The 230,686-nt window shown below is 45.4% G+C and carries 165 protein-coding genes, 15 tRNA genes, 3 rRNA genes and 2 riboswitches (2 of these 185 cut by a window edge); of the genes, 48 read left to right on the top strand and 135 right to left on the bottom strand.

Annotated features, from left to right (window positions below; genetic code table 11):
* The 4 genes from MHI51_RS04910 to MHI51_RS04895 all read right to left on the bottom strand — a co-directional run.
* Positions 1-720: the 5' portion of a YveK family protein gene (locus MHI51_RS04910; RefSeq protein ID WP_076129269.1), read on the bottom strand. It extends 18 nt beyond the left edge of the window; the window shows 720 of its 738 coding nt (coding positions 1-720); the start codon lies at positions 718-720; its stop codon lies off the left edge, out of view.
* Positions 721-985: 265 nt separating this feature from the next.
* Positions 986-1,621: a response regulator transcription factor gene (locus MHI51_RS04905; RefSeq protein ID WP_036676623.1), complete on the bottom strand. Its 636-nt coding sequence runs from the start codon at positions 1,619-1,621 to the stop codon at positions 986-988.
* Between the two features lie 23 nt (positions 1,622-1,644).
* A complete protein-coding gene (locus tag MHI51_RS04900) occupies positions 1,645-3,291 on the bottom strand; it encodes a sensor histidine kinase (RefSeq protein ID WP_076129270.1) in 1,647 nt (548 codons plus the stop codon).
* Between the two features lie 317 nt (positions 3,292-3,608).
* Entirely contained in the window at positions 3,609-4,463 is an 855-nt protein-coding gene (locus tag MHI51_RS04895; RefSeq protein ID WP_076276832.1) for an AraC family transcriptional regulator, read from the bottom strand.
* An 84-nt stretch (positions 4,464-4,547) separates the two neighbouring features.
* On the opposite strand from MHI51_RS04895, the gene MHI51_RS04890 reads away from it, so the two are divergent.
* Complete coding sequence (locus MHI51_RS04890; protein WP_076218271.1) at positions 4,548-6,479, top strand: glycoside hydrolase family 20 zincin-like fold domain-containing protein; 1,932 nt, start codon at positions 4,548-4,550, stop codon at positions 6,477-6,479.
* Positions 6,480-6,532: 53 nt separating this feature from the next.
* Here MHI51_RS04890 and MHI51_RS04885 read toward each other — a convergent pair whose 3' ends face one another.
* The gene (locus MHI51_RS04885) at positions 6,533-6,826 is read right to left on the bottom strand and encodes a hypothetical protein (RefSeq protein ID WP_076137149.1); all 294 of its coding nucleotides are present in this window, start codon (positions 6,824-6,826) and stop codon (positions 6,533-6,535) included.
* 101 nt (positions 6,827-6,927) lie between these two features.
* Here MHI51_RS04885 and MHI51_RS04880 point away from each other — a divergent pair, with 101 nt between their 5' ends.
* Positions 6,928-7,863 carry a hypothetical protein gene (locus tag MHI51_RS04880; RefSeq protein ID WP_076218272.1) on the top strand — a complete coding sequence of 312 codons (936 nt, stop codon included), beginning with the start codon at positions 6,928-6,930 and terminating at the stop codon, positions 7,861-7,863.
* 94 nt (positions 7,864-7,957) lie between these two features.
* On the top strand, positions 7,958-8,197 hold the full coding sequence (locus MHI51_RS04875) for an NHLP leader peptide family RiPP precursor (RefSeq protein ID WP_170914256.1): 240 nt from the start codon (positions 7,958-7,960) through the stop codon (positions 8,195-8,197).
* 10 nt (positions 8,198-8,207) lie between these two features.
* Here the strand turns inward: MHI51_RS04875 and MHI51_RS04870 are convergent, their stop codons facing one another.
* Positions 8,208-10,124, bottom strand: a complete 1,917-nt coding sequence (locus MHI51_RS04870; RefSeq protein ID WP_256721819.1) for a sensor histidine kinase — start codon at positions 10,122-10,124, stop codon at positions 8,208-8,210.
* A gap of 113 nt (positions 10,125-10,237) precedes the next feature.
* Complete coding sequence (locus MHI51_RS04865) at positions 10,238-12,136, bottom strand: sensor histidine kinase (RefSeq protein WP_076218274.1); 1,899 nt, start codon at positions 12,134-12,136, stop codon at positions 10,238-10,240.
* A 257-nt stretch (positions 12,137-12,393) separates the two neighbouring features.
* Between MHI51_RS04865 and MHI51_RS04860 the strand changes: the two genes are divergently transcribed.
* The gene (locus MHI51_RS04860; protein ID WP_051490926.1) at positions 12,394-12,798 is read left to right on the top strand and encodes a hypothetical protein; all 405 of its coding nucleotides are present in this window, start codon (positions 12,394-12,396) and stop codon (positions 12,796-12,798) included.
* An 89-nt stretch (positions 12,799-12,887) separates the two neighbouring features.
* Here the strand turns inward: MHI51_RS04860 and MHI51_RS04855 are convergent, their stop codons facing one another.
* A complete protein-coding gene (locus tag MHI51_RS04855) occupies positions 12,888-14,114 on the bottom strand; it encodes an MFS transporter (protein WP_076129276.1) in 1,227 nt (408 codons plus the stop codon).
* 210 nt (positions 14,115-14,324) lie between these two features.
* Here MHI51_RS04855 and MHI51_RS04850 point away from each other — a divergent pair, with 210 nt between their 5' ends.
* The gene (locus tag MHI51_RS04850; RefSeq protein WP_076276857.1) at positions 14,325-14,984 is read left to right on the top strand and encodes a peptidylprolyl isomerase; all 660 of its coding nucleotides are present in this window, start codon (positions 14,325-14,327) and stop codon (positions 14,982-14,984) included.
* A gap of 135 nt (positions 14,985-15,119) precedes the next feature.
* Here MHI51_RS04850 and MHI51_RS04845 read toward each other — a convergent pair whose 3' ends face one another.
* From MHI51_RS04845 to MHI51_RS04835, 3 genes are all read right to left on the bottom strand, one after another.
* Positions 15,120-16,226: a Glu/Leu/Phe/Val dehydrogenase gene (locus tag MHI51_RS04845; protein ID WP_405173639.1), complete on the bottom strand. Its 1,107-nt coding sequence runs from the start codon at positions 16,224-16,226 to the stop codon at positions 15,120-15,122.
* Positions 16,227-16,430: 204 nt separating this feature from the next.
* Positions 16,431-17,363, bottom strand: a complete 933-nt coding sequence (locus MHI51_RS04840) for a manganese-dependent inorganic pyrophosphatase (protein ID WP_076129278.1) — start codon at positions 17,361-17,363, stop codon at positions 16,431-16,433.
* Positions 17,364-17,462: 99 nt separating this feature from the next.
* A complete protein-coding gene (locus MHI51_RS04835) occupies positions 17,463-18,269 on the bottom strand; it encodes an AAC(3) family N-acetyltransferase (RefSeq protein WP_076129279.1) in 807 nt (268 codons plus the stop codon).
* A gap of 179 nt (positions 18,270-18,448) precedes the next feature.
* Between MHI51_RS04835 and MHI51_RS04830 the strand changes: the two genes are divergently transcribed.
* The gene (locus tag MHI51_RS04830; protein WP_076276829.1) at positions 18,449-19,426 is read left to right on the top strand and encodes a ring-cleaving dioxygenase; all 978 of its coding nucleotides are present in this window, start codon (positions 18,449-18,451) and stop codon (positions 19,424-19,426) included.
* Positions 19,427-19,485: 59 nt separating this feature from the next.
* On the opposite strand, the gene MHI51_RS04825 is transcribed toward MHI51_RS04830, so the two are convergent.
* On the bottom strand, positions 19,486-20,187 hold the full coding sequence (locus tag MHI51_RS04825) for a YjjG family noncanonical pyrimidine nucleotidase (protein ID WP_076194170.1): 702 nt from the start codon (positions 20,185-20,187) through the stop codon (positions 19,486-19,488).
* Between the two features lie 168 nt (positions 20,188-20,355).
* Between MHI51_RS04825 and MHI51_RS04820 the strand changes: the two genes are divergently transcribed.
* Positions 20,356-21,291: an MraY family glycosyltransferase gene (locus MHI51_RS04820; protein WP_076129282.1), complete on the top strand. Its 936-nt coding sequence runs from the start codon at positions 20,356-20,358 to the stop codon at positions 21,289-21,291.
* Between the two features lie 433 nt (positions 21,292-21,724).
* Here MHI51_RS04820 and MHI51_RS04815 read toward each other — a convergent pair whose 3' ends face one another.
* The 9 genes from MHI51_RS04815 to qoxA all read right to left on the bottom strand — a co-directional run bounded on the left by MHI51_RS04815 (position 21,725) and on the right by qoxA (position 31,969).
* Entirely contained in the window at positions 21,725-22,246 is a 522-nt protein-coding gene (locus tag MHI51_RS04815) for a mismatch-specific DNA-glycosylase (protein ID WP_076276828.1), read from the bottom strand.
* Positions 22,247-22,285: 39 nt separating this feature from the next.
* Positions 22,286-22,840: an RNA 2'-phosphotransferase gene (locus MHI51_RS04810; RefSeq protein WP_076276827.1), complete on the bottom strand. Its 555-nt coding sequence runs from the start codon at positions 22,838-22,840 to the stop codon at positions 22,286-22,288.
* A gap of 355 nt (positions 22,841-23,195) precedes the next feature.
* A complete protein-coding gene (locus MHI51_RS04805) occupies positions 23,196-25,238 on the bottom strand; it encodes a hypothetical protein (RefSeq protein ID WP_143761909.1) in 2,043 nt (680 codons plus the stop codon).
* Positions 25,192-26,094 (bottom strand): ABC transporter ATP-binding protein, encoded by a 903-nt coding sequence (locus tag MHI51_RS04800; RefSeq protein ID WP_036680830.1) that lies wholly within the window; start codon positions 26,092-26,094, stop codon positions 25,192-25,194. The genes MHI51_RS04805 and MHI51_RS04800 overlap by 47 nt, the downstream gene beginning before the upstream one ends.
* Positions 26,087-26,476 carry a GntR family transcriptional regulator gene (locus MHI51_RS04795; protein WP_036680827.1) on the bottom strand — a complete coding sequence of 130 codons (390 nt, stop codon included), beginning with the start codon at positions 26,474-26,476 and terminating at the stop codon, positions 26,087-26,089. Before MHI51_RS04795 ends, MHI51_RS04800 begins: the two co-directional genes overlap by 8 nt.
* Positions 26,477-28,079: 1,603 nt before the next feature.
* The gene (gene qoxD / locus MHI51_RS04790; RefSeq protein ID WP_036680878.1) at positions 28,080-28,370 is read right to left on the bottom strand and encodes a cytochrome aa3 quinol oxidase subunit IV; all 291 of its coding nucleotides are present in this window, start codon (positions 28,368-28,370) and stop codon (positions 28,080-28,082) included.
* Between the two features lie 4 nt (positions 28,371-28,374).
* On the bottom strand, positions 28,375-28,971 hold the full coding sequence (qoxC, locus tag MHI51_RS04785; RefSeq protein WP_042124373.1) for a cytochrome aa3 quinol oxidase subunit III: 597 nt from the start codon (positions 28,969-28,971) through the stop codon (positions 28,375-28,377).
* A complete protein-coding gene (gene qoxB, locus MHI51_RS04780; RefSeq protein WP_076129582.1) occupies positions 28,968-30,911 on the bottom strand; it encodes a cytochrome aa3 quinol oxidase subunit I in 1,944 nt (647 codons plus the stop codon). The genes qoxC and qoxB overlap by 4 nt, the downstream gene beginning before the upstream one ends.
* A gap of 38 nt (positions 30,912-30,949) precedes the next feature.
* A complete protein-coding gene (gene qoxA / locus MHI51_RS04775; protein WP_036680822.1) occupies positions 30,950-31,969 on the bottom strand; it encodes a cytochrome aa3 quinol oxidase subunit II in 1,020 nt (339 codons plus the stop codon).
* Between the two features lie 487 nt (positions 31,970-32,456).
* On the opposite strand from qoxA, the gene MHI51_RS04770 reads away from it, so the two are divergent.
* The gene (locus MHI51_RS04770) at positions 32,457-33,593 is read left to right on the top strand and encodes a polysaccharide deacetylase family protein (RefSeq protein ID WP_405173638.1); all 1,137 of its coding nucleotides are present in this window, start codon (positions 32,457-32,459) and stop codon (positions 33,591-33,593) included.
* Between the two features lie 1,300 nt (positions 33,594-34,893).
* Here the strand turns inward: MHI51_RS04770 and MHI51_RS04765 are convergent.
* The 9 genes from MHI51_RS04765 to MHI51_RS04725 form a co-directional block, all read right to left on the bottom strand.
* A complete protein-coding gene (locus tag MHI51_RS04765) occupies positions 34,894-36,600 on the bottom strand; it encodes a methyl-accepting chemotaxis protein (RefSeq protein ID WP_076276826.1) in 1,707 nt (568 codons plus the stop codon).
* 202 nt (positions 36,601-36,802) lie between these two features.
* The gene (locus tag MHI51_RS04760) at positions 36,803-39,367 is read right to left on the bottom strand and encodes a DUF4430 domain-containing protein (RefSeq protein WP_341001231.1); all 2,565 of its coding nucleotides are present in this window, start codon (positions 39,365-39,367) and stop codon (positions 36,803-36,805) included.
* A 169-nt stretch (positions 39,368-39,536) separates the two neighbouring features.
* Positions 39,537-39,740: riboswitch (cobalamin riboswitch) on the bottom strand.
* A 127-nt stretch (positions 39,741-39,867) separates the two neighbouring features.
* A complete protein-coding gene (locus tag MHI51_RS04755; RefSeq protein WP_405173637.1) occupies positions 39,868-42,864 on the bottom strand; it encodes a glycosyltransferase in 2,997 nt (998 codons plus the stop codon).
* Positions 42,861-44,123: a hypothetical protein gene (locus tag MHI51_RS04750; RefSeq protein ID WP_076129587.1), complete on the bottom strand. Its 1,263-nt coding sequence runs from the start codon at positions 44,121-44,123 to the stop codon at positions 42,861-42,863. Before MHI51_RS04750 ends, MHI51_RS04755 begins: the two co-directional genes overlap by 4 nt.
* Before the next feature lie 82 nt (positions 44,124-44,205).
* Positions 44,206-44,847, bottom strand: a complete 642-nt coding sequence (locus MHI51_RS04745; RefSeq protein WP_076219741.1) for a beta-mannanase — start codon at positions 44,845-44,847, stop codon at positions 44,206-44,208.
* Positions 44,848-44,871: 24 nt separating this feature from the next.
* A complete protein-coding gene (locus MHI51_RS04740; RefSeq protein WP_076129588.1) occupies positions 44,872-46,146 on the bottom strand; it encodes a VWA domain-containing protein in 1,275 nt (424 codons plus the stop codon).
* Between the two features lie 293 nt (positions 46,147-46,439).
* Positions 46,440-48,842, bottom strand: coding sequence for a transcription initiation factor TFIID (locus tag MHI51_RS04735; RefSeq protein ID WP_405173636.1), 2,403 nt, complete (start codon positions 48,840-48,842; stop codon positions 46,440-46,442).
* A gap of 4 nt (positions 48,843-48,846) precedes the next feature.
* Complete coding sequence (locus tag MHI51_RS04730) at positions 48,847-52,236, bottom strand: tubulin-like doman-containing protein (protein ID WP_076219740.1); 3,390 nt, start codon at positions 52,234-52,236, stop codon at positions 48,847-48,849.
* Between the two features lie 88 nt (positions 52,237-52,324).
* The gene (locus MHI51_RS04725) at positions 52,325-54,142 is read right to left on the bottom strand and encodes a vWA domain-containing protein (protein WP_342410441.1); all 1,818 of its coding nucleotides are present in this window, start codon (positions 54,140-54,142) and stop codon (positions 52,325-52,327) included.
* 205 nt (positions 54,143-54,347) lie between these two features.
* Between MHI51_RS04725 and MHI51_RS04720 the strand changes: the two genes are divergently transcribed.
* The 3 genes from MHI51_RS04720 (at position 54,348) to MHI51_RS04710 (ending at position 57,339) form a co-directional block, all read left to right on the top strand.
* Entirely contained in the window at positions 54,348-54,500 is a 153-nt protein-coding gene (locus tag MHI51_RS04720; protein WP_155986556.1) for a hypothetical protein, read from the top strand.
* The gene (locus MHI51_RS04715) at positions 54,493-55,419 is read left to right on the top strand and encodes a hypothetical protein (RefSeq protein WP_036680808.1); all 927 of its coding nucleotides are present in this window, start codon (positions 54,493-54,495) and stop codon (positions 55,417-55,419) included. The genes MHI51_RS04720 and MHI51_RS04715 overlap by 8 nt, the downstream gene beginning before the upstream one ends.
* Before the next feature lie 147 nt (positions 55,420-55,566).
* A complete protein-coding gene (locus MHI51_RS04710) occupies positions 55,567-57,339 on the top strand; it encodes a hypothetical protein (RefSeq protein ID WP_076276822.1) in 1,773 nt (590 codons plus the stop codon).
* Between the two features lie 641 nt (positions 57,340-57,980).
* Here the strand turns inward: MHI51_RS04710 and MHI51_RS04705 are convergent.
* From MHI51_RS04705 to MHI51_RS04690, 4 genes are all read right to left on the bottom strand, one after another.
* Positions 57,981-59,381 carry an ADP-ribosylglycohydrolase family protein gene (locus MHI51_RS04705; RefSeq protein WP_076220782.1) on the bottom strand — a complete coding sequence of 467 codons (1,401 nt, stop codon included), beginning with the start codon at positions 59,379-59,381 and terminating at the stop codon, positions 57,981-57,983.
* Positions 59,382-59,888: 507 nt separating this feature from the next.
* The gene (locus MHI51_RS04700; RefSeq protein ID WP_076221249.1) at positions 59,889-60,443 is read right to left on the bottom strand and encodes a pyridoxamine 5'-phosphate oxidase family protein; all 555 of its coding nucleotides are present in this window, start codon (positions 60,441-60,443) and stop codon (positions 59,889-59,891) included.
* A gap of 488 nt (positions 60,444-60,931) precedes the next feature.
* The gene (locus MHI51_RS04695) at positions 60,932-61,162 is read right to left on the bottom strand and encodes a hypothetical protein (protein ID WP_342410440.1); all 231 of its coding nucleotides are present in this window, start codon (positions 61,160-61,162) and stop codon (positions 60,932-60,934) included.
* Positions 61,163-61,579: 417 nt separating this feature from the next.
* Positions 61,580-62,182 carry a GyrI-like domain-containing protein gene (locus tag MHI51_RS04690; RefSeq protein WP_405173635.1) on the bottom strand — a complete coding sequence of 201 codons (603 nt, stop codon included), beginning with the start codon at positions 62,180-62,182 and terminating at the stop codon, positions 61,580-61,582.
* A 156-nt stretch (positions 62,183-62,338) separates the two neighbouring features.
* Here MHI51_RS04690 and wrbA point away from each other — a divergent pair, with 156 nt between their 5' ends.
* Positions 62,339-62,974 carry an NAD(P)H:quinone oxidoreductase type IV gene (gene wrbA, locus MHI51_RS04685; protein WP_076138996.1) on the top strand — a complete coding sequence of 212 codons (636 nt, stop codon included), beginning with the start codon at positions 62,339-62,341 and terminating at the stop codon, positions 62,972-62,974.
* Positions 62,975-63,054: 80 nt separating this feature from the next.
* Here wrbA and MHI51_RS04680 read toward each other — a convergent pair whose 3' ends face one another.
* The 5 genes from MHI51_RS04680 to MHI51_RS04660 form a co-directional block, all read right to left on the bottom strand.
* On the bottom strand, positions 63,055-64,053 hold the full coding sequence (locus tag MHI51_RS04680) for a Gfo/Idh/MocA family protein (protein ID WP_370511268.1): 999 nt from the start codon (positions 64,051-64,053) through the stop codon (positions 63,055-63,057).
* Between the two features lie 44 nt (positions 64,054-64,097).
* A complete protein-coding gene (locus MHI51_RS04675; RefSeq protein WP_081387265.1) occupies positions 64,098-64,448 on the bottom strand; it encodes a DUF1648 domain-containing protein in 351 nt (116 codons plus the stop codon).
* A 4-nt stretch (positions 64,449-64,452) separates the two neighbouring features.
* On the bottom strand, positions 64,453-64,779 hold the full coding sequence (locus MHI51_RS04670; protein ID WP_076276819.1) for a nucleoside triphosphate pyrophosphohydrolase: 327 nt from the start codon (positions 64,777-64,779) through the stop codon (positions 64,453-64,455).
* Positions 64,780-64,819: 40 nt separating this feature from the next.
* Positions 64,820-65,215 (bottom strand): 8-oxo-dGTP diphosphatase MutT, encoded by a 396-nt coding sequence (gene mutT / locus MHI51_RS04665; RefSeq protein WP_076185009.1) that lies wholly within the window; start codon positions 65,213-65,215, stop codon positions 64,820-64,822.
* Positions 65,216-65,382: 167 nt separating this feature from the next.
* Positions 65,383-66,096 carry a YceI family protein gene (locus tag MHI51_RS04660; RefSeq protein WP_076219582.1) on the bottom strand — a complete coding sequence of 238 codons (714 nt, stop codon included), beginning with the start codon at positions 66,094-66,096 and terminating at the stop codon, positions 65,383-65,385.
* 147 nt (positions 66,097-66,243) lie between these two features.
* Here MHI51_RS04660 and MHI51_RS04655 point away from each other — a divergent pair, with 147 nt between their 5' ends.
* From MHI51_RS04655 to MHI51_RS04645, 3 genes are all read left to right on the top strand, one after another.
* Complete coding sequence (locus tag MHI51_RS04655) at positions 66,244-66,927, top strand: response regulator transcription factor (protein WP_232061150.1); 684 nt, start codon at positions 66,244-66,246, stop codon at positions 66,925-66,927.
* The gene (locus tag MHI51_RS04650; RefSeq protein WP_076129601.1) at positions 66,915-68,330 is read left to right on the top strand and encodes a HAMP domain-containing sensor histidine kinase; all 1,416 of its coding nucleotides are present in this window, start codon (positions 66,915-66,917) and stop codon (positions 68,328-68,330) included. The genes MHI51_RS04655 and MHI51_RS04650 overlap by 13 nt, the downstream gene beginning before the upstream one ends.
* 69 nt (positions 68,331-68,399) lie before the next feature.
* Complete coding sequence (locus MHI51_RS04645; protein ID WP_076099543.1) at positions 68,400-68,894, top strand: hypothetical protein; 495 nt, start codon at positions 68,400-68,402, stop codon at positions 68,892-68,894.
* A 96-nt stretch (positions 68,895-68,990) separates the two neighbouring features.
* On the opposite strand, the gene MHI51_RS04640 is transcribed toward MHI51_RS04645, so the two are convergent.
* Entirely contained in the window at positions 68,991-70,118 is a 1,128-nt protein-coding gene (locus tag MHI51_RS04640; protein WP_405173634.1) for a copper amine oxidase N-terminal domain-containing protein, read from the bottom strand.
* A gap of 170 nt (positions 70,119-70,288) precedes the next feature.
* On the opposite strand from MHI51_RS04640, the gene MHI51_RS04635 reads away from it, so the two are divergent.
* Positions 70,289-71,746 carry an amidase family protein gene (locus MHI51_RS04635; protein ID WP_405173633.1) on the top strand — a complete coding sequence of 486 codons (1,458 nt, stop codon included), beginning with the start codon at positions 70,289-70,291 and terminating at the stop codon, positions 71,744-71,746.
* 6 nt (positions 71,747-71,752) lie between these two features.
* Here the strand turns inward: MHI51_RS04635 and MHI51_RS04630 are convergent, their stop codons facing one another.
* Positions 71,753-72,076 (bottom strand): YciI family protein, encoded by a 324-nt coding sequence (locus MHI51_RS04630; RefSeq protein WP_051491142.1) that lies wholly within the window; start codon positions 72,074-72,076, stop codon positions 71,753-71,755.
* Between the two features lie 102 nt (positions 72,077-72,178).
* Positions 72,179-72,736: a DUF1273 domain-containing protein gene (locus MHI51_RS04625; protein ID WP_036680784.1), complete on the bottom strand. Its 558-nt coding sequence runs from the start codon at positions 72,734-72,736 to the stop codon at positions 72,179-72,181.
* 199 nt (positions 72,737-72,935) lie between these two features.
* Here MHI51_RS04625 and MHI51_RS04620 point away from each other — a divergent pair, with 199 nt between their 5' ends.
* Positions 72,936-73,619 (top strand): hypothetical protein, encoded by a 684-nt coding sequence (locus MHI51_RS04620; RefSeq protein WP_405173632.1) that lies wholly within the window; start codon positions 72,936-72,938, stop codon positions 73,617-73,619.
* Between the two features lie 101 nt (positions 73,620-73,720).
* Here MHI51_RS04620 and MHI51_RS04615 read toward each other — a convergent pair whose 3' ends face one another.
* Positions 73,721-75,751, bottom strand: a complete 2,031-nt coding sequence (locus MHI51_RS04615; protein ID WP_405173631.1) for a beta-galactosidase — start codon at positions 75,749-75,751, stop codon at positions 73,721-73,723.
* A 119-nt stretch (positions 75,752-75,870) separates the two neighbouring features.
* Here MHI51_RS04615 and MHI51_RS04610 point away from each other — a divergent pair, with 119 nt between their 5' ends.
* Complete coding sequence (locus MHI51_RS04610) at positions 75,871-76,704, top strand: AraC family transcriptional regulator (protein WP_405173630.1); 834 nt, start codon at positions 75,871-75,873, stop codon at positions 76,702-76,704.
* Between the two features lie 896 nt (positions 76,705-77,600).
* Here the strand turns inward: MHI51_RS04610 and MHI51_RS04605 are convergent.
* The 4 genes from MHI51_RS04605 to MHI51_RS04590 all read right to left on the bottom strand — a co-directional run bounded on the left by MHI51_RS04605 (position 77,601) and on the right by MHI51_RS04590 (position 82,807).
* Positions 77,601-79,592 (bottom strand): beta-galactosidase, encoded by a 1,992-nt coding sequence (locus tag MHI51_RS04605; protein ID WP_405173629.1) that lies wholly within the window; start codon positions 79,590-79,592, stop codon positions 77,601-77,603.
* A 137-nt stretch (positions 79,593-79,729) separates the two neighbouring features.
* Positions 79,730-81,031 (bottom strand): ABC transporter substrate-binding protein, encoded by a 1,302-nt coding sequence (locus tag MHI51_RS04600; protein ID WP_094902687.1) that lies wholly within the window; start codon positions 81,029-81,031, stop codon positions 79,730-79,732.
* 61 nt (positions 81,032-81,092) lie between these two features.
* A complete protein-coding gene (locus MHI51_RS04595; RefSeq protein ID WP_036680774.1) occupies positions 81,093-81,926 on the bottom strand; it encodes a carbohydrate ABC transporter permease in 834 nt (277 codons plus the stop codon).
* Complete coding sequence (locus MHI51_RS04590; RefSeq protein ID WP_036680772.1) at positions 81,926-82,807, bottom strand: carbohydrate ABC transporter permease; 882 nt, start codon at positions 82,805-82,807, stop codon at positions 81,926-81,928. The genes MHI51_RS04595 and MHI51_RS04590 overlap by 1 nt, the downstream gene beginning before the upstream one ends.
* A gap of 136 nt (positions 82,808-82,943) precedes the next feature.
* On the opposite strand from MHI51_RS04590, the gene MHI51_RS04585 reads away from it, so the two are divergent.
* On the top strand, positions 82,944-84,764 hold the full coding sequence (locus MHI51_RS04585; RefSeq protein WP_405173628.1) for a sensor histidine kinase: 1,821 nt from the start codon (positions 82,944-82,946) through the stop codon (positions 84,762-84,764).
* Positions 84,761-86,422 (top strand): helix-turn-helix domain-containing protein, encoded by a 1,662-nt coding sequence (locus MHI51_RS04580; RefSeq protein ID WP_076219662.1) that lies wholly within the window; start codon positions 84,761-84,763, stop codon positions 86,420-86,422. Before MHI51_RS04585 ends, MHI51_RS04580 begins: the two co-directional genes overlap by 4 nt.
* On the opposite strand, the gene MHI51_RS04575 is transcribed toward MHI51_RS04580, so the two are convergent.
* A complete protein-coding gene (locus MHI51_RS04575) occupies positions 86,423-87,592 on the bottom strand; it encodes a GDSL-type esterase/lipase family protein (RefSeq protein WP_076129609.1) in 1,170 nt (389 codons plus the stop codon).
* Positions 87,593-87,716: 124 nt separating this feature from the next.
* Positions 87,717-90,038, bottom strand: a complete 2,322-nt coding sequence (yicI, locus tag MHI51_RS04570; protein WP_076219663.1) for an alpha-xylosidase — start codon at positions 90,036-90,038, stop codon at positions 87,717-87,719.
* Positions 90,039-90,166: 128 nt separating this feature from the next.
* Here yicI and MHI51_RS04565 point away from each other — a divergent pair, with 128 nt between their 5' ends.
* From MHI51_RS04565 to MHI51_RS04555, 3 genes are all read left to right on the top strand, one after another.
* Positions 90,167-91,057 (top strand): AraC family transcriptional regulator, encoded by an 891-nt coding sequence (locus MHI51_RS04565; protein WP_076129611.1) that lies wholly within the window; start codon positions 90,167-90,169, stop codon positions 91,055-91,057.
* A gap of 47 nt (positions 91,058-91,104) precedes the next feature.
* The gene (locus MHI51_RS04560) at positions 91,105-91,992 is read left to right on the top strand and encodes a helix-turn-helix transcriptional regulator (protein ID WP_076276809.1); all 888 of its coding nucleotides are present in this window, start codon (positions 91,105-91,107) and stop codon (positions 91,990-91,992) included.
* Between the two features lie 174 nt (positions 91,993-92,166).
* The gene (locus MHI51_RS04555; protein ID WP_342410435.1) at positions 92,167-92,988 is read left to right on the top strand and encodes a hypothetical protein; all 822 of its coding nucleotides are present in this window, start codon (positions 92,167-92,169) and stop codon (positions 92,986-92,988) included.
* A gap of 98 nt (positions 92,989-93,086) precedes the next feature.
* On the opposite strand, the gene MHI51_RS04550 is transcribed toward MHI51_RS04555, so the two are convergent.
* The 6 genes from MHI51_RS04550 to MHI51_RS04525 form a co-directional block, all read right to left on the bottom strand.
* Positions 93,087-95,156 carry a class I SAM-dependent methyltransferase gene (locus MHI51_RS04550; protein WP_339246543.1) on the bottom strand — a complete coding sequence of 690 codons (2,070 nt, stop codon included), beginning with the start codon at positions 95,154-95,156 and terminating at the stop codon, positions 93,087-93,089.
* A 129-nt stretch (positions 95,157-95,285) separates the two neighbouring features.
* On the bottom strand, positions 95,286-96,161 hold the full coding sequence (locus MHI51_RS04545; RefSeq protein WP_076219700.1) for a radical SAM/SPASM domain-containing protein: 876 nt from the start codon (positions 96,159-96,161) through the stop codon (positions 95,286-95,288).
* Positions 96,162-96,183: 22 nt separating this feature from the next.
* On the bottom strand, positions 96,184-97,170 hold the full coding sequence (locus tag MHI51_RS04540; protein ID WP_339246540.1) for a Gfo/Idh/MocA family oxidoreductase: 987 nt from the start codon (positions 97,168-97,170) through the stop codon (positions 96,184-96,186).
* Positions 97,171-97,421: 251 nt separating this feature from the next.
* Positions 97,422-98,195: an SDR family NAD(P)-dependent oxidoreductase gene (locus MHI51_RS04535; RefSeq protein WP_036680744.1), complete on the bottom strand. Its 774-nt coding sequence runs from the start codon at positions 98,193-98,195 to the stop codon at positions 97,422-97,424.
* Between the two features lie 77 nt (positions 98,196-98,272).
* Positions 98,273-99,085, bottom strand: coding sequence for an acetoacetate decarboxylase family protein (locus MHI51_RS04530; RefSeq protein WP_341001210.1), 813 nt, complete (start codon positions 99,083-99,085; stop codon positions 98,273-98,275).
* Positions 99,086-99,114: 29 nt separating this feature from the next.
* Positions 99,115-101,055, bottom strand: coding sequence for an FAD-dependent oxidoreductase (locus tag MHI51_RS04525; RefSeq protein WP_405173627.1), 1,941 nt, complete (start codon positions 101,053-101,055; stop codon positions 99,115-99,117).
* A 121-nt stretch (positions 101,056-101,176) separates the two neighbouring features.
* Between MHI51_RS04525 and MHI51_RS04520 the strand changes: the two genes are divergently transcribed.
* Positions 101,177-102,451: a CdaR family transcriptional regulator gene (locus MHI51_RS04520; protein WP_076194388.1), complete on the top strand. Its 1,275-nt coding sequence runs from the start codon at positions 101,177-101,179 to the stop codon at positions 102,449-102,451.
* Positions 102,452-102,538: 87 nt separating this feature from the next.
* Here the strand turns inward: MHI51_RS04520 and thrC are convergent, their stop codons facing one another.
* From thrC to MHI51_RS04495, 5 genes are all read right to left on the bottom strand, one after another.
* A complete protein-coding gene (gene thrC, locus MHI51_RS04515) occupies positions 102,539-103,930 on the bottom strand; it encodes a threonine synthase (protein WP_076276806.1) in 1,392 nt (463 codons plus the stop codon).
* A 261-nt stretch (positions 103,931-104,191) separates the two neighbouring features.
* The gene (locus MHI51_RS04510; RefSeq protein WP_036680734.1) at positions 104,192-104,695 is read right to left on the bottom strand and encodes a CYTH domain-containing protein; all 504 of its coding nucleotides are present in this window, start codon (positions 104,693-104,695) and stop codon (positions 104,192-104,194) included.
* Between the two features lie 1,130 nt (positions 104,696-105,825).
* Positions 105,826-106,791: an alpha/beta fold hydrolase gene (locus tag MHI51_RS04505; protein ID WP_076194460.1), complete on the bottom strand. Its 966-nt coding sequence runs from the start codon at positions 106,789-106,791 to the stop codon at positions 105,826-105,828.
* A gap of 324 nt (positions 106,792-107,115) precedes the next feature.
* Positions 107,116-109,269, bottom strand: coding sequence for an alpha-galactosidase (locus tag MHI51_RS04500; RefSeq protein WP_339246528.1), 2,154 nt, complete (start codon positions 109,267-109,269; stop codon positions 107,116-107,118).
* 25 nt (positions 109,270-109,294) lie between these two features.
* On the bottom strand, positions 109,295-111,847 hold the full coding sequence (locus tag MHI51_RS04495) for a glycosyl hydrolase 2 galactose-binding domain-containing protein (protein ID WP_339246525.1): 2,553 nt from the start codon (positions 111,845-111,847) through the stop codon (positions 109,295-109,297).
* 312 nt (positions 111,848-112,159) lie between these two features.
* Between MHI51_RS04495 and MHI51_RS04490 the strand changes: the two genes are divergently transcribed.
* From MHI51_RS04490 to MHI51_RS04465, 6 genes are all read left to right on the top strand, one after another.
* Positions 112,160-113,506, top strand: a complete 1,347-nt coding sequence (locus tag MHI51_RS04490) for an ABC transporter substrate-binding protein (RefSeq protein WP_076130663.1) — start codon at positions 112,160-112,162, stop codon at positions 113,504-113,506.
* Between the two features lie 107 nt (positions 113,507-113,613).
* A complete protein-coding gene (locus MHI51_RS04485; RefSeq protein WP_076220068.1) occupies positions 113,614-114,507 on the top strand; it encodes a carbohydrate ABC transporter permease in 894 nt (297 codons plus the stop codon).
* Positions 114,508-114,509: 2 nt separating this feature from the next.
* On the top strand, positions 114,510-115,343 hold the full coding sequence (locus MHI51_RS04480; RefSeq protein ID WP_076130664.1) for a carbohydrate ABC transporter permease: 834 nt from the start codon (positions 114,510-114,512) through the stop codon (positions 115,341-115,343).
* A gap of 35 nt (positions 115,344-115,378) precedes the next feature.
* Positions 115,379-117,211, top strand: coding sequence for a sensor histidine kinase (locus MHI51_RS04475; protein WP_076220069.1), 1,833 nt, complete (start codon positions 115,379-115,381; stop codon positions 117,209-117,211).
* Positions 117,212-117,228: 17 nt separating this feature from the next.
* Positions 117,229-118,728 carry a response regulator gene (locus MHI51_RS04470; protein WP_076220070.1) on the top strand — a complete coding sequence of 500 codons (1,500 nt, stop codon included), beginning with the start codon at positions 117,229-117,231 and terminating at the stop codon, positions 118,726-118,728.
* Positions 118,700-119,479, top strand: a complete 780-nt coding sequence (locus MHI51_RS04465; RefSeq protein ID WP_081387489.1) for a spermidine synthase — start codon at positions 118,700-118,702, stop codon at positions 119,477-119,479. Before MHI51_RS04470 ends, MHI51_RS04465 begins: the two co-directional genes overlap by 29 nt.
* Positions 119,480-119,566: 87 nt before the next feature.
* On the opposite strand, the gene MHI51_RS04460 is transcribed toward MHI51_RS04465, so the two are convergent.
* From MHI51_RS04460 to MHI51_RS04440, 5 genes are all read right to left on the bottom strand, one after another.
* Positions 119,567-120,454: a sugar phosphate isomerase/epimerase family protein gene (locus MHI51_RS04460; protein WP_342410430.1), complete on the bottom strand. Its 888-nt coding sequence runs from the start codon at positions 120,452-120,454 to the stop codon at positions 119,567-119,569.
* A 36-nt stretch (positions 120,455-120,490) separates the two neighbouring features.
* The gene (locus MHI51_RS04455; RefSeq protein WP_036686912.1) at positions 120,491-121,513 is read right to left on the bottom strand and encodes a LacI family DNA-binding transcriptional regulator; all 1,023 of its coding nucleotides are present in this window, start codon (positions 121,511-121,513) and stop codon (positions 120,491-120,493) included.
* Between the two features lie 68 nt (positions 121,514-121,581).
* Positions 121,582-123,159 (bottom strand): DUF3502 domain-containing protein, encoded by a 1,578-nt coding sequence (locus tag MHI51_RS04450; protein WP_076105428.1) that lies wholly within the window; start codon positions 123,157-123,159, stop codon positions 121,582-121,584.
* Between the two features lie 80 nt (positions 123,160-123,239).
* Positions 123,240-124,136 carry a carbohydrate ABC transporter permease gene (locus tag MHI51_RS04445; protein WP_076220416.1) on the bottom strand — a complete coding sequence of 299 codons (897 nt, stop codon included), beginning with the start codon at positions 124,134-124,136 and terminating at the stop codon, positions 123,240-123,242.
* A gap of 28 nt (positions 124,137-124,164) precedes the next feature.
* Positions 124,165-125,109: a sugar ABC transporter permease gene (locus MHI51_RS04440; protein ID WP_305953532.1), complete on the bottom strand. Its 945-nt coding sequence runs from the start codon at positions 125,107-125,109 to the stop codon at positions 124,165-124,167.
* 644 nt (positions 125,110-125,753) lie between these two features.
* On the opposite strand from MHI51_RS04440, the gene bglX reads away from it, so the two are divergent.
* From bglX to MHI51_RS04420, 4 genes are all read left to right on the top strand, one after another.
* Positions 125,754-127,913: a beta-glucosidase BglX gene (bglX, locus tag MHI51_RS04435; RefSeq protein ID WP_405173626.1), complete on the top strand. Its 2,160-nt coding sequence runs from the start codon at positions 125,754-125,756 to the stop codon at positions 127,911-127,913.
* A gap of 116 nt (positions 127,914-128,029) precedes the next feature.
* On the top strand, positions 128,030-128,998 hold the full coding sequence (locus MHI51_RS04430; RefSeq protein WP_076219775.1) for a metallophosphoesterase family protein: 969 nt from the start codon (positions 128,030-128,032) through the stop codon (positions 128,996-128,998).
* 186 nt (positions 128,999-129,184) lie between these two features.
* Positions 129,185-129,937, top strand: a complete 753-nt coding sequence (locus tag MHI51_RS04425) for a 3'-5' exonuclease (protein WP_036686897.1) — start codon at positions 129,185-129,187, stop codon at positions 129,935-129,937.
* Positions 129,938-130,120: 183 nt separating this feature from the next.
* The gene (locus MHI51_RS04420) at positions 130,121-130,873 is read left to right on the top strand and encodes a MerR family transcriptional regulator (protein ID WP_076219776.1); all 753 of its coding nucleotides are present in this window, start codon (positions 130,121-130,123) and stop codon (positions 130,871-130,873) included.
* An 84-nt stretch (positions 130,874-130,957) separates the two neighbouring features.
* Here the strand turns inward: MHI51_RS04420 and aroD are convergent, their stop codons facing one another.
* Both aroD and rbsK read right to left on the bottom strand, forming a co-directional pair.
* Positions 130,958-131,722 carry a type I 3-dehydroquinate dehydratase gene (aroD, locus tag MHI51_RS04415; protein ID WP_076276801.1) on the bottom strand — a complete coding sequence of 255 codons (765 nt, stop codon included), beginning with the start codon at positions 131,720-131,722 and terminating at the stop codon, positions 130,958-130,960.
* Between the two features lie 61 nt (positions 131,723-131,783).
* The gene (rbsK, locus tag MHI51_RS04410; RefSeq protein WP_218641460.1) at positions 131,784-132,713 is read right to left on the bottom strand and encodes a ribokinase; all 930 of its coding nucleotides are present in this window, start codon (positions 132,711-132,713) and stop codon (positions 131,784-131,786) included.
* Between the two features lie 256 nt (positions 132,714-132,969).
* On the opposite strand from rbsK, the gene glgP reads away from it, so the two are divergent.
* Together glgP and katA are read left to right on the top strand one after the other, a co-directional pair.
* The gene (glgP, locus tag MHI51_RS04405; RefSeq protein ID WP_076219778.1) at positions 132,970-134,586 is read left to right on the top strand and encodes an alpha-glucan family phosphorylase; all 1,617 of its coding nucleotides are present in this window, start codon (positions 132,970-132,972) and stop codon (positions 134,584-134,586) included.
* Positions 134,587-134,848: 262 nt separating this feature from the next.
* Positions 134,849-136,306 (top strand): catalase KatA, encoded by a 1,458-nt coding sequence (gene katA, locus MHI51_RS04400; protein ID WP_405173625.1) that lies wholly within the window; start codon positions 134,849-134,851, stop codon positions 136,304-136,306.
* 151 nt (positions 136,307-136,457) lie between these two features.
* On the opposite strand, the gene MHI51_RS04395 is transcribed toward katA, so the two are convergent.
* Positions 136,458-136,652, bottom strand: coding sequence for a sporulation protein Cse60 (locus MHI51_RS04395; protein WP_036686883.1), 195 nt, complete (start codon positions 136,650-136,652; stop codon positions 136,458-136,460).
* Positions 136,653-137,048: 396 nt separating this feature from the next.
* Between MHI51_RS04395 and MHI51_RS04390 the strand changes: the two genes are divergently transcribed.
* Positions 137,049-137,504, top strand: coding sequence for a GreA/GreB family elongation factor (locus tag MHI51_RS04390; protein ID WP_036686880.1), 456 nt, complete (start codon positions 137,049-137,051; stop codon positions 137,502-137,504).
* 69 nt (positions 137,505-137,573) lie between these two features.
* Here the strand turns inward: MHI51_RS04390 and MHI51_RS04385 are convergent, their stop codons facing one another.
* The 19 genes from MHI51_RS04385 to MHI51_RS04295 form a co-directional block, all read right to left on the bottom strand.
* Positions 137,574-138,038, bottom strand: coding sequence for a YdeI/OmpD-associated family protein (locus MHI51_RS04385; RefSeq protein WP_076219780.1), 465 nt, complete (start codon positions 138,036-138,038; stop codon positions 137,574-137,576).
* Positions 138,039-138,139: 101 nt separating this feature from the next.
* A tRNA-Gly gene (locus MHI51_RS04380) sits at positions 138,140-138,210 on the bottom strand.
* A 12-nt stretch (positions 138,211-138,222) separates the two neighbouring features.
* Positions 138,223-138,296: transfer RNA gene (locus tag MHI51_RS04375), tRNA-Pro, on the bottom strand.
* Between the two features lie 32 nt (positions 138,297-138,328).
* A tRNA-Arg gene (locus MHI51_RS04370) sits at positions 138,329-138,405 on the bottom strand.
* 10 nt (positions 138,406-138,415) lie between these two features.
* Positions 138,416-138,490: transfer RNA gene (locus MHI51_RS04365), tRNA-Gly, on the bottom strand.
* Positions 138,491-138,497: 7 nt separating this feature from the next.
* Positions 138,498-138,582 (bottom strand) — tRNA-Leu (locus MHI51_RS04360).
* Between the two features lie 15 nt (positions 138,583-138,597).
* Positions 138,598-138,673, bottom strand: a tRNA-Lys gene (locus MHI51_RS04355).
* Between the two features lie 7 nt (positions 138,674-138,680).
* A tRNA-Gln gene (locus MHI51_RS04350) sits at positions 138,681-138,755 on the bottom strand.
* Positions 138,756-138,771: 16 nt separating this feature from the next.
* A tRNA-Asp gene (locus tag MHI51_RS04345) sits at positions 138,772-138,849 on the bottom strand.
* A gap of 25 nt (positions 138,850-138,874) precedes the next feature.
* Positions 138,875-138,951: transfer RNA gene (locus MHI51_RS04340), tRNA-Met, on the bottom strand.
* A 71-nt stretch (positions 138,952-139,022) separates the two neighbouring features.
* Positions 139,023-139,099 (bottom strand) — tRNA-Met (locus MHI51_RS04335).
* A 15-nt stretch (positions 139,100-139,114) separates the two neighbouring features.
* Positions 139,115-139,190 (bottom strand) — tRNA-Val (locus MHI51_RS04330).
* A gap of 6 nt (positions 139,191-139,196) precedes the next feature.
* Positions 139,197-139,268, bottom strand: a tRNA-Glu gene (locus MHI51_RS04325).
* A gap of 16 nt (positions 139,269-139,284) precedes the next feature.
* Positions 139,285-139,377 (bottom strand) — tRNA-Ser (locus MHI51_RS04320).
* A 5-nt stretch (positions 139,378-139,382) separates the two neighbouring features.
* A tRNA-Asn gene (locus MHI51_RS04315) sits at positions 139,383-139,458 on the bottom strand.
* A 3-nt stretch (positions 139,459-139,461) separates the two neighbouring features.
* Positions 139,462-139,538 (bottom strand) — tRNA-Ile (locus MHI51_RS04310).
* 57 nt (positions 139,539-139,595) lie between these two features.
* Positions 139,596-139,712, bottom strand: a 5S ribosomal RNA gene (gene rrf, locus MHI51_RS04305).
* Positions 139,713-139,786: 74 nt separating this feature from the next.
* Positions 139,787-142,713 (bottom strand): 23S ribosomal RNA (locus tag MHI51_RS04300).
* 262 nt (positions 142,714-142,975) lie between these two features.
* A 16S ribosomal RNA gene (locus MHI51_RS04295) occupies positions 142,976-144,533 on the bottom strand.
* Together the 16S, 23S and 5S rRNA genes with 15 tRNA genes alongside form the textbook arrangement of a ribosomal RNA operon.
* A gap of 474 nt (positions 144,534-145,007) precedes the next feature.
* Here MHI51_RS04295 and MHI51_RS04290 point away from each other — a divergent pair.
* Positions 145,008-145,295 (top strand): hypothetical protein, encoded by a 288-nt coding sequence (locus MHI51_RS04290; RefSeq protein WP_076221172.1) that lies wholly within the window; start codon positions 145,008-145,010, stop codon positions 145,293-145,295.
* Between the two features lie 44 nt (positions 145,296-145,339).
* On the opposite strand, the gene MHI51_RS04285 is transcribed toward MHI51_RS04290, so the two are convergent.
* From MHI51_RS04285 to MHI51_RS04225, 13 genes are all read right to left on the bottom strand, one after another.
* Complete coding sequence (locus MHI51_RS04285; RefSeq protein WP_342410429.1) at positions 145,340-148,087, bottom strand: alpha-mannosidase; 2,748 nt, start codon at positions 148,085-148,087, stop codon at positions 145,340-145,342.
* A 21-nt stretch (positions 148,088-148,108) separates the two neighbouring features.
* Entirely contained in the window at positions 148,109-151,270 is a 3,162-nt protein-coding gene (locus tag MHI51_RS04280) for a beta-galactosidase (protein WP_405173624.1), read from the bottom strand.
* Positions 151,267-152,586 (bottom strand): glycoside hydrolase family 125 protein, encoded by a 1,320-nt coding sequence (locus tag MHI51_RS04275; RefSeq protein ID WP_076277011.1) that lies wholly within the window; start codon positions 152,584-152,586, stop codon positions 151,267-151,269. Before MHI51_RS04275 ends, MHI51_RS04280 begins: the two co-directional genes overlap by 4 nt.
* Before the next feature lie 36 nt (positions 152,587-152,622).
* On the bottom strand, positions 152,623-155,781 hold the full coding sequence (locus tag MHI51_RS04270) for an alpha-mannosidase (protein ID WP_405173623.1): 3,159 nt from the start codon (positions 155,779-155,781) through the stop codon (positions 152,623-152,625).
* Between the two features lie 4 nt (positions 155,782-155,785).
* On the bottom strand, positions 155,786-158,080 hold the full coding sequence (locus MHI51_RS04265; protein WP_076306724.1) for a glycoside hydrolase family 3 N-terminal domain-containing protein: 2,295 nt from the start codon (positions 158,078-158,080) through the stop codon (positions 155,786-155,788).
* A complete protein-coding gene (locus MHI51_RS04260; protein ID WP_036684927.1) occupies positions 158,077-159,000 on the bottom strand; it encodes a carbohydrate ABC transporter permease in 924 nt (307 codons plus the stop codon). Before MHI51_RS04260 ends, MHI51_RS04265 begins: the two co-directional genes overlap by 4 nt.
* A 24-nt stretch (positions 159,001-159,024) precedes the next feature.
* Positions 159,025-159,930: a sugar ABC transporter permease gene (locus MHI51_RS04255; RefSeq protein ID WP_282579979.1), complete on the bottom strand. Its 906-nt coding sequence runs from the start codon at positions 159,928-159,930 to the stop codon at positions 159,025-159,027.
* A gap of 124 nt (positions 159,931-160,054) precedes the next feature.
* Positions 160,055-161,557 (bottom strand): ABC transporter substrate-binding protein, encoded by a 1,503-nt coding sequence (locus MHI51_RS04250; protein ID WP_076130103.1) that lies wholly within the window; start codon positions 161,555-161,557, stop codon positions 160,055-160,057.
* Positions 161,558-161,732: 175 nt separating this feature from the next.
* The gene (locus tag MHI51_RS04245; protein WP_076105357.1) at positions 161,733-163,253 is read right to left on the bottom strand and encodes a response regulator transcription factor; all 1,521 of its coding nucleotides are present in this window, start codon (positions 163,251-163,253) and stop codon (positions 161,733-161,735) included.
* A complete protein-coding gene (locus MHI51_RS04240) occupies positions 163,246-165,069 on the bottom strand; it encodes a sensor histidine kinase (RefSeq protein ID WP_076208103.1) in 1,824 nt (607 codons plus the stop codon). The genes MHI51_RS04245 and MHI51_RS04240 overlap by 8 nt, the downstream gene beginning before the upstream one ends.
* Positions 165,070-165,247: 178 nt before the next feature.
* The gene (locus tag MHI51_RS04235; RefSeq protein WP_341001203.1) at positions 165,248-170,302 is read right to left on the bottom strand and encodes an endo-beta-N-acetylglucosaminidase; all 5,055 of its coding nucleotides are present in this window, start codon (positions 170,300-170,302) and stop codon (positions 165,248-165,250) included.
* Between the two features lie 89 nt (positions 170,303-170,391).
* On the bottom strand, positions 170,392-170,646 hold the full coding sequence (locus MHI51_RS04230) for a hypothetical protein (protein ID WP_405173622.1): 255 nt from the start codon (positions 170,644-170,646) through the stop codon (positions 170,392-170,394).
* A 320-nt stretch (positions 170,647-170,966) separates the two neighbouring features.
* Positions 170,967-175,301 carry an S-layer homology domain-containing protein gene (locus tag MHI51_RS04225; RefSeq protein WP_405173621.1) on the bottom strand — a complete coding sequence of 1,445 codons (4,335 nt, stop codon included), beginning with the start codon at positions 175,299-175,301 and terminating at the stop codon, positions 170,967-170,969.
* Positions 175,302-175,469: 168 nt separating this feature from the next.
* Here MHI51_RS04225 and MHI51_RS04220 point away from each other — a divergent pair, with 168 nt between their 5' ends.
* Positions 175,470-175,595 carry a DUF4023 domain-containing protein gene (locus MHI51_RS04220; RefSeq protein ID WP_051491363.1) on the top strand — a complete coding sequence of 42 codons (126 nt, stop codon included), beginning with the start codon at positions 175,470-175,472 and terminating at the stop codon, positions 175,593-175,595.
* A 98-nt stretch (positions 175,596-175,693) separates the two neighbouring features.
* Here the strand turns inward: MHI51_RS04220 and MHI51_RS04215 are convergent, their stop codons facing one another.
* Positions 175,694-176,398 (bottom strand): hypothetical protein, encoded by a 705-nt coding sequence (locus tag MHI51_RS04215; RefSeq protein WP_076130101.1) that lies wholly within the window; start codon positions 176,396-176,398, stop codon positions 175,694-175,696.
* Between the two features lie 186 nt (positions 176,399-176,584).
* Positions 176,585-177,106: a GNAT family N-acetyltransferase gene (locus MHI51_RS04210; RefSeq protein ID WP_036684918.1), complete on the bottom strand. Its 522-nt coding sequence runs from the start codon at positions 177,104-177,106 to the stop codon at positions 176,585-176,587.
* 169 nt (positions 177,107-177,275) lie between these two features.
* Here MHI51_RS04210 and mbcS point away from each other — a divergent pair, with 169 nt between their 5' ends.
* Complete coding sequence (gene mbcS, locus MHI51_RS04205; RefSeq protein ID WP_076276998.1) at positions 177,276-178,871, top strand: acyl-CoA synthetase MbcS; 1,596 nt, start codon at positions 177,276-177,278, stop codon at positions 178,869-178,871.
* Positions 178,872-178,960: 89 nt separating this feature from the next.
* Here the strand turns inward: mbcS and MHI51_RS04200 are convergent, their stop codons facing one another.
* Entirely contained in the window at positions 178,961-179,539 is a 579-nt protein-coding gene (locus MHI51_RS04200; protein ID WP_076185078.1) for an SMI1/KNR4 family protein, read from the bottom strand.
* A gap of 11 nt (positions 179,540-179,550) precedes the next feature.
* Positions 179,551-179,988, bottom strand: coding sequence for a HEAT repeat domain-containing protein (locus tag MHI51_RS04195; protein WP_036684913.1), 438 nt, complete (start codon positions 179,986-179,988; stop codon positions 179,551-179,553).
* A gap of 227 nt (positions 179,989-180,215) precedes the next feature.
* Between MHI51_RS04195 and MHI51_RS04190 the strand changes: the two genes are divergently transcribed.
* The 3 genes from MHI51_RS04190 to MHI51_RS04180 are packed head-to-tail and all read left to right on the top strand — an operon-like array spanning position 180,216 to position 183,268.
* The gene (locus MHI51_RS04190; protein ID WP_036684911.1) at positions 180,216-180,716 is read left to right on the top strand and encodes a DUF4358 domain-containing protein; all 501 of its coding nucleotides are present in this window, start codon (positions 180,216-180,218) and stop codon (positions 180,714-180,716) included.
* 6 nt (positions 180,717-180,722) lie between these two features.
* Complete coding sequence (locus tag MHI51_RS04185) at positions 180,723-182,108, top strand: MBOAT family protein (protein WP_076220123.1); 1,386 nt, start codon at positions 180,723-180,725, stop codon at positions 182,106-182,108.
* A 20-nt stretch (positions 182,109-182,128) separates the two neighbouring features.
* On the top strand, positions 182,129-183,268 hold the full coding sequence (locus MHI51_RS04180) for a DHHW family protein (RefSeq protein WP_076276996.1): 1,140 nt from the start codon (positions 182,129-182,131) through the stop codon (positions 183,266-183,268).
* 192 nt (positions 183,269-183,460) lie between these two features.
* Here the strand turns inward: MHI51_RS04180 and MHI51_RS04175 are convergent, their stop codons facing one another.
* The 7 genes from MHI51_RS04175 to MHI51_RS04145 form a co-directional block, all read right to left on the bottom strand.
* Positions 183,461-184,870 carry a HAMP domain-containing sensor histidine kinase gene (locus tag MHI51_RS04175; RefSeq protein ID WP_081387520.1) on the bottom strand — a complete coding sequence of 470 codons (1,410 nt, stop codon included), beginning with the start codon at positions 184,868-184,870 and terminating at the stop codon, positions 183,461-183,463.
* The gene (locus MHI51_RS04170; protein WP_076276995.1) at positions 184,854-185,501 is read right to left on the bottom strand and encodes a response regulator transcription factor; all 648 of its coding nucleotides are present in this window, start codon (positions 185,499-185,501) and stop codon (positions 184,854-184,856) included. Before MHI51_RS04170 ends, MHI51_RS04175 begins: the two co-directional genes overlap by 17 nt.
* Positions 185,502-185,585: 84 nt before the next feature.
* Positions 185,586-186,863 carry a glycoside hydrolase family 5 protein gene (locus MHI51_RS04165; protein WP_076219448.1) on the bottom strand — a complete coding sequence of 426 codons (1,278 nt, stop codon included), beginning with the start codon at positions 186,861-186,863 and terminating at the stop codon, positions 185,586-185,588.
* 136 nt (positions 186,864-186,999) lie between these two features.
* Positions 187,000-187,935, bottom strand: coding sequence for a catalase family peroxidase (locus MHI51_RS04160; RefSeq protein WP_076219449.1), 936 nt, complete (start codon positions 187,933-187,935; stop codon positions 187,000-187,002).
* Between the two features lie 64 nt (positions 187,936-187,999).
* On the bottom strand, positions 188,000-188,494 hold the full coding sequence (locus tag MHI51_RS04155) for a hypothetical protein (protein ID WP_111502622.1): 495 nt from the start codon (positions 188,492-188,494) through the stop codon (positions 188,000-188,002).
* Positions 188,495-188,496: 2 nt separating this feature from the next.
* Positions 188,497-189,861: a Dyp-type peroxidase gene (locus MHI51_RS04150; protein WP_081387519.1), complete on the bottom strand. Its 1,365-nt coding sequence runs from the start codon at positions 189,859-189,861 to the stop codon at positions 188,497-188,499.
* 240 nt (positions 189,862-190,101) lie between these two features.
* Positions 190,102-190,656, bottom strand: coding sequence for a hypothetical protein (locus MHI51_RS04145; protein WP_076179117.1), 555 nt, complete (start codon positions 190,654-190,656; stop codon positions 190,102-190,104).
* A 183-nt stretch (positions 190,657-190,839) separates the two neighbouring features.
* On the opposite strand from MHI51_RS04145, the gene MHI51_RS04140 reads away from it, so the two are divergent.
* The gene (locus MHI51_RS04140) at positions 190,840-191,283 is read left to right on the top strand and encodes a hypothetical protein (RefSeq protein ID WP_036684901.1); all 444 of its coding nucleotides are present in this window, start codon (positions 190,840-190,842) and stop codon (positions 191,281-191,283) included.
* Between the two features lie 80 nt (positions 191,284-191,363).
* Here the strand turns inward: MHI51_RS04140 and gshAB are convergent, their stop codons facing one another.
* Both gshAB and MHI51_RS04130 read right to left on the bottom strand, forming a co-directional pair.
* Complete coding sequence (gene gshAB / locus MHI51_RS04135; protein WP_076219450.1) at positions 191,364-193,694, bottom strand: bifunctional glutamate--cysteine ligase GshA/glutathione synthetase GshB; 2,331 nt, start codon at positions 193,692-193,694, stop codon at positions 191,364-191,366.
* Between the two features lie 19 nt (positions 193,695-193,713).
* Positions 193,714-195,066, bottom strand: coding sequence for an MATE family efflux transporter (locus MHI51_RS04130; protein ID WP_256719010.1), 1,353 nt, complete (start codon positions 195,064-195,066; stop codon positions 193,714-193,716).
* Between the two features lie 318 nt (positions 195,067-195,384).
* Here MHI51_RS04130 and MHI51_RS04125 point away from each other — a divergent pair, with 318 nt between their 5' ends.
* Together MHI51_RS04125 and MHI51_RS04120 are read left to right on the top strand one after the other, a co-directional pair.
* A complete protein-coding gene (locus tag MHI51_RS04125) occupies positions 195,385-196,296 on the top strand; it encodes a helix-turn-helix transcriptional regulator (RefSeq protein ID WP_076219451.1) in 912 nt (303 codons plus the stop codon).
* A 69-nt stretch (positions 196,297-196,365) separates the two neighbouring features.
* On the top strand, positions 196,366-197,640 hold the full coding sequence (locus tag MHI51_RS04120; RefSeq protein WP_076219452.1) for an MFS transporter: 1,275 nt from the start codon (positions 196,366-196,368) through the stop codon (positions 197,638-197,640).
* Between the two features lie 184 nt (positions 197,641-197,824).
* On the opposite strand, the gene MHI51_RS04115 is transcribed toward MHI51_RS04120, so the two are convergent.
* The 6 genes from MHI51_RS04115 to MHI51_RS04090 all read right to left on the bottom strand — a co-directional run bounded on the left by MHI51_RS04115 (position 197,825) and on the right by MHI51_RS04090 (position 208,316).
* Positions 197,825-198,841, bottom strand: coding sequence for an Abi family protein (locus MHI51_RS04115; RefSeq protein ID WP_076276992.1), 1,017 nt, complete (start codon positions 198,839-198,841; stop codon positions 197,825-197,827).
* 503 nt (positions 198,842-199,344) lie between these two features.
* The gene (locus MHI51_RS04110; protein ID WP_036684891.1) at positions 199,345-200,073 is read right to left on the bottom strand and encodes an ECF transporter S component; all 729 of its coding nucleotides are present in this window, start codon (positions 200,071-200,073) and stop codon (positions 199,345-199,347) included.
* Positions 200,055-201,725 carry an energy-coupling factor transporter ATPase gene (locus MHI51_RS04105; RefSeq protein WP_341001193.1) on the bottom strand — a complete coding sequence of 557 codons (1,671 nt, stop codon included), beginning with the start codon at positions 201,723-201,725 and terminating at the stop codon, positions 200,055-200,057. The genes MHI51_RS04110 and MHI51_RS04105 overlap by 19 nt, the downstream gene beginning before the upstream one ends.
* Positions 201,698-202,588: an energy-coupling factor transporter transmembrane component T gene (locus tag MHI51_RS04100; RefSeq protein ID WP_076130087.1), complete on the bottom strand. Its 891-nt coding sequence runs from the start codon at positions 202,586-202,588 to the stop codon at positions 201,698-201,700. Before MHI51_RS04100 ends, MHI51_RS04105 begins: the two co-directional genes overlap by 28 nt.
* Positions 202,588-203,577 carry a DUF4430 domain-containing protein gene (locus MHI51_RS04095; RefSeq protein ID WP_341001191.1) on the bottom strand — a complete coding sequence of 330 codons (990 nt, stop codon included), beginning with the start codon at positions 203,575-203,577 and terminating at the stop codon, positions 202,588-202,590. Before MHI51_RS04095 ends, MHI51_RS04100 begins: the two co-directional genes overlap by 1 nt.
* Positions 203,578-203,648: 71 nt before the next feature.
* Positions 203,649-208,316, bottom strand: coding sequence for an S-layer homology domain-containing protein (locus MHI51_RS04090; protein WP_405173620.1), 4,668 nt, complete (start codon positions 208,314-208,316; stop codon positions 203,649-203,651).
* Positions 208,317-208,478: 162 nt separating this feature from the next.
* A riboswitch (cobalamin riboswitch) is annotated at positions 208,479-208,680 on the bottom strand.
* A 341-nt stretch (positions 208,681-209,021) separates the two neighbouring features.
* On the opposite strand from MHI51_RS04090, the gene MHI51_RS04085 reads away from it, so the two are divergent.
* Positions 209,022-210,743, top strand: coding sequence for a cellulase family glycosylhydrolase (locus MHI51_RS04085; protein ID WP_076276988.1), 1,722 nt, complete (start codon positions 209,022-209,024; stop codon positions 210,741-210,743).
* Between the two features lie 69 nt (positions 210,744-210,812).
* Here the strand turns inward: MHI51_RS04085 and MHI51_RS04080 are convergent, their stop codons facing one another.
* The 8 genes from MHI51_RS04080 to MHI51_RS04045 all read right to left on the bottom strand — a co-directional run bounded on the left by MHI51_RS04080 (position 210,813) and on the right by MHI51_RS04045 (position 219,510).
* Complete coding sequence (locus MHI51_RS04080; RefSeq protein ID WP_076276987.1) at positions 210,813-211,106, bottom strand: transposase; 294 nt, start codon at positions 211,104-211,106, stop codon at positions 210,813-210,815.
* Positions 211,107-211,127: 21 nt separating this feature from the next.
* On the bottom strand, positions 211,128-211,709 hold the full coding sequence (locus MHI51_RS04075; protein ID WP_076221251.1) for a hypothetical protein: 582 nt from the start codon (positions 211,707-211,709) through the stop codon (positions 211,128-211,130).
* A 192-nt stretch (positions 211,710-211,901) separates the two neighbouring features.
* Positions 211,902-212,852 carry a carbamate kinase gene (gene arcC / locus MHI51_RS04070; RefSeq protein WP_076105343.1) on the bottom strand — a complete coding sequence of 317 codons (951 nt, stop codon included), beginning with the start codon at positions 212,850-212,852 and terminating at the stop codon, positions 211,902-211,904.
* Positions 212,853-212,888: 36 nt separating this feature from the next.
* The gene (locus MHI51_RS04065; protein ID WP_076276986.1) at positions 212,889-214,154 is read right to left on the bottom strand and encodes a tetratricopeptide repeat protein; all 1,266 of its coding nucleotides are present in this window, start codon (positions 214,152-214,154) and stop codon (positions 212,889-212,891) included.
* Positions 214,155-214,188: 34 nt separating this feature from the next.
* On the bottom strand, positions 214,189-215,730 hold the full coding sequence (locus MHI51_RS04060) for a xanthine permease (RefSeq protein WP_405173619.1): 1,542 nt from the start codon (positions 215,728-215,730) through the stop codon (positions 214,189-214,191).
* Between the two features lie 89 nt (positions 215,731-215,819).
* Complete coding sequence (locus MHI51_RS04055) at positions 215,820-217,250, bottom strand: DUF1116 domain-containing protein (protein WP_076220603.1); 1,431 nt, start codon at positions 217,248-217,250, stop codon at positions 215,820-215,822.
* Between the two features lies 1 nt (position 217,251).
* The gene (fdrA, locus tag MHI51_RS04050; RefSeq protein WP_405173618.1) at positions 217,252-218,796 is read right to left on the bottom strand and encodes an acyl-CoA synthetase FdrA; all 1,545 of its coding nucleotides are present in this window, start codon (positions 218,794-218,796) and stop codon (positions 217,252-217,254) included.
* Positions 218,797-218,799: 3 nt separating this feature from the next.
* Positions 218,800-219,510, bottom strand: a complete 711-nt coding sequence (locus MHI51_RS04045) for a DUF2877 domain-containing protein (protein ID WP_405173617.1) — start codon at positions 219,508-219,510, stop codon at positions 218,800-218,802.
* A gap of 540 nt (positions 219,511-220,050) precedes the next feature.
* Here MHI51_RS04045 and MHI51_RS04040 point away from each other — a divergent pair.
* The gene (locus MHI51_RS04040; RefSeq protein ID WP_076276982.1) at positions 220,051-221,748 is read left to right on the top strand and encodes a PucR family transcriptional regulator; all 1,698 of its coding nucleotides are present in this window, start codon (positions 220,051-220,053) and stop codon (positions 221,746-221,748) included.
* A gap of 57 nt (positions 221,749-221,805) precedes the next feature.
* Here the strand turns inward: MHI51_RS04040 and MHI51_RS04035 are convergent, their stop codons facing one another.
* The 8 genes from MHI51_RS04035 to MHI51_RS04000 all read right to left on the bottom strand — a co-directional run.
* A complete protein-coding gene (locus MHI51_RS04035; RefSeq protein ID WP_405174038.1) occupies positions 221,806-222,462 on the bottom strand; it encodes a M48 family metallopeptidase in 657 nt (218 codons plus the stop codon).
* 80 nt (positions 222,463-222,542) lie between these two features.
* Entirely contained in the window at positions 222,543-223,916 is a 1,374-nt protein-coding gene (locus tag MHI51_RS04030) for a hypothetical protein (protein WP_341001185.1), read from the bottom strand.
* A gap of 205 nt (positions 223,917-224,121) precedes the next feature.
* Positions 224,122-224,718 (bottom strand): hypothetical protein, encoded by a 597-nt coding sequence (locus tag MHI51_RS04025; protein WP_076128606.1) that lies wholly within the window; start codon positions 224,716-224,718, stop codon positions 224,122-224,124.
* A gap of 99 nt (positions 224,719-224,817) precedes the next feature.
* Positions 224,818-225,621: a hypothetical protein gene (locus MHI51_RS04020; RefSeq protein WP_076128604.1), complete on the bottom strand. Its 804-nt coding sequence runs from the start codon at positions 225,619-225,621 to the stop codon at positions 224,818-224,820.
* A gap of 265 nt (positions 225,622-225,886) precedes the next feature.
* Entirely contained in the window at positions 225,887-226,540 is a 654-nt protein-coding gene (gene bshB2 / locus MHI51_RS04015) for a bacillithiol biosynthesis deacetylase BshB2 (RefSeq protein ID WP_342410412.1), read from the bottom strand.
* A 23-nt stretch (positions 226,541-226,563) separates the two neighbouring features.
* A complete protein-coding gene (locus MHI51_RS04010; RefSeq protein WP_076128602.1) occupies positions 226,564-226,908 on the bottom strand; it encodes a YojF family protein in 345 nt (114 codons plus the stop codon).
* 233 nt (positions 226,909-227,141) lie between these two features.
* A complete protein-coding gene (locus tag MHI51_RS04005) occupies positions 227,142-229,022 on the bottom strand; it encodes a PAS domain S-box protein (protein WP_342410411.1) in 1,881 nt (626 codons plus the stop codon).
* A gap of 112 nt (positions 229,023-229,134) precedes the next feature.
* Positions 229,135-230,686, bottom strand: the 3' portion of a protein-coding gene (locus MHI51_RS04000; protein ID WP_076276979.1) for a hypothetical protein. The gene runs 146 nt beyond the window's last position; 1,552 of the gene's 1,698 nt are visible here — the last part of the coding sequence; the start codon falls outside the window, past its right edge; its stop codon occupies positions 229,135-229,137.

Raw genomic sequence — 230,686 nt, 5'->3', positions numbered from 1 at the left:
AGCACCCTCCTTCACTCTGGTGTCGCCTGCCGCCTTACCCAAATCACGTTTGCGAATGGTTGCGATCGAAGCAATTACCGGTAGACCAAGGTCATATTCCGCTTCCTTTTCAGACCTTAATGTGCCATTAAGTGTTTCCATCAGCAAGATAATTCCTAATGCAGCCATAAGGGATACAACAAAGCTAATGATGAGATTCATCGCAAACCCGCCGTTCGAGGGCCCTGGAACATCAGTCGGATCGGCCGGTGTCAGCAAGGTAACATTGTCTACCCTCATCAGCGACGGCAATTCTCGAATGAATGTCTGCGATACCGCATTTACGATCCCGGCAGCTTTGGTGTAGCTTTCATCCTGAACATTGAGGTTGATCACCTGACTCTTCTCTGAGGTTTTAATCTCAAGCTTCTGACTTAGTTCATCGGCCGTGAGACCAAACTCCGGGTGATTTTCTATTACGCTTTTCATGATGGTTGGTGATTTCATAATTTCCTTGTAACTCTCAATTAAATTCAGGCTAAAGCTCAAATCGTTAAGATTGTTGCTCTCGGGAGCTTTGGCAATGTTGTTGACAAGCAGCTGTCCGGAAGCGGAATAGACGGGTTCAACGAAGTTTTTGCTAACATAGTAAGTCGTAGCACAGGAGATCAAAACGAACACCATGATGAGCCAAAACCTTTTTTTAATCAGGTTAATGTAATCCAGAATCGTCTTTTCCACAGTAACCCTCCTTCCGCTAAAATTACATTCTGAAAGCATTCATGAAAGTTTCAGTTGTTGCTTTAATTCTATCAATCCACACCATTCGCCACATGGCTCATACCATCACTTTCCTCTTCACTTTGGAGTAAGACGTTATACCTCTTAAGAGGGGGATTAGGTATACTTTAGTGCCATATATAGGGCTAATTTAAGTTTTAACGCACAAAAAAACACGGACAACCTGTCCGTGTTCATGTACAATGCTTACGAATTATTTCAATTTTCACTCGTATGACATTTCATATTTGGTTAATCCGACAGCATTTGCATAAAGCGCTGCCTGTGTACGATCAGCCACCTGTAATTTTGCTAAAATCTGACTGACATGCTTTTTCACCGTAAATTCGCTAATGAAAAGACGTGAAGCAATTTCTCTGTTGCATGCGCCCTGTCCCAGCTCGATCAGGACTTCCTTTTCTTTGGGTGTCAATTCATCCGTTGGGCTGCTTCCACTCATGCGCATTTTATCTTCCATCAGACCAGGATCGTAATACTTTCTTCCCTTGTGCACCAATTGGATAGCAAACAGTAACTCCTCAGGCAACGCCTCTTTCAGTACATATCCATCTACCAGTACTTCTTCAGCCTTCAGGAAATCCTCTCTGCTCGCAGATGACGTCAACAAAATGAACTTACTAACGATACCACGAGCACGTGCTGTCTTAATGACATCCAATCCCGATTCATCTGCTAGCTTAAGATCAATCAATACGAGATCAGGCTGCGTCTCCTCAATCACAAGAAGCGCTTCTTGGCCATTCGTTGCCTCACCTGCAAACTGCACATTCGGCTGCATTGAAATGACAGATGCCAGTCCTCTTCTAACTAAAGGATGATCATCTACAATGACGATTTTCACAGAAACGACCTCCCGCCTAAAGTTTATGCATTCTTTAATTCAGCTACACCGACAGGAATCGAAATCATAATTCTTGTTCCTGTGCTCTCATTACTGGACAACTGAAAGTCGCCGCCGAGCGACTGGGTCAAATATTGCATATTCTTCATGCCAAGTCCGCTTACACTATCTTCAGATTCAATCCATAACAAATCAGTATCAAAACCAACACCATTATCACAAATCAATAATCGAATCCAAGTCGGCTTCAGAGACAGTTCTACCTCCACTCGACTGGCAGCACCATGCCTGATGGCATTACCAGTGGCTTCGGAGATAATCCGAAAAAGCGCTTTGTGGTAAGGATAAGGGAGACTGAAATCATCGCCCGTTATTTTTAAATCAATATCAACATCATTTAACCTGGATAAGCTCTTCAAATGTGATCTTACCATGCCCAACCAAGTAGGACCGCCACTCTTCTTGGAGCTAAGACTGTAGATCGTGATCCGCAGTTCTTTAGCAACCTTTGTGGCAGAATCATGAATAAGCTCTATTTGTTCTTCTAGCTCATGATCTGACATTCTCTTCCACGATTCCTTCAGCGAATGCGTCGCATACACAATACCAAAAAGGCTCTGCGATACACTGTCGTGCATTTCATCCGCAATCCGGTTCTGTTCGTTCGTGATGATCAACCGGTTCTCGATCACACCAAGCTCATGTCTTTCAAGAATATTCGCACTTAGCTCAGATAAGAATATCAATTGTTGAATATACCATCTGCGGCCTTCCAGCCCCTCTGTAGACTCCAGCTTGAGTCCAATCATCCCTACAAAACGGGTGCTCATCCGTACAGGCATCAGCAGGAAATCTCCTAATCCCGGCAGATTTCTAAAAATAGGCTCTCGCTGCAATCTCCATTCATGCTCATGTTTTCCCAGTTCTGAGAATAGGAACTGTTCCTCTTCCTGCTGCCAGCCGGTCTGCCTGCTCTGCGGAGCTGGTTCTCCGCTTTTCTTGGCGAACCAAAACAAAGCCTTATCCAGCTTCGTTAGCTTAACAACATAATCGGTGATCACTTGACCGATATTCATGAAATCATGTTGGCTTGAGGTTTCCACGATATGGTACAGGGATTTGATATGCTCCATCGTCTCTTTCGTGCGGGCATTCGATTCTTCACGTTGCCGCTTCATCCGATTAACGATCTGCATTATTATAACCGTAAGTACCAGTGTTAGAAACAGATTCCCATTTATAAATACAATTTCCAGAAAATTTCTGTTCGCAGAATTGATAAAAAAATAACAGAGCACCGCAAAAATACTGATGTAGCTTAAGAGCAACGACCATCCAAAATAAATGGACAATGACCCTGCAGCAATCAATACAGGATTTAGCACATAAAGCCTAAAAGAGCTTTCGTACCCACCCGTAAACAAGGTCAATGCGATAATTCCCACCATCTCTATACTAACAGCCAGGACGAGAGTCTTCGGCCTGCTGCGTAGCCTTCGATAACAAAATGAGAACGTTTGTGCAAACATAACAAGTATAGCAATAATAAGTGATTTATAAATTATGGAAGGTCCCGTCTGATCTAGAAGATACATGAGTGATGTGAGGGACAATGAAAAATACCTGTAATACGCAATCAGTTTGTCTTCTGCAGTTGGTTTGATTTTCATCCCACCACCCTATTCTCCAGTTTTTTGGAAAATGTAAGATTGTACTGTGCTCGATAAAAGCATCATACATGAGAAAAATCACAATAACAAGTTGACATTTCCCATGTTTGCGCTTCCATTTGAAAAATAGTTACAAAAAATTTATTATTTTTTTAGTAGGTTTTATCACTAAAATTTGGAATTTTATCCACTATAGTTAATAAGAACTAACGTATTTATGTAATATTAATCCATAATTTTCAACATATCTTATAAAACGACAACAATTATACAAATTATAACAATTGCTGTTGGGACTCTAGTAGGATGATGTCGATTTAAATGTTATTCCGGCAAAGCTGGGGTGCGATCCCCATATATTTTTTAAATAAACGAGAAAAATAGAACGGATCATTATAATGAAGCATACTAGAAATTTCCTTAATTTGTAATGAGGTGTTGAAAAGTAACTTTTTGGCTTCCGCCATTTTTAGACGGTGAATATATTCATGAAGCGGGTATCCACTGCTGCGCCGAACAAAACGACGAAGTGTAGACATCGAAACATGATGTTTTGCCGCTATTTGTTCTAGGTCCATTTCACCATAAATGCATAAGTTCAGGTCTTCCCGAATCTGACGCATATAATCAGCCTGAGAATTCCAACTTTTTTCTTCTATTATAAAAGAACACTCCAGCAGCATTCTTTCGAGCAATAATGCTGCCCGATCCGCATCTACAGGTTCTCCGCTCTCCATCCGTTCCAGCACTTCTTCAAATAAGGTAGTAAGACCTACTATAGATTGGGCTTGAAAAACATTTCCCCCGGCTATGAGGCCCGATTCCAGCCATTCCGATACACGCGTGCCATTAAAGTTAATATAATACTCATCCCAGCTGCCTCCCGGTGGTGGACCAAAGTTATAACTGTAACCTGGGCGGAAAAAGTATAAGCTGCCTTCACGTACCTGCTGCTCTTTTCCCCCAATCTCCATGTAGGAGCCACTACCTGACACTATGTAAACAATGGCCCAGTGCTCAAAAACTACACCTGAACGGAATAACGTTCTTCCTGGCAGATGTCCTGCCTGTCCCACCCTTATATTCTTGAGCTTCAGCTTGGAGGATTCAACCTTCGGATCAATAATTCTTATTGGATATGGACTGATCATATAATCCATGTGCTTGGACATTATAGGCATTCCTCCCCTTGTTTAGTAGTGATAAGGTTATTGTGAAGATGATCATATTCTACATGAATAAGAGGTGTCCACGCTATGCTTAATCATTCTACACTACTGCTTTTCCCTAATCCGCGTGAAATCACATTGTCACAAGGCTCCTTCCATTTCCCAACAAGCGGAAGCATCGTACTTCCTAATATGGAAGAACAATCTGCCATGCCAGCTGCACGAAAACTACAGGAAGTAATTGCACAAGCATTGAATCTGCAGCTGACTTTATCCATTGGCTTACGTCCAACCGTTGTATCTGTCTGTAACTTTAACTATGTGCCATTATTGTCTGCACAGGCGTATGAGATTGTTGTCGATCAGAAGGGTATCGTTGTCTCCTATAGCTCTCCTGTAGGCGCCTTCTACGCAGCAGCAACCCTGAAACAAATCATAGAACAAAGTGGAAAATCTATACCTCAGCTGCATATTCGCGATGAACCTGATTTTGGAGCCAGAGGCCTGCTCATAGATATCAGCCGCAATAAAATCCCGAAGCAAGAAACCTTGTACCGGATCATTGACCTTATGGCTGATTTGAAGATGAATGAACTTCAGCTATATATAGAAGGTGCTCCGTTCGCTTATGAATCCTTCCCTCAAGTCTGGGAGCTTGAAACCCCAATTACCGGAGAGGAAATCCTGCTTCTGGATGCCTATTGCAAAGCACGTTATATAGAGCTTGTTCCCAATCAGAATAGCTTTGGGCATATGGAGGGCTGGCTTTCTCGTCCAGAATTCAACGCTTTAGCTGAAATTCCCGAAGGCTTTATGCTTCCGAAGAATTTGTATGCGCAGGACGTTTATCCAGAAGGCTTATTTATGCACCCTGGTACTTTTGATACCGAAGATCCTAATGTACTACCTCTGCTAGACAAAATGTTTGACGATCTGCTGCCCTACTTTAGCTCCAATCAGTTTAATGTAGGCTGCGATGAGACCTATGAACTCGGCCTTGGTAAAAACAAAGCTCTGGCTGAAGCTCAAGGCAAAGGTCAACTCTATTTATCATTCCTGCAAAAGATTTATGAGTTGGTTACAAAACGTGGCAAAACGATGCAATTCTGGGGCGATATCATTATCCAGCATCCCGAACTGATTCCTCAGCTTCCTAAGGATATTATTGCTATGGAATGGGGTTATAGCGCGGAGCATCCCTTCGAGTCCGATACGCTCAAATTCCGTGAAGCAGGTATTCCTTTTTATGTCTGCCCAGGCACCAGCTCATGGAACTCCATTACAGGACGCACGGACAATATGTTAGCCAATCTGCGCAGTGCAGCTATTCATGGCAAAAACAACGGTGCTATCGGTTATCTCATTACGGATTGGGGAGATTTTGGACACTGGCAGCATCTGCCGGTTAGCTATGCCGGCTTCGCCTACGGCGCAGCCCTATCCTGGAGTGTAGATCATAATCTGGAAGCAGATACTGCACAGTATTTAAATAGATTTATTTTTGCAGATCGTTCTGAAGGAATTGGCCAGCTGCTCCTGGATCTCGGCAATTACTATCAGCTTGAATCCAGTATCAACCGTTCGAATGATGCAGAAATGTCCCTGCTGCTGCGTACCCATCTGGACAATTTCCTAATCATAGAGAAGCTTACTGAGGAACACTTCAATCATCTCGAAGAATATCTGCTCTCCATTGAGGCGCGGCTATCGGGGCTAGATCTTCAATGCGAGGATGCTGCTCTTGTGCTGAAAGAATTGAGTAATGGCATCCATTTCGTGAAGCATGCTGTGCAGCTTGGCAGAATCAAGCTACAGTTGACATCAGCACCAGATTCGCTTGATCCTGCGCTGATTACGAAGCAAATCAATGATCTAGATGTACTCCTTCACCAATATCGTCTCTTGTGGACGGAACGCAACCGGCTCGGCGGCTTGGAGCAAAGTATCTCGAAACTTCAACGCCTGCGTAGTCAATATGAAGCATTAAAATCAGAGCTCTCCGCATCCGTAAGTTCCTAATCCCTCTTATTAAGATTCTCTATATAGCTGCTGTTGGGTAATCGAACGTTGAACTAACGTTTTCGGTTCGCCCAGCGCAGCTCTTCATATTGATTCTCAAGCATCTCCCGCTCACGTTGCTCGTGTTGTTCCCTGCCAATTCCCTCCTGCTGGCTTTCCTCATCCTCATAGATTCGCCATAGGTCAGAGAACAGATAGTCTTTGATTTCTACCACTTTTCCCTGCAGGATTCCGTTTATCCAAAAAAGTCCTGTGGAGGTACGCATAACCATGCGGCCATCCGGTGTTTCCGCCTTTTGACCCATTCGAATCGCCATAAGCATTTGGCCGAAAGTATACCATTCCATATTTGCTAATACCTCCTAAATTTTAGTTGTAATGGAATAAAGAGAAAGCTATAATCAGGGCAAAAGAACCATTTTCGTAAAAATTTTATAGGAGGGTTGTTATGGATTGGCTAAATGACTACGAAGATGAACTACGCTTGGTATTCCAAGAAAGCAGACGGATTATTTCCGAATTTCCAGAACCTCTAAATCAACAAGGTATGTCCTATCTTGAGCATTTTAACGTATTTAACGCTGAAAGCCACAAAAACTACATATGTTATCTTTTACCCTTTTGGCTGCAGAAGGGATGCGGAATCTCTGCAGAGGTTACTCGCCAGATGTCGATGGGCAACGTCTTTTTTATGTTGTATTTCTTCATACAGGATGACCTGATGGACAGCCAAGAATCCTCCGCATACGAAAAATTGCCCTTGGCAAATTTGCTTTATGTCGAATTTTTAAATATCTACCGGATACTATTTCCGGAGCCATCCGCTTTCTGGATCTTATTTAATCGTTATATCATGGAGTGGGCAGATAGTGTTAGCAACGAAAATACCAGTGACTATTTTCTTAATGATCGGGTCAAAATTGCCTATAAAGCCAGTCCGCTCAAGCTATCCAGCACTGCTGCCCTTCTGATGTCTGGAAAGAGTGATTTAGTGCCGCAAGCTGAAGAGCTTATCCATTCAGTTTTGCTTACACTGCAAATGCTGGATGACTATGAGGACTGGAAAGAAGATTTATCCGCGGGCAACTATAATTGTCTTCTCTCCCTAACTCGCAAACATCTGCCAAACAGCAGTGCAGCTAAACTGACTTCGCAAGAGGTCGAATTTTATCTATTCACTGCAAATGGTCTACATACCTATACGCAATTAGCACACGACACACATAACAAAGTTACAGCTTCCGACCTTGATGCCCCTCATCTTATTGCGTTCCATTCCATGCTAGTAAGTAACTTACAGCAGATCTCTGATTCCATCGAAGCGGACAAGCAGCTCTTGCTAAACGGAGGATTATATCATTGGTTGTCAAAAAATGTCCATTAATTCTATTATTTTGTAATAAAAAGAATAGTATTAGTAGTTTTGCTATGTTATATTATTAAAGGTAAATATATACAATTTGGGAAGGGTGATTATTATGTCAGAAGCAATTCTTAGAAATCAAGTCATTCAAAAGGCATGGGAAGATCCAAGTTTCAAGAAAAGACTACTCTCAGACCCAAAAGCGGCTCTCCAAGAAGCACTAGGCGTAATTATTCCCGACAGCGTTACCTTGAAAGCCGTTGAAGAAGGCTCCAACGAATTCTATCTTGTAATTCCACCAAGTCCTACATCCGATGTATTGAAGGCAACCGCAGCACCACGCGGTTCGTGGTAAGACAACAAGATTAACCCCCTAAGGAGTGAGAATCATCCGGAGCTTCTGCCAATGGCAGTATGGTGATGGATTCGGTTCCCACTCCTTTTTTGCTTGTAAATTTCACTTTACCTTGCATAGCTTCGATGATACGGAAAGTGACCATTAATCCAAGACCTGTCCCTTTATTCTTTTTAGTGAAATAAGGCTCTCCCAATCGGTGCAGGACATCCGCGTCCATCCCTTCCCCGTTGTCTTTGATATGAATGATTACGTTCTCCTCTTCCGCATACACCGACATATAGATAAACCCTTCGTCACGGAAAGATTCAATGCTATTTTTGATAATGTTGATGAAGGCTTGCTTAAACTTTGAGGAATTCCCCTTCACCCATAATTCGCCCGATACATCGAGAATCATTTTTCCTCCATTTAAATGACAAAGCGGCTGCATAATACTCTCAATATGCTTAAATTCATTATACAAATTCAGACTGGAAATCGTCTCAAATTCCGGTTTTGCGAAGGTTAAGAAATCCGTAATGATCCCGGAAGCACGATCCAGCTCACTAAGGGCCATCGACATAAATATTTCCTCTTCACCAACGGATTTCTCGCTAAGCAGCTGAAGGAAACCCCTAGTTACCTGGAGTGGATTCCGCACTTCATGAGCAACAGATGCAGCAAGCTCGCTAATAATTTCCATTTTTTCTGAACGCTGCAATTCGTTGTTAAAACGCTCTAATTCTTTAGAATAGTTAACAACCTGTTGATGGCTATAGGCTAGTCTTCGCTCCAGAATTACGATCAAGGAGATTATGAAGGCAACAATGCCCCACTTCCACAAGAATAAATCATAGTTCCCCTTATGAATGTAATACCACAGTAACTCTGACACTACAGTAAATGCAGCCGTTCCAAAGCCAATGGCAAAAATGATAGCGTCCCTATTCCCTTTAAGCGAAAATATAATCACACATACGATCAGCAAGATGAACTGAAGGATGAGGATGAACCCGATAATAGTGGTAGATACAAAATAATAAAACTCAATATAGCTATTATTCGATAGAAAATTGATCAAAAGACATAGCAAACAAAATGAGGAGTAAATGACTTGAAATTGACGAAAACGACGGACGATCGCATATTTTCCACTGCCAAATATTTTTTCAAATAAAAGAGTAAGCGCCGGTAAAAGTGAGAATAAAGCCAAATCAAGAAATACATTACTAATCGCGCCTAAATCGCTGTAAAAGGTATAAATAAAAGGAGAATAGGTTATCGAGAGAATTCCGGTTGAACCTATTACAACGGCTAGTGAAGCCACACTGGAAAAATAGTCCCTATTAATGTAGAGAGAGCTTATAAATAGAACGATAGCCACAAGAAAAAAAGCACAGCCCAAAATCACATCGCTGAGTCCATTTTTAATATAATCATTGATTAACAGGTTGTGTTCACCGATCACCACTTCATTTTTAATTCCGATTCTATCCTGCAGCGTTTCAGTCCAAATGTATAATGTTTTCCCACTATCGCTTTGACTCAAAGGCAACAACAAAGAATAGTTATCCTTAATATAATTACGATCTTCCTCGAAGATCAAACGGTCGTTCACATACACCTTCACATGAAGAGCATATAGAGTATCAATGTAGATTGAAGGGGAGATATAACTAAAGTTAGGTATGGAAATACGAGTCCAAGAAGTGGATACGCCTGATGGCAGATGTGGGATTTCCTTCGTAGCATTCACATTTATCCAATACTGCTGGTCATTATTCTGTGGAACCTCTACGCCGCTGTTTTCGGTTCCATCGCCCCATCTCATCTGCCAACTGGTAATTTCTTGGGATGGATATGGGGTCGCTGCTGATACAACAATTGAACTATATCCTATCAGAAGGAGAGTAAGAGCTATTGCTATATGTAGGACTTTAATCATCAAGCGCATATATGCACCTCAGAAGTAAGTATCAGAAACAATATTCTGTCTGTACTACTTCGCTCAGCCCCTCACTCTTTCCTTCTAAAAAACGGAATTATCATAAATTACTTCTAAATTCTTCTAAGTTCTGGTATTTTTACTATAATTTCAGTCCCTTCCCCTTTCTCACTGCGAAACTCAGTGCATCCCTCCATCGCCTCAATAATCCGAAAGGTTACCATCAGTCCAAGCCCCGTTCCTTTGGTCTTATTGGAGTAATAAGGTTCCCCTAACCGAGCCAGCTCATTCCGGTTCATCCCTTCCCCATTATCATGAACACTGATTATTATATGTTTTCCAGACTTCCAGGCTGTGACTTTAATCAGCCCATTGTCCTTTAAAGCTTCGATGCTATTTTTGAGAATGTTGATAAACGCTTGCTTGAACTTGGCAGATGATCCAGTAACGTAAAGTCCTGGCTGCAGATTAAGTTCAATGACGCCCCCTTGCAGATTCGCTAACGGAGAAAGAATACCCGTCACATGCCTCAACTCTTCGGACACATCAAGCTGCTCTACGGTTTCAAGTCCTGGTTTAGCGAAGGTTAGGAAGTCTGTAATAATGAGCGTAGCTCGATCCAGTTCTGTCACTGCCATTTGCAGATATTCCCGCTCCTTTTGATCTGAACGCTCCCCAAGAATCTGCAGAAACCCCCGGGTAACCTGCAATGGATTCCGTACTTCATGGGCAACCGAAGCTGCCAGCTCACTAATAATCTCCATCTTCTCCGAGCGCTGCAAATCATTATTGAACTTCTCAAGCTGATGGGAATATTCAATAAGCTGTTCATGGTTTCGAGTAAACCTTCTTCCCAGAATGACGATTAAGGCAATTACGAAAATCACCATTCCCCATTTCCACCAATATAATTGATAGGATTGCCCCGATGCATAGAACATGACCAGTTCACTAAGAGACATGAAAGCAAATATTGAGAACCCTGAAGTAAAAATAACAGCATCTACATTGCCACGGTTCGCGTGTATAAACGCTAAGCTGATCAAAAGTATAATTTGTACAATCATAAGGATACCTAGCACACTCGTAGTCATCAATCGATAAAAGTCATCCACCTGATAGGACAGAAGAATATTAATAACCATTAGGGAAAAACAAAATACAGAATAGACAATTTGAAACTTACGGAAACGTGTAACGATTCTCTTTTTCCCTGGACCAAATATTTTCTCAAAATAAAATGTAAAGGATGGCAAAAGCGTATATAAAGCTACATCAAAGAAAACAAGTACGATCTCTCCATAATCGCCGAGGATTGTCGGCAGGAACGATGAATACGTTACCACTAAGACGCCAATGGATAAAATAATCAGCACCAATAGATATCCGCCTGAAAAATAGCCTTTTCTCATGAATAGCGAGCAGATCAGCAGTACAACCGCAATAAAAATAAGCGTCGTTCCAATGATCAGATCCATTAAGCCCTGCTTTACATAAACAGATAACAGCTCATCGTATTGGCCTACTCTTATTTCGCCGTGGATCCCTAAGTCTTTGCTGCCACCATGGGTCCATAAATATAGCTGTTGTCCTCCAACACTTTTGGACAGAGGAATAAAAACCTTACTGCCATTGAAATTAAAATCTTTTCCGGAATCATATATTAATTCGTTATTTAAATAAGCCTTAACATTATTTCCATATACTTTATCTATGAATAACGCAGATTTATCACTAATTTGTGGTAAAGTAAACCGCAGCCAGGCTGAGGTTGCTCCACTTGGAGTCTCTGGGCTTTTCCCATGAGGCATAACACGAGTCCATTCTTCATCAAGAGCTGCCACAGCTTCTTCAATATGATCTATTTCTATACGTTCAAATTTAATCTCCCAATTGGGCAGCGTAGAGTCTGATGATTCAGCACTCACTATCGCCGTACCAAAAGGAACCATAGCGGTCAGCAGTAGAATTAATAAAAAAGCAGCCGCTATATTGAGCTTTGGCAACTTCATCGTAGCACCTCAGTAATTCATTAGTTGTTTAAACGTTCATATATGCTTCTTAATTTCGACAAGCTTCGCACTATCCCTGCCTATTCTTGTAAATTTTCTCGAAAAAGAACGTTTTTCATCGGCTTTTGCTTTCACCCATTTTTTACTAATCCAATATAGACATACCCATTTATTGGATCAGCGATTCGATCATGGTCAAACGGGTAAAGATAAACATAGGAAGTTCAAATTTTATCATAAAAAAGGAGTGAACGGCTATGGATAGTTCACCAAATAAAACTGAAGCTGACTTTGAATATGAACGTTATATACAAGCTGATATGGATGAAGAGGATATTGTTGATGATGACGCAGATCCTGTCTTGGTTGGCGATAAATACTTGGCAGCAGATATTGGTTTAAACTCACCTAAGGATGTAATCGAAAGAGATGAGCTGGTGGAATCCGATGCATATCTAGCCGCTGAAACCGCAGGATTAACCCTAGATGATACGGATTATACTAAGGATGAGGAACTCTTGGAGATGGAAGAAGAAGATCAGCCGCTGGAGGATGTTCCAGATGCAGACGATGTATATCCAAATTCCATTATTGACCCTGCCTCCCCGCCAGTGGATGTTATGCCGGGAACAGACGTTTTGAACGGTTCGCAGGGAGAATAGCAGCTTAATATGAATAAAGCCGCCGGGCTGTGAGCCCGGCGGCTTTATGTTGTTTCTTCTAAATAACGACATGCTCAATGAGGTAGCAGTTAGCTCTGCATCGTTGTTGGCTGTTCTGCGGGACGAGCAGCGGCGATTTGCGCTTCCAGCTTGCGGGTCTTAACCAATATCGCTGCTACCAGCAGCATCACTCCATTGATTACAAACACCCAGCGAATTGGAATAACCGCGCCCAATAAGCCGCCGATAATCGGTCCAGCCATCGTCGCAAGCTGAGATGCCGCCTGATTCAGGCCAAAGGCCCGTCCACGGAATCCCGGCTCAATTACTTGTACAATCATGGCATTGACTGACGGCAGCACACCTGCATAGAACAAGCCGTATGCAAAGCGAAGGATAGCGAACTCTACATAGCCCGAAACAAAAAACTGTAGAATATTACCGATCCCGCCCCCGATCAGACCAATAAATAAGATCATCCCAAAGCCTTTTCGGCTGCCGAGTCTGCCCCACTGCGGAGCCATCAGCACCGTAGCAATCCCCACAGCAGAGAATACGATTCCCGAGCTTAGCGAGGCACTATTTTTGGAGATCCCCATGTCCAGTAGATAAATTGGGATTAACGGTTCCAGAATCATAACGGAGAAGGTACTGATTCCCGCCAGCGAGAGCAAAGTAATAAAAGCTCGGTTACTTCTCGCTTCCCTGATATCATCACTTACATGTGACCTTGGAGCCGAACGGTCGAAGTTCTCCTCTTTTGCAAAAAAAGTAGCAATGAGCGCTGAGATAAGTACAATACCCGCTGAGAATAAAAAAGCAATCCGGTTGCTGGTATAATAGCTCACTACACCGCCAATTAATGGCCCAATAATACTACCTGTCGCTCCGGCTGTAGACATAATACTTAAAGCGTACCCCGTCTTATGCTCAGGTGTATTGGTGGCTACCATTGCAATAGCTGCTGGAACAAAACCGGCAAGCAGTCCTTGCAGCACACGCACAATCAAAAAAACATAAGGATCATGTACAAAATAATTAATAAGGTATAAAGCTGCCAGACTAAAACCCGAGCGAATAAGCATCGGTTTCCGACCATACTTGTCGGCTAGCGAACCCCAATAGGGAGAGATTAAAGCGCTGGCAAGAAAGGTTATTCCAAAACTAACCCCTGACCAAATCTCCAAATGATTTGAAACCCCAAGTTCGTCGCTCAAAAAAATGGAAAGGAAGGGAATCGAGATCGAATAAGCTGTACTACAAAAGAAAACCCCTACCCAAAGCACGATCAAATTCCGCTTCCACGAAAAGAGCATCCTATGCACATCCTTTCTCGATGTTCTCTTTGGAAACATCCTACCATTGTAAACTTCTTTTTAAGATGTGCCAATCCCAGAAGTCATAACTGACCTTTGCATGTAATAGGACAAAGGAGGTATTATGGGAAGTACCTACGAGATTATTCAATAAAAAGGAGAGATTATTTAGTGAAGTCTACACGAACAAAATCCGCTATTCTTCTGATCATGTTATGCCTGGTCATGGTTATTGCGGCAGGTTGCGGTAACAAGCCAAACAATAACAATGCAAGCAGTAATAATGGAAGCAGCGGATCAGCACCTGGGGAAGGTGCAGCCCCAACTGAAGGCGTTCCTTCAGCTACGGCAAGTCATCCCTTAGTAACCATTGAAATGGGAGACGGGGATATCATCCAAGCTGAGCTATACCCTGAGGTTGCCCCTAACACCGTAAACAATTTCATCTCACTTATTCAAAAAGGATTTTATGATAACACTATATTCCATAGAGTAATTCCTAACTTCATGATTCAAGGCGGCGACCCTGATGGTACAGGTATGGGAGGCCCGGGTTACAGTATCGCCGGAGAATTCTCTGGCAACGGGTTCACCAATAACCTTCTGCATACAGAAGGTGTTCTATCCATGGCAAGATCACAGGCTCCTGACTCTGCCGGTTCCCAGTTCTTTATTATGGATGCAGCTTACCCTAGTCTAGATGGAAGCTACGCCGCTTTTGGTAAAGTAACTGAAGGAATCGAAGCTGTAAAAAGAATTGTGAGCCTGCCTCGTGACGGTTCTGATCGTCCAGATGAGCCACCAGTCATGAAAAAGGTGACGGTCGACACCTTCGGCGTCACTTACCCAGAACCGCAAAAGGTTCAGTAATTAGGAATAAGCAGAAACCACGTTACCGTCCTCGAAATAAAATAAACGTTTCTTGTAGAAATAAAAGAACATAAAAAACTCGGCAGTCCCTCCGAAGTTGTAATCGGATGGAAATTGCCGAGTTTTTTTTACAGCTTATCCCCGCAGCGATCTTCTGCTAAGTGCATGTTGACCATTACGCAGAAAGGTGCTGCGGCTATTTCTTAATAGCGCTATCCGGTCCTCTGCAAGCTGGTTTGCAGCGGCATAAGTAGGTATTCCGTTCAAACGGGAAATTTTCATTACGCGGGTAATATTGTCGTAAATCTTCGCCACCTGCTTAAAGGCACGTTCCTTATTATAGCCGTTCAGCTCGTCCGCAATATTAATGACGCCACCTGCATTAATCACGTAATCTGGAGCATATACAATCCCCATCTCATGAAGTGCATCACCATGCGAGGAATCCTTCAGCTGATTATTAGCAGCTCCTGCAATCACTTTCGCCTTGATTAACCGTAAGGATTCATCGTTAATTGTCGCTCCAAGAGCGCAAGGAGCATAAATATCACAATCTACACTGATGATATCGCCTGGATCTACAGCCTTGGCGCCATAGGCCTCTACTGCACGTTGAACGGCTGGTTTATGGATGTCCGTTACGATAAGCTGTGCTCCTTCTTCATGAAGATGTTTGCACAGTGTAAAGGCCACGTTCCCCACACCTTGAACAGCTACTGTCTTCCCTTCGAGCGAATCACTGCCAAAGGCGGCTTTAGCGGCTGCCTTCATTCCTTGGTAAACACCGTAAGCCGTTGCTGGTGACGGATTGCCCGAAGAACCGTACGTTGGTGAGGTGCCAGTAACATAATCTGTCTCTTGATAAATAATGTTCATGTCCTCTTCCGTAGTCCCTACATCTTCAGCAGTTATGTACCGTCCATTTAAACCTTGTATGTATCTTCCGAAAGCACGGAACATGGCTTCATTTTTATCCTTCTTGGGATCTCCAATGATTACTGTTTTCCCACCACCCAAATTCAGGCCGGATACTGCATTTTTATAGGTCATCCCTTTTGCTAATCGAAGCGCATCAACAATAGCTTCCTCTTCCGTAGCATAGGTCCACATCCGCGTTCCACCCAGTGCTGGTCCTAGTGTCGTGTCATGAATCGCGATGATCGCCTTTAATCCCGATGCCTTATCCTGACAAAATAATAATTCCTCGTAGTCGTCCCGTTCCAATGCTGCAAACAATTCCATTTCCAATATCCCCTATCCCTTTGTCATATTCCTCATGCTGGTTCAAAGTTCATGCAATTGGAAGAGGATCAGTTGGATCCCCTCCCAAAATATTGTAGCAGAATACGCCGTAAAACAAAAAGAACTCATGTCACCATCTTAACTACTGATGGGGCATGAGCTCTTTTTATCCAATCTACTCTCATAGACAACTGTCAAAATGCTTTACAGTTTAGCAATCGTCTCTGTAAGTACCGGTACGATTTGTGATTTACGGGATACTACACCTTTAAGAAGGGCTTTATTGTCATCAAGCTTCACGTTGTACGCCTGTTCTACTGCACCTGCAACACGGCCCAGAGCCAGACCCACCGAATCGTTGTTGAGGATATCTGTAACTACGAACAGGAACAGATCCAATTCTTTTTCAGCAATAATGGAAGTCAGTGCAGTTTCCAGTTCAGCCTGCTTGGAGAGTACATCATTAACGTCAACCGCGTTCACTTGGGCGATTTCTACTTTGTATTCACCCATTTTGAATTCCTTAGCATCCAAGGAGATCAGTTGAGCGATACTCTTGTCGCTAAGATCAGCACCAGCCTTCAGCATATCAAGGCCGTAGCTTTCTGCATTTACACCAGCGATTTCAGCCAATTCGCGTGCTGCAGCTACATCTTCAGCGGTGCAGGTTGGAGATTTAAACAGCAAGGAATCAGAAATGATTGCAGACAACATCAATCCGGCGATGTCTTTAGGGATAGCTACACCGTTTTCTTTATACATTTTGTTAAGAATAGTAGCAGTACAGCCTACTGGCTCAGCACGGTAGTATAACGGATGTGCAGTCTCAAAATTAGCGATCCGGTGATGGTCGATAACTTCAATTACACGCACTCGATCAATGTCATTCGCACTTTGTTGGCGTTCATTATGGTCAACAAGAATAACCTGATTAGCTTCTCCAGCTACGTTCTCTACCAGACGAGGAGCCTCAACTCCGAAATGATCAAGCGCAAATTGCGTTTCACCACTAACGTCACCCAGACGAACTGGCTCAGCATCCCAGCCTAATTCTTTTTTGAGTGCTGCATAAGCAATTGCCGAACAAATAGTATCCGTATCCGGATTTTTGTGTCCAAAGACCAATGTTTTTTCCATTTCCAATCTCCTTACTATGTTTTAGTGAGATTAATATACCATACATTGATAGCGTCTTCCAGATTGTGCGAGCTGAAAAAATGGTTTAGCCTCTCCCACCTACGGTTGTTCACGTCTGGTCTTTGGAAGCGGATCTGGTTTGGACTCACCATGCAGCGGTTCATTATCGGAGAAAAGATCAGGGTTCTCTTTTAGCATCAGGCTTAAAATATCCGTCGTTTCTACTGTTCCACACACTCTAACTAGTGCATCCCCGAAGTTCCCCTTACGCATGGCACCGCCTTCCTCAAGCTCGCGTTCCACTTTCCAAAAATGCTCCGACCAAGAGAGACCACAATGTCTGCGAGAAGGCACCATGATTTCATCGCCACCCGGCGTCACCGTATATAATTCCTCATGACTATCCGTCATTCTGCCCGGAATATCCACCCACTCTTCAATACCGTGAATGAACGTATTCCGCCGCAGATCGACGCCCAGCAGTACTATTTCCGCCTTCCGATCAAGCAGCTTGCCCCACACTGAACCACGGGCGCATGGCGTATCCCAACGTTCATCCCCTGCAGTAAACGCCTCAGCATCAACACCCAAAGCCGCTACAGAGTGAGTCGGATGCCAAGAGCGGACAACACCTGGACGTTTTCTGAACAGCTCGGGTAATATCCCTACACAAGATGGGGAATCTTGAACAAAGAAGCGCGGATTATCCGCATTAATATAAGCCCATGTATGCGTTGGCAAAACAAGCAGCCCATCCTTCATATATTCACTGAGTGCATCCAGCACCGTGTTCGCGCCTCCTTCTACTTCGCCAACACTTTTTAACGAGGAATGAACTAAAATGGTCCCCCGTGGATCAATCCCTAACTCCTGTAATTGTTTCATCAAGCTTGTTGTTGTGTGCACTATTCTCTCTCCTTATGTATGAATTAAATTTCATGAAACATTAATATCCACTTGCAAAAGTTTCTTATTACTATTAAAATTATAGTAACTTAATAATATTCACCAAAGATTTTATCGATATATTAACAATAAATTAAAATAATCCACAAACCCAAAGCATTTACACGGAGGTAACTACCATGAGTTTAACGTTAAAAGGACTTCACCATGTCTCAGCTATTACAGGCAAAGCACAGGAGAACTTTAAGTTCTATACAGAGGTACTTGGACTGCGTCTCATTAAAAAAACAGTAAATCAGGATGATATTTCAGTGTACCATTTATTCTATGGAGATGAGAAGGGGAATCCCGGAACCGAATTAACCTTTTTCGAGCTTCCGATGGCAGGCCGCAACCGAGAGGGCAATAACAGCATCTCCGCGCTCTCCCTTCGATTGCCAAGCGATGCCGCACTTACCTACTGGGAGCAACGCTTCACCGAGCTTAACGTGGAGCATGGGACGATACAGGAACTTGGTGGACGCCAGACTTTATCCTTCCGCGATCACGAGAGCCAACGTTTCATTCTCGTATCCGACGAAAATGATAACGGTGTTGCCGGCGGTACTCCTTGGGCTAAAAGCCCAGTACCTGCCCAATATGGCATTGTAGGCTTAGGACCCGCACATCTCACAGTAGAAAGTGCAGAACATACAGCGGTAGTGCTGGAGCAGTTGCTCGGCTTCCGCCGTATAGGAACCTACCCTTCAACAGTTGCCGGTCAGCCAGATGTGCTCGTATTCGAGACTGGTGAAGGCGGATCAGGTGCTGAGGTTCATCTGGAGGAACGCAATGATCTGGAGCAAGAGCATTTGGGACGTGGCGGGGTACATCACGTCGCATTCCGCGTAGATAATGAAGACGAATTGAAGCAATGGATCGAACACATCCGCCAGGCACAGCTTCCTAATTCCGGTTTCGTCGACCGCTTCTACTTCCGTTCCCTCTATTTCCGCGAGCCTAACGGCATCCTTTTTGAGTTGGCTACAGACGGACCAGGCTTTGCTACAGATGAGCCTATGGAAAGTTTAGGTGAATCCCTTGCGCTGCCGCCATTTCTGGAATCGAAACGCCAGCAAATCGAGGCTTATCTGAAGCCGCTGGATACTCGGCAATAAACCTCTTCAGGTTACTAAATAAAAGGTGTGAGCCGCTTATGCGCTCACACCTTATTTTATTATTGAAGGTTAGTAGCTTTCCCTACAATATCTAGTAGCTCCGACAGGTTTCGGATTTCGTATTTTGGCTGAACGCCGGACTCATTAATCTTCCCTAGCGGGTTAAACCAGCAGGTATCAATCCCATAATTAATTCCGCCTTGAATATCAGAGGTTAAGGAGTCACCCACAATCAATACTTTTTCCTTATCTTCAATCCCCAATTTGGCAAAAGCATAATCAAAAATCCCCGTCTCTGGCTTCTGACATCCTGCCTCCTCTGAGATAATGATCTGCTCAAATGTATCACTCAGCAGCGAGCCTTGGATTCTGGAAGTTTGCACATCCTTGATTCCATTCGTGATAATCGCCAGGCGGCAATCTGCAAGCTCTCCGCATAGCTCGATTGCTCCCTGCATCAGAAAGGTTCCTTCGCCTAAGAAACGTAGATAGGCCTCACTGAATGTTTCAGGATCAAGCTCAAGCGCATGTGCAGCAAACAACCGATTGAACCGCTCTACCCGCAGCGCCGCAGATGAAATCCTTCCTTGTTCTAAATCCCTCCACAATGCGTGGTTAATCTCTTGATAACTGGCAGCATAATCTGCTGCACCTGTGGGCATCCCAAAGTGTAGAAAGGCATTAGACAATGCGTGACTTTCTGCCATTCCATAATCAAACAACGTATCGTCGGCATCAAATAAAATAACATCGTATTTCATAAATATCCCCCAAAGGCTTTTCTCAACAAGGTACTACAGCGTTGCTGGCAAGTCAACTTCACACCCCTCACGACAAAATTTTACTTTTTTAAGGTAGATTTAATCGATCTGTGGTATTTTAAAAAGAAAACGGTGGTGAGCGTCATTTTATACGTTTTATCATTTCTAATGTCATTTCTTATCGTCTACTTTCTAATTCCGCCGCTCGGCAAGCTTGCTTTTCGGCTTGATTTTGTGGACAAGCCTCGGCAGGACGTTGAGCGTAAAATTCATAGAGAGCCCATTCCGCTAACGGCCAGCTACGCCATATTCATCGGATTTTTTATCACTTATCTGGTGTTCGCGCGTGATTTCTCCATGGAGACTGTCGCATTATTTGTAGGTGGCGTACTGTTGCTGACCATAGGCACGGTGGATGATTGGTACAAAACGAAAGGCAAAGATTTCCCAGCTCTGCCCAAGTTAATTGTACAAGTTAGCGCAGCGATCCTGGTTTATGTTTCTGGCAATGCCTTTACCGGATTCTACAATCCATTCTCAGGCGATTATATCGTTTTGCCTGTCATTCTATCGTTTCTGCTGACGATTATCTGGATCTTCGGTGTAACCACAGTTATTAATTTCTCGGATGGCATGGACGGTCTGGCTGGTGCCTTGACGGCCATTTCGGCGATTACATTATTTGTTGTCGCACTGGCAAAGGGGCAATCCTCATCTGCCATTATGGCAATTTCACTGATTGGCGTTACGCTTGCTTATCTGCGCTACAATAAGCCGCCCGCAAAAATCTTTATGGGCGACGCCGGGGCAACCTTTCTCGGCTTCATCCTAGCGGTAATTGCACTCGACGGAGCGTTCAAGCAAGCCACCGTCCTGTCGCTGTTCATTCCGATTCTGGCGCTGGGCGTACCGATCTTCGACAACATTTTTGTCGTAGTCAAACGTTTCATCCAAGGCAAGTCCATTTATCAAGCCGATGCCACCCAGGCTCATTACCGCCTGCTTCGGGCAGGCCTGAACCAGAAGCAGGTCGTTGCCGTGCTTTGCCTGATTAGTGTTTGCCTATCCTTATCCTCTATCATTCTGCTGCTGATTGAGACCTAATGTATTAGGGACTAAGGGCATGTCTCATATACTGAGACTGCCCTTTGAAGTTACAAAAGGAGCCAGATTCCGATATGGAATCTGGCTCCTTTTGTGTTTGAGGGTATTCTAGAGTAGCGAGAGATAGCTAAGATGCGGGAGTTTGCCAGAGCTTGCGAGAGCTACGGGATCTGCGGGATCTACAGAGATCCACAGAGATCTACAGCGAACTCTCCCGCCTTTATCCTTACGGACTCAGGCGCCGTTATTCGTGGATTTTCGGCCATTCAGTGGTGTTTTCGGACTCCAAAGACACTATCACACCAAATCGGACGCATTTTCAGTCTATTTCCACCCAATAGCTGCATTGGTGTCCGATAGCGCACAAATTAGAGTGATTTGTTACTTTTAACGACTCCTGTGTCCTTTAGCACCTTAACTCCAAATACATCAATCACCCATCGTTCTCTTGCGTAAACTCGGCTAATCTGCGATAAATCCCAACGATCTCTTCCATCGGCATTCTAACTAATCCGCTAGAAGAGGGTGCAACAAATTCACGAACGCCATCTATATTTGGAGGCACGTCCCCTTGAAATCCCCAGTTAGCTTTTGTTCTGCGACTAAACTCTGTATATACACCCTTACCTACAAAACAGGCGACTTGAGGCCGATATTTCTCCAGCTTGGAGCGAAGCATTTCCCGACCCTCCTGGTATTCTTCACGAGTAATATCGTCGATTCCCCGTGTGGGACGGGCAACAATATTTGTAAACCCATAGCCCAGCTTAAGCAAGTCCCCATCCTCAGACGCATCATACAACCGGGGAGTAAGCCCAGACTGATGTAATATTCTCCAGAAATTATTCCGCGGATTCGCGTAATGATGTCCTACCTCGCCAGAACGGATACTAGGATTGAACCCAATAAATACAATCTGTAATCCGTGATCTAAGTGATCTGGAATTTCATCCATGTTATTATGCCTCCTAACCAAACGTCGATCTAGTTCAACTTACGGGGTATACACCTTAAGACAGGAAGGCGGTATATGACCTGCCAACCATACCTTATTACCCGCATTATAAAAGGTTACACCCATTTGACCCGCTCTAATCGTATCAACGGTTAACAATATCAATTTCCCTCTGCGACTTCCGGCTAAACTGGCAAAATGAGTCCCTTCAGACAAATGAACATACTGCCGTCCCATCGATTGGAGCCCCTCCTCCAAAATCACAGAAAGCACACCAGAATGAGTTCCGTGAAAAAGTATAGCAGGCGGAGTCCCCGGCCCATAAGTGATTTTTGTATGGCTATGCCCGTACCGGGCTTTGATCCGGTCGTCAATGATTTCCAATCGTTGCTTGTCACAATCTGCGACCACTTGCCGAATATCTCCCACAGTCACCTCTGACCATCTAGGAGTGCTTACAATAACAGACAGTAAATCATCCAACCTACAGGAACCATCCTCTGGATCCAAAATAAGACCATATTGCTCTGGGGTATGCCGAAGCAGCTTAGTCATAAACTTACTTAACAACACTTCCGCTGTATTGTTTAACATTATATTTACACCTCAATTTTTCCTATTTATATTATTCTACAGTAAAGGATCTCTTCGAAGCAGATTCCAGAGGCATTACAGCAATCACACATCCATGTATTACCTCTTACTATGCAAAAAAGACCATGGACTCTATCGTCCATGGTCGGGCTTCACCTAAATACAAAACTCCTTACCAGTTAATACAGCGATGTTATTTTACCGGAAACGAATATACTGGTTCAGAGGCTGACCTGAAAGTTCCATTTCATCCTTATCGTATCTCCAAAAGCATAATCCAACTATCCAGTTTATGTAAACCAGTAGTCTTTTATCTGTAATCTTTTACTTACCTTATTCTAAACTTATTCTTAACTTATTTCAGCAATGCTTTCAATTCAGGCGTCATATCCGATTCTTTTAACATTACGAAATCGCTATAACCCTCTTTGTACATCAACTTCACAATGTAGTTGCCATTCTCAACACCATAATGGAAATGATGGTCCAAAATATCTGTTAATAATGTCTTATCCTTCGTAACAGCCGTACGATTCTTTTCGCGTGCAAGCGCTACTCTTTGTTCAGGACTAGTAGGGTTCTTAGGTGTTTGCTCGTCCATATAATCATCTTTTATAATCTCTGCCGATTGGATATCTTCAGCTGTTATTTGTATTTTATCGGCATAACCTTTTTCGTTCATCCACTTTTCAAGCTCATGGAAAGAAGATTTCCATGGATAATAATAACCATAATCTGTAATAACTTGATTACTGTTCTCTTTTGTCTTCACCTCTACTTGGATATTAGCCACATCAGGTTTTCCGTCCTTATCTATTTGTACTTCGTAGGACATATTCGAAATTTCGCGTTTGATAATCTCCTTTAGCTCTGAAATTTCCCCGGGATCAGAAATGGCTACTTTTTTATTCCTGTTAGTAACCCACATAAAATCCAGGTCTTTGTCTAAGAGAGCTAAATCATACTTTTCATACTTGTAAGCTTCGGTATCCTTAACCGCCTCGAGCTCTGATTCAAACCCCTTATTAGGGATCCAGTATTCCCTCACTAGCTTATCGCCGTTCTCCAATTGATAAGCCAGAGTAAAATATTCATAAACGTATTGTCGTGAGGTAAGTTCTGGACGTACTGCAACTACCGCTTGATGGAGTTTACGGACAGCTTCTATATAATCTTTATCATCGGAAAAAGGGTTCTGCCCCATGTAGGGTGTAGTGTACAAATCATCCGTTGGGGTATACAACCGGTAGTTAGCTCCCATATATACACCGCTAATCTTATCACCGGAAGGCACTCTGGCTTCATACCCCGTAACACTTGATACCGGGATATACAGAAGTAACCCTATCATTACCGCATAAACTGCAAACTCAGCTACCATTTTACGCGTCATAATCTGCCATGTTTTCCGAACAATCATTTCTGCGGCAACATAACCAATAATGGCTCCGATGGCATATCCACCAATCACCCAGCCCATTTGCTGTTGCTTCATTTGCGCAAAATAATTACCGGCAATAAGCATGGCACATAACATAACCCCTGCTTTAAACAGTGGGTTGAAATATCCAAAGGCAATAGCCTGACCCGCTTTTTCCGTATTACGTTTACGGTATAACAGGTACGACAACCCGATAAATAGAAGTGCCAATACCCCATAAATCCATAATTCTGTATTGGTGAAGGGTTTGCCGGTAAAATAATACACGATATGAACAAAAGGAGACCATATCTGCGAAATAGAATCACGCAAGTTAGAGTTTGCATTTGCATATCCATAAAGATACATAGCTAAATGGCTGTGGATTAATGAGATCAGTACAGCAGGAAGAATAAGCAAAATATAAATGATAATTCCCTGAAGAATAGATTGGCCCGTACATATTCCCACAAAAACACTAAAGCAAAAGAGGAACAAAGTCAGAATACTAACTGTAATACACCATTGCCAAATATCTGCGCCTTGAAAAATATAAAAATTACCACTCCACGGCTTAACAACGGCAACCACCCCAGCAGTTAACCAAACAGGCAGCAATAGTAAGGTAAGTCCACTCGTCAGATGAGCTGTAAATAAATGCTCTCTGCGTAAAGGCAGGCTATGCCAAAGATCTGCGGGTGATTTTGCCTGAAGGTATCGGAATAAGAATAGTCCTGCGGCAACTGGGATCGTAATGATAAACAAGGCTTGCACACTACCAGCTATGCGAAATAAATGATCAACTTCCTGCGGTTTTGCATCCGGATTGCTGCTCATGAAGAGCTGTAATGGAAGTGCAAATAATAAGCCGAGTGCATATATAATCCCTATCCAGCCATGCTGGCGGAAGTTCTGGCGAAAAATACTGCTATTAAAGTAGTAATGGCTGCGCATCATATCCGACATCCCCCATTTCATAAATAAAGATCTCTTCTAACGTTAATGGAAGCAAATCGAATACGTATGGCTCGTACACCTGAAAAGCCGCTTTGATCCGTTCACGATCCCCTTTTACAATATATAGGTTCACACTTCCCCGGCGCTCTTGATGCAGAACTTGTAGCTTGGCAGCTAACGGAATCTCATGCCGTTCATCCCGAAACGCCACTTGAATCTTATGTGTATCCGCCTTAAGATCATCCAGATCCTTCTCAATCAACATCTTCCCACCATGCATAATCCCGACATGATCGCACAGATCTTCAATCTCACGAAGGTTATGGGAAGAAATGATTACCGTCAACTCGCGTTCAGCTACCTCCTGAAATAGCAGGTTTTTGATTTGACGCCGCATCACCGGATCTAATCCGTCAATCGGTTCATCCATAATCAGCACATCCGGCATACAGCTTAAACATAACCAGAATGACGCTTGCCGCTGCATCCCTTTGGAGAAACGACTGAGCTTGCGCTTTTTATCGAGCTGAAATACGGTTCCCAAATCTTCAAAACGCTTCTGATTCCAGCTCGGATAAATCGAGCGATAGAAGGCCGCCATTTGCAGCATGGTGGATTGTGGGAAAAAGTAAGGAGCATCCGGCATAAAAATAACCCGTTGCTTAGTCGTCGGGTGTTCGAATACCGCTTCACCATCCACCCGCACGGTCCCCTTATCTGGAGAGTAGATGCCCGCCAATGTTTTGAGCAGCGTTGTTTTGCCTGCGCCATTAGAGCCGAGCAGCCCATAAATTGTTCCTTTATGTACCGTTAAAGAGATATCGTCGACTGCCTTCTCGCCTTGAAATAATTTGCTGACTCCCCGAATCTCAATCATCACTCTTCCCTCCTTCTCTTTGCTTCTCCACTTGTTGGTACAAAGAACTAATCTCAGCTGCGGTGAACCCAAGGTATACCGCCTCCGCCATCAGCCTCAGCAACTCGTTCCGGACTTCCGCTTTTTTGATCGCATTTTGTTCTTTTTTCATCGGGGCTACAAAACTTCCTTTCCCCTGTAATGAATAGATATACCCCTCACGTTCCAATTCACGGTAAGCCTTCTGAATCGTATTGGGATTCACGGTTAGCTGCTGGGATAACGTCCTTACAGAAGGTAGCTGTTCATCCGTCTGCAAAATACCATGCAGAATCATCTCCTTGACCTTATCGGTCAGCTGCTCATAAATCGGCTTCCGACTACGAACGTCCAGTTCGAACATAACCTTCCTCCTTCCACTATCTTGCATTAAATCCATTATGGTGTGTATTAACTGTACTACTATTATTAATACAGTTTGATTTATATGTCAACAAAAAAACCCCAAGATTATCCTTTGGGGATCTATCTATCCCTTGCTATTAATCAAAATTACGTCCGATCGCGCCGAGCCAACCTCATCCACAGTAGTTTTAGGACCCTGATAACGCTGATTCCAGCTTTTAAGGTCACCTGAGTACGACAGCGCCGTGCCATCCTCATTCCCCGTGGCTTTCGGACTCAGATGACGCTATTCGCACATTCTTCGCCTTTTGAGCGAAGTTTCGGACTCCTATGCAGCTATTGCCTAGTAAGGCGCTCATTTTGGGCTTTTTTCACACCAATAGCGACTTTGGGGTCCGTTACAACTCCAAATGACGCTGTTTCCAGCTTTTAAGATCATCTGAGTCCGATCGCGCCAAGTTCCCCTCATCCCCCATGGATTTCGGACCCAGATGACGCTATTCGCACATTTTCCGCCTTTTGAGCGAAGTTTCGGACTCCAGTGCAGCTATTGCCTAGAAAGGCGCTCATTTCGGGCATTTTTCACACCAATAGCGACTTTGGGGTCCGTTACCACTCCAAATGCCGCTGTTTCCCGCTTTTAAGGTCACCTGAGTCCGACAGCGCCGTGCCATCCTCATCCCCCGTAGCTTTCGGACTCAGATGACGCTATTCGAACATTTTTCGTCTTTTGAGCGAAGTTTCGGACTCAGTTGCAACTATTGCCCAAAAAGACGCTCATTTCGGGTGCCTTTTACACCAATAACGACCTTGTGGTCCGTTACCACTCCAAACGCCGCTGTTTCCCGCTTTTAAGATCATCTGAGTCCGATCGCGCCGCCCCCCCTTATCTCCCCCGTAGCTTTCGGACCCAGATGACGCTATTCGCACACTTTCCGCCTTTTGAGCGAAGTTCCGGACTCCAGTGCAGCTATTGTCAAGAAAGATGCTCATTTGGGGCATTTTTCACACCAATAGTGGCTATGGGGTCCCTTAGAATTCTAGATACCGTTGATTCCAGCTTTTAAGGTCACCTGAGTCCGACAGCGTTGTGCCATCCTCATCCCCCTGGCTTTCGGACTCAGATGACGCTATTCGCACATTCTTCGCCTTTTGAGCGAAGTTTCGGACTCCTATGCAGCTATTGCCCAAAAAGACGCTCATTTCGGGCGCCTTTTACACCAATAACGACTTTGGGGTCCGTTACCAATCCAAACGCCGCTGTTTCCCGCTTTTAAGATCATCTGAGTCCGATCGCGCCAAGCCGACCTTGTCTCACGGGGCTTTCGGACTCAAACGCTGCTGTTTTTAGCTTATAAGCTCCTCTGAGTCCGATCGCGCCGCCCCCCCTTATCTCCCCCGTAGCTTTCGGACCCAGATGACGCTATTCGCACATTTTCCGCCTTTTGAGCGAAGTTCCGGACTCCAGTGCAGCTATTGCCTAAAAAGACGCACATTTCCGGGCATCCGCTACAATAAACCTCCTAAATAAACGCAAAAAAAGAGACGTCCCTAAGCCATTTTGGCTTTAGAGACGTCCCTTTGAGTATCAGTGTCTGTAATTAAGCATACCAGCCCCATACGAAGATGAAGAGCGTACCGAATATCGTAACTAGACCAACGAATAAGGCATAGGCGATATTGATGTAAAGTTCTTTCTTGGTATCTGCTGATTCACCAATATGCATGAACAGGAAGAGCTGCAAGGAAGCCTGAATGAGGGCTGTAACAAGCAGGATAGCCATGTTCGCAGTGTTGGATAGATCAAGGTAGATTACAGCAAGTGCAGCCACAGAAAGGACAAGAGAGGCTAAGAAACCCATCACATGGCGAATTGGAAACAATTGCTTCATCATGCTACATCAGTCCTTTCAGATAGACGAAGCTGAAAATAAATATCCAGACAACGTCCAAGAAATGCCAGTACAGCGAGAAGATAAAGGATTTATTGGCCGTAGCCGGATTAATACCTTGACGCTTCAACTGGATTAGAATAGCCGCACCCCACAGGAAACCGAACGATACGTGAGCTCCGTGTGTTCCCAGCAGTACAAAGAGACTGGATAGGAAACCACTGGTTTGAAGTGTAGCCCCTTCGTGAACATAAGTGACAAACTCCGTGATTTCAATACCAAGGAAGCCGAGACCCATTAGAAGGGTTAGTCCGAAAAAGACCATCATGGCTTTTTGGTAACCATGCCGCATGGCATGAACTGCAAGACCAATCGTGAACGAACTTGTCAGCAGCAGCAATGTTTCGATCATTACTGGACCAATTTCGAAAAGATCCGGCCCGCTAGGGCCGCTGGCAAAACGGTCTACCATTACAAAATAAACAGTGAACAACGTAGCGAACAGTGCAATCTCCGCTCCTAGAAAAACCCAGAAGCCAAAGATTTTATTACTATTCTCTTCTGTTGAGTATTCAAGCGGCTTAGACGCATCTATTTTCATACTGTCTCACCCCGCAATTTCTTTTCAGTAGCAATAACTTCTTCTGCTGGGATGTAGAATCCGTGATCCCGATCAAAGGACATAGCAGCTAGAACAATGAGGATACCTACTCCAGAGAGGATCGCTGGAATCCAAAGACTGAAGACCAGAGAGAACCCTGCAATGAAGAAGATAACACCCAGAACAAATGGTTTTCCTGTGTTGCTAGGCATATGAATCTTAGTAATCTTATCTTCAAAAAGCGGTACTTTATCTTGTTTAGCAGACCAGTAAGCATCGCGTGTTTTTACATTTGGAACCACTGCGAAGTTGTAAGCTGGAATCGGGCTTTTCGTTGCCCATTCCAAAGTACGTGCATCCCACGGATCTCCATCAGTATCTCTTGGTTCGTAACGAGTACTCCAGTAAATGTTATAAACCAGGATTACAAATCCAATAGCGAGACCGATCGCACCTACGAATGAGACCATACTCAGCGGGCCAAATCCGGTATCCGCAGAATAGGTGTATTGTCGGCGGGTCATACCCTTAAGTCCGAGAATAAACAGCGGGAAGAACGATACGTTAAAGGAAATGATAATCCACCAGAAGGCATGCTTGCCAAGACGTTCATTCAGACGGAAACCGAATACTTTAGGGAACCAGTAATGGAACCCTGCGATAACGGCGAAGACCGCACCCGGAATAAGAACGTAGTGGAAATGGGCAACCAGGAACATCGTATTATGGTACTGGTAATCGGCACTGGCCATAGCCAGCATGACACCTGTTACCCCACCAATCGTAAAGATCGGAATAAAGGCCAGGGTGTATAGCATAGGTGTCGTAAAGGTTATTCGCCCTTTTCGTAAGGTAAATAGCCAGTTAAATATTTTCACACCTGTTGGTACGGCAATGGCCATGGTTGTAATCGAGAAGAAGCTGTTAACCATAGCACCTTGACCCATTGTATAGAAATGGTGAGCCCATACTAGGAAGGACAAGAGGGAAATGATCAACATACTGAATACCATGGATGTATATCCATACAGGTTCTTTTTAGAGAAGGTGGCGATAATTTCACTATAAATACCGAATGCCGGTAAGACAACGATATATACTTCAGGGTGACCCCATACCCAGAACAGGTTGGCCCATAACATATCCATACCGCCATTGGCCATCGTAAAGAATTGAGAGCCGAACAACCGGTCGAACATCATCAACGCGAGTGCAACCGTAAGCACAGGGAATGCGAATACGATAATTACGTTGGTGATCAATACGGACCAAGTAAACATCGGCATTTTCATCAACTTCATGCCTGGTGCACGCATTTTCAGAATCGTTACAATAAAGTTAACGCCTGTGAGGAGCGTACCAATACCTGAAATTTGTAGTGCGAGCGAGTAATAGTTATTACCCACCGTTGGACTGAACTCTAGACTTGCTAGCGGGAAATATGCGGACCAACCAGCATCTGGCGATCCGCCGATAACAAACGAAATGTTAAGCAGCATAGCTCCAAAGAAGAAGAGCCAGAAGCTGACAGCATTCAGACGCGGGAAGGCAACGTCTCTAGCACCGATTTGCAGCGGAACGATAACATTCATCAGACCGATAATAAACGGCATGGCCATAAAAAGGATCATAATCAAGCCGTGTGTTGTAAATACCTCGTTGTAATGCTGTGCGTCAAGAAATTTCATGTCCGGGGCTGCTGTTTGCAGCTTCATCATAATAGCGTCAACGCCGCCGCGGAAAAGCATAAGCAATGCAGCGAGGATATACATAATCCCAATACGTTTGTGGTCAACAGTAGTCAACCATTCGCGCCATAAATATCCCCATTTTTTAAAATAGGTCAGGCCGACGATAATCCCGATTGTAGCCAGAACAATACTTGCCATAGCTCCGTATATCAGGGGTTCGCCGTGGACCTTAAATTTATCCCAATCCATTAGGAATCGCTCCTTTCAAGTTGTTCAATTAACATTGACTAGTGTCCGTCATGTGTTGTGCTCTCTTCTAATGGAGAACTAGGTGTCGGCTCATCCAGTTCTGGATTAGGCTCGGTGTTGAATTCCGTCTCGCTGGATGGTGCTGGAGTCGGGTGAATTTCTTTATTATCCTGATGCTCCATACTTCCGTTATCCGTATCCATTTCAGTGCCACCATTACTCATATGGTCACCATGGCTTCCCGGAGGCGGGCTAAAGGATAAGTGAGTATTCGTATACGTTTTACGTCCGACATGTTCCATTTCCAAAAGACCTTTAAATTCATCTTCCGTCAGTGGACCCGCCGTTTCTTTAACGTCTTTCACCCATTCCTGATAGTCCTTATCTGTCATCGCAAGTGTTTCAAACTCCATGTGGGCAAAACCCTTACCATTAAAGTTCGCATTTCTTCCGACATAAGAACCTACAGTATCAGCTGAAAGATGCAAGGTTGTGATCATGTCGCTCATCGCGTATTTTTGTCCTCCCAATTGTGGGATCCAAAGACTTGAGATCGTACCGAAAGAATACAGTCTGAACTCTACAGCGCGGTGAACTGGAATGTTAACGTAGTTTACTGTTTCGATACCTTCTTCTGGGTAGCTGAAATGCCATTTCCAGTTAGAGGAGGAAGCATAAATTACAAGCGGTTTCTGATCTTTATAATCCGCTGCAACATTTTCTACATCTACTGTTGTTTTGACGGTGACTACGGAGAGGAATGCCACGATAATAATCGGAATGGTAATCCAGATAGCCTCCAGCCATTTGTTTCCTTCCTCGTGAGGAGGAATATAATCTTCGTTGCTTTTTTTAGCACGGTATTTCAAAAGCACAAAGACATATAAGATGTAGACAACTGCCAGAACGCCGAGCATCATAACAATGGAAAGAATGATCGTGTCAGATAAAGTTCTTGCAGCCGGCCCCTTCGGATTCAGAACAGCGATTGAACTGCATCCTGGCAAGAGTAAAATTAGGCTGAGAAATAAAGCGTATAACGGTCCCTTTTTGTTCATGCTTAAGCTCCTTCCTTCAATACTTCTTTTATTAACCCTCAACATTAACCTTAATATATAGTAAGAATTTATGGGGAAGAAAGCAAAAGACTTATTTTACCATTTAGCCTAAAAAAGACCTTAATAATGGCGAACAAGTTAAATATGTGTGATCAATTTGTTACAAGTTTCTAATAGTATGATAAAGATCACTGTAACGGCGCTGTTTATGGGTTGAAAAATTCCGTTCAAACTTTGTTCAATAGTTTACTAAAGTTGCTAATTTAGACACATCTATTCTGCGCAAAACGGGGTGATTTTAACCATTTTTTGTTGATGCGCCAGTATTTAGCCGGAGTCGCGTGCTTTTTATGATTGTGGTTGAAATCACAGTTAACTTCTAAAAGGTAACAAATTATTCTGCTGGGGGTTACAATCTCTCAAATTTCATTCTATCAATGTATGATAAGGTAATAGACAAATATACATAGATAGGAGATTTTTGACGATGTCTTTAAAGAAAGTATGGCTATTATTAATCGTATTATTCATTGGTTCCGGATCAATACGAGCGATAGATTCAGTGAATGCAGCAGGTGCAGGCTCCCTTAGGTTAGGTGTGAACGATAAGTTAACAACTATTGAAGCAGTTTCGGTAAAAGATACCTATTACGTTCCTCTACGTGATCTATCACAGGAACTTAAGTTAACGCTAACTGGAGTGAGCGATGGGATAAAAGTTACAGGTCAGAACAGATCAATCAAACTGCTGAATGATCATGCAACAGCTACTCTAGGCGATGGAAAGACCATATCCATGAGTACATTTTTGAAAAACGGAAAAACAATGGTTCCACTGAAATTGACCTCTTATCTTGGTTTTGGAATTTCCTTTAAAGCAGATCAATATTTATTGCGTGTAAAAGATGGCTCGGCTACATTAGATGATGCAACATTTGTAAGTAAGTTTAAAAAGGAATTGAAGCCAAGCGCAACTCCTGGAACTTCTACGCCAACTGTTGGGAAGCAAGGTAAGACCGTATACCTCACCTTTGATGATGGGCCAACGGCTACAACTTCTACATTGCTTGATATTTTGGCAAAATATGATGCGAAGGCAACTTTTTTCATGATCGGACCGAATATGAACCAGCATACTGCGCAAGTGAAACGGATTGCGAATGAAGGACATGGTCTCGCATTGCATGGAATGACGCACCGGAAAGAGAAGTTTTATGCTTCACCTGCGGCTGCGCTGGGAGAGATGGATAACGATAACGCCATTTTGAAAAAGATTACAGGTCAAAGCACTACACTGATTCGTCCTCCTTATGGAAGCAAGCCTTATTTCACAAAGGCCTTTAGAGATAAAGTGCTGGCTCAAGGTTATCATCTATGGGATTGGAACGTGGACTCAGAGGATTGGAAATACAAGGATGCTAGTACAACGATCTATAATTCGGTAATGAATCAGGTTCATAAGCTGCAGAAATCACAGACCAATCCAGTGATTCTGATGCATGATCAAAAAGCTACACTTAAAGTACTTCCGCGTATCTTAGAGTCATTGAAAAAAGAAGGCTATACATTCCACGTCATTAGCTCAGATCTGAAACCTCTGAATTTCTGGAAGGATACACGCTGAGTTTTTTTGAAAAAATCAAGAGGGAATCCCAACAGCTGTGAACTAGCTGTTGGGATTCCCTCTTTTTTCAGGTCTTGAACTAAACACTAATTTTTGTTTAATCCGATCACATTCATGCTCCCGAGTTTTTCTATCGGACCCAGATGACCTTAATTGCTGGATTTGCCTCTATTTCGGGTGCTATCGGACCACATAGCCGCTATTGGTGCAAAAAACACCAGTTATCAGTGTTTTCCACACCAGCTGCACTGGAGTCCGAAACTTTGCTCCAAGGGCGATAAATGGGCAAATAGCGGCTGCTGTGTCCTAAACTTCGCTCCAAAGCCAATAAATGTACAAACGGCGGCGGCTGTGTCCGAAACTCCACTCCAAAGCCGATAAATGAGCGAATGGCGTCTGCTGTGTCCGCCAAACCAGTGGGGATGAGTATGAGCCCACGGTATCGGACCCAGATGACCTTAATTGCTGGATTTGCCTCTGTTTCGGGTGCTATCGGACCACATAGCCGCTATTGATGCAAAAAACACCCGTTATCAGCGTTTTCCACACCAATAGCTGCACTGGTGTCCGAAACTTTGCTCCAATGGCGATAAATATGGAAATAGCGGCTACTGAGTCCGATAGCATATGGGGATGAGTATGAGCCCACGCTATCGGACTCAGAAGACCTTAATTGCTGGATTTAGCTATATTTCAGATGCTATCGGACCTCATAGCCGCTATTGGTGCAAAAAACACCCGTTATCAGTGTTTTCCACACCAATAGTTGCACTGGAGTCCGAAACTTCGCTACAAAGGCGATAAATGGGCAAATAGCGGCTACTGAGTCCGATAGCATATGAGGATGAGTATGACTCCACGCATCGGACCCAGATGACCTTAAACTGGGGAATATCAAGTAGACAGTGTGTTTGAAAAACTAGAGATCAGCCGGGAACACTAGGGGTACGGGGTACGGGGTACGGGGTACGGGGTACGGGGTACGGGGTACGGGGTACGGGGTACAGGTTCCGGAGTACGAGCATACCGAGCATCCCCAAGGTTTTTATTGTTTCCACGCCTCCGTCTTGACTCTAGTGTCGCTGGAGGTCACATAGCATATGTTTACCCGGCAACCTACTGAAACCAACTTACATCTCTCCCCCCTGACCTACTGAGACCAGCTTACATCCCTCCCCCTTGACCTACTGAGATCAGCTGGCTCGCACTTGCTCCCAATCTGCTAAAACCACAAACAGCAGAGCAGCGATCTCCGTTACTGGAGAACCGCTGCTCTGCTGTTTTAATATTATTATGAAGTCTATAGTTTGAAGCTGGACAATGTCTTTTGCAGATCTTCTGCGAGCACCGCTAAATACTGAGCTGAAGCCGACATTTCCTCCATTGCGGATAGTTGCTCCTGACTCGCTGCACTTGTGTCCTGAACACCTTCTGCACCTTTACTAGATATAACGTTGACCTGTTCCATAGCTGCTGCGACACCTTGGGATTCCATGGCCACATGAGCAACCGCTTCTCTAATCTCCGCTGTCTGTAAGGTAGCTTCTTTAATGGAAGTCTGAATCTCATGAAAAGCTTGAGATACCAGATGACTTTGAACTACGCCATTGGTGACTAGCTCAGTACCCAAAGCCATGGATTCTACTGCGCTTTCGGTTTGCTTTTGGATATGTGTAATAATATCTGTAACCCGCAAAGAACTATTTCTAGTTGCTTCCGCCAGATTACGAATTTCTCCAGCAACTACAGCAAATCCCCGTCCATGCTCACCAGCCCGTGCTGCTTCTATAGAAGCATTGAGCGCAAGCAGATTCGTCTGTGTAGCAATACCGTTAATCGTTGTAATAATTGTATTAATCTCTTGTGACAATGTCCCCAGATTAGAAACAATCTCCTGACTCTGAGTTACACTGAGGTCAATTTCCTTCATCTGCACAATGATTTGGTCTACAGCCTCTACTCCACGATCCGATGAACCGGAAACTACTCCCATTAGATCCGACATTTCATAGCTGCTGCCCTCTACGGCTGCAATATCATTGGTCATTGCTTTTATGGAACGTGTTGTACTGTTAATGCTCTCTGTCTGCTCATCAAAACCCGCGGCAATCTCTCCAGAAGATACAGCGATCATTTGTGAAGCCAATGAGGTCTGCTCAGCACTAGCGCTCATCTCTTCCGATGAAGCTGACAGCAGTTCTGCACTCTCTGCAATCCCTTGCATCATCTTCCGCAAGCCCTGCAGCATATTGTTAAATGAACTGTTAATTTGGCCGATCTCATCCTTGGCGGTGTACGTTGCTACCACGGTCAAATCTCCATCTTCTGCCCGCTTCATTAGTCCTTGCAGTTCTTTAAGCGGTTTTGTTATCAGGCGAATGATTGCAATACTAATCAAGATACAAATCACCCAAGCGAAAGTAATCATTATGGTATTGTTTACACGCATGCTTTTAGCGGTTGCCATGGAACCTGAATTGTGTTCATCAGCATCTTTAAGCAAAGAATCACTAATTCCTTTAAGCAGGTTGATCATTTTTTCACGGGATTCGTTAAATTCGCCTGAAAATACTTTATAGGCCTCTTGATTATGATTACTATCAGCAATCTTTATAATGTTATCCCGCTGTGCACGATAATCTGGCAAAAAGGACTCATACTCTTTGATTTTACTTACAATAGCAGGATCATTATACTGAATCGCTTTCACCTTGTTCATAAGTTCATTATTATCTTGAACCTTCACTTGGATACTCTCAGAAAGTTCTTTGTTTTTGCTGGCATCAACGCTAATCAAACGCTCCAAAAGATAGGATTCAATAGCCCGATTATTCGTACGCATCTGCCCTACGTAAGAAACAGGCAATAAATTTTCATTATATGTCTCATTTGTCTTTTCGGCCATTTTGTTCATTGTGATGATGCCTATGCCCCCTACAGCATTCACCATAATTACTGCGAATACCAAAAGCAGCCCTATTTTGTATTTCACTTTCAAATTTTTCATCTACACTCCGCCTTCACATTATCTTATGATCTATCTATTTTTATCGGTCGGAAGGGCTAAGAGTTTGATGATTTTTAAAATATTGTGTCGAATAAAAGTATATATTGTCATAAAACGACTTTCCTCAAATAAAAAAGGGCGGGCACCCGATCCGCTATTACTCCGAATCCATGTGTGCCCGCCTAATCAAACTTCCTCTTCCTTATTCTCCAGAGGTATAGTACCAGTACAAAGTATCACCGTTCTGCAAAATATAACTGTCTGCACTGATGCTTGGATCCGCATCCCGGTTCGTTTTATACTTCCATCCGCTGCTTGGGCCTCCATCAAATTCAGCCAACCCGTCAATAGATTTCACGTAGATGCTTCCAGCGTTGCCGGATGATACTACCTTAGTCCCTAATTGACTGACTAGTAAGCTATAAGCCGTTTCGCCCTCTTTTAGAGCTACTGTTGTACTGGCTAGGATGGTTCCTCTCCGGCTATCTCCAATCACTGAGAGGGTAGCGGTAGCTTTTGCTGGAGCAATAACAGACGATCCGACAGTCAGAGACTGAGTATAACGCGCTACGCTCGGTACGCTATCTTTAGCATAACCGGTAACAGTTATTGTATAGCTATTTGCTGGGAGACCCCCATCAACAACAGCCACACCTTGTTCATTCGTGATTACCTTCTTATCACCAATCGAAACCTGCACACCTGCAGCTGGTGAGGTAACCGGATCAGAAGTGAAGCTTTCCTGATCCCACACCCACTTTTTCTGTGAAACCTTTACAGTAAAAGCTTCATTAGCTTTTGGCTGTGATGGGGTAAGCACCACAGCATCTACAACCTGTGTATTTTCTCCTGCATAATAGACAAGCACACGATCGGATTCCTGTAGTTCGAACGCATCCATACCCACACTTGGATATATCCACTCCCCGCCGCGTGATACCACGAAGCTCCACCATCCGTCGTAAGTACCTTGCGAAACTCCATGGATACCTGATACAAAGTTGCCATAAGACGATTTGGTGATATCTACTTTAAAATCATCGGTAGACCCTAGTTGTTGCAACGCTTCAAGGGCATTGGAGGCTTTCAAAGTCCCCTCACTAATCAACCCTTCCGGGCCTTCAACGGTTAGCGAAGCTGTTACATTCTTAGAAATCACTTTTAGAGCTTTTGTATATTTAGCAATCGTTGGGGCTTTGCCTTCACGGTAGCCAGTTACAGTCAGTGTATAGTCACCTGCGGGCATATTTCCTGAGAATACGGCCTCACCTTTAGCATTCGTCGTTACCGTCTGAGCTCCAATTTGGACCTGAACACCCGCAGCTTTTGCAGTTACAGGAGAGGAAGTGTTCGTAGCAGCGTCCCATTTCCACGTCTTACTAGTTACAGTGACGGTAAAGGAATCGCCCTCTTTAAGATTTGCTTTGGAAAGCGTAACGGAATCCACAAGCTTAGTGTCATCTCCGGCATAATAAACCAGTACCTGATCTGAATCTTTAAGTACAAAATCACTCATGCCTACATCGGGATTAATCCATTTTCCGTCACGTGATACAACATACATCCATCCGTCATAACCACCAAAGCTTCCAGCAGCAATACTTCCGATGCCAGTCACATAACTGCCCGAAGGATTTGTGATCGGCAAGTTCGTTTGAAGCGCCAGCTTCTCTAACGCTCCAAGTGCGTTGCCAGCATAGGCGTACCCTTGTGCCAACGTGGCCTGTGGTCCCTCAATCGTTACTGGAGCGTAGATGAGTGAGCTCTGAATGGAGGATTTGGAAAAATCGTATAGCTTACTGTTGCTTCCTTTATATAGCAAATTATAGGCAACCAGCGCCTGAAGACCTTGCTCTGTCGCCAGAATATTACTGCTTCCACCACGGCTATGGGTGAAGCTACCATCAGCTAGACGATAGCTAAGCAGGTTCTCCATTAGATCCACTTTGTTTTTGGTGTATTCTAATCCACTAGGATCAACTCCGAAGGAGGTGAGTCCAAGGATTGCTTGTGCGCTACTTTCAGCACTGTCACCGTAACCCCCATGGCTATCTTGAGCTGTAGATAACCAAGCTACGGCTTGTAGCCCTGCTAAGTAGGCTTCGGGATTATTTTTATGTGCCGCCAGAGCCGTCAAGGTTATCGCTGTCATATCAGGCTCACTTGCACCTGAGGTTAGTGCAAAGCCCCCATCCGGATTCTGTTTGGAGAGAATCTCCGTAAGGAGCTTATCCGCCGTCCATTTCGCGTCACTTGGGATATTATATTTACCAGAATCCAGCGCAAGTAAAGCATATACCGGATTATTAAGCGTCTGTTCACTGAGCTTGCTATTATTATAAATTTTCTCAATCAGATTATAGCCAGGAGTCGTTCCGTTACCAGCAAAGCTAGTAGGATCTGCACCAATCGCTCTCACTGCGAGCACGATTCGAGCATAATCGGTTACATTGGTGAAATCGCCAGCTGCATCCTTTACTTTTTTCTCAAGCTCTGAAAGGTAACTAGCCGGCAGCTTGTACCCTGCTTGCGCTAATCCAATGGCTTGCCAATCCGATTGCACGCCACCTTTCAAGAGATATTCTGCAGCCGCATAAGTCGCATCCGCAACATTAATCCGCTCCGCGGCAGTTGCCTCCAGACCGGCGCCAGCGCCCGCTTCTGCAAATATTTGTCCCGCCGGAGCAAGAGATGTTCCTAGAATTGAAATGACCATGAATAAGGCCAGCCCAAGTGCTACAAACTTGGAAGACATGATTTTCTTCATTGTTTAACCTCTTTCTGTATAAGAATGGGTACTGCCGGGAATAAGACGCATAACATAAAGACCGCCCCTTTGGAGGGCGGTCAGGGAAGATTACAAATTGAGGCTGCGGCGCTTGCTTCCTGCCAACAGTCCATCTGTATATGTTCCACATTCTTACCCCACGAAGAATAGAAACGCTCACGAAAAAGGCAGGTCTCCTGGCTAATGCTTCATCGCTGTTCTTCACCTTCCCACCCTACCTTCGGGGCAGTGGCTTATAGAAGAAACGCTCCGCACATACAGTGGCGGGACCGCGCCGGACTCTTGCACCGGACTTCCCTTTTAAGCAGACGACTAGATTGATTTAGTCTGCACCTTTTCCAGTATGTAGTATCTTATTTTGACATCCATAATCATATCTATTAATACATAGCATGTCTATAGAAAAGCTTAGTATGGGCAGCAAAAAAATGAACAGCAATACGCCACCTTCCGGTAGTTATTGCTGTTCAGAAAGCTTGTTATTCGGCTGTTCCATCCGGACTTGCAGTCGGGGAGGGTTCAGCACTTGAATCAGAAGCTGGTGGAATATTAGGATCGGGATCTACGATCAATGTAAATCTTCCGGCTTTGATCATACTTTTCTCTAGAATTGTCGCTCCAGACTCCAATGTAACCTCAACCTGATAGGAAGGTTGTTCACCTTCAGTCACAGCTGTTGCGGAAGGTAACCCAGTGCTGTTCTCAGTATCAGAGGAAGGCGTAGGAGACGGAGATGCATCAGCTACAGAATTAGTAGCATCTGCACCTTCTGCTGTTCCTCCAGTAGTGCCAGCGGTATCTGACTCGTCAGCGGTGTTTCCCTCATCCGTCCCATCCGTTGACGGCACTGGACAAGTGCCATTTGTAGCAGCGACCTTAAAGCTTTTATCTATCTCTGTAGACGAAGACATTAAACTAACCTCAGTCGGTTGAAACTGCACACAGTCATCTGCACTTGCGAAGGTGAACACCAATATGCTGCTCCCCTTATCTCCTTCGACGCTCTGATCCTTCAAGTATACTGAAGCCGGAGGCAGCACATTGCCTGCACTCTGGACAGGGGTCGGCTCAGGGCTTGTCCCCGGCAGAGCCGTCTTCGTATCATCCGGACGCAGCATACTGAATACGATAATTGCAATAATCACCAGAATACCCGTAATGGAGCCGGAGATTAAGAGTCGAAATCGGCTGCGGCTGATCCAGCGCGCCAGCGGGGAAGCCAGTTGGGAGCGGGCTTCATTGTACACATTTTGCAGAGCAGGCCGAGCTGCCGCGACATAGTTCTTTCGGAATTCCCGATTCTTGAACGCTTCACGATCACTGCTCAGGAAATACTTCAGAATCGCCTTACGGTAACCCGGTTGCAGCTTTTTATTCGAAACCGTAAATAAAGGATTGCCTTGCGACCAAGCAAAAAACCGATAGATGATTTCTTTGTCGGAACCGGCTTTACGCTTTAACAGCTCCAGAAGCGCATCGTAATCCAGCGGACCCCCTTCACGCTGAGTTGTATAGTAAAAGGCTAGCGGAAGCCGTTCAAAGGGTTCCAGAACACGCGCCTCTTTTAGCAAACGACGACCCAGTAGCTGCACATCGTCTAGTTCCTGCGGAGACAATCCTGTAAAAATCTCCTCATTCGGCTTCTCTTCACCAAACCAGCGGTAAGCGGCACGCAGCGCATTCTCTTTCTGCTTGCTAATCCTATCCAGTGGCGGCTGCCAATCGACAACATTACCATACCGTAAAAAAACTACCTCCAGAAGCTCCTCCTGCGTCATATCAGAAAGCGATAAGCGGTTCAGTAAGAATCTATCTGCTGAAGCAGCAAGATCCTGCATTAGGGAGAGTGCCTTAGGAGCAACTCCTGTTCCTTTGCGGCGATCTTTTTCTGCCTTATCTACAATTTCATGAATTTCCGCCACAGAAGCCACCGGATCATGCTCCAGCTGGAGCTTTTCTAGCAAATAATCCTTCACAGCATTTTGAGCAAAAGACTGCTCTAACGCCACTGGCAGGAACCGCCCCCAATGGAGCACAAAGCTCAGAATATCCGCAGATCTGGACGCCGCAGCTAGTCTTGATTCCATATAAGGCTCAAGTAGCTGCTTACGGAAATAAGTTTCAGACATCACGCGCTGGAAGTAAGCTGCACTTAACTCATCATTACTCTCAATGATCCCGTAAGCAGCACTCAAAATATCCTTGCGGCCCGCTTCCACACTATGAAGCATCCCATTGATGAAATAATCCACGATTCTGACCCTGTAATTGTGATCCTTAAGTACAAAATACTCTTTAAAGCATTCCATAATCGCCGGATCTGGCACATTTCTTTGCCGAATCAGATCAAATTCCCGGTCAAATCTTTCTAGGAAAATATCATTCAAGCGGATTCTAGAATGAATTGCACCATCTGGTTTAAGGTAAGAAAGCAAACCACTTAGCACCGCACTCTTGTTTTCCGTATATAAATGCTCGTTCCCTTGCTCAATCTCATAAAATATAGCCAGCTCATTATAGAAAGAAAGGGATAGCTTGTGCTCAGGACTCTCTCCACGCAGAATCTGATCGGCGAAGCTTACGAAGTCGTTAATATCTCCTGGATTCAGCAGTAACAGCTTCCATACCAAATCAGCATAAGGCTGGCGGGAATCGCCAAAATCGACATTTCCCATCCGTCCGGAAGCCAAATCAAAGGTATAATCCTTCTCAATACTGCGGTCACCGGGACGAAGTGAACCTTTTTCCACAAAGCTAAGATGTATATATTTACGGCTTTGCGGTTCATTCGCATAGGTAATCACGCCTAATCTACGGCGGAATTCATACGGCAGCACGCTATACAGAATTTCTGTAAGTTCCACCGCCCGCGCAGACAACTCGGTGATAGGTACGTTTAGAGCCACGTAGATTTTTTTCTTACCTGCTACAGAGAGCATCACCGCTTGCAATAATGCCTTGAATATCCCTTCATCAATCCCTAACAGGCGTAAGCCTGCGATTGGATCAGGGCTGCGGTCTGTGCGAACAACTGGAATAGAGGGCAGCTCCGGCAAGGTTCCACCAAGCTCTCCCGTATAACGCTCTGCAAAATCAGCATGCAGCCAGTCTCCATAGCTCTGCACAATTTCTTCGGAACGTGAAGCAGGAACTACATAGTTATGTGCAAAAAAAGCGCTTCGTTGGCCTGTGAAATCGGCCGCTTGATAACGACTAAGCCCAATAACTGTATCCCCGTTCTCAGCATGAAATAGGTGCAGCGCACCAGGATATGCAGCCTCATCCTTCTCTCCACGTGCGGTTAACTCCGCAGGAGCATCGTAGAGGCAGAAGGGATGAAGGATTTTTTTCACAAAATTATTGTCTAGACTATCTGATTTCGCTACCGTATCGAAGCCTTCTGTGGAACGAAACACTCCGCGACGTTCGCGGGTGTACATCTGTTGGGCGATTGTTGACCCTGAGAAAACATTCACGGGCCGTCGCTCCCCTCAATATACTTCAGCTTATGCAGCAGCCAAATAAAAGGCTCGTCTACACGAATCGGGCTTACTACACCCTCAATCTTTTGATTCACAGGGTTGCTGCCCAACGCAGATACTGCAAAATAACCCGTATTCGCGAAATAAACATCCATTGTATCTTTAAAGGGTCTGTCCACCTTACCAATAAATCTGCGAATTTCCCCGTCGATATTATGAAATTCGTCCATGTTTAATGTTTTGCGGTGAACATAGTTATTGAACACATTGCTGTTGGACTTGATGTAATCGCCATCCTCATCCTTCAGTGAATGCAGCATATCACTTTTGGCAAGCACAACCGCTGTTGGAATGTCTGTTTTGCTCTTTTCCTGATAGGCAATAAAATCACCGAACATCGTCAGCACCACATCGCGCGGCTCGTCATATTGTGAGACCCATTCTCCCGGGCGGTCACCGATGTTAATATGAATCTTTTCACGGATAGAACGGATTTGCAGCGGATCGACCATAAACAAAATACCCGCAGAGTTCTTGATATGCTGACCATGAAGTCCAAGATAATCCTGATCCACCATACCCTCACCTGCTACATCAAAGAATACAAGTGTCAGTGGCGGTTTATTTTCATCCTTAAAGACAAATTGAAAGATAAAAGGCTCCTGCATTTTTTCCTTCTGTGTAGAAGCCAACAGATCTCCACGCTCAAAAAGCGGTTCCTCATACAATGTACGGAACTTACGGCTAATCTCTGCATTAAGCGGCATACAAGCGGCATCAAAATGACCTGCTGTAGTATGCTGCAATGTGTGGATCAGCGAGGTCATATACACCGATTTCCCGACTTGGGATGCCCCGATAATCGAGATGATGTTACTTGGCACCTTCCCGGCAGTCACCGGCAGCTCATTATGGCAGGACGGGCAAAGCCGTCTGCGCGTAAGCACACCGTAACGATCCGTAAGCCCAGTTAACACATGATCCGTGTAATGATGATATTCTTCCGGAATATCCGCCGGGTTGATAATCGCTTCTATGTCATCTACCGTATCAAGCCCAAAGCGCTCACGGTATTTGTTCAAGGCGTCATCCTCACCCAATGCGTAATTTTCATCGTCCTCCCGGCTGTGCATAGCCCGAAAGACGACATCCTCCGGAGAGAACTTGGTGAAGCAATACGGGCACACTATATCGTAAAAAAGCGGCCGCGGCTCCGGCTGATTCTTTTTCATAAAACGGCTAAAAAAAGACATCTACTCATCCTCCCAAAAGTTGTATCTACGTACTTGCTATGAACGCACTGCTCATTACCCGCTTGTACGCGTAGACCCAGTCTCACTCCGGTACCAATTCGTAATAAAGCCCATATTTCTTGCCATCGGTGAAAAAGATGCGTACAAAATCATCCTTACCGATTTCAATCGGCGGAAGTACATTGCGTCCAGGAGCGAAATCCTGGACGAAGGGAAAGAGAATACCATCCTCTTTCCCTGCAGGATGCCCTCCACGTTTCTTGACATAACAGAGGACATCCCGTGCCACGGGCACTTCTGCCGTAATCGCCATATGTACGGTCTTTTGTTTTCCGAATAAGGCTTTTTTTTGTTGAATGGAATAATAGATCCGGGCTTTGCCTGCACTGACCATCACCCGGTTCACACCATCATTTTGCCTCACCAGGGCAGTCTCACCGTTCTCAGCAAGACGAGCAAATATCGTATAGGATATCAATCCGATCTCATCCAATCGATCACGATAACCATTGTTAGATTTGTATTCCTCACGAGTGTAGAGCTTCATCCCGACCGGCGGATCATCTCCGGTTCCTATGTCAGCCGCTTCTGCGGAGGTTTTGTGGATGTACACCGCCTGCACGCCGTCCGGCCAGCGCCATCTCAGCGTACAGAATCGGTCATCCACTTGGGATGTCACATCCGTTATTCCCGGAGCGGAAGCATTAACCTCGGCGTACCTCATTACTGTAAACCCCTTTCCGCTACACTAGAATCCTTTGCTGTTCCGGCTTCTGCGCCGACCCGGAAAGTTATCCGATGCTGGTGCAGGCGCTGCGTTATTGTTTCTTCTATTTCGATAAATACGTCCTTCTCCTACCGGAATGACGCCTGTAAATAATGCAATAATAGCAGCTAATATAAGAACAGCCAGAAGACGAATAAGACTATCTGTAAAGGAGTCACCGCTAAGTCCAAATTCCAGAATCAGTCCTGCGAACAAGCCTGATATTACGCCGCCAATCCCAAAGCTTTTAGCCAAATGACGGTTATCAAACATAATTCCCAGACCTAATCCAAGCGCAGCTCCCATCAACATCAGTGACAAAATACGAACCGCAGCATAATAAGGACTGTCTGCCGTTGAATCACTGCGCTCAGTTAGCAGCGTCCGATCTCCCAGACGGTCATAGATCTGCTGGAACACATCGCCCAGCAGGGCTGAATCCTTGACATCATAATAGTGTCCGCCTGTCACTCTCGCAATATCCTGCAACAGCTGAGTGCCTGCTGGATCATTCAAGCCCAGACCAATGGTATTCACGGCAATACCGCGCTCTACATAAGCCTGCAACTCTCTTGTGGTATCGAAATTACTCACTCCGTCAGACAACAAGATGACCATGGCTCCTTGGTCTTTTTTGCCGTCACTGTCAATCTCCTTGAGTGCCTCTGAGACCGCACCGCTAATATTCGTGCCGCCTTCGGTTGGCTGCAGATTATCGATTGCAGTCAGCACCTTCTCACGATTCTCCGAATTTGAGAGTGGCGTTAAAGGTTGGACAACTACCGCTTCGTTGTTAAAGGTCACCACGGCTACCTTATTGTCAGTGTCCATTTTTGTAATTAACGCTTTTGCTGCGGAATACCGGCTATTATCGGGATCACTCTGTGTCATACTGCCTGAGTCATCGATAGCCATTACTACATTCTTAACTGGTCTGGCTCCGCCAAAATTCAGCTCATAAACAAACTCCGTTAAAGCTCCAACACCAAGTGCAAGTACAATCATCAGAGGCAGCAGCTTCCACGATAACCCCAGATAGCGCTGCTTCCATGAAGCTCCGTTCAGTCGTGGCGAGATCATCTCTGCAAGCAGGCAGCCTACACCGACTCCCAGCGCCACAATAGCAAAATAAATACCCACAAGCAGGATGGAAGGCAGATCGTTATACCAGCTTAGCAGCCATTCGCCAAAAAGAAAGGCGACCCCGCCGCCGATCAGACTGAAGAAGAGCAGCAGCAGATTGATTTTTCTCTGCATCGTTATACTTCCTTTCCGGGTAAAATCTGAATTGTACTCTTATCCTTTAAACATTCCGGGGGTTATGCTGCCTGATAAACGGGCTACCCGGATGTGTTATCATCCCCCAAATTGCACTTTGTGCAATAGAATGGAATAGGAGAAACATCTATTTCTATTCTATTGCATAGTGTGCAGTGGAAATAAGGAGAAATGTCCCTATCCCAGAAATCTAATTAAGAGTTATATCCGATGACTCTATTGCACCAAGGCAATAAAGGGACTTAAAGTGAGGGTACCTATCTATTACGCCATCAGCGCATCTCAGGAAGCTGATCTTCACTCAGCCCATGGAGCTGATAGCCATTCTGAGCATAAGTCTCATAATAGACCTTACCGTTGCGATAATAGAGCAGGTCTTCTAAATGAAAGCCGCCCATCAGGTTTAGCTTCTCCACTCCGCTCCTCCGCTGCTCATGCACGAATCCTAACCGGTAAATCCGGGTTGTCTCATCCACTCCAAAGGCGTAGCGTAGGAATTCTGATGAGCTGTCTCCGAAGAAATATTTCTCCTCATGACGATGCTCTTGCGTGTATTCGAATAGCCGAACATTAATGGCCGCGCCCTCTTCCAAATTATGATACAAGCGCTTGAACAGCTCTTCCCTCGATAGAACCTGACGATTCTCATAGGCTGCCGCAACATTTGCACGCCGCAGAAGCTCTTCCTCAAAAGATAAATTAAAAGGTTCTGCTGTCAGCAGCTCCCGGCGGCAAATATCAATCAAACGCTCAATCACAGCTTCTTTCCCTTGTTCTAAGAGCTTGGAGATACTGCCCATGTACTTCTCACTGAAGAATATTCCAGGTCCACGCCGGGTTTCGATATCCTTCATCACTTCTTCTGTGACTACGCGGTAGTATTCCATTACGTTCTGACCCGTTGTTTCGTTTGTTCGCCCAATGCTGTCCATAACAGTAATACGCAATTCTTCCTCCAAAGTCTCCATAGCTTTCACACGAGCCATACTTTCCATATGAAGCTGCTCAAGTGCAGATTCCAAACGACTGCATAGGGCAAGCTCACTTTCTAGGCCCAATAGTTCATATTTTTTGCCATATACGGCTGAGAATAAATAATGAATGAAGTTACGTACTGTTCTTTTATCAAAAAGCGGCACACGCTGGAACGGCTGGCGCTCCACGCTTTCTGCGTAAAGATCCTCAAGCTCCTCCTGCATGGAGAGAATCGCGGAACGTAAGCCTGCCATATGCTGATGTAAAAGATGGAGCACACTTCCGGCTTCATCACGATCTGCCGTCCACTCCGTAAGCTGATAAAAGTTTACCGCTGGCGTAGATGTTTCCTGTGCCGCCAGCATAGTGCGCCATTGGCGTAATGGATTCATTCCCTCTACTCTCCGGTTTGACTCTGCCACAAAGTTATTGCGGAAATAAGCTTCGCCCCCGTCACCGAACAACTGCCGTTCAGCTTCACGAAGTGACAGCTGCTTCAGTTCATTATAGGTAGGGCGTCCGTGACTCATTAACCCCGTCATTTCATTCAGGCCGTCTTTCTCCGGAAGTAGGTGTACCGCGTGTTCCCGCAAGCTGTCAGGGTCCAGCCCTAACAACGCCTGCCGTTCACGTATAGTCCACGAACTACCCTCACGCATATCGGAGACAAGCCGCCGGAACGCATGATACAGCACCGCCAAAGCAATTTGAACATTAGGTCTTCTTACCCCGGAAAAGCCAGCAGAGGCGTAGCCTTGTCTTCCAGTGCTGCCCCTGATGCCGCTTTTGAAGGTCATATTGTTATATCCGCCATGACCAGTAGCCTGATCAGAAGCCGGGCGGACCCGATTTTTGAGCAGACTAATATGAGAAATAATCTCGTAGTTGTCATCCATACCGTGTGCAGACATCATACCGCGCTCATTCTTATCGGAGAGCAGATACACAAGGTCAAATAATGCGGAAGGACCATGGGCAACTGGAATCGACAGACCGTCTTCCGTCACAAGTAACGGCGCATTAAACTTATAGTCCGTAGCTTGCATTCTGTCCAATTCACGCAGAAAAGCCAGCCCTACTGAGCTGGAATATCCAAAATTATCCCCTTCCTCCCGCTCATTGATCAGAGCGTAGAGATCTGTCTGTACGGACTTAAAGGACTGGCCGAGTACAGCACGAGCCAGCAGTGTAATTTCCGGCAGCAATACATTAAGCGGATCATCAACCCGCGTAATGATAGAGAGATGGATGACGTCAAAAGATGAATATAGACGTCCATAATCCGCTATACTGTTGCTCAGCCGCCGGATAACTTTATTCATTTCAGCAAGATAACGTGTATCCTCATGAAACTTGCGGTAAAGTTCATGACGCACAGTGCGTGGATCTGACCCTGCCGTTTCCGGCAAGGCCATGGCCAGCACCCGGTCTTTTCCTCCCGCAACAGATCCACTTATACTTCCGTCTATTCCCTCTTTTGCCGCACCTGTCACAGCATGTAATGCCATAACACCGCCGGCGTTATCCCATTTTCGTTCGCAGCTATCCAGCACCGGACCGATGGCCGGAGCAACCTTGTCGCCTACGAACAGAAACAGGGCAGGGTAATGGATGCTGCTGCGTCCATCCCCTTTGCTGCGCTGTGCCTCTTCCTGTACCGCATATTGTTCACCATAAGATAATGCCTGTGTTTTGATCATAGGCCTATTTCAACTTTCTGCGGATACTGCCGAGCTTGCTAGTCATGCTCTTGTAGAATCCGTACATCTCATCGCCGCTCTCATACTCTACCCGTTCGTACTCCAAGCTGTCGCGTGCTTCCAGGAATGATACATACAGTCCTTCCAGCTTATAGAGCAGCGGGGTAACGTCTTCAGCGGCAGTCATTTCACCTGCACGACGTGCTGCCTTACGCAGCAGTACGCTGCGGCTCTTCTCATCCAGCTCCCGGAAGTGACGATACACGGCATACTCTACATAGCTGCGCTCTTTCATCAAATTAGCAAACGGCTCCCAAGCGTCCTCTTCTTCATCACGGTCATAAACGTAGAGTGCGCCTTTTTTGATAATGCTGTCCGTATACAAAGCTTCAATGAACTGATCCATCCACTTATCTTCGTCCAGATATTGATGAAGCACACCTTCAAGCTCAGCGGCTTTGGCAGTCAGTTCAGCATATTTAGCCAGCTCCACACGAACACGTGAAATCAGCTGCGGTGAACGAATGAGATTCTCCTGCGCCATGTCCTTGTTGATGCTGCCAAAGATATCTTTAATGCCTTCCCGCTCCAAGCCCTTCTCACGCAGGCTCTTCAGCTCATCAACCGCCTTCTTCACTTCACCGAGATTTGGGCGTGTAGATTGCAGCTGCATATCGAAACCGTTCAAAATGGCGTCCAGATCAAAAGGTTTGGTGAACACAACAGAATATCTGTTACTTGTGTTCTCATCTACACCTTTTTCAATAATGACTCCACTTGCCAGCGCATTTGCAAAGTCTGCACGCACTCTAGCGTTATAATCACGTACACGAGAATTGACGTAAGTGTCGCCCCATGATTTTTCCGGAATCGGAGAAGGCAGATACGTCCAGTTGTTCTTATCCGTCATCACGAGATGGCGGCCGATCCCTTCCTTGTCGAGAATGGTCCGCTCATAGTTTTCTTCAAACACCCGCAGCGGCGTGTATACGAAAAGTGGCACACCGTTACGTGTATTAAGCCAGAAAATACGGTTTTTCACTTGGCTCTCCTTGATCGTAAATTGCGATTTGCCAAGCGCATTATTCTGATAATTACGAATCCCTTTTAGGATACCCGGCGCTTTAACAGGCACGGAAACGAAACCCCATGATGGGAAATGTAAGCTGCCTGAGCTATTGCTAAGGTGGAAGGTAGGCACAGCCTCTTCGTCCAATTTACCGGCAATAATCCGCTCAACGAATTTATCCAGCGGCTCTTCATGGCCGAATTTCATCACAAGGAAATCCTCCATCGAACGGGTAATCAGATCGCCAAACTTATCGCTAAGGAATTCCGAAATTGAGCGAACGATATCAATCTCCTGCTCTTTGACCCAACGTCCGGAATGCTTCAGCATTTCACGGGTGAAGTCACGAATCAGGTCGTCGCCGTCCTTCTGATCCATAATCTTGGAGATGGTCGCCGAAATATCCGGCACGTTCACAATGTTCCAATAATAAGTTTTGTTTCCTTTATAGTCTGCCTGCTCTTCGCCATTGATAAGGATGTCCCCGTTCTTGGCAAAAATCGAGCTAAGCGCACTAAGAATCTCTGTAAACACACCGTAAATCCGGCTGTTCTCATCATTTAAGAGCTCATATAAGTCCTCGTAAAATTGAATCATTTGCTCAGTGCGTTCTACATCGGCGTGCAGCCAATACTCATTGATTTTAGCCTCAATATAGGCATTTTTCTTCTTCTCTTTGGAGACAAAAGCACTGCGGGCATCGCTCAGCTTCTCATCCGCACTGTCCTGCGCTGTCTCAATATCACGTGGCAAACGCAACAAGCTTTCACGTAAAGCCTCAATATAAGACTGAATCAGCTTCAAAATACAGAAGCCCTTCTCGGTATACAGCAAGCGGGAAACGTAGAACGGTCCTTGCTCTGGATGCAGGAATATGCGCTCCAGCTCTTCACTGAAACGTCCCACAATTTCGCCAGGCAGCTGCTTTTTCGATTTGATATATTCTTCACGGGCACGAGCCAGGAAGTTCTGCTCCAGCTCTGTATCCATGCTTACCACTTGATTCTTAACAACATTGGCATGGCTCAAGCGTTCGCTGTTCTCGTAGCCTGGCAACGGCTCAGGCACACGGGATTCAAACGTCTTGATCATACTGTCGAGATCAATTCCAAGCTTACGTGCGAATTTTTCTACATCCTCTTGACCTGGCGCCTGCTGGAACATTTTTTCCATTTTATCAAACAAGCGGAAAGCCAGGTAAGTCGTCATTTCCTCAATCGGAAGCACAGCGGACGAGGCACCGATAATGTTGTATTCATAGTTAGCTGGGTAGGTCTTGTTCATCTGCGCAATGTTGGTGCGGATATTGCTGATATAATCATGGATGGCGAATTCTTCACCAGACTGTTTTTCTTCACTCGCCATAAAGTTCGTGATGTTCTCCGCCGTTACGTTCATACAGTAATCGTACGCATTCTCCAGCAGCTTACCCTCGGTATTCGTTGCAGAGATCAAATGACATAGATTAAATGGAGGCAGCGGTGAATTTACTGTCAAAATATTACCGTATTGCTGCTGGAACCGCTCACCACGACTGTCCACATTCATCCAGTAATCCAGCTCTTTTAGCGCTGCATAACCGTTCTTGCGAATATATTCACGCGTGTGCTCGCTTAGACTTTTATTAGACAGGTTCACGTCAGGTGTAAAGAGATAACCCAGCGTGTTCACACGGTCAATACCGGCTGATCCATAGTCACGTTCAATAATACCGCGCACGATATAGGCAATATCCAAGAAAGCCCCACTGCCTGTACCGCCCGACAGACCTGTCAGCAGAAAGACCATCAGCTTTTTGTTAGTGCCTACGGATAACGTCTTGATCTTCTTATCAATCGCGCCTACAACCTGATTAATCTTGGTGAACAAAAGCAGACGTCCAGCCTGCCGCACACCAGCAGCACCATTCATACCATCTGTGATACTCAGCTCAGGTGACAGCCAATCCGTAATGTACGAATCGAGGATACTACGGTTCTGTAGCAGTCCGCCGATTTCCGCATTCGCCAGGAGTACAAATTCATTTTGCGGGTCCAGCCCAATGCCTTTGTATTTTTTTCCGCGATCCTGTTCATTCGTCTCAAAAGCTAGAAATTCTACATTATCCGGCTTGTCCCGTTTCTTCTTGGATATAGGATCCTCCGGCAGTTTAAAGCGGCGGTTAATCTGATATTTAAGACGCAGCAGGGCATCAATGCCCGTGCCGCCTAGTCCAATGATCAGGATCGGATTATCAATCGTATCCACCCTGATTTTATCGCTGACAATCCCGCCGCCTAGTGATACATCCAACTGCTGTATATGCTCTCTTACTACTGGTTTCATATGCTTATCCTCCTAAAAGTTTTGCGGAAGCTGTACTTCAGATATCTTGCAGCAAAACTGTTTCTGCGGCATACATTGCCATTGCCTACTATACTAAATATTCCAGATAAATCGTCTTATCTACCGTCTGTAGAGATACTGAAACGCGGTCCCCACTCTTCAGTTCAAGACCACGCGAAGCATCCGCAGCACGTCCGGATCTCTCCACAGTAACACCTTCTCCGCTGCGTAACAGCAATCGGTCATTCTTAGCCGGTGTGAAAATAACAGTTTCGCTCTCCTTCAGTTCAGGCGCCAATTGCAGCAGCTGATGAAGGCTGAACTTGCCCTTGAAGCCTGCAAGCTTCTTATATTGTGGGTAGGTCTTCTCACCCGTATTGCTGTCTTTAACCTCTACTACCAGCTGTCCAACAAAACCACGTGCCGATTTCTTATTCAGCACATACCATGCTGCACCCGCTGCCAGCACTAAAAGAATGCCCCCTATAATGTAATACAGGGTTTTGGATGAGGCTTCCTTCAGGGGTTCTTCGTTGCCAGTCCCTGTAGAAGGTGCTGTTGTTGCTGCTCCGCCTGTCTTCGCGCTGATCTGGATAGGTGCACTTTCCCGATAAAAGCTGCTTTCCTCTGCCCGTACCTTCAACTCGTAGTTATGGCTTTCTTTTACCTCAAATGTACCCTTGAAGACAGCTCCGGAGTTATCCAGTTCGATTTCTTGCACATCACCTGTATCAATATCTGTAGCAAGCAGTACCGCCTTCATATCTTGATACAAATTACTGAGTGTTACCTGAGTACCGTTGCTGAACAGATGGGAGGTGATGTCGATTTCATCACCCTTTTTATAGGTTGCTGATGGCAGCGCATCGATCTTAAGCTCCAGGTCATAGTTAAAGACTAGATTAATATCAATCTTATCCTTTGGCACACCTTTAACCTGAAGTTTCCAATCTCCTTCCTGCGGTGACAGTAGCTTAATCAAGCTATAAGTAGAAGACTTGGACAGCAGGACATTGTTTGAGGGGATCGTAACTTCTTTCCCTGACGGGTCCGTTAATTTCGCTGTCACAGGCTGTGAAGACATAATTGAGATATTGGCTTCCAAAACACTGCCGTTAGGCACGTTGACGGTCACATCCTGATAATCGCCATTTGCAGTAATCGACTGCACAGGCACTACCTTCAGCTTCAAATGGCTGGCAAAAATCTCACTCAGGATTTGCGGCAGATCATCTGCTGAGTCCGTCGAAAATGCTTTACCACCCGTCTCACTGGACAGGTTGGCGAGGCTTTGTTTATTCAGCTTGCCATCTGCATTTAGTCCAATAGTATAGATGGGATAGCCATTTTTTTTGGCAACCTCTACGGCCGCCGTCAGCTCTTTATCTGATTCACTTTGCGTCCGGCCTGTCGCTTTATTGAAATCGTTATTGCCGTCAGCGAGCATTACAATGATAGGCTCATGGGAAGGGTCACTTCCATTCTGCAGAACCTTTACAGCTTCCTCTACGCCAATAGCGATATCGGTGTAAGCTCCTCGGTCCAAACCATCAATAAAATCCTTCAAATCCTGCTTATCGCTCTCCGAGCTAATTTGCAGCAGGGCCTTTTCCCGTTGCACCTTGTCGGTATAGGCAACAATACCTACTTTATCACCTTGGGTGGATAACATATCTATGAACATTTTCATCGCTTCGTTGGCGATTTTGTTCTTGTCACTAGTCTTCATGGAGTTGCTGACATCAATAAGAAGCACAGCGTCAATGTGAGATTGCGCCGACGTTGCCGCATAGGCCTTAACAGCTGCAAAAGGCGAGGCAGCTAGACAAAGAGCCAGGAGCAATGCCGGAAAGATACGTAGAAAGAGAGTCTTGGTTGTTCTAATACTTTGATATTTACGAAGCATAAATAGGGCTCCTCTTGTGTTATATTAGGCACATATGACAGGTTCAGCACTATCGCTAAAATCTGTAAATAGCATGCCATTATGATATAATTAAACCTTGTAAACTTCAACTTTAGGACCGCCGGACCCAGTGCATTGATGCATAGAAGATTATCATTCTAAAAGCCATCTGGACTGCAGAGCGTCCATGAGAAAGGATTGTTCCATGATTTCATACGTCATTCTTGGGATTACGTTCCTAATTGCCGTAATTCAGATTTCCATTTATGCCGCACATCAGCGCAAACCACTGACACGTGATGATATTAACGATCGACTGCTAGCCGCTTTGAACGGAGGCGATAAAGGCCGTGAATAAGAAAAGACCCGTTACCTTCCGGCCTTTCAAGGCCCCGCGTTACGCTTATGACAAGCTGCGAATCTGTCGCCACTGCGGGCGGTATACCGCTCTTGGCGAAGACCGCTGTAGCAAATGTGGCAGAGCCTCACTTATTGCTGTAGAGCAGCACGCAGCATCACTAGCCAGACGGAAGATGCATACCCGCCTACTATTCATCTTACTGCTCACACTAGCCTCTGTCTATTTTGGAAATAGCATCCAACAAATGATATTGTGTGGTGCCGGGGGTCTTGTGCTTGCTGGACTATTGTACTATACGCAGCGAAAAGTAAGGCAGAACGAGAATCTTCGTTCTCTCAATGAGCTGCTTGGTCGTGGGATCGGCATCATCAAGGAAGGGCTGGAGGTCAACCGTCAGGAAGCTGTCTCCGTACTCCGTGAGGATGATGTTCTTGCCTATGAGAAGCTGCGCGAGCTCTCCATCCTGCTTCGCGGCGACCGGATCGCGCGGCAGCGAGTGGCTTTGCTGCATGGATTTTTACTCCGCAAGGATATGGATCTAGAACTGGAGCAGCTTCTTCTAAAAGACTTCGAACCACTGCTAGCCGAATATATCGGCGAGATCGCTAAAGTCCGTCCTGATCTCATTAAGGATCGCACACTACGCTACGTGAAGAACTATGAAGTGGAGATTCGCCAGATGGCTAACGGCTTAACCATCCTTACGAGCGTTGCAGGAGCGGCGGTAAGAATGAAGCGTTATGCCCTGCTCTACTCCAATATGATTGGCCGATACGTGCAAGATCTGCCCAAGGACCGTTTTATGCGGTTGTCCAAACTCATTGCTGCGAATCCCCATGAACCTTGGAACGGCTTAGACCTCAGGGTAGCTGACATTCGTGAAGCTAAATATCGCTGGGACCCGGAGGTCCAATAGACCTGAAAGCCAAGATGAACCAATATAAAGCAAACATCCTTATTGATGACAACCAACCGTTTCTCAAAGAAATATAAGGATGATGTATACCGTGAAACTTATACTTTCTTAGGCTTTCTTATATTTTGAAAAAAGAGGCTACTCTATATGACGTTCAAACAATTAATAACCCTGCGAAACTTTATGATCATTTTGTGTATATGCATGCTTGTGCTGCTTGGACAGAAGGTTTTTCTCATCGCAGATAAAATACAAATCACCAAAGAAGCCGACCGTCTCTACGCTGCCGGGGATCTGATTAATGCAGAGAATCAGTACCGTCAAGCAGCGGCCAACTATTCCATTGATTACCAGGAAAAAAGAGTCGCAAAACGTCTGGATGAATTAGCTCCAATCACAGACATCCGCAAGGTTCTGAATGATTTGTTAACCTCTACTAAGGAGGAAGCAGCGACTAAGGATTTTACCGGATTTATGAAGAGCTATCAAGCTCTGCTCAGTTTAAAAGCTACATATATGAAGCCAGGCGGTTCCTATGAATCCTATTATCGCCAGTTATCGTCGGCCTCAGGCATTTCAGACCAGTTCACCTCTTATTTCCGTCAGTTTAAGGAGCAGTTCCTTGCCGAGCTTGCCCAGAACCAGAGCGGAGGGGTGAGTAATGAAGAGAACTTCAAATGGAATCTTTTGCAGATTCCTGATGCTTATTATGGAAGTACAGCTTCCAAAGAGGATTTACTAGCCTCAAAGTTTAAAAGCCATGACACAGCTATATTAAAATCCTTAGCAGGAGCAGGAAACTTTACCGGCATGCTGGAAAGCACCCTGTCCCTGATGAGTGCTTATAGCCAGCATAATTACGAAGCTCCTTGGGTACTTCAACAAGCAGAAAGCAGCGGGAAGATCATCCTGAACAAGGATCTTGAAGGTGACAATATCACAGCTTTTGCAGGGCATGCTGTAGCTTATCGTAATTTTGCAGGATCGGCAGGTATCACTTCATCAAAGGTGCTGACTTTGATCGATACCACTAAGGCTAAGCTACTAAAAAATGCCAAACGTCTGACTACTAAAGGTCAATATGCCGAGGCGATACAATTATACGGAGATCTTGCCCCGCTAGAAGATACTTCGACAAACATTGCCGCTGCTAGAATTGCCTGGAATATCGCAGAGCCTGTTCGCCTCCTTCCTGGGGGAGAAGAGCAAGACAAATACAACAACGTCATCTCACGCAAAGGACTATCGAGCACAAAAGTGATCGTTGCCGGGACGGATAATAGTGGCGTGCTCTATTATGCCGCGATGAATAACGACGACAATGTGGTCACATTAACCGGAAACAGCTTGCCACGCTTCGAGAGTCTGCGCAGTCTTACTTTTAATGAACAGTTGGCAACCTCTTCAGGTGTACCTGTGGTTTTAGCCCAATCTGAGGTTGAAGGTGGACGCACCCTTTTCACAGCGTATGAGATGAAATCGAATGGTATTTCGCAGTTATTTTCTTTAGCTGGTGATAGTTATGAACTGCAGCCGGATGACTCTATTCTCGTGCCTAATGCAGATCTTGGAGACGGTGTTGACGGGCAAACGGCACTTTACCGTAAAGTAGACGGCATCTATCAATTCGCGGAGATTGTTCAGGAGTATGCCGTAATCTCAGCTGCGGATCTGACCACTCATCCTTTTGAAAAGGTCTCTTTTCATTGTGAGATCGTCGTAGATAACTTCGGCAATAGTCTTGCTTACTCGGATGGGATTTATATTTTGCTCCAAGGAGAAGTGGGTTCCGTTACAGGTAACGCGTTAGTTAGTGGCCAATATCAGAATGGATATGAGCTCGTTGGAACAGACATGGGCGAGCAATATGTGCCTGTGTTTATAGTGGAATCCGTAGGTAGCATGAGCTTTGGGCGGTAGGGATTTGGGATACGGGATACGGGATACAGCATACGGGATACGGGATACGGGATACGGGATACGGGATACGGGATACGGGATACAGGATACGGCATACGGCATACGGCATACGGGATAACCTTGTCTTTGTGTCGGCTCGACGATCCTGTAAGCTCCACCACTTATAGCAACTAGCGTTGAACAGCGCTTCGATGGTTAATAGGTACGTAATGCCATGAAGATCACATAGCTCGTTAATCATTCGTAATTATCCTGTAGTCTAAGTCTCGTTAATTTACCTATTGTGGATGTTTTTAACAATCCATTGAACTTTCAAGTAATCTGCTCTAGACGCTTTCACACCATTGGTTACGCATCATCCCTTATGTGATCTACGTTTGATGTAACATCTTCAAGCAAATTTGCCATTGTTAGCAGTACCTGTTGCTAGACAAAAAGACACTAACCGGGGGTTGGTGTCTTTTTTTCCATGTACTAGCAGTCTATGGATAGATGAAAAAAATCAAAAAGTAACCTGTTACGGGATAATGTCGTATTGCATTAAGCACGGTGACTTTTACTCAGCTACTCAATTGGCACTTTTAATTTCTAAAGCACTTCTATATAGGTCCCACTTAACCATTTTTTTGATGAAATCAAATTCAAAGGTTTAAATCGGTGTTCTCGTTTACATAGAGCTCGCTGGGTTCAATTCGATGTTGGTGAGTATGCAACAGCTCTGGCAAACGCCCCATCCGCTCAGCCAAACGGGATAGCTTTTGCTCATGAAAATTAGATAATCCCGTATGAATCCGGTCTTGGAAAGGCTCAAGCCATCTTGTTTCCAGGCTGTCAGAACCGAAATAAACCCCGAGCAGAGAGCCTGCTGTTGCTCCAAAACTATCCGTATCGTTGCCTTGCATCACCTGCTTGCATATCCCGTCACCGACATTGTCTGCAAATCGAAATGTATTAATTAAGGTACCTATTTCCTGATAAACCTGACAGTGACTATAATTTGCATACTTATGGTTAATGCTCTGATAAGCTTCCAGCCAGTTATCTGCATTCGCTACCCTCTGCAGGCAATCCTGAGTAATCTCATAGAATCGGCTCCTTTCAGGTACGAATTGCAGTGCAGTACTTATTATTTTAATAGGATCGCGCAGCACTTGCGCAACTGCAATCGCAGCGGCGATGAACATCGTGGCGTAGATCCCCGTCCGGCGATGTGTAAAACTTGCATCACGCCAAGCTAGCTCAGCGGCAAGAGCGGGTTGACCGGGGCAGGCATAACCGTAAGCATCTGCGCGAATCGCTGCTCCGCATAGTTCTGTATCTTGCACCATGAAGTCGGGCCAAGCCTCTATTTCAGAATGATTGAATAGTTCTCTATCATGCTCCAGATAGCTAATCCCCGATCGAAGCAAGATGGTCCTCTCCGGTCCCCAAGTAGTACTTATCGGAAGATGATTTATCCATAAATCTCTTAAATTTCTTTTCGTAAAACCATCGCCAAATTGTTCTAACGCCATCATTCCCATTAATGTGTAATTGATATCATCATCAGGTGCCACATAACGAATCCGCCCCCGCGTCGTCTCAAACCAAGACCAATGTCGACGATCTAAAGCATGGAGAACTTCATCAGAAATGTAATCATTCAGTGGCCATTCCCCTACAGAAGTTAAAGCTTTACGCAATTCCGACAAGCTGGGGTTTACCTCAATCGGTTTGCCTAGCATTGAACCACAGACTGAAGCGAGGAATCCCGCCTCCACACGCTTGGAGCTATCCTTAAGATTCAAGATGCCGACCTGGCCTAAAGGTCGTGCCGGATCGCATTCCTGCCATATCTCTTGTAAATCGTTTGGTTCATAGTAAGGCCAATTGTCCCTCATTGGAATGGCCACCAAGCTATGAGCGAATTCCAGATAGGCATCATAGCTTGCGGGAAGCTGTTCCAGCTTGGCTAAATAACCCGAGGTTTGATGCCCCTGTGCAAATTTATTGCGTAAAATTCCCTCTAATTGACGTTTAAGAAATGTGAGTGATGGCAGCATGCTGTATCTCCTTTGTCCGTTTATTAATCTACGTTTCAAATGATTTCTACATGAGAATGTAAACGATGATTGATGGAAAAGCAGCCCATCCCATCGCCTTCATTATAAGTTTAAATAAACGAGCATGCGATGATAGAAATAACAGTAAAAGCAATAAGTTTAATAGACTATTAAATAGGGAAAGACACTCTAAAAAACCCTCCAATGGGATGCCAAATGAATCGTCACCCTTATGTCCTTCATTTTTTCGATTACGGGATTACAGGTTAAAGGATTACGGGATTACTTGTTGCGTTCGATTAGCTTATTACTTTGCCTAATGAGATCGAATGTACTGGTTTATAGCATACACTGTATCCAACTAGTGAACATTTATAATGGTAGTCAAGCAACTATAGCGACTTGGGTGTACATATACGAAGCAGACAACTTTTAATGACTTGAGTAAGCAACCCTATGGTTTGTGCCTTCCTTCTACCGACCATGAGTATGGGAGATCCTCTCTGGTCAGTTTTTTTGTCCAAGAGGTGTGGGTAGCCCGTCTATACTCTTAGTGTTTTTCTCTTGTCTATATTCTTTCAGGCCTGCCTCGCCCTTTTGGATAGACCAACGCTGCAACGTATCCCGCTCACCCGCATAACTCATGAATGGGATCGAAAATCCGCAGGAAGTCTGTACTTTATGAACATCTATCAAAATGATCTGTCTAGCTCCAGGCAGAGATGTGAACATAGGGTATAGTGTTTCCCATTCTGCTGATTCAGGCAAAATCACAGCCCCTGTTCCATACAGTCTTAAAATATTAGGCGGCCCCTCAAACGCACAAAACATAACCGTCACTCTTCCATTTTCCAGCAGATGCGCGCTCGTCTCATTACCGCTGCCGGTCATGTCTAGATAGGCCACCTGATTAGGAGACAATATCCGAAAACAATCATGTCCCTTCGGCGAAAGGTTAACATGCCCATCTTCTGAAAGCGGCGCCGACCCTACGAAAAAAAGATGCTGCCGAAGGATAAACTCTTCATGTACAGGTAGTATAGCGGTAAATTGTTTTCCCATTTGGCATTCTCCATTTCTGTATATTTGTGTGTTGGCTAATTGGTCATCTCTACTTCAACTCTATCGGATCCGCCGACTCAATGAGTTCCATGAACTACATAAACTACATAAACTACATGAACTACATGAACTACATGAACTACATGAACTACATGAACTACATGAACTACAACAGCTTCACCAATCACCTCAGTTCCATCAACCACATTTGCTTAACTAACTAGCTTTGCCGACTACATTAACTTCTACAGTTACATTAGCTCTATCAACTCCGTTAGTTTCACCAACTGAATCAGTTCCTTAAGCGCATTAACTCCACTAACAACAACAGTTCCACTAGCTCCTCCATCAAACTAACTTTGACTAGGTCCAAGCGGCGTTTGCCGCTAATGTAGGGCATTTTTGACTCTCTTTCCTGCTATTTTAGCTCGGGGCGGCTAATGTAGGGCACTTTTGCCTCTCTTTCCTGCTATTTTAGCTCGGGGCGGCTAATATAGAGCATTTTTGCTCCTATTTCTGACTAATTCGACGCTATGCAGCTGATGTAGAGGATTTTTACCGTTCATTCGCGCCACTTGAGCCCAATCCAGCAAATCTACGGGATTTTTACCGTTCATTCTCGCCACTTCTGCCCAATCCAGCAAATCTACGGGATTTTCACCGTACATCCCCGCCACTTGAGCCCAATCCAGCAAATCTACGGGATTTTTACCGTACATCCCCGCCACTTGAGCCCAATCCAGCAAATCTACGGGATTTTTACCGTATATTTTTCCGCAGACACATTAGTTAAGTATATATACTCTAGGGCTTTTCTTATGTCTCCCCCCGTCTGCCTAAATGCAAGCCTCAGCAAAGATTAACAACACATCCCGAGAATTTTAAGCTGTTTATATTCTCTTCCACCGTCAAGTAACCCTTCTCCCCGGTACCTGGCCGTCAGCAAAAATAGGGACTACCTCTCGGCAGCCCCCCTTTCTCTCGCAAGCTGCTTGATACTACTATCAGAAGCAACTCCCTTAAATCCCTTTTTCCCTATAAAATACTTCCCTATAAACACTTCCTATAACACTTTCCCTAAAATCTCCCGCTTAAGCACTTAACCCACTAAGCACACAAAACCATCCTTCCCCTATCTATTCAATCGCAATATAAATCTCAACCTGCGTGTCAGCAGGGTCAAAATTCCGTGAATCATAAATCTCAAAATCCCCCGTGTAAGTTCTTACCTCCCCAGACTCCTTAAAGTACGCCCAAATCTCCCCCCACGCTTGCACGACTACTTCAAATACCGGACCTTTTATCGTCTTAAAAACCATGTATTTGCTCTCCGGTACAGCCGCATAGGTGAACTGGTTTTCCACTAGTTCGCTTTCCTCTAGTTCGCTTTCCTCTAGTTCGCTTTTCTCTAGCTTGCTTTCCTCTAGCTCGCTTTCCACTAGCTCGTTTTCCTCTAGCTCGCCTTCCTCTAGCTGCCTTCCCTCTATATGTCTCTCCTCAGCTACTTCATGCCCGATCACAACGGTATACGCTCCGTTCGCATCACTCTCATAATCCGTATACAAAGCATAGATATACTCAGGATTTACCGTAGCTATCTGCCCCGCAATATTACTCTGAAAATAAGTTTCCCACAGCTGCGACAAACCTCCATCAGGTCCCATTTCTGCTTCATTAGTTGTGCGTATGCTAACCCCCGCCAAGGTCATTTTTGCTTTCTCTACAAAATAAGTATTCATCCATTCTCCCTCATTTCCTGTGCTTGAACTTAGTATATACAGGCAAAGTGGACATCTGTCTGTCCAGTTCGAATAGATTGATTTCATTCTGGGTTATAAAGACACCATTAGGGTAATTAATAGTATGGAACTACACTCGAAGGGAATGACTACAGCATGTCAAAAATCAAATTAGCTGTCATCTACTACAGTGCCACAGGAACTAACTACCAGCTAGCACAATGGGCCGCGGAAAGCGCAGAAAAAGCAGGAGCTGAGGTAAAACTGCTGAAGGTGCAGGAACTGGTCCCCGAGGACAAAATTCAAGCAAATCCAGCCATGAAAGCCCTAGCTGAAAAAACAAAAGATATCCCAGTCGCCACACCCGACGATATAGTCGAAGCGGATGCGATTATTTTCAGTTCCCCAACCCGTTACGGTAACATTGCTTCCCAGATGAAGCAGTTCATTGATACAACCGGTGGTATTTGGGGCAAAGGATTAACAGTAAACAAAGTCGTCAGCGCCATGAGCTCAGCACAGAACCCGCATGGTGGACAAGAAGCTACGATTTTGGCACTCTACACGTCGATGTATCACTGGGGAGCCATTGTTGCAGCACCCGGTTATACCGATCCAGTCACATTTGGTGCGGGAGGCAACCCTTACGGAACAAGTGTCAGTGTAGATGGAGACGGTAAAATGATCGAAGATCAGGATCGGATCCGTGACGCTGTTTTTCATCAAGCGAAGCGTACCGTTGAAGTGGCCGGCTGGGTCCAGGCAGGCAAAAACGCCAATAATCAGAACTAGCGCAGCTGAGTTAATATAACAACACCCCTCGGAGCTACTTGTGTAGCACTGCACCGAGGGGTGTTTAATTTATATTTTAATTACTCTCCAGGGTATTTAAGCCCCCACTGTGCACGCACTTGATCCAGCAGTTTCAGAATCGCTAACGATTCATCCAATGTCATCACCGGACTCTCTGTAAGCCCTGCCTGAAGACAACGTCCTACTTCCTCCGCTTCAAAACAATATCCAATAGAAGCACGGTCGTCCACAAAGCTCTCTACCTTCTCATCTCCTATATAAAGCGCAGCCGATTTCGGGTTCACTAATGTACCCTCTACAATAATACGGCCTTCTGTGCCAAACACATGCGCTTCCTCCAACATGTTAAGACGAATACCACCGTTCAACGAAGCGGTTTTCCCGTTACCATATGACAACAGCATCGAGAAATGCTCGTCCACTCCAGTCTCACCTATGTGCACTGTGCTGGAAATAGACTCAGGATGAGGTCCAAACACCATGGAGGCAAAAGAAACCGGATAAATCCCCACATCCAGCAGCGCCCCCCCGCCCAGCTTCGGATTCAGCAATCTGCCTTCCGGGTTCCAGTCGGTACGAAACCCTAGGTCTGCCTTCACCAAACGAACATCACCGATTCTACCCTCAGCAATCCATTCTCTAACCTTCACAATCGCCGGGATGTAGCGACTCCACATTGCCTCCATCAGGAATAGCTTATGTGCTCTAGCATAGGCCACAACTTCTTCCAATTCACCGCTGTTTACGGTAAAAGGTTTCTCACACAGGACAGCTTTGCCTGCACGCAGCGCCATTAAAGCATTTTCTTTGTGAAAAGGATGCGGCGTTCCAATATATACCGCGTCTACATTCGGGTCATTCAGCAATTCCTCATAGGTTGCATAGGCATGCGGAATCCCATGATTTTTAGCAAATTCATCGGCACTTTCCTGAGATCTTGACCCAACGGCATAAGCCACACCATTACTGGCATGCGCCAAATCAGTAACAAATTGATGAGCAATCCAGCCTGTGCTAATAATTCCCCATCTCACCTTGTAAGCGTTATCCATTTTCATTTGCATGTTCCTCCTAATCCTTCTGCTAAGTCTCTTTAATTCTATCAGACCATTCTAATGAATGTATAGGAACTGATGCCAGCAAACACCACCGTCACCACCAAAATAGCAATATTCCAGATCTTGCTCAAGGCCGCTGAGTGCTCGTTAGAGCTTTGAATAAACGCTTTTTGCAAAAGGAACTGTAAAAGCTTCATGATTATGAATCCCAAACAACCCAGCCCGCTTTGCAAAATAACCTCCAGACTAGCTTTACTTACAAATCGATCAGCCATGTTCCCATCATAATGAATCGGCACGGTATCCGGCATTTTGGAATAAAGGAATAAATAAATAGCTACAGGAATCAAGGCCACCACACTGCTTAAGATCATCGTCAGTTTGGTTTTGAACAACGTTTTACCCTCCTTCCACTTCAATCAGATATATCCCCTTCTTAAATCCACCGCGACGTTTAGCTTTCTCTGCACGTTGCTTCTCCAGCTCCACGCTATTGCTCCCGTGTGTCTCCGCCAGAGCCTGAATCACTTCCAGCATATCGGCAAGCTCCTCCAGAGCTTCTTCATCACTTGCTGCCTGAAAATATTCCTTCGACTCTTCTTGCAATTTTTTACGTAGTTCAGTTATGTATTCTTTGGACTCTAATATCCTTGTGTTAAAATCTTTACCTTGAGAAGCTATCAAATCGGGGATGCCGTCACGCACTAGCTTTTCATATACAGGCATTTAAGCTCTTCCTTTCTTCTACATTATATTATATCTCCCTTCAATCCGGCTTTGATTCCATCACTAGACGTTCTACAAAAGGAAGATCAGCCGGAGCAAACATGAACTGATCCAGTTCAGCCGGAAGCACCCACCTATGTTCGTCGTGATCGACCAGATCAATTACACCTCCCTGATACCGCGCTTTCCAAGCAATCAATTGGATCTTTATCTCTCCATAGTTATGCTCGTTCATGCCAAAGCTCTCATAGGGAAGGATTGTGATCCCCATCTCTTCCTGAAGCTCTCTTTGCAGACACTCTGCGATGCTCTCATCCTGCTCTATTTTGCCACCAGGAAATTCCCACAGACCTGCCTGCGATTTACCTTGCCGCCGCCGGGCAATAAGAATCTGCCCTTCTTCATTATGTATAATTGCTGCCGCCACCTTGATCACAAAGAACACCTCCACTATTGCTAGTTATTCGACAGATACTACTATTAAAACATACAATTCATTCCAAACCAAAGAGACTCTCCCAAAAGCCAACACAGCCTGGGAAAATCTCTTCAGTACAGTCTCTCTATAAATTTCACAGCAGCGTTATCCTTACGAAAGAGCTACTATTTTGTCAGCACAAGTTCCAAGCGAACCTCAAGATTATTTTCTGTATCCAGCACAACGGTGTGGGGATTGCTTAGACCAAAGTCAGAAAAGGCCACTGTTGTCGTTCCCGACAACATCAACTGTCCCCCGCTATACACCGCTTGCGACTGAAAGGTGACGTCCTTTTCTACTCCTTTTACGGTAAGCGTCCCCTGCATTTCAACAGGCACAGTTGCTCCTTCAGTCCATTCTGCCGGCAGCTCCGAAAATGACTTCACTACAAACGTGGATTGTGGAAATTCCGTAACGGATAGAAAATCCTCTCCTTTTACATGCTCGTCCCGTTGGCTATTGCCAGAATCCAGAGCGCTCATATCCACTGTCCCTTCCCCGGCCATCGAAGTAGAATCCTCTATATTTACCTTCCAGGTACCCTGAACTTTGTTGTCTACGAAGTTTACTGTCTCTTTAGAGGTCGTCACTGACCAATAGACTTTAGAGGTTTCCGCAAGGGTCCAATCCCCGTTTAATTGTTCGGCTGTGACCGCCACCCCTGCTGATGCTCCAGTGTTATTTGTTGTCTCTCCAGCATCTGCTGTGGTTGCTTGATTTGGAATCACGGACTCGATCTCTACATTATTGCCCAGCGATTTATCCAGTAATGTATAACCTGTGACTACTCCTACGATAATAACTCCTGCAGCGATCAAGGCTATTCTTTTTCTCTTCATCCTGTTCCCTCCAATATTCATAATTTCTGTATGCTCTCAAGCTCGTCCCTCATTCTAACAAAGCAATATGTCGGGAAGAAGTCAGAGCAGAACGGGCTATGATGTGTTAAACTTGTCGTAAATTTTATGGACTGGAGGTACTCCAATTTGACGAAATCCATTCTTGTTGTAGAAGATGAAGAAGCCATCTCTAGGGTCCTCAGTGCTTATCTGAAAAAAGCAGGCTTTCAAGTCACCCGTGTAGCCGATGGACGCGCTGCGCTGGAGTCTTTTGCTATATCTCCTCCTTCATTAGTATTACTAGACATCATGCTGCCAAACATGGACGGCTTTGAACTGCTTAAGCTCATCCGTGAAAAAAGCAGCTGCCCTGTGATCATGCTGACGGCAAGAGATGGGATCAATGACCGGCTAGCCGGCCTCGACGGTGGTGCGGATGATTATATGTCTAAACCTTTTATTCCCGAGGAGGTGGTAGCACGCGTGAACGCTGTCTTACGCCGTCCCTCGCAGTGGTCTGATGGCAGCCGTAAACGGCATTATGGCAGTTTGTTTATCGACTTCACAGCACGTGCTGTCTTTTTAAATGGGGCTGAGCTGAGTCTTAGTCCTCGGGATATGTCAGTGCTGTTATTTCTCGCTGAAAGACCTAATCAGATTTGTACGCGTGAGCAATTAATAGAATTTGTATGGGAAATGGATTATGAAGGAAGCGACCGGGCGGTAGATTTGTCGATCAAAAGACTACGCCAAGCGTTGTCGCACTGGCCAACTAGTGAGGGGGAAATCCGTACCCTAAGGGGGACGGGATATCAATTATGGACAACTTAAAGAGAAACAACGCCAAACGTACCTCTATCCTTTCTTACTGGACGATACGTTATTTGCTCATTATTAGTGTAGGCCTGCTCCTCACAGCTTTAGCTACATTATGGTGGATCCGTCAGGAGGCTATGAGCAATCGTCTGCAGACTGCGGGGCTTTTGGCACAGGAGATTGCAGATCGCAGCTTAAATATGGAAGGCTCCATTGAAATCAGCCAAAATCTCGAAAAACTGATCGAAGACCGGAAGCGGTTTTTCAAGTTAACCATAGAGATGTGCGTGATCATTACTGATCAACAAGGTCAAATGCTATTCTCCCTGCCACCTCTAACTGACAAGGAAATGAGATATAAGCTAAATGATAGCCTGAACGACTCCCGCAGTCCGGAGTTCAAAGCTGCTGTGGCTCCCATAAATTCGGATGACAAAACACTGGGACAGGTTATTGTCCTGCAATCCAAAAAATCACTGCGGCATATTCCACAGGAGGAGATCATATTTTTCTCCATACTGCTGCTGTTTCTAATCATCTTAAGTTGGCTAACCATTTACCTCTTATCTCGTAAACTGGCAAAACCCATTCAGAAGGTAGTCGAGGCAGCGGCTCAAATCAGCCATGGCCGTTATGATATCGTTCTAGATAAGGATGCTAAAGAGCGGGAAATTCATGAGCTGATGATGTCTTTTGAAGAGATGGCAGGCAAGTTACAGCAATTTGAGCAGTCTCGAGCCGTAATGCTGGCCGGAGTCTCCCATGAGTTGAAAACACCCGTAACCTCTATTAAAGGCCTGGTGCATGCCGTCCGCGAAGGGGTCGTTGAAGGTGATGAAGCTGTGGAATTTCTGGATATTGCCCTGCTGGAGGCTGGGCGGTTGCAGCGAATGGTAGCCGACCTTCTGGATTACAATGCCCTGACTGCAGGAATGGTTTCCGTTCGTCACGACCGACTCGATGCCGTACCACTACTATCAGAAATCGTATATCAATGGAAACTGACACAGGCGGAAGATGTTGCTGAACCCGTGCTCCATATGCCGATCAATCCCTTATTTTTGCGTGGGGACTCCCTTCGTATCCAGCAGATTATCGTCAATCTACTTAATAACAGCGTACAAGCCAAAGCTCCGGATCGAAAGGTGCAGCTTACGATAGACCTGCTGGAGCAGCAAGGTCATGGCTTTGCCGAAATCCGTGTTCAAGATAATGGGCTTGGCATCTCATCCAATCATAGTGAGCATGTCTTCGAAGCCTTCTTCCGGGGCAGCGATAAGCAGAGCACACTGCGTGGTCTAGGACTCGGCCTAACCTTCAGCCGTCTGTTGGCCGAATCTATGAACGGAAGCCTCGTGCTTGAGGAGCACTCAGACAAAGGCTGCACCTTCGTGCTGTCTCTGCCGCTTGATGATTAAAAAATAGTCTGCGATCCAGCGACATGGTATAATCATGTGCACAATCACACCGAAAACCGGAGGCTGTATATGCTTACTTTTGAACAAAAATTAGCGATTCTCGACTCTTACCCCCAGCTGGAACGCAAAAATGTATCCCTTGGGCGCGTGAACTATCACTACGAGGAAAGCCAGCATGATAAGAAAACCGTGGCTTTTCACCTGCATCCAAATGGTAATGGCTATGTGTTCGCAGGCTTACTGCGGGGCTACGAGACAGACGATAAGGGCTTCGTGAATATTCGCGACTACTCGGAATCCGAGCTGCGCAGTTTGCTGGATGCCTCCATCACCTCACTGTCTATTTACATTCCTGATGCTCCTGTAGCCAGCAAAAGAAAGAAAAAGGCTGCGGCAACTGCCGATACACTCTGGACTAATGATGAGGGCCAAACCCTAACCCTAAAGCTTGAGGATGATTTATGGTATGTCTATGCCGACCTCAATCTGGAGATGGCGTTTGAAACGCTTGAGGAAGCTAAAGAATATTTAGCGGAAGAGGGATTTACAGCAGCGCAGGAGTAATTGTCAGACTTTAATCTACACACTCACAACAAAAGAGGTGTCTGAGCAGCCATTTATTTTGGCCGTTCGGACACCTCTTTTCTAATAAAACGATCCTTAATATACAGGTTCCGTATATATGTAACTATAAATACCCAAATCGAGCTCGGAAACCACTTCATAATCTAGTTGGAATTCTATAGTCTTATTTGATAGACCTCCTACAAAATAACTGCCCTCCACAACCAACCTATCCTTCCCTCCAACTGGGGCGACCAAGATCAGCTGTTCAGTTTTATTGGCCGGGATCATAAAGTTTTGCAGCCCACCCGTCTGATCTTGAATATATTTACGGACAGATACGAGGTTACTGCCTAATTCCGAGAGGCCGGAATTGTTGTTCCGCCATACATCAAGCGCATCTTGTTGGGATTGGTTGGAACTGACACACGCCTGATTAACTGAAAATTCCGGGATTTTATATATATTCCCGCCAATATTATCGATAACTACTTTATGGGTTACTTCCGTACAATTTTCAATTTTCAGAGTCGGCATGGGGTCCTTTTCCTTTGAGAATGTCTTTATGATTTTTTGATCACCAGACTTAAAATTTATTGAGATGTCTTTATTATCCATGTTAGAAAATTCGAGCAAGCTATACAGCTGATTATTTTTAATTCCGTAGTGCTTTACGATTATAACAAACCTGTTTCTCTCATCTGATAACGATTTTGATTGCTCTTGGCTTCCTACTGAAATTGTTCTGTTGACCGGGGCAATAAGCTTCTCCTCGGCAACTGGTGAGGTTATGTAAATAGATTTTGTACCTTCGTCCCAAGTGACACTACTACCCAACACTTCGCTAATAAATCTTAAAGGGACTAGTGTATTATTTTGAAAATTGATACCCTTTAAGACTTGCTCATGCTCTTTGGCGTTTACAATTACTCTTCCTTCCTTGACCAGATAAAAAATGTTAATATCCCCTTTAACCGCTGAGACCGACTTCGCATGATTATCCCATTTAATAGTTGCGCCTAAAGCTTCAAAGATCGCCCGCATAGGTACGTATGTAACTCCATCTTTCAGTATAGGACTTACATTAAAATGTAATTGCTTACCGTCCAAATAACATTTGAGATCACTGTCTTCCGCAAAGGCTTGACTTGAAGATAAAACAGCAAAACTTATCATCACCACAAAAAAAGTGATAATTTTTGAAGCAAAGTTGTGGTTTTTCATGTTCTTAATTTAGCTCCTAATCTAGAAAAATAAAAAAATTACAATGCACACCTGAATATATCAAATGGCCAATCAAAATGTAAGTCTAAAAAGAAAACTACCAACGACACCCAAATTATGGTTAGATGAAGGAGAAGCCATATCCTAGAGGGAAAGAAGCGTGAACGCATATGAGTTTTGAAATCGTAGAGGCCACCATACCGGACATCCAAGCTGCATTAGAAGCCGGAGAAATTACGTCAAAACAACTAGTTCTCATGTATTATGAACGCATTGCTGATCACGACAAAAACGGCCTGACGATTAACTCTGTACTGGAGATTAATCCTGATGCGTTGTTTATCGCAGAATCTCTGGATGTGGAACGGGCAATTAATGGCCCACGCGGCCCCCTGCACGGGATACCTGTGTTATTGAAAGATAATATCAATACTGGGGACAAAATGCATACAAGTGCGGGTTCGCTGGCTTTGGCGAATTCTTTTGCCGGGGAAGATGCGTTTATAGTTACCAAGCTGCGTGAAGCCGGCGCCATTATTATGGGTAAAGCCAATATGACCGAATTCGCCAATTTTATGACGAACGGCATGCCCTCCGGCTATAGCTCCCGTGGCGGGCAAGTCCTTAACCCCTACAATATTTCTACGCCAACCGGCGGCTCTAGTGCGGGTTCAGCAGTAGCTGTCGCTTGTAATTTCTGTACGGTCTCTGTTGGCACAGAAACTTCGGGATCGATTCTTAATCCCGGTAATTTGGGCTCCATCATCGGCATTAAGCCAACCGTGGGGCTGCTCAGCCGTTCAGGAATCCTGCCGCTCTCCAATACACAAGACACCGCAGGCCCTATGGCTAGAACCGTTCATGATGCCGTGTTACTGCTAAACGCCATGCTGGGCAAGGATCAGCACGATGCAGCTATGGGAACAAATACAGGTAAAATCCACGAGGATTATACTGTATTCCTTGATCCGAATGGTTTGCAGGGCGCTCGGATTGGGATACCACGTGATTATTATTTTGAGGAGCTCACAGATGAGCAGCTTGCTTTGTTCAACGCTTCCGTCGACAGAATGAGAGAGCTTGGAGCGACCATCATTGATCCTGCGGATATTAAGACCGCCCGCGAAATTAGTTACTCTTCGGTGGTATTAAACGAATTCAAAACAGCACTGAATGCTTATTTATCTCATTTGGGTCCAGGAGCACCTATGCGAACCTTGAAGGATATTATTGATTTTAATCATGCACACCCTGTGGAGACTTTGAGATTTGGTCAAGCTACATTAATAGATGCGGAATATACCTCCTCCGGCACACAAAGCGAAGCTCAATATTTACGCCATCGTGCGACTGACCTGAAGCTGTGCAAGGAAGAAGGGATCGATGCCACTATGAAAGAATACAATCTGGATGCCCTGCTGTTCCCTGCCGATTTTGGCGCCAGAATTACTTCCAGAGCAGGATATCCGTCCATCGTCGTTCCTTCTGGATACACTTCGGCCGGCGCTCCCTTTGGTGTAACCTTCTCAGCAAAAGCTTATCAGGAGCCTACGCTTATCAAGCTAGCCTATGCCTATGAGCAGCATTACAAGGTGCGAAAAGCACCTTCGCTAAAAAGCTTCATTTGATTAAACCTATTCCTGAAGTGGAACAATACCTAAATGCCTGTTCCCCTCATGGGACAGACTCCATGTACGCACTTCATAGCTACGAATGCCAGACAGCACGTAAGGATCTTTTTCGGCAAGGAGAACGGCTTCTTCGCGTGAGTTCGCTCTTACAATAACCATACCGCCAGGACAATCACTAAAGGGACCACACAGCACTAATTGTCCTTTACGGTCCAGCTCTTGTAAATGCTTAACATGACCACGAATAATCTCCATGTCTCTACGGTCTTGATTCGTCGGGCTAAGCAAAATAACATAACAAATATCTGCTTGATTGACCTCACTCATCCTATTCTCCGCCTCTCGTTCAAATAGAAACTAAAGCCCGTAACGGTGATTTCCCAATGCCGATTCGGGCTTTTTTATTTCGCGATATCTTCGTTCGTAGCTTTATTCATAATCTCGCTGATTTTCTTCATCGGCAATATTTTGAATCTCATCAGAATGAATAAGAAACAGCTCGTAGTCCCCCTCTGCATGCAGCTTCAGCGCTCGTTCTTTAAAAAACTTCGGGCTGCCTTCCGCCGCATCCTCATCATAAAAGAGCAATATCCCGTCACTTTTGCGGAACAACAAGTCATCTCTGGCCCTGAACTGCCAGCTGCCGTCATAAGGGGCATTACTGACCGCCCTGCAAAAGTCCGCACCCGCAATAATACGTCGGTATTCCTCCTGCTTCTCTTCCTTCCACTTCTCTTCCTGTCCAGTATGCGCCGTAATGATCCCCAATTTCAATTCAGGATATTGAGTCTTGAGTTCACATACCACCTCACAAGCCCAAAGATCGACACCATACTGGCCGGGGGTAATAATCCATTCGACGCCTTCTTCAATTAGCGGCTTTAATCTGTTAGACAGCGCCTTTTTGATATAAGGAATTCCCGGATGCTTATTGTCAAAAATACCGAGCTCATGCGCACGGTAGCCTGTTACGAGTAAATTCTTCATGTACTGCCTCTTTCCTGAACGTTGGTTATCTCTTACCATGACTTACCTTTGTAGAGTTTTATCCCACTTATATGATTATTATATAGCATTTACATGATCTATTTCTTTAGGCAAACTTTCAGCTGATCTTAAGCAACCTTTCAGAACCGTCTGATATATTTCTCCTAATCAATCTAAAACTATTAAGGAGAGAAAATAAATGAAGAAATTAATACCGATTATGATCTCAGGAAGTCTACTTGCTTCTCTACTATTGGCTGGCTGCAGCACCAATTCGGAGTCCGAAGGAACAGCTGTTACTAATAACCAAGCGAACACGGCACCCGCAGATAACGCTGAGGCACAGCGATCTCAAGGAAACGGCAATCAACAAAACGGCAGACCCGGCATGTCCATGAATTTCGGCAAGATTAAGAGTATTAGCGACAACACAATTACAATCTATACGTCAGAAGTGCCTTCCCCGCCCGCACAAGGCACTGGAGATACGGCTGGAGCCGATATGCAGAACGTCCAGGCTGGTACTCCACCGGAAAGACCCGAAGGTGATCAAGGCTCAGAAAACGGTACACCTCCAGAGGGGGGAATACCGGAAGGCGGAGCCCCTGACGGCGGTGGACAAGGTGGTGGACCACAGGGCGGCGGGATGCAGCAAACCTTCTCCGAGGAAACCACAGATATTACAATTGATGCTGATACCAAAATTGTAACGATGACCTTTGACAATGGTACGCGTCAGGAGAACACGATCAGCTTAGCTGACCTGAAAGCTGATGACATTATCCAATATACGCTTAAATCAGATTCCACTGTGGCGGAGAGCATTACCTTAAGCAGCGGAACCCCAATGGGGATGGCTGAAGGCAAAAAGAGCAGCGACTGAACTACCAAAAAATAACAGAAAAAAATCCCCACCTACGATCAGCTTCAAAAAAGCGTTTTGTAGTGGGGATTTCAAATTTATATAGGTTAGACGAGACTCAACTATTTTTTATCCGACAAAATCAATACTCCACGACCCGGTACAACTGCTGAACCACTGATTACATTACCTGTCAGTAGATCAGTACGCTCAGCTGCCCCAATATCCGCGCTTAAATCCCCGGCAGTGTGGTTCAGTAAGAACAAGTAAGATACGTCATCCTTCACACGTTGAACAGATTCGATACCTTCCGGTGCAGTTACCAGCGGTTGAATGTTCTTTTCGGCACATAGATTCGCTAAGAATCCTTGTAGGAATCCAGCTTCTGGGCTAGTCGCCACATAATAAGCTTTACCTTCGCCAAATTTATTCACAGTCAATGCAGGCATTCCTTTATAGAAATCAGAACCGTACTCCGCCAAAACTTCTGCCCCTTCGGCATGGATCAGATCGCAGAGCAGATCACATTTATAAGAACCACTCAAGCTACCCCACGTTTTATCCAGCACGAGCTCATTGCTCATACCTGGCAGTAATGCATCGATTTCCTCTGCCCAAATTCCAAGCACTTTACGTAACTCGCCTGGATAACCTCCAACCGTTACAAGGTCGTTCTCATTAACAATACCGCTGAAATAAGTCGTAATGAATGTGCCGCCCGCTTTTACAAAGGCTTCAACCTTCTCTGCAAAACCTGGCTTGACCATGTACATTACGGGTGCGATAACAATTTCATACTTGGACAGGTTCTCTTCGACCCCGATCATGTCGGCTTCGATATTTTGCTGATACAGCGCATCATAATATTTGTGGACTTCATTCACGTAATCCAAGGCAACCGACGGTCCGCTTGAGAGATCAAGCGCCCAACGATTTTCCCAATCGTAGATGATCCCTACTTTAGCTGCACTGCGCGCATCCAGTAGTTGATCTCCAAGCTGCTCCAGCTCTTTACCCAGCTCAGCACATTCACGGAATACCCGTGTGTGTTCATGACCCACATGCTCAATTACCGCTCCATGATACTTTTCACAAGCCCCTATCGAACGACGCAGTTGGAAGAACAACACAGTATCTGCACCACGCGCTACAGCCTGGTAACTCCATAGACGCATAACGCCTGGACGTTTCAAAGAGTTGTACGGTTGCCAGTTCTGCTGGCTCGGTGTTTGCTCCATCAGCATGAATGGTTGGCCATTTTTTAATCCACGCATAAGATCATGTGTCATTGCTGTAAAGCTGACCGGTGTGTCCAGTGAAGGATAGTTGTCCCAAGAAATTACATCCATATGCTTGGCCCACTCAAAATAATCCAGCTCCGGATAAAAGCCCATCAGGTTCGTTGTAACAGGTACGTTGGTGCTGTGTTCTTTGATCGCTTCGTATTCGATTTTGTAACATTCGAGCAAGCTATAAGACATAAACCGGCGATAGTCCAACGAGATTCCTTGGAAGTTAGTACGGTTACCGTTCCATTCTTCACTCAGCTCATTTGGCACCACAATTTCTTCCCAATCATAAAACGCATGTCCCCAAAAGCGTGTATTCCAAGCCTTGTTCAAAGCATCCAGCGAACCATAACGCTCCCTCAACCAGACACGGAAGGCAGCAGCGGACTGTTCGGAATAATCATAGCCACCATATTCATTAGAAATATGCCAAGCTACCAGTGCCGGATGATCCTTGTAGCGTTCTGCCAGCTTACCAGCCAGCTTCGCTGCATACTTGCGGTAAACTGAACTGTTCGGATTAGAGTTATGACGTCCGCCGAACTTACGTTTTCTGCCCTGCACATCGACACGGGTCACTTCAGGATAACGATGAGCCATCCAAGCTGGATGTGCTCCTGTTCCTGTAGCTAGACATACATAAGTTCCATTTTTATATAGTCTATCCATTAATTCATCCAATGAGGAGAAATCATAAGTATCTTCGGAAGGTTGGATTAAAGCCCAGGAAAACACATTAATTGTGGCAACATCAATTCCCGCCAGCTTGAACATCCGTTCATCCTCAGCCCATACTGGCGCATCCCATTGCTCCGGATTGTAGTCTCCACCGTACCAAATTTTAGGTAATTTATCGTTAATCACACTTCGCACACCCTTTATAGTATAATTATATATCTATTGTAAATGGTTAAGGTTGCCCTTTAAATATAAAATAATATCTCATACATATAAGAATATAGAACTAACAGGAGAGGATAACATTGTTCGAAATCATGCATCGCAGGATCGTATTCGTCCATGAAGGTGGACAGCACTTGCCAATCACTTTAGACAGTATGGGGCACAATCATGATCAGGAAAAAGTATCCCGCCCCGATGGTTATGACACGTATCATTGGCTTCAAACCTCAGAAGGTGAAGGGATCATCCATTTTGACAATAAAACCTTTTCCCTGCCCGAAGGCAGCGGCGTATTACTACTTCCTTATACACCCCATCGTTATGAGGCTTCCACTAAAAACTGGGGTACCTATTATCTAACGTTTGGTGGCGATTCGGCACACTCTATTTTGGAGACCCTTGGGATGAATAGTAATTCTTTTTACCGTTGGGAAAATGAAGCGCCTCTCCCCAATTTGCTGAAGGAAATGCTGGATCGTCATGATGCCTATCAGGATATGTTTGGTCTCGGCGCCTCCACAGATGCTTATCGTTTTTTGCTTACTTTGAGTAAATATGGCCAGCTTCAAAATAATACGGCGATTTCCCGCAATGTAGATAAGCTGCAGCCACTGCTAAAATGGATGGACAGCCATTATGGCAATCCCGATCTTGGACTGAACGATCTAGCCGATGAACTAGGCGTATCTGGGCGCTATCTTAACAACCTATTTGTCCAAACTTTCGGACTCTCGCCTTATGCCTATTTCGTACGGTTACGCATCCGCAAAAGCAAAGAAATGCTCGTAAGCCAACCCGATCTTACGGTAAAAGCTATCTCCCAGCTAGTCGGCTTCCGCGATGTCAGCCATTATGTAGCCACTTTTCGCAAGCAATCCGGGACTACGCCGGAGCAATTTAGACGCCTACATTAAATATGCCCCGCCTGCTGTGGAGAAATTGCTCGCTGCGAATATGCGGCTAGAACGTAGTAAGAGTATGGTATGCGCTACTATTGTGTAGAATTGGGCGGTACGGTGAAGTGCGGTACGGTACGGTGGCTGGGTGCATTTGGCTGCGAGTGTACGGCACCTGTGAGATGGATCGTGCAGATCTGCACATGGTGGACTCCTTGTGAAAATCTGCTCATGTTGGGGACTCCATTGTGCAGCTCTCTTCAGTCAGTATGAGTAAGTCAGACGAAATAATTGCACTTTGTACACTTAAAATAGCCTGCACGGCAGAAATTATCCATATAAGTGTATTCTGTGCAACTATATTCTCGGAATATGGCCTTGCAGCGGGATTAGCCAATTTATAGCTGCACAAAGTGCAACTAAAACCAATTAAATACTCCAACACTTCAAATAAGTGTACGAAGTGCAACTATTTTCTGTTGTGCTTCTGTTGTGCTTCTGTTGAAGTTTCTACATGCCCTACTCCACTCATTTTTTACTCCACACTTCCACTTACTTCACTATTCCTACCCCACACATTCCCCTACACCGCTCTTCCCTTACTCCACACATCCCTCACTCCATCTTCACCAACCTCACTTTACCCTACTCCACACATCCCTCACTCCATCTTCACCAACCTCACTTTACCCTACTCCACACATCCCTCACTCCATCTTCACCAACCTTCCTTCACCCTACTCCACACATCCCTCACTCCATCTTCACCAACCTCACTTCACCCTTACTCCACACATCCCCCACTCCATCTTCACCAACCTTCACTTCACCCTACTCCACACATTCCCCACTCCACTTTCCCCTCTCCTGCCACACTCCCAAACCCACTCCAAAATCTCTTTACTCAAAACCACTCAAATCTCCAGCACCTCAACACCATACGGCTCGAGCTGGAGCTCTCCCGATCGAATCTTATTATCCAGCAGGCTGCTGTATTCTCGTGGCAACGGAACGATCACCGACTCGCGGCTCAGATTAAGCAGGAACAAGAAGCTTCCCTGATCTCCAGTCCGCACGGAGGCTTGTACTCCGTTTGGCAATCCTGCAAAGCATAACAACCCTTTTTCCTTAGCCAGGTTCTCCAATAGAACTGACCAGTATTGCTCTTCCGCATGGGTTCCAAAGTAATAAACCTGACCTTTGCCGAAGGAATTAACAGTTACAGCGGGTGTGCCGCGATAGAAATCATCACCATACCAGGCAATTGGCTGGGCCACTACAGGTCGGAGGATGTCGCACCACTGCGTACATTCATATGGGTTACCCTCCGCATCCACGATGACATGTGTTTCAACGCCAATCGGATCATACTCCAGCACTTCAACGCCGGTACAATAGCTCAGCTGCCCAGGCAGCGGTTGCATGACTGCGATGTTGTTTATATTTTTGACGCCACTACGGTTGGTGATCAGCAAGGTCCCGCCAGCGAGGGCAAAATCCTCCAGATTACGTACGATCTCCTCATCCAGCAAATATAAATTTGGAGCGATTACTACTTTGTATCCATCAAGCGGTTGTCTGAGGTCGATAACATCGCAGCCCATGCCAAGCTTGGTCACCGCCCGGTGAATCTGCTTAATGTTCTCATAATAATCAAAGCCCTCTGCCTGCGGCTGAATATCCAGCGCAGCCTTCTCTTCATGAGAATGGAGGATAGCCACTTCGTTTTTCAGCATCGTTCCTTGGAGCTTGCCGCTCAGCCCATTAACCTCATGACATAGCTGCGTGAACTCCGCTAATCTGCGTCCGGGAACATTGCTGTGATCAATCAGCCCGTGCCAGAATTGTTCTGCTCCTGAAGTTGCACTTCTCCAGCGAAAATGAACAACAGTATCCGCACCTCTAGCAATCGCCTGCCATGCATAGGCACGAATTAGTCCCGGATAAGGGGTTCGCCACATCGGCATCCAACAACCCGGAGATCCACTCAGCTGCTCCATGATCCAGAAGTTTTGGCGTTTGATGCCACGGGTTACGTCCAATGAAAGTGCTCCGCTATAAGGCGTTGTCTCTTGTTTGGTTGGCGAAGTATTCGGATAATAATCAAACGCAGCCACGTCCAGATCTGCACCCACTGCGTACATATCGAGACGCTGCGGATAGCTGTGAAAGTTATGGGTTATGAAATGCTCTGGACAAATCATACGCAAAATATTGATCTGCGCTGTCTGAAACGCTACCACCGAATCCCACTGAAACCGCTGAAAGTCCAGCAGAAAAGATGGATTCTGATGAGGTGATCCGCCCAACGGCACGGTAAGCTCATTCCAATCGCTGTACTCCCCGCTCCAAACATCGGTTCCCCATTCTGCATTGACCTCAGCCAGTGTTCCGTATTTAGCTTGTACCCATGCTCGAAAAGCAGTATTACAAGCGTCACAATGACAATCCAACATGCCAAATTCATTATCAGTCTGCCAGCCTATGACGGCCGGGTGTTCACTGTAACGTTCGGCAAGACGCAGAATAATACGGCTGCCATACTCACGCAGCGATGTGCTGTTATAGCAGCGGTGTCCACGTACCCCCGGGTGAAAAATCTCTCCATTAGCAAACACCGGAAGCACATCCGGAAATTTCGTCGTTAACCATCTTGGTGGTGTAGCTGTTGGCGTACCCATCACAACCTGCAGATCATATTGATGAAAAAGGTCCAGCGCACGGTCCAGCCACTCAAACTGGTAATTCCCCTCAGCCGGCTCCAGTCGGCTCCATGCGAACTCAGCAACCCGGACTACTTTAACACCTGTTTCTTTCATCAACTTGATATCTGGTTCCCACATGGATTCATCCCAATGCTCCGGGTAATAGTCCACACCCATCTGAACATGATCATATCGTTTCATTGGCGCTTCTCCCCATCCCTTGATAATCAGCCCTGTTTCCCAAAAAAAGCGCTCCCCGTCTCAAATTGATGAGGTATACGGAGAGCGCTTCTGTTAACCACTAATATCCATTAAATCTTCTCTATAATGTGCTTTACTTATTTTTTAAGCTTGTCCCATGCAGCTTGCATACCAGTCATCCAACCGTTAACGTCAACCTTGTCAGCAATGAACTGTTGAATCACGCTGGCAAATTCTTGCGTTACACCATCAGGGAATTTAGAGGATTGCAGGCCATAAACTTTGTTTTCTTTTACATAGTTCCATACGTCTGCTCCAAGCATACCGATGTCTTCAGGTGTTGCTTCGATTGTGGACAAAGCAGGGATGAATTTCCATTTTTTAACGATGTACTCTTTACCCATATCGGAAGTTACCAACCAGTTCAAGAACGTTTTTGCTTCTTCTTTAGAACCGGATTCTTTGTTGACTACAAGGTTCGCAGGGATACCAACAGTCATTTTGTCATTCTTCTCAGCATCTTCATTGATTGGCATAGGGAACATGCCAATGTTCATATCAGGAGTGATGTTATCAACAAGAGTTTGTGCCCAGTTACCTTCTTGCATCATTGCAGTTTCGCCTTTTGCGAACATTGCCAGGTGAGTGTTAGCATCTGTGGTCAAAGGATTCTTTTGTCCGTATTGTAAAGTCAGTTTGAGATACTTGCTCCACTCTTCAAACGTTTTATTGCCTACAATTGTACCAGTTCCTTCATTCAAACCTTTGATGAATTCATCTACATTATCTTGTTGTGCAAAGGCTACGCTGATCCCTTGGTTACCTAGCAGCCACCATTCCTGATATGCATTACCAAAAGGAGTTACGTCGATAGCTTGCAGCTTTTTAGCTGCTTCTTCAAGCTGTGACAATGTTTTTGGAGTTTCAGTGATTCCCGCTTTAGCGAACAAGTCCTTGTTATACACAATACCGATACCCTCAAGGTTCATTGCCATACCGTATACTTTGCCATCTTTAGTCATAGGCTCTGCAGCCATAGGAATCAGATCTTTTACCCAAGGTTGGTCGGACAGATCTTCCATCTTGTCTCCCCAAAGTTCCATTTCTGCATATCCACCATTGGAGAAAATATCAGGCGCATCGCCGGAAGCGAATTTAGTTTTCAATGCTGCTGCGTAGTCCGCACCACCACCAACTGTTTGGATATCCAGCTTGATGTTAGGGTATTCTTTTTCGAATTCAACCTTAAGCTCATTGAGGCCTTCTACGATTTCAGTTTTGAATTGGAAGATCTTAACGGTCTTCACTTCACCTGAATTTGTGCCAGCGCTTCCATTTTGTGAGTTACTAGAAGCGTTATTATTACCACCACATGCCGTTAGAGCTAAACTCATTGCCATTACTGCTGATAGAGCAACTGCGGAGTGTTTCTTCTTCATTATATATTCCCCCTTAAAATAGTGGACTGCTTAAAAAATATTTGGAACGGAGGGCTCGGTGTTAACCTTTCACCGAGCCAGCCGCTATTCCCTCAACAATGTAACGTTGCATAAACAGGTAGAAAATGATAATTGGTGCGACCCCGATTACGAGAGCCGGAAGTGCCATATCCCATTGTTTGGTATATTGACCAAAGAAGGAGAAAGTCGCTAGTGGAATGGTCCGAAGCTCTGGTGCCTGAAGAATCAAGGATGGCAACAGATAGTCATTCCATATTCCAAGTGCATTTAGCACGATTGTTGTCATCACCATTGGCTTCAGCAAAGGAAGCACAATACGGAAGAACACGGTAATAGGATTACATCCATCTACTGTAGCCGCCTCTTCAATTTCAAGAGGAACGGACTTGATAAAGCCGTGGAACAGGAAGATCGCCATCGGAACACTGATTCCTAGATTCGTGATAATCAAACCAAGGAAAGAGTTGTTTACTCCAATAACATTTACGACCTTCAGAATAGGAATCATAATCGTTTGGAACGGAACTACCATTGCTGCTACAAAGATAAGCAGCAAGAACTGATTGAATTTCGTATTCGCCCGAACCATACGATAGGATGCCATCGCACTGAACAGAGAGATTAGAATAACACTGATCACTGTGATAATAACCGAGTTTCGGAATGCTTCACCGAAACGGGCTAATTTCCAGGCGGTTGAATAGTTCGACCACATAAATACTTTTGGCCAGCTTGCCGCATCACTCAGAATTTCACCAAAGGATTTCACCGAGTTTGCGAGCAAGAAATAGAATGGAGAGAGAAAGAGCAGCGCCAGAAGGATCATTATCACTTCCGTACCAATATTCCATCTCTTTTTTTCCGTAGGTTTCATTACGCTTCAACCTCCTTGCTCTTCGTGATACGGACCTGAATCAGAGTAATGATGGCTACAATTACAAAGAACAGCAGCGCTTTTGCAGTACCCAGCCCGTAACGATTGTTCAGGAAGGCTTCATTGTAAATATTCATAGCAACGGATTCCGTCGATTTGAACGGTCCGCCCTTCGTCAAGGACAAGTTAAGGTCAAACATTTTGAATGACCAGGAAATGGCCAAGAATAATCCGATAGTTACAGCAGGCATAATTAGCGGAACTACGATATTGCGTAGCACCTGCCAACGGGAAGCACCATCAATATCAGCCGCTTCTAGTACTTCTTTAGATACGTTACTCAACGAGGCAATGTAGATAACCATTAAATAACCGGAAGACTGCCAAACAAAGACCATTACAATCGCCCAGAATCCTGTTGTGGCATCACCGAGCCAAGGAAGATTAAAGAAGGACCATCCTGTCAGGTCGCCCATAGTGGCGAACCCTTTGATGAAGATAAATTGCCAGATGAAACCAAGCAACAATCCCCCGATAACGTTCGGCATAAAGAAAATAGTCCGAAGCATGTTACGTGTCTTTAAAGGTTTAGTTAACAGATAAGCTAAGAAGAAGCCTACCACGTTAGTCAAAATCACACCTAACACCGTAAATCTTACCGTGAACCAAAAGGAAGACCAGAAGTCAGGGTCATTTGAGAAAATAGTGGAAAAGTTTTGAAATCCGACCCAACTTACATTACCGGATACACCGTTCCAATCTGTGAAAGAGTAATACATCCCCATCAAAAATGGGATAATCGTTATTAAGGTAAAAAACAAAACTGCCGGACCAACGAAAAAAAGCTGTTGACCTAACTGGGACAACTTAGTGCCGCGCATTTATTGCCCCCCCCTTTCTTTTGCTCACTTACTTGTTTATGCTTTATACACATATTATCTGTTTTTTTCAGGGTACCTCACACCTACTAAAGTGATCTTTCAGGTGTAAAATATTGATCGGATGTGACAAATTTCGATGAAATGGAACACGATTCGCACAAAATTGATCGTTTTTATCCTACTGCCAACGTTAATCTGTATTATGGCCACCATGTTTATTAGCTATCACTATAGCACTCAATCCCTAAGAACAAGGGCAGTAGATGAGAATACGAACCTCCTCTTTCAAGGCAATAGAAACATCGAAAGTCTGATTCAGGAGATCAATCGTCTCTCCCTTATCGTCTATTCAGATTCAGATTTCTACAGACTGCTCGAAGCGGGATATGAGGATATGGCAGCAAATACACGAATTTATTCTTCTCTAAATTACATTTCTTCATCCATGCCAGATATATCCCAGGTGTATCTTTACGGTGTAAAGGATAGAAAAGCCACTTTGCTCACCCAAAATACACCCAAACGTTGGCAGGGTATCCCCCCTTATGCCGACTCAGAGATCACTAGCAGTTCTCCTGTGTTTATACAAAGTACACATATAAGTCACAGCTATGGCCTAACCTCACCTATCCCGCAACTCATACCGGAGCCTGTGTTTACATTGCATAGACGAATTGAAAGGATTCCAACTACCACCCCACTCGGCTTCCTGTCGATCGATGTTAAGCTAACGGCTCTTACCGACATCGTCAGCCAGTTATATGATCAGAAGCAGGAGAACATTTGGCTGCTGGATGGCGATGGCAGGATTGTATACGGAAGCAACAGTGAGGAATACGGCAAGCGCCTACACGCTTCTTGGTACAACAAGCAAATCGCCACAAATCAAAGCTCGCAAGGGTATTTTGAAGAGGAAGATGCTGTGTTTATTTACCAAAGAATCGAAACCCAAGGTTTAAATTGGACCCTCGTGAAGCAGATTCCTACGTCCTATCTTTTCCGGGAAGCCAATGAGGCGGCAGCGATCAATATATTCCTCCTTGTTCTACTTTTGATTACAATTGCCACGTTAACGACCCTGATCTCTTTTCGAATCACGGCTCCTATCAAGCAGTTGACTCGTTACATGAATCAGGTGCAGACCGGTAATCTTGATGTTGAAATTCAACCTATGGGCAAAGATGAGATTGGCGTAGTTACCGAGCGATTCCGCAGTATGATGGACACGATCAACAACCTGATTTTAAGAGAGTACAAGCTGGAATTGTCCAATAAGACCAATGAACTGCGGGCACTGCAGGCACAAATCAACCCGCATTTTTTGAATAACACGTTACAGATCATTGGCACGCTGGCCTTAGAGCTTAAAGTGCCCCAAATTTACTCACTTCTTTCAGCTCTAGCCAAAATGATGCGCTACAGCATGTACAATGAGGAGAAGATCGTAACTGTTAAGGATGAGCTGGATCATGTCAAAGCCTACATTGAACTGCAAAAGGAACGTTTTGAAAATAAGTTCAGTTTCCGCTACGATATGGAGGAATCACTTTTAGAGACGTTTATGCCGAAAATGATTTTACAGCCTATTATAGAAAACTATTTCAAACACGGCTTTAATCTTTCCCGCAGTGACGGATTCATTGAAATCACCGCAGCAAGAGTGGATGACAACCGGATGGAAATCTGTATCCAAAATAACGGAAATGCGATCCCTTCAGCGAAGTTAGATCTTTTAAAGCAGAAGCTACAGCATCCTACTAGAACAGATATAGATTTATTAAGAAATACAGAGCAAACCAAGGAAGCTACAGGATCAGGTATTGGTCTGCCGAACGTTCTGGCTCGACTCAAGTTTGTGTGCGGAGATAGTGCCACTTTAACTGTGGATAACCTTAGAGCAGGCGGAGTAGTAGTGAAATTGGAAATTGAAATTATAGCGGAGCGTGAAAAGATATGAAGGCGTTGATTGTTGATGACGAGGCAAGAGTTAGAAAGGCAGTCAGACTGCTTGTCGACTGGGACGCCCATCAAATAGATGAAATTCTGGAAGCCGGAAATGGAAATGAAGCCATCGAGATCATCCGGCAGGCTAAACCAGCATTAGTCATTATGGATATGATGATGGAATCAGGTAATGGGATAGAGTTAATGACCTGGGTGAACGAATTCGCCGGCAACACTAAGTTTATTGTAGTCAGCGGACATAATGATTTTGAGTTCGTACGGCAGACTGTGCGGCATGGGGGTATTGATTATATCCTGAAACCTATCGAAGCCGAGGCAATCAATGTAGCGGTAGCTAAAGCAGTTGCAGCCTGGCGCTCAGAAGAAGACGACCGAAGCGAACGGCAGAAACAGAGTATTCAGCTTAATGAGTTCAAGCCCATTTATGGGGAAAAGCTATTATCTGCACTAATTGATGATCCGATCAATTCTGATTTATCTTTGCGGAGGTTATGCAGTGATGGTATCATTCCGGAAAACATCCATTCCGCTCGGTTAATATTGGTGCAGACAGATGCGGGTAACAATCCGTTGATTAAACGTTTTGGCGGAGACACCGAGCTAATGAACTACGCTATCGTCAATATTTGTAATGAATTTTTGCACAGTCCGCTTAAGGGTGTTGCTTTTCGTTATTGGGGAGGTCCTCCGGAGATTGCGATTATTCTGTGGGATATTCAAACCTCTGTGGTCGAGCTAATAGGCAGAATCAATCATGGCATCTACTCTACCTTGCAGGTCCGAATGCATTTTGGAATCAGCAGCATCGGCAACTTACCTAAGCAGTTACCTTATCAGCGTGCAGAGGTGGCAGAGGCCTTACAACGCCGAAACTTATTAATTCATGAGGATTACTGCCATTTCTCCTCTTCCTCCGAGGAGTTCAGAGATCGTAAAGAGATCGCCAAAGCAGAGGTTCGCGGTAATGTATCAACAACGAACTTTGCTGACGTCAAGGAAGATTGGAAAATGGCAGTCATCAGCGGAAGTCCAGAGATATTATCAACAGCTGCGCAGCACTGGGTAGATGAGCTTAGCCGAGGTGGGGTTGTGACACCAGAAATCCTAAACTCATGGAAAAATGATGCTCTACTATTTCGTTCCCAGCTGGTACGGGAAATGTTAGGCCCTGAAGCTGAAGGCGCACTGGCCGAGCTTGAACAGGCCGACCAGCTTCACCCAGCTCCTTATACGAACGGTTACTCGTTCTCCTTATTCGCTTGGCGTGACTGGTCGTATACCCTAATGCAGGAGCTGGCCGAAGTAATCGCCCTGAAACAAGCTAAAGAACGTAATCCGATGCATGATATCGTCAAATACATCGAGCTTAATTACGCTTCCGACCTGTCCTTACAGGAAGTGGCCGGAAAGTTTTTTGTTAGCCGTGAATATATTTCCCGCCGATTCAAACAGGAATACGGGATTAACTTCTCCGACTTTATTGTTAATATTCGAATAGATAAAGCTAAACTACTATTGCAGAATCCTCGTCTGAAGCTGGCCCAAATCTCCGAAATGGTCGGTTTTCATGATGTTAAATATTTCAGCAAAGTGTTTAAGAAACAGGTTGGATCTTCACCTAAGGACTACCGGGACACATTTAAGAGTTGATCAATACCAGTTTAAAAAGGCGTCCGCAACCGTCTTACCGGCTATGCCGTTCGGATGCGGGTCGTCTTGTCCACTCATATATTCCGGTCTGATCCGGTGATCGTCTGGTGCAGGCAACGATAATAGGCTTGCTATATCAAACACACGGTCTACTCCAGCGGGTGGGTTAGTCAGGATTTCATGATTCACTCTACGCCAAGTCTCTTCTCTTGCCTCCTGAAAATTAAACGGCGGCACCGTACTTAGAATAATACTAGCATCAGCATTTGCTGTTTTGATCTTAGCAATAATAGTTGTCAGATCACCAAGTAACTCATCTGCAGAGCGGCAGCCAATATCAATATCATTTACGCCGAGGACAATCATCAGTTCATCACTCTGTTTAGCTTTGTGAAGCCAAGGGCCATCCGCAGCTACATCATACGCTCTAGCCCAGCCTGAGCCGAGATTCCATACACCAATCTCTGCACCAAGACCATCCGCAATTCTCGCTGCCCAATATTCGTATCCGTCCTTTAATGTCCGCACACCTTGAGTAATCGAATCTCCCAAAAATACTAGCTTCTTATTCACAGCTTTCTTATATCCGATATAGCTTGGCAGTACCAAAAGCTTGTCAGATTCTGTAAACCCATCGGCTGATTCCTGTGCAGCCAGATTTCCGGGCGCATCATAAGCGGTTGCCAGCATCCCTTCTACGTTGAAAGGAATGGATTTGCCCGCAGTAGTTGTCTTAATCGTCCATGTAAACGCTAAGTAATGGCCATCAGGTAGGTTGATGCTTGTCTCATCACTCCAGAAGCATTCACCGGCCGCTACTGACTTGGAGACATTGCCTTCAAAAGTGACAGCATGTTGTGTATGCTCAATAATAGCTCCGTTTGGCTCAGTGCCCCCATCCGCGATAAAAGCCGATTCGATCACCCAACTGCCCCCAGGTTCACTGCCCGAAGCTTCAAGCCCTTGATCCCAGGTGGAATCCACCGCATTGCTATGCCAAAATTTCAGCTGCACCGGGCCGTTTTCCCGTAAACGAATATAAGTCCGGAAGGTATGTGTAAAAGGTTCTTGCCTATTCATAATAAAATTAGCGGCGGTTGAAAGAACCGTAGCAGAGGTATAGTCCGTCTGATTCAAAACTCCACTTCCCTTAATTAAATTAGTATTCATAACGTTTCCCCCGTTATTAGTTAAGATTGTAACACTAAAACCTCTCCTATAAACCAGGGAACGGATCATTCACCCAATCTACAAGAGAGGTTATGGCTATATCAATATGCTTTAAGAAATCATCTTATTTCAATGTAATGGTAAACGATGCGGATTTTGCACCTGCGTTTACTTTCACTCTAGTCTCATCCACTTGCTCTGCACCTTCTACGGAAGCGATAGCTCCCAGATCTTTAAGGGAAAGCGAGAATTCTTTACCGCTGCCTTCTGCAGTAACTGTTACGCTGTTGCCTTTGCGGGCAGCCTTCACAGTCAATTCAGGAGCACCTTTAAGATCACGTACGGTTGCAGAAGTAGTAGTACCTTCTTCAAGTGAATACAGGCCAAATTTCACGCCATCCGCAAAGTCATAATCCGGTTTGTTGTCGATGCTGCCGATTGCCAGCAAGGAGTTCTGACGAACGAACAGTGGCAGGCTGAAGAAATCATATTTCTCTTTGCGCCATGATCCGCCTTGTACAGTTTCACCAGATAACAGGTGAGTCCAGCGACCTGCTGGCAGATAGTATTTCACTTCGCCGTTTTCTTGGAAAATAGGCGCTACGAGCAAGGAATCACCCAGCATGTATTGGCGATCGAGTACTTCACATGTTGGATCTTCCGGGAATTCCATAACCATCGCCCGCATAGAAGCCCAGCCATGCTCTGCAGCCTGCCCAGCCACATCATACAGGTAAGGCATCAAGCTGCATTTAAGCTTCGTGAAGAAGCGGGTAACATCACAAGCTTCATCATCGTACGCCCAAGGCACACGGTACGAAGTGCTGCCGTGCAGACGGCTGTGGCTGGACAACAGTCCAAAAGCTAACCAGCGTTTAAATACATGTGCCGGAGCAGTGTTCTCGAAACCACCGATATCGTGACTCCAGAAACCGAAACCGGACAAGCCCAGAGACAAACCGCCGCGAAGGCTTTCTGCCATGGATTCATAATCTGCGTAGCAATCTCCGCCCCAGTGAACTGGGAATTGTTGGCCGCCAGCAGTTGCAGAACGTGCGAACAATGCTGCCTCATTCTTACCAAGCTTCTCTTCCAATACTTCAAATACAACTTTGTTGTACAGTTGAGTGTAGTAGTTGTGCATTTTCATCGGATCAGATCCGTCGAAATAAACTACATCTGTAGGAATCCGCTCACCGAAGTCTGTCTTGAAGCTGTCTACGCCCATATCTACCAAATCACGCAGGTAGCCGGCATACCATTCACAAGCCGCAGGGTTAGTGAAATCCACCAGCCCCATACCCGCTTGCCACAGGTCACATTGATAAACATCGCCGTTAGGCTTTTTGATCAGGTAGCCGTTTTTCTTGCCTTCTTCAAACAAGCGTGAACGTTGACCAATATAAGAGTTGATCCATACGCAGATCTTCAGGCCTTTTTCCTTCAGGCGTTTCAGCATGCCCTCTGGATCTGGGAATACACGTTTGTCCCATTCAAAATCAGTCCATTGATACTCACGCATCCAGAAGCAGTCAAAGTGGAATACATGCAGCGGCAGATCACGTTCTGCCATACCTTCTACGAAGGAATTTACAGTCTCTTCATCATAGTTGGTAGTGAACGAAGTTGTCAGCCACAAGCCAAAAGTCCATGCTGGTGGAAGCGCTGGTTTACCTGTAAGAGCAGTATAGTTGCTAATAACGTCTTTAATGGTAGGTCCATCAATCACAAAGTATTCCAAGCTTTCTCCAGCTACGCTGAATTGGGCTTTTTTTACTTTTTCTGAAGCGATTTCATAGGAAACCAATTCCGGATGATTCACGAATACGCCATAACCTTTGCTTGATACGTAGAAAGGAATGTTTTTGTAAGCTTGCTCAGAGCTAGTGCCGCCGTCTTTGTTCCAGATATCAACGGTTTGTCCATTTTTCACGAAAGCGGTAAAACGTTCGCCCAGACCATATACGAATTCGCCTACGCCGAGATCCAGCTCATCACGCATGTACGTGTTACCGTCTTGGTCGGTGATGTAAGCCATGGATTTAAAGCCACTGCCTGTAATACGTTCTTCGCCGCGATAGAAATCCACCGCCCATTGTTCGCCTTTGCGAATCACTACACGAAGTCCGCCGCTGATCAGCACGGTTTCGAGATCCGTTTCTTCAATCTTCACATGATCGCCAGTACCTTTAGTCAGTTCGAAAACCGGACCACGTTCCTGTACACCATCATGATGAATAATTTTAATGCCTACCACGCCTGGAAGCGGGGAATGGAATTTTACAGTAAGCAGGGTTGAATTCAGCGTTGCTGCGCGCCCTGTGATTGGAGTCGTTTGTGTAATTGCTGTTAATCCTTCGGGAGTCTTTTCTACAACATAATTTTGAACTGCGCCGTTAATCGTGATACCTTCACGAACCAGCCAGAGTCCATCAGTAAATTTCATTGTGTACTTGCCACCTTTCAATTTGGTGTTTATAGTTGCATTATACCGATAAAAAATGAACAAAACTAATACTATATAGCTCATTTATAACACTATTTTGATGTTTTTCTAAGAAAAGAGGCCTTTATATGGACCGTACAACTCAGAGTTTGCTAAAAGAAAACAGAGTTCATGGAGATAGTATGTTTCCACTCGCAGCTTATTGGATAGAACTTCCATCCGGAACGCATGTACTCGATACACATTGGCATGAAGAAGCGGAGTTCTTTATGCTGCTAGAAGGAGAAATTCTGTTCCAAGTAGACACAGAATATTTTCCACTCCGCGCGGGCGAAGCGGTATTTATCGAATCTGGCGATATACACGCCGCCTATGTGCTGAACGAAGACACCCCCTGCAAATTCTGTGCGCTTGTATTTCTGCCTGATCTTTTGGCTAGCGCCCAGTACGATACGATCCAGCAAAACGCGATTTTGCCACTGCAAGAGAAACGCCAGAGCTTTCCGAGACATATTACACCAGATGTCCCTTGGCAGCAGGAGCTGCTTCATCATCTGGAGCAAATGATGGAGGCATACGCTAATAAAATGCCCGGATTTGAGACCTTTATGAAAGGAACTTTGCTAATCATGCTTTCCAAGATTACCGCAGAGGGCCGATTTGAGAACCGCAGCCAATCAGATGATGCTGATACCACCAAAATTAACCGCCTTAAAAAGGTGATTCTTTATATCCAAGATAACTATCAGGAACCGATCCGTACCCGTGATCTATCAGAGCTTATTCCCATGAGCGAGGGGCAATTCTGCCGCTTCTTCAAAATGATGACTCGTAAAACGCCGGTCGATTACATCAACTCATACCGGATTCGCCAGGCTGCCGATCTGCTGCAACAAAGTGAAAGAAAAATATCCGACATCGCATTCGAGGTCGGATTTGATAATGTAAGCTATTTCATAAAGGTTTTCCGTAAAGCGATGAAATGCTCGCCTTCGGAGTTCAGGAAAGGTGCAGGCTAGTTTCATCTACATCATAAAAAACGATGGATTCCAATTGGAGGCTCGCGATGAACTCACCGATTCTTAGCTTTATCACACCGCCTATTCCTTATTTCATAGACTGTGGCCGTGCTCACTACAATACTGGAGACTATCATATCAGTCGTAATTGCATCGGCGTATTTGATCTAATCATTGTTAAAAAGGGGATATTGCCCATCGCCGAGAATGAGGTGCACTGGGAGCTAAAGGAAGGAGAATTCCTCATCCTTCGTCCAGATGCCCATCACTATGGCTTTGCCCCTTGTCCTATCGAAACAGAAATCATCTGGATTCATTTCCAGACCTTCGGCAGCTGGATCGAGTGTCAGGATATGAACGAATGTCTGGAGAATCAGAGCGAGCTCATCGAAAGCCATAAACAAAAAGCTTATTTAAATCACTGCGATGTATGCTCGATCTTTATTCCGAAGTATATGGAAATATCAGAGAAGGCAATGGAGGTATTAGAGTTCTTTTTCCATCTGGAACAAGAACCCCAGTCGATGCGCAACTGGAAGCGCCAAGCCTCCTTTCAACAGTTCCTGCAATTCTTGGACCGCGATCTGGCCGAGGCATCCGATGCAACCGCCATTCATCTTGCCGAGAAGATTGAATTGTTCATTCGGCAAAATTATACTCGTGATGTCTCTAACTCCTTACTTCAAAAAGAACTTAACTATCATCCTAACTATCTCGCCAAAAACATGCTAAAAATATACGGTGTGACCCCTATGGCCTATCTCCTGTCCTATCGTCTAGAACAATCCAAACGGCTGTTAATTCAAACTTCCTGGTCCATTGCCCGCATCGCTGAAGAGGTTGGCTTCCATCATATTACTTACTACTCTTCCTGCTTCTCCAAGAAAGAAGGCATTTCTCCCTCTAACTTTCGACAAAAATTCACCGGTAAATAGACATTACAAAGCCTGAAATGGAAAATATCTTCCTCTTCCGGGATAGTTTGGACAAAAAAGCTGTTAAGCGTCCATCAAACAACGCTGCGGCTAACAGCTCTCTTTATTAAATATTACTGCTGATTTGCCGATATATTATAGATAGATCTTATCGTCGTAGGAGGATAATGAACCATGCATATAACGAATATGACCTCATCTATGGGAACGAGGTTTAATGTATCTGTTAGTCACCAAACTAATGATAAAACTATGAAATCAAACAGCAATACTAGTGGTAATGGTAATGGTAATGGAGATAAATTATCAATAAGTAAATCTGCAAAGGCTGCTTTTCAAAATCAATCCAAAATGGACGGAATGGTTAACTCCCTGCTTAAACAAAAACAAAATATCATCGACAGTAAGAACAGTCTGATTGAAAGAACTACCAAAAGTTCACATAATCTCGAATCTATTCAAGATCAACTTAAAGAGTTCGACAAGCAGCTCCAAACGATTGACCAACAAATTGCAAAATACAGCTTCGAAGAGCAACAAAAGAACTTAGAAGATGCTCAAAAAGCTAATCCAAAGGATGAACCTAAAACCGAGCAAGAGATACAGAACGAAAGATTGAATACGATTGTTTCTGTAAGCCAAGATGTTAGCCAAATGGAGGTAGTTTCTTCTACCCACACTAAGATGCGTGGCGAGGCAAAAGTTCTGACCAAGGAAATAGAGCTGGATGAGGCTCGTTCTACTCATTCCGCAACAGCCAAACGGGAGCAGTTATCCAAAATCGAAACTAAACTATCGGAAATGAACGAAACGTTAGGCGATGCCATGAAAGACACGGGAGATAAAATTAAAGATCAGATCGATAAAGCAGGTTCAACAGAAATTAAACCTTTTGAAGAGAACACCAATGAGCGGACAGAACAATTAGCTACCTATCAAGAAATTCAACGTTTAGCCGAAGAATCTGATAAGTCGCAGCTAGAAGTACTAATCTAACAAGGGCAAGAATCTCTATATAAAAAAGCAATCGGATCTCCTCCGCAGCAGAGGGTCTGCCGATTGCTTTTTTTAGATGCAGCTGATGTATTTTTCGGCTATTCCTTCCGAATCACAATAAAGCAGGTGCTGTCCGGCAGCGCCACTTCCTGTCCGCTCTCATCCATGAACCTTACTCTATCACGCAAAGCTTCGGTATAACCTTCTTGCAAGTAATGCCGGAAGACCTCAATCTTTGCCTGCTCTCCTAAAATCTGTTCAATAAATGAGGCAAACTCCGTAGGGGTGAAATAACCAAACTGTTCTTGGACTTCGTGAATATAAGCCTCTTCGCCCCAGGTATAAGTATATAAAAATTCCATGGCATCATTAACGGGCATGAGTACTTCTTGTTCCCCTAATCTCTGAAACTGAATCTGACGTCCAGCAAAATCCTTCGCATAACGCTCCAGCCACACCAGACCGTCCTCTTCCAGAAAGCGAACTCTCCGCAGCAATGATGCAGGTTCAGTCATGATCCCATCGCGGATAATGATAACCCCGCCAGCTGACAATACAGCAAAGGCACTTCGCAGAGCTGCGGAGACGGTGTCGTGATTGAACTTATTACCATTTAGCGGCACATAAGAATATAGCTCATGCAAAATCGAAGAGAAAATTACCGTGTCCACCGTTCCGGCCTCCACGAAATCTTTAAGGTTCAACGCATCTCCCTGCAGCACCTCCCAGTGGCGACCTTCCCGCTGCTTGCGTTGTCGCAAGGCTTCCACTACATTGCTTGATATATCAATGCCGATAGGAGTAACTTCGGGCATACGCTCTTCCAGTAAATCCAGCAGCACACCGCCGCCCGGACCGATATCCAGCACTTTTTGTCCAGTGACATGATCTAGAATTACAGCTTTATAATCTGCTGCATTATTCATTTGGCTTAAGTAGGTATCTTCATTATGAAAACGGTCAAAAGCATCCCTGCGCAGCTCGAATAGATCGAATAACAGCAATACAGCACGTTCATACAAGGGTGATTTTTCAGCTTCCATACAGAATTCGATCAGCTTCTCTGCCGCTGCCGAGAATTGGAATTGAAAAAATACCGTGTCTGGCAGATGTTCCTTAGAATATTGCCGCAAGAGTAGGTGAGGGTTCTCAGCAGGCAAAGTCCCTTGCTCGATATCCTTCCATGTAAGCTCCGCTAAATATTTTTCGATAATCCGCTTCTTATAAACATTGGTCTTCTTAACACCCTTGTAATCGTAGTAAATGCTGTTCATGACATGCTCGAAGCTGATATGGCTTAAGGATTCATTCTGCGCCCTCTGGGCAGCAAGCACCATCACCTTCAGAAATTGCTCCAGCGAAAAGGTCTGTAGTGCAGATTCTACATACCAGAAGGTAATCTTACTTAATGAAACCAACCGTTCAGCATGGAAACCTTCCTGCGTCAGCTTAGCCCATTCCGTAGTGAAATCCTCTCCTCTAGAGATCGGACCCAGCCGCATTCTGCGCAGTCGTTCCTTCATCGGCATAGGACTAGCAAGATTGCCTGAAGAAATCAGCTCAATAAGCTGCTTCACTTCATGCTGCACATTCTGCCATAACTCGGGAGACACAGCTCCGATGATGCAATGATTGAGCACGGTCAGCAGGCGTTCCAGTTCCTCCGCGGTCAGCAGCTGATCTTCCACTATATCATGGAGTGGCTTATTGACTTCCGGCGGCACTTCTCCGCGAATTTGCTGTCCTATAAGTCCATGAGTCTCAATAAGCCGCTGAATCATCGTACCTTTCTCGGAGACAGCCTTCCCTAAATATCTCTCATATAACTGTGCGGAACCTAAATTATGTACAAAACAATTGATCCCTTCCTCCTGCCAAACCAGCCGCTCCTTTGCTGTACCTCCCTTAGCCGTTTCTGACCAAATTAACGTTTCTTCCACCAGCTCTTTTATCCAAATAGAACGGGGAAGTTGGTCCAGAATCTGCAAGCTACGTTCCACATAGTCTAGTACGGGATTCCTGCGATCCAGCTCCTCCAGAGATTCCACACGTTCCAAATTTACAATCTGCTCCTCCGCTTGGACAATAAGCTTCAGCCAGAGGTGATCCTCCAAATGATCTTGCACACCTTCACGGTATAAGGCGATGGCTTCCAGTGATTTCAGCATATGCTCCTCCTTCGCTCCAAAGTGGAGACTATAAAGACCTATTATTATATATATACAATCCCGTTAATTAAAAAACAGAACCAGGACTCATGAAATAGCCATGTCCCGGTTCTGTTTGCATTCCATTCATTAGGTTCCGAACCGCTGCCGATACCCACATTTGCGGCACAGCTCCTCCACCGCTTCTCTACGTGAGAAGCCATAGAATAAATTGTTCGCCCGCTCCCCCTCTACAATCTCTGAGAACGGAGTTTCATGGATGTTGCCTAGGTTAATTACTCCTTCACCATCCAGACAGCATGGCACAACCGTGCCATCCACAAGGATTGCCGCTTGGCTCCGCAGGGCATGACAGAACCCTTTTCCGTCATCTTCCGGCTCATTCAGCGCTGGCCAACGGAACTCATGATCCTGATTAAGGTAGACGCGTGGGGCAATCTTGACACCACTGCCAGGCACAACCTTTTCTTCGATCTTGAAATCCAAGTTGAAGGCTTCCTCCAGCAGGGCAAGGGTTTCACGGTTACGGTTTCTCTCCAGATTCGTCAGATTATCCTCCGTCAAATTCCACAAGCGGAAAGAAATAATGACCCCTTGCGCTGAGGCTTCCCGTACAAAAGAAATTATCTCTGAAAGATAGCCTTCACGGTTCTCTGACCCTTCATGCCCATCAAAGCTGTGCAGAGAAAAGTTCATCTGACGCAGTGCGGGCTTACCAACAATTTTAGGTCCGGCTTTATGAATTAACGTGCCATTGGTTGTAATATTAACCTTGAACCCTTTGGCATGAGCAGCATCCAACAGTTCACCGATCTTGGGATGCAGCAACGGCTCCCCTTTGACGTGAAGATAAATATGATTGCTGTGTGGTTTAATTTCATCCAATATCGTATTAAACGTATCAAGCTTCATGAAATTTTTCGTCCGGGCGGTTTGTGGACAAAAGCTGCAGGCGAGGTTGCAGACGCTTGTTATCTCAATATAAACCTTTTTAAAAGTCTTCAAGTCCTGCTCCCCATTCTATTTATTATAAATCTGAGGCATAGCGGAGACCGATCTGTGCTCTGGCTTCCTCCATAATCTCTGCTGCGGCCATGGAGTTCTCATGAGTATTAATTCTGCTCTCCCGTTCACCATTCTTAATCAAGTTGATGAATTCTTCCACCTCATAATACATAGGTTCAAACACCTGAGGCAACGTAAGCTCCTCAACTGTACCATCACGATAGTAAATTTTCACCTGATAAGGCTCATTGATTTTGTCGATCACCATCGTACCGTTCTCTCCATGAATCTCAGCTGGCAGATAGGAGTCGGAAATCTTGGAGTGCATAACTACCGCATCCATATCGTCATACTTCATAATGAGACTTCCTTCACCATCCACACCTGACGAGAGCATGACACCCACTGCCTGTACTGATTGAGGCTTGCCAAAGAGCACTACCATTGGATACAAACAGTACACTCCAAGATCCATTAACGAGCCATTGGAAAAAGCGGGATTAAACGCATTTAACACAGTCCCCTGCCGGTAGGCATCATATCTGGAGGAGTACTTACAGTAACTTGCAAAATAACGGCGAACTTGGCCGAGTTTATACAAATTATCACGAATCACTCCAAAGTTCGGCATAAAGGTCGATTTCATCGCCTCTACCAGTAGCACATCATTTGTGCGCGCAGCTTCAATCATAGCTTTAAGCTCCGTACTGTTGGATGCAGCCGGTTTCTCGCAGAGCACATGCTTGCTGTGATTTAAGCACATAATCGCTTGTTCTGCATGCATAGAATTTGGGCTGGCAATATATATAGCATCTACATCTTTGCTTTTCACCATATCTTCCAAATTCGTATAAATTGTAGCTCCCGCATATTTAGCAGCAAAGGCCTGACCTTTCTCCATTGTGCGAGAGTACACGGCTGTCAGGATAAACTCCTCATTCTCCAAGCCGGCTTGCACGAAGCGGTCTGTAATAAAGTTTGTTCCAATGACCCCGAAACGAATTGTCATGATGTTATCCCGTCCTTTTTAGTTATTACTAACTCTACATGCTATTTTCTCACTCATAGGTAGTCATGTCTACTTTTTAAGGCAAATTAACGACAATTTCTGATAAATTCAGCAATTCTCTTGTTACTGGCGGAGCACCGCTCATCGTACAACGCAAAAAAAGGCGTATCCCAGCCACCCTTTCATGGCTTTTGAGATACCCTTTTTTTGGAGTTACAATCATTCCCCGAGCTTACAGAACCAGATGAACTCTATATAATTGTCCAGCCGCCATCTACAAACAAGGTCTGACCTGTAGTGTAGCTGGAAGCATCTGAAGCAAAGTAGAGCACGGCGCCGTTTAATTCTCCCGGATTACCAGGGCGCCCCATCGGACACACTGCGTTGTACATTTTTAGCGCTTTTTCTGCAAATAACGTATTCTCAGTCATTTCAGTTTTGAACAAGCTTGGTCCAATCGCATTAACAGTGATACCATGCTTAGCGTAAGTTGCCGCCACCCCTCTTGTCAGATGGATCACTCCACCTTTAGCAGCATTGTAAGAATGCGTAGGAACCGAAGCAGAAGCTGTAAGGCCTAGCATTGAGGCTGTATTGACGATTTTGCCGTAATTCCGTTCCTTCATATGCCGGATCACATGTTTCGACATCAGGAAAACACCTTTTAAATCCGTATCCAGTACCCGATCCCAAGCTTCTTCTTCCAGCGCCTCAATCGGAACCGCATCCACCACACCAGCATTATTCAACAGAATATCAATTTTGCCAAAGGCTTCCATAACCTTTTGAACAGCCACAATAATCTGGTCCTCTTTTCTTACATCACACTCGATAGGAATTATTCTGCGTTCAGGGTATTTAGCCCGGATATCCTCGGCTACTGCTACAAGCTTGTCATATCTTCTGGCCAAAATAGCAATGTCTGCTCCTTGCTCAGCAAGCATCTCTGCGAATTGTACCCCGATCCCACTGGATGCTCCTGCGATAATAGCTGTCTTACCCGTCAAATCAAAAAGGTTAGTCATTCTAATTCCTCCTAATGTTTAGTTAGCCGATCCTTCTTCGGTTTCATTTCGCACAAACTCACTTCAAACACGTAGGCTTATACTGAGGAAACAGGTTGCAAATTGTTCTCCCACCAGTCCCAGCGGAGATAGCAGTATGGAAGATACTCCATTGGATTCAGAGGCTCCAGAATTTTACCTTTTTCAAGCACATTTGTACTGACGGTGTAAACCGCGCCCAGCATATTCACAACTTCAAGCTCACTCCAAGGATCATGCGGGGAGTCTTGGAAGGTGATAGAGGCTTCAGCCGCTTTATAGACTTTAACCTCACTTACTAAACGCTGTGTGACCAAGGTTGGCATCAGATCGAAGCCGTTTCCGTCAATTGCATTGGCATATTTGATGTTATACAAAGGGATATCTTTGCCGTAATATTCCTCCAGAATCTTCTCGGCTCCATTGTCATTGAAGTGTCCATCCATAGTGGCTTTTACGTTGAAAAAGTCAATGCCATGCCGGCCGATTGCCCCATCAATGCCATCTTCTGAGGTGTTCATACGCACATCGGCCATTTTCTTAGGCAGCCCACATACTTCCCGGCCCATAGCCATCCCGATATCGCTTGTAATAGGCATCGACAGGCAGTAGTTGCCTAATTGTCCGTTATAGTCCGCTAGAACGAACAATCCAGCTTCACGATAAGGTGGACAAAAGTTCGTAACTGGGTAATTGGCGATAAAAGCATTTACCAGCGGCCGGCTTGTTGGCTTCAGTGGCTTCGGCAACAAACGCTCGATAATCTCTGGTTTGGTCTCCCAATACACCGTCAGCATCTCTGCATCATAAAAGGTGGTTGGCTTGCCTCCGTATTTCTGCATATCTGCGAAACTTTTCACAAAACTCACCATGAATGAACCCTCCTTAGATTAGTAACCCTTTAGTTCAGCACAAAAGCCGTTTCGAATCCAGATTGAATGGCCTGTCCGATTCGGCCTGGCTTGCCTGCATCGCCGATCACCTTCACATTAGGCAGTACCTGCTTCAACTCATCAACGAATGAGCGATCGGGTGTAACACCAATGGATAATACAACAGCATCCGTCTTTTTCAGCGAAGTTTCCCCCGTGGACGTATTCTCAAGCACAATCGCGCCATCCTGCACTTCTACCAGCTTGGTTGATGCTAAGAGCTCCACGCCGTTCTTTTTCAGTCTAGTCACAATGTCGATCAGATTTGGCAGATAGGCATCTGGACCAACCCTCGGCTGCATTTCCACCACCGTGACCTGATTTCCCATATCGGCTAAATATTCAGCCGTTTCCAGCCCTGTCATGCCGGAGCCGATGACCACAGCCTGCTTGTTCTTAATCACAACTGATCCACTAAGTACGTCAACAACGGTGCAGACCGCTGCCTTCTTCACTCCCGGAATAACAGGCACTATAGGCTGTGCCCCAGCAGCAACAAATACCGCATAAGGGTTCAGTTGCTTCAGTTGTTCCAGCGTAGGTTTCGTAGAGAGACGGACATCAACATCCAGATCCTCTAACTGATGCTGCATATTATCAATAAACCAGTTCAGCTTCTCCTTCAATGGTGGCCGGCTTCCCAGCTCCACGCTGCCGCCTAGCACATCTCTGGCTTCGAACAGTACAGGTTTAAAATCTCTGAGCGCCAGAATCCGTGCTGCTTCCATACCTGCTGGACCCCCGCCGATCACAGCTACTACTTTGCCAGCGCCATCTTTTGTTGGTTCTGCAAATTCAAGCTCACGGCCCACTCTGGCATTGACAGCACACTTGATTACCTTGCACTCCATTACTTCCTGAATACAGTACAGGCAAGAGATACAGGTTCTGATCTCTGCTTCTTTGCCTGCTGCCGCTTTGTTACCCCACTCCGGATCGGCCAGTTGGGCTCTTCCAAGGGCTACAAAATCCGTATTTCCTTCCTGTAGCAGACTCTCAGCAAATTCAGGCTTACGGATCACATCACAAGCAATCACTGGGATTTTCACCGCTTGCTTAATGGCTGCGGAGAGATGTTTTTTCCAGCCTTGCGGGTAGGATATCGGCTCAATGATCGTATTGGATGATTCATAAGTGCCGGAGCTTACATTTATGCAATCCACTCCGATGCTTTCCAGATGTTTCGCAGTCTGGATAGCCTCATCCAGTGTAATCCCGCCTGAGACAAATTCATCGCCGTCGATTCGCACCGATACAGGGAATCCTGCGCCACAGGTCTTTTTGATGCCAAGCACAATTTCGTTCAGGAATGACATTCTACCTTCCAGTGAACCGCCATATTTATCAGTTCTCAGATTGGTAAGTGGGCTCAGAAACTGTCCTACGAGATAGCCGTGGGCACCATGGATCTCCACACCATCAATACCTGCTGTTTTAGCTATATAAGCTCCGAACACAAATTTACGAACTAATTCTTCTACCTCTTCAGTAGACAGCTCCCGGGGCATTTCTCCAATCGCTGAAGACATCACTGCGCTAGGAGCAACAATTTGTTTACCTCCAATAAGCCGTCCGTGATTTTGCCGGCCCGGATGCTGAAGCTGAAGAAATATTTTGCTGTCATGACGATGCACAGCTCTTGCCAGTTTCTCCAGACGCGGCACAAACAGCAAGTCACTTGCATTCAGCTGGTTCGGTGTACCTACTCCGGTCTCATTATCCACACGCGTAATTTCCGTAATGATTAGACCACAGCCACCTGCGGCACGTTCCTCATAAAAAGCAATCATTTCATCCGATGCTTCACCACTGGCCGCAGCCAGTGACGTTCCCATAGCCGGCAATACAATTCTATTCTTAAGTTCAAGGCGTCCAATTTTACCTGCTGCAAACAGTTTTTCATATTTCATCTGCTTAGCACCTCCACCTTTAGTTTAAGGCGTCCAATACTTTGTGAATATATTTACAAGCACCAAAAATCACTTCTTTATAGTGCATATTGCACTATTATTGAACCAGGGGGCGATATGAATGGATGTTTCCTTAAATGAGCAAGTATCAGGTAAAATCGAAATGGAGCATTATACCGCATCTTTGTTTACTGCATACATTTCAGGTGCAGGCCTTTCAGCTATCGTACAGACAGCTGCCGAGCTACTGCAGAATCCCGTCATTGTATTTGATTGCAGCTTCAAAATTGTAGCTCACTCTGACCTTTCCGATATCGACGATTACATATGGAGTGATAATATCCGCAAAGGTTATTGCTCTTACGACTTCATTGCGGCTGTGAGCAAAATGAACAGTGTCCAGCGTGGGAAACAAAGCGATGAATCTTATGAGGTAACCTGCGAGGAAACATCAAACTCCAAACTGATCTCCAAAATAAAAGTAGCCGGCAAACAAATCGGCAATGTATTGCTTCTAGGATGCACAAATCCTTTTCGTGCCAGAGATAACGAGCTGCTGTCCATCACCGCTACCATACTTGCCGAAGAGATGGGCAAAAATAGCTACTATCGCAACGCCAAAAATATAAAAGTTGAAGATTTTATCTGCGCATTGCTAGAGGAACAGCTTCAGGACAACCGGATTATTCAGGACAGGATGCGGAGTGCAGGACTAAAGTTCGGGAATCAGCTGCTTGTGCTGCTGTTCGATCTTACCTGGTATGAAGGTTCAGGCCGTTATGATGATTATTTAAGAGAACGTTTGCAACAGCTTTTTCCGGGCAGTCCTTCCACCTATTATGACGGGCAGATTGTAATGATCCATGATGGAAATCTCTCCAAAGAGCTTGTAAATAAGCAGCTGCAGGAATTTCTAGCCCAAACCGGCATCTCGCTTGGCATCAGCAATATGTTCACTAATCTTACGCAATGTAGGAGACACTATCTTCACTCCCGAAACGCTATTCGGATCGGTACCATTCTCAGCCCGCAGCAGCAGCTGACTTACTATTCAGATATCCAGCTCTATGAGATGCTCTCTGCTGATGTTGTGTTTAACGAGGATAATAACTACTACCATCCAGAGCTGCTCAAGCTTCAAGAATACGATACTGTGCACCAGTCCAATCTGTATCATACCTTTTACGTTTATCTCAAAAATAACCGGAACATGCAGATTACCTCAGACGAGCTGTACATTCACCGGAATACACTCAGATATAAGCTCGATCTTATCAGCAGACTGCTGGACACCGACTTTACCGATTCTGAAAAAATGCTGTCGTACTATGTCTCTTACAAGGTCGCTGCTTTTTGTGAAAAAGCTAGGGAGCAGACCCGTACGCCGCAACGTTAATGTTAGAAGCTACTATAAACGCACAAACAGCCCCCGTCCTTATCCCAAGAACGGGGGCTGTGCTGTGAAGTAGGACTGTATATGATATTACAATCCGTAAAAAGCTTGCAGCTGACGCACGATTTCATCCTTGTCATGATCCACTACGGTTTGATGTTGTGGCATCTCGAACAATGCTTTAATCTGTGCCGGGAATTCCTGCTTAATATCGATCAAAGTAATTGCCTCATCGAACTTAGCTGGATGTGCAGTCGCAAAGGTAATGCCAATCTCATCCGGGCCATTAAAAGCTTCGTAAGCCGCGATTCCACATGCTGTATGTGGATCAAGCAGGTAGCCGTATTCTTTTTGATACTTAGCGATCGTATTCAAGCATTGATCATTCTTTACACCCAGCGCTGCAAAATCCTTCTGCACCTGCTGAAGCGCCTCGCCTTCAACCGTAATCTTGCCTTCGGTTTGCAGCTTAGACATATACGCGGATAACTTCTCAGAATCCTCGCCTACCAGATAATACAGATACCGTTCGAAATTACTTGCCACTTGGATGTCCATCGAAGGGCTGTAAGTGCTTGTGAAATTACCTGGTTTGTATTCGCCAGTATTCACGAAACGCTCCAAAATATTATTTTCATTCGTAGCAATGATCAGCTTGTTAATAGGAAGCCCCATTTGCTTAGCCAAATAGCCCGAGAAAATATTACCGAAGTTACCGGAAGGCACGCTGATATTAATCTTCTTCTCGTTGCTGCCATCGACATGCAGATATGCATAAAAATAATAAACAGTCTGCGCCAGAATCCGCACAAAGTTAATGGAATTGATTGCACGCAGATGATACCGACCTTTAAAGTCCAGATCTGCGAACAGATCCTTAATCACCTTCTGGCAATCATCAAAGTTACCATGAACAGACAAATTCAATACATTGCTATCGTCCACCGTAGTCATCTGCAACTCCTGCACTTTACTTACCTTACCATGTGGATGGAGAATACAGATCTTGATGCCTTCTTTGCCGCGTACACCTTGAATGGCCGCCGCTCCAGTATCCCCAGAGGTTGCACCGAGGATGTGGATGATTTTGTTTTGTTTTTTGGAAATATATGAATACAGCTCACCCATAAATTGCAGCGCTACATCCTTGAAAGCAAAAGTAGGCCCATGGAACAATTCAAGGACATATAAAGAATCATCCACTTGGTGTATAGGTGTTACTTCAGGTGTGCGGAAATTGGCATAACTGGTGTTGACCATTTCCTGCAAATCCTCGTAAGGAATCTCATCATTGGTGTAATAGGCAACAATCTTCAGGAACAACTCCTGATAGCTAAGACTTCTCCACTCTTCCAACGTTGCTGCTGAAACCACTGGAATCTCGGATGGAACCATCAGCCCACCGTCGTCCGCAAGACCCATCAACACCGTATCAATAAAACCTTTAGGTTCCACATTACCTCTTGTGCTTATAAACTTCATGCTCATCCTCCTGAACCCCTCGTTAATATATGACAAGAATATATGACAAGAATATATGATAAGAAGAAACAATGTTGTCGTCCTATATAGAAGACAACTGTTTCTCGCAGAAATATAAGGCTATTATAGTTGCACCACTTATAAATTCTTATAATTAACTATAAGTTTCACCCTAAACGTTATCCTTAAGCTAGCTAGGGATGATAAAGCTATTTCTGCTTGTTTTCCCTATATACTACCACGTTTACGCGCTAAAGTCCGTTAATTCTTTGTCTTATTTTGCAGCTCTCTCCAGACCGTTTTGTTGCTGTACTGCCGTTCTGTACTAACATCTTTACCGAACCATTCCGGCTCTTTAAAGCTTTCCGCTTCCTCCAGAGATTCAAATTCAACCTCCAATACGGACAATTTCAGCTGGGAATATACGTCGATCTCAACCGTTGTGCCATTCCACACCGCTGTAATTCGCTCTTTGACCAAAGCTACCGCATTTACCGCTTCGATCATCTGATTATATAAACCCTCTGAGATAAAATATTCGATCTCTTCGCGTTTGATCCCTTTGCCATCCTTAAACGTATGCGTGTAGGTTACCTCACCTGAGTCCAGATCCGTAATTTTACGCACGCGAAGCTCTTGACCACCATCTATCGCCAGATATGTCTGATCGATATTATGACGGGTAACAATCTTCAATTCTCCCTTTTGAATCAGCTGCTCCGGAAATTCCGGCAGCAGAAACTTGCGTTCGATCTCCAAAGCCATGATGTTTCGCTCCTCTTCGTGTCATATATTTTTATATTAATAATCATCATAGGGGTGTGACAAACCCAAGTCAATGTGGATTATAGGGAAATAGGACATGCTCTAGCTTAAAAAAGGCTACCGTGGTGTTCATTGTGGGATTTATGGAGGTTGTGGAAAGATAGGGCTCACCGTAGATTACTGGAAACTACGGATAATTAGCGAGTCAGCCGGCGATCATTGGAAAGTACCATTCGATGAGTTGCTCCGTGTGCCACTGGTGAGGCTCCCCCATTCGATGAGTTGGTCACGCTCCACTGGTCGTACTCACCCATTCGATTAGTTGGTTACTCGCCACTGGTCGTACTTACCCATTTACTTACGGACCGTATAGCCACTATTTGCGAAAAAAACGCATATTTGAGATGGTATCGGACTCAGGTGCAGCTATTTACTCCAAAACACCCCATCCGGTCGCGATATTAGCCAATAACGTCGCTGGGGTCCGAAAGTAACCTCAATTGCCTCTTTTCTAGCAAATAAGGACTCCTGAGTCCGATCCGAAGCAGGGTACCTAGGAACCTAGCAGCAACCAAGGGAACTCTCCATCATATGTATTCGGCGCCTTCTCATTCTTATCCCCGACCAGACCATAATGATTGGAGCATCGTTAACTGGTGGAACCCCATCATACTACCTCATACTCCCTCATACTTTCTCATACTTCCTCATACTTTCTCATACCACCCCTACTCCCTATTTACTTACGGACCGCACAGACGCTATTTGCGAAAAAACCGCATATTTGAGATGGTATCGGACTCAGGTGCAGCTATTTACTCCAAAACACCCCCATACGGTCGCGATATTAGCCAATAACGTCGCTGGGGTCCGAAAGTAGCCTCAATTGCCTCTTTTCTAGCAAATAAGGACTCCTGAGTCCGATCCGAAGCAGGGTACCTAGGAACCTAGCAGCAACCAAGGGAACTCTCCATCATATGTATTCGGCGCCTTCTCATTCTTATCCCAGACCAGACCATAATGATTGGAGCATCGTTAACTGGTGGCACTCCCCCATATCTTACAGAATAATAAAAACCCGAACGAAAATCAGAGGAAATCCTGAAATCCGGTCGGCTCGACGGCAGCACTTATTTTATTTCTTTCATAAATGCCTGAAAGTCTTTTACGATTTCTTTTGCTTTAGTGCGATATAAATAATGTCCCTCTTCAAACTTCACTATTTTTCCATGCACAGAGTCCTTGATTTGCTTTTCATGCTCTGGTATCCATCTATCCGTTGCTGGTTGATTCGCTTGTATAAAGAAAATAAGAGGAAGATTTTTAGGAAATGTTAAGCTTTCAGCTGATTTAAAATTAGAATACATCATTCCAGCTTCATTTAATTGGGTGGGATTAAATATGTTTTTGCGATTGATCAGTCTCATTTGTTCTTTTGTTTTATCATCAAATGGTAGTTCAGCAATTGGGTCAGCACTAAATTTCATTTGCAATCTGATTAAACCGGATTTTTTGAGCAGATTTATAGCTCTTAATTCCGAAGCTTCGATCTTCCTCTCGCTTATCGATGGAACACTACTATCAAGCCCGACAAATGCACTCACTTCATTTTCATACTTGTTAACATAATCTAGTCCATATATCCCTGAAATAGAGTGGCCCATTAGAATATAACGGTCAATATTAAGAGCCTGTAAAGCTTCATGAATTTCACTTACAATATTCTCTGTGCTGCGCTCCTTTTTGGTCAGATCACTTAATCCATACCCAAAAGGCTCAATCATGACAACTTTGTAAAACGGCGACAGTTCATCTATTAATGCTTTAAAATCAAGAGCTGGCGCTGCTGTGCCATAACCCGGTAGTAGCACGACTGTTTCTTCACCTTTTCCTTGAATATAAACATTCATGTTTTTCCCATCTACGGGTACTAACTGACCATAGGGTTCTATTTTATTTTGTTCCGATTTATTGCTGATTAAATTAACTGTGTAGACAATAGCGAGAAAAAGCACGATTGCGATGATTATTGCTCCTACTACTTTAAGTAGTATGTTTAGTATTTTACTTGTTCTCGTGCCCGCCTTCATTTTCATTCTTTCTTTTATTTCCACTCGTATCTTCTCCTGTCATCAGCTGTGTTTTGGACTACCATAACTAACTGCTAAGCTAAGATTAACCAATGAAGATGTACTCTCTATGACCTCAATATGAACGGAATATGAACATGCAAAAAAGCTATAGCGTCATGCACAAGGGTAGCTGCACAGGATGCCATAACAGGAGAAATATATGTGTGGAGGTGGATACGATCAAGGCTGCCTTGCCATCCGCAGCTTCAGCTGATTCAAATTCATCTTTGAACAAAAAAAGCAAACCACGAGCTAGGCTCATGGCTTGCTGATGACTTGCAATAAACTCTATTCCTGCACCTTCAATTTATAACATCCGCTAACAAAATCCTGCTGGATATCCGGCAGAGCCAGTCCAGCCTGCATTAGCCGATCACCACCGTAAACCTCACCACTTGCCTCCAGAATGTAATCCAGCTGCGGATTTAAACCATTCAGCTTCAGGCTACGGCGGGGCGGGTGCGGCACAGCCATTACCCGGAAGTAATAAACTAATGCCTCTCGCTGATCATCGGACACGAACATCCATGCTGTCTCATTGCCCTCAAACGGGCTTTGCAGCCGGTACAGATTACCTTGCTGCACAAGACTGCGGATTTGTTTATAGTTCGCAACCTGCTCCTTCACAAGTTCCTTCTCTTCGTCTGTAAACTTCGTAAGATCCAGCTCATAACCGAAATTACCGGACATAGCTACATCTCCACGAAAAGACAGCGGGGTGATCCGTCCTACCTGATGATTCGGCACGGCAGACACATGCGCGCCTATCGAACTAACCGGATACACCAGACTTGTTCCATACTGAATCTTCAGTCGTTCCACAGCATCGGTATCGTCACTGGTCCAGGTCTGCGGCATGTAATGCAGCATGCCTGGGTCGAAGCGGCCACCACCACTACAGCAGCTCTCGAACAGGATATGCGGAAACTCTGAAGTTATTCGCTCCAATAGCTCATACAGACCAAGCACATAACGATGAGCGGTTTCCCCTTGGCGTTCAGAAGGTAACTCTGCAGAGCCAATCTCCGTTAAACAACGGTTCATATCCCATTTCACATAACTAATGGGCACGGTCGAGAAAATCCGGGACAGTGACTCATAAATGTACTGACGTACATCCTCCCGAGTATAGTCCAGCACCAATTGCCAGCGGGCTTCGCTACGGCGGCGTCCCGGCACATGCAGACACCAGTCGGGATGCTTACGATAGAGCTCGCTGTCTGGCGAGATCATCTCCGGCTCGAACCAGAGGCCAAACTGCAAGCCTAGATTGTTCACACGCTGCGCCACATCAGATAATCCGCCAGGAAGCTTGCGCAGATCCTCTACCCAGTCTCCGAGAGAGGAGTTATCTGCGTCTCTTTTGCCAAACCAGCCGTCGTCCAGCACGAATAGCTCTATTCCGAGTTTCGCTCCTTCCGCCGCAATCGACTCCAATTTATCCGCATCGAAGTTGAAATAGGTGGCTTCCCAATTGTTGACGAGAATGGGCCGTTCCTTATCTCTATATAACCCTCTGCATAAACGGGTCCGGTACAAGCGATGATAGGTTCTCGACATTTCCCCGATCCCCTCGGAAGAATACACCATCACTACTTCTGGGGTCTGGAATTGTTCGCCTGGCTCCAGCAGCCAGGCGAAATCAAAAGAATTCAGCCCCATCGTAAACCGGGTCATCCCGAAGGAATCGACCTCTGCCTCAGCTTCAAAGCCTCCACTATATACAAGACTGAAGCCGTAGGCCTCTCCATGATTTTCATCCGTTTCAGGTTTCACCAGCGCTGCAAATGGATTTAACTGGTGGCTGCTCATCCCTCTGCGGCTCCCAATGGTCGTACCCCCTTGCACCAGACGTCTACGGGTCAGATTACCTTCCCTTGACCAAGCTCCTGCCAAATAGATCATATCCATATCGCCAGACGAGAAATCGACACTAGCACTCAGTGCACGCTGCAATCGCAGCTGTGTTTCCCCCGCATTGGTGAACTCCACAGAGCGGGTGATTACGTTGGTATGTTCAAAAACCGTATAGCGCAAAATAACACTCAGCTTGGCGTAATCATCCTTAAGTGTAAGCTCCAACGTCTGTGCTTCTTGCGCAGACTCAACATATACAGATGGCAGACCCGGCAGTGAGGGTTTACCCTCAACTACCCGGTACCCGCTGTATTTCAGCTCTGTAATACGAGTGCCGTCTTCGAGCCTAACTTGATAAGCAGGTGTTCTGAAATCTCCCGTGCCGTATTGGGGATATTCCTGCGGGAGCCGGTCGAGACCCCTATTTCCTCCCAGATTCAACAGCCCTTCCAAATTGCTGCCACTACGCAGCTTCTTGCCCCAATACACATGTGCCGGATAATCATTAACAAGCTGAAGAATATAACTCATCCCTGCGCTCTGTAAATGGAATAATCCCTTATCTTCCTGAACTAAAATCCCCATGTGCCAGTCCTTCTCTCCTTAGGATTTACAGCAAATCTTCGCTCACAAAATCAACCATCGATTGAACCTTTAGCCCTTTAGGTGCGGCAGGAATCCAGTCTCTTCCATCGTTCCCGCGTTGTGAGAACTCTATCGTCTTGGTCTGACCTGGGAGAAGGTCAAAATAATTGTCAGAGAATATTCCTTCCTCTTCCGAAGTCAGGTATACACCTCTAGCCAATACATCACTGGTCACGGTGAAGCTTAATCCACCGCTCTCTGGAGTTTCCAGCACGGTAATTACTGAGCGCTGCAATGGAATTTCTTTTTCCGGAGTAAAATAATGCAGCTTGTGATCTATCACCTGGCCATCCGCCTGCAAGCAAATTCCAAGCAATACATCACCCACCCCTTGACCTTCTAGCAGCTCTGCCACAGGAGACGAGAATACGATAGCAGCAGAATCAGCTCCCAGCTCAACGGGATGTGCCCACTCTCGCAGCACCGAACCGTTAAACTGATACAAAGTAAGCACCAACTCAGCGCTCACTGCTGTTCTTAAATCAGATACGACATGAATGTCTACCTTCTCACGGTCTGTACCGTCGATAGACAACAGAACATCTTTGAAGCTTGAACGCACGGTATATTGCAGGGCTTTCCAGCGCCCGTTATAATCCATGCCCGCCCAAGAAGCCACCGGCCAGCAATCATTCATCTGCCAGTATAAAGTGCCCATACAATAAGGTTTATTTCTTCTGTGGCTTTCAATCGCGATTCGGATCGCTTCGGCCTGCAGGATTTGACTCATATATAAAAAGGCTTTGAAGTCCTTTGGCTGCGGCAGATACATATCCATATATTCTTTGATCAGCAGATTACCGCGACCATTCTTCTGATGCGCCAGCATCACCTCTGAGGTAAGCTCCAAATCCTGCTCTTCTGCATAGCTCATTACCGTTTTTAGTTCCGGGAACGACTGGAAGCCATATTCACTCATGAAGCGGCCAACCTTTGTATTATAGTTCTCAAAAGGCTCGATCCCGTGCCACACGCCCCAGTAATGCACATCCCCTTCGCCCACAATCCGTGTCGCATGCTGATTAATATCACCAGTCAGCTCCCGCAGCGGCGAAGACGGCCAGTAGTCCACTCCCGGATGGAACGCGGCTACAGCCTCCGGCAGAATACGGTGGAAGATTTTAATATAATCGGCCCACATTGTCGTTCTTTGCTCAGCGCCGAGTTTTTCTTTCCAGCCCCAGCCCATATTTTCCTCGAACTGTGACCAGGCCGAATCAATCTCGTTGTTGCCACACCATAAGGCGATGCAGGGATGATTGCGCAATCTTTTGACGTTGTATTCGGCTTCTTTTTTCACATTTTCAAGGAACGCCTCGTCTCCGGGATACATACTGCAAGCGAACATAAAGTCCTGCCAGACCAGCAGTCCGTATTCATCACAGAGCTGATAAAAAATATCTTCTTCATATATACCGCCACCCCAAACGCGCAGCATATTCATATTCGATTCTACTGCCGTGGCAATTTCATGCCGATACCGCTCCTCGGTTACTTCTGTGGTGAAGCTGTCATTTGGAATATGATTGGCACCTTTGGCGAAGACGGAAACTCCATTCAGCGCAAAAGAAAACGAAGCTCCTTTGACATCACGCTCCCGAATCAATTCAATACTGCGGAGTCCGGTTTTTACACTTTTGCTAACCTCTACTTCCGCATCTTGTATCAATTCTGCCTGGAATGTATATAAATGAGGCTCTCCGAACCCTCTGCACCACCAGAGCTGTGGCTCGGATATAACAATATTCATCACTAATTGCTGCTTGCCTTCTTCTAAAGTAACCGCTTGCATCCACTCCAAACCATCGGCACTTATTCGCAGCATTCCCCGCCAAGCAGCAGGAGCATCCACTTCTACAATTGCGGTCAGGCGAGCTTCTTCCTTAGCAATCACATTTTGACGGATATAGAGGTCTGTAATTTGAACGGTGTCACGTCCCACCAGAGCTGCCGCACGCCATATTCCACTGGTCAAGAAACGCGGGCCCCAATCCCAGCCGTAATGATAAGGTGCTTTGCGCGCAAAAATACTAATCCGTTGTTCATCTAATCCCCCAAGCTCGGATTGATCATTCGAGGCAGGCAGCGCGTAACCCAGCTTCGCTAATTTCGGTAAATCTTCCTTAACCACAGAGCGGAACTTCACCCGTATATTATTTTCTCCAGTCTTTAACTGATCTTTGACATCCACTTTCCATGCCAGAAACATATTATCAGCAGCGAGCACATGTACATTATTCACGTACACATCTGCATAAGTATCCAGTCCCTCAAAAACTAGCTCCGTACAAGCAAGCTCCTGCCACTCTTCCCCCAACTGCAACGAGGTTTGATATTCCCAGTCCTTCTTATCGATCCACTGTAGATCATGTTCATTTGTTCCATAAAAGGGGTCTGAAATCTTCCCGTTCTTTAGTAAATCCGTATGGACTGTACCTGGCACAGTCGCCGGAAGCCACTCCTCATCACCACAGCCTCTAAATTCCCACTTCGCAAGATCCATATGCAAATGTTTCATAATACCTCCTAAAAGTTTTGTAAGCATAGACTTCTCTGAATGACTTCGCGCAAAACTCGCTTCGGAAGCAGATGCCTAAAGTTTTGTAAGCATAGACTTCTCAAAAATAGCATAAGACTTCAATTAATTCATTGAACCCTTTTGATATTCTTTGTATTTTGTTATCTGATTGTTAGGTACATGCTAATTATAAACGCAGAAACAAAACAAATAAAGACAATAAATAATAATACAATACATTTATTAACGGCTCCGATAAAGCTATAATGTTCATGTAAACGCTAACAATAAAAACGAAAAGGGGATTAAACTATGAGAAATAAGTTATTTTCGTTATCCTTTGTTATGATTATGGTCTTATCTTCAACACTTGCTGGTTGTGGTTCGAATAATGACAACACCACGAATAACGGTGCTGCCGCAACTGAAAAGCCCGCAGCAACTAACGCAGAGAATACCGGCGGTGACACGAATGCAACTGCCGAACCTGCAGCAGGAGCTGATATCAGCGGCAAAATCACCTTCCTAACTAACAGAACAGACATGATCGGCAAAGAATATGACGAATATTTAAAGCGCTTTAATGAAAAATACCCGAACATTAAAGTCGAATTCGAAGCTTCCCAAACCGACTATAACCAACAGGCTAAAGTCAGAATGGCCAGCGGCGAGCTTCCAGACGTTATGTTTATTCCTTCCATCCCTAACTCCGACCTGCCAAAATATTTTGCTTCACTGGATGATCTCGGCTTGAACGATCAGATCACCTTTAAAGACTTCAAATCCTTTGATGGTAAGCTTTACGGAATTACTACAGGGAACTCTACTTCCGGTATTGTTTATAACAAAACAGCATTCACTGATGCCGGCATCACCGAAACGCCTAAGACTTGGGATGAATTCCTGGCTGCCTGCGAGAAGCTGAAAGCAAAAGGTGTTATTCCAATGTCCTCTAACTTTAAAGACAAATGGCCACTTGGTACTTGGGCTTATGACACACCACGCTTAATTGAAGGCAATCCTGATTTTCCAAATGCTAAGCTGAACTCTGAAACACCATTCACTATGGACAACGGTTATGGCAAAGCCTTCAGCCTACTTAGAGAGCTCAATGAAAAAGGCTATCTGGAAAAAGACATCAACTCCACCAACTGGGAGCAATCGAAAAAGGACATCGCTTCCGGCAAATTCGCTATGTACTATCTTGGCAACTGGGTTATTAACCAAGTTATCGGAGCAGGCGCTTCTTCAGACAATGTTGGCTTCTTCCCATTCCCTTATGACAATTCGGGTAAACCATCTGCTACCCTTAGCCCTGACTTCTTCTATGCCGTTGCCAAAAACAGCAAAAATTTAGAGGCAGCTAAAGCCTTCGTAAAATGGATGATTGAGGATTCAGGTTATGAGGATTTCGCCGGCTTTATCTCTCCATTAAAAGGCAAGGAATCCAATCTGACTCAGCTGAAAGAATTCCAAGCTACCGGAGTAGAACTGGTAGAAGGAACTGTTGACGATGCAAAGGTTACAGAAATCGGCAACAAGGCACAGCTGGATCTCCCTGCTGTTGTACAGGAATTTGTACTTGCCAAAGATCCACAAACCGTATTAGACAAGTGGAATAAAGCTTGGGCTAAAGCCAAGAAGGACCTCGGTTATTAATTTGAGCTTTTGATTCGAAGTACACTACGGAGCAAAATGGATTATTGCTTTTACGGATAATCCATTTTGCCTTTCCATACCACGTTTTTATGAAAGAAGGGCTAGCGATGTTCGGAACACTTTCCTATAACAAACAGAAGACGATTATCATTGTATCCTTCCTCACGATTCCTTTGTTGCTGCTCGCAACATTCACGTATTATCCGGCACTCAAGCTGATTTATTACAGCTTTACGAACTGGGATGGCTATAGCCCTGAGAAGCCTTGGGTCGGTCTCGATAATTACCGCGAAGTCTTCTCCAACCCCGATATTTTCAAGGTATTTACCCATAACTTTGCTTATTTCGCGATGGGAATTCTCCAGAATATCGTCGCTATTTATTTTGCGATTGTGCTCAATAGTAAGTTAAAAGGAAAAAATGCATTTCGAATCTTACTGTTCCTCCCTTACATTATGAACGGTGTCGCCGTCGCCTTTATGTTTGGTTATGTCTTTGACACCACCAATGGCTCTCTGAATATGTTCCTGAATAGCATTGGTCTTACCGGACTAGGACAGACCAGTTGGCTTGGAACAGAAGGACTGGTTAACTATTCTCTGGCGTCCACAGGATTTTGGCGTTTCATGGGTTATAACATGGTAATCTACATCGCCTCCTTACAGGCCATTCCAAACGATATCTATGAGGCCTCAAAGATCGATGGTGCCGGACCTTTTCAAACACTTTGGAGAATTACTTTACCGAATATGAAGCCAGTCATCCAGCTTAACTTATTTCTTACCGTCACAGGGGCACTGGAAGTATTCGATCTCCCCTTCGTGTTGACCAAGGGCGGCCCCGCAGGCGCCAGCGAAACATACGTACAAAAAGTTGTAGATACTGCATTTGCTTACAATAATTACGGCCTCGCTTCTGCCATGAGTATTATCTTGCTCTTCTTTGTCGTCGTCGTACTGTTAGTACAGCAACTAGTTCTAAGCCGGGGAGGGGACAAATAGATATGACATACTCCAAATTTCGCTTCACAGATGTTATTAAATACTTCTCGCTGCTTATCGGCGTATTTGTTGTACTCTTTCCTCCGTATGTGGTCATCGTCAATGCCTTTAAATCCACTGACGAATTTAACAGCAGCAGCTCCATGGCACTGCCAAAAAGCTTTTTGAATTTCGATAATTTCACTGCCGTTTTCCAGCGCGGGGGTCTACTTAACGGATTTGGTAATGTGTTAATCATTATAGCTATTACTTTAATTCTGAACATCCTGTTCGGCACTATGGTAGCATTTGTATTGGGACGCTTCTCTTTCAAATTGAAACCCGTAGTCTTTGGTGCATATCTAGTAGCCACCATTATTCCTAGTATCACGACACAAGTGGCGACTTTTGGTATCATCAAAAGCATGGGGCTTTACAATACACTTGGCGCCCCGATCGTGCTTTATATTGGAGCGGATGTAATTCAAATTATTTTATATCTGCAATTTATCCGTAATATTCCCGTGGATCTCGATGAAAGTGCGATGGTAGAAGGTGCCTCTCTGTTCAGAATCTATCGGTCGATTATTTTCCCTTTACTTACGCCAGCTACGGCTACTTTGATTATTCTGAAAACCATTAGCATTTACAATGACATGTACATCCCTTACCTCTACATGCCGAAACAAAGCCTTGGTGTAGTTACGACGATCCTAATGCGTTTTCAAGGAGTCAATTCGGGGGAATGGAATTTAATCTGTGCGGCTATTCTGCTTATCCTGCTGCCAACAGTAATTCTATATTTCTTCCTGCAGCGTTACATCTTTGAAGGCGTAACCAGTGGAGCGGTCAAATAAGGTAGGTAGCTTATTACAGGAAAGGAACAACGCAAATGCTATCATACATCCGGTTAACTTTACGCAAAATGTGGTTGTTCCTTGCCAATCTACCGATGGAGCGCAAGCTGATTGTTATCTTTGTCTTTCTGATCTCTCTGCCGATTACTTATGTAAGTTATCTATCGTCCCGCTCCATGTTCAACTCGGTTCTTGTGAATGCGACTGACGGTGCGGGTCAAATGACATCGAATGCTTCAGATACCATCGACCGATATATTGCCGACCTCAAAAGATATACAGCCCTGCCGCTGTATAACACCGATGTGCAAGTCTACCTGACACAGCAAAATACCGACTGGGAAAAAAATACGGGCATGGCGATGTTCCTTAGCTATTTGAATCATACTAAGGAAGAGATCATTGCCGTGTATTTGGTGGATCAGTACGGTTCTGTCTTTTATGATAAAGACGCTGGAATTAATGAACTGTATCCAGAGGAACGATTAGCCAAATGGAGAACCATGAGTGAAGATGCCGGAGCAGCGCCTGTCATTCAGGGCAGACATACGATCCGCACCAACTCGAATGTCCATAAAGAGGTCTTTAGTGTTCTGCGTACGATTAACTCTGTAAGCACATTGCAGAATATAGGAATTCTCGTTTTCGATGTAGACATCAATCTGTTTAAGGGCATTATCGATCCCGTAAATGCAGTTACGCAAGGAAACACGTTCATTGTAGATAACAATGGAGATCTGATTTATGCCAGTGAAGATTCCGCGGTTCCGAATCTGGCTGCCGATACACAAACTCTGAATACAAAGCTGTTGCTGCAGCAAGTAAATCAGCAGCAGGATCATTTTCAAATAGACTTGAATGGCCAGTCTTATCTTGCAGTGTATACCGTCTCGAAACAGACCGGGTGGACCACTATGGTTACGATTCCTTTAACACGTATCCTGTCCCCTGTACAAAAGAATCGTAATACGCTTATCTTGACCACACTGATTATCATTGCTTTTGCACTTTTTGTTGCGACTATAATTTCCCATGCCCTGACCAAACCCCTTAAATCCTTGGTCCGCTTAATGAAACGGGTGCAGCATGGTAATCTGGATGTCTGGCAGCATTCCAAATATAATGATGAGATTGGGATGCTGGGCAGTCATTTTAATCGGATGATCATAAGGATCAAAGATCTGTTACAAGAAGTGTCCATCACGGAGAAACGGAAGCAAAAGGCTGATATGCGGGCGCTTCAAAACCAGATTAATCCCCATTTTATTTATAATACGCTGGAATCCATCCGCATGCTTGCAGAGAGCAATGATGATCCACGTGTGGCGAAGCTAACCTATTTACTTGGGCTTCAAATGCGTTACAGCATTGTCCGAAACGAAGAGGCTGTTACAATTAGACAAGAGCTGGATCATGTGAGAAATTATTATCAGCTGCTGGAAATCCGATTCCCAGACAAGTTCAGACTTAACATCGACGTGCCGGACGAATTCCTTCATCTTCCTGTTATTAAGCTTGTCTTTCAACCGGTCGTAGAAAATGCTGTCTTTCACGGTTTGGATCAAAAGGTAGGACTGGGCACCTTGAGCATCACCGCATGGAGCGAGCATGGAGATGCCGTATTCTGTGTAGAAGATGATGGGATCGGTATGGATGAAACCACCCTTCGTTCCTTAAACAATAGTCTGCAGACTGGAACGGACAATGAAAGGTTCGGGATTGGACTACGAAATGTAAATGAAAGAATTCGCCTGCATTACGGCAGTTCGTTTGGTCTGCTTGTTGAGAGTGAGCTTGGAATCGGCACTCGTGTTACCCTGCGCATTGCGGATATTAACGCTAAATACAGTGAAGATGAATTTATTTAGGAGAGGGGCTGCTCAGATTGCTGCGTATTGCGATTGTGGATGATGAGATCTTAATCCGCGAAGGACTGGCCCGAATGATCAGTAAAGAAAGCGCCGAATTTCTGGTCATCGGCACCTACTCCGACGGAAAACATCTATTAGATAAGTTAAGCACACTTCAACTTGATGTTGTGATTACAGATATTCGTATGCCGCAAATCAATGGCTTGGAGCTGATTAAACAGTTAAAAGCCACCCATCCGCAGATCTACTCTATTCTAATGAGTGGATTTGTTGAATTTAATTATGCCCGAGAAGCCATCCGCAGCTCAGCTGTAGACTATTTATTAAAACCAATTAATAAAGAGCAGCTGTTCGAGCTGCTTTATCGGCTAGACAAAGAACGGCAGCTCGCGCGCGACAAGGAAGAACGCCACCGTTCCGGGCTTTTATTGACAGTCTTACATATCGAAGAGCCCTCTTCCCCTCTCCTATTATCCAGCCTTACCTTGCCCCAGCCTTATTTCTCGGTCTTTGTCCTCAAAGGGAGCGCCAGAGAAACCGTCTGCTCCTGCGCAGACAGTCTGCGGCAAGAGAAGGCGTTGAGCTTCGACAGCTTGGAGATTCAAAAAGGACTCTACGTCTGGATTGTATATTCTGCTGAGCCGCTGTCAGACAACGATTTAAAAGATATCGGTGACATTATGCGGATATCTGCACACGGAAAGATCCTACATGTAGGTACCAGCGGTTGTTATAATGAGGTATCCAAGCTTAGACAGGCATACCTAGATGCTAAACAAGCCTGCAACATGGGCATATATAATCCGGAGCCTGTACATTACGCGAATATTCAGAATATTCAACAGCCGGAGATGAACCTCCTGGATCACTTTAATACAATTAGAGAACCGCTGATCCATAACCTGCAGATTCTGAATGTGACAGGCGTCTTAGAATGGATTCATGACCTGTTCTCAGTGCTGAAAGCACAACAAGCCGGTCCTGACCAAATTCTCCGGGTCTGTCGATGGGTTGAAGAAACTGCACAAAAGGAACTGCAAGAATTCGAGGCCCGCAATAAAAGTGCTCCCGACCTCAGGTTGGATGACAGAATTGCGTCCAGCATGAGCTTTTGCGACATTGAGGAGATGTTTACCGCTCATTTCACAAACATTCTGACCGAAATCAGAACCCATCGTCTGGAGATGTCCGGCACAGCCATAGAAACCATAAAACGCTGGATATCCGCTAACTATAATCAGCATGCGGATCTGAACACTTTGGCAAATATGGTTTTTTTGACTCCAAGCTATTTAAGCAAGCTGTTCAAGCAAGAGACCGGACTTACACTGACGGACTACATCACGGAAATTCGGCTGCGCAAAGCCAAACATCTGCTCAAGAATGCTCCCGACCTGAAGGTTCACGAGATTGGGGCAGAGGTTGGATATGGCGATCCTGCCTACTTCAACAAGCTTTTTAAACGTGTTGTCGGGGTTACACCCAATGAATATAAACGAATTAGTATTGTATAAGGAGATTGATCACTTGCATTCAGAGCTTCAAAGAAATAGCGAAAATCATGAAATAACCGTCTACGACACAACAGAACTATATGGTGAAAAAGGCTCCTTCCGTGTTATGCAGTTCTCGAATCATGCCACTCAAGGTGCGATGGATCTTAATGACCCGCAACGGATTCTCTTTGAATATCCGCGGGCCATCATTCACTTCATGGAGTTCAACCTCCCCTCTTTTGAGGATGTTTTTCTTATTGGGCATGGAATTGGAACAATTGCCGGACATTTTCCGGACAAAAGATTTAAAGTAGCCGAGCTAGACAAACAAGTAGTCGAATTAAGCCGCCGCTGCTTTGGATATAGTCAAGATAACGTAGTGATCGGTGACGGACGTCAGATCCTTGAAGGCGAAGACCCGCAGGTATATGATTACATCATTTTGGATGCCTTTACTGCCGCTGGTACACCAAGGCATTTGATCTCCCGTGAATTTTTCAGTATTACCCGTTCGAAGTTGAACACAAGCGGATATATTCTCATGAATCTAATGGGAAAAGGTGAACATGACCCGCTGATCAACGCGATTTATACGACGCTAGCCGAAGAGTACGCCTATATCAGAGCCTTTTCCCTGCCTTCAGAAGGGGCTGCCGATATCCAAAATATCATTATGGTTGGCGGCAGCACCCCTATCCGCTTTCAAGCCCGCCATTTGGCTGGCTTCAAAGAAATACAGCTGGGACAAGGATATCTGATTCAGGATTAAATCAGGATTAACTATAAAAAATGACCTCATCCTCCACTTCACTGTGGATTTCGAGGTCATTTTTGGGTTGTTTTCATACGGCACCATTTAAACCGGATTAGGCACAAAGCTGCCACCACGGCAATATTTCAAGTAATTCAATGCATGCACCTGGCCGGTCATTTCCAGCTCATCACGATACACTGGATCATGCCAGCCTTCGATATCAATCGTACCTTTATAACCCGCTTGGCGCAGGATGGTGATTACATCTACCCAATTGGTATCCCCGAAGCCAGCGGTTCGGTCCCATACATAAGGTTTGGGGCCATGAATACCGTATTCCTTAACGATGTCCCAAGCGATGGTCGCATCCTTGCCATGCACATGGAATACTTTATCCATCCATTTGCGCAGCTGCGGAAGCGGATCAATCAATGCGATCATCTGGTGGCAAGGCTCCCATTCCAATCCCAGATTATCCGCCGGAACGGCATTGAACATCTTCTCCCAGGCCGAAGGATTGTGAGCGATGTTCCACTCTCCGCTCTGCCAGTTTCCGCCCATAGCGCAATTCTCAAAAGCAATCCGCAGGCCACGATCTGCCGCTCTCTTCGCCAGTTCTCCGAACACCTCTGTAAACTTCGGGATGGACTCATCAATGGACAAACCTGGCAATCGGCCGGTGAATCCGCCTATAATATCTGTGCCAAATAAATGTGCATGATCAATCAGCCGCTCCCAGCTTGCCAACGTGTCGGCATTGTCGCCGCTGCCTGCGAGCGGATTGCCATAGATGCCCACAGAAGAGATGACAAAATCATGTTCAGCAGCTAACTCCCTCAGTCGTGCAGCCGTTTCTATCAAATCGGTTTCGCCGGTGGTCTGCCAAAAGTTCAGATTAAATGATTCAAATCCATGCCCCACAATTTGTGGAATGACCTTAACGGCTTCTCCACCACGTACAATCGTACCTATTCTCAGTGTATCTTGCATTTCGGTTCCACTCCAATAAAGGTTTATAGTGTGATCTTAACGAGGTTTAATCATCTTGCAGGAACCACGCTTGAGCAATACCGCATCATAGACAATATGCTGATGGTTTGAACGTCCGGAAATGAGATCAAACAGAACACCTACACTGGATAAGGCCATTTCCGTACCCGGCTGGCTGATTGTATCAAGAGAAGGATGATAATATTCAGCCATCTCGATCCCGTCAAAGCCAATGATCGAAATATCATCAGGGATAGATAACCCCGCGGTAAGCACCGCTTTGGCAGCACCGATGGCAATCGTGTCGGAAGCGGCAAATATAGCTGTAATTCCCTTATTCTTGTTGAGCAGTCTCCGCGCAGCATTAAATCCCGAGCTGGGACTGTATTCACAATCCTCAACCAACCCTGAATCATAGGGCAGACCCTGCTCTTCGAGTGCTTTTTTGTAGCCTAAATACCGCCGGTTGCCCGTGGTTTCATCCAATAATGGAGACTTGGCTAAAAAGCCGATATTCGTATGACCTAATGAGATCAAATAATTGGTAGCCTTATAGGCTTCCTTCGTTTCATTGATAATAACGCTGGAAAAAATAAGCGGGTTCACTTCCTGCGTTGAGGTGATCGTTGTCAGCACAAACGGAACCGTCAGCTGTTTGAACTTCTCTTCAGAATGATCATAGGTTCCACCCATGAAGATAATCCCGCACAGATTTTTCTCCTTCACCAGTTGAATTGCAGCATTGATTTCATCGGTCCCATCCTCTACTTGCTGGATAAGAAACGGGTAGCCCCGCAGATTGACCTGCCGTTCAATTTCTCTGATCATATTAGAGAAAAAAGGATTGGTAATCCCCTTGACCATAAGTGCAATGTTCTTAGATTGTGTAGTTTTCAAATTCCGCGCGTTGGAATTGGGAATATAATTGTATTCCTTAACCACACTCATCACTTTCTCACGTGTAGACTTGCTCACCGGTCCCTTGTTATTGATTACCCTGGAGACCGTCGAGATGCCCACACCGGAAATCCGCGCGATATCCTTGATATTTACATCCACTTTACTCCCCCATTTATGGGTAAAGGAGCTATATCGAATTATAGCTCCCTTACACCCCTTAACTTTCTTTAGTTGACAGGAACAAACGCAGCCAATTGCTTCTCTACTTCGGCAATGACCTTGTCAACTCCTGCTTTTTTCAGCTGATCACGGTACTCCGCAACAGCTGCTTTTGGATCTTTGCTTGTTTTACCAAGCATCAATTGAATACCGAGCTGTGAATTCACGTTGGAAATCGAAGCAATTTCAGTTGTAACATTGGTTGGATCAAAGCTGAAGCCATTGTAAGGATCATCGATAGCCACTTTATCCCATTCTGCGAATAAGGAGTTACGGATTGGGTTTTCTGTATCCGTAGGAACTACGAATTTGTCATTACGAAGTGACCAAGCAGCGAAACCTCCGCCGTCCGTTTTATCGTTGAAGCCTGCAGGCTGCTTTTTAACACCATTTTCCATCACATATTGTTTGCCTTCAATACCGTTTTGGATGAGGTTGTAGTAGCTTTCATCGGTCATGAACTTCTCGATCACCATCAGAGCGCGCTCTGGATTAGCTGAGTTCGTGCTGATTACAGTCGAGTTGTCAACGCCCATCTTACGTTTGATCTTCTTATTAGCTTCCGCAAAAGTAAAGAAGTAAGGATCTGATTCCGGTTGCGCCTTCAAATCCGCACCGTATTGGCCGATCCAGTCCTGAGCATGAGTCAAATAACCTGCGGAGTTAGCTGCTCTGAAGTTATCCTTGCTGCCTAGGGTTGCAGACAGCACATCTTTACTCCAGTAACCCTTATCCGCCCATTCACGCATCTTCACAGCCCAATCTTCAAATTCCTGAGTGAAAGCTGGATGGAAGACGGTCTTGTAGTCCTCTGGACTTTTGGTCACAAGATTCAGCTCATTCAAAGATATACCAGGAGCGTTAAGCCACATCCCTGTAGTATCTACGAGCATTCTGAACATATTGGCTGCATCTTCTGCCTTGCCGTTAATTGGTGGGAAGGACTCATTAGCAACCACATTATCCATGTATTTAACCATATCATCAATGGAAGTGATTTTGTCCATTCCATATTTCTTCAGCAAGTCAGAACGATAGGCATAACCGGCAGGTGTGTATTCGCTATAAAGACTTGGTACACCGTAAATTTTGCCTTTGTATTTTGTATTCTCCCACACACTTTCCGGGATTTCCGCTTTTAGCTTAGGAGCAACTTTATCCAGCATATCTGTAAGGTCCACTAGAGCGCCTTCACTAGCCAATGTGAAATAAGACACCGGAGCTCCGGGAGATGCATGCGACATATCAAATTCTTCGCCTGAAGCAAATAGCAGCGGGTACTTAGTAGCGATATCCGGCCAGTCAATATACTTCACTTCAATCGTAGCGTTTAGATCAGCTTTGAGCTTCTTGTTAATCTCAGCGAGGATTTCTTTATTTTTAACTCCTTCGCTGCCCCACAGGTAGTACACCAGCTTAGCTTCCTTGGAAGTATCCACTCCGCCTGCATTGGCTGATGCCTCTGGAGCTTTCGTGGCTGCCGGATCATTACTCGGCTCATTGTTGTTCTTGGATGTGCAGGCTGTCAGTGCTCCAGTAAGCATGAGGACAGCAATTAAAGAAGACGCGATCTTTTTACCTTTCATTTAGGTAAGCCTCCCTTTTCTCTTCTATTTATGAAACTTTCATTTATAATAAACGCTCTTCGAAAAGAAGATTGCGTCCATTAACCCTTTACAGCCCCGATGGTGAGGCCTGTTACGAAATAACGCTGTACAAATGGATACAGGAGAATAATCGGTCCAGTGGCCAGCACAGCTGTAGCCATCTTGATGGATTGCGTCGGAAGATCAGCAGTATTGATGACCGCTCCCGAGTTGATTAGCGCTCCTAAGTTCGTCTGATTGACCATTCGCTGCAAAAAGTATTGGAGCGGATATTTCGTCGGACTGTCAATATACAACATCCCGTTATACCACTCATTCCAAAAGCCGAGTGCTGAGAAAAGCCCAATAGTAGCCAAGGATGGAACCGCCAGCGGAATAAATATCCGCCAATAGATGCGAAAGTCGCCAGCACCGTCAATGGTAGCGGATTCATATAAGGAATCCGGAATCGCCTTCATGAAATTACGCATCAGGAAGATGGACCATGCACCAACTACACCCGGAAGAATCATGGCGAATAAGTTGTCCTTCATATGCAGGTGCTTAACCATCAGGATGTATGTCGGAATCAAGCCGCCACTGAATAGTGTTGTAAAGTAAATCAAGAAGGAAAAGAAGTTGCGGTACTTGAAATCCTTACGGTTGAGCACGAATCCGGCCATCGACATCATAAACAGTCCGAGTACCGTACCCACTACGGTGATGAAGATAGTTACCTGATAAGCATTCACCAGCTGAGTAGAGTTGTTGAATAGCATCTCGTAAGCCTTAAAGGAAAATGCCTTCGGCAGCAGCTTGTAGCCTTCACGAACAATTTCCTGCTCGTTCATGAACGATGAGGAGATCATCAACGCGAAGGGAAATAAACAGAATAGCGCAAAGATAGCGATACAGATATAACTGACTGCTTTTATGAGAATGCTTCCGGAATCCTGTTTGATTGTACTCTTTTCCATATTTATCACCCCTGTTTCGTGTCTAGTCTTAGAACAAAGCGCTGTCCGGTTCTACCTTGCGTACAATAAAGTTAACTACAAGCACCAGGATCAGACCGAATAAGGATTGGTAGAAGCCCACTGCGGCACCCATAGAGAAGTTGAATTGTCCCACCAGTGAACGGAAGACATAGGTATCGATGATATCTGTCTGCGGATACAGTACAGAGTTCGTACCGATCAGATTATAGAAAAGGTCAAAGGATCCCTTGAGAATTCCACCCATACCGAACAGTAGAAGCAGAATAAAGGTTGGCTTCAGAATCGGCAAGGTCATATAACGGATTCGCTGCCAGGTAGTCGCTCCATCCATATAAGCAGCCTCGTACAGATCATGATTAATCCCTGTGATCGTTGCCAGATAAACAATCATTCCATATCCGGTACCCGCCCAGATCTTGAAAGCCACAATAATATATTTCCAGATGCCCGGATCGGAATAGAACTCGTAACGGTCTAGCCCCATTCCAGTTAACATCGTATTGATAAACCCGGAATTGAAATTGAATATATTGTAGGCAAACACACCGACGATAACCATGGAGATGAAATTCGGTAACAGGATAACGGATTGTGATATTTTTTTGAACCACTTGCCTGAGATCTCAGACAACATAATGGCAAATACTATTTGAATGATATTACCTAAAGCCAGAAAGACGATATTATAGAGCAGCGTATTCTTGGTAATATTCCATAGATCCCCATTTTGAACCAGAAACTCAAAGTTCTTAAGGCCGATAAAGTTACTTCCAAAAATCCCCTTATTGAGCTTGTAATCTACAAATGCGACGTAAGCTCCAGGCATTACAGCATAGTGAAAGATAACGAAATATACGATTACAGGCAGCAACATTAGAAAAAGAACTTTGTTCTTAATGACTTCCCGGACAATGTTTCCACCCACAAGCTTCAGTCTCGCCAAAGTGCCCACCTCCAATTTGAAAGATGCATTCAGTCACATGCATAAATTACCTTCCTTTCTTGTCCAGCAGCCAGAATAAAAACAGTTTGCCCAACCTTCATAAAAAAGTGTATCGAGCGTTGTAGAAACGTTTCCAGTGTTTCTGTAAAACTCTCTGTGTGAGAAGCATACTCCCAAAATGTATGCGCTGTCAATTCATTTTATTTTTGAATTACAAGTACTAAAGTTACATATTTCACGTAAAAAAATATAAATTAGCTGTTTTTCTAAAGGCGATTGACTTTTTTTGGTGTTCAGACTAATATCGAGGTGTATCGTTTGTGGAAACGTTTTTATACTTTTCTTTCATAGACATGTCAGTCTCCATATGTAACATCTTAATGATGCAATCCTCTTCTGATTTAATTTATGCCTCAGCCCTGTATCCGAAGAGAGAAATGCTATGATTTTCACAACAAATGAACCTGATCATAGCTCAGGCCCATTCCGCATCTCGGAGCTGTGTGCCAGGAGAGTAAACGGTTCACTCCCATCCTTAGTCGCCTATCTAACGTAAGTTTTGCTAATAAAATCATGCTTACGCTGCCCGGCGGGGAACTACACATCTATTTAACAAACTAACTTTCAATGCGCTCACGAGGAAGGAGTTAACCATGACTAAAACGTTTATCCAAGATCTTGTGAACGATATGACCCTGGACGAAAAGCTGGCCCAATTAACCCAGCTAGGTCCTCACTATTGGGGTTTGGACGATACCGTGGATTTAACTGGTCCATTTAAGGAACTGAATATTAAGCCGCAGGTAATGGAGAGCATCGGAAGTGTTCTGAATGGTATTGGAGCCCGGAATGTAATCGAGCAACAGACCCGACATTTGCAAACCAGCCGACAAAAGATTCCTCTGCTCTTCATGGCGGATGTCATTCACGGCTACCGGACCATCCTCCCGATTCCGCTGGCCATGGGCAGCAGCTTTGACCTTGAAGCCTGTGAAAGGTTTGCTGAAATCGCCGCCAAGGAGAGTGCGGCTGCCGGCATTCACGTCACCTTCTCGCCCATGACTGATCTCGTACGCGACCCGCGCTGGGGACGCGTCATGGAGACATCTGGTGAGGATCCCTATCTGAATGCCCGTGTCACCGAAAGTATGGTGCGGGGGTATCAGGGCAAAGACCTAAAAGAAAAAGGACGCATCGCTGCCTGTGTGAAGCATTTCGCTGGTTACGGTGCTCCCGAAGGCGGACGGGAATACAACACGGTGGATATGTCTTCCGGCGTATTGCGTGAGTTCTACCTGCCAGCCTATAAGGCTGCCGTAGATGCTGGTGTGGCCATGGTGATGGCCGCATTTAATACCATTGACCGTATCCCGGCAAGTGGTAATTCCGAACTTCTTCGCGGGATTTTACGGGAAGAATGGGGCTTCAACGGCGTTACCATCGCCGATTTCAATTCCGTTAATGAGCTGATTCCCCATGGCGCCGCGATAGATGGCCGTGAGGCAGCCGAGAAAAGTCTGGCTGCTGGGCTGGATATTGAGATGATGTCCACTCACTATCTAAACCACGGCGCTGCTCTGGTCGAGGAAGGAAAGCTTGATATCGCCTTGATCGATGAAGCTGTTATCCGGGTGCTTGAGCTCAAGGACGCGCTTGGCTTGTTCGATAATCCATTTAAGGATGCAGATCCGCTGGTGGATGAGGCTCCGAAACCTAGCGCGGAGCATCTGCAGGCCGCACGGGAGCTTGGAGCTAGCTCAGTTGTACTGCTCAAAAACGACAATGATGCTTTGCCCCTTAAACGTGGCATGAAGATTGGTCTGGCTGGTCCTTTCGCCACCTCCATTCATGTGCTGGGCGGTTGGGCCGGGACAGAAAAAGATCCGGCTGTATCACTCTACACCGGCCTTTCGCAAAAAACATCTGCCGAAAATATTTTTACGGCCATGACTGGTGAGCTCGGAAGCATGCTTGAGGGTATTTTTGATGTGGAGGATGAAATTGAAGACGCCTACCAGGCGCTGAAGGATTGTGATGTAATTCTCGCCGCTGTCGGTGAGAATCAGCAGGATACCGGGGAAGGAGGAAGCAAATCCAATCTCCGCCTATCGGCCAATCAGGAGAAGCTGATCTGGCGTCTGAAGGATACCGGAAAAAAGGTCGTCACCATTGTATTCAGCGGCAGACCACTGGAGCTGAAACCCGTTCTTGATGCCAGCGACGCTCTGCTGCAGGCTTGGTTTCTGGGTACAGAGTCAGGAAATTCGCTGGCCGATGTGCTGTTCGGAGATTATAATCCTTCCGGACGTTTATCGATGAGCTTCCCCTACTCGGTTGGGCAAATTCCTGTCTACTACAATGCTTATCAAACGGGACGTCCTTATGATCCTATGTATCCTAATGTGCGTTATGTGACCCGTTATCTGGACTGCCCGAATGACCCGCTGTTCTGTTTTGGTTATGGCCTGAGCTATTCCAAGTTTGCTTACAACAGCTTCAATGTTGAAGCTGCGGATCGGGTTGTTGCCTCCATTGAAGTTGAGAATACTTCGGACATCGCCGGCAAGGAAACCGTTCAGCTCTACATCCACGACGTCAGCGCAAGTGTCGTGCGCCCGGTCAAGGAACTGAAAGGCTTCCAGCAGATTACACTCGCACCGCATGAGAAACAGGTGGTTTCCTTCGAAATCACCAGAGAAATGTTAATGTTCTACGGAAAAGACGATCAGTTGGTCTTCGAGCCTGGGGAATATGATATTATGATCGGTAGAAACTCTGGAGATCATTGCACTCAGCGGATCTGGATCGGCTGACCTGCGTATAGCTATGCTTCTAACGACGTCAGCCCTTATTGCCCTCTTGGCGCAATGAGGGGTTGGCGCCTCCACAGCTTGCTATTCAATATTCGATAGTAAGGGAGATTATTCTAATGAGACACAGTTTATCATTTCAGCAAGATGGCACTTTTAAAATCGTACAATTTACAGATCTGCACTGGATGGATGGAAGAGCTGAGGATCAGCTTACCGAGGCACTGATGGAACGCATTCTGGATGCGGAACAACCTGATCTTGTGGTTTTCACGGGAGATCTTATTTACACGGGTCCTGTATCACCGGGAAACAAGGCATGCGAGCACCCCGCACAAGCTTTTCGTGAAGCTGTCGCTGCCGTGGAGAGATCCGGCATTCCTTGGACCTTTGTATTCGGCAACCATGACACAGAAACTCTGATTTCAAAGAGTGAACTGATGCAAATTGCCCTGGAACATCCCCACTGCCTGACCGAATCCGGTCCAGAAGAGCTGGAAGGCTCGGGCAATTACACTCTTGAAATTAAAGATCAGGAGGACGACTCGGCTGCTATTTTGTATTTTCTGGACTCTGGCGGCTACTCCGAGTATGAGGATATCCCGGGCTACAATTGGATTGGGCGGAATCAGATCAACTGGCTGACGGCTGAATCTGCGCGGCTGAATCCGAAGACTGCTGAGAACAGGCTGCCTGCCTTGGCTTTCTTCCATATTCCAATTCCCGAATATCGGGATGTCTGGTCTACACAAGTCTGTCATGGGCATAAGTTTGAGCGTGTATGCTCACCTGAGGTGAACTCGGGCTTATTCTCAGCTTTGCTGGAAATGGGTGATGTGCTTGGCACCTTCTGCGGACATGACCATATCAACGATTTTAGCGGCAACCTGTATGGCATACGTCTTTCTTATGGCCGTGCTACCGGCTACAATACTTATGGAAAAGAAGGCTTTATGCGGGGAGCACGCGTCATCGAGCTGGTCAAAGGCACTCAAGACTTCAATACCTGGCTTCGTCTTGATGACGGATCCGTTATAAATGAACAGCCGATTCATATGCCTGAACCTGCTGCCGATTCAGGACATTAATCTTTTATAGGATTAAATTTTAATAGTGATTAAATGAACCAGTACGCAGATGTTGTGCTGGTTCATTTTTTTGTGCAAATATTAGCTTGTCTCCATATTCCCCATTACATCACTTTTTTTGTTAAAATAGAGAAGTCGACGTATTAAGCACTACAGCGTCAGTCATGGAAACGGAGGCAAGTACCTGTGGATTATATTATTCTGGACATCGAATTCAACGGCCGTAAGTTTGCCAGCGAGCACCCTATGGAGGTCATTGAGATTGGAGCCGTCCGGTTAGACTCTTCACTGCAGTATAAGGATGAATTTTCTTCCTTGATCAAACCTATATATTTCTCCACCCTAAATTCCTTTATTAAGAAAAAAACGGGTATCCCTCAAGAGGAAATCGACATTGCCGCCCGCTTCCCCAAAGTCATCACTGCTTTTAGAGAGTGGCTTGATCTAAGTACAGACGGAGTTCTGCTGCTTACCTGGGGTGGCGAAGACATGAAGCGAATCATTCAGGATGTGCGCATGCACAAGATGGACGAATCCTACTGGATGTCCGCTACGTATTTCGATTTGCTCAAAGGAGTTCTTCGTGCGCGTGGTCTTAGCAATGATGTCAGCGTGGAAAGCGCGATGGCATTGTTTGAGCTTGAGCCTACTGGATCTGCACACCGGGCGCTGGATGATGCACGGATGACGTCAGAGATCTTCCGCGCCGTGTTTAAGGATCTGGATTTTGAGCGTTCACAGCATTACGTAGATACCTTCTCCAATGCCAAAGAACGCAAAACAGTTAAGGTAGCCATAAAGGCTATGACCTCACAAAAAATTGTACCTACCTGGGACCTTGTCGTTGAACACTACTTCTCAGACAAAGCAACCCTTGCGGACCCTCGTAAGCTGGAGGAATTGCACAATTATTTCACAGCACAGATGGGCCATAAATAAATTCAAGCAGCAAAGCTCAACATAGCTCAACATTATAGACTTATTCATAGCAGCGGCAGACTTCCCCATGATCATTCAGAGGGTAGCTGCCGCTGTTTTGGATATGCTAAAAAAACCATTTGACCTTCACGTTACGTAAAGGTGTACATTTGATTTGTAGGAGGTGATACTACGGAATACACAGTGCAGAAGCTCGCAGAGTTAGCTGGAATCAGCACACGGACCCTGCGCTACTACGATGAGTTTGGCATTCTTAAGCCGGCGAGAATCAACTCTTCGGGGTATCGTATCTATGGCCGTACCGAAGTAGATCTACTACAGCAAATTTTATTTTATCGGGAGCTTGGCTTAAGTCTGGAACGTATCAAGGCTATTATGACAGAGCCCTCATTCGACGGAGCCAAAGCGCTGCGGGAGCATCATGACAAGCTACTGGAAAAAAGACAGCAATTAGATCTATTAATCGCTAACGTCGAAAAGACGCTGGCTCAAAAAGAAGGGAGAATTAGCATGAGTGATACTGAAAAATTCGAAGGCTTTAAACAAAAGCTGGTAGATGACAACGAAAAGAAATATGGCCAAGAAATAAGGGAGAAATACGGAGATGACACCATTAATCAATCCAACCAAAAGCTTAAAGGAATGACAGAAGAACAATATGCCGCTATACAACAGCTTGAGGAAGAGATGTTCGAAACACTCTTGCAAGCAATGGAGCATGGAGACCCTGCCAGTGTATTAGCGCAAAAAAGTGCAGACCTACACCGTGAGTGGCTCTCCTTCTACTGGAATTCCTATTCCAAAGAAGCTCATGCTGGTGTTGCACAATTGTATGTTGATGATGAACGTTTTACCGAATACTATGACAAACGCCGCCCTGGACTCGCTGCGTTTCTAAGAGATGCCGTACATGTATATACGGGAAAAAATGCGTAAGCGCACGAACAATATTTTAAAATAGAAAAAGGCATCCGGATACTCCGGATGCCTTTTTTTTGAGGCAATAGCAATCAGCAGAAATCACAGACTGCGGTGCAGCAGCGACAATGTATTCCGAAGCTCAGCGACAGCTACCTGGCCAGGTGCAGAAGGTTTATGTGCAGCTCCGAAGGTAAGCGCTGAACCAAAAACTTCACCTGCCAAACGGCTGATCACCCCGGCTCCCGCCATAGACATCGTTATAATCGGACGGTCTGCATATTTTTCCTTCATGATATGTGTAGCTTCCAGCAAAGTTAACACATCGCCTGCATCTTGGGGCATAACGGCAATTTTGGGCAAATCCCCGCCAAGCTCCTGCGCCTTGCATAACCGTGAGATGATCTCCTCTTTAGGAGGTGTACCCTGAAAATCATGATTTGAAATAATGACAGACACGTTATGAACATGAGCAGCTTCGATCAGTAGCTTTACATCCTGCTCATCATTAAATAGTTCAACATCTATTATATCTACTAGACCGCTCTCGGCAGCAGCTTTATTCAGTGCTGTGTAATATTCCGTGCTGACTTGCTTCTCTCCGCCTTCTTTTGCACTCCGAAAAGTAAAAATCAGCGGCAGATCTGGAATCACAGAACAGATTTCGCTTAGTGCGTTCTTTACAGCTGCAACGTCTTCCACTTCAGCAAAAAAATCCGTCCGCCACTCCACCAAATCAGGTTGCAGTACTTTCAGCGCTTCCGCTTCCTGCTTCAGCTCAGACAAGGTCGCTCCAATTAGCGGAACACATATCTTAGGGATTCCTTCGCCGATGATCACATTTTTAACGGTTACTGTTCTGCTCATTATTTAAGCTCCTTATCCTATCTCATCTAGTATAGATCTTGAATATCCTGTACTGTCTATTCTACAGCGATTTACGTTTTAGAAACTGCTCGACCTCGGACAACTGCGGCAATGAAGGGATCGCCCCTTCTTTCCCTACAGCCAATGCACCTACAGCATTAGCGAAGCTCACGGCTTCCTCCAAGGTCTTCCCTAAGACCAGCTGCTGGGCTAATGCGCCATTAAATGAGTCACCGGCAGCAACTGTATCTACCGCCTTTACCGGGAAGCCTGGAACAGCCTTGGCACCTTCAGCATTCACAATCAGGGCACCTTTTGAACCCAAGGTTACAATTACGTTCTGTACTCCTTTTTGCAGCAAAATACGGGCTGCCTGCTCAGCAGTCTCTGCGCTATCCACAGTCATTCCGGACAAAATCCCGGCTTCCGTCTCATTAGGTGTCAGGTAAGATACCTGAGCCAGCATCTCATCCTTTAGCACTCTAGCTGGTGCAGGATTAAGGATGACCGGAATCCCCTTACGATGGGCAATCGCAATCGCCTGCTCACTCATCGCCAGATCCATTTCAAGCTGCAGCACAATGATCTTAGCCTGGCTAATCACAGCCTCCAATGCCTGAATATCCTCTACCGTAAGCTCAATATTCGCTCCAGGTACCACGATAATCCGATTTTCTCCATCTTCTTCAATAACGATTGAGGCGACTCCTGTTGCCTCATGTTCACTTACAGAAATATGCTCTATATGAATGCCTTCATTCCTGATAATCTCCAGCATTTCGCTACCAAAGGTATCTTTTCCAACTCTTCCGATCATACTAACCTCTGCACCCAGACGTGCTGCGGCAACGGCCTGATTTGCCCCTTTTCCGCCAGGAGATAGAGCAAAGGCTTGTCCAATCAGGGTTTCTCCTGCATTTGGTGACCGGTTTGTACGTACCACCATATCCATATTCAAGCTTCCAATCACAACTATATCCAACTTAGACACCACCATTAATTATTTCTTCAATCTCTTTATCTTAGGGGCTTCTGTCCACTTTATCAATCAATTCCGCTCAATTGGATTCAAAATGGTTGTTTTCACCAAATTGACGTTATGCTTTTATTCATCGAGTGTGCTAGAATAGTGGTGCAATCGCTTCCACAATGATTGCCTGCACTATTTTGAGCAAACGTTTGCACCTAAGATAATGCCCGCAGCTTCACTGCAATTTAATCTAATCCGTGATTAGGAGGCTTATCAAGTGAACGAACAAAAATTACCGTCAGTCGCTTATTTTAGTATGGAGTACGGGCTGCATTCCGATTTCAAAATGTATGCCGGAGGTCTGGGCATTCTTGCCGGAGACTACATCAAGGGTGCAAAAGATATCAACGCCCCTATCATCCCTATTGGGCTGAAGTGGAAACAAGGTTACACGGACCAAAAGATTGATGCCAATGGCAATCCGTACGACTCCTATCACAATTATGTTTATGAGTTTCTTGAAGATACAGGGGTTAAGGTAACTGTTAAAGTCCGAAAAACCGATGTAGTATGCAAAGTATGGAAAACTGATTATTTTGGCAACAGCACATTGTATTTACTGGATACGGATATTCCCGAGAATAATGATGCCTGGATCACAGGCCAATTGTACGGCTGGTTCGGCGAAGAACGGATCGCACAAGAGATCGTGCTTGGGATTGGTGGAGTCAAAGCTATGCGTGCGCTGCAAATCCCTATTGATGTCTATCACTTCAATGAGGGTCATGCGGCTCTAGCGGCTATCGAACTAATCCGTGAAAAAATGTCCGGAGGCCATACCTTCGAAGAAGCGTGGAAAGCCACTCGCGAAGAAGTCGTATTCACTACCCACACACCAATCAAAGAAGGCAACGAAACCCATCCTCTCGACCGACTTGAGTATATGAGTGCGTTCAACGGCTTAACCCGTGACCAGATGGAGCGGATCGGCGGCGAGCCATTTAATATGACGGTTGCAGGTCTAAGACTATCACGTATTTCCAACGCAGTAGCCCAGCTACACGCCGATACGGCTAATAAAATGTGGAAGGAAGTAGCCGGAAGATCAGAAATTATAGGCATTACTAATGCCATCCATACTCCTACCTGGGTAGATGATAGAATGACGCAAGCCTACGAACAGGATGGAGACTTATGGGCAGTGCATAAAGAGATCAAGGGCGAACTGATCCAGTTCATCAAAGAACGTTCCGGCATTAGCTTAAATGCTGACAATTTACTCATCGGCTTCTCACGCAGAGCAGCTCCATATAAACGAAGCGACCTGATCTTCTCGCAGCCAGAAATTATCGAACCTTATCTGGAGTCTGGAAAGATACAAATTGTATTCTCCGGCAAAGCGCACCCACTCGATGATAACGGTAAAAAAATCGTCAGTAACCTAGTAGCGATGATGAAAAAGTATCCAAAGAGTGTTGTGTTCCTCGAGAATTACGATATGACGATTGGTGCCCAGCTGACGCGCGGTGCTGATATTTGGCTCAACAATCCACGCAGACCATTGGAAGCCAGCGGCACCTCCGGGATGAAAGCAGCTATGAACGGTGTATTGAACTGTTCTATTCTGGATGGCTGGTGGCCGGAAGCCTGCATCGATGGCGAGAATGGCTGGCAGATTGGAGACGGCTTCGAAACTACAGACTTTGAGGTTCTGGATAAGCATGATAGTGATGCACTGTACAACACCTTATTGAAACGTGTGCTCCCAACCTTTTACGAGAATCGTGAACAGTGGGTACAAATGATGAAAAAGAGTATCGAAACCACCCGTACGGAGTTTGCCACCAAAAGAATGTTAGATGAATATTACAACAGAATGTACATTAAAGCCTAAGTACAAGAACCGAATATCATCTATATCAAAAAATGCAGCGCACCCCTTCAGTGATGGTAGGGATGCGCTGTTTCTTTTTTAATTCTGCTAAGCAATTAATCACTTTGTCTATCATATATATCTGAATGTGCCAACGATGTATTGACGATTACCACATATTGTAATGAGTCAATTATTTAAAAAGTGTTGCAATTTCTCTAAAAAACATTAATATAGAACTTATACTAAATCTAAAATCAAATCTCATGAGGTGATTCTATTAATGAGCTCCAATAATAATAATCTTACAACCAGCTGGGGTGCTCCAGTAGGCGACAATCAGAATTCAATGACAGCCGGTGACCGCGGTCCCACTTTACTGCAAGATGTCCATTTGCTTGAGAAATTAGCCCACTTTAACAGAGAACGTGTTCCTGAACGTGTCGTTCATGCTAAAGGTGCAGGCGCTCACGGGTATTTTGAAGTTACAAAAGATCTAACCCAATACACAAAAGCTAACTTTTTGTCTGAAGTAGGCAAACGTACACCGTTGTTCATTCGTTTTTCTACTGTAGCTGGTGAATTAGGTTCTGCTGATACCGTACGCGACCCTCGTGGATTTGCCGTGAAGTTCTATACTGAAGAAGGAAACTATGATCTCGTAGGTAACAATACGCCTGTATTCTTCGTTCGTGATGCGATTAAATTCCCGGACTTTATTCATACACAGAAACGTGATCCACAGACACATCTGAAGAACCCGAATGCTGTATGGGACTTCTGGTCTTTATCGCCTGAATCTCTGCATCAGGTAACGATTTTGATGTCGGATCGCGGAATTCCAGCTACGCTGAGACATATGCATGGGTTCGGTAGCCATACCTTCAAGTGGGTAAATGCCGAGGGCAATGCAGTCTGGGTGAAATACCATTTCAAAACAGAACAAGGCATTAAAAATCTAGATGCAGACCTTGCTGCCAAAATCGCTGGGGAAAACCCGGATTATCATACAGAGGACTTGTTTAATGCTATTGATAAAGGAGATTTCCCTGCTTGGAAGCTCTACGTGCAAATTATGCCAATCGAGGATGCGAAGACTTACCGTTTTGATCCATTTGATGTAACAAAGGTCTGGTCGCAAAAAGATTATCCGTTAATCGAGGTTGGACGTATGGTATTGGATCGCAATCCGGAGAACTACTTTGCTGAAGTAGAACAAGTTACATTCTCCCCCGGCTCTTTCGTTCCTGGTATTGAAGCTTCGCCTGATAAATTGCTACAAGGCCGTCTGTTCGCTTATGGTGATGCACACCGTCACCGGGTTGGTCCCAACCATAACAGTTTACCTATCAACCGTCCAAAAGTAGAAGTGAAGAACTATCAACGTGATGGTGGTATGGCCTTGGGCAACAATGGCGGTTCCGGTGCCTATTACGAGCCTAACAGCTTAGGAGGACCTAAAGAATCACCGCAGCATAAAACATCGCCGTTCGAAGTCTCTGGTTATGCGGATAGTGTCTCCTACAATAGTGACGATCACTATACACAATCAGGTGACTTGTACCGTCTAATGTCTGAAGAAGAACGTACCCGTCTAGTTCAAAATATCGTTGGCGCTATGACTCCTGTTGAAAGTAACGATATCAAACGTCTCCAGATTGAGCATTTCTTTAAAGCTGATCCAGACTTGGGACAGCGTATCGCATCCGGTTTGGGTTTATCTGTACCAGACGGAATGTAAGATTGTAAATGCACTTATAAACTAAAGAGGACCTTTGCCCGTAGATGGGAAAGGTCCTCTTTTTGCTAATTAGCTGAAAACATAATAAATGATGACAATCACAACGCCCAGCGTGGAGACAATGGATAGACATGAAAAAAACGTGTTCCAGTTATTGCCTTTCATTTGTCTTATACACGACCAGTATAGTGGTTCTTTGGTGCTCTGCCCCATCACGTGATGATTTAACTACCGAACCGTAACAGATATTCACAATCTGTTCCTCCCGTAGTCCTGCCAGGAACTCATTAGCTTTATTCTCTGCATAAGAATTATCAGCATCTACAAACTCTTTAACTTGAATCATCCTGATCTCCTCCTTTAATAAATTAAGTAGTTATTTTATAGTTCTGGAATCTATATGTGAACTCAACGAAATGTACATGGCGTATCACTCCCCAGGTAACAATTAATGTAAAAATATCTTCAAAATACAGTATAGGCATTTCGCAGTTTTCTACGAAATGCCTATGCATCAGCCTATCATAGCACCCAAGTATGTAATAGTCAAAGGTTTTCATTACAATATTTAGAAGGTTTTAATTCCCCTTTTAAAATGGATTGGATTTACAAATAGAAGCTGGTATACTGATCAGAAGGTCTCCATTGGGGGACCTCTATTTGTATAGGAGGGATTTTAAGATGGCAACACACCATAACAGGTTTACAAGGAATGTGCTACTTAGAGGGGGTGAAATCTACTATGAACCATAGTCTTATCTATGAAGGCTCACGGACACAGCTGCTTCAGCAGCTTATCTATTTTGATGAGGAAAAAATCGCATTTCTAAATCAGTACTTTCCGGTACGGAGCAAGGATAGAAGCAACGCTGAAACGCTGTTATCCCGTTATTGCTCCGAGCTGGAACAATTACTAACTGAGTTCAATGGTGAAGATTTAAATTCACAGGTCTTTATCGGAAGTCAGCTGCAGCTTCGTTACTTGGACGATAATACTACAGATATCTATACCATCGTATTTCCTAACCAAGCAGAACCTAACGATAACAAGATTTCTATGTTGTCACCTATAGGCATGCAGCTGCTGCTGGCTGAGCTCGGCAGTACTTGTCAGCTAGCGATTCCTTCAGGTCAACTAGAGGTGAAGATCGAAAGCATTAAGTTCGTGAATAATGGTGAAGTAGGCGTTCTTATATAAGGACGATCCCTTATATACCCGCTACAGCAGCGTCCCTTTCCAGATATTAAGGAGGAGGACGCTGTTCTATTATTTAAGCCTCAAACCTTCTTCCAGCTTATTAACTGACTTCTGGATCCTTGCTGCTCTGGTTTCCGGTCTTTTCGCCCCTTCGATCCAGCTCACATATTCCTTCCGATAGGAATAAGCCAAGCTGTTATAATATACCTCTGCCTGCTCATTGCTGCTTAGTGCGTCCAGAAAATCTTCTGGAGCTTCTATCTCCCGCAATTGATGATCTTGTTCCATTGTCACCCGAACTATATCTCCAGGTTGAGCATGGGCTAAGTCTCGCAGTTCTTTTTTCACGACCATAAAATGTTTCCCATTACCATGCGGCATGAGTGTTCCTCTATAGGGAATGTCATTCAGGCTTCCTTTAACTTGTATCCTTGATTTAGTTTCATATATTTGTTCAGCGTCAAAAGGAACCGTAAGATATGTCCAACTCCCATTCATATCTGGTCTGACTAACCTTGCTTCAAATTCAAACATTGGCCCCTCCTCAAATAAAATCTCTAGTTCCTATTGTATCCATACGTGCTTAACTATACAAAAAAACACCCGCCTAATACCGGCAGGTGTTTCTCTTTATAAGCGGGTGATGGGAATCGAACCCACGCTATCAGCTTGGAAGGCTGAAGTTCTACCATTGAACTACACCCGCAAAGGTATAAAATCGGGATGACACGATTTGAACATGCGACCCCCTGGTCCCAAACCAGGTGCTCTACCAAGCTGAGCTACATCCCGTTAACAATACTATAACTGCTTAGTAATAAAAATGGCGCGCCCTGAGAGATTCGAACTCCCGGCCTTTTGATTCGTAGTCAAACGCTCTATCCAGCTGAGCTAAGGGCGCAAAATCTATATGGAGCGGACGACGGGAATCGAACCCGCGACCCTCGCCTTGGCAAGGCGATGCTCTACCGCTGAGCCACGTCCGCAAAAACATGGTGCGCGTGAAGGGACTCGAACCCCCACGTCGTGAAACGCCAGATCCTAAGTCTGGTGCGTCTGCCAATTCCGCCACACGCGCACACTTTAAACAAAATGGTGAGCCATGAAGGACTCGAACCTTCGACACCCTGATTAAAAGTCAGGTGCTCTACCAACTGAGCTAATGGCTCTCATAAATGGCTGGGGATATAGGATTTGAACCTATGCATGACGGAGTCAAAGTCCGTTGCCTTACCGCTTGGCTAATCCCCAATAATAATTAACTAAATGGCGGAACCGACGGGATTCGAACCCGCGATCTCCTGCGTGACAGGCAGGCATGTTAGGCCAACTACACCACGGTTCCATAGACATAATGCATAAGTGTAAATTGGTTGCGGGGGCAGGATTTGAACCTGCGGCCTTCGGGTTATGAGCCCGACGAGCTACCGGGCTGCTCCACCCCGCGTCATTAATTAGTATATACTATTCATTTTCACCATACCAGCTTATCCCTAAACATAATGTATAAGAGTAAATTGGTTGCGGGGGCAGGACTTGAACCTGCGACCTTCGGGTTATGAGCCCGACGAGCTACCGGGCTGCTCCACCCCGCGTCAGTGAAAATAATATGGTGGAGGCTGAGGGGATCGAACCCCCGACCCTCTGCTTGTAAGGCAGATGCTCTCCCAGCTGAGCTAAGCCTCCATGATATGACCCGTATGGGATTCGAACCCATGTTACCTCCGTGAAAGGGAGGTGTCTTAACCCCTTGACCAACGGGCCATGCTAATAATTTTTATGGCGGAGAGAGAGGGATTCGAACCCTCGAGACGCTTGTGGCGCCTACACGATTTCCAATCGTGCTCCTTCGGCCAAACTCGGACACCTCTCCATAAATGGCTCCCCGAACAGGACTCGAACCTGTGACAACTCGATTAACAGTCGAGTGCTCTACCAACTGAGCTATCAGGGAATATGGTGGGCCTTAGTGGACTCGAACCACCGACCTCACCCTTATCAGGGGTGCGCTCTAACCAGCTGAGCTAAAGGCCCTTCTAAGACATATTAATATTAAGGGCAAAAAAAATACCACGGGTAATGTGGTTGTCCGCTTGGCGGCGTCCTACTCTCCCAGGACCCTTCGGTCCAAGTACCATCGGCGCTGGAGGGCTTAACGGTCGTGTTCGGGATGGGTACGTGTGGAACCCCTCCGCTATCGCCACCAAACGGGCATTTACAGCGTAAATGCTCAGGCTTAATCGCCTGAAAACTGAATCCGAAACAAATCTGCATTCTACGTATAGGATAAGCCCTCGACCGATTAGTATTGGTCAGCTCCATGCATTGCTGCACTTCCACCTCCAACCTATCTACCTCGTCGTCTTCAAGGGGTCTTACTAATTGGGAAATCTCATCTTGAGGGGGGCTTCACGCTTAGATGCTTTCAGCGCTTATCCCGTCCGTACGTAGCTACCCAGCCATGCTCCTGGCGGAACAACTGGTGCACCAGCGGTACGTCCATCCCGGTCCTCTCGTACTAAGGACAGCTCCTCTCAAATTTCCTGCGCCCACGACAGATAGGGACCGAACTGTCTCACGACGTTCTGAACCCAGCTCGCGTACCGCTTTAATGGGCGAACAGCCCAACCCTTGGGACCTACTTCAGCCCCAGGATGCGATGAGCCGACATCGAGGTGCCAAACCTCCCCGTCGATGTGGACTCTTGGGGGAGATAAGCCTGTTATCCCCAGGGTAGCTTTTATCCGTTGAGCGATGGCCCTTCCATGCGGTACCACCGGATCACTAAGTCCGACTTTCGTCCCTGCTCGACTTGTAGGTCTCGCAGTCAAGCTCCCTTATGCCTTTGCACTCTGCGAATGATTTCCAACCATTCTGAGGGAACCTTGGAACGCCTCCGTTACTCTTTAGGAGGCGACCGCCCCAGTCAAACTGCCCGCCTGACACGGTCCCCGTACCCGATAAGGGCACTAGGTTAGAACCTAGATACGATCAGGGTGGTATCCCAACGGCGCCTCCACCGAAGCTTGCGCTCCGATTTCTACGGCTCCCACCTATCCTGTACAGATCGTACCCAAATTCAATATCAAGCTGCAGTAAAGCTCCATGGGGTCTTTCCGTCTTGTCGCGGGTAACCTGCATCTTCACAGGTATTAAAATTTCACCGGATCTCTCGTTGAGACAGCGCCCAAGTCGTTACGCCATTCGTGCGGGTCAGAATTTACCTGACAAGGAATTTCGCTACCTTAGGACCGTTATAGTTACGGCCGCCGTTTACTGGGGCTTCGGTTCATAGCTTCGGGTTACCCCTAACCACTCCCCTTAACCTTCCAGCACCGGGCAGGCGTCAGCCCGTATACTTCGCCTTGCGGCTTCGCACAGACCTGTGTTTTTGCTAAACAGTCGCTTGGGCCTTTTCACTGCGGCCCCCTCGTGCTATTCACACTACCGGGGCACCCCTTCTCCCGAAGTTACGGGGTCATTTTGCCGAGTTCCTTAACGAGAGTTCTTCCGCGCGCCTTAGAATTCTCTTCTCGCCTACCTGTGTCGGTTTGCGGTACGGGCACCTTCTCCTGGCTAGAGGCTTTTCTTGGCAGTGTGAGATCATGACCTTCGCTACTATAATTTTCGCTCCCCATCACAGCCCAGCCTTAACGATGTGCGGATTTGCCTACACATCAGCCTCACTGCTTAGACGGACATCCATCAGTCCGCGTCACTACCCTCCTGCGTCACCCCATCGCTCATAGCGGATTACGGTGGTACAGTAATTTCAAACTGTTGTCCTTCGACTACGCCTTTCGGCCTCGCCTTAGGTCCCGACTTACCCTGAGCGGACGAGCCTTCCTCAGGAAACCTTGGGCTTTCGGCGGATCAGATTCTCACTGATCTTTTCGTTACTCATACCGGCATTCTCACTTGTGTAGTGTCCAGCGCTCTTTTCAGTACACCTTCAACCCCTACACAACGCTCCCCTACCCCAGATACATACGTATCTAGCCATAGCTTCGGTGGTGTGTTTAGCCCCGTTACATTTTCGGCGCAGAGTCACTCGACCAGTGAGCTATTACGCACTCTTTCAATGGTGGCTGCTTCTAAGCCAACATCCTGGTTGTCTGTGCAACTCCACATCCTTTCCCACTTAACACACACTTGGGGACCTTAGCTGATGGTCTGGGCTGTTTCCCTTTTGACAATGGATCTTAGCACTCACTGTCTGACTCCCGGCAATAAGTATATGGCATTCGGAGTTTGACTGAGCTTGGTAATCCTTGCGGACCCCGCACCCAATCAGTGCTCTACCTCCACTACTCTTATACCGAGGCTAGCCCTAAAGCTATTTCGGGGAGAACCAGCTATCTCCGAGTTCGATTGGAATTTCTCCGCTACCCCCACCTCATCCCCGCACTTTTCAACGTACGTGGGTTCGGGCCTCCAGTGCGTGTTACCGCACCTTCACCCTGGACAGGGGTAGATCACACGGTTTCGGGTCTACGTCCACATACTAAATCGCCCTATTCAGACTCGCTTTCGCTGCGGCTCCACCTTCTCGGCTTAACCTTGCATGTTAAACGTAACTCGCCGGTTCATTCTACAAAAGGCACGCCATCACCCATTAATAGGGCTCTGACTTTTTGTAAGCACACGGTTTCAGGTTCTATTTCACTCCCCTTCCGGGGTGCTTTTCACCTTTCCCTCACGGTACTGTTTCACTATCGGTCGCCAGGTAGTATTTAGCCTTAGCAGATGGTCCTGCTGGATTCATACGGGGTTTCACGTGCCCCGCACTACTCGGGATCCGTCTCGGAGAGAATACAGTTTAGGTTACAGGGCTTTTACCTCTATCGCGGGCCTTTCCAGACCTCTTCACCTACCATATTCCTTTGTAACTCCATGTGAGACGTCCCACAACCCCTAAGAGCAAGCTCTTAGGTTTAGGCTGTTCCGCGTTCGCTCGCCGCTACTGACGGAATCACTATTGTTTTCTCTTCCTCAGGGTACTTAGATGTTTCAGTTCCCCTGGTCTGCCTCTACATTTCCTATGTATTCAGAAATGAGTAACTGCGAATTACCACAGCTGGGTTTCCCCATTCGGACACCCCCGGATCAAAGCTTGCTTACAGCTCCCCGAGGCAGTTTCGTTGTTCGCCACGTCCTTCGTCGGCTCCTGGCGCCTAGGCATCCTCCGTGTGCTCTTATTAGCTTAACCTTGATTCTTCCGCAGGAAAATATCATACGATGACATTCTCTTTGGAATCATCTCACTAATAACATTTACTTGCTTACACAAGTTGCTAAAAGATGTTCTAAAACGCAAATTCGTTTCGGTATCCAGTTTTCAAGGATCAAGTCTTACTTGAGAGCTTAAACTCTCAAAACTGAGCAACGAGTGAGTAACAGGCCTAAACCTGAGTTTTGGAAGCTGAGCTTCCGATTTGAATGTTCTCATTGCAGAGAACGATTCTCCATAGAAAGGAGGTGATCCAGCCGCACCTTCCGATACGGCTACCTTGTTACGACTTCACCCCAATCATCTACCCCACCTTCGGCGGCTGGCTCCCTTGCGGGTTACCCCACCGACTTCGGGTGTTGTAAACTCTCGTGGTGTGACGGGCGGTGTGTACAAGACCCGGGAACGTATTCACCGCGGCATGCTGATCCGCGATTACTAGCAATTCCGACTTCATGCAGGCGAGTTGCAGCCTGCAATCCGAACTGAGACCGGCTTTGATGGGATTGGCTCCACCTCGCGGCTTCGCTTCCCGTTGTACCGGCCATTGTAGTACGTGTGTAGCCCAGGTCATAAGGGGCATGATGATTTGACGTCATCCCCACCTTCCTCCGGTTTGTCACCGGCAGTCACTCTAGAGTGCCCAGCTTAACCTGCTGGCAACTAAAGTTAAGGGTTGCGCTCGTTGCGGGACTTAACCCAACATCTCACGACACGAGCTGACGACAACCATGCACCACCTGTCTCCTCTGTCCCGAAGGCCGCCGCTATCTCTAGCAGATTCAGAGGGATGTCAAGACCTGGTAAGGTTCTTCGCGTTGCTTCGAATTAAACCACATACTCCACTGCTTGTGCGGGTCCCCGTCAATTCCTTTGAGTTTCAGTCTTGCGACCGTACTCCCCAGGCGGAGTGCTTACTGTGTTAACTTCGGCACCAAGGGTATCGAAACCCCTAACACCTAGCACTCATCGTTTACGGCGTGGACTACCAGGGTATCTAATCCTGTTTGCTCCCCACGCTTTCGCGCCTCAGCGTCAGTTACAGCCCAGAAAGTCGCCTTCGCCACTGGTGTTCCTCCACATATCTACGCATTTCACCGCTACACGTGGAATTCCACTTTCCTCTTCTGTACTCAAGCCACCCAGTTTCCAGTGCGACCTCAGGTTGAGCCCAAGGTTTAAACACCAGACTTAAATAGCCGCCTGCGCGCGCTTTACGCCCAATAATTCCGGACAACGCTTGCCCCCTACGTATTACCGCGGCTGCTGGCACGTAGTTAGCCGGGGCTTTCTTCTCAGGTACCGTCACTCCGGTAGCAGTTACTCTACCGGACGTTCTTCCCTGGCAACAGAGCTTTACGATCCGAAAACCTTCATCACTCACGCGGCGTTGCTCCGTCAGGCTTTCGCCCATTGCGGAAGATTCCCTACTGCTGCCTCCCGTAGGAGTCTGGGCCGTGTCTCAGTCCCAGTGTGGCCGTTCACCCTCTCAGGTCGGCTACGCATCGTCGCCTTGGTGGGCCGTTACCCCACCAACTAGCTAATGCGCCGCAGGCCCATCCCTCAGTGACAGATTGCTCCGTCTTTCATTCTTCTCTCAGGAGAAAAAAGAAATTATCCGGTATTAGCTACCGTTTCCGGTAGTTATCCCAGTCTGAAGGGCAGGTTGCCTACGTGTTACTCACCCGTCCGCCGCTAAGTCATTTTGAAAGCAAGCTTTCAAAATGACTCCGCTCGACTTGCATGTATTAGGCACGCCGCCAGCGTTCGTCCTGAGCCAGGATCAAACTCTCCAATTAGTATTGAAAAGAGCGATATGCTCATTTTGAAACATCTGACAAGAAAATTAATTCTCTAATTTTGGATTTCACTTGCGTGATTTCCTACTCACTCGTTGTTCAGTTTTCAAAGATCAAGTTCTCGTTGGCGCCGTTTAATGTCTCAGCAGCAACTCTTATACTATATCATGTTCGGCTATTTAATGTCAAGCTCTTTTTTTAACTTCTTTTTCGAGCTCGGCATGTGTACTTCTTGGCCGGACTTAGAATATATCATGTATGGAGATGCATTGCAAGCTTTATTTTAATAAAACTAAACACATACTTTTCCGCAATTGTATCGCAACCGCCTTCCCCTTTTCCGCGTCTATCTATTAACATCAGAGCCCCCTTCATACATAGGTATCAATTCCATTATTTTTTTGGCAAAGAGGTGATTCATATAAAGACCTTACATGATCTCTAGCTTCCCTCTAAAAGGAGGTTGGAGAATCAATGAGCAGAAGTGTGAAAAAGCAACCCGTTTGCAGCGACCAACAGAAACACGGTTCCTCATGGGCTAAAAAACAAGCCAATAAAGCCGTCCGCCGCTATCCTGGCGACATCCCTAAAGGGAAATGGTATCAGAAACTGTATAACAGCTGGAACATTTGCGACTACAGCTTTTACCAAACTAAACAGCAGGCGATTCATGAATGGGAAACAAACCATTGGATCCAGTTGAGATTCCCCTCCCGCCAAGAGGCCATTCAAGATTGGCACAAGTCTTATAGAAGAAAGTAAATCAAAAGATGCCCCAGCAGGGAAGCGCCGGGGCATCTTTTTACCTAGAAGCTTAATTTCGCACCTACAGTTACAATCTCAGATGGTCCGACCTCTAAGTGGTGAACCGAAGACGTTACTCCTTGTAAAGCAGGGTTAGGCTGCTCTAAGATATTGCTTTTAAATAAATACTCTTGAGGACTGTTCACTTCCAGTTGCAACTGTGTCTGCTGAGCGGACATATTGTACCAACGCAAAAACAAGTCGCCGGAAGTTCCGTTCATTTTCATGGATGAGAAGGCCATGTTGTCTCCCTCCCAAACCAATGGGGTATATCCAGAGTTCCACTTCCCGCTATGCAGGCCGGTCTGACATACCGTCCAAGGGATCTGGAATTGATAGGCCTCTGTATATGCCCGCTGTTCACTTCCCTCACCAGAATGAGGAATCAGCTCCAGTTGTGCTGTGTATTCGCCCAGGCACTGTGCTTCCGGTGTTGGGAACCAGCCCCAATCCCCCAATTCCCCTACACTGCGTAATAAGGTGATGGCAATAGTATTGCGTCCATCCCGCAGAACCTCATATTCGTTCAATCCCTGATTGGCTACCGTAAGTCCTACATCGCCATTGCTGACATCCACAAAGGATTGCTGATGTTGAGTGTTGCTCGGATTTGCCCATTCTGGTGCTGGATTATTATCTCGGATAGCCACTTCAAACATAGAATCCACACGATGCACATCGGTAGACAGATCGGTCGGGAAAAGCATTCGTATCCGGTGATCCTTGGCTTGGTTATTAATTGTGGATTCAATATGCACACCTTTGCCTTCCCGCTCCAGCGATACGACGGTACGAAGCTTCAAAACCACCGTATTTACACTCCGCTGCGCTTTACGCTCAGGATAATACACAAGTGCACGCTGTTCCGCCTCCAAGGTGTCATCCGCCGAAGCCGGAATCTCCCAATCTATTCGGATCTCAATGGCCGCACGGAAGGGAGAGTCTTCAATCACCTTAATAACTGCAGGCTGGCCTTTGGTCGTCAGCGCTTGTTCACCTTCTGGCTGCTTGTACATGTATTCATTGCCTACGTCTCCGGTATTCTCGTAAATCCCCAACTCACGATAAGTGGTATCGCTATGCTTATCCAATAACGTAAATGAACCATCCTCAGCAACAACTACCTTGAGAGATGCATTCTCCAAGCTGCGCTCTCCTTCTATTAAAGAGCTTCCCTGAGCGGATTCCGTAGTTGATTGTACCCAAGCGTAAGTACAAAGCCCAAGTGCAGGCACATTGCGTGCTTCAAAAGTAAGTCTCACTTTGCGGCACATATACGGCTGACGAAATTGGTCATCAGGCAGATCATAACCAAAGCTTAAACCCAGATCTTCCACTGTAGACGCTAATTCCTCCCCTGTGTGATCGACGAGAATCCTGCCGGACAAATCAACAGCCAGCATTCTGCGGGCAGTCTCATCCAAAGGATAACCCTCGCGCAGATATAACCGTTCAGCATCCAGCTCTATAGTTACCGTTCCCGTTCGCTTCCACCCCGTGGTATTCATCACTATAAAAGGAACTGCATCTTCCCCGTATGCGGAAAAGCCAGAAGTCTCCACTTGATCTGCGATAAACTTAGCACTGTCATCTATGATGCTCTCAGCAACATGCCGGCTTTTATCAAAACGAGTTACCATCTCACGATGCACTTCATCCACACTACAACCACAGATACTGTCATGCGGATGGTTCTGCATCAGCGTCTTCCAGGCATAGGTGAATAGATGGTGCGGGTAGTCCTGTCCGGACAGGCAGGCGATGGAGGCCAGCGGCTCGGCTACTTTTTCCAAAAGAGTCTGGCCCAGCTGGTTCATCTGCTTTAAATAAACCCGGGCTGAGGCTGTGTTCACTAAGGTGCCCCATCCGTCTGTACGCTGGCTGCGCAGTTCCCCTGTAACGGTGGAGAGCTCCCGCTGACCCGAGGATAATTGCTGATCCAAGGCTTGCAGATAGTCCGGGAAATTTGAATGCACGAACTTCACTTCAGGGTATAGCTTTTCGGCGGTGCGGATAGCTTCCGGCAAATCCAATTGCAGAGGCTGATGGTCGCACCCGTTCATGAACAATAACTCCCCCGTTGAAGCATACTTCTCTGCATCCGCAAGCTTACGGTCCCAGAATTCCCGAGCCGCACCTTCCTCAACAGGAACTTCATTGCCGTTAGAATACCAGTTGGCAAATAGGATACCGAGAATTTTGGATCCATCCGGCCCTTCCCAGATCAGCTCGGAGAAAGAGGACTCATAACCTGCATCCGATACAGTGTTGTTAAATCCCGTAGGCTTCACCCCGCGTCCAAAAAAAGCATTCGTAATCCCTGACTGCAACATCAGCTGCGGAGTCTGTCCGACCAATCCAAAGGTATCAGGAAAATAACCGATTTTGGAAGGCTCACCGTATTTCTCGGCATCCTGATGGCCGATCTGCATATTCCGCACATTTGCCTCGCCGCTCGTCAGGAACGCATCCTGCAAAATGTACCAAGGTCCAATCAAGATTCGCCCATCCCGGATATACTTCTCCAGCTTCTCTTTGTTCTCTGGCCGAACCTGAAGATAATCCTCCAGAATAATGGTTTGCCCATCGAGGTAAAAACTGCGGAAGGCGGAATCTCCGTCCAGCTTCGCAAGCAGTGCATCCACCAGTTGAACCAGACGGACGTGGTGTTTCTCATAGGGCAAATACCATTCACGGTCCCAGTGAGTATGGGACACGATATGGGCTGTTTTGGTTGTTGTGTGGGTCATCTGTGTGTACACCTCAGTTCTTCAGCATTTATTAAGCGTAATGTTAACCTCTTCAGGTCTGTAGACAGCTACCAGCTTGCCCGCTGAATCAGCTGCAAACAACACCGAACGTTCTTTCTCCAGTAAAAATGAGTAATGAGCTCCAGTTGCAGGATCTTTTATTTCAAGTCCGGCATCCCAGGCGTATTCAGATACGAAGATATACAATGAACCTTCTGCAAAAGCAAGCTTTCGCCCGTACACACCTGGCAGGTCTCCACCGCTGATCCATTCCAGCCCGGTTTCGATACCTGCGGCTTGTGCAGCATATTGGTAGAGCGCGGCGATCGGCTCGTCGCGGTCATTCAGTTCTAAAGGTAGCGGGCACCAGATCAGGCGACCTGCGCCAAGCTGGCGTTCGATGAGATGATCACCTACACCTCCTGAGCTAGACGAATCAACATCTGCATTTGCTGGCGTTTCTTTGACTAGCTCTGCGATTCGCTTCTGTCCGTAGGACACTGCAAACTTGCGTCCGTTCAATAGAAGCTGCTCCTCACGGCGCATGTTGCCAAGTTTACGGGCTCCTACTATTGCGTCCATACGATCCGAAGGCTGCCAATACGCATCAACACCCAATGCTCCAGTAATGAGCAGAACGGCACCTGTACGCTCCACTATGTCCAGCAATAGCTGAAGGGCGTCAGTATCCAGATTGTGCACACTCGGCAGGAGAATCAACTTAGCCGGCTCTGCCTCCAGCGGAGCCAGATCGTATTCCGATACGGCGCGGAAAGGCAAATGAAGCTGATAAGATAAGATCCGTGTCAGGCGGGTAGTCGCATCATAGGCGAGCTTCCGGTTAGAGAAGTCATTCGAGTAAGGGAAAACTACGGCAATCTCTTCCAGCTTCCGCCCGTCAAATAATCCCCCGGCTTCGCCGATGAACCGCCCAAAATCATAAGACACATCCGCTTCCGGCTTCTCAGTCCCATCGGCCCGCAGCGCACCGATCTGTGATTCATTGGCATTATCCATATAAAAGTTCGTGTTCCAGATCCATTGCACAGCCCCGGCACCTCCAGAAGCAAACGCATAGGCATATTTGCGCTCCAGCATGGCCCGCAATTCTTCCTCACTGCGTTTAGCCCGTCCGTCTGGCGTCTCTACGTACATGATGCCGGTCTCCTGAATGAGGTTCGGTTTATGATGGGTTTTGGCAAAAATTCCATCCCAGAGCAGATTGTCATTCAACCACCAGCTGTGAACAGTGGTGTAATCGACATCGCGCTCATAAAAGAACGGCGATGGCCGTTGGGCACCTAAAGCCTCATCCTGCCCTACGGTCACTAAATGATCTGGGCAGAGTTCCTTGATAGTGCCGCTAAGCTCCCTTGCCCATACGTTGTGCATGTCCATGGAGAACAGGCAGTAGTCGAGCCAACGTGTGCCGCGCTTCCCGGAATGAATATCCTGCACACTAAAGTTAATCTCTTCTCGCTCAGGAGGTTGTACAGCCGCAAAATCCGGCAATTCCAGCGGCGTCATATTCCAGCGCTCTTGCAGCGAAGTTATATCACCATGGCGTTCTTCCAGCCAAGCAGAGAAAGCAGCGCGTTCATATTTATCTCGCGCCGAGCTCGGTCCGTCCGAGAAAATCCGCGGCGGATCGAACATTGACGGTTCATTGATCAAATCCCAATCGACATGGGTTGTCTTGCGATGCCGTGCGACGATGGAGCGGATGAACCGTTTTTGCGCTTCTACACTGCGCGGATCGAGATAAGGATTCGTCCCTTCCCAAGTCTCGGGCGTAAAGGAGAAGAACGTAAAGGTAACCTGCAGCTCATGCCGCTTCGCAGTCAGTAGAAAAGCATCAATCGCCCGCAGCACTTCTTCCGAGGCATGACCGTCTACCTGCATAATATTGCGGTAGGCTGTCCAGATGCCGGTACGAATCCAGTTGATGCCTGCCTTCCGCATCTGTGCCATATCCCGATCCCAGACATCAGCATTTGGCAGGAATAGAAACTTCCGCGCTACGTCAGAGGTCATATAAGTCATGCCGACAACAGGTAAAGGCTGACCGTCTTTGATAAAATAATCTCTTCCAGCCTTAATCGGTTCCCCCTGCGATAACAGGCCCACGTCATATCCCCAAAAGCCTTGACGCAACATCCGCACTTCGCCTTCTTCCGATACAGCATGGCAAGAAAGATGATACAGGCCAGGTTGAATTTCTATAGCAAGCGGTACACGTAGGAAGTTCAGCTCGCGACTGACCTCAAGCTTGCACTCGTGAGTGAAACATGGGATGGACTCCCCGTCTTTGCTCAGAGTGATGTTCAGGGTCCACTGCGCTGATGTCGGTGACGATTGGCTACGGCTTAGCCGCTGACCCTGCAAAAACAGCAGCGGCCGCTCGCCTTCTTCATAAGAAGCATAGTTAGGCTTCAGCCACAGCTCTGTTACTCCCCGAGCGGCAAAAGTTGCCCAGCGGGTTAATGCTTCCGTTCCGCCTTGATTCCAGAAATCAGGCGTAAGCGGTTGGCCGATGAAGATCCAGCGGCCACCGGCAAAAGGCCCGCCGATATGCTCCCACAGCACAGCTGGAGCTGAAACTTCCCGCCCGGCGGCGGTAATGCCCTTAAGCAGCGGGTAGATCCGCGTGTCCATGGGTCCACTGGAACCCATCTGCTCCGGCAGGTCACTGCTTTTAGTGACATGCGGCACCAGGTTCCAGGTATCCGACAGGGCCAGCAGCTGCTCATCGCCTACGAAGAGCGGAATGTCTCTAAGCGCGACATGCTGCTGTATGCGATCTGCGCTGCTCACACGCAGCGCTTCATGGATATGCAGCTGGCGGTGATAGGCAGTCTGCTCAGCTTCGACCCGCCACTCTTCAGCGACTAGGCGGACTGGATGCTTAAACGGGGCACCGCCAATGCTGATCAAACTGCCGCCTCTGCTCAAATAAGCGACGATGGAAGGCCAAGCTTCCTTTGGGAAGTATGGAGCATGGAAGCTAACGAAGCAGTCCCCGGCCTTGGCACTGTCCAGCGTTTCGGCTAGCTGTGCTGCATGAACAGGAGGGTCAGTATGATGTATTCCTATAGACTGTGCCTGTTCCGCTGTCAGTCCGCCCGCTGCGGTATACCCGGGAAAAGACGGGTCCGCGAACAGGATGATACGGCCCCCGCTCACAGAATACCTTCCTTCATCGCCCGATAGACAAGCTGCGAGAACAAACTGTTCGACCATGCAAACCAACTGCGGGTAAATACACTAGGATCATCCACATGGAAGCCTTCATGCATATATCCGGTTCCGGCATCCGTACTTTCCAGCATGGCAATCAGTCCCAGCTTCTCTTCGGCAGTCTGAGCCGTAATGCCCTGCATAGACAACGCCATATGCCAGATATAGTTCTCCGGAGTGTGCGGGCTGCCGATCCCTTTGGCAGCTGTGCCTTCATAATAGAACGGATTTTCTTTGCTCAATGCGAAACGTCTGGTGTTCTGGTAGATGGGATCATCCGCCGAAGCGTAACCCAGATACGGAATGGAGATCAGTCCGGGCGTTCCCGCATCGTCCATTAGGCAGTAATTGCCGAAGCCGTCGGTCTCATAAGCATAAATCGGACCAAACTCCGGATGGCGATAAATGCCATAGAGCTTGATGCCATGATCCACTTCAAACTCCAGCTCTTTAAGTTCAGCCAGGAAGTCTAGATCGCGGAAGACCCACTCCGCGAATTCCTGCATCTGGCGCAGCGCGACAACAGCGAACATATTGCCAGGAATGTTGTAGTGGAAATCACAGGCATCATCGCTGGACCGGAAGCCCGACCAGATCATTCCGGTATAGTTCACCGGCATGCCGAGACCGCTATTGCGCAGAGAATCTTCCGGAATGCCGTTATTGCGGCTGAACCGGTACGGAGACTGCTCGAAATGCCGCTGCTCTCTTTTGAACAAATCGAAAATCTGGCGCATGGCCGACTTGAACCCAGCGTCGAAGAAATCAGTCAGGCCCGTCTCTTTCCAGTAGGTATAAGCGAGGCGCACAACAAAACATAACGAATCAATCTCAAATTTACGCTCCCACACCCATGGCGACATCTCGGTCACATCCGTAGTGTTCCAGTGCCAGTCATTGGCCGACTCATTAAATGCATTGGCGTAAGGATCGATATGAATATACTGAATATGGCGTTTGATAAGACCGCCGATAATGCGCTGGAGATCGGGATCGTTTTTGGCCAGAGGCACGTATTGAATTACCTGCTCCACTGAATCACGCAGCCAGGAGGCCGGAATATCGCCGGTAATCACAAAGGTGGTTCCGTCATCCAGCAGTTTAGTCGTCGTCTCCAGCGTATTCGGAAAACAGTTCTTGAACAGCTGCAACAGCTTCGGGCGATGTGCCAGCTTCTCCTCTGCTTCGGCAAGTACTTCTTGCACAGCCTGCGGCAGCGGCAGCTGGGGCATTGCTATTTTGGGTAATCGGAATTGTTCCAAGTGAGATATGCTCCTTTGCATCTGTGATGTGATTATTTAATTTCTGATGTAAATTGTTTTGATCTCGTAAGGGGCAAAGTGAAGTTCCAATTCACCGCCAGCCGTATGTTCGATCAGTTCCAGCTGCTCTTCCAGAGCATTGGACAGGTAGACGCTCTGAACTGGATGCTGCCATTTGAGCTGAACCTGCTCACGGCCTCCCGAGGATTCGTAGAAACGGAGAACAGTCCCCTGCCCGTCCTCGGATGGCTTAATCGTATCCAGCACCACATGTTCACCGGAGAATCCAATAAATGAGCCTGTTGGCGGCAGCTGCCCCTGTGTTGATGAAGCGGCAAAAGTATACAGCTCATGATTTAGCTCTGCTGCACGGCGAACAGTATGAGCCTCCCGCCAATCCCCACGGTGCGGATATAGCGAATAGGTGAAGTCGTGCTCGCCGAGATCCGCAGTAGCATCCGGCCATTTCGGCGCGCGCAGGAGCGACAAACGAATGGTACTGCCTTGGATGTCATAGCCGTATTTGCAATCATTCAGCAGACTGACGCCATATCCACGTTCCGATACATCGGCAAAACGATGCCCGCAAACCTCATACTGCGCCTGCTCCCAGCTGGTGTTGCGGTGGGTCGGACGTTCCAGCGCACCAAATGGAATCTCGTAAGTCGCCTTATCCGTCACAACATCAATCGGAAACCCTACCTTAAGCAGCTTATGGGCTTCGTTCCAGCTCACATGCGTCTGGAAATCAATCCGGGGATTATGGTGATGTAGAATCATATCCTGAGTAATCTCGGATTGGCCCAGCTTCCAGCGGAAGCGCAAAATATCCTGCACCGCACCAGTGCGGACCACTGCCTTTTCTATAAGTTCAGCCTCCCCGGCGGGTTGGGCTTCATAACGGTTGTCAATGTCCCAGGCATCCCAAAGCGTCGGACGGTCATGGAAAAAGTGGAAGCGGTTCGCCGGCTCACCGGATTTTACGATCTCCCGGTTTCCTTTTTTATCAAAAAGACTGGTGACTTCTCCCCGCTCGTTAAAGGTAATACGATAATAGTCCGTCTCCCAACGGTCGCCGAAGGGAACAGCTCCTACAGCAGTTTGATTATGTTCAGCAGCGGCAGATTCTACATTACTTTCATCGGATGTGTTCTGAGACAGATCACGAATCCAGATTGTTTTGTAGCCAAAGGCCGGAATCTCAGGAACGAGAACCGAGACACCAGAAACTGCTGCCTCCTCCGTCAGGACATCTGCTTCCAGCAGTACGTTATCCTCGCCATACACCGCAAAGTTTCCGCTGGCGGCTACTTCTTCGCTGAGAGCAAGTTCGACCACGGCATCCCGCGTCCAACCCAAACCATTAAAAACAATGTAAGGTGTACCCTCGCCTGACGTGTTAATGTTCCCGGCCAATGCCGCAAGCCCCGGCTGAAGCGCAACACGGCCAAGCTCAAACACCTCTGCGTACTCCTTCTCCGAGGTCTCGTATGCTTCGGTAATCGCCGAGCCCGGAATAATATCATGGAACTGGTTCATTAAAATCAGCTTCCAGCCCTGATGCAGCTGCCCGGCAACTACGGTATGTTGCTTCGTGTCCAGCTGCGGCGAAGCTAATGTCTGCCACAGCTCCGCTTCACGGTACAACACTTCCGCCTTGCGGTTGTTCCGCTTGTTGCGGCCGTGCGTGGTGTAGGTGCCGCGGTGCAGCTCCAGATACAGATCGCCCCGCCACTGCGGCAGCTGCGGCTGACTGCGCGTAATGCCCGCGAAGAAATCCGCGGCATTACTGTATTTACTCTCCGGCTGGCCGACCATTAGCTCGGCACGCTGGATATATTCCAGCATCTCGCGGGTGACCCCGCCGCCGCCGTCACCATGCCCATAGAGCAGCATCTGCTCATTATGTTTATCTTTTTCACGGAAGGACTGATAGTGTTCATGAATATCTTTGGGCAGCGTATTCTCATTGACCCCATGATTCAGGTAAGACAACATCGGCGTGCCGTCAATGCCGACCCAATGGAACAGATCGTAAGGGAAGACATTTGTGTCATTCCAGCCCAGCTTGGTGGTCATAAAATATTTGATGCCACCATGCTGCAGAATCTGCGGCAGAGAAGCGCAGTAGCCGAAGGTATCCGGCAGCCACTCAATCTGCGAGGTGCGCCCGAACTCTTCGAGATAAAAGCGTTGACCATATAGCATTTGCCGCATCAACGATTCTCCGCTCGGAATGTTCAGATCCGGTTCGATCCACATCCCGCCGACCAGTTCCCAGCGTCCTTCACGGATGCGTGCCTTGACCTTCTCATAGAGTACCGGGTCATTGTCTTTCAAATATTCGAACAGCAGCGGCTGGCTCTGCGCATATTGATAGTCAGGATATTCGTCCATCAGGGCATTCACCGTCGAGAACGTCCGGCTCGTCTTGCGCACGGTCTCGCGCGCAGGCCACAGCCAGGCAATATCGATATGGGACTGGCCCACCATGTGGATTGTTCCTTCGGCATGACCGCCGATCTCCCCGACTCTGCCCCGCAGCTTCTGCTCGATTCGCGAAATCTCACCACCCTCGCGGATCTCCTGCGTGGTAAGGCCAACGAATTGATCCATTGCCACATACAAAGCTTCCAGCATCCGCTTACGGCGCTGGTCCTGCTCAGGCAGCAGAATTGCCGAATCGCGAATCACTACTGCCGTGTACATTAGACTCTGCACAGGTCTATTCACCAGCACCAGCTGGCTGTGGATCATCCGAATCGGCGGCTGGATCACCGCCTGTTGATTTAATGGGTCCACCGGCTCGGGGACCGGATCGAAGAGTTCGATTTCCAGGTCCAACGGACGGCCAGATGGATCACCTGTCAGGGTCACAAAGGTATGATTGCGGTCGAGTCCTTGCCGCGATTCACCGTTCACCCGCAGCAGCCCTTCCCCACCTGAAGCAAAAATCAACCCGATGTGGCCCGGCAGCCAGTTAGCCGGAATCTCCAAAGTACGGCGGAAGAAATAGGTCGTTCCTTGCACACTCGGGAACAGATCATAATTGCTGCCGTCCTTATAAGGCTGCAGCTTGTCATACTGTCCCGGCAATTGATACACCGAGGACAAAATCTCCCAATCGCGCAATTCCTGCACCTCTAGCCATTGCTGCTCGGAGAGCTCGCGGATGAAGCGTTTAATGCGTTCCATGTCTTTACCCCCTCACCGTCAAATCGGTGCTCAGTGTATCATTTACATGCTTACCCACCAGCACTTTAAACGCTCCTGGCTCTACAACAGGTCTTAAATCCGGTCCGATATATTGCAATTGCTCCGGCCCTACCGTGAACAACACGGTTTGCTTCTCACCCGGAGCCAACTTGATTTTGTCAAAAGCCTTCAATTCCCTGGCGGGACGGGTGACCTTACTGGCGACATCGGAAATGTACAGTTGCACCACCTCTGCGCCTTCACGGTCTCCTGTATTCTGAACGTCCACGGAAACTGTAGCCGTCTCCCCAGCCGCAATTACTTCCGGCTCCACCTTCAACCCGGAGTACGTAAATTCAGTGTAGCTAAGCCCGAAGCCGAACGGATATTGAGGCTGGGAATCGGCCTCCAGATATCTTTTGCCACGGGAACGTTTACCGTTGTAATAGACCGGGAGCTGGCCCACATGCTTCGGCACGGATACAGTCAGCTTCCCGGACGGGTTCACATCGCCGAACAGGATATCCGCAACAGCGTGCCCGCCTTCTTGGCCTGGATACCAGGCTTCCAGAATGGCATGTACATGCTCGTCAATCCAAGGCTCACTCACCGGACGGCCGTTAATATAAACAACAATCACAGGTTTGCCGAGCTGATGAACCTGCTGGATCAGTTCCAGCTGCACTCCCGACAGGGTCAATGACACCCGGTCAATGCCTTCGCCGCAGTCCATATCATTCCAGGCATTCTCCGTCACCTTGGACGCGCCTGTCTTGAGATCGATACTGCCTTCCCCGAAATCGCGTGCACTGGAGCCGCCGACGACCATAACAACGGTATCAGCCTGCTCTGCACAAGCGAGCGCGGCTTCAAAACCTTCGCGCGAATCGCCTTTGATCCGGCAGCCCGGTGCATAGAGCACCCGCTCCGGCTCTGCAGCCAGCTTGCTGCGGATGCCGCTGAGCACGGTCGCTACCTTAGCCGGAGGCTGCGGTGAGGTATAATCGCCGAGCTGGTTATACCCGGCATCGGCGTTAGGGCCAATGACGGCGATCGTGCCGGCGGTCTTGGACAATGGCAGCACACCTGCTTCATTTTTCAGCAGGATGATGCTCTCGCCCGCCACTTGCCGGGCCAGCTCTTGATGCGCTTTGCTGCCGATGACGCGTTCAGCCGCATCGGGATCAGCGAATGGCTGCTCGAACAGGCCCAGCCTGAACTTGAGCGTCAGCACACGGCGGACCGCACGATCCAGCAGTGCCGGGTCCAGCTTGCCTTCACGAACGGCATCCACCAGGTATTTGCCGTACATTTCCCCGGACATCTCCATGTCGATGCCGGCTTCCAGTGACTGCACTGCTGCATCCATGCCATCTTCAGCCACATCATGGCCAGAGGCCAGCATCTCTATAGCTCCGCAGTCGGTAATGATTAGACCCTCAAACCCCCATGCTTCGCGGAGTATATCCTCTAGTAGCTCTGTATTTGTCGTGCAAGGCACGCCGTCTATTTCGTTATAAGCAGGCATAATGGAGACTGCACCCGCTTCGACCGCTTTTTTGAAGGGCAGCAGATCCACTTCCAGCAGTTCACGCCAGCCCATGTGCACAGGCCCGGCATTCCGGCCGCCTTCTGAGCTGCCGTATCCCACAAAATGCTTCAGCGTAGCCCCCACGCTGCCGCCGCTCTGCAAGGATTCCCCCTGCAGACCTTCAACAGCCGCAACCGCCATCTCGCTGATCAGGTAAGCGTCCTCGCCGAAGCACTCCTCGGTGCGGCCCCAGCGGGGATCGCGCACCACATCCAGCACCGGCGAATACGTAACCGCGCCGCCCTGACTGCGTGTCTCCAGCGCTACGGCGCGGCAGACCTCACGATACAGCTCTACATTCCAGGAGCTGCCGAGCGACAGGGGCACCGGGAATACGGTGGCCCCGATCGCCATGTGGCCATGCGAGCATTCCTCGCCGATCAATACCGGAATGCCCAGCCGCGAATGCTCCAGCACATACCGCTGGAGCGTATTCACCGCTTCCGCACCTTCACGCGGAGACAGGCCAGTAGCCAGCGTCACACCGGTCCACGGGTCAGCGCGCAACATCCCGTAAAGCGAACCAACGCCGCCCCCGGCAACCTTCTCCTTGAAGCTTTCTGTCAAGGTCATCTTACCGTCTCTATGTTCATAGGCCTGCCAGCCAAAAGGCTGAATCAGCTGACCGGCCTTCTCTTCCAAAGTCATCAGTCCGAGCAGATGCTCCGCCCGTTCTTCAGCAGGTAAATTCGGGTTTGTATAACTCATTCCTTAACAGCCCCTACGGTAAGACCTTGAATGAAATAACGCTGGAAGAACGGATAGGCAAAAATAATCGGCCCTGTCGCCAGCACGACCATCGCCATCCGCGATGTATCCTGCGGCATGGAGCGAAGAGCTTCCAGACTTAGCGAACTGTTCTGGGAGTTCTGCAAAATAAACTGCATACTGGTCTCGATCCGCATCAGCATCGATTGCAGCGGGACTAAATTCGGGTTGTCGATGTACAGCAGCGCATTGAACCAGTCATTCCAATAGCCGAGGGTGCTGAACAAAGCAATCGTAGCCAGACCGGGCAGTGATAAAGGCAACACCAATTTCAGGAAGATACGGAACTCGCCCGCCCCGTCGATTTTACCGGATTCGATAATGGCATCAGGCACACTCGTGCTGTAGAAGGTGCGCAGAATCATAATGTAAAAAGCATTCACCGCCAGCGGCAAAATCAGCGCCCAGATCGTATCCTTCAGGCTTAGAAACTGCGTAACGATAATATAAGTCGGCACAAGTCCACCGTTGAACAGCATGGTAAAAAACGCGAAGAACGAGAAAAAATTGCGGTAACGGAAGCTTTTCCGGGAAATGGCATACGCATAAAAAGCGATAAACAAAAGGCTGATAATCGTCCCTATCACCGTTACAAAAATCGTCACACCATAAGAACGCAGCAGCATATCTCCTGATTCAAACACATAACGGTATGCGCCGAGACTCCATTTTGCCGGAATCAGCTTATAGCCATCCCGCGCCAGCGCCACCTCATCGGTGAAGGAGATGATCACGACGAACAGAAACGGAAACACGCACAGAAACGCAAAGATGCCGGCTATCAGATTAAAAGTGATATTCCAGGGCGTCGAGAGATGGTGGAAATCACGTTCTTTTTTAGTCTTAGTAATGGAAGACATATGGCCCACTCCTTTCATGAGGTTCTAGAACAAAGCGCTATCCTTGTTGTATTTGCGGACAATATAGTTGGAGGTCATGACTAGCGTAAAGCCGACAACCGATTGATACAGACCTGCGGCAGTGCTCATACCAATCTCACCCGTTGTTTTGAGGCCTTGATAGACATAGGTATCAATAACATTCGTGACACTGTAGAGCGTACCGGAATTACGAGGCACCTGGTAAAAGAGACCGAAGTCGGCGTAGAAGATTTTACCGATGGCCAGCAGGGTCATGATCGTGATAATTGGACTCAGCAACGGCAGTGTAATATTGCGAATCTGTTGGAACTTACTAGCTCCGTCGATCATCGCCGCTTCATACAGCGACTTGTCGATCCCCATAATAGCTGCGAGATAAACTACGCTGTTGTAACCAACTGCTTTCCACAGATAGACTAGGATCAGGATGAACGGCCAGTAGGCTTTTTCCGAATACCACTGAATTGACTCTGCGCCAAAAAAGCCCATGATCTGGTTCAGCATCCCGCGTTCGGAGCTCAGGAAACTAAATGCAAAATAGCCGACAACGACCCATGACAGGAAGTAGGGCAGGAACATGCCGGTCTGATACACTTTGGCCAGCTTCTTGTTCACAATCTCGGACAGCACAATCGCCATCAGAACCGACAAGATCAAGCCAAGCAGGATAAATGCTCCATTGTAGAGCAAGGTGTTGCGGGTAATAATGTACGCGTCATTGGTGGTAAACAAAAACTTGAAGTTGTCTAACCCCACCCATTTGCTGTTGATAATACTCGCCCAGAAGCCGTCGCGGCTAAAGCGGTATTCTTTGAATGCAATAATCGTCCCTATCATCGGCAGGTAAGAGAAAAAGAGAAACCAAAGCGCACCTGGTAAAACCATGAGCAGCATAATCTTGTTATTCATAATATTTTTTATAAATCCGCTGATTGTCTTCACACTTAGATCCCTCCTGTATGTCCTTATATTTCAAAAAAAGACCGGGTCCAGAGGCCACGCCCCTGCCCCGATCTTCTCTTACGTTGATGTTTTACTTGTTGTTGGACGCTTTCCAGGCATCAATTTGCGATTGCGCTTCAGCGATAATTTTGTCCAAACCAGCTGCCTTGAATTTCTCAATAGCTTTCGGTAGATACTCGTCAGGATCAACGGTTCCAGTCATCAGTGGTGACCAGTATTCTTCTTTTACGTTCTGAACCGCAGCGATTTCAGTGGTCACCTTGGAAGTGTCGAAGTTAAAACCAAGCAGCGGTGCATTCACACCGGATTCATTAAACTTTTTGAACTCTTCCCATTTGTTCTCAGGGTCACCCTCGTTCAAATAGTTGATCATGATATTGCCCAGCGAGAAGGTTGGCATGTCATAGTTCTTGGATTCATCCAGGTTCTTCATAGAATTCTCACCGGTCTTCTCGTAGTGCACGCCTTCGATTCCGGAGTCAATCATGTTGCGCAGCACCGGATCGGTGTTGAGCAGGTTCAGGAACTCCATCGCTTTCTCCGGATATGCGGAGTTAGCCGAGATGGCTTGCATCGAACCCATAACGGACCAGTTATAAATGTAAGGTTTGCCAGCTGGCGTGGAAACTACAGGATAGCCGTAGCTTGCCGACCACAGATTGTCCGCCATCGGCTGGGTAGCCGCACGATCCATGAACCAGTTCGAAGATTTATAGAGATCATCCACCGAAGTTGTAGTTGCTACTTCCGGCGAGATATAACCTGCCTTGTAATATTTGCGAACGGTTTCAAGAGTGCTTTTGAGTTCAGGTGTTTCCAGAATGTTCACGATCTTGTAATCCTTCGTGTCCATATAAACAGCCATTGGCATCTTTTCAATGATGTAGTCGAACGGCAGCACTGGCATGAAATCCTTCACCATAGCGTAAGGCGTGATGCCCGGTTCATTCTCTTTGATCGTCTTCAGCAGTGGTTCAATGCTTTCCATTGTGTTCACCCCGGAAATGTCGAGGTTATATTTGTCGAGCAGCTCTTTATTGAAGCGCCAAACTTCTTGCGCCGGAAGCTCTTTGTTGGCAGGTACGGCATAATTATGTCCATCTACCTTGGAGCCTTCCAGGAACGCCGGATCAATCGTGTCCACGATGCCTTTTCCATATTCATTAAGCAGGCTGTCCAATTCCATAAAAGCGCCTTTGCGGGCATTTTGCACATAATCGAACGCCCAGGAGCATGTAAAGAGAATGTCCATGGGTTCACCAGCGGCTACTTTAACCTGCATTTTTTGTGTATAATCGCCAAAATCAATCATATTCATCTTCAGGGTGACATTTATCTTCTCTTTAGTGTACTTATTGACTTCTTCCACGACACGGTCCAGATCCTTCTGCGGTCCGCCGATCGTGTACCAGATCAGTTCGACCGGTTTCTCGGATGATGCACCGTCGCCGCCCGCTCCTGAACTGTTAGTTGCCGCGTTGTTTGAATCGCCGCCACATGCGCTGAGCGCAAGCGAGAATGCCATAAGTGATGTCAGTAACAGGGAAAACCTTTTTCTTTTGTTGTTGCCCATTCCTGTATAACCTCCCCTTTGTTTACCTCAAGATCGCTGGCCTAATCCGGAATTAAACCAGCAGCTTTCTCCTTCAAGGACTATCTTTACTGTAATTTATGAAAGCATTTTCAAACAGAAGCTAAACTAAATAAATCATGTAGAAAATAAAGAAAAAGCTTGCAGCGGGGGTCCGCTAGACAAGCCCTTTGTACTCCGTAGGAGATATCCCGACATGCTTCTTAAATTGTTTGTAAAAATAGCCGGTCTCCCAATAGCCTACTTTGAGAGCGATTTCATGAACTTTAAGTGAGGTATTCCGCAGCAGCTCCTTCGCCTTCTCAATCCGGTATTTATTGATATATTCGGTGAATGACTCATTCACCTCTTTATGGAACAGCTGTCCCAAATACACCGGGTGAATATGGTATTGGGCACCGAGGGTCTTCAGTGACACATCTTCATTGTAGGACTCATGGATATAATTCAGCACCTGCTGCACGACTGGACTCTTTACGTCCCGAACTAAGGCGTCTACCGTAATGGTAGCGGCTTCCTGAATAATCTGAGTCAGTTCATTTATGGAAACTGTAGAGCGAATGAGGCCAAAACCGTCTGCGAAAAGCTCCGGTTCTTCCACATGACGAATCTCCTGCAGCTGCATCTTGAAGCGGATCAACCATTCCATGGCAATGCCTTGCAGCAGCACAGGTGTAATCCCCTCCATCCGCCGCAGCTGCTCAAAATGATCCTGGATCCGCACCAGCAGCGCTTCCTTATCCTTCGCCATAATCAGCTTGAGATCATCTTCCCAATTCAGCGGCATACCTTGGACGGCAACCTCATGCCTGTCCTGAACTTCCTCATAATGCAGCAAATTCCGCTCTGGAAACAGCATGAAATATTCCTGAGTCATCTTTGCATGGGCATAACTCTGAGCCGCCGCCTCCTCCATCTCCTCCACCGTTCCTACGGACAGACGCATTGGCGGACCGCCAGTTAGGGATAACAGCAGCTGCGCATGAAGCCTTTCCACCGCTTCTTTACCCTGCTGATACTCACTAAGCAGATGCAGCAGCACGGTATCTCCATCCATATCCCGGAATGCAATCAAAGACGGGTTACCGCCTACAACCTCTTCCACCGCCTGAAATAACTCGGCAGCGTCCTGTTCAGGGCGAAGCAGGGCTACCTGCACCAGCGGCTTATCTAGTCTAAGTCCCAGAAAATCAGTCCGTTCACTGAATTCCTTAGGCCCAATCTGGCACCGCAGCCAGCGGTACATCACATTATCGCGCAGAATGGAAATACTATGCGCATTGAATTGACTCTCTTGACGGGAGACACCCAGCTTCTCGGCGGCAGTCACTAATGTTGCCCGGAACTCTTGCAAATTAATAGGCTTGAGCAGATAATTTTCAATGCCGAGCGCCATTCCTTCCTTAAGATAACCGAACTCATCATAGCCGCTGAGGATAACAACTTTGATCTCCGGCTGAATCTCCCGCACAGCCCGGATCAGATCCAGCCCGTTCATCAGCGGCATGGAAATATCCGTAATCAGAATATCCGCTGGAACAAACCGCAACGACTCCAGCGCTTCCTGTCCGTTCTCGGCGTGGCCGACAATCTCCATCCCCAGTGCTGCCCAATCCACAATGTCATATAATCCTTCGATAATAAAAGGCTCGTCGTCCACAATGAAAATTTTATACATGGTTTGGATCATCCTCTCCCAGATCGGGAAAATACACAGTCACGGTTGTGCCGGTACCCGCTTCGCTTTGTAATTCAATGCCATACTCACTGCCATAAAGCAGCTTCAAACGTTCATGAATACTGCGCAGGCCGAATGATTCCGATTGTTCATCTGGCTGCAAAAGACCTTCTTTGAGCTGGACCAATCTGTCCGGCGCAATCCCCCGCCCATTGTCTGTAACTACCGCACGCAAATATTGGCCATCCTTGGCCACAGCCACACTGATGTGATTATCATTCTTGTCCACGCGCATCCCATGTAGAATGTAGTTTTCAATGATAGGCTGCAGCGACATTTTGAGTACAACTCTTCCGGTAAGCTCTTTCCCGCATTCCATTGTATAAGAGAATTTATCCTTATAACGGATGCGGAACAGCTCCAGATATAAACGGCAGGCCTCTAGTTCATCCTTCATCGTATGCTTGGGTTTCTGGTGAACATAGCTTTTGAACAACACCGACAAGCTGTAGATCATCTCCCCGACATCTGAAGCTCCTTGAGAGATTGCCCTCATTCGGATCACCTCCAAGGTATTGTAGAGAAAATGTGGATTTACCCTGGCTTCAAGCGCGGCGATTTCGGTATGCTTTTGCTTGATTTCAGCCTTGAACACACGGTCTATATGAAGATTCAGCTCATCCAGCATGTCGTTGAAACTCTTGGAGATCTGCCCCAGCTCGTCTTCTCTGACATCGGTAATCCGGGCATCCAGGTCACCGTTTTTCACTTTGCGGGTGAACTTGATAATTTTATGAGTCCGTCTGGCAAAATTATTGATAAATAAAGTGGGCGTAATAATCGCAAACAACAGGCAGATCAAGCAGATAATGAAGATCATGTTCCGCAATCCCCTATAAGTGGCGGCTAATTCCTGCTTAGGTACAGCACTCAACACAGTAAATCCGCCTTGGGTGTGAGTCTGCTTAGTAATGATCATCCCGCCGACTTCTTCACCATCTGTATAGGCAGAATTCATCTGCTCGGGATAAGGATAGCGCTTTCCATAATAGGTGCCCGAGGTATCAAATAACACATCCCCATCCGCTGCCAGCACCAGAATCTTTCCCTTGAAGTCATCCTTATAATTGCCCATACTCCCCCAGACCTCGCTGGCATCAAAATAGACTAGAAGCTGACCAATGTTGCGAAGTGATATCTTGTTATTGACCGGGGTACGAACCGTAAACATCGGCCCCTCCGGAGATGAGATCGCCTGACTGACCCAAGTGTTTGGAGCGGTGACACTGCCTTCCTCCTCCAGATACAGCGCATCCGGTACGAAAGAGTGGGCTGCATTAGTGGAAATAATCTGAAATTTGCCTTGGTCATTATAGACATACAGCTGCTGTTCAGCTGCACTGTAGAGCATTAAACTGCGGATATCAGGATCATCTTCAACTTGATTGCGAAAAAACTGCACGGTATCCGTCGTAGCATTACTTTCGTTGAAATAGCGGTCCAGCCGGTACCTCACGTAATCTTCATACGGATGCTCCAGCAAATACGACGTATTAGCAGTCAGCTCCGTGTCCCGGTACACGTCCCGCATCATAGACTGTACAGAGTCATATTTCTGCTCAATATAGCTGTTGATGCTCTCCACGGTACGTTTCTGAATCTCCATCTGCCGCTGCACTACAGCCTGAGACATGAGCAAGAACATCAGGTAGGAGAAGGTGATAATGGTGACCACGGCAATGACTGAGAAGAGCAGGATGATTTTCATAAACAGATTATTCTTCAGATACTTTCTGTACAATTTCCCCGGAAACATCAGCAACCTCCTACAGCAGGGGGAAGACTAAGCTTCGCTGCTTGTCATTATGAATAAAGTATAGCATGAGGTGCTTCCTGCCTGTGGCTGGTAAAAGCTTGCAATCCTCCGCCAAGCAAAGACAGTCTGCCCATGGAGCAAAGGGCTCCTTGGGCAGACCGTGGTGAGGCTATATAATCTACCGGATGTAATTCAAGATGAACTGCGCAGCCTCGGCACGGGTCGCCAAGCCACCGGGAACAAACTTCCCGTCCGTGCGGCCATTCACCAGACCCAGTGATGAAGCAGCATTCACGCTGTCTGCCGCCCAGGCTGCTACCTCACCGGAATCGGTGAATGTTGCCGGGGCTGATGACTGAAGCGCTCCATGCTCCAGTACATAGGCACGCATTAGCATAGTGACAATCTCCTGGCGGCTGATGTTCGCACTCGGATCGAAGTGCTCAGCAGTGCGTCCGCCTACAATACCTGCCCGGACCAGACGCGCCAGGTCCTGCTCATACCAGACACCAGAAGGCACATCACTAAATTTCAATTCCGCCTGATCTTGCAGTCCCAGCACGCCAGCCAGCAGCTTCACAAATTCCGCTCTTGTAATCCTGCGGGCGGGTTCAAATCCATTTTCGGAAGTGCCTTGTACCAGATGTTTAGCCGCCAGCTGGCGGATAGTGTCCGCAGCCCAGTGAGTAGACGGTACATCAGCGAAGGATTTATTGTACTCCAGCACAGCCAGCCTGCCTGTTCCGCTAAACTCCCCTTGCAGGAAGCCATTCGCGTACACTCCGCCGAGATAGGTAAGCGAACCCCCTTCAGCAATAGCATATAAACCAAGCAAATTAGTATTATAATCCGTATTTGTTGCACTCCATTGTAAGGTTACTGGTTTGCTGAAGCTTGGAAGACGGCTAGATGTGCCATTCCCCGCGATGATGCTCAGATCAAACGTCATACCCGTACCCCGCAAGACCACCCCACGCTCTGCTTTCAGTGTGCTCATGTTCAAAGTCTCCGGGCTGAGCTTCACCTGAATCTTGCTGCCTGAAGCTTGGGCTTCATTAAGTAGAGCCTTCAATTGCACCAGCAATTCCGGCGCAATACCAAGTGTGGTTCCCGAAGCGGACAATTCAAGTTGACGGATCCCTAGCAACTCACCTGCATTTACAGGCAGCTCGATAGCTGTAACGCCTGCCGGCACCTTTACCGTCACTTTGCCGTTCTCAGTAGGTGCACTGAGTGTACTTGCTGAAACCGTCAATGTTGCACTAGTCGGAATTGGAAGCGGCGTTGCTGTCGCTGCCGGAGTCGTTCCACCAGTTCCCGTACCTGTCCCTGGAGCCGATGTCGGCTGCGGTGTAGATACAGGAGTATTGTGGACCTTGAAATTAATAATTCCGCTCTTTTGAACAGCCGTGTAAGGGTGGCCATTCAGTATTTTGGTGTTGGTGACTACGGCCGTGTACTCGCCGCTGTCTGTTTCTTTTGCAGAAGGAATCGTATAATTACGCTCCACAGCACCTTCAATGGCCTGCCCGTCTTTCAACCATTGGTAGCTTAACTCGCCATAAACTGCAGAAGCTACTACGGCAAAAGACACCTTATCACCTACAACTGCCGGATTCTTATCTACACTATTAGAGGTGATAATTGGCGCATCGGGTGCCGGATGTACTGTCACCGTAAGTTCATTACCGGTTCTTGTTGAAGGCTCCGTTCCCTCTTTTCCAGTCAGAACCACACGGAACTGCGTACCGCTGTCTGTTTCAGAAGCAGTAAATGCGTATACCGCCGAAGTCACGCTCTCCGCCACAGTCCATTCCTCTGCGGTTGCTGCCTTCGTCTCCCAGCGAACCGATTCCACATCCCCGCGTATCTGTATGAACAGCTTCACTTCTTCACCAGTAATGACATCAAGTGCAGAAGGAAGATCGGTTATGAAATCAGGTGCTTCCCATGGTGCTTCAGCCGGAGTTAAGTTAATTGTGTACTCTGCTTCACTGCTGTCACCAGATTCATTGGTGACGATGACCTTGTACTTATTGCCATCCATCCCGGTAGTCAAAGCAGGGATAGTATAGGAGGCGGACACTCCCAACGCATCTCCATAACCGCTGCCTGTGTCCGCATACCAGGCATAAGTCAGCTGCCCAGCGCCAGTGGCAACTGCCGTTAGTGTCGCGGACGTATTTTCACGGAAGGAGCCTTCCCCTACGATCTGCACCTTTGGAACTTGCAAGGCCCACTTCGCTTGCAAGTTCAGCTCACCGGTTATTAGATCTTCGGCAAAATTCCATCTTCGCGCATCTTCTCCTTCTCCAATGTACCAGCCTTCCAGGTCATAACCCTCTCTGGCAATGCCTGTAGGCTCCATCAGCAAAGTGCCATACACAGCCTCGGCCACAGTATTTGCTGGTTCACCCCCATTAGCATCAAAGAGAACGGGATAGCTTCCTTTCAGATAGACAGGTTTGGAGCGGTTGCCTGCATAATCCTCCATCACCACATGCACAACTTTTGCCGACGAGGTGAAGCTTAAGCTCGCCTTAGTTGTCCGTCCACGGATAATCATCGGCTTATTGCCAGAGCTATACGTTGTGGCAAAAGATTTTGCATTCCCATCCTCATACACATACATATACCGCCAGTCTCTGGTATTCGGCATCGGCAGATTCAGCTTACCGTCCGTCCAGGACCATTCTTCCGCGTAAGGTTCCGCAACCGTGTCGATGAACTGGCCGCTGACCGAGACTGGATCGGTGTTGCCTGCGGTAACGGTGACAATGTAATCATCGCCGTTTACCGGCATCCCCGTGAACAGCGCAGTGCTTGCACCTGCCGGGACAACCACTTGCTGTGACACCGGTTCGGATGTCGTAATCCAATTCAAAGACTGCACTCGAACGGTAATGTCACCGGAGGCTTGGGCGGAGTTCGTCCAGTTCACTGTCAACTCCCCGTCCGGACTTGAATCCACCTTCACTCCGGAAACCGCCGCATCCAGATCAAAAGCCAGCGTTGCCGCTTCACCCTCCACTCCATCCGCACCCACTGCAACCACTTTAAGGGTTCCGGATTTCACCGGGAGATGCTTCAGGTAGAACACCTCATCGTATTTGCCGCCCATAAATACATCATTCACGTACACATTATATTGCTTGATCTTAGTGTAATCGGGATCTAGCTTCCACTTCACAACCATCTCACCTGTATCTGTAAAAGCTTCCGCAACTGCTAATTCCGCAGGAGCTGCGGGCTTTACGGCAGACCCGTCATAAACGCGCAGTTGTCCGACGTTCATCTGGTAGGTGGACGCTGTTCCTTGCCCGGGATCGAAGACCAGTCCAAGGGCTGCAATATTATGACCTGCGTATGCACTGAGGTCCAGCTCCTTTGTCAACCAACCGTCCGAGTGCTGACCACTGTTTGGAACAGCGACCTCTACGACGGTATTCGGATCATCAGCCAGGATGAGTCCTACTGCCATCGCCGAAGCATCTGTGGCAGATGGCTTGTTGAAGCTGATCGAAAGCTTGGAGTTGCCATTGACCTCCAGCTCTGTTTTGTACAGACGCAAGAAGTTCTTCGCATTCAGATTGCCGTTCACCACCAGTGAACTGCCACCGTTATACGCACCGATCTGCTCATAGTTGTAACGGTTTGTACTCGCAAGGTTGTACTCCGGTCCATAATCAAAATCTACAGTAAGCTTATTGCCAGCAGTATCCTGCCACCACTGCCAAGTCACTGGGATATCCTGCAGGCTCATATTAGACCACTCATCCGGGTTCGATACTTCACCGTTCACGGAATAGGACAAGCCCTGTCCAGTGTTAAAATTGGTGTAAAAGTTCTTGTCCTTAATCACCGAACGCTCCGCAATGACGGACGAGATTCCCGGCCAGTAACGGTTGTCGGCATAAACATCGGCAACGGTATTGGTTGCCGATTTGACCGTATTCTTAGGGTCCACGTTCGGGCCTGACCACCATAGCTGCTCACGCAGTTTTGTCATCCATTGGTAGTCATTTTCGGATCTGTGCGAGACCGGGTAAGACAGGTTCATGTCCTCATCCAGACCGGCATGAACAAAGTCCGCACCGAGTGTAGCCAAGCTGAGCCGCGGCAAGCCATTGCTATCCAGCTTGTTCATCAACGCTGTTCCGTTAACGGACTTGAACCGGTCACGGCCTGCTTCCAGCCCTGCAAAACCAACTTCAAACAAGTTGTAGCTTGTTCCCAGACTGGCATTCAGATTGCTTAAGTAACTAGCCGCGTTGGTAATCTGTGTATTGCCAGCCCCGTAGTCGAAGAAAAACGAATTGGAGACGGGTTCCTTGGTGCTTTTATCCACTAAAAAGGAGATATTGGTATCATTAATCGTCCGGGCGAACGTATTAGCACCGGTATTGGTGTTCAGCGAGTCGTACCACTGTACATACAGGCCGCCCTCTTGCAGCACCTTCATAAACGCGATGTAATCGGGGATATCCTGGGTCGCTACATTCGGATTCATCTCTTCCTGATTTACAAAATAACCGTCAAACCCGAAATACCCGGCCATCTCGATCAGTTTATCCGCCACCGGAAAATTACCATTCTCATCTTTAACTATCATTTGTTTGTACGTCTGCTGTCCACGGTCATTATTGGAAAAAAAGATCCCCGCCAATGACAACACGCCGTTCTTATGCGCTGCATCGGTGTAGGTAGGGTTCGGGATGTTCAGCATGCCGAATTCGAACCATTTTTGCTGCCAGTCCTTCTGGGCCAATTCATCATAATATTCCGGCGGGGTATACGCAGTCGCTGTACCATGCCAGTAGGAGTAGTAATCGATATATTGCCAAAAGTTAAAATGATACTGCGCAAACTTGTTCGTATACGGCGCGTTCTCAATAAAAGCATTCCCGTAGTCGCCAGCAACGTTGATCATCTGTGTATCTGCGCTAAGCGCTGGGTTAGCTTGGGTTGCAGCAAATGGGGCATTCCGCTTCTGCAGCGGCACCCGCGATCTCAACAGCTCTGCATCCGGATCGGTTGCCGGACTCCAGTTCGCAATATGGCTGCTCGTATATCCATGTACATTAGGCTGATTGGCACCCGGCGCACTGTCTCCTGTAAAAGGCCACGTATCGCCGGCGTAAGCCGTTAGGGGAAGTCCTGAAACTAGCAAAGCTGCCGCCAGAACAGCTGATGTCAGCTTACGACGCGCCTTTTTACCGGTGTGAAGGTTCATTTTCCACTCTCCTCGTCCTGTAGTTGTTTCGGTTACTCTCATCCATGAAGCGTAATGTGTGCTGTGTATGTCGCCGAACAGCAAGTAGATTACTTCTGTTGTCCCGTCCCTCTGCTGCTCCTCCCCTCTTCTACTTCTACTTCTACTTCTACTTCTACTTCTACTTCTACTTCTACTTCTACTTCTACTTCTACTTCTACTTCTACTTCTACTTCTACTTCTACTTCTACTTCTACTTCTACTTCTACTCTCTTCTGCCTACAGATTCTGTATTCAACCCCGTTCGTGCAGGCACATTCTGTATTCAACCCCGGTCGTGCAAGCGCATTCAATTTTGTTGGCAACCCTCCTGCCTTACTTTGATTAGTCCACCCTAATCTAACCCAGATCTTTCCTTACAAATAGCCGCAAAATTAAAGATATGCTGGATAAATTAAAGATTATCGTGCTATCAGGGCTCGATATCCTGGCAATGAGTGGGTCGTTAAACATATGTTGGTTGAAAATATAAAGAGGATGAAGGAGTGTAATCTCTTTTGCTTCTCTTTTCCGCCACACCACCGTATCGCCTCCTCCCTCACACTACCCAGCTACGAAAAAAAGATTGCCTCTCCGTCATCAACGATGACCTTGAGGCAATCTTTTTTCAAACCATCCGATTTAGTTACTTTCCTTGCTTCTCCAGCAAGTTCAGAATGATTGTTACTGCTTCGGCCCGGGACGCTACCTGGTTAGGTGCGAAACGATTTTGTCCTATCCCATTCACAATGCCCGCTTCTGCTGCTGCTGCAATATATGGCACTGCCCATGCGGGTACATCCTTAGCATCATTGAAGGTTAAGGTCGCTTTTGGATCTACTGTAATACCCAGAGCCCTAACAACCATAACTGCTAATTCAGTGCGAGTAAGCTCCTGCGTAGGACGGAAGGTACCATCATCATAGCCGCTGATAATTTGCAAAGCTACTGCCTGAGCTACAAAAGACTTAGCCCATGCCGGAATCTTCGCTGAATCTTTAAAGCTTGAAGTACTACCACTGTCTGGCAATTGCAGGGCACGAGCCAGCATAGTGATAAATTCAACCCGATTTACTTTCTGATTAGGACGGAAAGTATTATCCGGATAACCGCTAACGAAGCCCCCTGCTGCTGCTTTCTCAATAGCCGCTGCTGCCCAATGGCTGCCAGTATCCGTCAATGATGGTTTGACTACTGGTGTTGCGGTTGGTGTAGGCACCGTTGTTGGTGCTGGTGTAGCTGTTGGTGCTACTGTTGGCGTTGGCGTTGCTGTCGGTTTTGTTGTTGCCACTGGTCCTGTTGATGATCCTGTTGTTGGTGCTGTCGTTGGCGCCGTTGTCGGTTCCGTTGTCGGCGCTGTTGTTGGTTCCGTTGTCGGCGTTGTTGTCGGTTCTGGTGTTGGGTTTACTTCAGGATCTGCTTCCTTAATAATACCGAACTCTTCCAGAACGTATGGTTTAGCATCATTAATATTCTGATCGATCTCATAAGATACAGCTGTTAATTTACCAGCATCTACAGTAATACCTACAAAGGTCTGAACTTGACCGCGTTTGGGACGCGTAGCATCACTTGGGTCCGGTCCGTATTTAGCTGCTGTATTCTCATTTGCTACTTCGAAGAGATTATAATACGCATCTCCCAATTCTGGTTTCATGTTCTTGTAGTAAACCTTCGCTCCCGCTGTAGCCGGGATCAGATAGATCGTTCCATCTGGATTTACTGTGTACTCTACAGTTTGACCATTGAAGCTTTCCTTGATCTTCACTGTGTCTGCCGCAGTTCCATCAGCTTTAATTGGCTTGGTCCGGGCATAAATATGGTCGTGGCCTTGAAGAACCAAGTCAATGCCCAGTTCAGCCATCATTGGAGCAACCTTCGCTCTTTCTCCATTTGTACCCATAATGTCTTTGTCAGTAGCATGGTTAGAGGTTGTGTATGGACCTTTATGCATAGCTACGATAATCCATTTCGCACCAGCAGCTTTCGCTGCTTTTACGTCAGCCTTCATCCAATCCAACTGTGCTTGACTGAAGTTAGCAAATTCATCGGAATTCTCATTTGTATTCAGGACTACAAAGTGAGCATTGCTGTAGTCATAGGAATAATAAGCTCCTGTTTCTGTTGCGGAGCCCGGTGCTTCCTTAATATTGTAGTGCTCATAGAAGGCATTTGCCTTATCCTCATGATTCCCTGCTACTGGCACGATTGTCGTGTTAAGTAGGGTGTCTTGCGAATGACCAAGCAGCCAATTCCATTGGGATTCATTAGTTCCGGTATCCACGATATCTCCGTTAATCGCCACAAACTCAGCATTCGGGAACGTCGTAAGTGCTTTTGCCATCGTTTCACCGGAAAGAATCGCTTCATCTTCGGTCTTAGCCTGTGTATCAGCCAAATCGATAAAAGTAAATGCTCCTGTCTTAGCGGCAGTTTCAAAAGTTCCCACTGCACTCCACAGGCCTAGTGCTTTATCCCCTACACGGAAGTAGTATTTTGTATCAGCTTTCAGGCCCGAAGCTTCCGCTTTATGAACTAATTCATCCTTTGAATTTCTGGAAACCGCCGAACGTCCTGTAAACTCAGCAGCCTTAGCAAAGTCTGGAGTAACGCCCGTATTTTCTACAACCTGCAGATCATTTCCAGTAGACTTCAACGCTGTGTACCAAGTGAAGCCTTTTGCACTCACTGGGTCACCATTAAAGGTAACTGTAACTTTTTTAATCGAATCCGTTGAAGCGATAGCAGCTTCTGAATTTGTTCTTTCACTTACAGCTTTGATAACAAATTGATAGGTTTGGTTTGGATTAGTATTTTCTACAGTGTAAGTATAAGAGGCTTTACCTTCTTCATTAGGAACACTGACCGTCCAATTTGCCGATACCAGATCATTTTGCTCATAAATACGATATCCAGACACTGGTGCACCGGAAGCTGGCGCATCCCAAGTCAACGTTATTTTACCACCATCTGCTGCAGTAGCCTTTGCATTTTGCACAGGTTTAACTGCTACTTCCGATTTATGAATGCTGTAGTTATCATACAAATCTGTAGAACCACCAGTTGTTGTGGTGTAGGCTTCGTAAGAAAGCTCATCATTCGTTACCGTCATCCCCGTGAACATTTCCTTACCAGGCTGTCCGTATTTAGCTGCAAAAGGGAATGTTCCTGAAGCTACGTTGTATTTCTTATTGCCCGCTGCATTTGTAATCAGATATAAAGTACCTTTAGGATCAGTTACTACTCCGTTTGAGTCCGGAACAATATCCGTCAATGGCTTGTTGTTGTACATTTGATAGCTTCTAGCAAAGGTGTGGTCATGCCCGCCAATTACCATGTCAATGCCAAGCTCATCAAACACCTTCGTTAATTGCGCTCTGTAAAAGAGTACATCTGTATCATTGGTGTGATTGGCAACGGAATAAGGAGATTTATGCAGAAGCACAACCTTCCATTTCTGATTGCTTTTTGCCGCTTCGCTACGAAGCCACTCCACTTGTTTATTGTAAATTTCGTTATTCTCAAGATTTGAGCTTGCACCATAATATTCTGTATTAATTACCATAAAGTGTGCTGAACCGTAGTCAAAAGAATATACAGAACCATCAGGTTTCGCACCTGTATTCGATACGTTCGGCAAATTAAAATGAGAGCTATAATTGCTATAGTTTTTACTTTCATGGTTGCCTACCAAAGGAACCAACGGAATATTCGCTAAAATATCCTTAGGCTTATTGAAAAACCATCCCCATTGCTCCTCAATATCACCGTTATCCACCAAATCACCAGAATTCAGGATAAACTCACTTTCCGGGAATTTAGCTAATCCTTCTTGAAGGGTATGATTCCAGATATCAAAATCTTCTTCAGTTGTTCCTTGGGAATCCGTTGTATATAAGAATTTATAAGCCTGATTACTGGAGCCTTCTGTCTTAAAAGTTCCTACGTCGCTCCAGTTATCAGCTTGTCCATCCCCAGCACGGTAAGCATATTCCGTTCCCGGCTGCAGATGATCCGCTATTACCTTATGGCTGGTTAGCACAACTGGTTTTTTAGCTGATTTATCCGCTTTTGTCATATACACACTAGTTGTAACGGATGTCCCTTCATAAGATTGAGCGTCTGCCGCAGGAAACTGGCCATTCTCCAATTTAGAAGCTTCTACTACTTCCAGTTTGGTGCCAGTCACACTTTCAGGTGCATACCAGTTGAATCCCATACTAGTCTGCGGGTTGCCATTAAAAGTAATTGCGATAGAATCAGGCTTCCCAACTCCAGGTTCTACTGTCTCCACTACAGGATAAGCAATCAGGCTCATATCCCAATAAAGGTCAGAGCTAGTGTCGCCCGTCTGGTGAACTTCAGCTGAAAGCTCATTACTTCCATCCTTCAGATTGGCTTTTACGATTTCCGTTAGATCAACCTTTGTATACTCATTTGGATCACTGCCATTAGTTGTACTAAGTGTCTGATAGTCGATTTCACCAGCTGGCATAGCCTCGCGGTAGATTTCTGCACCATTCAGATACAGCACTACTCCGTCATCAAATGCAAAATTACCTAATACTTTATCCGATTTCGTAATTTCTTCCTTATTCACAGTTACATTTGTCCGGAAATAGGAAGTACGATATTTCTTCTTTTTATCCGTGCCGTAGCTTATGTTTGTATTCAGAGCACCAAATTGCTTGCTGCTGACTCCGGCCCCAGAATCTTTATAACCAAGCGGCGCTTGGCCTGATGCCCATGTAGAATCATCGTAAACAGACCGCCATACCGAACCTTGATCCGTTCCGTTATCTAGATATTTCCATGTAGAATTGCCCGCCAGTAGTGTAATTGGCTCTAGCGTTTGTAATTGCAGTAATCCAGCATCCTCATTGCTGTCTTCTGCAAAAGCTGGCATTCCTGTAAATGTAAGTCCCAGTACCATAACAAAGGCTAGTGTCATGGATACTGCTTGTTTTAATAACCTGTTCATAATCAGTCTCCCTTACTGTTATTATGAAATGCTTGCATCCATTCATAGTAACTACTAAATATTTTCACAATGTACGGATTGATCCACTAGTTTGTAAAAACGGCTTGTGTATTTAATCAGGCAAAAGTGGTTACAGTAACGGCAAGGTTATGATCAAGGAGGACAAACATGGACGATACTCAGGCTTTTGTAGACAAAGTACACGACACCCAGAAGAAAGCAGAAAAGAACAAACAGAATCACGGTAAAGGAACACCAAGCCAAAAGCTGCCTAATAAACAGCACAGTAAATAGAACACGCAGACACGAAAACAAAAAAAGCAGCAAGCCCTCCCGGATCGGAGTGACTTGCTGCTTTACTTTTTGTAAATTGAGCTTTGCTTTTAAAGGAGTTATTTACTCCATTTCACCACATTCACTGCTACCTTCTCTAATTGCGCCTTGCTCAAAGCCTTGTCTGGAGAACTAATCGTCACAAAACGATCATCCAGTTTATAGGTCAAAAACAATGAATCGCTGGTAGGGCTGTACCACTTAGCTTCTGTACCATTGGAAAGCTTTACGGTATCGCCTTTGTAATCATAGGAGTAGTCACGTGGAGAAACGTTCACCCTCATATGGTCGAACAAAAAGTACACTCCATCTTCAGAGCTAGCTGCTTTTTGAAAAGCGTCTCCACTCACCATTTGTGCTGGTGCATAAACCGTTTTAAACCCATCGAAATTTGCAAAAGCTTTAGAAATTTGTTCTTTTTGAGCGTTGCTGTACTGTACTGGTGTTAATGTATCTTTATCCGGCACCACAGTTCCAGTACCCAGAATGACCTGATTCGCTGCCGCATCAAAAGTCACTGGCACCTTCAACACATCAGCCAAGGCACGTACAGGAAGATAGGTTGTATTGTTATAAGTAATCGGAGCTAATGTGTTACCTTTATTATCAACAGGCGTATAAGCTGCACCATTCACTTTAAATCCAATGCTGTGATTGAGGTATGCTGTGATTTTTTGCAGCTTAGTTCCTGCGTACACACCAGCCGAACCTGTAATTGCCATCCCAAATACCATCGTTGCTATAATGAACTTTTTACTTTTCATATGTTATGCCTCCTTAGAAGATCAATCTCGGTTTTTACTTTAGCTCAAGTTTTAAAGGAATATGTCTCTAAGTTGTATTTAACTTGTACCCAATTTGTAAAGAAACTATTCATCTGGAGCTCTGGTTTGTATAAGAAAAACAGCAACCCGCTTATCCCATAAGGATTTAACGGATTGCTGAGGGCTTTAACCTTGATACGGAGTTGTAACCTTATACACTTCTGAATATAAAATTTCTCTATAAAGTTGGAATTCTTCTTCATCAACAGGGTTAGGGTAAGTCATAATTAAGAGTGGTAAATCTTCATTTCCTTCACGCAAAGGAGGCTGCACATAATCGTAAGGGTTCAAATGAAAGCCCAGCCGCTCATAAAAGCCGATTCTCCGCTGCTCCATTTCACCCAGTGGCCGCTCAACTTCCAAAAGGACAGGCTTGTTAGATAGACTGATGTATTCAGTCATCAGCTTTTTGCCAATTCCTCCACCTCTGATGCTCGGGTCGACTGCTATATGTTCTACAAAACGAAAACCGGGAAACTCCCAGCAGGCCATAAAAGCAACAATTTTACCCTCAGAATTCATCTCGGTAATGAGACGATAATCTGGAACGTCCAATAACTCCTGTTGTCCCTCAAAGGTTCTGATCTCAGAAGTAGGAAATGAGGCTTCCATAATAGCGAATATTTCATCAAAAGTTGTGTGATTCATAACATAAGTTCTCACTTTCTGGATTTGTGGTCTATTATAAGTTTACCTTACACATATTATCTTAACCCGAAATTCATTAAGAACTCAAGGTACTAGTACCTGGTACTAGGATAACGTGATATACTAAATAGAACAGTTATACACATCTTGTTTGATATAGGAGAGGTTCATATTGGATAATCAGCAATGGATCGCACCTGAGTTCTACAATCTCACTTCGGAAATGGAAAGCCATGCTCCTGAGAAGATTGCGCTTAAGTGGTTAAATGAGCAAGGAGATTATGAGGAAATTACTTACGGTGAATTACGCAAACAAGCTAACCGGCTGGCCGGAGGACTTGCGAAGCTTGGGCTGCAACAAGGGGATCGTATTCTTGTTATGGTTCCACGCCGCATCATCGCTTATGTCATCTATTTAGCTTGTCTGAAACAAGGACTTGCCATCATTCCATCCTCAGAAATGCTGCGTGCCAAAGATTTATCCTACCGCCTGCGCCATTCTGAAGCCAGAGCCGTTATTGCTTGGTCCGAAGTAACCGGGGAAGTGAATAAAATCTCAGAGGATCTTCCTGCTCTCGATTACCGTCTTTCCGTATCTGGCAGCTCAGACGAACTCGGTGAAGGCTGGCTGGATCTAGAAAGTCTGATGGTTGGACAACCAGATACCTTTACAGCAGTCGCAAGCCGCCGGGATGATATGGCTATTCTCGCTTACACCTCAGGTACTACCGGCAACCCTAAAGCGGTCGTTCATAGTCATGGCTGGGGTTATGCTCACTTGCGGATCACCTCACCTCAATGGCTGGATATTCAAGGATCTGACACCGTCTGGGCAACAGCAGCTCCCGGCTGGCAAAAATGGATCTGGAGTCCCTTCTTAACCGTTCTTGGCAACGGAGCTACAGGTTTTGTATATAGTGGATCCTTTCATCCCAAAAAATATTTGCAGCTATTGCAGGATCACAAAATTCAAGTATTATGCTGCACCCCAACGGAATATCGTCTAATGGCTAAAACAGAAGACTTAGGTCGTTACGACTTGTCTACCCTGCGATGTGCAGTATCTGCCGGAGAGCCATTAAATCAAGAGGTTATTAACACCTTTCAGCGTGAATTCGATATCACGATCCGTGATGGGTACGGCCAGACGGAAAGCACCCTAATTATCGGAACACTCAAAGATACTCCAATACGCATTGGTTCTATGGGTAAATCAATCGCACCCGGCTTAGTCGAGGTTGTGGACGAAGACGGCAAGCCACTGCCTGCTGGAGTGGTTGGTGATATTGCCGTACATTTGAGTATGCCAGCCCTGTTCCACACCTACTACAAAGATCCCGGCAGAAAAGAAAGCTCCACACACGGCGAATTCTTCATAACCGGCGACCGGGCAAAGAAAGATGAAGATGGTTATTTCTGGTTCGAGGGTCGTGGGGATGACATCATCATTAGCTCAGGTTATACTATCGGTCCTTTCGAGGTAGAAGAAGCATTGATGAAGCATGCCTCCGTCAAGGAATGTGCGGTCGTAGCCAGTCCTGACGAGATCCGTGGGCACATTGTTAAAGCATTTATCGTGCTCAAGGATGAGATTGTTGGTTCACCAGAGCTTGTAAAAGAGCTGCAATCCCATGTTAAAGAGTGGACAGCCCCTTATAAATATCCGCGCAAAATCGAGTTTATTCAGGATCTTCCGAAGACGACCTCCGGTAAAATACGGCGAGTAGAGCTTCGTGAGCAAGAGAACCAAGCTGCGCAGGAATAAACATAGCCATAAAATTCACCTTATTAAAAAATAAAGAGCAGCTAGTCCATAAATGGACTGCTGCTCTTTGTTTATTTGGCATCAGGCCGTTACTCGGACCAATATTTCGCATCCGGGTTCAGCGCCGCACCAACTTCGCCTTCTAATACTAAATCGCAATCGAGGTAGCCCTCTTCATCCAGGAAATAAACCTCCTGCTTGTAGAACTCGCATAAGGTCTCCAGGAATTTATCAGGCGAATCATACATCACAATTAAATCGCCGAAATCATGGAGCAGGTCACATACCTGTTCCACACCCTCAGCAGACTTATAATAACAAATGAAATCACTGCCATAGTTCGTTAAGATAGGCAAGATAATTCCATCAGGATGTTGACCTTTTTCCTCCAATATCCCAGCTAATACCTTCATCTCCTCTTCATATTCATCCATATGAATCAGGCGGTACCCTGGAATAAATTCGATAAGGCTTGGTTCCTCTTCCTCACTGCTTGTCCCTGAGACAGTGCTATAAATAGCTTTCAGCAGTTCAGGAGTCTCCGGCAAAACAGCCGTAATCTTTGCTTCGTTACCACCCTTGCCCAAGCTGGCAATATAATCAGGGCGTAATTCTGCGGACAGCTTAAGGTATTCTTGAAATTGTTCTGTCAATTTATTGGTGTGCATATTGTCATCCTTTACTTATTTGCGGAAGTCCACATCTTCATCAGCCACGTATCGAAGTCAGCGCCTTTTTCACCTTCATAAGCGTCGTACACGTCAACTCTCATCTTCTTCAGCTTCTCTTTGAAGTCCTCGTAAGAATGATCTCTTGGCAGGCTCTTTTTAATTCTCAGCAGGATCTTGGATACGCCTTTAACTAGTTCAGGCTTGTTCTTCGATGGCACCTTAACGTCTTCACCAAAAGCCTTCAGCTTAAGGTAAGCAGCTTCTTGAACTGTATATACAGGATCGCTCTCCATTAAACGCGTCAGGATATCGATAATTTGTTTGTGGTTGGTCTGTCCCAGCTCTTCAACTGCTTCTAGACGCGCTCTCCAATCCGCAGAGCGGTTGGCAGCTTTCTTTAATTCCTCATAATTCTCCGGTAGTTCATTGTTCAGTTCTTCGATCATTCCGTTCAATCCCCTTCTATTAAAAACTATCTATCTTACAGTAACAGTATAACCAACCATTGCGCAAGCTAAGAGAGGAAGATCTTTGCATGAATTCATGTGAATATCATATTTCCGCAAAAATATGGGTAAAGTATCCGGAGTAAGTCCCCAGCGCAACATTCTATCGACTATATACGTTAGTAACTAGAGAAATTCAGACAATACATCAAGGAGAGTGACCTAAGTTGAAAAAGCATACCTTCATGCTAGCGTTAACCATTGTACTAAGTGTGGTGCTTGGCGCCTGTTCCAGCAACAACAGTAACAATGGGGCTGCCATTGAAACGAATCTAACTGCAAAAGAAATGGTCGATCAAATGCTGAGCAAAGTAGAGCAGCCATCTTTAATGGAGCTTGATGCGGCTACAGTTGAACAGCTATATCATCTGAACCCAGAATTGCTTGAAGATTATAGCATTAGAATGCCTATGATGAATGTGAAGACTAACGAAATTGCGGTTCTGAAAGTTAAAGATGTAAAAGATATGACTACTGTTGAGGATGCCATCAAAGCGCGTGCAACAGATGTTCAAAAACAATTCGAAACCTATCTGCCTGATCAATACGAAAATGCCAAGAACTATAAACTTATTAAAAAGGGTAACTATTTCCTGTTCGTTATTGCTGATCCTGCGGATCAAGATAAACTCGTAGCAGACTTCGATACTTACTTCACAGAAAAATAAATAACCATGGTATTCAGCAGCCTACTTTTCCTATTCCTATTCCTGCCGGCTGTCCTAGCGCTCTATTATGTTTCGCCCTGGCGAATCAAAAACCTCATATTGTTTTTAAGCAGCCTGGTTTTTTATGCTTGGGGCGAACCTGTCTACATTGTAATCATGTTGCTGTCCACCATTACAGATTACAGCTTTGGTCTACTGCTCAGCAGACCAAAGCTGACTGCGGTGCAGCGCAAGTGGATTGTGGTTAGTTCCGTCATTATTAATCTAGGCTTCTTGTCGTATTTTAAATACGCAGATTTTCTCATCCAAAATATAAATGGACTCCTCGGTACACATATTCCTTTAACGGATTTACCTTTACCTATTGGGATTTCATTTTATACTTTTCAATCCATGTCCTACATTATTGACGTCTATAGAAGAACTACGAAAGCACAACGCAATTGGATTGATTTCGGTACATTTGTAGCCCTGTTTCCACAGTTAGTAGCAGGTCCGATTGTTCAATATAACACCATTGCCGGGCAACTACGTGAACGTACGGTCGATATCCCCATGTTCGCAGAAGGTGTACGGAGATTCATAATCGGATTAGCCAAAAAAGTACTGCTCGCCAACAACATCGGTCTGCTCTGGCACACCATATCCAGCTCCAATCTAGATTCCCTGCCTGCTTTTACCGCTTGGCTTGGGATTATTGCGTTTGCTTTTCAGATCTATTTTGACTTCAGCGGGTATTCGGATATGGCTATTGGTCTCGGTCTCATGTTCGGCTTCCGCTTTAACGAGAACTTCAACAAACCTTATATCTCTCAGAGTATTACTGACTTTTGGCGGAGATGGCATATTTCCCTTAGCAGTTGGTTTCGTGACTATGTCTACATCCCGCTTGGAGGCAACCGCCAGGGGTTAGGCGTTCAAGTGCGCAACATCCTCATCGTATGGCTGCTCACGGGTATCTGGCACGGGGCCAGCTGGAATTTTCTGCTCTGGGGATTATACTTCGGGGTCATTCTTATCTTTGAAAAATGGTGGGGATTAAAGCTATTAAGCCGCCTCCCCCGTTGGACAAGACATTTATATGCTGTAGTACTTATACTCATCGGATGGGTCTTATTCGCTTTTGAAGAACTTCCTCTGGTCATTGGCTACTTACAAGCGATGCTTGGCTTTAATGGACAGCCGTTATGGAATAACACCACTTTATACTTCACTTACACGAACGCGATTCTACTCGTGGTGTTAACCTTTGCCTCTACACCTGTGAAGCTCTCCAAGCGGATGGATCCTAGATCGGTTCCTGCTCTTGTTTGGTATGGCGTATTATTTTTCCTATCTGTTGCCTACTTAGTAGATGCAACCTTTAATCCATTTTTATATTTCCGGTTCTAACCATTAGGGGGTGATTGTTTATGAAGCAGAAGACGGATCGAATCCTGGTTGGAGGATTTGTTGCAACGTTATTTCTGGTCGCTATCCTCTTTTTCTTACTGCCTGTTCAGCGTTTCTCTGAGCTTGAGAACCGGTATTTGCAAAAAGCCCCCCATCTGACATGGGACAATTTATTATCCCACACCTATGCGGAAGAGGCCGAAAGCTTTGTAACTGATCATTTTCCATTTCGGGACAAATGGGTATGGGTGAAATCGGCGGTGGAACAGATGAGGCTGCAGCAAGAGAATAACGGAATCTATAAAGGAAAAGACGGCTATCTTTTCGAAAAATTCGCAGCACCTGATTACACTAAAGTTCAGCAATATGCAGCAGCTGTGAAACGCTTTGCCGATAACAATCCTGATGCAAACACCACTTTCTTACTCGCACCGACATCGGTTGGCTTGTACAAGGAACGTCTCCCCTGGTTAGCTCCTGTCTACTCGCAAGCTGAGGTGAATCAAACAATAGCTAAGGATGTAGGAGATAGCCTTACTTTTATAAATGGATTTGATGTTCTTAGCCCACATGCCGCAGAACCCATTTACTATCGGACCGACCATCACTGGACAACCTACGGTGCCTACTTAGCTTATGTAGCCTATGCTCAAAGCATGGGCTGGCAGCCTCTGTCCCAGAGCGAATACCAGATTCAGACTGTGAGTAATTCATTTCTCGGAAGCTATCATACCCGGGGGCAATTTATCGGGGTCACACCTGATTCCATTCAAATGTACAAACCTAATCATGAGGTATCCACCCAAATGTACATTCAAGATACCGGTGAGACTTTAACAAGTATGTATGACCTAAGTTATCTGGAGAAAAAGGATAAGTACTCTTATTTCTTAGGGGGCGTACATGCGCTCATGAAAATCACCAGCCAGCTTGATCCAACAACGGTCAAACAGAAAAAACTGCTCGTCATCAAGGACTCTTATGCACATAGCGTTATTCCTTTCCTGACTCAGCATGTGCCTGAAATCCATGTGATCGATATCCGTTATTATAATGGAAACATCAGTGATTATATGGCTCAAAATGATATCAAGGATGTCTTGCTGCTTTTTAATACGGCTACTTTTATTGATAATGCGGCGCTATTGAAGTTAAATTAATGATATTGCGATGGATGCGGTGAAAAGATCTTTAATAGGTGTTGTGCGTAACTGCGGGAATGTTGGACTTTCGGTCGCTGTTGTCTCCAGATGTTTTTGATTTTACCGCTATCAGCGGATAACATCCGGAGACAGCTTATGCTTCCGATGCGAGCTTTCCTTCGGAAAGCTTTCAGGCGAACGCTAACGCTCCTACAGTTCCAAAATTCCCTCCTTAACTTCAAACCAAATACTAAAACTAATATATGAGTCCTCTAATTTGGACTCGTATTTCAGATCATTTTTGCCAAGAATCTCCGCGACGATGGACAGACCAAGTCCAGTACCGGAGATTTCTTTATTTCGAGACTCTTCAATTACATAGAATGGGTCCCAGATATACGCTAAATGCTCCGTTTTCAGGCGAGTGGTTTTATTGGAGATCGTAAATTTTAATGTACGAGTAGTGTCACTCCCTAGTTTTATTTCAAAAAAATCCTCTTCACCATATTTAATGGCATTACTAATTAAGTTGTTGAATACTATCTCGATTTGGCTGATATCTTCTTCAACGATTGAGGATTCAAGCGAATGAAAGTCGCTCATTAAGGTTATGTTTTTATTTTTTAACGTAATATTATAATGTGAGATCACTTTTAGCAGAAGCTCTTTAAGATCAAAAGGCTCTTTATGCACTTCTGACTTCTGGATCTTGGACAATTTAATTAAATAATCCACCATATCCGACGTATACTTCACTTGCTCCAAAATGATATCCGGATACGTGCCATCATCCAGACCGTCCTGAATGCCAATCGTATAGGCTTGGATTAAGGATAATGGTGTTTTCACTTCATGCGAAATGCTTGAGATAAGGGTATTTAAACTTTGATTTTTCTCCTCTAATTTGGCATGGGTGCTCTTTAGACGCTGACTCATCTGATTGATGCTTTTCGAGAGCTCTTCGATTTCATCCCCCGTTTGAATCGTCACTTGTTTAAAATCGAGATTGGATATATCCTTCGCGACATCCTGTAATTGCTCTAACGGTGTAATGATCTTTTTTGAAAAATAAGCCACTAACAGCAAACTGATAATAATCCCCAGTAGAATGGAGTAAAAGCTGAATTGATTTACGAGGGTCAAGGCATCTGTATTGTGCACAACCACAGTTCCTATGAGGATTAGACTGCTATCCTGCTCGTATATTCTCGTTAACAGACTCGATTTCAATTTGCCCTGATTAAATAAAAGATTAACCGTGCCGCCTTGTTTTACTTTTTGTAATACCTCATCTGTGATCCAAAATTTATTAAGTGCCACCTTATCTTTAAACAACGCAAATTGAATATTTTCGTTAATTTCTGCTGTACTTCCACTGTTTTCAACCCTAACAATCGTTACGTTATTATTGTTCTCGATCCTGCTTTCATCTTCCATGAGTTGATCCAAACGGAGATCCTTTACTTCGTCATAAATGGTGTTGATCTTGGTTTTCATTTTGTATAGGTAATAATCTGCTGAGAAATAGTTGTGCAGGAAATAAGACGTACCAAAAACAATCAGCAAAATAATGCTCACCATGATCAATAACTTCGTACTTATTTTATGAATTTTTATCATGGAAGCTGTACCCCATTCCCCTATGCGTGATCACGTGGTCAGCCCCAATTTTATCGCGCAGCCTCTTAATATGCGTATCTACCGTTCTTTCTTCGCCCAGATAATCCATTCCCCAAACCGCAGACAATAAGGCATCTCTGGATAAAATACGTCCTTTATGCTCATACAGGAAGGTTAGCAATTCAAATTCTTTTTTATATAACGCCAGTTCGGCCCCATTCTTGTACACTTTCTTCCGCTCAAAATCGATTTCTAAATCCCTAATCGCAGCCACTTTTTCAGTGCCTAGCATTTTTTTAATTCTAAGCATCAAAACCCTTGGGTCGAATGGTTTTCTTATATATTCATCTGCCCCTATATCCAAGGCACTGAATTCATCATCATGGGAAGACCTTGCGGTCAGCATTACAACTTTAGCCAAACTAACCTTCTTGATTTCATTACAAACCTCAAGCCCGCTTCGCTTAGGCATCATCCAATCCAGCACTACAAGATCGATCCTATTCGAAAAAAAGAGCTCAAGCGCCTCTTCACCGTCCGCTGCTGTCCAAACGTTATAGCCTTCTTTTTCAAAATAAGTCTTCAATATAGTGGTCATATGTTTCTCATCATCCGCAATTAAAATATTCAAAGTAGATTCTCCTTCCTATAATTATCAGAAGAAAAAGGCGAAATCCTTTACAGGTTTCACCTTTTCATATATTTTCATGCTACGTTATTGCAACTTCTCTACACCTAATCCCTTCGTCAGTACGTTCCATATCGGGTTATCGACCGTCTTTCGATCAGGCTGTTCACCCTTCTCTATCGCTTCCCAATACTCCCAGGTTGGTGGCTCAGTGCCAAGTTCATAATCCATGCCATCCCAAGTATCCTCCCGGAACGCATAAAACGCCCAGTGCCAGCCGTAATCAGCAAAAATCGAGATTAAATCAGCCAAGTATTGATCTGCACCTTTTACAAGCCGGTTCGTGCCAAATTCTTCAGCGACAATACGATTAGCAGGGATGTTATTTTTTTCTGCCCACTGTGCGATAGGTTCTAGAAAATCCTTTAAGGCTTTCTTATTGAATGCTTTTTCCGTCTTCTCCTCACCTACTTTAACTGTTCCAGGATATTCATAGGTTAAGCCTTTTTTCTTATTTTGGCTGGTGAGTTCGTAGGGTTCGTACATATGAAAAGCATATAATACATTCGCATCATCGATGGGTTTCAAATATTTAAAGGCCCATGGTGTAGCATACAGACCAGAATTGACGATAATAGGGGTTTCCGTATCTACGGTTCGAATCGCTGTCACAATAGTCTCATATAAAAGATTCAAATCCGCCGGAGTATTCTCCACTGAGCTATACCATTCGTTGTAATCCTCTGTCCAGAAATCATTAAATCCAGTAGCTTGTTCAGGATGTGGCTCATTAATCAGATTATAGCCGACCACCGCAGGATGATCTTTTAATCTTTCCGCAAGATCCTTCCAAAACGTTGCCGCTTGTTCATGATAACTGAAATCCTTCCAGATTCGATCATCATTTGTATAATCATTAAACTGTCGCCACCGATCTCCGGGCAGACTAAGGACTGTCAGCACTACTTTTGAACCCCGCGCCTCGGCTGCATCCAAGTCTGCTTTTAACGCTGTAAAATCATCCTCAACAAGCCCCTCGTATTTATCTGCATTCCCTATTAAAAAGTCTTTATCTGGATTGGCATCCGGTTGATCGTTAAACAGGAAATCACTATCTTTTGCCCATTTATCTGGCGCAAGTCGAATGAACTCTATATTATTTTCTTTCGCTGCATCATAATTTTCGGGTATAGATTTGGAATTCATGAAATTCGTTCCTTTACGCTGTTGATCCCAGAAAGCGATCTTCTCATTGACCTCTTTCTTTACCTCCTTCTCCGGTTCAAGATTTGCTTGTGGTGTTGCTGCACTGCATCCTACGACTGCCAACAAAATCAATACGATAAATCCTTTAAACTTCTTCATTCTCTCACCTCGTAACCTATCGTAGCCAATCTCTGTTACAAGAGTGTCACAAGACATACCTAAAAGGACTGCCCTAAGGATGTCGGCAGACATTCTAGGACAGCCCGATCATATTCATAGAATATAAAATAAATGCTTACTGATTAGTACTTCGACGGGAATGTGACTCCGCATAGGCATCATGACGAAAGTTCAGAATAGGATCTTCAGAGCATTCAATGCCGGCAGGTACAACTGTCGGATCAAAGACGTACTCTTGAGCCTTCTCGTCTGCCACGCCGGTGATCGACAAATGGCCTACAACAATCCGTTCCCGGTCTTCAGGCCAAGCAGACGTCGGGTCATCCGTAGGATCTCCCTCCTGTCCGAGGATTACTGTCAATTGAAACGCCACAGGACCTTTGGACAGTCTCTCGATTAGTTCATCCTCCAAATAATCGGGAGATCGATTCTCCACCTCTTCCTGGGCCAGAAAGTGCAGACCCGCTTCCGGTTCACACTCATATTTAATAGCCCGCCGCTCGCCAGCAGCATTGGTGAAGTAATAGGCATGAATGGAATGATAAAGGTTGGTTGCAAAACTGAGTGGCGGTTGCAGCATTTTCACGGCTTGAAGCCCAGCCCGGCTTTCCGAATACTTCTCCATGACGGCTTTGAATTTGTCTGCAATGGTCGCTCCCTCAAACGAATTTTCTTTAATTGTACGTAAGATATTAATAAAGGATTGCGGTGTTTTGGCAAAAAAGATCGGCAATGTAATTGTCACCAAACTTGTCACGCCCCCATCAGGCAATACAAACTGAACCGCCATTCCTTTTGCAGGCGAAAAAACATCAGGGATGGACGGATTAGTCGAGCTATTGGAGAAGCGTACGAGAGCTTGCACCTCTTGATTTTGCAAATGTGCAGCTGTTGTTAAAGGACCCGCTTGGCCGTTAGGGGTGAACACCGCCTGGTAGACAACACCTTTGGCGTGCGCGCGTCGATAACCCGGATATTTGCCTGCTACCTCCTCAATGGAGTTTACCGCTTCTTCTGCGAGTTCAGACGACACTAATTTATTATTGTTCATTTTCGTTCACCTCTTTGTAATTTATCAGGAAGGAAAAGGGGACAAAGCCCCCTTTTCTAGTTATTTAGCTTTGTGATGCGTCAAGCAAGTCGTTCCAGGCCTTCGTAATTCGCTGTCCGCGCCAAATATCTCTGACCGTGGCATCGGGATAAGCACTGTACCAGCCGGATGCAGTGATCTGATGGTTAGCGATGAAGTCTTTCGCTTCCGAAGATTCAATTCCCGGAAAATCCTTCACTTCATTAAACATGTTATTCAACAACTCTGGAATTTCAGTTCCAAAATCATCGATATAACTATCCCAATCTCCATCATAAGCCGTCGCAAACAACAGCCGCGTGTCGTTATCAAAGATTACGAAGCGCATGTCGTGAACGGTCGCGATCTTCGCCATCGTTTCGGCTTGTCTCGATGCACTTTTTTTCAGCTTCTCACGGAGACGATCCGCCCCACCTTCTTTAAGCGGCGCAATGATGGTAAGCTCAGATATTTCACCTTCCCGCAGGCCGGCACGTCCAGCGCTTGTAATCGGATTAGTCTGATCTTGTCCTTCTAACATGTTTATTCCTCCTTAGATGTATGTTGATCCAACTCTGCCATCCACCGCAATGCAGTCATGCTGGGAACAAAGAAATACTCCCCGCCTTTGGTAATTGAAAAACTTGGAATTTCTTTCATCCGGTGGCGAATAGGTTTGTCCGGAATGGTAAACATCCCTTCCCCCTCATTCTTACCGGTAATAGGGTCTTTCTCGGTTGACATGCCCGCGAAATTGCCTCCATTTAACCAATCGGTCTTGATAAACTCGAATTGGCGGGACAATGAGCTGCATATACCTGCAAAAATAAGGCCTCTATCCTGACCATCATCCTCCATTACACCTTTTGGCAGTATAGGGCCATACATCGTTGACCGCCGGAGCAACCGGTGAATGTTCACATTAACAACCGAATCCTGCAAGCTGTCTCGGGGAAATGCACGACGGATATGCGAGCTTACCGGACATTTCAACCCTTTATGATCATCCCCATACGTAAATGCGTTCCGTCGGCTGACATCTTCGCCCAGTGCCGGATCATCTGCTTCAGGAGCCAGACTTAAAGGGGCTCCGCTCGGCCATCTTCCTACCATTTTAGCGGCCAAAAGTTCTTCCTCTTCCCGGTTATCCGCATGCTCCCGCAAATAACGACGGAAAGTCGCGACCCTCATATGCAATTTGCGGAAACTGAGGTAACTTCCATTGTGGCCAAGTTCTGCCGGCTGTGGTCCCTGTGTTATAGTGCCGGATTCATTTAAATGCCCGAACAGGAATTCACCGGCTTTAATCTCCGCTTCCTGCCCCACCGCATTGGGTATATGGTTTCCTTCGATTCTCGGATTGCTGATTCCATCCATGAAGCCCAGATGAGTACGTCCGTCAGGATTCATTCCGACATCCAGCTGGTAAACGACGGATACACCATTCAGTTCGCAGTGGATTCGACGGGCTGCTTCTTCTGCTTGAAGCAGCGCTTCTTTGGTAGGCGCGAACAGAGCAAGCGCCACATCGACTTTGTCAGTACCCAGCGGGTCTTCCCAGTGCTCCGGGCTGCTTTCGTTTACATCCCCTAGCTTAGCTGCCCGCGCAGCCATGCCCTCCCGGAACTCCAGGTCGAAGCTGTTGAGTGACTCCTTGGGAATCCCCAGCTTCTGGAGTCCTTGATAGGTAAAACCAACGTTGACCCAAGCACCTTCGTGAGGATTATTCCACTGTCCGGCCGACGTCACTTCGTCGAGAAGCCGCTTCAGCATCACTTTCCCGTCCTGTTGATGATCGATAGACAGCAATACATAGGTTCCTACGTAGGGGGTAGGCCGTTCTTGTAAGACGATTCCTTGAATGTCATCATAATTCAGTTCTTCCGTTTCTGTACCTATGACGCTCACTCCTCCCTCGTCTTAAAGTTGTTTTCATAATATTAAAAACGGGTATTCTCTCATCCGTCTCTCGATCTAATTAAACTTAGCCCTAAATGGTTAATCAGGTTAACAGTCCTCCCCAACTAGACAATAACGGTACATTGTCTAAAAAATAGACACATCGTTAGATTTGTCTAAAATCGAGACAAAAAAAGAGATATTCCAAAACCGGACCGGCTTTAGAACATCTCTTATCTTCGACTAACCTCACAAATCATATTCATAGTTATCAAACTTGCCATCTGATGCGAAGACATATTCGCAGATGTTCTCACCCCATCTAGCTATAACACTAAAGACGCGGCCCGAAGTGGGAATATCACTGGTGGATGCTGGAGGGTTCACAAATTCATATTTCCCTTCGACGAGTGTTACAGGAACTTCTACAATTGGAAGCTGCGATTCATCAAAGCTCTCAGTTAGATAGGCCATCTTTACTGTGACTTCACTCGGTGCGTAATCTCCAAAGTCGACCTGCAGTTTCTCCCCTGGTTTCAAACGATGCAGCCCCGTTAGAAGCGTAGGTTCACTATGCCAAGCCGTATAGTAAAAGGAAGCCCGATCATAGTCCGCTCCATTCCAGCTCGTCTTTAGAATGACATAATTCTCTATAGCATCTGTACTATTCTCATGTGTAATGATAAGGGGCGACGGTTCAGCAGGACTTTTGAAAGAGCTCTCGGATTTACTCATTATTCCTCCGCGTTCCCCAAGCACCACCGCACCAATGATAACTACTGCCAACAGCATCAATGAAATCAATAATATCCTTTTAGACTTATTCCTATATTTGATAATAGCTCCGCCTTTCCTTAAACTTCTAACCCTTCTTTCATTTAACACTTGATCATCAAGCCATGCAAGTAGGTAGCTGATGAATTATATAGCAAATCCAAGAGTTAACTCTCCTTCTATCATATTCTATTTCTAGGAGGTGAATATAAGATGACCATTCAGTTTGTAGATTTAAGACTATCCAACCAAGCTGCTTCGGATGCTACACCAGCAGTTATTCCACTAGCAGCGACTCCCCTTGTTTTTGGGGATATTGGTATTCAGACCGCAGGCGTGTCGGCTGAGAATCAAGGCAATGTCCGCGTACTTTTGACCGGATTTCTAAAAGTAGAAAACAATCCTCTTTTCAATACCAATACCGTTAATGTTCGCAGAAACGGAACGATCATTTTCACCACGACATTTGGGGTTGCGATCAGCAGAGAAAATGAAGCTTTCGGTTTTACAGCAGTAGATATTCCACCACCAGCGGCTGTCGCAACAGGTCAAATTCAGTACACAGCAGAGATCTTCACAAATGCAGCTGCAACAGATCCCTTTAATAATGTCCAAGCCAGAAACTTTAGTGGCGTTGCAGCTGCGGGTAACTCCTAACATGAACATGTAGTGGGTGAGGGAGCGAATTGCCCCTTTAAAAACAGAAGCTCAACCTAAGGTACTGGTTGAGCTTCTGTTTATTCCCCAAATAATAGATTCAGAATCCGTTCATCCGCCTTTCGGTTCTTCCCTTTATAAGGATAACAATGAATATGAATCGCTGGATTAAAGTTAATCTCAATAACGCTATAGTTGGTATCATTGGCTTCTTCCTTGATGTCATCAATCATCATATCCACTCCACAAAAAGTGGCGCCCGCAGCTTTAGCCGCTTGAATCGCCAGAGCCTTATAACTATCTAGGATCTCATCCGTAAAATCCAGGCTGTCACCACCCGTGCTAATATTAGAGTTCTCCCGAAGATAGATGACTTCGTTTAATGGAGGAATATCACTCCAAGCCTGAGCGTGGTTGTTCAAGAACATCGCTTCTGCTTCACCGATCTGAATTTTCTCAAGTGGTGTCTTGTACCCACGGCCTCTTAACGGATCCTTATTCTTCTCGTGCACTAGTTGTTCAATCGTATGTACACCATCTCCAATCACATTTGCAGGAACCCGGTGCAATACTCCGACTACTTCATCACCCATGACAAGAAAACGATATTCTTTACCCGTCATGAATTCCTCTAGTAGCACTGTTCGATCAAACTCGAAGGCGATTTCGAAGGCTTTTTGATAATCTTCTTTAGAGAAGTCGTCTGTAAAAATAGTAATACCGAGTCCAAAATTGGTTGATTTGGGCTTAATCACAATAGCCTTGTTACGGTAAGTGCCATGCGCATTCATTGCCTCTTCCAGATTTCGAAAAGCTTCTCCTGCGGGAACACGAATGCCTTGCTGTTTAAGAACTTCTTTCGTAACGATCTTATTCTCCATGATTAATACCGTACTATAAGAATCAAGGGAGGTCTTCGTAGCTTGCTTAATATATTCTTTATGATCACCTTGCGTAAGAACTACAAAGTTCTCTTCCCGATCGATCAATTGAAACTTAATGCCACGTTTAACCGCTGCCTTCAAAAGAAGCTGTGTAGATAGCTCCAGATCCTCATATCCCACAAAACGGTATCCATTCGCAAGACTTTCCTTAGCATATTGTTTAGCTTTATTCAGATGGTATTGTACAAAAGAGGATTGTTGAACTTCCGACTTCACAATAGCTGCAAAACTCCGGTCTGGCTCTACAATTTTATTCTTAGCTCCATGCAATACGTTCAAAAACACTTCATTCTCCGGGTTCAACAGTTGGATCATATCCTGCATCTCATGAATACAAGTTAATGCCTGCTGCTCCATCGTTGTACATGAATCCCCGTAATCATGCAAACATCCCTTTATTCCTTCCATGATTAGTTGATCATGATTAAGATTCGCCATCTTCTGATCCTCTACTCCGAACGGTTCGTCCTCCTTCAGCAGCATATACAGGATAAAAAGATGAATGAAAATCATCGTTTCTTTGCCGATTCCTATTTTGTAGAGTGGATTCAAATCAATAAACCGAAGCTCCAAATAAGCTATCCCATCTTGCATCAGTTCCTCTAAAGGATGTTTGCCTCTTGCTGTCTTCACTCTAACCGGACTATAAAACTCTTTTACACTTAATAATTCTTCCGATTCGATCAAAGCTTGTAAATCATGAACATAATCCCTTAACGAAGCAAAAGATACATAAAGAGGTTTTTCATTTCGATACCCACATTCGCTATTCCGCAGTGAATTCATATTCTGATAATAAAAGCTTTTGTCGTCATCTGTTTCCCCGCGAGCTACACATTGTTCCATATAAGTCTTATCAAAAACAGGGCTGGCGCCTGTTAAATAGATAAGAAGCCAACGGTACCGCAATAGGTTACGGGCTATTTTTAAGTAGGTAGCGTCTTTGAATTCTTTAAAGCTCACCTGTGGATCTGTTATGTCATGAAGCTGTCTCAGAAATTGTTCATCAAAAGAGAAATTGTAATGGATTCCGCTCAGCAATTGTCTTTTGCGACCGTATTTGTCTGCTAGCTGATGTCTGTATTCATCCTCAATCGGATTACCCATCTTGGCAATGGGGATGTCCTGATCATTCGGTAGCCTTGGAGGATTACTACTCGGCCACAGATATTCTTCCTTGAGCTCAAGCGACACAATATCCTGCAGCGCCTCCAGAAAGTTATAAGTCTCATCAATAGAATCAAAAGAAGGGGTGACCATTTCAATTTGACTCTCTGAGAAATCGGTTTGAATATACGGGTTCTCCATTTTGTTGCCAAAAGCTTTAGGATGTGGTGTCAGCGCAAGCCTTCCCTCTGGATCCACTCTGACATTTTCTTTTTCCAGTCCAAATTCGCCGTGAAAAAGCTCCTTATTCAAATGGTTATCCCTCAGAAGCTGTATGAGTTTACGATTTAATAAAGCCATTTCAACGATCATCCTTTGCTTAGTAGTTTATCTGCTGTTTGTTCATTTTGAATAAAGATCTTCTAAACCAGAACACAAGAATAACCCCTTTAAACACACTGCTTAGAGCAATCGACATCCACACCCCATTCAGGCCAAAAGGTTCGGATAAAATCAAGGCTAGTGGAATTCGCAGTGCAGTAAATGTAATACTGAAGATCGGCGGGATATGAGTTTGGCCAATGCCGTTAAACGCACCTACTGTCATTAATTCCATACACATAAATAATTGAGAGTAGCCAATGATGCGCATATAATCAGTGCCTAATTCCAGGCTTGTCTGATCTGATAAAAACAAGGAAAATAGCTGCTGCGGGAACGCAATAAATATAAGCGATATGATCACGCCAAAGATGGAGGTTAAGATCAAAGCCTTACGATATCCCTGCCCTATACGGTCCAATCGGCGTGCTCCATAATTTTGTCCAAAAAAGGCAGCAATAGCTCCCTGTAGTCCTCCAATAGTCATATAAGAAATAGATTCAATTTGAATCCCTACTTTTTGCACCGCAATCGCATCCGCCCCAAAACGTACTATGATCTTAGCAATGACGATCGATATGAGCGTAAAGGTGACCCGTTGGATTGTGATCGGAAGTCCCATACGAATTACTTCTTTCATTTGACGAATGTCCCATGCTGATGTGTTCGAAATGATTTCTGACTTTCTTGTCTTTATGATAAAAAGAGCCGTAACTAAGATGTTCGCTGTCAATGTTGCCGTGGCTGCCCCCGCTACTCCCCAACCTTCAAAACTGCCCCAGCCAAAAATTAAAAATGGATCAAGGACGATATTAACCATAAGACCAACAGAGAAGATCTGAAACGGTTGTTTACTATTTCCCATCGAGTTTAAGAGTGTGGCAAACAAAGTATTTACGATGGAAAATACCGTCCCGAAGATCGAAATCATTAAAAATTGTCGTGCCATCCGTTCAACTTCATCACTTCCAAGATCAAAAAAACCAATCAACTGATTGTTGGTCAACAGAACTAAACTCATATAGAGAAGTCCTAATAAAATAGACATCGCAAACCCGTTTTTCATATAAGATTTAGCCTTCTCTATCTGGCCAGATCCCATACAAAACGCAACCTTAATCCCTGTACCGATCGTAATCATAGTCGACAATGCAATCGCTAGATTAATGAAAAAACTCGCCGTGCCAATCGCGGCAACAGGACCACTTCCCAATCTTCCAACCCAAATCATATCGACGAGGCCATAGGTTGTGGAGATGAAATTCGTCGCAATAATGGGAAGCGTTAATTTCATTAAGGTAGGCATAATAGGACCCTGAGTCAAATCATTCATGCCCTGAAATTCCTTCAAATCTAAAAACACCTTCTTCATCTGATTTTCAGATTTATTATATAACCAAACACTTATATAATCAATTGATTATATTTGAGCAATCTACTCAGAACTCCTAAAAATTATATAAATTGTGTAGACATCAAAAGACAGTTCCTAATGCACAAAATGTGCCCAACGGAACTGTCTTTTTTTCGTAATTAAAATTTCTTTTGTTTTCAGTCGAAAAGCTATTGAAAATGGAATATAGTTCGTTTACAATAAAACCAATAAAAAGTTCTATAATTATAGAACTAATAAATGTTTCAGTAACTTAATCAAAGGATGGAGAAACTCATGGAATATAAATTAGAAGTCGATTTTGCCCCCATGTATGAATGTGTGAACAGTATGACTGCTTTTCTAAGCAAGCAGAACCATACTGCTATGGATTCCGGTAAGCTCTGGGTACGTGAAGTCCAAGCAAGATTTGCCCCGATGTTGCTTCGTAAAATGCAAGAGGTCGTTAAGAAACTTGATGATTTCAGTTTGGCTCCCTACATTTGGTGCTGTCCGGTAGAACGTTCGGTTAGCAGCTTTCTGGATTGGTTTGATGGGTTAACTTCGGGTGAACTGTATGAAATATCTGGACGTTTCGGCCAATCGGTCCCCTCTAATCTTTCCGAGCTAAGGGACACTGCCTCTGACATCCTGCGCGAATGGAACGCGGGTTACTTCAATGGAATCGACCCTAATATCCTCAAAGGGCTTGAACAGGAAGCCGAGTCAAGACGAACGACACTGAATGGGAACAATGATATGGAAGTCTTTGAAGCAGCAACCGACGGAATGCGCCTCTATCCAAACGAACGTCTGAAGCAGGTCATTATCATTCCGCAATATCATGCCCGCCCACTGGTCACCACCTCTATGTTTGATGAATTCGTGTTCACTAGCTACTCTTGTGATGTTCTCCCTCCGGAAGCTGGCCGGCCTGCTCCAGCACTACTTCGCCTTACCAGGGCACTCTCGGATGAGACGCGGCTGTATATCCTTCGTCTGCTTACAGGCAAGCAGTTGAATTTCACGGAAATCGTGCGGGAAGTCGGACTTTCTAAAAGTACAATCCACTACCATCTGATCGCGCTGCGCGCAGCAGGGCTGGTCATTGTCCATACCAACGTTAAAAGTACATCGTATAGCCTGCGATTGGAAGCCTTAAATGGGCTACCGCAACAGATTGGGTCATATCTAGAGAGTCAAGCATAAACGCCTTAAGCGTCCTTATAAGGACGGTAAGCGTATATGCGAGAAATATAAGAAAGGAGCGAACAGGCTATGATAAAACGCAGCTATTATGGTTTACTCTCAACCATAACTTTAAGTGCTTTTGGGGATGCTTTTGGCTTGTTGGCTATGGAATGGCTCGTCTATGAGCTGACGGGTTCCAAACTAGCGATGGGAGCACTCGCACTCAGCTCCGGCATACCTGAGCTGCTGCTGCGCTTGCTGGGCTCGCCGCTGTCCGACCGACTCCACCGGGTACGCTTTATGGCCTGCTTGGCAGCCATTCGCCTGCTGGCTATAGCATTGCCACTTGGCATGGGTCTGGCTGGCCAACTGCAGCTGTGGCATCTGTTTGTCGCCGCTGGTCTCAGCGGGGCCTGCGCCGCCCTGTTCATGCCAACAGCCATGGCTGTTATTCCCGGCGTTGCCGATAGCCGGAAGCTGGTGCGGGCTTTTGCTATCATCGATGGCAGCAAAAGTGCAGCAGTCTTGCTGGGCCCCGCCCTGGCTGGGGCGTTGACCGCTGCCAGTGGCGCGCTGCCAGCCCTTAGCATCAACATGTTATGTTACGTTGCGGCCATCACTACCTTGCTGTGCCTGCAGAAGCTACCCAAGCCCTCTCCAGCTCCAGGCCGTTTCTCCATTGCCATCTACGTTCGCGAAATAGCTGAGGGCTTTACCTTCTATAAACAATTCCCCGCCATGCTTACGATAATGATGATGGCCTCTATTAGTAATCTAAGCTCCATTGCCGTCTGGACCATGATGGTTCCTTTTGTACGCGAAGTGCTCCACCGTGATGCGGCGACGATGGGCACACTTAGTACAGTTTTCGCACTTGGAACCTTAGTCGGGCTAAGCGTCATTTCCATGATAGGGGAAATTAAAAAGAGGCGGTTTGTCATGCTCGGAAGTCTGGGGACCATCGGTTTAGTTACAACATTATGGGGGTTGTTTCCTAGTTTTTCTTTTGCTCTCGCCGCCGTATTCGCCACCGGAACGATAGGCCCCTTCTTCGGCTCCTTAAGCTCTTCACTCCATGGACGTCTGGTTCCGAGCAATCTGCAAGGAAGAGTCAACTCCATCCGTTTTTTAATCGGTGGCGGTTTACAGCCTTTTGGTGCTTTTGCCGGCGCCGCGATTGCTGAACTCTATGGTGTGCCTGCACTTTTTGTCATCGCCGGCTTGCTTCCAATGCTCTGCGCCAGCGCAGCCTTGCTGCTCCCCGGACTCAAAACACTGGACGGTGACCTCTCCACACTTGAAGCCACTCATAGGCAGCCCGTGGTGCAAAGTTCATCGCAAAGTGTTGTAACGGAGCGATAGATGGTAATAGGTTTTAAAAAATTCATTTTAATTATTTATGATGAAATGAATAAAAAAAAGAGATGCTTATAAGCATCTCTTTTTTTGACTAAACAGTTAACCTTTGTCTCGGATAACTCGCCGTCACGCACGATTATTTTATGTATAAATAATAACATATATTCTAAAATTAATAAAGAAAAAATCATTTAATACCTAGTTTAAACCAATCTGAATGCTTTCCCCGCCCCATTCTTTCGAACATCTTTACCATTAAGCTTTTTTCACGTTTTGAATTACAACGTCTAAAATAAAAATCTTTAAATAGCTTTTCTATATCTTTTAGACTTTCAAACTGGGAAAGTACTAATAAAGTGTCATATAGTCTTATTTCATAATAAGTTGAAATTCCTGCAGTATTAATTTTGGTTCTTAAACCTAAATCATTTATCAAACCCGAATCAATCCTTAAACGATTCGATGTCCGAAATCTATTAACTAATTGAAAATGTGCACAAGTATTTCTTAATTCAATAAAAATTCGTACTGAGTTGATAAACTTTTGTTTATCAATGTACTTCATCCCCATATCTTCAATGACCTTTTCAAAAACATCTCTTTCAAATCCTAATAATAAACTAAAGAGAGAACCAAACTCAAGGACTTTAATAGTCACCCAGAACGGCGGGTGATCATAAGTAGATATATAAGGATATTTAGCTCTGCAATGCTCAATGAAATTACTATACGTAGCCCCATTGAAATAAATATTTGTCTGAAATATTTTATGTCCTGAAATATTCTTAGCTAAATCTTTAGGTAAACTCAAATGATTTGAACGTGGATTCGTATACTTATTAATATCAATGTAACATGCAGAATCAGAAGCATTTAAATAATGTTTTTCACAAAACCGATATGCCATAGAAGATTTCAAACGGATTTCAAATTTATCTATAATTTTCAAAATCTCTAAATTCAATTTTTTATCAAAATCATACAACAATAAAAAGTCTTCAAAAAAAAGACCATTGTATTCTTTATTAGTAGCTTTTGAATCAGTTAATAACAATGTTTCAAATCCATTTACCAAGTCAAAATAATTCTTTTCTAATAAATGTCGTTTAGCTTTTTCTTCATCTCTAATAATTAGTTTTCTTTCTTTTAATAAATCAATTTGTTGGTCTAAAGACTTGAATGTTTTGGTAACATGTGTGCTCAAATAAATCTCCCCATTATTTTTAATCTATTTATTTAAAGGTTCTATAATTTTCTAAATGAGCGAGCTACCTAGTTTACTTCCATTTTTCGTAAGAAAATGTTAAAAAACACTCTGAATTATACATTAAATAAAAAAATAGGGATATGAACTTCTAGGACGTTTGGCATAATGAATGAGATACTCCACAGAATCGACAAAAACAGGCGATACCGGATACCGGAACATCGCCTGTTTTTATAAGTCTTCACCTAGGAGCATCACTACTAGGTATATTCTCTTTTCAGTGGCTTGTCACAGTGGCTTGATTCGTAGCCACTAGTTCCCCTCCCCCTTCCGGTAAAAACCGAAGCGGGAGGCGTTGAGCCTTTAGTTTGTATTTGTGTTTGTGTGTTGGTGTTTTGGAATTCGCGCTGATAGCAGCGGAGAGAACGGACTGATTGTGGAAAAGCGGAGCGTCCGCCAGCGTAAAAAGCGCACAACGTCCAAAAGCTAATACCAAGAACCTAAGGCTCAATCAACCCATATTTCGTTTTTATCCGATCCAACTTCTCAATCATAGGATTAGCAATAAAAAACAAAAACACCACCGTCGAGATCGCATGCACCATATCAAACCAAAAACCTGAAATATAAGTGGTCATTAAAGCCGGCCATGAGAACTCTGAAGTGAACATCATCAACGAGCCTATATTGATAATGCCTCCGTATACGAAAAACGTCGCTAAGCCTCCGAATATACACAGCGACAGCTTATTCTTTTTAAGCAGACCCTTCTTGAAGAAAATGCCCGCCAGGAAGCCAATGATGCCAAAACAAAACATTTGCCAAGGCGTCCAAGGCCCCTGCCCAAAGAAGAAATTCGAGACAAAGCCTGCAACAGCGCCAACCAGAAACCCTGCCTCCGCACCCAAGCTTACCCCTGCGATGATGACAATAGCAACCACTGGCTTAAACTGCGGCAACATAAAAAAGGCTGCGCGTCCCGCCACGGCAATGGCTGCTAACACCGCTATAACGATCAGCTCCCTCGCCTGCGGCTTCCGGTTCTCGAATACCATCGCAAAAGGAATCATCGTATAGATAACAATTAATAGACTGATAAAATAATACTTCCGATCATTTAGCACAAAGATGCCTAATAAAATCGTAGCTGGAATGACTATGAGGATTAGTAGTGCCGCTAATAAAGTTCGACGACTCAAACGACGATCCGTTATCTGCTTCTTTGACATAAATCAATCACACCCTCTATCGTTACTCCCTCATTCCATACATGACGCGCCATACGGTTGGCGGCCGTTGTATAGAAGCTGTTTCCCGCAAAAAACTTCTGTGCTTCATTCGTAGTGATGATACTTCCATCAAAAAACATGGCGCAGACCTCAGCATACTTGGCACAAAATTCAACATCATGCGAGACCATTACAATAGTAACGCCTTCGGCATTGAGCTTTTGCAGGAATACGGCTAGCTTCTCTTTGAAGGGTCCATCCAGTCCTTTGGTCGGTTCATCCAACAGCAGAATCTTTGGTTCTAACAAAAGCACCTTCGCCAACGCTGCACGCTGTTGTTCTCCCCCGCTGAGATCATACGGATGCATGGAGAGGAGATGTTCCAGTTCTGCGAACTTTACCACAGCTTCAACTCTGGCGGTTTTTTCTTCCTTCGTCAAAGAGAGCTGGGATAACATTTCATATAAATCTAGCTCGACTGTTTTTTTCACAAATAAGGTTTGCGGATTTTGCGGGAGGATGCCCAGATTGTTAGTAAACAACGCTTTGGCATTCATCTTCGCAGGGTTGCTCCCGCCGATAAGAACCTTCCCTCTGTATGGCTGAAGGATCCCGCTCATCAGCGACAGCGTCGATGTCTTCCCTGTTCCATTCCCGCCAACAATACAATAAAATTGCCCTTGCTTCACTTCAAACGACAAATCTTTAATGATATCCGGTCCATTTTTATCATATTTAAACCATACGTCCTTAAACTTTATGACTACAGGGCCGGCCTCTTTCGTGCTAGGCTGAGTTTCTGCCACCGTTGCAGGAGTCTTACCCTTTAGAAAAGCATCCAACCATTGGCGCCCTTCCTTCACAGTCACAGGCCACGCTAAGTCATGATCTACTCCTGCAACAATCTGCATCGGTGAGGGCATGGACAGAAACATCGGATGGTTCAGCTTACTTAAAGCCTCGCCCACCTTTTGCGGGGTATCATCGGCGATCACAGCTCCCTCATTCAGCACAATCAACCGATCTGTAAGCGGAAGAACATCCTCTAGACGATGCTCGGTCACGATCACGGTTGTTCCCAGCTCACGATTTATTTTTTTGACCGTCTCCAGAAAATCGGAAGCCGCAATAGGATCTAGCTGGGAGGTAGGCTCATCGAGGATTAGAACCGAGGGATGCATAGCCATTATGGAGGCTAAGTTAAGCAGCTGCTTCTGGCCGCCTGATAACTCAGTCACACTTTTATGAAACCAGGTCTGGATCCCAAAAAAACTGGCCATTTCCGCCACACGCAGACGAATCGTAGAATGATCATACCCCAAGCTCTCTAGCCCAAAGGCAAGCTCATGCCATACTTTATCTGTCACAATTTGATTATCCGGACTTTGGAGTACATAACCAATTTCCGCGGCCTGTGTGCGTTGATCGATCTCCTCTACAGGTTGACCCTTATAATAAATCGTCCCTTGGCGATTGCCATGTGGTGTTAGAATTGTTTTCAGTTGCCTAAGCAGAGTGCTTTTGCCACAGCCTGACTTTCCACAAATAGTAATGAAGTCTCCACTTTCAATCGTAAGATTAATATTCGAAAGAGCCGCTTGCTCTTGTTCAGGAAAAGTAAAGCTTAGTTCTTCGATTCGATAGATTTCCATTTCATTGCCTCCACCATATTGATGAGCACTGGGATCATACATAACGCAAAATAAGCGATATATATAAGAATACTAAAAGGCGTAATTGCGCTCGCTTTAATCGACGGATAGAATCTCATGGTGTTCTCACCCATCACTGCCCCTACGGCTACCAGCGCAATTAAGCCTGTCATGATCAAGAGGGCTACTTTGTCTCGGGCATCTAACCGAAAGATAGAAAAGCTTGTACGGCCCGGCAATCCATACCCTCTCGATCTCATGGAATCCGCTGTCTCAATCGCATTTTCCAAAGCCCAGGTAGTCATAATGGAGAGGATCGTAATGCCATTCCGCGCACGCGCGAGGAGATTTCCCTGTGAGACATCCCGGCCTATACATTTTTGAGCATTCGAAATCACCTTGATTTGCGCTAAATATCTAGGAACAAAACGAAGCACCATCGAAAAAATCAACGACAGTGCCGGCAGTATTTTTCCGAATATATAAATAAACTTATCCGAGGTCATCACGACGTTATAACAGGAGAACCAAATAATTACCGTCACAAACATACACGCCGCTGCCACGCCATAAAGAATCGATTCTTTCGTAATAGGGTTCCCGTTGTTTAAATAGAACAAGATCGTTACCCCTTGGTGATTAAAAACAGGATTCATCACTGCCATAAACAGCAGAAAAGGAATCATGTAAAGCAGATTAAATCGGATGCCCTTTTTTCCTTTTAACATAATTGAGTAGGCTACAGCACTAATAAGGGCAATCACTTGAAATATAGGATGCATGAACACCATGCTAAACAGCAATACAACAACAAAATATAGAAAATTCACAAACGGATGAAAGGTAGAAAAGCTATCCTTCATTATTTCTGAGCTCCTCCTGTGGCTACATAACCACCCACATCTCGACCTAGATCACAAGTGTATACCCAATTAATGACATCTCCATCTTTGAGAACATAACGGCTACTGCCGTAGTTAGGGAACCAGCCATTTACTTTGTACATCCATCCACTAAGCTCTCCAGCATCGAATTCATACAGATTATTTATACCTTCAATATAATTACTGTTATAGATCGGCGTCATACTGAATTCCATATGGATTTTATTCTTTTTCATTTCTCTTAGTAAAACATCAAACACAGACTCACCTTCATAAAAGGTTACCTTCTGCGCTTTATAAATGATACCATCTGCCGGCAATACTTCAAGCTTATCCTGATTAAAAATATCCATGTTATCTAAAATTGTTGCCGCTGAGACGGACAAGGTAGCCGTTAATTGCTTCTTCTTATCTACCGTTGCATCTTGCCATTCCACGGGCTTAGGTTTCCCGCTCGGTACTGGATCGGTAAGGAATTTATCCTTTTTCGGTTCCTGCTTGGTTTCTGTTGTCGCTACTTTTGAATCCGGTTTGATTACTGGTTTTGCCGTCGCTTTCGTTTCCGGCACGGACGTTTTAGCCGCTTTCGGCGTTGCGGTCGGTTGCTTCGTTGCAGCAGGTTTTGTTGTTGCGACCGGTGTTACAACTTCTGTTGGTGCTGCAGTTCCTGTTGGTGTTACAGCTTCCGTTGGTGTTGCCGATTCATTTGGTTTTAGGGTTTCAATGGGCTTAGCTGTTTCACTTGGCGTAGCTGACGGTGTTATCTCTGTTGTCTCGGTAGCGATGGCCTCAGTGTGTTCAACATCATCATTTGTTGCGGAAGCAGTGTTCTCTGGCTCTATAACCTGTGTCTCAACGCTACTACTTGCGACCTTGTTTGGGCTCTTCTGGTAATCCCCGCCCCAAAAGAAGGCAATAGCCAATACACCTATGATTAGTATCGCGGTTAACCATTTCTTCTTGTTCATTTCTCTAGTCCCACCTTAAATAATAAGCAAGGGTATACACGCTACCCTTGCTTATCTCTCTAAATAAAATTCTATTTGACGTCAGTCATATCATAAAGACGTGTCTGGCCATTAACGAGCCGATCATAGGAAACCAGTGCATACATCGCCTGATCCGTAGCCATAAGATCTACTTCTCCTGGTTGCGCGCCTCCATTGCCTACTCCACCCTGCTTCACGTGATAAAAGCCACCTTCAGGTGCAGCAAAACTAAGCAATGCGTCTACTGCGGAATGTCCATTTTTAATAAATCTGGAATCCTTATGCGGGTCAATACCAAGGCCAGTTAAAGCTACAATCACCTGAGCGATGCTTTCGGAATTTGTAGATTCCCAGCTTGCAAAACCACCGTCTGCAGTCTGTGTTTTGGATAACCAGGCAATCCCCCGGTCCACAGCAGCTGTTACTTTGGCGTTGGTTTTGTAATAAGGCGTTAAGCCTTGAATGACCATCCCCGTGATATCTGGATCAGCCGCTGTAGCATTACTGCCTAGTGCCCATCCACCGCCGCTGATCTCTCTGCCCAAAATATAATCAATGAGCAGCTCTCTAGTCGTCTGCGTCTTTACACCCTTAACCACTGGAATGTCGTAATGATTACTGTCCAGTGCAATGAGAGCAAACACAGGTCCATTAATACCTTGCTTAATTACAGTATCAAAATCCGCGAGCGGTTCCAGTAGGTTATAACCCGCCACTTTATCAATATTTTTGTTGATTGAAGTTAATGCCAAAATAACTCTATCATATTCCGTATATTTTACGCTATGCAGCTTCCCAGCTTTTTCTTTAAGAGTTGTTTCTACATTCGCGTAGTACTTAGTGTAATAACTATCTGGAACCTTCACGCCTGAACGTGCCAGCCCGAACACTGTCCAGTCCCCGCCAACCGAGGAGATAACCGGGTTTGTTACTGTTTTTTGCAAAAAGGCAGCTGTGTTCTGAATATAAGAACTAACTGCTTTATTCTGAATAGTCGGACTAACCACTTTGTTCCCACTCTTATAATCATGGGTTCTAGTAGCTACAACAGCCGCCATTTCTCTAGTTACAAGCTCTTTAGGTTTAAATTGATTATCATCACCTAACATCAAACCAGTCGCAACAACGGTCTCTACATCTGCTTTGGCCCATGCCGATACGGTGTTGATATCTTTAATCGCTGTTCCTGGCTTCGTCGCCGGGATGGCCAATGCTCTGACGATAATTGCTGCCATCTGCTCACGAGTAATCTTGTCATTTGGCTTAAATTCATTATTAAAGCCTGTGATTAGACCTGCCTTATGCGCAGCATTCACATATGGATAGAACCAATCGCCTAGAGCGACATCCTTATAGGTAATACCTTTATCACTCTTAATATCAAATTCTAATGCAGAAACGAGAATCTTAGTGAACTCCGCTCTTGTGATATAAGCTTTCGGATTCACCTGACCATTATTACCTTGGATATATCCTTTTACTGTAGCTGTTTCAATCGCTGAATAGGCCCAGGAAGAGATCTTATCAGCATCTGTATACAGTTGTTTAATATCATTCGTGTTCTGGGTAGGATCCTTAGGAGTCACTGTTGGAGAAGGACTCACATTTGGATCAACGCCGGCTTCCGGATTAGCTCCCCCACCAGGAGCAGGAGTAGCACCAGGCTTAGGCGTTGGGGTTGGAGTAGGGCTTGTAGTTGGTATCGGTGCATTTAGATCCACACCCAAATTCGTAGTATAACGCCACTGAATTCTGTCCCCGGAACTTAGGTCATATGAAGATGCTCCATAATTAGGATATTTCCCATTCACATTATACATCCATCCACTGCCGCTGCCATGGTCAAATTCCCCATCACCAGCTATGGATTCAACATATACACTTCCAAAGTCACTGTTCCAGGAATCTCTATAGTCGATACCGCGGCTATCCAGCACTCTTTTTAGTACAGACCACACTGTGTCACCAGATTGTAGCTCTACCTGTACAGATGGAACAACATATCCCTTATTAATCGTAAGCTTATCCACGGACAGGATTACATATGGTTTCGATGGAGTGGTTCCGCCACCATTGTTGCCGCCATTTCCTTCACCATTTCCGCTACCATTACCGTTACCACCGTCGCCACCAGGTGTTTGTACTGCACTGGAAGCATACGCAATGTAGTCAGTGAAGTGATTGGTTTTTACAATTAAGTCATTTCCACTATCATAGGCATACTCAGACTTACCGCTTGCAAAACCTAAGTCATCACTTGCAAATTTTTGAATGGCATGAGGGGTGCCATTTTGAATATAAGCAGCTTCTTTTCCTTTAAGGTCCTTAAAGGTTAACGTAATAAATTGACTAAATTCTACTCTTGCACTACCACCCATGGAAAATGCTTGAAGAATGTTATCAAGCTTCTTGTCCCCAGGAATAATCTGATTCACACTATCTTTTAGTGCAGATTCTGCACCGGTTAAAGCTGAAATCAGTTCAATCGCAGAGGCATCCCCACTTGTAACTTTTGCACCCTTAGGAATGACTACAGATACGTTACCTTTTATGGCCTCTATCTGAGGAAGGACGCTATTACTTGGTAAATTGACACTAACCTTTGATTGATTTTCTTCTGAAATAGCTACTGTGATTTCTTTGTTGCTATCTCCAGCGCTGATCGGAACGATATAATCATTAGCGTCATTTGGGATTTCAACTTTCGGGTTCTCCCCAGAAGGTAACGGAAGTTCTTTCGGACCCTCTGGTTGCCCAGGCCCCGGTTCTTCTGGTTGTTCCAGTTTCACATCATTCATATCAAAGAGACGGTTGCTATGATTGAGCAGACGATCATAGGACACAAGTGCATACGTACCTTGGTCCGTTGCCATATTGTCTACTTTGCCTGTGAGGATATGCTTAAATCCACCCTCAGGTGCAGCAAAGCTAAGTAATGCATCAATAAGCGAATTTCCACTTTTAACAAATCTAGCGTCAGTGTGCGGATCTACACCTACACCAGTTAAGGCTACAATTACCTGCGAGATACTCTCGCTGCTAGTGCTTCCCCAGCTTGTAAATCCGCCTTGATTGTTTTGGTTATCGGACAGCCATTGGATGGCCCGATCCACGGCAGCTTTTACATCATCACGGGTTGCATAATAAGGTGCAAGAGCTTGCATCGCCATCGCAGTCATATCGACATCGGCTTTGGTTACGCCTAATGCCCAGCCACCAGCTTCTGCTGTACCTTTTTTAACCTCTTTATCTAAAATGTACTGAACTAGTTTTTCTCTTGTGGTCTGTTCTGTAACTCCATCAACTACAGGGATCTCATAGTTATGGCTATCTAACGCGATCAGAGCAAAAATCGGACCATTATTGCCTTGCTTTTGGATATATTGATAATCAGCGAGTGCTTTTCTCAGATCATATCCCGCAACATTTGTGATATCTTTTCCGATAGAGGTAAGTCCTAGAATCGCTCTGGAATTCTCTGTGCTTTTATTGGCGTCGAGTTTTCCATCCTCTTTAATGATTGATGCTATTTTCGTAGCTACATTATTGTAATAGAGATCATAATAACCGTTAGGTACTGTATAGTTCGCCCGTGCCAGAGAAAGGATCGACCATTCTCCGCTGCCTGTTCCAAACGTTGGATTCTTTACAGTATTTAAAATATAAGCAAGGTTTTTATCTAACTGTTGTTTGACGGCAACTGTAGTTTCCAGTTTGTAAGTAACCTGATAAGTTACATTTGTTTTGTTTCCAGCTCCGTCAAGAGCCGTTACAGTAATTGCATTACTGCCTGAATTCAGAGTAGCTTTGTACTCCCCATTTGCAGGTGATAAAGTAACTCCATTCAGCTTCACTTCTGGAGTAATGTCATAATATACATTGTCTGTGACAGCTACTTTGAAGCTTATTTCTTTATTGGATACTTCCTGTTTATCTTGTATGCCACTTACTGTAATAACAGGGGGTTCAATGTCTAATGCATTATTAAGACCGACAAGCGCATGATCTACACTTATTTGAGAGCTTGCCATGTTTTCGAGCACGGAATAGGCTTCATAAACTGCCGATTGCACTACTGGTCTGTCCAAAATAGTTTCTTTATTAGGGGCACTATTAATCTCGGCGATTTCCGCAGTTAAAGCATCCTTATTGGCAAGTTGAACTGGGATTTCCCCCCAGCCGCCAAGATCAGAACCATAGCCATAAGTGGTGAACTGAGTTCGAATGATGTCACCGTCTTGAGGCTTATAATCGGTCATCCCAAACGGAGGAAACACATTATTTACTGCATACATCCAACCCGACATGGAGGTGTAGTCAAACTGACTTAACCAATCTGGGTCTGCTTTAGTGCCGACTGTATTCCCATCGGCTGAAATCATATCTAAAATATATTGTGGAATATTGACTTCACTTCTGCCACTATCTTTAACTTCTGATAAATAAAAACCACTATCTATATTTCCTAAATATCTATAATTCCCATCACCTAGCGCACGTGTTATTAAAGATGCGCCATTATCGCCTTCATAAATCGGAACTTTAATAGGTTCGTTAATATACCCTTGGCCTAAGGTGAATTTCTCTACGGATACAGATACATACCCTTTAAGGGTAGAGCTTGCTCCATCTGCTTGAGCCGGGATTACACTTGTAGAGAATGTCGTAATAAATACAGCTACAATAAGTAACCACGCTAAAAACTTATTTTTCTTCATTTTTCCATAACCCTTCCCTTCATACCTATGATAAAAAACAGAATAAACTTTCTCATAACCACAAAAAAACCACTCAACATAAACGTCAAGAGGTTAAGATAGTGAACCACAATAATAGCTGGCAAACACTATTCAAGCACCTCTCTATCGATCGTAGAGTTTGATGGTGTAACAGAAAAAGGCAGATATTCTGGCTCAAGTATCATCACCCTTGCTGCCTTCCCAGTTTCCCAGTGGCATTTTGCAAGGACTCCTCTTTCACAGCGGCGGGACCGCGCGGGATTCACACCCGCTTTCCATTTAACCAATCTATGATTGTACTTCCGCAACATTCATAGTTGGCACCTATTCCTAATTTTAAATTTTCATGCTTCATCATATCTAATATATATGTTTTTGTCATGTTATATTTCTTTTTTGTATAACGGGCAGCTAGAGATAATCCTATTTAATAACCAATTTCTACGAGTAGGGTTATTCAAATAATTTCTTTATCCAACTGTGGGGTAAATTAATTTAAATCACTAATTCTTATATGAATTTACCACAAATTAGTAAGGTACTCGCTAAGTGTATTCTATGTTAGGGTATATTCAGAAAGCGTTTACAAAATAAAACTGGAGGTGTTTGTGTTCATCTAACCACCAAGTACAGCGTCAAAGCCAGGTCCAAGCATCCTAAATTTATCTCACAAAGGAGAATTCAATGACTACGCGAATCCAGAAATCCTTCTTATCATTGACACTTGTCACCGCTCTTCTGCTCTCTCTGTTCTCATCCATGGCCGCAGCTGCAACTAAGGACGAGCAACAAGCTAAGGCAGCGCCAAAGAGTAATATCCAATCCTATGTAGACGAAATGCAGCCCGGATGGAACCTTGGCAATACTTTAGATGCTACAGGTGAGGATGAAACCTCCTGGGGCAATCCACGTGTGACCCAAGATCTTATTAAAAAGATCGCCGCTCAAGGCTATAAAAGCATTCGGATTCCTGTGACCTGGGATACTCACATGGGTGCGGCACCAGACTATACCCTAGAAAAGGCCTACCTCGACCGCGTGGAAGAAGTTGTCGGCTGGGCACTGGACGCCAAGCTTTATGTCATGATTAATGTCCATCATGATTCCTGGCTATGGGTAAGCCATATGGAAGAAAAACACGATGAAACGCTGGCACGTTATAATGCAGCCTGGACTCAAATTGCCGATCGCTTCAAGGACAAATCCGATAAGCTGATGTTCGAGAGCATAAATGAACCTCGATTCACCGATGGTGGAAGCACAGACGAAGCAAAAATGGAGCAAATGCTTACTGAACTTAATAACTCTTTCTATCAAATCGTGCGCAAATCCGGTGGGAAAAACGACCTCCGCCCACTTGTATTACCTTCATTAGAGTCTTCACCTACGCAAACAAGAATGGATCATCTCTATAAGACGATTACGGCTCTGAACGATCCAAATATTATTGCGACCGTTCACTTCTATGGCTTCTGGCCTTTTAGTGTGAACATTGCCGGCTACACCACGTTTGAAAAAGATACAAAAAACGATATCACTCAAACTTTTGATAACGTTTACAATACATTTGTAGCTAAAGGCATCCCTGTCATCGTCGGTGAATTTGGTTTACTCGGGTTCGATAAAGACACGGGTGTGATTGAACAGGGCGAGAAGCTTAAATTCTTTGAGTATCTGACTTATTATTTGAAAGAAAAGAAAATGACTTCCATGCTCTGGGATAACGGGCAGCATTTCAACCGTAAAACTTATAAGTGGTCTGATCCTGAACTCCACAATGTATTAATGTCTGGTCTGAAGGAGCGTTCCTCCAGCACCGAAAGCGATTTGGTCTACCTAAAAAAAGGTGCACAAATCAAAGATACCAAGGTTAAGCTAAACCTGAACGGCAATAAGCTGACCACCATTAGTGCCAACGGAAAGTATCTGACCAAAGGTAAAGATTACACCTTAAATGGTGAGGAGCTCACCCTCAAAGCCAGCCAACTCAAAAAGCTCACAGCTTCCCAAAAATACGGTGAAAATGCCGTGCTGACTCTGAAATTCAACAAGGGTGTTGCGTGGAGACTTAAGGTCATTGTGTATGACACAGCTAAATTAAGCGATGCAAAAGGCACGACTGAATCCTTTGCCATTCCGACCACCTTTAATGGTAACCAGCTTGCCACAATGGAAGCTGTATATACCGCTGGTGGCAATGCAGGTCCGCAGGACTGGACTCCATTTAAGGAATTCGGCAATACCTTCTCACCTTCTTATAACACTAAAGAAATCAAGCTGCTTCCCGCGTTCTTTAAAGATGTTAAAGACGGCGAGGTTATCCTGAAGTTCCACTTCTGGAATGGGGATATTATCACCTACAAGATCACGAAGAGCGGAACAAACGTTGTAGGAAAGTCCTCTTAAGCATCGGTCCTGTTAACAACACAAATAGGGGTGTCCCTTCAGGGAACATCCCTATTTGTATTCTACCTATCACATATAAACCTCATCATACGAAATTATCATCAACCGATAAATTAAATATACGCCAAGATAGGCTCCGGTAATAAGAAACATTGGATTCAAAAATATCGCATGGATCGAGGTCATAAACACAGCACGATCTCTTAATATCTCGTAAATCGCCAAGGCGGAAATATTTCCAAAGATAATCGTACTTAAGACCGAAACAACATTAAAAACCATACGCCACTTTATCGATTTCCCCTGTAACATCAGCATAACAATGGGAACAAGAATACTACCAAGTACGATTAGAAATTTCATCCAGCTCACCTCGGTAAATTTTTAATCGTCCAATTCCACACTTTCGATTTGTCCATCTGCATTTACCGTCCACTCGATTTCAACGCCATTATTCAATCCGAGCTTGTCTTCATCTTCAATGACTATATGATCAGGAATCGTTAAGGTTTGCTCTTTACCGCCCTCTACTTGAACAGTAACCTGTTTACCCTTAACAGCAGTGATCCTTCCGTCATATTCAATCTGCTGCAAAACAATCTTTTGATTCGAATCTGTAATGGTGACCTGCTTGCCTCCGTCAGTTAGCAGCTCAACCTTTTTATGATAGTTATCTTTTAACGAAACCTCCTTGATAACTCTCTGAACGCTAACCCCCTCTGGAAGTTTCCCAGTATTTGAGCCGGGTGACGCAGATGTTAGGGGTTGTTCTGTTACGTTATTTGTAGGTACAGGTGTAGTTGCTTCTGCAGAAGGTGCTGCAGTTTCTACTTGAGCTGTTGGAGTAGGCACTTGAGTCTCATCCGCTGCTTTAGTGCAACCACTTAGCAATACCATACATGCACAAATACAACAAAGAATTGTAGCCCTGGTAAAACGTTGTGTTGTTCCTTTATTCGATATCATCTTTTACCCCCGCATTTTAATGTATTTTTTTCTCTATAGTGGACATAGTTTTACCTCTTATCTTCCTTTTATTCACCAGAATATGGCCATCTGAAAGCAACAGTTAGATAACAATTCATGAATATGTCAAAAAACCGCCCTGATTTAGATCAGTGGCGGTTTCCATGAAATAATGAGATAAATTAGATCCTATTAATTTACAATATGTGTGCCAGCCTGTTGGCTCATCGCAGCTTTCATATTTTCCGGATTGGTAATGATAACTCTACGTCCCTCTTTTTTCAAAAAGCTAAGACTTGCTTCAATTTTAGGCTGCATACTGCCAGCAGGAAAATGACCCTGCTCCGCATATACCAACATTTCTGCCGCTGTAACTTCTTCAAGAGCCTTCTGCTCAGGCGTACCGAAATTCACACATACCTGAGGAACTCCTGTTGTAATGATCAGCGATTCTGCATCGATCTGTTCGGCCAGCAGACTTGTAGCAAAGTCTTTGTCAATGACCGCATCGATACCTTCGTAGGTATTATTTTCGGTTTTGATCACAGGAATCCCGCCTCCGCCAACAGCGATTACCACATAACCCGTCTCAATGAGTGATTTAATGACGTCTTTTTCAACGATATCAATCGGCTTAGGTGATGGAACAACACGGCGGTAACCACGACCTGAATCCTCAATGATGACCCAATCTGGCTTGGCACGCTTCATCTCCTCTGCTTGCTCAAGCGTGAAGAAGGAGCCCACTGGTTTCGAGGGAGACTGAAAATTCGGATCATTTTTGCTAACCTCGACCTGAGTAATGACTGTGGCAACCTTTTTGTCTAATCTGCGATGAATGAATTCATTTGTTAAGGCCTGCTGAATTAAATAGCCTATGCCCCCTTGCGTGCCCGCCACGCAATTGACCAGCGGAGTAACATCCATTCCAGTGACTTCCGAAGCCACCTCGCTTCGTCTCAGCTCGAATCCAACCTGTGGACCGTTGCCGTGAGTAACCACCACATCGTTGCCTGCTTGCACCAGATCAGCGATATTGACAGCAATTTCACGTACTGCCTCAGATTGATCCTCTATAGAATCGCGGCCATTGTCTTTCACCAATGAATTACCGCCAATGGCTACAACTATAAATTTACTCATTCCATTCCTCCTGACGGATCAGTTGATCCTCATTTATTAGCGTTTAAGGGCCAGCTGAAATTGTTCCTTCGCGGAGTGAAAATCCGGATTGGCAGGATTATAGCTGATAGCAATATCTATTTCTTGAATGGCCATTTCATGATCACCAAGTAAACCAAGTGACTGTGCCTTATGATGATGATATAAAGGATTGCTCGGATCGTTAGCAATTGCGTTCTCAATCGCCTCAACTGCCTCTTGATGCCGGCCAAGTGATCTCAAGCTGTTCGCCTTATGAAACGAGAAATCATACCGTTCAGGCTGCTGTTCCAGAAGCTGATCCATAACTTTAACCGCTTCCTCATGCCTGCCCAACTCTCTTAAATAATTGGATTTATGATAGCGGAAGAAGCTTTCGCCAGGATCGCGTTCTATCGCTTTATCATACTCTGCTAACGCTTGCTCGGATCGCTTCATCATTCGGTAGGCATTTGCGGTATAGAAATAGAAATCAAGGTCATCCGGTTCGATAGTAAGTGCCTGTTGATAGGCTGCCAAAGCTTCCCCATATCTCCCGAGTTCCCCTAAGAAGTATCCTTTATAGTAATAGAAGTCTGAATTATTACTGTCCTCTTGCATTGCATGTTCCATAACCAAACTTGCTTTCCGGAAATCCTCTGCCCGAGCTAGCTCTTGAGCGCTTTGAATACTTGAATGAATCGGTAGCTTTTCTTTATTGAGAATACGGATGACCCTCTCCTGTCCCAGTTCTTCTGCATGCTGCAACGATGATTTGCCGTCACGATCCGGCAATTGAACATCCGCTCCAGCATCCACCAACAACTGAATAATATCGGAGTATAAACGGCCACCATTCCCGAGAATTACTGCCTCCAACAAGGCAGACCATCCCAGATTATTCATATGGTTAACTGCAACACCTGCTTCCAGGCATTTCTGAACAGTTCTTAGATACCCCTTCTCGCTGGAAGGAAGCAGTGTAGTTCCCCCAAAACGATTTACACTGGTTGTATCCGCACCTGCGGCAAGAGTTAAAGACAGAATCTCATGGAATCCATTGGCACCGGCACACAGGTAGGGTGATAACATAGTGATATCTCTTGCATTCACATCGCTGCCTGCTTCAATCAGCTTTTGAGCGAGAGGAATATGATTTTTTTGCGTTGCCGCCATCAGCGCAGTACGACCACCGGCATCCTTATGATGAACATCGGCACCACGAGCTAAAAGCTGTTCTACGGCAGCTAAATCCCCGCGATCCGCTGCTTGAATTAAATCTTCTGACAGAGTTTGATTAGTCATGGCTTTAGCTCTCCTATTTCTTTTTATCAATTATTTATTCGGATTGCAGCTTGTTCGCTGGGTCACGAAGGTCTGAAAAATGCTTATAAACAAATAATCCTGCAACCATCAAATAGGCGTATACGAACGGCATAAGTGAAGCTTGAGCAAATCCAACAGTCGGCGCGTGAATGATCCCAAATAAAGATAGGCCAGACGCGATTACAGCAAAGACAGCAGCCCGCAGTGGTTTATTCAGGATAGAGAAAATAGTGATGGAGCCCCAAATCAAGCTGCTAAGCGGTGCACCATTTCCTAAATGCATCAGCCCATTGTAATAAACCCCTTTACTTAATAAGAGATCAATCCCCACCTTAGAAGCCGAAGTTTCAGCCGCATTAAAAATGTTGTTCGCAAGCGTTAAAGCCCAGTTAGCAATCCATGGGAACAAGGTGATAAAGATAACGGGCACTTCATTTTTAGGTGTCTCTCGAACCACCTGATTCGCCGTAACGACCCCGACATAGACCAGAATCGGAACAATCGCCACAACAGGTATGATAGACAACAGCAGTGCCCCTATGCCAAAGAGACAAATAATTAACATGGAGAAACCAGAAGCTATGGTATAACCAAGTCCAGCCCCAATAGATTTCCAGCCTGCATGACCAATATACACAGTTACCGGGAACGGATTACCTGTAAAAGCACCAATACTTGAAGCAACCCCGTTCGTTAGCATAACGTTACGAGTGTTATAAGGATCTCCCGCAGCATGTGCGCTCTCAATATTTTCAAGGTCAAAAATATAATTCGCCAGTCCCAATGGAATTGCAGAAGCCAGGTATGGCAAGGCATGCGGAATCCCTTGAATTAAGCTGGTAATATGCACCTCAGGTGGATTAAACCCCAGTGTTGAAAGAGCCGTTGTGATCGCTTCTGGATTCTGCAAACTGAATATCCAAGCCAGCGCGGTTCCAGCAATCAGCAGCAGAAATCCTGTAGGAATTTTTTTGAATATCGGCGATTTGCCAAACCAGTTAATAAAGATGATCACAAGTACAACAAAGGCAACCACTGGTGTTTCAAAGGATTGCAGCATCGGGTTCATGGCCAGCAATAACAATCCAAGTCCAGACAAACAAGATAAAAGTACGGTTCTTGGAATAACCTTACGCAGCACATCTCCCAGAAATGAGCCGACAATAAGGATCAAAGCTTCGAACAGGCACCATACGAGACCAATTTGCAGCGCAAATGATGCATCATTGGTTTCTCTAAATACGGGAATTAACACTAGAAAAGTTACCGTAAAAATCGATGGAGCACTAGGTCCTGAAGGTAATGCGGTTATATCCGTTCGGCCTGTTTTTTTGGCTAGCTGATATCCAAACCAGCCATAAGCAATACTTGCGATAAAAATCGCGAGTCCAAACGCAGGAACGACTCTGCCGTAAACCATACCTTCCGGAAATCCTACTACAAAAATTAACAATGAAATCATCGTAAGCAGATTGGTTAAATTGTTAGCAAGCAGCCCGAAAAACGCGGCCCAATCTCCCTTTTTCCAGAACATCTTCATAAATACTTGATCCATAATAAATCTCCCCCTAGATCGTTAGCGCTTACATACCAATGGCTTATGAAGCCCTCAGGCCCTTGAATAGGCCTGAAGGGCGGGTGGTTCTATGAATGCATGCTCTGGCTAAAAGCGAGAATGGCTTGCTCGAAACACTCGATTGGAGGATGAGTGATTCCGGCTCCAATCATTCCGATACCTGGATCCTTATGGGCAATAGCCGTGTTGATCACTGGCATAATGCTGGTTTGACCCACTTTACGAATATCGATTCCAGTAGGAATTCCGCGGAAGTTCAACAAAGGAATCGTCACATTTGGATTCTCCGTTGTAGTAATTTCCTTCATTTTCACAGAATAGTTCATGGCATCATCTACGGTTCCCCCAACTAATGCTACAATCGCCGGCGCGGTTGCCATGGCGAAGCCACCTATACCATACGTTTCGGTAATCGCACTGTCACCGATATCGAGTCCCGAATCTTCCGGCTTATACCCTGCAAACATCGGTCCGACAACCTTTTGCGCAGGGCCGGTAAACCAGGTATTGCCTGGCATTCCACTGACACGAATACCGAATTCCACGCCATTGCGGGCCATCGTTGTTACGATGGTGCTATACTCGATGCCATGGGCAGCATCAAGCGCACATTTACAAAGAGCCATCCAGGTTGGTCCGGAGAAATAATCACTCATTGCCACAAAATCGAACACTTCGATTTTCTGCTCATTAGTAAAATCCGTTCTCAGGATAAGCGGCGTTAATGCCTGAATCAAAAGAGTCGTTCCAGCGTTGTTGCGGTTATGGCATTCATCTCCCATATGGAGCGCCTGTGATAACATGAGCCGCAGATCAATGCCGTTCTCAGAGAACTTCATCGCCTCACGCAGCATCGGTCCAAGCACATCTCTCATCCAGATCAAACGTGCAACGACCGTTTCATCGTTTGCACCCATCCGCAAGATTTTCGACAGTTGCTCACTAAGGTTCGTATAAGCGATGTTGCCATACGTTTTATTCTCTACAATGTGCATGAACATAGAGGCTGAGGTTACCCCTGCCATGGACCCCACACAATTATGCTCGTGACAAGGGGAGAACGTAATCTCACCTGATGCCGCTAGTTCGGCAGCTTCATCCAGATCCTTCGCCAAGCCCTCAAAGACCAAAGCGCCGGTAACTGCACCTTTCATGGGACCACTCATCTTATCCCAGGTAATCGGAGGCCCTGCATGTAATATCGTAGTCTTAGTCATCCCTGGTACGACATTGATCGCTTGATCAAAACCAACCAATACCGGTTGTGAATTCACGATTCGCTCTACAGCCAGCTTGTTGGCAGCCTCAATCTTTGCAACAATTCCCTCTTGCTCTAACGCATCCAGTGCGGCAATTAATTCGGGCTTACCTCCACCAGGTGGCTTCCATTCCAGATGGGTTACGTTGCCTTTTTGCTTCAGGATATCATCCTTGAACATTTCTAGGCCGACATTGATAACGTGAAGTTCACTCTTAAATAACTCATTGATTCTGTTCATGTTATACTCCCTTCTCTACAAAACCTCTGGCAAGAAGTCCTGCATTCGTATTACTGCTTGCATAGGTAACGCCCGCGGATACCAGCTTATCAAGCTGTTCTTGGACGGAAGGTGTATCCAGATCGGTTCCAAGTACATAGCCGACAATCTCCAAATGTCTGCCTTCTTGTTCCGCTGCTTGCTTAGCCTCAATAATTGCAGGTACCATAACACCTACTGGATCCTCATGCGATCCATAGCCTAATACAAAATCCATAATGATCACGCCCACCGCCGGGTCCTTTGCTTCCTGCTTGAATCTGGCAATCCGTGAAGAAGGATCAATCATCGGATGTGGTTTGCCGTTAGTGAACCCATCATCCCCAAAATCAATAAACGTATGTCCTTGGCTGATATGGATATCACCCAGCTGATATTCCGGATCTTTTGGAATGTTGCTATAGACATCGTCGTATTTCTCCATCGCTAGATACATTGCTTCATCACATAAAGTACCGCCGCAGAATAACCCGCGAATATACTTCTGTTCTGGCTTCAGCTTGACCTTAATCTCTTCAATCAGTGGAAGGTTTAGCGGATGCTTGTCAATTTGACTCTCATCAATGCCGGATAGAATTACCGCCTTCAGCGCGGCCTCTTTGGTTGTTTTGGCAAAATGTCCACCTGCTTCCAGAACAGCTTCCTCCGTTCCTCCGATAAAGCAGACCACGACAGGCTTATGCATATTTTTGATTTCATTCAGCACTTTTTGTTCCACACTTTTGGCGGGTGGCTTGGAAATCAACACAATGACCTTAGTGGCTTCGTCTTCGTTAAGCGCTTTCATCGCATCAAGCATCATTACTCCGCCGACACGTTCACTTAGGTCTCTGCCGCCTGTGCCAATCAACTGTGAGATGCCTCCGCCAAAATCGTGAATCCGCACGCTGATTTCCTGACTTCCTGTGCCGGATGCACCCACGATGCCGATATTGCCTTTACGAACCTTATTAGCAAAACATAAGGCCATATTTCCAATGATCGCGGTTCCGCAATCCGGCCCCATCATCAGCAATCCACGCTCATGTGCTATTTTTTTTAATTCAATTTCGTCTTCTACGCTTACGTTGTCACTGAACATCATGACATGGAGATTATTCTCCAGCGCTTTTCTTGCTTCTCTGGCTGCAAACGCTCCGTTGACTGAAATCACTGCAAGATTAGCTGCTGTCATATTCTTCACTGCCGACTCAATTGTTGGATATTTAAGCTCTGTACCGCCAACTGCACTGTCTTTTTTAATAAACAGCTCTTCGATTGCTTCAAAGGCAACTTCAGCCAGCTCAGGGGATGCTGCTTTGATTACGATCATCAGGTCACTATTCTTAGCTTCCTCTAGCTCAGGGGTTATCAGCCCTATATTCGCTAATACCTCTTTATTCATTTGAGTAGCCATTGCGATAAAAGCTTGTTCGACACCCTCTATTTGATTCGCTTTGGTCGACAACGACATGAGCGAGACGGAATCAAAGTATGTGTTTCTTTTAATTACTATTTTAGTCGACATATCTTACCTCCAACGTTGTTCTAGATTAAGATTCAAACCGCTAATGATCCCCAAGGCAATATCTGTTCCGGAAGAAGAACCTATATCCAGCACTGCCGATAAGCCAAGAAGCATAGTTTCCTTACTCTCATACATGAGCGAATGCAGCAACTGACCCATTGACTCTCTCACCTGACCCCAAGCCGATTTTTTCAGAGCCATATAGCTTATTTCATTCGTTAATTCAGCTGCTTCGATCACGACTTCCCTGCACCACGGCTGATATTTACTAATAGGACTCCGAGGCAGATGGATCACAGCAAACAATCCAACTAAAAAATCATCTCCCGACGGAGTCAGCCCTGGGCCTAATCCCATTAGTCGAATTGCATAATGAGCAGCATCTTCCATGCTGTCATTCGCCAAGGCATTGAGAAGACCTGAAGATCGTTCTTCCAGCAGCCGCATCGTTTCTCTCTCAAAGCTGCTAGAACCCGCAAACTGCTTCATACCGCCTGGTTTTCCATAGCTATTGATATAAGCCCTTGCCGCAGCCAAATTATCTCTTAGCGTCTTTAGTTCTATTGGAAAAATAGATAAAGAGCTCTGCCAAACTGTCAGTTCCTTGATCGATATTGAAAGCTTAGTGCCAATATATAATTGATCATTCTCCGAAAAAACTTCTTCTCCCACAACCAGTCCAAGATCCGGAAAACTACTAACCTCTGTGATCAAAGTATTAGGCGCATTATCTATCCTACTGCTCGCAATGGTATATAATTCATCAGTTGTCTTGCACCTTACATTTATCGTCCGCTCAAATATGCTGTGTACATTTCCGAAAAATCTTGATTCTCGAATCCGATGAAAGAACGCGCTATCACTGGATATCCCAGCTTTTAAATAAGAGGTACACTTGCTCTGAGAATGCTCCGTTTGATCGCCCCCTTGAGAAGGAAGTAGATAATGGTTTGGTCACTTACTGTCAGGTTATCCTATATAGAAAGCGTTCTCATAAAAAACCTTAACGGTTGATGATGAATGATAGAAGATGTTACACTCAGTTCATAAAATTCCAAGAATGATGAAGATTGAGCTGCTTTCTGTGTGAAAAAGGATATTTTTGTGAAATATATCACAGTTTAACGGATAAACGTTACCTGACACCCTTATTGTAGTCCTCCGCACACTGGGGGTCATCATACAAGAACACTAAAAACAACAAGTAATCACTATGCACATTGCACAATGGGTGAAGATAAGGGGTGTGAATTGATGCTAACGATAAAAGATATCTTACAAATCAAATCCATCGAAGGCATAAAGATCGTTGCGGGGCATTCTGGCCTAAACAATCAAATCTCCGTAGTTAATATCATCGAGAATCCGGACGTATTTGACTGGCTGACCTCGAACGAGCTGCTTTTATCCACCGGATATATCTTCAAAGACAGCACGGAGCTGCAGAACAAATTCATTCATGAGCTGGTGGAGAATAACTGTGCAGGACTCTGCATCAAAATGAAGCGATATTTCGATGCTATCCCGCAGAATATGATCGAGCTTGCTGATAAGCATGGACTCCCGCTACTGGAGCTCCCTTTTGAATACACCTTGTCCAGAGTCATTGCGATCATTAACGAAAAGACCAACGCGGATTACGATGCAGTGAACCGACGTTCGCTCGACCTTCATAATGCGCTGTTCAAAATCGCACTCGAAGGAGGCGGTATTGAGCAAATATCGGCGGAATTGTCCGACACGATCCACAACCCTGTTCTTATATTAGATAGAGACTGGAACCTACTCTGCTATACGGATCATAAGGATAACCCATCTCCACTTCAGGAATTCCTGCCACTGGTGAAGAACAGGCCAGTTTTTCCACCAGAGTTCACGGTAGCTTTCCCAAAGTATATTACTGAAATCAAAAAATCCATCAAACGCACCTACTATTCTCAGGGACAGCCGTACAAGTGCTGCATTATGCCGGTTTCTGTATCCAGTAACGCTTACGCGTATATCGTCGTTCTGCAAACGGTACGCAAGCTGGTTGAATTTGACTACACCGCGTTAGAGCATGTATCCACGATGCTTGCACTGGACCGGATCAAAGCCAAGGAAATCGAAGAGGTAAAGCATAAAATTAGGCAGGACTTCTTCGACGACTTATTAGCTGGCAATATTACTTCAACAGAAACACTGCATTCCCTATCTGCTATGCATGGGCTTAAAGTTAACTATGCGTATTATTGTACAGTTATCCATATTGAAGCTACACAGCTGGAAAACTACACGGACATGGTTTATAGAAAATACGAAATGGAGCATATGGTCAAAAAATGTGTCAATTTGATCTATGGCTTGTCCAGTAATGCAGGTGGAGAGCTAATCTGTTACTATCGCAATCAGCAAATCATCATCTTGATCGGAAAAAATGAAAATAAACCGCCAATTTCCGTAAGCGATACGAAAGCCTTTGCTCAAGAGGTGCTGCAGTTGCTGGCTCAGGAAATGACTAAAAATCATTTTCTCATCGGCATTGGCAGTCAGTATAAGACACTTGCTTATCTCCATCGAAGCTTCTTCGAGGCCCAGGAAGCTATGCGGCTCATGCAGCGGTTTAATAAAGACAGCCGGAGCATTGCTCACTTCGAGGATTATTCTGTCTATCATTTTTTGGATTCCAATATTAAGCCTACGGAAATGGAGACATTCTTTAACAAAGTTCTGGGAGGCATCCATGAACATGACCAGACGATGAACACGAGATTCATGTCTACCTTGGAGTATTATTTTATGTACAATCAGAATGTAACCGAAGCCGCCAAAGCGATGTTTATTCACCGCAACACCTTTATTTACCGGATTGATAAAATCAAAGATTTGCTAAATATAGATCTGAAAAACTCAGATGAGCTATTCGAGATTCAACTGGCACTTAACCTCTATCGATTGCTGCAAAGGGGTTAAAATAACGAAGGGTATTCCCGGCAACCATTACTCTAGTTGCACTGGAATACCCTTTTTTCATAACGTCATAGCCCGTCCATATCTTGCTAAATATTCTTCCTTCTCCTTATAATCCGGCATTAGGCTTCCAACCCGTCGCCAAAAGGAACGATCATGGTTCATATGCAGCAAATGACATAACTCATGGATGATCACATAATCGATAACCTCCACGGGAGCCATGGCCAGACGATAGTTAAAGGTTAGCTTTTTATCGGAGCTGCAGCTTCCCCATTTGGTCCTGGACTCTACAATCTCGATACTCTTAGGTTTTACTCTAAGCTGCGTCTGGTACCTAGTGATCCGCTCTCCTATAAGCTTCTTGCAGCTAGAGAAATAGAACTTTTTCAGCTTTAACTGAAGTTGTTCTTCTCTTAGCTCCGCTGTCTCTATAAGCTCATGCAGAGAATAATATTTGCCTAGATACAGGAACTTTCCTTCATCTTCGTACGCTCTGATCATCTTTGGCGTTTCACGAGCCGCTTCGAGACTTTGCAGCTTCTCCACAATCATTTTTCCATTACGCTCAACCACACTTTTAATCGTCTCTTCAGATGTTTTCTTAGGTACCTTGAGTGTTATGCGCCCTGACGAATCTATATGAATGGAGATTTTTTTCCCGTTTCCATATTGAACATTAAACTCGATCACCTGATTGTCGTAATCAATCTTCATACCCACCATCGTTTCTATAAGATTATTCGCAATAAAAAAGAAGAACGCACCTAGGCGTTCTCCTATTTTAACACGATTCCTCAATACACCGGATATCCCGCTACAAACATTGCCAAGTACAGTATACTACCCACAACAGATATAACAGTGAGTGCAACATCCTTCGGCTTTTCATTAGTGAGCGCAACGGCAGCAAAAGCTAGCGGAAATGCAACAAGCAAATAACGCGGGGCTGACAGCAGCCAGGTAGCTCCCACTACGAAAGCAAAATACACGATAAAATAAGCAGTGTAGGATGGCCGTAGTTTTCTTGCTCCCATAAACATGATAATTAGTGCTGAGAATATAGCGATTAAATTAGGCAGCCACATGCCGAGAAAAGAACGGCTATCTCCACTTTTAAAGGTGCCCACCGCATATTCCATCTGATATCTTACGGTATCGAAAAAGAGATAGAACTTCTGTGACCAATGCTCCCTCTGGTAAATACTGAACTGAAAAGCATTTCCCGTAACATAGTAGTTGATGTAAAGATAAGCCAGCAAACCCATCGATATGATAGCAAGACAGCCAATGGCGGTGGTCAGTTTATGTATAAACGCTTTTTTCTCTAGTAATTTATAATTCCCGATAAGTTCTCGTGCAAATTCAATCGCAACCGGTACAATCAACAGTACCCCTGGAGAACGCGTATACGCTGCAAGTGCACCGCATAAACATCCGATGAGCCATTCTTTTTTTCTCACAAAATATAAACACAACAGCGATAAGGCCAGAAATAAAGATTCGGTCATTGGGATGAAGAAAAAGAACGCAGCCGGAAATATAAAAATATACTTTACTACTCGCATAGCACTCTTTCGATGCATGTCTAGTGCGGCAAGCTCATAGGCGACCAAGGCAGCGACAAGCGAGCAAATATTAGAAACGATGAATCCAGCGACGAGATAATTCCCTACGAATACCTGAACTACTTTAATTAGATTTGGAAAAAAAGGGAAAAATACAATATGGTATTTCGGATCTCCCTCCGTCACATACCAATTCTCCGCGATGCCCAAATAATGTGAAGCGTCGATTCCTGATATATGCCAGGTCTCAGCTATTTTGCTAAACAAACCGCCGGAATAGCCATTCTGTATGATCAAAAATATATACCCGATAATCATAAGCAAGACCCGACTAGCCACTACCCAGCCGATAATATATAGCCAAGCCTGCTTTCTGTCCCGTGTTTTATTTTCCAGAGTTACTTCAGGTGCTGGATTTGTCAGAACAAAATCTGTCAAAACAGGTATAATGCGGAGTCCCAATAATACAAAAAGTACGAAACAGGCCACGGAAGCAAGGGTACCCATCATAGACCAACTAGTGGTCGAGTTTACCCAGAAAATAGCCGTCACCATCATAATGAACATGAAGATGAAGGAAATGATTTTGTCGTGCTTTTTCATTTGAACCTCCAAAGATAAATTCTTACAATAATCTAGTTAAAAAAGGAAAATATTACGCATAGAAATATAATAGTCTCTGGAAATTTTTTTGTAAATCATATATTGTCTTTGAAATAACAAAGCCACAAGGGCCATCAATTCACACAAATAAAAAAACAGCCTGAACCCTGTAAAAAATGGGTTCCAAGCTGTTCTGTTGTCATCCCTACTTCTCTTCATGGCTGAAATAAAAATTCAGCGGCAATTCATCATCACTTTCCAGACTGTTCGTCATCTTATAGGTGATGAGCATTTTATTCTCACCCTTGCCGTATGACCATGATTCTTCAATACTTCCTACCAGTGGCTTTAACGGAAGAGTCATCCTGTCAATCGTTTGGACTGATTTCTCGACTTTGTCAGTCTCTTCATCTTCCACAGGTTCGTAATGATCCAGAAAAGCACGCACCAGTTCTCTTGCATTTTGAAAGCCACTTTCCGATCTAGGGAAAACGGTTCCTATCCGGTAACCTATGATTTTATTAGTATTAACATCTACCACAACCTGTTGTATAAACTCCATTTGATTGACGGTTAGGATATCATCTTGCAGGATTGTACCCAAAGTTGTATCGTATTCACCCACGGCATCCGTAATTTTTAAAGCAGCAAGCCCTTCTTCGCGCGGCTGCATGAACACAGCCCTATGCTTCTCCACATGTGTGAAAAGCTCAGCATACTTAGGTTTATCCTTGCTGCATGCAGTAGATAACAGCGAAAGAACGACTATTCCACAAATGAGAATGAAGTATGATTTTCTCAAACGGATACACCTCCTTACCTGACGAAATCAATAGATGACAAATCTCAGGAAAAACACTTATTAACTATACCTTTTTAGAAACAATATCTTCAAAATGTTTTACAAGATACCGGTAACTTCAAAATGTTGAATGTTACCGTTTACATTTATATCATAAACCACTCCGCAAGCCCAAGCGAGCCCCCCTCCTACAAGAAATACCCTATTACTACCTAATGCATTATACCCTGTATATTTTGTACCCATAACTGGTGAACTGACACTTGTAACTATTTCATGCCTGAATGGAAAATCATTCGCTTCAGATGCAGCGGTATATCCTGGATAGGTCAGCAGAGTACCCAAAGTAACCCAGGTAGCTGTAAAATTATTAATATTGAACCCGTTGTTTGCATAAGCCGTAACCTCTTGCCGCAAGGGGCGAATATAAGTAACGTTGTTATACGCATCTGCATGTGCAGTAAATATACTAACAGAACTCAATCCGTAACCGACTGTTCCCGGTGTTCCTGTTGGCTTGCCGGCCTCAATTATCTTATTTATTATGTTAGCTTGTGAGATTGGTAATATCGTATTGACACTTATATCGCCGTCATCCAATTCATTCCAAATACGAATGGCTTCGCCATTTATTTCACCACTCCGCATTGTTGCAATGTTTTGAGTAGCAGGTACAAACTGTATAGCACTATCCTCATTGACAGCTGCACCTTGCTCACGCAACCAGTTAATTGTTATTTCAGGAACCTCATCAATGCTCATGATCGCTGTTTCATTAACTGATATACCAGCAACAATAGCCTTAAAGTCTGTCTCATTTTGATTGACGTTCATTGCATCAGCATTTATTGGAATGAAAATAAGCATAGCAACAACCATAATTGAAATTATTCTCTTTTTCAATGTAACTCTCCTCTACTCTTTTTAAAAGCATTTAGTTTGGTCGACCAACCTACCAAACCTTACCATACATGTGAATAAAAAACACCGATCTTTGTTATGTATATTGAAAAAGGGAGTAAAGACCTAAGGTCTCTATCATAATTCGATTGTAAGCGAGAAAAAACGTCATAATAATGAATTTTTTGTAGAAAATGAGCAAAAAAAGTCCGAGCGTATATGCCCGGACTTAGCTTTTGTATAGTAAATATGAGTTAGCAGATCATTATCATTCAAACGGATAAATCCAGAAATGTTCTGTTCCAAAACGAGCTTGGATCTCTTTATCATTTAAAGGTTTGCTGCCCAACAGCTCAGCAGCTTGGAATTGGGAACGATGCGCCTGAATGGACGCCATCTTGTGCTCGAGGAAATCTCTCACATCATTGATAACCTTTGGCTCCCCAATCTCTACAATATTATTAGCAAAAGCTATACAGTGAACAGGAGGTCTTTCTTCCTTTGGAAGTCTTGCAACGGTTCGGATCACTGCGGCTCCAGTAGCATCGTGATCAGGATGAACGCTGTACCCTGGATAGAAAGTGATGATCAACGAAGGTTTAAGCTCTTTCAAGAGCGCATCAATCTGCCCATCGAGCAAGACTTGATCTTCGAATTCTATCGTCTTGTCGTGAAAACCAAGCATTCTTAAATCCTGTATGCCAATAGCTTCGCAGGATTCCTCCAGCTCCTTCTTACGTATTTCTGGGAGGGTTACCCGATTTGCGAAGGGCGGGATGCCCATATTGCGGCCCATTTCTCCTAGCGTTAGGCATGCGTAGGTAACTTGGGTCCCATTTTGTATATGTTTGGCAAGGGTACCTGATATACCGAAGGCCTCATCATCCGGATGTGGCAAAATAACAAGAATATGTTTTTCCACAGAACTCTTCATCTCCTCTTCCATTAGAACGGCTCTCGGCTTAATTGTAACGATACGATCAGTTTGCCTTGAGCATCATGTCCAGCCATAATCAATCTGCCTGTCTCACTCTCTTCATAGTGAGTTAGCCCTTCCGAGTAAACCCAGCCCTGCGACATTTTTAAGCCGACCCGATAAGGACCGTTGCCGGAAATCGAACCATGGGAATATCGAATAACAGCATTAGTAATAAAAGTAGCGGCTGGATGCTTCGAACTATCTAAATGGGCAGCGTAGGCTCCCGTTGTCATCTCAAGATGGATATATAGATCCTGATCTTTAAGCAGGTCGATCCTATCTTGTACTTCCGATTGATTGATTAGCTGCAATGTTGCGCCTCCGTCTCTGACTGAATATATACATACAAAAAATAAGATCCATACCTTATAGAAGGACGGATCTGTTATATGATAAGCGGGTCCGTATTTCTCATCAAAGTATAACGTGCAATGCTATGTAATTCAATGGATAGAGCGATCCCCTCCAAGTGTAACAGTAATGGACTGGCTTTTTACTGTTCACCTGAAGGGGATAATATCACTGAGAGGTTATGCTGTTTATATTAGATCACAAACTGATCTAACATCTTTATGATGACTTCACGCTTTACAGGCTTGCTGATATACTCGTCCATTCCGGCAGCTAGACAATTTTCACGGTCACCCTTCAAAGCATTAGCCGTGACCGCGATGATGGGCGGACATTTCTCTTGATGCTCATCTCTTAACATCTTCATAGCCTCTATACCGTTCATAATGGGCATGTGAAGATCCAATAAAATAAGATCAAAGGGTTCTTTCCGTGCTGCTTCAACCGCATCTATGCCGTTTGTGACGGCGATAACGCTGTGACCCATTTTTTCGAGTATTTTGGTCAGCACTAGCGCATTGATAGAGTTGTCTTCAGCAAGTAAAATTCTTGCCTCACGTGCGGTATGAAGCTTGTTAATGTTAGCCTCTTGGCTAGGAATTACCACTGATTTCTTGGGCCTGATTGTGAAGGTAACCGAAGTACCGCTCTTGCCGTCACTCTCCGCATAGATCTCGCCACCCATCATTTCGACAATTCTGCGGCTGATGGCAAGGCCAAGACCCGTGCCTTCGTGTCTCCGCATCATAAAGCTATCCACCTGCTCAAACGGTTCAAAAATATCAGTAAGTCGATCAGGATCAATTCCAATGCCAGTATCGGTTACCGTAAAGGCCAGCAGGAAGGGTTCTTCCTTTACAAGCCTCACTTTTACCGATATGCTGCCCGCGGGTGTGAATTTCACAGCATTCCCTAGCAGGTTCAAGAACACCTGCTTCAAGCGTTCCTCGTCACCGTATATAAAGTCAGGAACATCATGATTTATGATGCTGGTGAGCTCCAGATGTTTTTGTTCAGCTTTTATTGCGATAACAGAAAAGCTGTCCTTGAGGCAAGTTCGCAGATCGAATGTATCCTCTTGTAGCTCGCTTCGGCCTGCCTCAATTTTTGAAAGATCAAGGATATCATTAATTATATTGAGCAGGATTCCTCCGCTTTTGCGAATGATTTCTACATATTCACGTTGTTCTTCATTAAGCTCTGTTTCAAGCAAAATATCAGTCATGCCGATCACCCCATTCATGGGAGTGCGAATTTCATGACTCATCATAGCCAGGAACTCACTTTTAGCTCTATTCGTGGACTCTGCGGCTTCCTTAGCTAGCGACAATTGCCTTTGCTCGGAAATGTCCTTGCATATAAGATAAAATCCGATATTATGATTGTTCACATAAATAGGTGCAATACTGGTGAGCACTTCAACGACTTCGCTGTCCTTAGTAACAAGCTTATTGATATACTGCTCAACCGTATTATCGTAAAGGGCTCTTTCCAGAATGCGCTGGACATTCTCTTCTCCAATCAGACTCGCAAGCTTCATCCCGATCAACTCGGACTCGATGGCATAGCCCGTTATCTTTTCCGCCATACTATTGGTGTTAATGATTCGACCGTCAAGGTCAAAAGAAATGACGGCGTCATGGTTATATTTTTTAAGCGACGTATACCGTTCAACAGACTCCTGAAGGCGTTGCTCGGATTCCTTTTGCTTTGTAATGTTAACGATTTGGCAAATGAAATATGCTGGCTGGTTCGACTCGTCGCTGAAAAGGTGGAGCGTGAGCTGTCCCCAAATATAATCTCCATTTTTTGTGATAAACTGCTTTTCCATCTGCACTTCTGTTTCCTCACCCAAAACTGCTTTTAAATCATGAAGGTTGCCGAAATCCTCGGGGTGAGAAAGGTCTTCTAACCGCATACCCTCAAACTCTTCAGTGGAATAACCAAAAGTCTGCTCAAAGGCCGGGTTTACGGTCAGAATCAAACCATTTGGCGATAAAAGGGCGATCCCAAAGGAGGCGTGATTAATCACCTGTTGGTTGAATTGTTCCTGATTTAGATTTACGCGATGCATAGCGACCTCCATGGATGATGTAATTTTTGCGTGAAAAAATAGACCTTCTATTTAGAAGGTCCTATTTATAGCTTATAGTCTAATTTACCCACTTTGTTATTAATTGAATCCGTTAATTTAACGGGATCGAATAGAACACTCTGGATCCTTTATTGTTCGTATACCAAATGATTTTGTCTCCATTAATAATAGGACTGCACTCTGATAAGGCAAAATGCTTGATCGTTTGGATGTCGCTAGTAGCTTTTCCCGCTCCATCTATAAGAACATATTTCAGATCACCCGGATGATTCTCTTTATCAAACTCCTGCCACAGCACCATCATTTTATCGTCTGTGATTTTTACTAGCTTAGGGATGGACGCGATCAGGTTCGTGCCTACATATTTAGCCAAGGTAATGTGATTCACCGAAGTACTGCTCAGGTTGGACTTGGGCAACACACTAAGTATGACATCCCTTTGGTCTGTTTCCAAACCCTCCATCTCATAAGATGTATACTCTTTGACTAGGGAATGATCTACCGAATTCATAGCGACTATATAGTTCGCCGGAGACATCTCAAATCCGCCTATAGAAACCCCCGTCGCGTTCGCTCCGATTTTGCCGGGAATATTAAATAAATCCACTTCGTTATAACTGGCTCCGTCTCCTTTATTCAGAACAATCGAACGGGGATAAGCGTCGCCATGATCGACTAGAACATGCGCAGTACCATCAAACAATACATATTGGTCAAAAGAGTGACTGACATGATTCTTCTGGAATCTTCCCAGATCATTGGTCACGGTCATGGTTTTAGTATTTACAATAATGGTAAGCTGGGATTGATGATTTAATTTATCTTCTGTCGTGTATCGTGTACGTGAAGTGTGAAATACAAGCGTATCTCCAGCTTCAGCCATCCTGCCGGAGCCTGAATCAAAAGGGCTAACGGTATAGCTCTCCCCACCCTTTATGGAGACACTGTCTACTCTATTGAAGCTTTTATCATAACGGACAATACGAATGACTTCCTTGCTATCATTCTCTTCGCGGTTCTCTTGGCCAAAAGCAATATAGTTATACTTCTCCCCACTAAAGAATCCACCAAACACCGGAAGCTCAAAAGGAATGCTCTTATTGCCTGTTAGTTCGTACTTCTCATTGTACGTTTCAATCGTAAACTCTTTGTTCGCCTCAATGACACTTACAGTCCCATCCTTATTATTCACAAGATAAGAAGAGGCCGTACTTTTCCATCTAGGAAAATAAGAAGATTCCCCGTTACTCTCAGCTACAGCCGCCGTCTTTACCCGGTAAGCATGATCTGGGATTTTGGAAAATAACGATATGCGGTCAGACTGAACGTCAAATTCAATATCGAACGGGATTTTACCCGCCAAATCTCTCAACTGAAAATAATTGTTATCATCAATATTGTACGCCGTAATAGACTGTAACTGTCCGTTGACTAGCACCTTAGAGCTTGAAAGCGTAGCAGCATAATTTTTATTGCGGCTATAATAGTTACTTGTTGTTTTCTTTTCGGGCGTATAAGCTTGTCCAGTTATGATCTCAATCGCATTGTTCGCTTTATTCCAAGTGATATCAAACTGGCTGCTCGTTCCCGAGAAATACTCTGCCAAATCGCGTAGTCTGAAATAATTGTTATTCGATATGTTG

Source organism: Paenibacillus sp. FSL H8-0260 (assembly GCF_045040625.1).
GTDB lineage: Bacteria > Bacillota > Bacilli > Paenibacillales > Paenibacillaceae > Paenibacillus_AQ > Paenibacillus_AQ odorifer.
Note: the sequence above shows the minus strand (reverse complement) of the source record. Positions and strands in the feature narration are given on the sequence as shown.

Coding starts and splice junctions, on each gene's coding strand:
- wrbA (WP_076138996.1), top strand. CDS start 62,339: ATGTCAAAAATCAAATTAGCTGTCATCTACTACAGTGCCACAGGAACT.
- fdrA (WP_405173618.1), bottom strand. CDS start 218,796: ATGTCGACTAAAATAGTAATTAAAAGAAACACATACTTTGATTCCGTC.
- MHI51_RS04620 (WP_405173632.1), top strand. CDS start 72,936: ATGAAGAAATTAATACCGATTATGATCTCAGGAAGTCTACTTGCTTCT.
- MHI51_RS04165 (WP_076219448.1), bottom strand. CDS start 186,863: ATGAAGAAGTTTAAAGGATTTATCGTATTGATTTTGTTGGCAGTCGTA.
- MHI51_RS04505 (WP_076194460.1), bottom strand. CDS start 106,791: ATGAAAATGAAGGCGGGCACGAGAACAAGTAAAATACTAAACATACTA.
- MHI51_RS04575 (WP_076129609.1), bottom strand. CDS start 87,592: ATGAATACTAATTTAATTAAGGGAAGTGGAGTTTTGAATCAGACGGAC.
- MHI51_RS04900 (WP_076129270.1), bottom strand. CDS start 3,291: ATGAAAATCAAACCAACTGCAGAAGACAAACTGATTGCGTATTACAGG.
- qoxC (WP_042124373.1), bottom strand. CDS start 28,971: ATGAAAATAGATGCGTCTAAGCCGCTTGAATACTCAACAGAAGAGAAT.
- MHI51_RS04270 (WP_405173623.1), bottom strand. CDS start 155,781: ATGGAACGCATTAAACGCTTCATCCGCGAGCTCTCCGAGCAGCAATGG.
- MHI51_RS04245 (WP_076105357.1), bottom strand. CDS start 163,253: ATGTATAAAATTTTCATTGTGGACGACGAGCCTTTTATTATCGAAGGA.
- MHI51_RS04090 (WP_405173620.1), bottom strand. CDS start 208,316: ATGAAGAAAAATAAGTTTTTAGCGTGGTTACTTATTGTAGCTGTATTT.
- MHI51_RS04660 (WP_076219582.1), bottom strand. CDS start 66,096: ATGAAGAGAAAAAGAATAGCCTTGATCGCTGCAGGAGTTATTATCGTA.
- MHI51_RS04865 (WP_076218274.1), bottom strand. CDS start 12,136: ATGAAGTTGCCAAAGCTCAATATAGCGGCTGCTTTTTTATTAATTCTA.
- MHI51_RS04640 (WP_405173634.1), bottom strand. CDS start 70,118: ATGAAAAACCACAACTTTGCTTCAAAAATTATCACTTTTTTTGTGGTG.
- MHI51_RS04125 (WP_076219451.1), top strand. CDS start 195,385: ATGGAATATAAATTAGAAGTCGATTTTGCCCCCATGTATGAATGTGTG.
- MHI51_RS04225 (WP_405173621.1), bottom strand. CDS start 175,301: ATGAACAGGTTATTAAAACAAGCAGTATCCATGACACTAGCCTTTGTT.
- MHI51_RS04595 (WP_036680774.1), bottom strand. CDS start 81,926: ATGAAACCTACGGAAAAAAAGAGATGGAATATTGGTACGGAAGTGATA.
- MHI51_RS04290 (WP_076221172.1), top strand. CDS start 145,008: ATGAGCAGAAGTGTGAAAAAGCAACCCGTTTGCAGCGACCAACAGAAA.
- MHI51_RS04140 (WP_036684901.1), top strand. CDS start 190,840: ATGACCATTCAGTTTGTAGATTTAAGACTATCCAACCAAGCTGCTTCG.
- MHI51_RS04840 (WP_076129278.1), bottom strand. CDS start 17,363: ATGGAAAAAACATTGGTCTTTGGACACAAAAATCCGGATACGGATACT.
- MHI51_RS04725 (WP_342410441.1), bottom strand. CDS start 54,142: ATGCTTCGTAAATATCAAAGTATTAGAACAACCAAGACTCTCTTTCTA.
- MHI51_RS04525 (WP_405173627.1), bottom strand. CDS start 101,055: ATGAAATATGAAAAACTGTTTGCAGCAGGTAAAATTGGACGCCTTGAA.
- MHI51_RS04160 (WP_076219449.1), bottom strand. CDS start 187,935: ATGAACAATAATAAATTAGTGTCGTCTGAACTCGCAGAAGAAGCGGTA.
- thrC (WP_076276806.1), bottom strand. CDS start 103,930: ATGAAGTTTATAAGCACAAGAGGTAATGTGGAACCTAAAGGTTTTATT.
- MHI51_RS04105 (WP_341001193.1), bottom strand. CDS start 201,725: ATGGAAATCTATCGAATCGAAGAACTAAGCTTTACTTTTCCTGAACAA.
- MHI51_RS04845 (WP_405173639.1), bottom strand. CDS start 16,226: ATGGAATTGTTTGCAGCATTGGAACGGGACGACTACGAGGAATTATTA.
- MHI51_RS04095 (WP_341001191.1), bottom strand. CDS start 203,577: ATGAACAAGAAGAAATGGTTAACCGCGATACTAATCATAGGTGTATTG.
- MHI51_RS04175 (WP_081387520.1), bottom strand. CDS start 184,870: ATGATAAAAATTCATAAAATAAGTACGAAGTTATTGATCATGGTGAGC.
- MHI51_RS04890 (WP_076218271.1), top strand. CDS start 4,548: ATGCTTAATCATTCTACACTACTGCTTTTCCCTAATCCGCGTGAAATC.
- MHI51_RS04495 (WP_339246525.1), bottom strand. CDS start 111,847: ATGAAACATTTGCATATGGATCTTGCGAAGTGGGAATTTAGAGGCTGT.
- MHI51_RS04065 (WP_076276986.1), bottom strand. CDS start 214,154: ATGACTAATCAAACTCTGTCAGAAGATTTAATTCAAGCAGCGGATCGC.
- MHI51_RS04530 (WP_341001210.1), bottom strand. CDS start 99,085: ATGGTGAGTTTTGTGAAAAGTTTCGCAGATATGCAGAAATACGGAGGC.
- MHI51_RS04250 (WP_076130103.1), bottom strand. CDS start 161,557: ATGGGCAACAACAAAAGAAAAAGGTTTTCCCTGTTACTGACATCACTT.
- MHI51_RS04820 (WP_076129282.1), top strand. CDS start 20,356: ATGTCATTTCTTATCGTCTACTTTCTAATTCCGCCGCTCGGCAAGCTT.
- MHI51_RS04510 (WP_036680734.1), bottom strand. CDS start 104,695: ATGGCTTTGGAGATCGAACGCAAGTTTCTGCTGCCGGAATTTCCGGAG.
- MHI51_RS04830 (WP_076276829.1), top strand. CDS start 18,449: ATGAGTTTAACGTTAAAAGGACTTCACCATGTCTCAGCTATTACAGGC.
- MHI51_RS04235 (WP_341001203.1), bottom strand. CDS start 170,302: ATGAACCTTCACACCGGTAAAAAGGCGCGTCGTAAGCTGACATCAGCT.
- MHI51_RS04260 (WP_036684927.1), bottom strand. CDS start 159,000: ATGTCTTCCATTACTAAGACTAAAAAAGAACGTGATTTCCACCATCTC.
- MHI51_RS04720 (WP_155986556.1), top strand. CDS start 54,348: ATGATTTCATACGTCATTCTTGGGATTACGTTCCTAATTGCCGTAATT.
- MHI51_RS04765 (WP_076276826.1), bottom strand. CDS start 36,600: ATGAAAAATTTGAAAGTGAAATACAAAATAGGGCTGCTTTTGGTATTC.
- MHI51_RS04500 (WP_339246528.1), bottom strand. CDS start 109,269: ATGGGGATTTTAGTTCAGGAAGATAAGGGATTATTCCATTTACAGAGC.
- MHI51_RS04800 (WP_036680830.1), bottom strand. CDS start 26,094: ATGATTGAGATTCGGGGAGTCAGCAAATTATTTCAAGGCGAGAAGGCA.
- MHI51_RS04460 (WP_342410430.1), bottom strand. CDS start 120,454: ATGCAAGATACACTGAGAATAGGTACGATTGTACGTGGTGGAGAAGCC.
- katA (WP_405173625.1), top strand. CDS start 134,849: ATGAGCTCCAATAATAATAATCTTACAACCAGCTGGGGTGCTCCAGTA.
- MHI51_RS04110 (WP_036684891.1), bottom strand. CDS start 200,073: ATGTCAAAGAAGCAGATAACGGATCGTCGTTTGAGTCGTCGAACTTTA.
- MHI51_RS04485 (WP_076220068.1), top strand. CDS start 113,614: ATGTTCGGAACACTTTCCTATAACAAACAGAAGACGATTATCATTGTA.
- MHI51_RS04490 (WP_076130663.1), top strand. CDS start 112,160: ATGAGAAATAAGTTATTTTCGTTATCCTTTGTTATGATTATGGTCTTA.
- MHI51_RS04565 (WP_076129611.1), top strand. CDS start 90,167: ATGGACCGTACAACTCAGAGTTTGCTAAAAGAAAACAGAGTTCATGGA.
- qoxD (WP_036680878.1), bottom strand. CDS start 28,370: ATGAAGCAATTGTTTCCAATTCGCCATGTGATGGGTTTCTTAGCCTCT.
- MHI51_RS04200 (WP_076185078.1), bottom strand. CDS start 179,539: ATGCACACCAATAAATTGACAGAACAATTTCAAGAATACCTTAAGCTG.
- MHI51_RS04030 (WP_341001185.1), bottom strand. CDS start 223,916: ATGAAAAAGCACGACAAAATCATTTCCTTCATCTTCATGTTCATTATG.
- MHI51_RS04265 (WP_076306724.1), bottom strand. CDS start 158,080: ATGAGTTATACAAACCCGAATTTACCTGCTGAAGAACGGGCGGAGCAT.
- MHI51_RS04760 (WP_341001231.1), bottom strand. CDS start 39,367: ATGAAGAAAATCATGTCTTCCAAGTTTGTAGCACTTGGGCTGGCCTTA.
- MHI51_RS04650 (WP_076129601.1), top strand. CDS start 66,915: ATGGACAACTTAAAGAGAAACAACGCCAAACGTACCTCTATCCTTTCT.
- MHI51_RS04120 (WP_076219452.1), top strand. CDS start 196,366: ATGATAAAACGCAGCTATTATGGTTTACTCTCAACCATAACTTTAAGT.
- MHI51_RS04740 (WP_076129588.1), bottom strand. CDS start 46,146: ATGCAGAGAAAAATCAATCTGCTGCTGCTCTTCTTCAGTCTGATCGGC.
- MHI51_RS04590 (WP_036680772.1), bottom strand. CDS start 82,807: ATGCGCGGCACTAAGTTGTCCCAGTTAGGTCAACAGCTTTTTTTCGTT.
- MHI51_RS04085 (WP_076276988.1), top strand. CDS start 209,022: ATGACTACGCGAATCCAGAAATCCTTCTTATCATTGACACTTGTCACC.
- MHI51_RS04810 (WP_076276827.1), bottom strand. CDS start 22,840: ATGTTAAACAATACAGCGGAAGTGTTGTTAAGTAAGTTTATGACTAAG.
- MHI51_RS04880 (WP_076218272.1), top strand. CDS start 6,928: ATGGATTGGCTAAATGACTACGAAGATGAACTACGCTTGGTATTCCAA.
- MHI51_RS04080 (WP_076276987.1), bottom strand. CDS start 211,106: ATGAAATTTCTAATCGTACTTGGTAGTATTCTTGTTCCCATTGTTATG.
- MHI51_RS04035 (WP_405174038.1), bottom strand. CDS start 222,462: ATGAAGATTGATTACGACAATCAGGTGATCGAGTTTAATGTTCAATAT.
- MHI51_RS04255 (WP_282579979.1), bottom strand. CDS start 159,930: ATGAATAACAAGATTATGCTGCTCATGGTTTTACCAGGTGCGCTTTGG.
- aroD (WP_076276801.1), bottom strand. CDS start 131,722: ATGAGCAGAACAGTAACCGTTAAAAATGTGATCATCGGCGAAGGAATC.
- MHI51_RS04585 (WP_405173628.1), top strand. CDS start 82,944: ATGAAATGGAACACGATTCGCACAAAATTGATCGTTTTTATCCTACTG.
- MHI51_RS04395 (WP_036686883.1), bottom strand. CDS start 136,652: ATGATTCAAGTTAAAGAGTTTGTAGATGCTGATAATTCTTATGCAGAG.
- MHI51_RS04815 (WP_076276828.1), bottom strand. CDS start 22,246: ATGGATGAAATTCCAGATCACTTAGATCACGGATTACAGATTGTATTT.
- MHI51_RS04695 (WP_342410440.1), bottom strand. CDS start 61,162: ATGTACGGTAAAAATCCCGTAGATTTGCTGGATTGGGCTCAAGTGGCG.
- MHI51_RS04475 (WP_076220069.1), top strand. CDS start 115,379: ATGCTATCATACATCCGGTTAACTTTACGCAAAATGTGGTTGTTCCTT.
- qoxA (WP_036680822.1), bottom strand. CDS start 31,969: ATGAACAAAAAGGGACCGTTATACGCTTTATTTCTCAGCCTAATTTTA.
- MHI51_RS04055 (WP_076220603.1), bottom strand. CDS start 217,250: ATGAACAGAATCAATGAGTTATTTAAGAGTGAACTTCACGTTATCAAT.
- MHI51_RS04210 (WP_036684918.1), bottom strand. CDS start 177,106: ATGAATCACACAACTTTTGATGAAATATTCGCTATTATGGAAGCCTCA.
- MHI51_RS04550 (WP_339246543.1), bottom strand. CDS start 95,156: ATGCTGAAATCACTGGAAGCCATCGCCTTATACCGTGAAGGTGTGCAA.
- MHI51_RS04535 (WP_036680744.1), bottom strand. CDS start 98,195: ATGACTAACCTTTTTGATTTGACGGGTAAGACAGCTATTATCGCAGGA.
- MHI51_RS04870 (WP_256721819.1), bottom strand. CDS start 10,124: ATGATTAAAGTCCTACATATAGCAATAGCTCTTACTCTCCTTCTGATA.
- MHI51_RS04605 (WP_405173629.1), bottom strand. CDS start 79,592: ATGAAACGATATGATCATGTTCAGATGGGTGTGGACTATTACCCGGAG.
- MHI51_RS04185 (WP_076220123.1), top strand. CDS start 180,723: ATGGTATTCAGCAGCCTACTTTTCCTATTCCTATTCCTGCCGGCTGTC.
- MHI51_RS04555 (WP_342410435.1), top strand. CDS start 92,167: ATGCATATAACGAATATGACCTCATCTATGGGAACGAGGTTTAATGTA.
- MHI51_RS04215 (WP_076130101.1), bottom strand. CDS start 176,398: ATGAAAAGTAAAAAGTTCATTATAGCAACGATGGTATTTGGGATGGCA.
- MHI51_RS04895 (WP_076276832.1), bottom strand. CDS start 4,463: ATGTCCAAGCACATGGATTATATGATCAGTCCATATCCAATAAGAATT.
- MHI51_RS04390 (WP_036686880.1), top strand. CDS start 137,049: ATGAACCATAGTCTTATCTATGAAGGCTCACGGACACAGCTGCTTCAG.
- MHI51_RS04860 (WP_051490926.1), top strand. CDS start 12,394: ATGGATAGTTCACCAAATAAAACTGAAGCTGACTTTGAATATGAACGT.
- MHI51_RS04625 (WP_036680784.1), bottom strand. CDS start 72,736: ATGAAGAATTTACTCGTAACAGGCTACCGTGCGCATGAGCTCGGTATT.
- MHI51_RS04240 (WP_076208103.1), bottom strand. CDS start 165,069: ATGTTTCCGGGGAAATTGTACAGAAAGTATCTGAAGAATAATCTGTTT.
- MHI51_RS04600 (WP_094902687.1), bottom strand. CDS start 81,031: ATGAAGAAGAAACACTCCGCAGTTGCTCTATCAGCAGTAATGGCAATG.
- bglX (WP_405173626.1), top strand. CDS start 125,754: ATGACTAAAACGTTTATCCAAGATCTTGTGAACGATATGACCCTGGAC.
- MHI51_RS04855 (WP_076129276.1), bottom strand. CDS start 14,114: ATGCTCTTTTCGTGGAAGCGGAATTTGATCGTGCTTTGGGTAGGGGTT.
- MHI51_RS04825 (WP_076194170.1), bottom strand. CDS start 20,187: ATGAAATACGATGTTATTTTATTTGATGCCGACGATACGTTGTTTGAT.
- MHI51_RS04850 (WP_076276857.1), top strand. CDS start 14,325: ATGTTATGCCTGGTCATGGTTATTGCGGCAGGTTGCGGTAACAAGCCA.
- MHI51_RS04745 (WP_076219741.1), bottom strand. CDS start 44,847: ATGAGGTACGCCGAGGTTAATGCTTCCGCTCCGGGAATAACGGATGTG.
- MHI51_RS04480 (WP_076130664.1), top strand. CDS start 114,510: ATGACATACTCCAAATTTCGCTTCACAGATGTTATTAAATACTTCTCG.
- MHI51_RS04670 (WP_076276819.1), bottom strand. CDS start 64,779: ATGCCTGTATATGAAAAGCTAGTGCGTGACGGCATCCCCGATTTGATA.
- MHI51_RS04560 (WP_076276809.1), top strand. CDS start 91,105: ATGAACTCACCGATTCTTAGCTTTATCACACCGCCTATTCCTTATTTC.
- MHI51_RS04645 (WP_076099543.1), top strand. CDS start 68,400: ATGCTTACTTTTGAACAAAAATTAGCGATTCTCGACTCTTACCCCCAG.
- MHI51_RS04710 (WP_076276822.1), top strand. CDS start 55,567: ATGACGTTCAAACAATTAATAACCCTGCGAAACTTTATGATCATTTTG.
- MHI51_RS04060 (WP_405173619.1), bottom strand. CDS start 215,730: ATGGATCAAGTATTTATGAAGATGTTCTGGAAAAAGGGAGATTGGGCC.
- MHI51_RS04705 (WP_076220782.1), bottom strand. CDS start 59,381: ATGCTGCCATCACTCACATTTCTTAAACGTCAATTAGAGGGAATTTTA.
- MHI51_RS04580 (WP_076219662.1), top strand. CDS start 84,761: ATGAAGGCGTTGATTGTTGATGACGAGGCAAGAGTTAGAAAGGCAGTC.
- MHI51_RS04690 (WP_405173635.1), bottom strand. CDS start 62,182: ATGAATACTTATTTTGTAGAGAAAGCAAAAATGACCTTGGCGGGGGTT.
- MHI51_RS04285 (WP_342410429.1), bottom strand. CDS start 148,087: ATGACCCACACAACAACCAAAACAGCCCATATCGTGTCCCATACTCAC.
- MHI51_RS04100 (WP_076130087.1), bottom strand. CDS start 202,588: ATGAAGGATAGCTTTTCTACCTTTCATCCGTTTGTGAATTTTCTATAT.
- MHI51_RS04005 (WP_342410411.1), bottom strand. CDS start 229,022: ATGCATCGCGTAAATCTAAATCAGGAACAATTCAACCAACAGGTGATT.
- MHI51_RS04700 (WP_076221249.1), bottom strand. CDS start 60,443: ATGGGAAAACAATTTACCGCTATACTACCTGTACATGAAGAGTTTATC.
- MHI51_RS04520 (WP_076194388.1), top strand. CDS start 101,177: ATGGATGTTTCCTTAAATGAGCAAGTATCAGGTAAAATCGAAATGGAG.
- MHI51_RS04680 (WP_370511268.1), bottom strand. CDS start 64,053: ATGAAAATGGATAACGCTTACAAGGTGAGATGGGGAATTATTAGCACA.
- MHI51_RS04220 (WP_051491363.1), top strand. CDS start 175,470: ATGGACGATACTCAGGCTTTTGTAGACAAAGTACACGACACCCAGAAG.
- MHI51_RS04795 (WP_036680827.1), bottom strand. CDS start 26,476: ATGTTCGAACTGGACGTTCGTAGTCGGAAGCCGATTTATGAGCAGCTG.
- qoxB (WP_076129582.1), bottom strand. CDS start 30,911: ATGGATTGGGATAAATTTAAGGTCCACGGCGAACCCCTGATATACGGA.
- MHI51_RS04465 (WP_081387489.1), top strand. CDS start 118,700: ATGAATATAAACGAATTAGTATTGTATAAGGAGATTGATCACTTGCAT.
- arcC (WP_076105343.1), bottom strand. CDS start 212,852: ATGAGTAAATTTATAGTTGTAGCCATTGGCGGTAATTCATTGGTGAAA.
- MHI51_RS04445 (WP_076220416.1), bottom strand. CDS start 124,136: ATGGAAAAGAGTACAATCAAACAGGATTCCGGAAGCATTCTCATAAAA.
- MHI51_RS04075 (WP_076221251.1), bottom strand. CDS start 211,709: ATGATATCGAATAAAGGAACAACACAACGTTTTACCAGGGCTACAATT.
- MHI51_RS04730 (WP_076219740.1), bottom strand. CDS start 52,236: ATGAAACCAGTAGTAAGAGAGCATATACAGCAGTTGGATGTATCACTA.
- MHI51_RS04155 (WP_111502622.1), bottom strand. CDS start 188,494: ATGTTAGAAGGACAAGATCAGACTAATCCGATTACAAGCGCTGGACGT.
- MHI51_RS04770 (WP_405173638.1), top strand. CDS start 32,457: ATGTCTTTAAAGAAAGTATGGCTATTATTAATCGTATTATTCATTGGT.
- MHI51_RS04875 (WP_170914256.1), top strand. CDS start 7,958: ATGTCAGAAGCAATTCTTAGAAATCAAGTCATTCAAAAGGCATGGGAA.
- MHI51_RS04195 (WP_036684913.1), bottom strand. CDS start 179,988: ATGATCGAAGAACTGAACAATGAACTACCGGAGAATTATGAGGAATTA.
- gshAB (WP_076219450.1), bottom strand. CDS start 193,694: ATGGCTTTATTAAATCGTAAACTCATACAGCTTCTGAGGGATAACCAT.
- MHI51_RS04805 (WP_143761909.1), bottom strand. CDS start 25,238: ATGAAATGGGGGATGTCGGATATGATGCGCAGCCATTACTACTTTAAT.
- MHI51_RS04885 (WP_076137149.1), bottom strand. CDS start 6,826: ATGGAATGGTATACTTTCGGCCAAATGCTTATGGCGATTCGAATGGGT.
- MHI51_RS04180 (WP_076276996.1), top strand. CDS start 182,129: ATGAAGCAGAAGACGGATCGAATCCTGGTTGGAGGATTTGTTGCAACG.
- MHI51_RS04735 (WP_405173636.1), bottom strand. CDS start 48,842: ATGATCAAAACACAGGCATTATCTTATGGTGAACAATATGCGGTACAG.
- MHI51_RS04040 (WP_076276982.1), top strand. CDS start 220,051: ATGCTAACGATAAAAGATATCTTACAAATCAAATCCATCGAAGGCATA.
- MHI51_RS04630 (WP_051491142.1), bottom strand. CDS start 72,076: ATGAGTGAGGTCAATCAAGCAGATATTTGTTATGTTATTTTGCTTAGC.
- MHI51_RS04635 (WP_405173633.1), top strand. CDS start 70,289: ATGAGTTTTGAAATCGTAGAGGCCACCATACCGGACATCCAAGCTGCA.
- yicI (WP_076219663.1), bottom strand. CDS start 90,038: ATGAAATTTACTGATGGACTCTGGCTGGTTCGTGAAGGTATCACGATT.
- MHI51_RS04430 (WP_076219775.1), top strand. CDS start 128,030: ATGAGACACAGTTTATCATTTCAGCAAGATGGCACTTTTAAAATCGTA.
- MHI51_RS04750 (WP_076129587.1), bottom strand. CDS start 44,123: ATGTCTTTTTTTAGCCGTTTTATGAAAAAGAATCAGCCGGAGCCGCGG.
- MHI51_RS04540 (WP_339246540.1), bottom strand. CDS start 97,170: ATGACAATTCGTTTCGGGGTCATTGGAACAAACTTTATTACAGACCGC.
- MHI51_RS04450 (WP_076105428.1), bottom strand. CDS start 123,159: ATGAAAGGTAAAAAGATCGCGTCTTCTTTAATTGCTGTCCTCATGCTT.
- MHI51_RS04385 (WP_076219780.1), bottom strand. CDS start 138,038: ATGTTTGAATTTGAAGCAAGGTTAGTCAGACCAGATATGAATGGGAGT.